Raw genomic sequence first — 230,686 nt, 5'->3', positions numbered from 1 at the left:
ATTTTGCCGTTTGGTACGTTACGTACCACAAAGCCAGTTAAGCGGTTGCCAGGCTTAGAGCTGAAAGAATACGAACGAGTTTCTGTTGTGCCTGGAATACCCACATTCACATATTGACCTGCAAGGAAGTGAATATCTGGTTGACCTTCATCTAACTGAATATCAAAGGTAATAGTCGAGTCAGATAAGTTTTCAACACGTGCCAATGTACCTTCAAATGCATGAATTTCAGTTTTACATACATCAGAAGTGGCTTGAATTTGGAATACTGCGTCTGAAGTTGGTTTACATTGGCATGCAAGAATATAGCCTTGTTCAGCTTCTTCTGGTGTCAATGCATCTTCAATATAAGTTTCTTCAGGCATGTCATACGAACCTGATTCACAAAACGCACGGCACGTTCCACATGCACCGTCACGGCAGTCCAAAGGAATATTGATCTTTTGACGGTAAGCTGCGTCTGACAGTGTTTCACCATCTGTAACAGAAATAAAACGTGTAACGCCATCTTCAAATTGAAGTGCAACATTGTGGTTTGACATGGCTGAATATCCTATAGAAATCTTTAAAACTTGACCTTTCAGCCAAAATTCCATCTGGCTGAAAGGTTTTTACCTAGCTGTAAATCAATACAGTCTTAGAGGTGATAAATGTCGATTACTTGGTTGATGTAATCGTTTTTCAGCACCACGTACTTGCTTAAAATTTGTGGTTTGTCGCCAGAAAAGTCGATTTCGTAGCGTGACATACCAAAGTAGCTGTAGTTGGTTTTGTAACGGAAACTTAAGGTGTTCCAGTTAAAACGTACAGTCACTTTATCGCCATCACGTTCAACAATTTCGATGTTGTTGATGTTGTGGCTCGTACGTGTGTCTGGCATGGTTGCAGACGAACGTTCAGTTTTGATACGGAACACACGGTCTTCCAAACCTTGACGGTCTGGGTAGTAAATCAAAGAGATTTCAGACTGTGGATCTGTAGTTAATTGGTCATCGTCATCCCAAGCTGGCATCCAGAAAGAAGCAGTAGGAGCGTAGCACTGTAACCACCCATCCCATTGTTCATCATCTAAAAAGCGAGCTTCTTGATAAAGGAACTGTGCAACTTTTTCTAAAGTGATGTCGCTCATGCGTTTTCTCCTTCAGTTGCAGCAAGCTCTTTCTCGTCAGCAATCGCTTTTTTCATAAGTTTGAGCCAGAATTCGTGTTGAGCAAGGTATAAACCTTCGTCTTCAGTTTTAATACCTGAAAGTTTTGGTTTTAAACCAATTTCGTTGGCTGCATCGTCTGGACCTTGGATCCAGTGTTTGGCACCACGGCTCATGTCGTTCCATTCCAGGGCAATACCGGCATAACCTGCCTGACATGCACGGAATTCTTCAAGATCGTCTGGGGTTGCCATACCTGATGCGTTAAAGAAATCTTCGTATTGACGGATACGGCGTGCGCGTGCTTCTGGCTCTTCACCCACAGGTGCGATACAGTAAATAGTCACTTCAGTCTTATCTACAGACAGCGGACGTAACACACGAATTTGTGAACCGAACTGATCCATGAAGTACACGTTTGGATAGATACACAGGTTACGGGAACGCTCGATCATCCATTTCGCCATTGGCGCACCGAATTTCTCGGTATATTCATCTTTTTTGGCAAAGTTTGGACGGTCTTCCGGGTTGGCCCATTGTGTCCAAAGCAGCATGTGACCATTTTCAAAGCCGTAAGAACCACCGCCTTGTTTGCCCCATGAACCTGCACTCATAGCACGAATATTGTCGCCAGCTTCTTTTTCTTTACGTTGCTGAGTTGTTGCAGCGTAGTTCCAGTGTACTGCAGATACGTGGTAACCATCGGCACCGTTTTCAGCAGTCAGCTTCCAGTTACCTTCATAGGTATAGGTTGATGAGCCGCGTAATACTTCCAGACCCTGGTCAGACTGACCCACGATCATGTCAATAATTTTGGTGGCTTCGCCAAGATATTCTTCTAGTGGTGGAACATCCGGGTTTAAGCTACCGAACAAGAAACCTTTATAGCTTTCAAAACGGGCAACTTTTTTCAAGTCGTGTGAACCGTCTTTATTGAAGCAATCTGAATAACCCGCATCGGCAGGGTCTTTCACTTTTAACAACTTACCAGAGTTGTTGAAAGTCCAACCGTGGAATGGGCAAGTATAAGTTGCTTTGTTACCACGCTTGTAACGACATAACTGTGCACCACGGTGTGAACACGCATTGATCATGGCATTCAGTTCACCTTGACGGTTACGTGCAATGATGATTGGCTGACGGCCCATGTAAGTGGTGTAGTAGTCATTGTTGTTTGGAATTTGGCTTTCGTGTGCCAAATAAACCCAGTTGCCTTCAAAAATGTATTTCATTTCTAGGTCAAACAGGGCTTGGTCTGTGAATACTGAACGGTGTAGTTTAAATTCACCAGATTCAAAATCATCAACCAATAGCTCATCAATGCGGTCTAAGTGGCTGGTGTTAATTACAGGAATACGAGGCATGTCCTTTCTCCGACTTTCCAAGGAGGGGAAGTCATCGGGATGAATCTAATGATTACATCCCGATTCCATTCAAATTATGCGCTTGCGCGGCGACGTTCAACTTCAGTAGAAGGAGCGCCTTCTTTATCTTTCTGAAGAACAACGTTGAATTGGATGTATTTGAAAGGACCTTTCAAACCACGACGTGCGATTTCAGCTTCGTCAGTTACGTCTACAGCTTCAGCAACTAGACCTTCACGAGTACCGAATGCGAAGTCGTCCCAAAGGTATTTATCACCTTCGATGTTGAACTGAGTCGTAAGCTTACGGTAGCCAGGTGCAGAGATGAAGTAGTGCACGTGAGCTGGACGTTGACCGTGACGAGAGATTTGGTTCAATACACCTTGAAGTGGACCTTCAGGGTTTAAGCCATAACCTACAGGCATAGTTGTTTGAGCAACATATTGACCTTTTTCGTCAGCTAAGATTGAGCGACGTAGGTTGAAGTGGCTTTGTGACTTATCAAAGAATGAATAGTTACCGTGGCTGTTTGCATGCCATACTTCAACTTTAGCACCAGGAATGATGTTGCCGTCAGTGTCAGTTACTGTACCTTCAATGATTAAAGTCGGGATTTTGCCTTCTTCAGAACCATCGTCCATACGAGCAAAACCAGTAGATTCAGGCGCACCTGCAACATACAATGGACCTTCAATTGTACGTGGCGTACCACCAGTCAAGCCTGCTTTCGCGTCAGCTTCGTCAGCACGTAAGTCTAGGAAGTGTTCAAGACCTACAGCAGAACCCATCAATGCAAACTCATCAGCTTTTGCAATATCAATGATAGTTTCAATACCTTTCCAAACTTCTGATTGGCTTAAATCTAAGTCTTCAATCGCTTGGAATAAATCTGTAACTAAACGAACAAGTACCTGTTGTACACGTGCATTTACTGGACCTTCTGAAGTGTCCACGTTACAAGCCTTAACTACGTTTTCAATTGTTTGACGATCCATACAATTACTCCTTGAATGTATGTATATAGTTGTCGTGGCTGCCTGAATGCTTGTTTGGCTGGCTGATCTGGCTGGCCACAATCCTTGTTTATTTACCCTTTGGACTTCTAAAGTCGCTACCCCGATAGCGGCTTTAAATTCTTAAAATACCGATATGAACTGTGAATCAGGTGTCATCATCACGGACAGAAGATGGGTGGCGGTTAAGCGCCATCACTTCAATATTCATGTATGGATACAACGGCAGACCTTGCAGCAGGTTGTGCAGTTCTTCGTTGCTTTCAACATCAAAAATACTGATGTTTGAATACTGGCCTGTAATGCGCCAGATATGACGCCATTTACCTTGGCGCTGTAATTCCTGCGAATATGCCTTTTCAACGGCTTTAATTTCATTAGCGCGTTCAGCTGGCATATCGAGTGGAATATTGACATCCATGCGTACGTGAAAAAGCATGTCTAGCTCCTTTATTGACGACGTAAGCGGTCAAGCTTGTCTTCATCCAGTTCAATACCTAAACCGGCAGTGGTTGGTAACACCAATTCAAAGTTTTGATATTGCAATGGTGTTTTTAAAATTTCTTCCGTCAGTAGCAATGGACCAAACAGTTCGGTGCCGTAAGCCAGACTTTCAAACGTCGAGAACACATGCGCTGAAGCAATGGTTCCCACCGGGCCTTCCAGCATGGTGCCGCCGTACAGGTCGATATTGGCCAGCTTGGCAATTTTGCCAACCTCACATCCTTCGATTAGACCACCAGATTGTGCAACTTTCACTGCGAAAACTGATGCGCCATTGTTACGGGCAATCTGGTAAGCGCTGTTTGGACCCATTAACGATTCGTCTGCCATAATGGCAATATCGAAACGGCGGGTGAGGCGACGCATCGCATCGAGGTTTTCAATGCCGCATGGCTGTTCAATCAGGTCAACACCGCCATCTTGCAGCAGCTGAATACCTTTAATGGCTTCAAGCTCTGACCAGGCACGGTTGACGTCAACACGAATAGAAACGTCTTTGCCTAATGCTTTTTTGATTGCCAGCACGTGTTCAACATCTTCTTCAACCGGACGAGAACCGATTTTCAGCTTGAACACATTGTGACGTTTGATTTCAATCATCTTCTGCGCTTCAGCGATGTCTTTTTCAGTATTGCCTGAAGCCAATACCCAAAGAACAGGAACGCTGTCACGTAAACGGCCACCAAGAATTTCACTCAGTGGTAAACCGAGGCGCTGTGCCTGAATGTCCAGTAAAGCAGTCTGGATGGCACATTTAGCAAAACGGTTGCCGTTAATATTCTTTTTCAGGGCGCGCATGGTTTGTGCAAAGTTTAAACCAGCCAATGTTTTTAGTAAAGGTGCGAAGTAAGTATCAATATTGGTTTTTACGCTTTCTGGGCTTTCTTCACCGTAGCCTAATCCACCAATTGTGGTTGCTTCGCCCCAGCCCACAAAACCATCGTCTGTGGAGATCTTTACCAATACCAGGGTTTGCGTCTGCATTGTCGCCACCGCCATTTTGTGTGGACGAATGGTCGGAATCTCGACAAGCATGGTTTCAATGGATTTATACATCACTTTACTCTTCGCAATCTTGCGTTGTGTATCTGATGTGATATACCTTAAAAGAATAGAAACGCACTGTCGAAGATCATTTTGGCATTTTATTATATTCTAAAGGTATGGAAAGGGTATGGAACTTAGACATCTCAGATACTTTGTTGCTGTGGTAGAAGAACAGAGTTTTACCAAAGCAGCTGAAAAACTGTTTATTGCGCAACCACCTTTAAGCCGTCAGATCCAAAATCTGGAAAGTGAGCTTGGAATTCAGCTATTTGAGCGCGGTAGCCGCCCATTACAGACCACTCCGGCAGGCCAATTTTTCTATCAGCATGCCGTAAAACTTTTGTCTAATGCGGAAGAGATCAAAACCATGACCAAGCGGGTGGGAATGGTCGAGAAAACCGTGACCATTGGTTTTGTGGGCTCTTTACTTTATGGTTTACTCCCCAGAATAGTCTATTTATTCCGCCAACAACATCCTAATTTAAAGATAGAACTGGTTGAAATGACCACCACTAACCAGATTCAGGCCTTAAAGGAAGGTCGTATAGATGTCGGATTTGGCCGTTTACGCATTTCCGATCCGGCCATTCGACGTATTTTATTGCGTGAAGAACCGCTCATGGTGGCGGTGCATGACAGTCATCTATTTGCAACAAAGCGGCAGGGTATATACCTTTCAGATATTGTCGAAGAAAATATTTTTCTCTATCCAAACCATCCCAAACCGAATTTTTCGACCCAAGTGCGCGGCCTGTTTTCCGAATACAGTCTGGAGCCGCGCAGTTTAAAAGAAGTGCGTGAAATTCAGCTGGCTTTGGGGCTGGTAGCTGCCGGCGAAGGTATGTGTATAGTCCCGGAAAGCGCGCGTACCATACAGTTGCCGCATTTGAACTATATTCCTTTACTCGATGATGCAGCTAAAAGCCCGATTTTCCTGGCGATTCGCAGTATGGATGAAAGCGAAGATATCCGCTCACTGTTTGACAGTATTTATCAGGTCTATGATCTGGAAGCGATTAAATATGATCGTACTGTAATTTAAGGGGGTTGAAGTTTAGCTCTTTCCATCCTTTATATAGATAAAGTTGCAACAGGTCTGAACGGCGCGCTTTTGTTCAGACCTTTTTTTATGTTTCACAGTTTAAAAATAAACTTTAATTTATATTTCCTACATAAAGATAGATTGTTTAAAACATAAACAATTGTTTATCAAACTAATTTTTTCGCCTAACTTTTTAGGTATGAATATATATGCAATTGGTTTTGGACAAAAATAACGCATTGGGTCATTGTTTACAAAAATTTGGACGGTTTCACAAGCAGGAGGCTTATCGTGAATACAACAGATTCAGTAAACATCAATACGGTGGTTGATAACGCGAAATTTACGCCATTTCACTGGGGCGTACTTTTATGGTGTTTATTAATTATTATCTTCGACGGCTATGACCTGGTTATTTACGGGGTGGCTTTACCACTATTGATGCAGGAATGGTCACTTGGTGCGGTAGAGGCAGGGCTATTGGCCAGTACCGCGCTGTTCGGGATGATGTTTGGTGCCATGAGTTTCGGAACGCTCTCCGATAAACTGGGCCGGAAAAAGACCATTATGATCTGTGTGGCCATTTTCAGTGGCTTTACCTTCCTCGGTGCTTTTGCCAGTAACCCGATTGAGTTTGGTATTTTACGTTTCCTTGCCGGTTTAGGTATTGGCGGTGTGATGCCAAACGTGGTGGCACTGATGACCGAATACGCACCAAAACGGATTCGGAGTACTCTGGTTGCCGTGATGTTCAGTGGCTATGCCATTGGCGGGATGACCTCTGCCTTGTTAGGTGCATGGCTGGTGGCAGATTATGGCTGGAAAATCATGTTCTACCTAGCCGGTACACCATTATTGCTGTTACCGCTGCTGTGGAAATTCTTGCCAGAATCCCTGATGTTCCTCACTAAAAAAGGTGAAACAGAACAGGTCCGCACCTTTGTACAGAAAATTGCTCCAGAACAGAATATTGCGCCAAATACCCAGTTTGTGCTGAATGAAGTGATGGCCGGTGATGAAGCCCCATTACGTGCACTGTTCCAGCAAGGTCGTACCTTCAGTACCTTAATGTTCTGGGTTGCGTTCTTCATGTGTCTGTTAATGGTCTATGCATTGGGCAGCTGGTTACCAAAACTGATGATTCAGGCCGGTTATTCACTCGGTGCAAGTATGCTGTTCCTGTTCGCGCTGAATATTGGCGGTATGGTCGGTGCAATTGGTGGCGGTGCCTTGTCAGATCGTTTCCATCTGAAACCGGTATTGACCATTATGTTCACCGTGGGGGCAATTGCGCTAATCCTGCTTGGCTTTAACAGTCCACAGCCAGTGCTGTATACCTTAATTGCCATTGCCGGTGCAGCCACCATTGGATCACAAATTTTACTATATACTTTCGTCGCACAGTTTTACCCGACTACAGTACGTTCAACCGGTATGGGTTGGGCCTCTGGAATTGGCCGGATCGGCGCGATTGTCGGGCCTGTGCTGACTGGTGCACTGCTGACTTTAAACCTGCCACACCAGATGAATTTCATGATGATTGCCATCCCTGGTCTAATTGCAGCCGTAGCGATCTTTATGGTAAATCTGAAAGTCTCGGTAGATGGTGCCAAAGCCAAGCAGGAAAGCTTCGCCAACAGCAATGTCAAAGCAGTCAAAAGCTCTGCACATTAATCTCTGAGCAAACCGCTAGCTTGAGTTCTTCAGGCTAGCCAAACTTTAAAACAATGAAACTTTGTCAGGAACGACAAAAACGGATAGTCACAGGATAAGTGTGCCCATGAAAACAATGATGATCAAACCTTTAGTAATTGCTGTCGGTTTAACAATGAGTGTAATGGCCAATGCGCAAAGCAGCCAGGAAGTTGAGCAGCTTCGTCAGGAAGTGCAACAACTGAAAGCACTTGTTCATCAATATGCTCAACAAAATCAAACGGTTCAAGCGAATTTAAACCAACTTGCCAATACTGCGGTACAACCACCTGTTGCACAAAAAGCCAGCACTGAAAAGCGCGGCTTGGGTATGACGCTGGGTAATGCTGAATTTAACCTGTATGGAAACGTCCGTATGGATGGTTCTTATCAGGTTGAGGGCAGTAGCCGAGATTTGCCATATAACCATATTAATGCCGTAGCGTTAGAAGGCAATGAAAGTAGTGATCGTTTAAGATCAACGCTTTCTGCTACACGTTTAGGTTTGGATTTCAAAAGCCCTGTGGGTGATCAAGACGTAAAAGGTAAAATTGAAGTCGACTTCTTGGGCGGTTCAAATTTTGATAACTTACGTATTCGTCATGCTTACTTAAATTATGGCAACTGGTTAATTGGTCAAACTTGGTCAAACTTTGCGGTACCGGATTATATGCCGGAAACAGTCGATGCTTTGGCCTATGCCGGTGGCGCAGTTAAACGTACCCCGCAAGTGCGTTATACCGCGAAATTCAGCCCGCAAACCAATCTGGTGGTGGCTGCTGAAGACCCAAAAGATAACAGCATCACCCAGCGTTTACCGGCTTTAACTGCGCGCTTAAATCATCAGTTCGCCGATAACATGAGCGTGAGCGCACGTGCCATGGGCCATGAAAAACGCATCAATTCTGATGAAGAAATGGCGTGGGGTGTGGGCTTGGGCGCTAAATATGATGTGACCCCAAGCACGACTTTAAAAGCAGACTACTACCATGTGAAGGGTGATAGCAGTTTTGTGTCTTTTGCCAATACCGGCACCATCCAGGGGGCGAATGGTCTGGAGCAAAGCGAGTTTGATTCGATTACTGTCGGTCTGACCCAGAAGTTTAATGAAAAACTGCGCGGCACAGTGGGTTATGGCTATATGAGCTTTGATCAGGATGCTGATTATCTGGCAGCGACTCCAGCAGATAAACGAACTGGCGTTAACAAAGACTTATGGCAGGCATGGGCCAATGTCTTCTATAGCCCGATCAAGCCAGTTAGCTTAGGTCTGGAATATGTCTATGGTGAGCGTGAAGCAGTAGTCCCTGCGGCCAATGGCAGCAAAACAGGTGAAGACAACCGTATTAATATGGTGGCCATCTATAACTTCTAATTACACGCTATACATTAAAAAAGCCAGAAGGACACTTCTGGCTTTTTTGTTTTTAGACTTTTTTGGACTTAAGTCTAATGTGGGGGACAATTACAGCAAAAATATCAGGCATTTTCACCGAGTCTGACAAAAGCATACGACATTTTCATGAAAAATCCTGCGCCTGCACAAAAGCAAATCAGAACAATAAAACTTCTCCCATCGAAGTTGGGACCGAAAAAGTGCAGAATCTTGTCAGACAAAACCAGCTAAAACATAAGGAAAAGACAAGTTTTGTCCTGCATTCACATGGAATCGAGATCATGAATCTATATAGTGGGCATGAACATTAAAAAAAGAACATCCGTTCACTGAAAAAATCATGAGGCCGCTATGAGCACTTCTGTAGAGTATAAACCCGAGTGGATTCGAGAAGATTTTATTGATTTTATTGCAGAAAAAATAAATCCAGTCTGGGCATTGAAAAAAGTCAAAGCCTGCGTTGTTGAAATTCAGGCATTAAGTCCAGACTTTTATAAAATTCATTTACGTCCCAACCAGAATTTTCAGGCACAGCGTTTTCAGGCCGGACAAAGTATTCTGATCACGCTGGCGATGAATGGGGTCCGCCAGCAGCGCAGCTATTCCATTGTCACTTTGCTCGATAACGGCGATGTGATTCTGGCCATCAAACGGCAAGGCAAAATGTCCAATGCCTTGACCCGGTTACCGGCAGGGGCTGTGGTGGAGCTGTCCCAGCCGCAGGGCAATTTTGTGCTGCCGGCACAAGTTCCATCTTTATGTTTTATTGCATCGGGCAGTGGGATTACCGCCATATATTCCTTATTACAAAAAGCCGTGGTCAGCTCGACCCAGCCGATAGACCTGCTGTATTTCACCCGGGATGATGCCTTCCATGCCGAAATTAAAACCCTGGCGCTGATGTATCCGCATTTTAAATATCATCATTTTAATACCGTAGAACAGCGTCAGCATTTGTCTTTGGCCTTACTGCAAAACACGGTCGAGCAACTGGGTGAGCGACATATTTATGCTTGTGGTTCAGCCTCGATGATGCAGGCCGCCCAGCAGATTTGTCAGCAGCTGGATTTAAGCGAGCAGTTTCATTCCGAGTATTTTCAAATGACCGCAGATGAAACTCTGGAGGCGCAGCCGGTGCAGTTCTTGCGCTCGCAGCAGGATTTTCAGGCCAACAGCAATTTGCTGGACAGTGCCGAAGCCGCCGGGTTAAGACCGGCCCATGGCTGTCGCATGGGTATTTGCAATACCTGTTCCTGTACCAAAGTCAGCGGCAGCGTGCGTAATCTGCTGACCGGTGAAATTGACCATAACCATAATACCCAAATCAAACTTTGTGTGACGCAGGCAATCAGTCCTGTCGTGATTAACTTATAATCTGGAGGGAACATCACATGAATATGCCTGCCGCGTTACATCCGAACAGCAAGTCAAAATATTTAACCGAGGCTCAGATTCAGGAATTTGGTGCCAAAGTGGAAGCCATCCGCCGTGAAGTCATGGACGATCTGGGGGAAAAAGATGCCCAGTATATTTATAAAATCCGTAATTTTGTCCGCTATAGTGAAATTGCCTCACGTGGGATGCTGATGTTTGGCGGCTGGATTCCGCCAGTATGGTTATTGGGGACTGGTTTACTCGGATTATCCAAAATTGTTGAAAATATGGAGCTGGGTCATAACGTCATGCATGGCCAGTTTGACTGGATGAATGATCCGACCCTGAACGGTGCCAGTTATGACTGGGACACCATTGCCACCGGAGACGACTGGAAATATACCCATAACTATATTCATCACACCTATACCAATATTGTCGACAAAGACCACGATGTCGGCTATGGCTTGCTACGGGTTAGCGAAGCACAAAAATGGGAACCGCGTTTTTTGATGAATATTCCGCTGGCCATTCAGCTGATGGTATTTTTTGAATGGTATGTGGGGCTGCAACGTCTGCATTTAGAAGATGTACTGGTTTATAAAACCAAAACCTGGAAACAGGTCTGGGATGAAGCGGCCGGTTTAAGAAAGAAAATGCGCCGTCAGGTGGTCAAAGATTATGTCTTTTTCCCGCTGCTTGCCGGGCCAAATGCCATTCCGGTTTTTGCCGGCAATGCTGTCGCCAATGTGATTCGCAGCCTGTGGGCATCCGCGGTGATCTTTAACGGCCATTTCACTGAAGATGCGGAAAATTTTGAAGCCGACAACACCGAAAATGAAAGCCGGGCTGAATGGTATATCCGCCAGATTCGCGGTTCGAGTAATTTTAGTGGCACCCAGTGGCTGCATATTTTAAGTGGAAATTTAAGCCATCAGATTGAACACCATTTATTTCCGGATATGCCGGCCAACCGTTATGCCGAAGTGGCACCAAAAATCAAGGCGCTGTGTGCAGATTATGGCATTCATTATAATGAGGCCAATTTTATCCAGCAGTTTTCCAGTGTCTGGGTGCGTCTGGCCAAGTGTTCGGTGCCAAATCACTGGCAGGACAAAATCGGGCAGGGCGGTCACCTGATTCGTACCTGTCTGGCCCAGCTGAAAGCCAAATTCCAGTAACAGCAGATTTTAGCCAGCTTTTATAAGACCAGAAGATAAGATGTCTTTTGGTCTTTTTTATTTTGCATAACTGCTGCATTTTTTACTCAAGACTCAAACTTGAGTGCAACAGCGCTACAGGAGGATGAGCTATTTTTACAGAAAAAATGCCCGGACTTGCCGATTATGTAACTGAATTATCTTTATAAATTTCTGATATCTCTGCGCTTTATTTTTGAGCAGCCGGCAAGTTAACGTGGTTTAACAAAACTGAACTATGGTGATTTTGGCGAATCTCCTAAGCTGGTTTGAGTGAAAAATAATGGAAAATAACAAGATGTCAGTTGTCTCTCAGAACAGTTATCGCCCCTTAAAACTCGAACGACAAAAAAGCTATCGGGAGCTGTTTCATTTCTTTCTGGATGAAAGCACGCCAGCACCAGAAAAAGAAAAGCTTTCGGCCCAGCTTTTACAGCGCGAGCTTCACCAGATAGATTCTCCATCTATTCCTTTACCCGATGAGCCAGTCCAGATCAAAGACTGGCTTTTTCAGCAGAATATGCAGAATTGTGAACGCTATCAGCAGTATTTAAGCCGGCGTCAGGCTGGTGGTCAGCGTGAATACTTTCAGCATGTAGCCGCCGCCTATGACTTTCTGGTGAAAGTCGCGCCAGTAAAATATGTCGATGGTTCCTGGCTGTATAGCACCTTAAAACATTGGTCTGATCCGAATTTTCAGCATCTGATCATGATTTATCTGGAAGAGCTGGGCCTCGGTTCAGCCAAAGCCAATCACGTGTCGATGTATCAGCAATTGCTGAGCAGTCTGAATCTGCAAGATCTGGTCGAAGGACTGGAAGATGAATACTATTATCAGCCCGTGGTACAACTGGCGCTGGCCTATGCGCCGCAGCAATATCTGCCGGAAGTGATTGGTTTTAATTTAGGCTATGAACAGTTGCCGTTGCATTTGCTGATCAGTAATTATGAACTGGCTGAACTGGGGCTGGATCATCAGTATTTTAATGTGCACATTACCATTGATAACCTGGACAATGGTCACGCGCATCGTTCAGTCGCCGCACTGGAATATGGCTATAGTCAGGCCGCCAATAAAACAGAGTTTATTGACAAACTGAAACGCGGCTATGCTCTGAATGATGTTGGCCTAGGCTCGACTGAAATTATTAAAAACAGTGATTTAACCCCGCTGATTGAAAAGATTTTCAAGAAAAAAGCTGTGGTCGGCAAGTTGATTCATAATAACCGTTGCCGCTTTGCCCAGGCATCGGTGAATGAATGGCTCAGCAATGACCAGAAAGTGGTTGAGTTCCTTCAGGTGTTACAGGATAAACAGTGGATTAAACGCGGCCAGCATCCGAGTGCAAGCCGCTTCTGGCAGCTGATTCACAATGAAGAAGGTAAAATGTTTGGGGTGTTTTCAGTCGCTGAACAGCAGATTATTTATGACTGGATTGCCCAAGCCTATACCGAACGCCGTGCGCCGTTTAAGGCAGTAACCCCGGTGCAGCAGATCGATGATTATATTGTCGATTATTTCAATTCAAGCGAACAGCAGGCCTTGCAGCAGCAATTAAAACTGGCGCGTAGCGCAGAAGAAAAAATCAATCTGCTATTGCCTTACTTGGCGCCGCATCAGCATCATAATCCCACTGGTTTATGGGCCACGCGTCAACTGACCCAGTTTTTATTCCCGCAAGCACTGCAGCAGATTCAATAAAATTTGATGACTACTTGTCATCACCTAACAAAATGCCAATCCTAAGGATTGGCATTTTTATAGAAGTTTAAAAGGGTTCCAGCAGAACAGAAGGGCATTTAGTGGGATTTCTTTTTACCGCCGCCATCCTGTTTATTGACGGTAGACCAGCCAATGCGTTCTGCTTCTTCTTCGGAATGGCCTCGCTCTTTTTCCGATTCAATAATATGGCGGGCCTGACGTTTCTGCTTGTCGGTATAGGCCGACTTATCACCTCTAGACATCAGTTTCACTCCTGTATAGATCTGCATGTTTCAATAAAACTCAAAATATTATCTACATTGCTTGTGTGCCTTTAAATGCCGTTAACCATTGACAATGGTACCGCCATTGACATGAATCACCTGACCGGAAATATAGCTGGCTTCATCGGAGGCTAAAAACAGATAAGCTGGCGCAACTTCACTTGGCTGACCCATACGGCCCATGGGGGTATCTTCACCAAAACCTTTTAGCTGTTCTTCATCAAAACTGCTTGGAATTAACGGCGTCCAGATTGGGCCGGGTGCGACACCATTCACCCGAATCCCGGTTTTATTTTTTAGCAGGTTGGTCGACAGGCTACGGGTAAAGGCAGTAATAGCCCCTTTGGTACTGGCATAATCAATGAGCTCATTATGGCCCTGATAGCTGGTGATACTGGTGGTATTGATAATACTGTCACCGGGCTGCATTTGAGGAATGAGTAACTGGGTCACATAAAACAGCGGGTAGAGGTTGGTTTCAAAGGTTTTATGCAGCTGTTCGGGATTAATATCCTCAATGGTTTTTTGTGGATATTGTACGGCGGCATTATTGACCAGAATATTAATATGCGGAAATTGCTGCAAAGCCAGATCGACCATCTGCTGTACTGCCGCATGCTGGCGCAGGTCACATTGAATCAGCAGACATTGACAGCCTTCCTGCTCGACCAGTCGCTTGGTGTCTTGCGCATCCTGATCTTCTTCTAAATAGGGAATAATAATATTGGCACCTTCGCGGGCAAACAGCACTGCCACGGAGCGGCCGATGCCGCTATCACCGCCGGTAATTAAGGCCACCTTGTCTTTGAGTTTTTGACTGCCCTGATAATTGCTTTTAATAATTTCAGGTTCGGGCGTCATTTTATATTGCACACCGGGCTGATGCTCCTGTTTCTCTTGCGGAGATGGGCTGTCAGGATAATGATTCATGGAGTTCTCCAAATTTTAGGGTCGATTTATTGTTTTGCTCAATCAGATGAAATCGTTAGCGATAAAAAAGCACGAGTCTGGGCAGATCGTGCTTTTTAGAAGTTATACTGCTTCCCACTGACGGGTGACTTCTTCAGAATTCTTGTTCAGGATAATCTGGTTGCCACGAATTTCTTCCACCCAAGAGATCGGAATGTAATGGTGCATCCCATCGCCAGAATCCTGCTTGGTCAGTTTGATTTTATCGCTGCCTTCCAGATGATCGACCGTACCGACATGGGTGCCGCAGGAGGCAATAACTTCGCTATGTTTCTGAATGTTATTTAAATTAATATCAGCCATTTTTATTACTCCAATTCAGATGAAATAAATATCTCTATTTAATTTAAACGCCTCAAAGAGATAAAAATGGCTTTATTTAAAATCGAAACAACTCCGCCATAGAGTATAACAATTCACTACATGCAGATATATATTACACATTATGAAATATCTAAATGATTGAGGCTAAATTTAAATAATTAAAGCTATTGTTATATTGAAATAGATGAGTTGAGATAATCAAAAATCATATATTTATAAATCTCATTTTATTATTTTTAAATAAAAATTATAAACTACAGAAGATCTCTAGCTACTTATTGGTTTAAACGCTTAATCCTGCATCAGCTAGATGGTTGAGCGGTCGAAATAATCAAAACTGAAAGGGCAGGGCTGTGTATCTGTATGTAAGCCAATTTTCAGGCAATCACTAAAACTCATCAAACTGATTGAATAAAACAATCAACCTATTAAGCATTTGTTTTTAAATGATTATATAAAAATATTGCAGCTGGAATTTTTCAAAAAAATGAGAAAAATGAAGTACTTTTTGTCATTACAAAATTGTTTGTAAAATAGACAAAAAAGGGCTGTACAGTGCTGTGAATTGTGTATAATTCCGCCAACAAAAGCCCCTGCAAGTTTATAGATTTTCCTATAAGTGTGCAGGGGTTTTTCTATGGACAATTTTTTGGAATGGGATGCCCTGTTTTTAGAAGGTGGCACATACATGTTGTTTTCCAAAACCACAGTCGTCGATGCATCTGCCCAGCTCAATGCACAAGGTCTGGCAACCAAACTCAGCTTTTTTGGTCTGGGTTTAAGTACGGCATCTTGGGCACCGCTCATTCCATTTGCACAACAACGTCTTTCTTTAAACCATGCAGACTTTGGCCTGTTGCTACTCTGTATGGGGATTGGATCGATGCTGGCCATGCCTGCGGCCGGTCTGTTAATCCAGCGTATTGGCTGCCGTATTTTAATCGGGATTGCGCTGGTTGCAGCGATGATCATTTTGCCGTTACTGACGGTATTTGGTACTGCCTTAAGCATGGCAATTGTGCTGTTTATCTTTGGGACCGCGGTGGGTGCATTTGGGGTGGCCATTAATTTACAGGCGGTGATTGTTGAAAAGAACAGCCTGAAAAATATGATGTCCAGCTTCCATGGTATGTGCAGTCTGGGCGGTTTACTTGGTGTGCTGACTGTGACTGTGCTGCTGTCATTGGGTGTTTCACCGCTAATGAGCGCTTTAATCATGAGCGCGGTGCTGGCCTTTATTGCCATTCTGGCCGTTCCCAACAGCCTGTCTGAAATTGAGAAAAAATCAGACACAGCCCCAGAAGACATCGCACCATCAGCGAAGCAGAAATTTCGCCCAAGCCCGATGATTCTGTTAATTGGTTTGGTCTGTTTTATTGCCTTTTTATCAGAAGGCTCGGCAATGGACTGGAGCGGAATTTATCTGGTTAGCAACTTTGGGATGGACGCTTCTTTTGCCGGTCTGGCCTATACTTTCTTTGCCATTACCATGACCATCGGCCGTTTTTCCGGACGTCGTTTATTAAGAATGTGGGGCGAGAAAAACATCATCACCTATAGCGCGCTGTGTGCGGCCTTGGGTCTAGGCATTATTGTGATGGCGCCGCACTGGGCAGTAGTCCTGTTGGGCTATGCCTTACTCGGTTTTGGCTGTTCCAATATTGTGCCGGTGATGTTCTCCCGTGTTGGCCGTCAGAACATTATGCCTAAAGCGGCTGCTTTATCGCTGGTATCGACCATTGCCTATAGTGGTTCATTAAGTGGCCCGGCGCTGGTCGGTTTCCTAAGTGAAGCCATTGGCCTGAGCACCGTCTTTGCGCTGGTGGCCTTATTGCTGCTGTCGATTGCTGTCTTAAACCGCTTTACCCAGGTCGACTAAATCGGACATTCAGCTACTTATCTGTGTCTTCCTTTTCGCCAGTCAGCGCTCACTGACTGGCTTTTTTTATATTTAAGCCGCAATTCATAAGACAATGAAAGTGAAATCAAGGGACTAAAGAATATATTTAAAAATTATGGACTCTATTTAAATATTTTTTATTATTAAGAAAATAAACCACTTCATCTTAACGCGTTTATTATTTCATTTTTTAAATAAAAACAGCTGAAATATAAAGATGGTAAAAAATTAAAAAAAGATATTTAAAAGAATAAAATTTTACTATTTTAAATACAGCCTGTTAATTTTTTAAAATAAAAAAGACCTGCTACATTCCAATGATCTGAAACAAAGCGCGGCTGTTTATCTTAATTTTCACTCTTATCTTAAAAGAGTCGCAACATAGACAATCAAAATAAATAACAGGAAGGGTGAATCATGGCCAATACACGTAATGAGGGTACTTCAAATCGTGGATTTGCGAGTATGGATCCAGATGAACAAAGAGAAATTGCCAGTCGTGGTGGGCGCGCAGCCCATGCCAGCGGCAATGCGCATGAGTTTACGTCAGAAGAAGCACGCCGTGCCGGCGCCAGAAGTCATATAAACGATGACAATCGCCGTGGCCGCAGCTCATCTTCCAGCACGCGTAAACGCGACCGTTATGGACGCTTTACCTCGGACTAGTACAGCTTGCTAAAAAACATAGGCTTAATCTGACCGGATAAAACAGCAATCGTTTTTGTCCGGGAAGATTAAGCCTATTTTTATGGGGGAATGAATGTGGTTTTGATCTTTACTTGATCATCTTTATGAATAAGGTAAGCGCAGATTTTTGTGATTGCTTAGAGTTTTAAGCTCAACACAAACTCATCTTAATAGGATTTATACGGCAAAAATTTCCCGGATAGCACCACATTTACCCGGTCGCCATTTTCATGGCTTTCCCGTTGAATATCCATACTAAAATCAATTGCGCTCATAATCCCGTCGCCAAATTCTTCATGAATCAGCTCTTTAATGGTAGAACCATAGACATTCACCACTTCATACCAGCGGTAAATTAAAGGATCGGTCGGAACGCTGGTTGGCAGAGAGCCTTTATACGGCACAATCTGTAACCAGGCCACGGCTTCATCACTCAGGTTAAATATCTGACCAATTTTTTCGGCCTGTTCCTTATTCAATGCCATTTGCCCCAAACAGGCTGCCGTTACCCATTCTTTGGATAAACCAATTTCCTGCGCCACGCTGGACCACTGAATATTGTTCAGTACCTTGGCAGATAAAATCATGTCTGTCACTTGTTGGCGGTGGCTAATCATATCTATTTCCTCAACTGCTTATGGCTAAAACACTGAGAAGGGAAAAGCACAATGTATGCCAGCTTAAAATCAGCTCAGATCTTGAATCTGACCATGGCGTAAATTTATCTTTCACCCAAAGTTGGTACGTTCCTTGCTGTATCTCCACTGAACTGATGGCAACGACGCCATAAATTTTTAAAACATGCTGGATGATTCAGGCAATGGCGCCTAAGACGTGAAAGTCGTCTTGGGCGCTTTTTATTTGCAAATCATCTCACTGCTAAATTTCAATCGTTGAGGGGTACTCGCAATGGCTTATCTTGCACCTTCCGAATTTGCAACCAAAGTTGTGGATGCCGGTGAATCGAAACTACATATGGCAAACCGTGATGTGCTGATCCGCGCCACCATGGCCGGGGCTATTCTGGCGCTGGCAGCGGTTTTTGCGGTCACCATTGCAGTGCAAACCGGCGTGCCTTTAATTGGTGCATTATTATTCCCGGTCGGCTTTTGTATGCTGTATCTGCTGGGCTATGACCTGCTGACCGGGGTATTTGTCCTGACGCCATTGGCCTGGCTGGATAAACGTCCGGGCGTGACCTGGGCCAGAATCCTGAAAAACTGGGGCGTGGTCTTTGTCGGTAACTTCACTGGTGCGCTGATTGTGGCGGTGATGATGGCAGCGGTCTATACCTACGGCTTTTCGACCGAACCAAACAAGGTCGGTCTGGCGATTGCACATATTGGTGAAGACCGGACGCTGGGCTACAAAGAATATGGCGTAGCTGGCTGGATCACAATTTTCATTCGCGGCATGCTCTGTAACTGGATGGTGTCGCTTGGCGTGATTGGCGCGATGATGTCGACCACCGTTAGTGGCAAGTTTATTGCGATGTGGATGCCGATCATGCTGTTCTTTGCCATGGGCTTTGAACATTCGGTGGTGAATATGTTCCTGTTCCCGTTCGCGATGATGATGGGCGGCGATTTCTCGGTGATGGACTACTTTATCTGGAATGAGTTACCGGTAGCGCTGGGGAACCTGGTAGGTGGTTTGGCTTTAACTGGTCTTGCGCTTTATACCACGCATGTCCGCACTGCACCAAAACGCGAGTTCTAAGTTTTAAGCCCACAGGATGAATTCAGGAATCAGGGAAGATTCCAGCCAGTTGAGAACAGCGCATGTCCACTTTGCCATCTTCACACCAGACTTCACTTCAAATTCGGCTTGGGCAATATAGTGCTGCCGGCCGCAAAGAGAGCAATCAGGATTTTCACGGCGCGGCCGTTCCGGAGGGCTATCTGGCACAGCAAAAGGGCATTGCCTGTGCCATTGCCGATGGTATCAGCAGCAGCAATGTCAGTCATATCGCCAGTGAAACCGCAGTGTCCAGTTTTCTGGCCGATTACTTTTCGACGCCCGATTCCTGGAGTGTCAAAACTTCGGTCGATCGGGTGATTCGTGCCACCAATTCCTGGCTCTATGCCCAGACCCAGCAAAGTCAGGGCCGTGTCGATAAAGACCGCGGCTATGTCTGCACTTTTAGCGCGCTGGTATTCAAACATGAAACTGTACATCTGTTTCATATTGGTGATGCCCGTATTTACCGCTTGCGTGAGCAGCAGCTGGAACAGCTCAGTGTTGACCATCGGGTCTGGTTATCTTCCCGGGAAAGCTATTTAAGCCGGGCTTTGGGCGTGGCGCAGAAAGTAGAGGTGGATTATTTAAGTCTGCCGTTGGCACAGGATGATATTTTCCTGTTGATGACCGATGGTGTATATGAATATCTGTCGGATAGTCAAATCATTGATGCGCTCCACGATTCCGAAACTTTAGATCTTGATCAGGTAGCAGAAATGCTGGTCCATCTGGCTGATGCACAGGGCAGTCCTGACAATTTAACCCTGCAAATTGTACAGGTACAGCAGCTGCCACAGCAGGCCCAGTCACAATTTCAGCCGAGTCGCAACCAGCTGAGTCTGGCCCCGGATTTAAGCATAGGTCAGCAGTTTGAAGGCTACCGGATTCAAAACGTGCTGCACCAGAATCATCGTAGCCGTTTATATCTGGCTTGGGATGAAGCACGGCAGCAGCAACTGGTCATTAAAATTCCGTCACTGGATTTAACCCAGAATGCACAAGCGCTGGAGCGTTTTCTACTGGAAGAGTGGGTAGCAAAACGGATTCAGCATCCACAGGTGTTAGCGGCCTATCCGCATCAGCGCAGTAAATCTTATTATTTTCAAACCTATGAATATTTATCTGGCCAGACCTTAAATACATGGTTGCATCAGCAACGCCAGCCGATTGCGCTTGAAACCGCCATCCAGATTACGGAACAGATCATTAAAGGCTTGCAGGCTTTTCACCGGCTGGACATGCTGCATCAGGATATTCGCCCTGAAAATATCATGCTGAATGCACAGTTAGAGCTAAAACTGATTGATTTTGGTGCGACCCTGGTCAAGGGGATTTCCGAATCACAGCCGCAACATGCCGCGGCTTTGGGCACCTTGGCCTTTATGGCGCCGGAATATTTTTGCTCGCGGCCGGTTTCCACCCGTTCAGACCAGTTTTCACTGGCCGTGGTACTGTATTATGTACTTAGCAAACAGTTACCCTATGGCACCGAACTGGCGCGTTGTCAGACGCTTAAACAGCTAAAAACGGTGCGTTATCATTCAATTTTAGAATATCGGCCAGATATTCCGGTGTGGATTGATGGAGCCTTGCATAAGGCCTTGGCCCTGATGCCAAATGAACGTTATGAGGTATTGTCAGAATTTCTGTATGACCTTAAGCATCCTAACCGGTATTTTTTAAAGCCGGTTCATTCTTCCTTGCTGGATAAAAATCCTGTTAGATTCTGGCAGGCGGTTTCAGCTATGTTATTTTTATGCTTGCTGTTGTCTTTGGCGTTGATGTTTAGTGTTTAGACATCAGCTGGCTTGAACCGGTGGGCATCATTCTTCAAGAGTTGTTCAATCCGAACAATTTAAAAACTCCTGAATAATCCATTCAGGAGTTTTCTATTAAGCACAAAAAGCGATGACGTCGATGACTATGCTTATTTCGAGAATTTCAATAATGCTTCTGCGGTCGCCTCTGAGGATGCCGGATTCTGTCCGGTAATCAGCAAACCATCTTGCTGTACATGCACCTGCCAGTCCTCAGCTTTTGAATATTGTCCGCCGTGTTCTTTCAGCATATCTTCAACTAAAAAGGGCACAACATTGGTCAGCCCAACCGCATCTTCTTCTGTATTACTAAAACCGGTCACAGTCTTGCCTTTGACCAATGGTTGGCCATCCTGTGCTTTGACATGACGTAATACTCCCGGCGCATGGCAGACCAACGCCACCGGTTTATTGGCTTGCAATGTTTGTTCAATCAAAGAGATAGAATCCGGGTCTTCGGCCAAATCCCATAAGGGTCCATGACCGCCCGGATAAAACACGGCATCAAAATCGGCAATCGACACCTCACTGAGTTTGCGTGTCTGCGCCAGATCTTGCATGGCGGCGGTATCCGCCTTAAAACGCTCGGTGGCTTTGGTCTGAGCATCGGGTTCATTACTTTTCGGATCAAGAGGCGGTTGACCACCTTTAGGAGAGGCCAAGGTCACCTCGGCGCCAGCATCAACAAAAGCATAATAAGGGGCGGCCAGTTCTTCCAGCCAGAAACCGGTCTGTTTGCCTGTATCACCCAGACGGTCATGAGAGGTCAGCACGATGAGAATCTTCATATCATTTTCCTGAATGGTTCATATTATTCGGTTCATCGGCTGTTAATTTAGCAAGCGTAATGGGCGCTAAGTGTTGTGATACGTTCAGTTGCTGTATCGGCATGTGTCAATCTCCAGATACTGCAAAGGATTTTAAGTGCCCATTAACAGGGCCTGCTGCACATCGGCCTGTTTGCGCAGGAAATCCCAGACCAGTTTGATTTTCGGCTCATGCTGTAAATCAACTAGGGTCAACATCCAGAAGGTATGGGTAAAACTGACCTGATCGCCCAGAACTTCTTGCAGATCAGGTTTATCATGCACCAGAAATCGCGGCAAAATTGCCAGTCCGGCGCCGGTACTGACCGCAATCTGCTGGGCCAGAATACTGTTACTGCGAAAACAAGCTGTCACTTGCAGCGGCAAACGTTCCAGCGAATACAGCGCCGAGCTATACACCAGATCATCAATATAATCGACAAATCGGTGCTGTTTCAGATCTTCCAGCTGTCTAATTGGTGGGTTTTGCTGTAAATAGCTTTGACTGCCGTACAGTTTTAAACAGTAATTTGAGAGTCGGGTAATGATATAAGGCCCGGATTTGGGCCGGTCAATTGAAATGACAATATCGGCCTCACGATGTGAAAGTTTGATGGTTTTTGGCACCGGAATCAGGTCAATAGTCAGCGAAGGATAATGCTGTGAAAACTCCGCCAGCAGCCGGGCCAGAAACGCCGTCCCGAAACCTTCCGGCGCACCAATGCGTACCCGGCCTTGTAAAGGGTCATGGCGTTTATCAATCTGGATAAAAGACTGTTCCATCTGTTCGACGCGGGGCACCAGTGCCAGACCTTCCGCAGTCAGCTCATAGCCTTTGGCTTCACGTTTAAACAGCTGGGTACCCAAGGTATTTTCCAGCGCCTGAATGCGCCGTGCCACGGTGCTGTGTTCCACTTCCATCAGGCGCGCAGCATTGGTGAGGGTTTTGGCCCGGGCCAAGACCAGAAAAAAGCGTAAGTGATCCCAATCAACTTTCATTTTATGTTTAACATCCTGTTAAATCTCTGTGCAAATTTGCACAACCGTCGTGCGCCAATCTCTATTGGTGCCAAAAGTGTTCTTTGTTAGTCTGCTGAAACAGCGTAAAAAATAATACGTTAAAAACAGCCAGTAAAGGCAGATAAAACGACAATAACAAACCAGCACGGAGCGACCATGAACGCGATTCATCATCCCCATTCGAATACCGGCATCACCACGGCAAAACTGCTGATTAATGGTGAATTTATCGACTCCAGAACCAGTCATTGGCAAGATATTGTCAATCCTGCTACCCAGGAGGTTCTGGGTCAGGTGCCGTTTGCCACTGCAGAAGAAGTCAATGCCGCCATTGCCGCAGCCCAACAGGCTTTTGCCAGCTGGCGTGAAACACCTATTCAGGCCCGTATGCGGATTATGCTGAAACTGCAGGAGCTGATCCGTCAAAACTTAAAAAGTATTGCACAAGTCCTGACCGCTGAACAGGGCAAAACATTAGCAGATGCCGAAGGTGATATTCAGCGTGGCCTGGAAGTGGTGGAACATGCCTGCTCGGTCGGTTCGCTGCAAATGGGTGAGTATATTGAAGGCGTGGCGCGCGGGGTAGATACCTATACCATGCAGCAACCCTTAGGTGTCTGTGCCGGAATTACCCCGTTTAATTTCCCGGCGATGATTCCATTGTGGATGTTCCCGATGGCCATTGTCTGCGGCAATACTTTTGTCTTAAAGCCGTCGGAGCAGGATCCGCTATCAACCATGATGCTGGTCGAACTGGCGATGCAGGCTGGTGTTCCTGCCGGGGTACTGAATGTGGTGCATGGTGGTAAAGAAGTGGTCGATCTGCTGTGTACACATTCTGACATCAAAGCCATTTCCTTTGTCGGTTCAACCGCGGTCGGCACCCATGTGTATAACCTGGCAGGTCAGCATGGCAAACGGGTACAGTCAATGATGGGCGCCAAAAACCATGTGGTGGTGATGCCGGATGCCAATAAAGAACAGACCTTAAATGCCTTGGTTGGTGCAGCCTTTGGCGCCGCCGGTCAGCGCTGTATGGCCCTGTCTGTGGCGGTAATGGTCGGTGAAAGCAAGCACTGGGTTGATGAGCTGGTCAATAAAGCCAAAACCTTAAAGGTCAATGCTGGCCATGAACCGAATACTGATGTCGGACCGGTCATCTCAACCCGTGCCAAAGCCCGTGTGATTGACCTGATTAACAGTGGTGTCGAGCAGGGTGCAGAACTGCTGCTAGATGGCCGTGATGTGCAGGTTGCCGGCTATGAGCAAGGCAATTTTGTCGGTCCGACCATTTTTAACCAGGTCACGACCGAGATGCGCATTTATAAAGAAGAAATCTTTGGTCCGGTCTTGGCCATCATTCATGTCGATACACTAGAACAGGCCATTCAGCTGATTAATGCCAATCCGTTTGGTAATGGCGTGGGCTTATTTACCCAAAGCGGCAGTACCGCGCGTACTTTCCAGAACCAGATTGATATTGGTCAGGTCGGTATTAATATTCCAATTCCGGTGCCGGTACCATTTTTCAGTTTTACCGGTTCCCGTGGCTCCAAACTCGGTGATTTAGGCCCGTATGGCAAACAGGCCGTGCAGTTCTATACCCAGACCAAAACCATCACCAGCCGCTGGTTTGAAGATGATCAGGAAAGCGCCGGTGTGAATACCACCATCAGTCTGCGTTAAGGAGAATGACCATGAAAATTGCATTTATTGGTTTAGGCAACATGGGCGGCTCCATGGCACAGAACTTACTCAAAGCCGGCCATCAGGTGTTTGGCTATGACTTGAGCGAGACTGCTTTAGCACATTTTGCCCAGGCCGGTGGCGTGGTTTGCCAGAGTCCGCAAGATGCAGCCCAACAGGCCAATGTGGTGGTGACCATGCTGCCTGCGGCCCAGCATGTACGCACGGTGTACCTGGGTGAACAGGGTATTCTGAACGTGCTACCGGCTGGCAGTTTATGTATCGACAGCAGCACCATTGACCCGAAAACCATTCAGGACGTGGCGGCAGCTGCACAGGCTCGACAGATTCAGGTCTGTGATGCACCGGTGTCTGGTGGAACCTTAGGCGCCAAAGAAGGCACCTTGACCTTTATGGTTGGGGGCGATGCCGCCACATTTGAAGCAGTGAAGCCGGTACTGAGTGCGATGGGGAAAAATCTGGTGCATTGTGGTGCTATTGGCACCGGGCAGGTGGCAAAAATCTGTAATAACCTGATTCTGGGTATTTCCATGACGGCGGTCGCCGAAGGCATGGCACTGGGAGTAAAACTCGGGATTGATCCGCAAGCGCTGGCCGGAGTCATTAACAGCTCATCTGGGCGCTGCTGGAGTTCTGAAGTCTATAATCCGTGGCCAGATATCTGTGCCAATGCGCCGGCATCGCGTGGCTATACCGATGGTTTTGCCGCACAACTGATGCTGAAAGATTTAGGGCTGGCGGTTGATGCTGCACATCAGGCGGAGCATCCGATTGTTCTGGGCAGTCTGGTGCAACAGCTGTATCAGCAACTGTGTCAGGAGGGTCATGCACATCTGGATTTCTCCAGCATCATGCATCATTACACCACGCCAACAGCGTAAAAAAATAGCAACATGATGGAGCAGGGACAGGCTACATCCATACACCTTGTCAGTAATAACGATAAATTCAGGCTGAGGTACACATGTTAAATTATCAAAAAACGGTTCAGGAATTTGATCTCAATACGGTTGCACGCCAGTATCTGTCTGGCACCATGCAGGCACTTAATGCCTGTTTTGAATGCTGCGACCGCCACGCCGGTTCAGATGCGATTGCCTTGTACTGGCATGGTAAAGATGGCCGCAAAGAGCAGTACAGCTTTGCCGAGCTAAAAAAATATGCCAGCCAGTTTGCCAACTTTTTAAAAGCGCAGGGTGTGCAAAAAGGCGACCGTGTTTCTGGCTTATTGCCACGCACTCCGGAACTGATCATTACCATTTTGGCCACCTGGCGGATTGGGGCAGTGTATCAGCCGCTGTTTACCGCCTTTGGTCCCAAAGCCATTGAACACCGTATTCAGCTGGCTCAAAGCAAGCTGGTGGTCACCGATTTGGCCAATCGCGATAAATTGGTGGATATTGCGAACTGTCCAGACATTGTGACCGTACATGCAGAGCGCCAGGCCGATACCTATCCGCAAGATTTCAATTTCTGGAGCGTATTGAAGGGTCAGGCCGAGCACTGTGAACTGGAAATGCTGACGATTGATGATCCATTTTTATTGATGTTTACTTCGGGCACCACCGGGCCGGCCAAACCGCTAAAAGTGCCACTGAAAGCCCTGATAGCATTTGGCGGCTATATGCAAAATGCCATTGGCCTGCAACCGGAAGATGCGTTCTGGAATATTGCAGATCCGGGCTGGGCGTATGGTCTGTACTATGCCATTACCGGGCCCTTGCTACTGGGGCATTCGACCCTGTTTTATGAAGGTGGTTTTAATGCCGAAAGTGTCTGCGAAATTGTTCAGCAATATGGCATCACCAATCTGGCCGGTGCCCCGACGGCGTACCGGATGATGATGGCTGCCGATCAGGCACAGATGGCACAGCTACGTGGCAAATTACGCGTGGTCAGCAGTGCCGGCGAACCATTAAATCCAGAAGTAATCCGCTGGTTTGAACAGGTACTGGATGTGCCCATTTACGACCATTATGGCCAGACCGAAGTGGGGATGGTGGTGTGTAATCATCATGCCTTGGAGCATCCGGTGCGTTCAGGTTCGGCCGGCTTTGCCAGCCCGGGCTATACCATTGCCGTGGTTGATGAGCAGGGTCAGGCCTTAGCAGCAGATACTGCGGGCATTCTGGCGATTGATATCCGTCAATCACCAATGATGTGGTTTGGCGGTTATGAAGAAAGCCGTAAATCACCATTTGTTGGAGATTATTACTTAACTGGCGATACCGCCGAAATTCACGCCGATGGCAGCATGAGCTTTGTCGGACGTAGTGATGATGTCATTACAACGTCAGGCTATCGGGTTGGCCCATTTGATGTGGAAAGCGCCTTGCTGGAACATGATGCGGTGATTGAAGCCGCCGTGATTGGTGTACCGGATCCGGAGCGTACCGAAGTAATTAAAGCCTTTGTGGTGCTGGCCCAGCAGGTACAAGCCACGCAACAACTTGAAGAAGAACTGGGACAGTTTGTCAAAAAACGTCTGTCTGCACATGCCTATCCACGCCTGATTGAATTTGTGACTGAACTGCCGAAAACCCCAAGTGGCAAAATCCAGCGCTTTTTACTGCGTAATCAGGAAATCAGCAAATTACAGCAGGCCAAAACTGCATAAAACGCTAAAAAACGAAAACGCCAACAGATCAAGAAAGACATCTCAATAAGAAGATTAAGGGAAGCAGGTATGCAATTTACGGAAGAACAACAGCTGATTCAGGACATGGCCAAAAGTTTTGCCCAGGAGCAGATTAAACCGAATGCTGGCGAATGGGATGAAAAAGGCATTTTCCCGAAAGAGGCTTTGGCCCAAATGGGTGAACTGGGCTTTATGGGAATGCTGATTCCGGAAGAATGGGGCGGTTCAGGCACGGGAACGCTGGCCTATGTGCTAGCCCTAGAAGAAGTTGCCGCAGCCGATGGTGCGACATCGGCCATTATGAGCGTGCATAACTCAGTTGGCTGTGTGCCCATTCTCAAATTCGGCACCGAGCAGCAAAAGCAGCAATATTTAAAGCCACTGGCTCAAGGTCAAATGATTGGCGCTTTTGCCTTAACCGAACCACATACCGGCTCGGATGCTGCTGCTATTAAAACCCGCGCAGTTAAAGATGGCGATCATTATATTATTAATGGTGCCAAACAGTTTATTACCTCGGGCAACAATGCCGGCATGATTATTGTGTTTGCCGTAACTGATCCAAATGCGGGCAAAAAAGGTATGAGCGCCTTTTTAGTGCCACGTGATACGCCCGGTTATGAGGTCATCCGGGTGGAAAATAAACTGGGCTTACATGCTTCTGATACCTGTCAGATTGCCTTAACCGATGTACGCATTCATGAAAGTTTAAGGCTGGGCGCCGAAGGTGAAGGCCTAAAAATTGCCCTGGCCAATCTGGAAGGCGGCCGCATAGGCATTGCCGCACAGGCGGTAGGTCTGGCGCGCGCCGCTTTAGAAGAAGCCAGCCGCTATGCGCATGAGCGTGTGGCCTTTGGCAAACCGATTTTTGAACAGCAGGCCATTTCTTTCCGGCTGGCCAGCATGGCCACCGAAATTGAAGCAGCACGGCAGCTGGTGCATTTCGCGGCCCGTAAAAAAGAAGCTGGTGAAAGCTGTTTAACTGAAGCCTCCATGGCCAAACTGTTTGCCTCAGAAATGGCAGAACGGGTTTGTTCCAAAGCCTTACAGATTTTTGGCGGCTATGGCTATTTAAAAGATTTTCCAATCGAGCGTATTTATCGGGATGCGCGTATTTGCCAGATTTATGAAGGCACCAGCGACATTCAGCGTCTGGTGATTGCACGTAGTTTATAATTGAACAGGGAGATTGATCATGCAATGGGAAACAATTTTACTTGAACAGTGTAACGGGGTTGGACTGATAACCTTAAACCGCCCGAAAGCCTTAAATGCCCTGAACCATCAGCTGATTGCCGAAGTCAATCAGGCGCTGGACCGGCTGGAAAAAGACCCGGATATTGGCTGTATCGTGATTACCGGTTCAGAAAAAGCCTTTGCTGCCGGCGCCGATATTAAAGAAATGGCAGATCTCACATTTCCACAAATTTATCTGGATGATTTTTTCAGTCTGGCCGACCGCATCGCCCAGCGCCGTAAACCGTTAATTGCCGCGGTCAGTGGCTATGCCTTGGGCGGCGGCTGCGAACTGGCGCTCATGTGTGACTTTATTTACTGTGCTGATAATGCCAAATTTGGCCTGCCTGAAGTGACTTTGGGTGTATTGCCGGGCATTGGCGGTACCCAGCGTTTAACCCTGGCAATTGGTAAGGCCAAAGCCATGGAAATGTGTCTGACGGCCCGCCAGATGGGCGCGCAGGAAGCTGAACAAAGTGGACTGGTGGCACGGGTGTTTGCCAAAGAGGAATTGTTAGAGCAAACTCTGCAAGCCGCAGAAAAAATTGCCGAAAAATCCCTGCCAGCAGTGATGATGATTAAAGAATCCATCAACCGTGCTTTTGAAGTCAGTCTGGCCGAAGGCTTGCGTTTTGAGCGACGTATTTTCCATTCCATTTTTGCCGGTCAGGACCAGAAAGAAGGTATGCAGGCCTTTGTCGAAAAACGCCCGGCCCAATTTAGCCATCAATAAAAATCATAATAGGAAAAATAAATGAGTACGGACAATAATTTAGCCATTTGTGTGCAGGGTGGTCTAGGCATGATTAGCCTGGACCGGACCAGCCACTTAAATGCCTTAACCTTGCCGATGATTCAGGGTATTCAGGCACAACTGGAGCAATGGCGTGAGGATGCTGCGGTACAGGCCATCCTGATCAATTCCAACAGCCCGAAGGCCTTTTGCGCGGGCGGTGACATCCGTTATCTGTATGACAGCTATCAGGCCGGCAATACCCAATATCAGGATTTTTTTGCCACTGAATATCGCATGTTAAGCAACATCCGGAATTTTCCAAAAACCGTTATGGTGATGCTGGATGGCTATGTGCTGGGTGGTGGTTTTGGTCTGGCGCAAGCCTGTCATATCAAGATCAGCAGTGAAAAATCCCGCTTTGCCATGCCGGAAACTGCAATCGGCTTTTTCCCCGATGTCGGTGCCACCCATTTCCTGTCACGGCTGGATGATGTGGGCGTGTATATGGCGCTGACCGGTGAACAGATCAGCAGCAGCGATGCCTTGTATTTAGATTTAATTGACTATCATGTGCCGAGTGCGCGCTTTGCTGAATTAGAAGCAGCGTTAATTGCAGCGCCGCTACTCAACCCGATTGAAATCCGCAAAATCATCAGCAGCTTTATTACCCATCCGGCAGAAAGTGAATTGCAAAAGCGTATCGAGCAGATCAATGCCCATTTCTCTTATGCAACGCTGGATGATATTGAACACAGTCTGGCTCAGGCAGGTACCGGTCCAGATCAGGAATGGGCGCAGAAAATGCTGGCTATTTTGCGGCAGCGTCCAGTAATGGCCAAACAGGTCAGCTTAAAGCTGCAACAGGTCGGGCAAAACTTGTCGCTGGAAAAGTCAATGCAGCTGGAACGCAATTTACAGGATGTCTGGATGCAGCAAGGTGATTTTATTGAAGGTGTACGCGCTTTAATTGTCGATAAAGATAAAAATCCGCAATGGCAAACTGACAATACTGCTTTTGAAAAAGTGCTGGAAACTTTGTGGCCGGTCTGGAATACGCAGCCGCTGGAGCAGATTTCTTAAACAGCTAAACATTCAAATATCAATAAAAAACCCTCTTTCAAATTGAAAGAGGGTTTTGGTTTAGAGCATCTAAAATGGACGTTTAGCTCTGCATAATTCCGCTGACACCGGTCATAATCATATCAATGGCAATGGTCCCAATCAGCAAGGCAGCCAGACGCCCGACAATATCGACATACAAATCAATATAATTGGAATGTTTATGCTGCAAATGATCATGCGCATATTTCATTAAAATAAGCAGGCTACAGGTCAGAAACAGCGTCACAAAAATCACCAGCACCAGTTGCCACAGGCTTAGCTGAATTCCGGTAATGACCGCGGCGCTGATGGTTCCCGGGCCAATCATAAACGGCATGGCAATGGTGCCAGCCAAATGATGCGGCGCACCACGCATCACCCCAATGGTATCGGCGCCCTCAAACACATAGCGGTAACCGATCACCAGAAAAATAATCCCGCCAAAAATCTGGAAAGATTCAAAACGGACATGCAGGACATCATGAAAAAAGGCTTCACCGGTTTTGGCGAAAATAATAAACACCACAAAGCTGATTAAACTGCCCTGAATCAGGGCGCGATTAAACACTCGGGCCTCGGAATTACGGATAATGCCAAGCATATAAATACTCATTAAAAACGGGTTTAATAATGAGAAAAACAGTGCAAAGGCGTGAAGCGATTCAGACATCCTACAGATTCCTTATTGATCCGGGTCTGGAAAGAGCGGGCGCTTGCCTGGACTAATCCGGTTGATGTGCAAGAACATCAGATGGCGCTCGTATTTATCCAGAATGTCGTTAATGACCTGTTCTTTGCTGTAACCCACCAGATCATTGCCTTGCGAGCCTTCAAACAGATAGGTTTCCAGACGGTAATAGTATTTTTTGGTGCGTTTGCCACGCGAACTGAAGTTGGGCGTGTCATAACGGATTGGCCAGATCTGGTAAACAAAGTTTTCTTCTTCATCCAGCTGAATGGTTAAATCCAGATGTGACAGTTCCGGTTCATCATCCAGGGCTTTTTCCGCCAGATCGACCTGAATGCCTTTGTTGATGAATTCTGTGGCCACCGCCTGCATTGCCGGTTTACAGACCTCTTCCAGCATTTGCTGGGTTTGCGATAAATTGGCATGCAGCATTACCCGGCTGAGGCGTTTTTTCCAGTTAAAGATGTCGACATTGCCGACCACGGGTGCCGCATTCATGCTGGTACTGGCCTGACGGAAATCTTCCAGACGCAAGGACTTATACAGTCCGGCCATCACAAAGAAAATCACGAAACTAAAAGGCAGACCCATAATAATCGTGGTGTTCTGTAATGCTGTCACGCCATTCGCCATGAGCATTGCCAAAGTTAGCAAACCGATAGCAATGGCCCAGAACACACTGAGCCAGCGCGGCGAATCATGTTCAATATTGCTAAATTTGGTGGTGAAATTCCCCAGTACCAGTGCGCCTGAATCGGCAGAAGTCACATAAAACAGCAAACCGGTAATGGTAGCGACGCCGGCCAGAAATGGGAACCACGGATATTGGGCAAGCAGGTCATAGAAACCATGTGCCGGATTGGCCAATACGGTGGTGGCCAGCTGGGTATGGCCATCAAAAATTACGCTGTGCAGGGCGCTATTTCCAAAAATTGACAGCCAGGTCAGGGTAAACAGCAGGGGAATAATTAAGGTACCGGCCACAAATTCACGGATGGTTCGGCCACGGGAAATTCGCGCCAGGAACAGGCCGACAAATGGCGACCAGGCAATCCACCAGGCCCAGAAAAACAGGGTCCAGCTGTTCATCCATTCTTTCGGTTGCTGAAACGGAAAACTGGTTAAGGACAGTTGCGGGAACTGGCTAATATAGTCGCCAAAGTTCTGGATTAACGCTGCCAGTAAAAACTCGGTATTGCCCATCACCAGAATAAAAAGCAGCAGACCAATCGACACATAAATATTGACTTCAGACAGAATCCGGAGGCCTTTATTTACCCCAGAAGCCACTGAAATTGCAGTAATAATGACTGCAACGGCAATCAGCGCCGACTGGATCAGCAGGTTTTCTGGCACATCAAACAGTACATGCAGGCCGTAGTTGAGCTGAACCACACCAATCCCGCAGGTGGTGGCAATACCAAAAATGGTGCCCAAAACGGCCGCGGTATCAACACTATGTCCAATCCAGCCATTAACACGCTTGCCAAAAATCGGATAAAGCGCCGAGCGGATGGTTAGCGGCAGGTTATAACGATAACTAAAATAACCCAAAGCCACGCCAACCAAGGCATACATGCTCCAGCCAGTTAATCCATAGTGGAACAGGGTCCAGACCATTGACTGGCGCGCAGCCTCAAAAGTCTGGCCTTCGCCGACAGGCGGATTCATATAGTGAGACAGCGGTTCGGCCACCGAGAAGAACATCAGGTCAATCCCGATTCCGGCCGAGAACAGCATTGCCGACCAGCTCAGCAGGCTAAATTCCGGCTTGGAATGTTTGGGACCTAATTTGATATCGCCATAACGCGACAGGGCAATAAACAGTACAAAGACCAGATATAAGGTGGCCGCCAGCAGGTAATACCAGCTAAAGGTCCGGCTGACCCAGTTCAAGATTTGGGTAATGAGCTGATTCGCCTGGTCATTAAATAAAATCGTAACCAGCGAAAACAGCAGGATGAGTGTTGCCGAAAGAAAAAAGACAACTTTGTTCAGACTATCGGTCGTCTGTTCAGTTTTCTTTTGCATAAATCTGTGACCATATTTATTTAATTCGGATCTACAGCGCAGTGTGTTTTGGCTTAACCAGACTATAGGCATGGCTCTCATTACAAACATTTGCAAATGAAAAACAAACTGAGCTGTACATCAGGAAGCAGACGGGACTATAATTTATTTTAATTGAACGTTCAATTAAAATAACGTTTTTTATATGTTACCTTGCCTTGTGCATGATTTTTATTAGTCAGGTCGATCTTATGCCTAAAGTTGGTATGCAACCGATTCGTCGTCAACAGCTAATTGATGCCACCTTATCTGCCATTAATGAACTGGGTTTTGCTGAAGCATCTATCAGCCAGATTGCCCAGCGGGCAGGTGTGTCTACAGGCATCATCAGTCATTATTTTCAGGGCAAGCATGGCCTGATTGAAGCGACCATGCGTTATTTGTTGCAACAGCTGAGCGATGCCATTTCTGCCAGTTTAAACGCCGCAGAAAACACCCCGGAGCAGCGCCTGATTGCGATTGTGCGTGCCAATTTCTCGGCCGAACAGACCGATAAAGCCGCCATGAAAACCTGGCTGGCATTCTGGGCCAACAGTATGCATCAACCTGACTTGCACCGTTTGCAGCAGGTCAACCATTATCGCCTGCATTCCAATATCAAGCATGAGTTTGCCAAACAGCTGGACCGCGAGCAGGCTGAACGCGCCGCGCAGGGTCTGGCCGCACTGATTGACGGTTTCTGGTTACGCGGTTCCTTAATGACCACTGAACTGGATGCCGATTTACCTATTCAGATTTGTGCCGACTATATCCGTCAGCAACTCAATATTCACTAAATTACGAGGAGAACCAATTGATGCAATTCAATACACAACGACCTTATATTCACGGTCAGTTTGTCGATGCTTCATCCTCTGAAACATTCCAAAGTATTAATCCGGCCAATGCTGAGGTGTTGGCCACCATTCAGGCATGTAACCAGACCGATGTTGATCGGGCAGTACAGTCTGCCAAACAGGGACAAAAAGTCTGGGCAGCCATGACCACCATGCAGCGTTCACGCATTTTAAATCAGGCCGTAGCCATTTTACGGGCACGCAATGATGAGCTGGCAGAAATTGAAAGCCTGGACAGTGGCAAGCCTTTAAGTGAAACCCGGAGCGTCGATATTGTGACCGGGGCAGATGTGCTGGAATATTATGCCAGCATTTTACCAGCGCTCGAAGGCCAGCAAATTCCATTAAGAGAAAGTTCTTTTATTTATACCCGCCGTGAACCGCTGGGTGTGGTGGCCGGTATTGGCGCCTGGAATTATCCAATCCAGATTGCGTTATGGAAATCTGCACCGGCCTTGGCCGCAGGCAACGCCATGGTGTTTAAAGCCAGTGAAATTACCCCACTGACCGCGTTAAAACTGGCCGAAATTTATAGTGAAGCCGGAGTACCGGACGGCGTCTTTAATGTGGTGACCGGGGGGGGCGATGTGGGTAGCTACCTCACTGAGCATCCGGAGATTGCCAAAGTATCCTTTACCGGCGGTGTGAGTACCGGTAAAAAAGTAATGGCACAGGCAGCGGCGTCCAGCTTAAAAGAAATCACCATGGAACTCGGTGGAAAATCACCGTTAATTATCTGTGAAGATGCCAATCTGGATCTGGCTGCCGATATCGCCATGATGGCCAATTTCTACAGCTCTGGACAGGTGTGTACCAATGGAACCCGGGTGTTTATTCCTGCTGCTTTAAAAACTGCTTTTGAAGAAAAGATTCTGCAGCGCATTCCCTATGTGCGCATGGGTCAGCCTTTAGACCCGAACACCAATTTCGGGCCACTATCCAGCTTTGCCCATATGGAAAAAGTATTGCATTACATTGAGCTGGGCAAGCAACAGGGCGCCCGTCTGTTAACAGGTGGACAGCGCGCAGCGGCAGCTGAATTTGCGCACGGGGCTTTTGTCGAACCCACAGTATTTACTGATTGTCATGATGAAATGTGCATTGTTCAGGAAGAAATTTTTGGCCCGGTTATGAGTATTTTAAGTTATGACAGCGAAGATGAAGTAATCCGCAGAGCCAATGCCACCACCTATGGTCTGGCTGCTGGTGTGGTCAGTCCGGATTTAAGCCGGGCCCATCGCATTATTCATCAGATTGAAGCAGGGATTTGCTGGCTGAATACCTGGGGCGAATCTCCGGCAGAAATGCCGGTTGGTGGCTATAAACAGTCCGGTGTTGGCCGTGAAAATGGTCTGGTGACCTTACAGCACTATACCCAGACCAAATCGGTTCAGGTAGAGCTAAGTCCTTTCCAGTCTGTATTTTCAGCTTAAGGGAGGATCATGCTGCATGAACTATGACTATATTATTATTGGCGCAGGTTCTGCCGGGAATGTGCTGGCGGCTCGATTAACTGAAGATCCGGACACGACGGTGTTGCTCCTAGAAGCAGGTGGGCCGGACTATCGGCTGGATTTTCGTACCCAGATGCCTGCCGCGCTGGCTTATCCCTTACAGGGCCGGCGTTATAACTGGGCCTATCTGACCGATCCGGAACCGTATATGAATAACCGCCGCATGGAATGTGGTCGCGGTAAAGGCTTGGGCGGTTCCTCCCTGATTAACGGCATGTGTTATATCCGCGGCAATGCGATGGATCTGGAACAATGGGCCAGTTTGAAAGGACTGGAGCATTGGAGCTATGCCGACTGCCTGCCTTATTATAAAAAGGCCGAAACCCGTGATATTGGCGGCAATGACTATCATGGCGACAGCGGTCCGGTACAGGTCGCCACCCCGAAAGCCGGAAATAACGAGCTGTTTCATGCCATGGTCGATGCTGCGGTGCAGGCCGGCTATCCACGTACCGATGATTTAAATGGCTATCAGCAGGAAGGATTTGGTCCGATGGACCGTACCGTAACCCCGCAGGGACGCCGTTCCAGCACAGCGCGTGGTTATCTGGATATGGCCAGACAGCGCCCGAATTTAACCATTCGCACCCATGCCATGACCAATAAAATTCTATTTAATGGCAAGCAGGCTATAGGCGTCGAATATTTTCAGGGACAAAGTACCGCGCAGCCACTCCAAGTCTTTGCTGAAAAAGAAGTGTTGCTCTGTGGGGGTGCCATTGCTTCCCCGCAAATTCTGCAGCGTTCCGGTGTCGGTAATGCCCAGCATCTAAAAAGCCTGGAGATTCCGGTGGTTCATGATTTACCGGGCGTGGGCGAAAACCTGCAAGATCATCTGGAAATGTATTTACAGTATCAGTGCAAAAAACCGGTCAGCTTATATCCAGCCTTAAAATGGTATAACCAGCCAAAAATTGGCGCAGAATGGCTGTTTTTAGGTCAGGGTGTGGGTGCCAGTAACCAGTTTGAAGCCGGTGGCTTTATCCGCACCTCCGATGAGTTTGCCTGGCCGAATATCCAGTATCACTTTTTACCGGTCGCCATTAACTACAATGGCAGTAATGCCATTCAGCAGCATGGTTTTCAGGCGCATGTCGGTTCCATGCGCTCTCCATCCCGCGGTCGGGTCAAACTGCGCTCCAAAGATCCGTTTCAGCATCCAAGTATCCTGTTCAATTATATGAGTACCGAACAGGACTGGCGCGAGTTTCGTGATGCCATCCGCATTACCCGGGACATCATGCATCAACCGGCTTTAGATGCCTATCGCGGCGAAGAAATCAGCCCGGGCAAACAGGTACAAAGCGATGCCGAGCTGGACGAATTTATCCGTAACCACGCTGAAACTGCGTTCCATCCATCTTGCAGCTGCAAAATGGGTGAAGATGATATGGCGGTGGTCGATGGCTACGGGCGGGTACATGGGCTGCAAAACCTGCGTGTGATTGATGCTTCGATCATGCCGCTGATTATTACCGGCAACCTGAATGCCACCACCATTATGATGGCCGAAAAACTGGCCGATCATATTCGCGCCAAACCGGCGCTGGCCAAATCTACGGCGCCATTTTACCGGGCCAATACGCCAGTCCGGTCAATCTAGCCGCAACAGAACGCTTTGATCTCTTAGATCATTTTGATGTGCATTTTTATACACATCCTTTTTTTCTTAGTTAAAACCACATACCCAACCATCCGCACAGCTCACGGTCGGATGGTTGGCTGGGATTTTTACATTCAATCAGGTTAAATTTTAAAACAATGATTCCATTTACAAGAACGGTGGTCGCCGCCGGATGTCTGTCATGTATCAGCATGTCCAGCTGGGCCAATGATGCATCGTCTTCCTCTATTGATGTGTCCGGTCAGCTGACCGCAGTATCCAAATATGTGTCGCGCGGTCTGACCAATGCACCAGAAAATGAAGACCTGGCTTTGCAGGCCTCTTTAACCCTGGGCTATGGAAATTTTTACGCTGCTTATTGGGGCAGTACACTGGGTTATTCATACCGCGATTTACAGCAAGGCCGGCAATACAGCACCGATAAAATGGAACATGATTTTATTGTCGGGCATGTGTCAGATTTTAAAGGCCTCACTTGGGATCTGTGGAATGCGACCTATTATTATCCGGGTGGGGACAGTACCACCTCCAATGAACTGGGCCTGCGTGTCAGCAAAAACCTGAATGAGCAAGCTACACTAACCTTCGGCGTGTCGACCTATTTATATGATGTGGTGTATATGAATCAGGGCGATACCTATGTCAGCCTGAACTATGCCCATCAGCTCAGCGAAAAATTAACTGGAAATCTGGCCATTGCCGGTTCCTATTTTAATGACTCCGGCAAATATGAAGGTCAGGAATTTTTAGATACTCAGACCGATACCGCTTTTCGTTTTGCCTCGGTCGGACTGGATTATGCAGTTGCGCCGAATGTGAATGTCTTTTCCGACTTCATTCTGGGTGGTTATGACCGCAGTAAAATCAAACAGAAAAATCAGGCGGTTTGGGGCCTAAGATATAGCTTCTAATCTATTCCCCAAGCATCAACCCTTTAATTGAGCGTGGAAGAGGGCTGCTCCGGCCGAATGCGAATGCTTAAACCCTGAGGCGGGTTCAGGCTTAAATCCATCTGGTAGTGATGATGCTGGAGCAGCGCTTTGACCAAAGCCAGCCCTAAACCATGACCTTGTTGCTGGGCAGATTTACGCCAAAAGCGCCGGGTCATCTGGGTCAGTTCCGCCGCAGTCAGCCCCTGACCATCATCTTTTAACCACAGTTGCTGATCATGCATGATAATTTCAATCCGGCTTAAGCCTTGGGCATGTAGCAGGGCATTTTCCAGCAGATTTTTCAGGATGGTATGCAAGCTCAGCGGTGGCAATTGCAGGGTCTGCAGACTTTCCCAATCGACCTGTAATACACAATTTAAATGCGGATAAACCGGACTTAATTCTTCTATCACTTGTCTTAAAACCGGCGCGACTTCGGTGGTATCTGAATCTGGGGCAGCTTGCGCCGTTTCATGATCGGTCTGGCTCAGTAATAACAATTGTTCCAGCAACTGCTGATAACGCCAGATACTGTTTTCGGCCTGTTTCAGGTTTTCAATCAGCTTGCTGGCCTGCGCCGGATTTTGTTCAACCATCATCCGGCTGAGTTGTACATGGGTTTTAATTGCAGTTAAAGGACTACGCAGTTCATGCGCGGCATAGGCGGTAAACAGTTTTTCATTTTCCAGACTATGGTGCAGGTTCTGAATTAGCTGATTGGAATTATCGACAAAAGGCTGGACTTCTTTGGGAATTTTGCGCGCATCCAGATGTTGCAGATAATGCGCGGCATCTGACAGCGAATGCTGCTTATCTGCCAGTTGCTGGGCCATATCATCCAGAGGGCGGAATTCTTTACGCAAAATATGAATCACCAGCGCCATACAGATCAATAGCGATAACACCAGCGGAATCAGCACCGATTGCAGAATCTGTTGTAATAACGACGCTCTAAGCACCAGCCGTTCTGCGGCCACCACCTGAATATCGCCTTTACGCAGAACATAACTGCGCCATTCCACACCATTTTCCTGCCAGGTACTAAAACCCGGTTGCTGTCCGGTCAGTTGTTCCGGTGCGCCGCGGGTCCGAGCCACTACATACGGTCCCAGCGTAATATCCGAGCTAAACACCGACACCTCACAGGCAATCAGGTTTTGCGCATGATACTGTTCGGCCACCTGTTTTAAGGAATCGGGATTAATTTCCTGGAGCGGCAAATGCTGAATCAGCCGCGCCACCATTTGTGCAGAGGCAAACAGGCGCTGATCCAGCGTATCTTGCAGCCGCTGCTGCAAATCATAATACAGCCAGCAAAACACCAGACTCCACAGGCTAAGAAACACCACCATAAACATGCTGACCAGCCGCCATTTTAAACTGTAGTTCTGCATATTCAGCTCTCGGTTTCCGGCACTTTAAACATATAGCCCACACCACGAATGGTCTGAATCAGCTGCGGCTCTAGTTTCTGGCGTAAATGATAAATATGCACATTCAGCGCGTTGCTCTCGATACTGTCCTGATAGCCATACAGTTTATCGAGCAGCTGTTCATTTTTTAAAATCTGGTTGGGATGGCTCATCAGGGTTTCCAGCAGGCTGTATTCACGCCGTGACAGGGTTACTGGCTGCTGCTGGAACGTGACTTCCTGGGTATCGCGGTTCAGCTGCAAATCACCCAGTTGTAAAAGATTGGAAGAAAAGCCACGATTACGCCGTGCCAGCGCATGAATACGGGCAATCAGCTCATCCAGTTCAAAGGGTTTGGTCAGGTAGTCATCGGCCCCCAGATTTAAGGCTTCTACACATTGCCGGGTTTGGTGTCGGGCGGTTAAAACCAGTACCGGCAGATGAATTTCATCCTGGCGCCACTGCTGCAGCAGTTCCAGACCGTCCTGATCAGGCAGGCCCAAATCCAGCAGACACAGGTCGACCGCACTTTGCCGGATAAAATAATCGGCAGCACGCGCAGTAGCCACATGCTCGACTGAAATATTTAAATAGTCCAGCGCTGAACAGATACTTTGGGCAATATAAGGATCATCTTCGACCAGAACCACAAACATAGTTACTCTCCACCTGAAATCCTATTTTATAAATAATGAGCTATGTTAATGTTCTCTTAATTTAATCTTTTTAATAATGAATCGGGTTTTCTACAGAAAAATGGACGTCATGATTACGCGTGTAAGTGCTTTGCTTGTGGTTCTTTGTGCATTCTGGCCAGTCTGGTCACAGGCGCAGGAGTTCTTGCCACCCGATCAGGCGTTTCAGTTTCAGGCGCGTTCTATTAGTGATGATCAGGCGGAACTGCGCTGGACCATCGCCGAGAATTATTATTTATATCATGATCAGCTGCAGGTGCGTAGCGATGCCGGTGCGCTAAAATTACAGCTGCCGGTGCCGGAAGATAAGAATGATCCGACCTTTGGCCAGACCAAAGTGCATTATCATCAGGTCAAGACTACAATTAAGGTCGCGCCAAACCAGCAATTTAAAATTCAGTGGCAGGGCTGTGCCGAAAGCGGTTTATGTTATCCGGTGCAACGCGCCACCATTCAGACCGATGCGCAAGGCTTGTTGCCCCAGTCAGATGCGCCTTCAAGCGAACGGCGTTTATTAAGTGCCGCCAAACCGGTCGCGCTGGATGCACCGGCTAAAATTGAAGCGGCACCCAGTAAACCTGAAAAAACAGTACTGACAACTGCGCCAATTACAGCTGAAGAAGCAGTCATTGAAAATGAGTCGATTGCCGCAGTAGAGAATACAGAGCCGACAAAACTCACTGATGCTGTCGCGGCTTCAGAAATTTCAGTCGTAGCGTCTAATCCGGTGCCGGCCAGTGAAATCGCAGGCGAGACACAAACGGCAGCCGCCGCGTCATTACAATCTGAATGGAACAACGACCAGTATTTTTTCAATTTACTCTCGGAACATCATTTATTTTTTAATCTGCTGATTTTTTTAGGTTTTGGTATTTTACTGGCCTTTTTACCTTGTTCTTTGCCACTGATTCCAATTTTGTCTGGCATTCTGGTACAGCGTCATCGTGGTTATCGTGCTGCGTTGATTGCGCTGGCTTTCGTACTGGGTATGGCCGCAGTGTATGCGGTGATGGGACTGGCGGTTGCACAACTGGGCTATAGTTTCCAGCGCTGGTTCCAAAGCCCGATCTTTATTGGCATCTTTGCGGTGCTATTTATCTTGTTTGCCTTGAACCTGTTTGGGGTGTATCAGCTGTCCTTACCACAAGGTTTATTACAACGACTGGACCGATGGCAGCAAAAACAGCAGGGCGGTACGCTGGTGGGTGCTGCGTTAATGGGGATGATTTCCGCGCTGATTGTAGGTCCGTGTATGAGCGCGCCTTTGGCCGGTGCTTTGCTGTTCGTATCGCAGTTGGATCAGCCGGTACTCGGCGCGACCTATCTGTTTGTACTGGGTCTGGGCCTCGGGATTCCTTTATTTATTGCCGCTGTATTTGGCGCCAAATATTTACCGAAACCGGGTTTGTGGATGGACCGGTTGAAATTCAGTTTCGGCTTTTTAATGCTGGCGCTGGCGGTTTATTTCGCCCGCCCATTGCTGCCGACTGTGGCCTATTTCCTGTTGATGGGCATTATTTTCCTGGCACTGGCGATTTACTGCTTCGATTTAATCCGCAGACATCTGCAAGGTAAAATCTCGCGTGTTGGCGTTATTGTGCTGGCGCTGGCCATGATCGGCATTGGTATTTGGCATATTCAACATGGCCTTCAGCAGATGGGTGCGGTCCATGCCCAACAAACACTCAGCTGGCAAAAGGTGCATACCCAGCAGGAACTGGCACAGCTGCTACAGCAGAACAGTGGACGCAGTATCGTGATTGATGTCTATGCCGACTGGTGTGTGGCCTGTCAGCCGGTAGAAAATGAAGTCCTGCCACGTACCGATGTACAGGCAGCCTTGCAGGATGTGGTGCGGATTAAACTGGATTTAACCGAGTATCATCCATCTCAAGATGCATTACTGCGTGACTGGCAGATTCTTGGCCCACCGACCATGATTTTCCTGGACAGCCAGCAGCAGGAACAGCGTACTTTACGTTTAACCGGCACCTTTACCGCGACCCAACTTATTCAGCGCTTGCAGCAACTTCAGCAGGCGAACACGCCATGATGGTTTCTGCAACGGCGCTGCATATGGGCTCACTAATGTTGCCGTGGCAGATGGTGCTGCTGCTCACCAGTTTAGTGCTGGTGTATGGGGCAGGGCGATATTTCAGACACAAACAGCAATGGCCTGAACCTAGCTGGCGCATCTTTAGTGACAGCTTGTGGACGTCATTCTGGGTGGGGTTAATTGCCGCACGACTGGTTTTTGTACTAATGCATGCCGATCTTTATCTGGCGACACCACTGGATATAATCAAAATTCAGGACAAAGGCTTTCATTTTTATGGCGGATTGATTGCCGGCATTGGGTGGTTTTTATGGAAAAACCGGGCATTGGCCAATCTGCCTAAAGCGATATTGATCGCGCTATTTGTTGCGATCCAGCTTTGTCTGAACTGGGGTATTCAATCAGTCTTGCCACAGCAGAATCAGTATCCTGACCTGCAATTTCAAAATTTACAGCAGCAACAGGTGCCGCTACAGCACTGGGTTGGCAAACCGACCGTCATCAACCTGTGGGCCAGCTGGTGTCCGCCGTGTCACCGGGAAATGCCGGTTTTACATCAGGCCCAGCAGGATTATCCGGACATTCATTTTGTAATGCTGAATCAGGGCGAAACGACTGACACGGTACAGGATTATCTGCGTCAGCATGGTTTTAATTTCCAGCATGTCCTGTTTGATCCTCAAGGTGACATGGCCACCCAGATGAATATGTACGGCTTGCCAAGCACCTTGTTCTTTAATGCGCAAGGACAGCTCGTGCATCGGCATATGGGAGAACTGACCCAGCCAATGCTGCGTCGCTATATCAATGATCTTTCTGCTCCATCTTCAAAATAACAGGAAATTCTCATGAAAATGATCTATCCCGCTGCGTTGTTCCTGCTGCTGTTAAATACGACAGCATTTGCCCAGACTGATCTGAAAAAACAGATTGAGCAGGAAGGCTTTAAATTTATCAAACAGATTGAAGCGCCAGAAAAAATGACCGGATGGGCCGGGCATATGCAGCAAAGTCCGGCGACCGTGTTTATTTCCAATGACCAGAAATATTACATTATTGGCGATTTGCACAATGCCAAGGGTGAGAACCTGACCATCAAAGCGCTTGAAACCCATGTCAAAGACGCCGTGCTGGATGATGTCTGGAAAAGTCTGGAAAACTCCACCTGGATTCAGGACGGACAAAAAGATGCGCCGCGGATTGTATATGTATTTTCAGACCCGAATTGTCCGTATTGCCATACCTTCTGGCAAAAGGCACGTCCGTGGGTGAAGGCGGGGAAGGTACAGCTTAGACATATTCAGGTGGCAGTCATTCGTGATGAGAGTCGCGGGCAAGTGGCGACCATGCTGATGGCTAAAAATCCGCAGCAGGTGTTTACCAGTTACAATGCCAACAAAGGGCAAAACAAGTTAAAAATTACCAAGAATATCCCTGCTGATATTGCTGCAAAAATAGATGCCAATCAGGAGCTGATGGCTAAATATGGTTTCTTTGCCACTCCGTCGATGGTGTGGAAAAACCAGCAAGGCGAGTTTAAGTCCGCCCAAGGGATGACGGAGGATTTAAGAGAGATTTTTGAGAAGTAAAAGGTTCATGAACAATGGCAGGTGTTGTTTAGGTTATCACCTGTGGCTTAAAAATTCTCCCCTTGCGGAATGCTGTTCCTCACCTCTTTAATAAATAGGGGGTAGAGGAGATTAGATATAAAAAAGACCGTCGCTAAGGGCAGTTTTTGATCATAACTTGCTAATAATGACAATTGTCGCTATTATGTATTTAATACAGCCGCCACGCTTAGTTCTTCTTTTGAAGTCCGCGCAACCTTGGCGGTTTTTTATGCCTCGATTTTAGTGAATTATGTTAAAACCTTATAAATAAAAAGCCTTTATCATATGCTGAGCAAGTGCATCATCTACAGTCTAAAGGATTGAGTATTCATAATGTTGCTTGGGCTGAAGGAATATTGGCAAAATATGGTTATTATCGCTTAAGTGCATATTGGTATCCTTACCGAATAAGGTCAGGAAATAATGTCTTAGATCGATTCAAGCCGGGCACTTCGTTTGAAAAAATTGTGCAATTATATGAATTTGATACTGAATTACGATTACAAATATTCGGTGCTATCGAAATTATAGAAACGTTTTTACGAACGAAATTAACGTATTATCTCGGTCATCAATATGGTGCATTTGGTATCTACAATGCACAAAATTTTTATCCCAAATTTAACCATAGAAAATTTTTAGAAACATGCAACAAAGAAGTTGGACGCTCTAAAGATACGTTCATCCAGCATTTTCAACAAAATTATGATGGTTTTCCTCAAATCCCAATTTGGATGCTGACAGAAGTTTTAAGTTTTGGTTCATTGTCATTTTTATATAGTGGTTTAATAAATAATAAGGCAAATAATAAAGAAGATAAGAAAGCAATCGCACAGTATTTTTCTTTGCATCATGAAAAATTAGCTGAATGGTTGCATATATTGACCTATGTAAGAAATATTTTTGCCCATCATGGACGGTTATGGAATAAAGAATTAGCAATTAAATCTAAAGCTGACAAAGATCCAAATTGGCAATCACCGATTACACCGACGAATAAACGTATCTTCTATGTACTCTTAATCTTAAAAACCTTGCTAAGACCGACAGGATTTGATTCAGAGTGGTGCAATCAATTGAATAAACTCTTAAAACCTATTGTGAAAGATGAAAATTGGCGTGTTGCAATGGGTTTTCCTGATAATTGGGAAGAACATCCTATTTGGAGCTTATGAAATATGGTAAAAAAAATACCAGAATTTTTAGAAGGTCGTAGCCCTGATCGTCAAAATCGCATTTTGGAAAATACAAAAATAATCTTAAAAGATTGTGTTATGGATGAGGTTTATTTATTACAACTAGCAGAAAAAGCGAAAAGTGAAGAAACTATCAGGATAACTTTAGATGACTTAAGAGTTCGAGTTCACAAAAACCGCGTATCGCTTAGTCTATCAAGTCATTGACGCCAAAATTGTGGTGCTTGTCTTAGACGTTGACCGCCGTGACACCATTTATAAAAAGATGTAAAAAAGACCGCTATATTGCGGTCTTTTTAGTATTTAGACTTTTATAATTTCACCAACTCCACCCGACGGTTTTTCGCCTTACCATCTTCAGTCGCATTATCTGCAACAGGCTGAGTATCCCCAAAACCTTTGGCTGTCAGACGATTTGTATCAATGCCTGCTTTGGTTAGAGCAGTCACCACAGCTTGCGCACGTTGCTCAGACAATTTTAAATTATGCGCCGCATCGCCTGTATTATCAGTATGTCCGTAAATGCCAAGTTTTAAATCATCGTTATCTTTCAGTAAAGCAATAATCTGATCTATTTGTTCTTGTGAGTCTGGCAAAATATCGGCTTGATCTGTGGCAAAGTTAATTTGCACACTCACTTTACTGTCCTGATCCAGACTTTGTTTCAGTGCACTCGACGTCAGTGCTTTGGCAGTGATATTTAAGGGCTGACTTTCCGCTACCATTAAACCCATATAGTGACCAGATTGCGCCAAATGGAACCAAATATTTTTATCCGCTTGTCGAATCACATACGTTTGCGCAGGGTAATTATAAATATCAGCCAAACCTGAACCATGTTGCACCCGAATGGCATCAGGCAGACTGTTGGCAAGCTCTTTGGGGATTTGACTATTGGCAACTTCTACACCGCCAAGCTGTTTAATTACCGCATCAAGATTACGCTGTATTTCTAAATAACTGCCTTCTTTATAATCTGATTTAGCGGTAATACCCGAACTAAACAGTTTTCCTTCAACCCAGTGAAAGTCATGTCCTGTCCAAAACGGCACACGTTCAAACTTTCGATTTTCATCATTCTGATAGCGATAACCCTGTGGTAACTCAATATAAGGAAACTCGCCAAGCACTGCGGTCGAAATGGGGATGTTATTCAGATCAAAATCTGAGCTGGCTTTGGCAGTTTCATTTGAATCCGATGTGATTTCAGAAGTACTGACTTCAGTTTCAGCCTGATCAGAAGCCGGTTTGGTACAGCCATACATAAGTGCCAGTACACAACTTAAACTTAGCCCCAAAATTGTTTTTTGAAAAGTCATCAGATATTTCCTTATTCTACTGATCTCAATATTCTGCTTATATTTTAAATAGTATAGCTGAGCCGGTTTAAATTTTCATTTCTTATAGAAGCTGAAAGTCGCAAAGTCGTTTCTCAAGGAAATTGGGCTACAGAAGAACACTGCATCTATTCGTTTAATAGGAAGGTAAATCACTGATCATTTACAAGCTAAACCCCTTGATTTTTCCTCATCTTCAACTGAACCAAATTCATGTTGATGCTTTTATAGACATTTTTATATAAGCGCCGTTTGACCTAAACAGACCAGATCCAAATATTTAGGCGAGCCAATTTTTTATTCCATCAAGAAGCTCATTTTCTTCAACAAAATGTGAAGATATTTAGCTACAATAAAAATTATAAATAATTGTTTTTATTAAAATTAAAAAAATCTATTTTGATTCTAAATCTAGCTTTTTGGCCTTTTTCCAGCAAGAAAAATTGGACTCGATTGATGACTCATAGGGCAGTCTATTTTTCTATATTTTCGCCTTAAATAACGCTATTCAAATCAAAACATGAATTTAATTCACTATTAACTTAGATTAAATCATTTTTATTCATCTTAGGGTTCACGTATAACTAAAACCAGAAAGATATTCAGATTTTTATTTTTAGATATTTAAAGCGGTGGAACAGATGAGTCAACAGTTTGCATGTTCAATTCAACGTATTCGTTTTGATGAAAACTATCAACCAGCGGACAGTACCCGTTTAACAACCAACTTTGCCAATCTGGCACGTGGCGAAAGCCGTGAACAAAACCTGCGTAATACGCTGCGCATGATCAATAACCGTTTTAATGCCTTGGCACATTGGGACAATCCGAAGGGTGACCGTTATTCACTGGAAATTGATATTGTATCTGCAGATCTTGATGTCGAAGGCAATGGTAACGCCTTTCCAGCCATTGAAATGCTGAAATCGACGATTGTTGATCATCGTACCAATCAGCGTATTGAAGGCATGATCGGAAACAGTTTTTCATCGTATGTACGTGATTATGATTTTAGCGTGCTTTTATTGTCCCAAGGCTATAAAGCAGGGGAAATACCAGACAACTTTGGTGATTTGCACGGCAAGCTGTATCAGTACGTGGTGAATTCCGAGGCGTTCCAGTCACAGTTTAATAAACAGCCGGTGATCTGCCTGAGCGTATCGACCACCAAAACCTATTATCGTACCGCCAATATTCATCCGGTGTTAGGGGTTGAATATCAGCAAAATGAATACTCAAGAACAGATCATTATTTCGCAAAAATGGGTTTAACTGTTCGCTATTTTAAACCGGAAAATAGTGCTGCACCTTTGGCGTTCTATTTTAGCGGTGATTTATTGGCGGATTATACCGATCTTGAATTAATCAGCGCGATTAGCACCATGGAAAGCTTCCAGAAGATTTATCGTCCTGAAATTTATAATGCCAACTCGACTGCAGGTCAGGTCTATCAACCTAGTCTTGAGTACCCAGATTATTCCTTAACGCAAATTGTCTATGACCGTGTCGAGCGTAGCCAGCTGGCCGTAAAACAGGGCAAATGGACAGAAGAACACTTTATTAAACCGTATCAGCACATTCTGGAACAGTGGGCTGCCAGCTACGCCGTAGCAACCAACGCTGCTTAATTCAACGTATAGAGATAGAAGATTAAAGATGAGCATTTTACTCCCAACCTCAACCGCAGGCAGCTTACCGAAACCATCCTGGCTGGCAGAACCGGAAAAACTCTGGTCGCCATGGAAACTTGAAGGCGATGCACTGCGTGAAGCCAAACAGGATGCCTTGAGCCTGTCACTGCATGAACAGTTACTGGCCGGAATTGATATTGTCAGCGATGGTGAGCAGACCCGTCAGCATTTTGTCACCACCTTTATTGAACATCTCGAAGGTGTGGATTTTGAAAAACGGGAAACGGTGCGTATTCGTAACCGTTATGATGCCAGCGTACCTTCGGTGATCGGTGAGGTGGCCCGGAAACAGCCGGTGTTTGTGGAAGATGCCAAGTTTTTACGCAGCCAGACCACTCAGCCAATTAAATGGGCTTTGCCGGGTCCAATGACCATGATTGATACCCTGTACGATGGTCATTACAAAAGCCGTGAAAAACTGGCCTGGGAATTTGCCAAAATCCTGAATCAGGAGGCAAGGGAACTCGAAGCCGCTGGGGTCGATATTATCCAGTTTGATGAACCTGCTTTTAACGTGTTCTTTGATGAAGTCAATGACTGGGGTGTGGCCACGCTGGAACGCGCACTGGAAGGTCTGAAATGCGAAACCGCCGTGCATATCTGCTATGGCTATGGCATTAAAGCCAATACTGACTGGAAAAAAACCTTAGGCTCTGAATGGCGTCAATATGAAGCCGTGTTCCCGAAACTGCAACAATCCAAAATTGATATTGTTTCGCTGGAATGTCAGAACTCACGCGTACCGATGGACCTGATTGAGCTGATCCGCGGCAAAAAAGTTATGGTTGGCGCTATTGATGTGGCCACCAACCAGATTGAAACCGCAGAAGAAGTGGCCAATACCTTGCGTAAAGCTTTGCAGTTTGTTGATGCCGACAAGCTTTATCCATCGACCAACTGTGGTATGACGCCGTTATCGCGTCAGGTGGCGCAAGGTAAACTTCGTGCTTTAAGCGCTGGCGCCGATATTGTGCGTCAAGAATTGAGTGCTTAACGCGCAGGCACATCATGTGGCAGAGCTGATGGGAATGGATGGAAAACATCTGGCCCATCCGCTTAACAACCATTTCAAGCATAACCCAAGAAAATGAAGGAATCCGGTGATGATTGAAGCAGCAGACTTTAGAAATGCCATGTCTTTGCTCAGCAGCGCGGTCAATGTGGTGACCACGGCAGGGGCGTCTGGTGTGCATGGATTTACCGCATCTGCCGTGTGTAGTGTAACCGATACACCACCGACCTTATTGGTTTGCATGAATCAGGCTTCACGCTCACACGCCCATTTTATTGAAAATAAAATCTTGAGCGTGAATGTGCTAGGCGCGCAGCATCAACAAATCTCCAATGTCTTTGCCTCCAAAATGAAGTCTGAAGAGCGCTTTCAATATGGAACCTGGACTGAGCTGGAAACCGGCGCGCCGGTGTTAACAGATGCCTTGACCAGCTTTGATTGCGAGATTGAGCAGATTCAGCAGGTGGGTACGCATAGCATTTTTATGTGCCGTGTGCTGGCCATTCAGCACAGTCAGCAAGAACATGGTCTGGTGTATTTTAATCGTGCCTATCATCAGGTTGGTGAGCTGGAACTTGCTTAAGGCGCCTTGTCTTTAATTTCAAATTATTCAGTCAGTATTTCGTGGAAATTATCATTTTTTTAATTATCGGGGCATGCGCAGGTTTTGCCGCTGGGCTGTTTGGGGTCGGTGGCGGAACAATCATTGTACCACTGTTATATATCGTGTTTATGCAGATGGGTTATAGTCCGGATGTGATTATGCATTTGGCTTTAGGTACATCGCTAGCAACTATTGTGATCACCTCTATCAGTTCATTGATGGCGCACCATAAGAACGAGGCAGTGCTGTGGCCAGTCTTTAGACATCTAGCTCCGCCTATGGCCATTGGATGCTTTTTCGGTGCAGGGATTGCCGGTTTAATTTCGGGCTTACATTTGCAGATTGTGGTAGGAATCTTTCTGATCTGGGTGGCGTATACCATGTTTACAGGTAGCAAAAAGCCGGCAGAGCAGGGGCGAACCTTGCCCTCAACCGGTCAACAAATCGCTGCAGGTTCGGGAATTGGTTTTGCTTCAGCCATCTTTGGGATTGGCGGTGGCAGCTTGACCGTACCGTATCTCAACCGTTATGGCGTGGTCATGCAACAGGCAGTAGGCACATCTGCAGCCTGTGGTTTCCCCATTGCAGTTGCCGGTGCTTTGGGATTTATGATTTTTGGGATGCAGGCGCAGGTGAATGTGCCCAATACTATTGGCTTTGTTCATATTTATGCTTTTCTTGGTATTAGCATTATGAGTTTCTTTACTGCCAAACTTGGGGCGAAAACAGCACATGCATTATCGCCACAAATCCTGAAAAAATGTTTCGCCGTGTTATTGGTGATTGTGGGCTGTTTCTTTCTGGTTAAGGGTTTGGGTTAAGCTGAAGGCAATTGGAAGATAACGAATACGCTCATAATAGTGGTTTGATTATAGAGCGTATGCTTCTCAGCAGATTCATGATCTAAATAATTATCTTTAGAAGGAGCTTCCTGTTCAATTTGGATTACTTGATTTACTTAGAAGAAGTCGGTTTCCTCAATTAAAAAATAGAACAATAAATATTAGGGTCTGTTGACATTTACTGTACTGTGCAAAAAAAATAGCGAGAACGTAGAATTTAATCGCCAAACCAAATCTACTCCTCGCTATGCCTCGTACAATGTTGACTGATCAACACTGGTCTAAGTTAGAAAACATTTTCCGTAATTTTCGTATTTATCTCAAACAAAATCTTCGAAATTTTATTGAAGCTATTCTTTATAGAATCCGTACAGGCTGCCCGTGGCGGGATTTACCTGCTGCCTTCGGAAAGCCAAACTCCATATTCAAGAAATTTTCCCGGTGGTCGAAAGATAATAAGTTATTAAATCTCATGGGAACCCTGTTCAGTTTTTGATAGAGGATGGTACGACCCATGATGTAAAAGTGGCACCGAAATTAGTTAACAATATAGACCTGCACGAGACAGAAATTCTCTGTGCCGATAAGGGTTATGACTCTGAATCCTTGAGAGAACAGATAGAAAAAACGGGAACTCAAGCTAATATTCCCAAGAAATCCAATACACTTTCAAATAATGATCATGTGGATTGGTATTTTTATAAAATCAGGCATTTAATTGAGAATACTTTTGCTAGATTAAAGCAATTTAGAGGAATTGCCACACGCTATGACAAGCTAAAGCAAAGCTATGAAAATTCTGTTGCCTTAGCTTGTATCTTTATTTGGCTATCATTATGAAATGTCAACAGACCCTAAACTTGATCATACAATTGATAGGCTTTAATCCGGTGTAGCGTTCTATAATATGCGGGTTACGATTGACCAAAATTAAAACAACAGGGTGCTTTTATATATATATTTATGCCAGGATAAGTTTGTATCCACACCAGGATAAAAGAATATATTTCATGCCAGGATAAGTTTAGCTCCCGGATTTCCGCATAACGTATATTATGTTCCTTAGGATGCTTCACTGGAGAGATCCACCGATAGTTTAATCTCTCCAGTGAAGTTGTGCCAACATACAGTTTGTATAGGGCACAATCCCCGACATGCTATTTAACATAATATACATTATACGAAATATAGCATATTAAATAAAAGCCATCCTGTAGATGACTCTTATTCCTTTAATGACCACTTAAATCACTTCAAACTCAATACGACGGTTCTTTTTACGACCCTCAGCTGTTGAGTTGTCTGCCACAGGTTTGTTGGCGCCTAAACCTTCCACACTCAAACTATCTGCAGGAATATTTTTGCCAATCAAATAATCTTTTACCGCCTGTGCACGCTCTTTACTTAAGATCAGGTTTTTATTGGCATCACCAGAGCTATCAGTATGGCCAATAATTTTCACCTGCTTGCCACCAACCTTATTTAAGGCAATCGCCATTTCATCAAGAATTTTTGTCCTAGATGCGGCCAAAACCGCACTGCCAGATTCAAATTCAATAATCCGGTTTTTCAAGGCATCATCAATAATTTTCTGTTCGGCCTGATTTACAGATAACTGTGCATTAAAACGATATGGCGCCTGTACCAAGCCCTGAAAAGCATTTGTGGTTGGCTGGATATCATTTTGATTGGACATTTTTCCATTTAAATCAATTTGCGTACCGCGTACCGACAATTGACCCTGCTTCACTTTTTTTAGGTCTGGCGTGATCATTCGTGTGACCGATTCGCTCCAGCCATTGGGTGCAGCAACCGATTTAACCTGAATTTTATCAATGACTTGGTCCGCACCATACACACTGTGCATTTTAGTCAGGATGGCCTGTTTGCTGGCTTCATTCGGGACCACGCCTTCAACTACAATCGGCTGTGCACATACCCAGCTACTAACACTGAACAAGAGTACAGACAGCCATTGTTTTTTATATGTATTTAATTGATTTTTAATCATTTTATCCATCTATAAAAGTCTGTCTAAAGAGCTTGATTCCCTGGCTTAAGCTAAGCTGGCGTTCACATAAAGCCTGTTCCAACGCCGCCAAACCTGCATTTTGCTCCAGATACGGATCAATCCAGCTGGCATTGACCAATGAGACCCAATGTGAACTGTCCAGGTTTTGGGTGAAAATTTCGCTTAAAGCCTGAATATCTGCGCCATGAAAGCCAAAAATCAGCAAGGGTTTGTCATAATGCAGTAAACCGACCAGCAATTCTGTGTTCTGATTGGCGACAAAACGGCTAATCAGACTGACCCAAAATGCTGCAATTTCATAGCAATAGGCATGATTATTAATCGGCAAAATCAGCACTTTATTTAATTTACTGGTGCCTTGATGGATCACCGGTTGCAGCAATTGGCATATTCAGCAATGGTGGATTCTGATTGCCGGATTTTTTCTGTTTTCCAGTATCCTTCTGTTTGCCTTTACCCGCCCGATTAGCGCCACCAAAATTGAAGCCGACTACTTAAGAGAAGTCGATCCTCAAGTTTATGCCCTGCTTGAAGGTGAAATGCTGTCGCCACCACCTGAAGTAGAAGAAGCACTGGTTGAAGCCGCCGCGGTTGAGGCCATGCAACTGGAAAATCAGTAGGCGGCTGTGCCAGCTGATCAGCATAGTTATGATCCGGCAGTAGAAGATTTACATGCTCACTCTCATGTCAATCCATCAATTGTCAGCGCTGATCGGAAATGGCACAAGATGAATCCACGTTATAAACAGCGCCTGCTGATGGTGTTTAAAATCATGAAAGAACGCCACGGCTATGAGCTGGTGCTATTGGAGGGTTATCGTAGTCCGGAGCGACAAAACTCGCTGTCCAAAAATAAAAACACCACCCGTGCCCGTGGTTATCAAAGCTATCATCAATTTGGTTTAGCCGCCGATGTGGCCTTTAAACGCAATGGCAAAGTGGTAATTTCCGAGCGTGACCCGTGGGCAATGCGCGGTTATGAACTGTATGGTGAAGTGGCGGAGTCGGTCGGCCTGACCTGGGGTGGCCGCTGGAAATCCATTAAAGATTATGGCCATACCGAATACCGGATGCCAGGCTTAAAGAAAACCCGGGAAATGGCAGAAAAGCTGACCTCGGAAGGTCAGCTGATGGCCAATGCACTCGATTAAAAATAATACCGGGCTTATGCAGATAAAAACAGCTGGATTTTATCGACCACTTCAGCAGTTTTCTCTGCATGCAGCCAATGCCCCGCATTTTCAACAGTTTCAATATTGGCCTGACTAAACTGCTGTTCAATGGCAGCATAGTGTTCCGGTTTAGATAAATACGGAGAGGCGCCGCCACGAATAAATAAACTTGGTGCATCCACCTTGACTGACTGCCAAGATAAAATTTTCGGATAAGATGCATAAAGTGCATCAACATTAAATAACCACTGCCCTTTACTAAACGATTTCATCAGAAACTGAATCACTGCATCTTCACGCAAATACTGCTGCATAATCTGGGTGGCATCCTGGCGTGATTCCACTTGTGCTTTTTTGACAGCAAATAGCGCATCAAACACCTGATCATGATGATTTTCCTGATAGGCAAATGGTGTCATGTCCAGCACCACCAGTTTTTCCACTCGCTCTGGTGCAAGGTCAGCCAGTTGCATGGCAATTTTTCCACCCATGGAATGGCCAATCACGATAAATTTTTGTACCTGAATCGCATCCAAGGTTTCCAGTACATCTTGCGCCATCTCGGTATAGCTCATGCTCTGGCGATGTTCCGATTTTCCGTGGTTACGTACATCAATCTGGATGACTGGATAATGCTCCTGTAACGCACGTGCCAACATACCCAAATTACTCAGGCTGCCAAATAAACCATGAATAAGAACAACCGGAATGTCGGTGCTTGATAGATGTTGTTGTGAAGTCTGGAAATTGAGCAGCATTTTTGATTCCTTGTATGCATCGGTTTTGGCTTTCTCGATATTATAGGATAAGTGTTTTATTAAAATTGTATTTTTGCTTAGGCTATTTTGTATCAGGCCAAAAATATCGGCCAGTTGCACGAAAGCATTGGCCGATCCAGTTTATTTGTTGAAATAATTGAGTGGCAGTTTCAGATAGCGCGTGCCATTGGCTTCCGGTTCAGGGAAATGTCCGGCCACCATATTGATCTGAATGGCAGGCAGAATCAGTTTTGGCATCGATAAACCGGCATCACGGCGATTACGCATTTCTACAAACTCAGCTTTTTGCGTGCCATCGTGAATATGGATATTCTCGGCTTTTTGCTGCTGGATACTGGTTTCGTGTATAAAGACCTCACGCCCTTCAGGCAGATAGTCATGACATAAAAATACCCGTGTCTGTGCTGGCAACTTATACAGTTTTTGCACAGAATCAAACAGTTGCTCTGCACTACCCTTCGGGAAATCGCAGCGTGCAGTACCATAATCCGGCATAAACAAGGTATCGCCGACAAAGACTGCATCACCAATCACATAGCTTAAACAGGCCGGTGTATGCCCTGGTGTTGGAATATTGTAGGCCGTTAATTCACCAATACTGAATTGCTCATGATCATCAAACAGATAATCAAAGGCTTGATGCGCATTCAGATATTTCAAATCCAGATTATAAATACGGCCAAACGTATCCTGCACCACAATAATCTTGTTACTGATGGCAATTTTTCCACCGAGCTTTTCTTTTAAATACTGGGCTGCGGTCAGATGATCTGCATGCACATGGGTTTCTAAAATCCACTCAACGCTTAGGCTATTTTGCTGAATATAGCTAATGATTGCGTCTGCACCTTCAGTCGAGGTAGATGCTGAAGCCGCATCATAATTCAAGACGCTATCAATAATTGCACATTGCTGCGTGGCTGGATCGGTCACTACATAGCTGAATGTATTGGTCTCTTTGTCAAAAAAATGTTGTACAACTGGCGTAGCGGTCATGATTTTTTCCCTAAAAGTCGATGATGGAGATACATGCCATACATCATCGCAGCAATAAAGTACAGCGCCTGATAATAGCCCAAACCAATTAACGTAAAGCTAGGTGCAGGACAAATGCCGGCAATTCCCCAGCCAATCCCAAACAAAGCGCTGCCGATAATCAGTTTAGAATCTAGCTGATTTTGCCGCGGTAACTCAATGGCCTCATGATACACCGTCTTAGGTTCGGCCTGACGTACTGCCTTTTGAAACGGAATAAAAGCCACGGCGATGGCACCCATCATCACAAAAGCCAGACTGGCATCCCAATCGCCGAAAATATCCAGAAAACCTAGTACTTTTTCCGGATTGGACATACCCGAAATCATCAAGCCCAATGAAAATAATCCGCCAAATAGAAACGCCCAGATATTTTTCATTTTAGAATGCTCCTGTGATATGGCGGGTGACATACACTGTCAATACGCCCGTCAGCATAAAGGTCAAGGTCGCTACCATCGAACGTTTGGATAAACGGCTGATTCCACAAATACCATGACCACTGGTACAACCCGAACCTAAACGGGTCCCAAAACCAACCAAAATACCGGCCACCACCATCATGAGTGGACTAGCCTCAAGTTCAATCTGTGGCTGCTGCCAGATTCCATAAATAAACGGCGTAATAAACAATCCCAATAAAAACCACAGCGCCGGTGTTTTAAAGATGGTACTTGGCTGCATCACCTGAGCCAGCAAGCCGCTAATGCCTGCAATCCGTCCATTCACATATAAATAGCCGACCACGGCGGTCCCTAATAAAAGGCCACCTAAAAACGCAATCAGAAAATCATGCATCGCCATACACCCAAAACATTATATGTTTTTATAATATATAAAATACCAATGAATAGCTATCCTTGTTTACAAAGAGCTAATCATCTCCCCTTTCCTTTATTCTGGCTTTTGCGCTGTCATTCGCTGATTAAGGAGAATGTTGCTTAGGCTATTTCTGGATTATAAGAATGAAGCGCTTAAAAAAATAAAGGAAATAAAAAAAGCTTCCAGCGACTAGAGGCTTAGCGCGGCCAGCACATCTCTAAAAATAGGACTTGGATAAAGACTATTTTAGTTTAATAAACCGCCTTACAGGTCGTAAATGGAAAACAGTTTGCTAGAAAAATCATGTGAATTAATTAGCTGATCTTGATAGTTGGGCAAATCCCCCCGAATATATCCTCGGGGAATTTTGTACTTCGGCAGAATATTATGTAGTTTGGCTTTAATTTCTTGGCGTTTTAAAGCTGCTGATCAGAAATAGAGATGAATACCCATCCAAGTGAACTGACTTACTCAAAAGCATTTAAAACTTTCTCTACAAACCACTCTGGCAACACCTGCGCCTCGGAATTTATTTTTAACAGCTCGGCATTTTCAATCTCGGCCAGGAACGATGCGGCTTGACCATCCGTTGAGTTATCAAAAAAGTAGGTTCGATCTGTGGCATCCACCGCCTGCATTAATAAATCCATACTGCGGTAGTAACGCTGTTTAATCTTTTGTTCAGGCACGCCATGCCCGCCCTTCTCTACGCGATACTGCACCCGCGCAATATTAATCAGCGGATCAACCGTGGAAACATAGTACAGATAGGTTTTAAATCCGTGGCGTTTTGCCTCATGTAAAAATTCCACTTTGGAAATATGCGACATCACTGTTTCAAAGGTAAAACTCACCTTTAAACGTAAAAATTCCAGGCGAATATAATCAATAATACGCGCGCATAAATAGGAATCGATTTCTGCAGGATCAAACTGTACGCAGCTTGCACTGATTAACACCGGTGGCTGACGTAATAAAGGCACCCATGTATTTGCCTGCGGTCGTTGTTTTTGTTCTAGAAAGGAAATTAAAGCGGCTGCATTCAATGCCCGATGATAATGGTCCAAATGCAAAACTGCAGAGTGTTTAAGCTGATATTCGAGTTCATCTGCATTTAAATATGCCCCAATATGATGGGGCAACAAATATTCCTTAATGGTACTTTTTCCTGAACCATTCGGACCTGCAAACATCCTGATGCGGGGTTGTGGCATAAATTAGTGAACGGTCTGTAATTTCTTTTTACGTGTCAAGGTTTTTGGAAGATGCTGCGCACTACGATAAGCCGCCGATACATCTTTCATTACGCTTTCCTGACCATTCGGCTGGCGCTGTACCAGTTGCTGATCTTTCACATACACCACAGTTGAAGACGCACATGCCTGCTTAAAAGCATCACGGAATGCGTGAATCGCCAGTTTTGGAATCATATCATCCTCCACCTTGCCTGCTTTCATAATCGTATAAGCTGTCATTGGACAACTCCTGTTCACACTGTGTGTAATGTCTTTATCTTAGCACATCAGGGCTATTTGTCTATTTATACAGCATTTCGCCGATACAAGGTTGTCACAGACTGAATTAGATAGATCTGCCTTATTTAGGCTAAATTAAGATATTTGTCGCTTTTAAGAAAATTTCCCCTTAATTAAAGCAATACTGTTATTTTTTAATTCTAAAATCAAGGCCCTACTCGCCAAATCAGTTTAGGCAATACGTGAACTATCAAATTTTGCCAACCTTGCCTGAACGGCTTTCGTACAGAAAGACACGAAACTGTCTTTTTCAATGAAAGAATTGGTCAATGACTTCCTGAAAATAAATCCAACACTTTTGAATCCACTCTACTCTAATTCTCTTCACAATGACTGTTCATAATCAGGATTGCTCATCTCTTGTTAGCGTCTTAACTTATTCCCATACACCCTCTATCTGAAAGATCAGCCCAACTATTAAGCACATGCTAAACTGATCTAAACAGCACGCTAATGACTAATCGAATTACTATATCCCAAGCATAAAATAAAGATAAATATTTGTAATTCAATAATAAATAAAGATATCAACACGGTAGTTTAAAGCCAGATAAAACAGAATCTATAGCGGCAACCTCTCAGCAGATATATTGAATGGTATAAATTTTAAAACGCGGCCAATTCAATATAGAAATCAGGAGGAGGATAAAAACTCCCCAAATTCAGGGATAGCATTCCGGGGGAAATCCAGAGATAAAACCGGATGCACATGTAGGCCATCTACTTGGGCTTAAACTCATCAAACTATTTTGCGGCAAACCTGTGAATGGTTTTGGTCAATTCTCATTACAATGTAAAAAACCGTCATTTCGTGCAAATTTGGAATCTTTTAACATTGCGAATTGTATGCAAAGTTTGCATGATATAGCCATATTTTGCGACATGCTTTTCACGTAAATTTAAAGAAATTATAAAAAAAATGTGGAATTTCATGCCATAATAAGCAAACTTTGCAGACATCTTGCAAAGACTATTTGCAACTTATTAATTGGAGCAGGCTGGATGAGTTCAACCATTTTGGTTATTCATGGACCGAATTTAAATTTGCTAGGAAAGCGAGAACCTGAGGTTTATGGACACCTTACCCTTGAGGATATAAATCAGCAGCTCATGACACAAGCGCAAAATGCATCATTTTCGCTAGAAACTTTCCAGAGTAACTGGGAAGGTGCCATTGTCGACCGAATTCATCAGGCAGGTCAAGAAGGCGTTCAATTCATCATTATTAATCCTGCAGCCCTGACCCATACCTCAGTCGCAGTACGTGATGCACTTCTTGGCGTTGCCATCCCGTTTATTGAAGTCCATCTGTCTAACGTGCATGCACGTGAAGCATTTAGACATCATTCATATTTGTCCGATAAAGCTGTAGGCGTGATCTGCGGATTGGGTGCAAAAGGCTATGCTGCTGCACTTGACTACGTTATCGAAAAAATTCAACTCACTTCGCAATCTTAATTAGGAATACTGTCTCATGGATATCCGTAAAATCAAGAAACTCATCGACCTGATGATTGAATCTGACTTACAAGCGATTGAAGTTAAAGAAGGCGATCAGGCGATTGCGCTTACTCGTCGCAGTCCAGTAGTAGCGGCAGCAGTTCCAGCAATGCCTGCTCCAGCAGCAGATCTGCCATCAGCACCGAAATCTTCTCCACGTGGCGCAGTTGAAACTTCTCCAATGGTTGGCGTGTTCTATGCAGCACCAAGCCCAGGTGAAGCACCTTTTGTGAAAATCGGTCAAACCGTTTCTGCAGGTGAAACCTTAGGTATTATCGAAGCCATGAAAATCATGAACCCGATTGAAGCAACTCAAAGCGGCGTGATTGAAGAAATTCTAGTTAAAAATGGTGAAGTGATTCAGTTTGGTCAACCACTCTTCCGCTACCGCGCTTAAGACCACGGGGACTCACAATGTTGCAAAAAGTTTTAATTGCAAACCGTGGTGAGATTGCGCTTCGCATCACCCGGGCCTGCAAAACTTTAGGAATCAAAACTGTCGGTATCTATTCCGATGCCGATAAAGACCTGATGCATTTACGTTTCTGTGATGAAGCCGTGTGTATCGGTCCGGGCGCGAGCAGCGACAGTTATCTGAATATTCCTGCGATTATTACCGCAGCGGAAATTACCGGTGCTGATGCCATTCACCCGGGTTATGGTTTCCTGTCTGAAAATGCGGAATTTGCCGAAATTGTAGAAAGCTCAGGCTTTATCTTTATTGGTCCGCGTCCAGAACACATCCGCTTAATGGGGAACAAGGTTTCTGCCATTACTGCCATGCGTAAAGCCGGCGTACCGACTGTACCGGGTTCTGCTCATGCAGTAACACCACAAAATGCCCTGGCTGAAGCCAAAGAAATCGGCTTCCCGCTGATTGTTAAAGCAGCTGCCGGTGGTGGTGGTCGTGGTATGCGTATTGTTGAACGTGTCGATACCCTGCTGGAATCGGTACAAGCGGCGCAGCGTGATGCGGAAATGTGGTTTGGTGATGATACGGTCTATATGGAACGTTTCCTGCAAAAGCCTCGTCACGTTGAAGTGCAAGTACTGGGCGATGGTAACGGCCATGCCATCCATCTGTATGACCGTGACTGCTCTTTACAGCGTCGCCATCAAAAAGTTCTGGAAGAAGCACCAGCACCAAACCTGCCAGAACAAGCACGTGCAGATATTTTAGAAGCCTGTGTCAACGCCTGTAAGATGATGCAGTATCGCGGTGCCGGTACTTTCGAGTTCCTGTTTGAAGATGGCGAGTTTTTCTTTATCGAGATGAACACCCGTGTTCAGGTAGAACACCCGGTAACTGAAATGGTCACAGGTATTGATATTATTGAACAACAACTGCGCGTTGCCGGTGGTTTAGGCCTCGACATTCAGCAGGAAGATGTTCAGGTGAAAGGTCATGCCATTGAATGCCGTATCAATGCGGAAGATCCATCGACCTTCCTGCCATCACCAGGCAAGATTGAAAACTTCTACGCGTCTGGTGGTGCCGGTATCCGCTTAGATTCACATATCTATCCGGGCTATAGCATTCCGCCTTATTACGACTCGATGATCGCTAAACTGATTGCGCATGGTAAAGACCGTAGCACCAGTATTGCGCGCATGCGTCAGGCGCTGGATGAAATGATTTTGACCGGTGTGAAAACCAATATTCCATTACATAAAGATCTGATCTTGCAAGATGAAAACTTCTGCAAACAGGCAATGGATATTCACTACCTGGAAAAGCATTTGTTAAAGCAGCTTGAAGGTGCCAACAAGGAAGCCTAAGCGTTTCCTTGTGAAAATAAAAAAACCGCTGATTTCAGCGGTTTTTTTATGGCTGAATTTCAGCTTTAAGGCAAAACACGGCGCAAAGTGGCAAAGCACTGTTCGGCTTTTTCATTACTACAGAAATGAATAGTATGCGGGTTTTTCCATTGCACAAAATATTGTGAAATCTCCCCGGTCTGATCTTCCTGATAACCGGAACAATCGACCTCATTATTGTCATATTTAATTTGCATGATTAAGGCAGGTAAACTGCTGGCCGGATCTTCTGCCGGCTGATAGTCATAGATGCCAGACGACCATTCCTGACCGCTTTTGATAATGACATCGTTATCACCCCGAAAATTATAATATTCAATACATTTGCGGTTATTTGGAATTTCCATGCCCCACAATCCCACAATTTCAGGACGGGTAATGACACGAACGGTATTGGCATTGACAGGCGCTTTTGCAGCGGTTGCGGCAGCACTATTTGTTGTTGTCGTTTTTGTTTCATTGGCCATCACGGCAGTGCAACATACTAACATTAAACTGGTGAGATAAAGTTTTTTCATACATTGATTCAATGATATAAAGTACCCGCTAACGTTAGCATATTTTTTGCAATAAACTTAGTGCATAAACATAACTCAACAATTTTTTTAAGCCCCAAAATCGCTAATTTTTACTGTTTAAATTTTAATCTCGCCTTGCAACTTTGCGTAAAATCTCTTACAACAGTTTCTGACAATTTATATTTTCAGGATTGAAAATGAAGTTACAAGAATATTTAAAATATGATGGTCTGGGGCTGGCCGAATTAGTGGCAAAAAAAGAAATTCAGGCATCGGAACTGCTGGAACTGGCCGTACAACGCGCCGAACAAAGCAAAAGCCTGAATGCAATTATTATTCCGATGCATGAACATGCCCAGCAACGCGTACAAGGACCATTGTCTGGTCCATTTGCTGGGGTACCCTTTCTGGTCAAAGACCTGTTTCAGGAATATGCGGGCTACCCAACTTCTTATGGCTGTCAAGGCTTAAAAAGAATGGGCTATATTCCCGAAACAAACGCTGAAATTGTCAATCGTTGGGAACAGGCCGGAATTGTGACTTTTGGCCGTACCAACACTCCTGAATTCGGAATCAAAGGCATTACCGAACCGGATGCTTGGGGCAGCTGTAAAAACCCGTGGCATTTAAAACATAATAGTGGAGGCTCATCGGGTGGTTCTGCGGCTGCTGTGGCCGCCGGTATTGTGCCACTGGCCGGTGCCGGCGATGGCGGTGGCTCGATTCGTATTCCTGCCTCTTATTGCGGCTTGTTCGGTTTAAAGCCGAGTCGTGGCCGTACCCCATGGGGACCGTCCATGAGTGAAGCCATGCACGGCGCTGCCATTCAGCATGTGTTGACGCGCAGTGTCCGGGATAGCGCTGCCATGCTTGATGCAACCCACGGCGAAGAACACAGCTCTTTATTTAAGATTCAGCGCCCGGAAGGTCAATATCTGCAGCTGATGCAGCAAGCACCAAAAAAACTGAAAATTGCGTTTAGCACCCGTTCTCCAATTGGCACCGCTGTATCTAAAGATGCTATTCAGGCGATTGAGCACACTGTAAAACTCTTAACCAGCCTTGGGCATGAAGTAATTGAAGATCAGCCGGCTATTGATGGCATGCAACTAGCCAAAGATTTTATTACCACCTGGTTTAGTCAGTTCTCTTATATGCTCAGCCAGATTCGCGCACAGTATCCTTCACGTGATGATGATTTCGAGCTGGACTCACTGGCGCTGGCTGCATTTGGTGCCAAAACCTCTGCGCTGGACTATATTCACAACCTGAATAACTGGGGCGTTTATACCACGCAAATGAACCAGTTCTTTGACCGTTATGATTTATATCTGACCCCAGCCACAGCCTCGGTAGCTCCCCAGAATGGCGAAGTTAAAACGCCAGCCTGGCAAAAACCGGTGTTAAAAGCCTTGTTGAAAGTCGGACAGGCGCATCTGTTAACCCAAGGAAAACTGGTCGATCAGATTGTACGGGAAAACCTGAAATGGGTACCTTTTACCCAGCTGGCCAATATTACCGGCTTACCGGCGATGTCTGTGCCACTGTACTGGAATAAACAGCACTTGCCTTTAGGTTCTCAGTTTATTGCACCTTTTGCTCGTGAAGATGTATTACTACAACTGGCTGCACAACTGGAACAGGCTCAACCCTGGTTCCCGCAATATCAGCACATCAAAATTTAAAGACTTGAATAGCCTGATTCAACAGCCGGTCGGTATGACTGGCTTTTGCTATGCCTGTTTTTGTAGCTGTTTCGGTAAACCAAAGACCAGCAACAAACCCAGTAATGTAGATAAGCCAGCCCAGATAAAGACCGTTTGCCCTGAAAAAATATCCCAATAATAACCGGCCAGAATACTTCCCAATGCCACCCCCATACCCCACATAGTGCTATAGATGGCTTGCCCTCGCCCTTGCTGCCCCAAGCTAAAATTCTGAAAAATCACCCGCATCGCAATCACATGGAATAAGCCAAAACTAAAGGCATGGATGGTCTGGGCAAAAAACTGGGCGATAAAACTGTCAGGTACCAAACCAACAACAATCCAGCGTAAACTGGTCAGCAGCAAACAGGCCATCACCAGCGTTCGCCATGACCAGCGCGACAGGAAAAAGGTTGCATAAGCAAACATGATAATTTCCGCAATCACGCCTACTGACCACAACAAACCAATTATTGAAGTACTAAAACCAGCCTGACTCAGATAATTGCTATAAAAACTGTAAAACGGCGCATGCGAAAATAGCAGAATAAACTCAATGAGGAAAAAACAGGCCACTACAGGCCGTTTTAACACTGGCCACAAAGGCTCCAGCTGTTTTTGGGAACTTGGTGCAGCGCTGGGTTCTTTAATACTAAAAGACCAGATAAATGCCAGAAACGCGATACATAGCAACAATACCGGCAGCATGGAGATTGGAATAATTTCCAGCAAGGCACCGATACCAAATACCGCAACAATAAAACCGACCGATCCCCATTTACGCACCTTGCCATACAGCTGTTCACGTTGATCGCCCAGCCAGAATAAAGTCACCCCTTCAAACTGGGCCAAAATGGCATTCTGGAAAAAGCTAAAAATTAGCATCAACAACGCGACTGACTGAAAACTATTCGGAATGATAAACAGCATGAACCAGATACAGGCTTCCATCCAGGTGGCAATACGCACCAGCAACATGCGTTTACCGGATTTATCGGCAATCCATCCCCAAATAAAAGGGGCAAAAAAACGGGTGATAATTGCAATGGAAGACAGAATCCCGATTTCCTGATAATTGAAGCCCTGATCTTCCAGATACAGGCTCCAAAATGGCATAAATGTGCCAACAATGGCGTAGTAGAAAAAGTAGAATCCACTTAGTTTGTGTCGAATTGGAATAGGTTGCATTAGCTTGCATATCCTTGCATTTTCAATAACTTAAAATATTCAAAGGTTGCATAGCATTGCATAAGTTTATCCTTGATTGCAGTTCAACTGTCTACAAATCAGTCTACAAACTTTAAAAAAATATTTTTCCTAATTTTTTGTAGACCGCAGCATAAGACACAGATATTCTTAATTTTATGATTAAATTTGATGAAAAGCACGTTGCATTAAGTGAGGTGATGGATTGATGGGGTTCTTAGGTGGTTTATGTCGCACTTCAAGTGTTACTCTGCCTACTATCAATTCTCCGTTTTTTCCTCTTTATTTTCTTCCCTTGCATCCTCTTTAATCTTATTAGTTACAGTTAGTTTTTTAACTTCTGTTGTCTCAACAGTTTCTGACGGTTTTTTATTAGGCTCTACACTTGGTGGCGTGGCAGCAACCATTTTAGTGGTAGTTTCATTAGGCTTTGTTGCATAAATATGTAAGCATCTGATTTAAATAAATTTAATTTTGGATCAAAAAATAATCAAAACTTTTAAAATCATATAGTTATGAAATCTTTGTGCAACAAAGCCAGTTATATTTATCATTTATATGAAAATATCAATTAAAAATAATCTAATTAGTTCCTTGGTTGATAACAATAAATTGATAATTTAACAACAACTACTTTGCAGATTTTTCTCAGTCAATCTTGTTAAACTAAGTATAAATTGCTTGACGCAAATTCCGAATCCGCTCTTTCAGCTTAATCATGATGCCGTCAATCGTTAGCATCTCTGCCCGCGTCAATCCCGATCTACTGAGATTCTGATACTTGGATAGCTCAGCACTGCAAAATTCTAAGTCTTGTTTAGCTTGTACTTTGTCTGTCATGGGTACCACCAATAAGAAAAGAAAACCCCGCCAATAGCTAGTATGTGGCAGGGCTTTATGTGCCGTAATCCGTCCGGCAAATGTAATTATTTGTTAATGCAACATTAACAATAATGCTTTAAATTTCTATCAACTATTAATTTATTGTGATGAAAGTCATGAAATACACTTTTTTACTGATATTCTCCGTATTATTACTTACTGGAGGTGTCATTGGTTTTGGGCTTGGGATTTATACAAAGGATTCATTTTTCATGGCAATTGGAGCATTGTTAGTTGTGGCCTCAATCTTAACTTACATTGAATCAAAAAAAGCAAGACGTGATCCATTCCTATGAGTGGGCCTACTTAACTTCTTTCAAACAATCACGACATACTTTGATCTCTTCATCATCAATCGTGTAATCGATCTCAGTCGCACCATGCAGGCCGAATAAGCAGAATAGGAAGTTAAACATATTCTTTTCCCTTAAAAAAAGCCCGCTTAGCCTGGGTGGGCTAAACGGGCTGTAGTTACATCATCTCTTTTTGTTGTGAAGTTCTAAGAATGAACACAAGATACCAGCTACTCACCATAAGTAAGTATAAGAAATATATGCAGAATGTTTTAGCGTGTAATAATTAAGTTATATTTATTAATAACTTGATCATCATTTATTCAAAAAGATCACTTAATAATCAATCTTGCTTATCTGGCACGCCATGTAGGATTCGAGCCTACAACCATTGGTATAGAACACCCATGCTCTATCCAATTGAGCTAATGGCGCAAGGAATGACGGCATTCAATTTAAACCACTACGATTAAAGGGAATCCGCCATTAGGCGCCCCGATATTGCTTTCACGGACATTTCTCGGGGCAACAAAAAAGCCCACCATTTGGCGAGCCTTTAATAACTTGGTCTCGGTTGAACCGTAATACGACCAGTATATAAAAACTATAGCTTAGTTATCACAAGAATGATAGACCTATGCATTCATTTCTTTGTAAGTATTTTTTTTATACTTTTCAATGGCTTTGTTGCACAAAGCTGTTCTTAAGGACTCCTTCGGCAATATAATTTCCAAATGAAGAAGCCTACACACAAAATCTACCGCACAACCAATTGGCCCGCATATAACCGAGCTCTCATTAATCGTGGGAATATTGCCATTTGGTTCGATCCAAAAACACAATGGTATGCAGAACCTCAAGGCAAACAAGGTCGAAGTCAAACCTACTCCGACATAGCGATTCAATGCTGTTTGATGATCAAATCTCTATTTAGACTCACTTTACGCATGGTCACTGGCTTTGTTCAGAGCCTCATTAAACTTTGTAGATTAGATTGGACAGCGCCAGATTATTCGACTATTTGTAGAAGACAAAAGCATATTGATATTGCGATAAGCTATCAGAAAAGTCGTGATGGTCTCCACCTACTCGTCGACTCTACTGGCTTGAAGTTTTTAGGTGAAGGTGAATGGAAACGTAAGAAACATCAGCCTGAATATCGTCGCCAATGGCGTAAACTTCATATTGGTAGAGATGCTGAAACGCTGCAAATACGGGCCGTTCAGCTCACGACAAACAATGTCAGTGATTCACAAGTACTCGAAGATTTACTTGATCAAATTCCACTTGATGAGCAGATTGATTCTGTCTATACAGATGGTGCTTATGACACGAAACACTGCAGAAAAGTCATTTCAGATCGACAGGCACATGCGGTGATTCCGCCAAGAAAAAATGCGAAGCCCTGGAAAGACAAAAAGCTGAGATCTTTAGAAAGAAATGAATTGTTGAAAACGGTGAAATGCCTAGGAAGAGCAATTTGGAAAAAGTGGTCTGGGTATCATCGCCGAAGCTTGGTAGAAACCAAGATGCATTGCATCAAATTATTGGGAGATAAACTCAGTGCACGGAGTTTTCAAAGCCAGGTGAATGAGATTCATGCACGTGTGGCAGTATTAAATAAATTTATAGAATTAGGCCGAGCTCATACCCAAGTTGTCACTTAAATTTAAACAACTTAGGAAAGCTCTATCTTTAAAATCTTTATGCAACAAAGCCAATCTAATCTACAAAGTTTAATGAGGCTCTGAACAAAGCCAGTGACCATGCGTAAAGTGAGTCTAAATAGAGATTTGATCATCAAACAGCATTGAATCGCTATGTCGGAGTAGGTTTGACTTCGACCTTGTTTGCCTTGAGGTTCTGCATACCATTGTGTTTTTGGATCGAACCAAATGGCAATATTCCCACGATTAATGAGAGCTCGGTTATATGCGGGCCAATTGGTTGTGCGGTAGATTTTGTGTGTAGGCTTCTTCATTTGAAAATTATATTGCTGAAGAAGCCGTCTATGCTAGGTTTGTGCAACAAAGTCAATAAAAACCACCCGAAGGTGGTTTTTATTTTTAAAAGAGCACGACTCTGTTTTGCCCTAATAAGTAAATCAGACAGGTGATAATACATGAAGCACTCACCAGAACCGTAATATCTAAAGACCGTCGTGTATTCACTTTCATATCCATACTCCTTTCTTATTATTGTTCTGTTCTTATACCAAGAAATAGTGATATGACCAATTGCATTATATTACAAAAGCTCACCTATTTATAATATACATCCCCTACATGTATATAAATCCAGAATACTTGGTAATTTATATTAATTTTCTATCACTAAAATTAGCAAAAAATAACATTTACTTTTTTTATCTATTTAAAAATACGGATTATTCTTTTTCCACAAAACTTAATTCATACTCATCTTGGGTCACTTTTAGCTTGATTCCACGATAACGGCGCTTGTCCGGATCGAGTGCAGAATCTCGGACTTCCTTGGAAAAACGCATATCATGCATAAAATGCGCATACAATTTATAGCCCAAACGTAGTTTTTTCGGTTTCTTGCCCTCTTTTAGGCACTTATCAATGGCCTGATTTAAAAACTCCAAGCTGACATCGTTCATCTGCTTTAACCTCACTTTAACCTTTATTCATTAGTTTTAAATATAAGTAGCAAAAGTTTCATTTTTAAGAATATAGAAAAAATAATATATATATAATATAAAAAATATCAGTTATTTAGCTTTGCTCGATTTTTACCATTGTTTAAAATATTTTAATAAATTACATTTCTATTAAAATCCAGGCAAAAAAAGAGTCCATACGAGGGATGTATGGACTCAAACTCATAAAGAGAAAAGTCAAGAGAAAATAAGAATTTACAGCGCATATTTCCTGATTAAAATTGTCCTATTTTCCTGGATTTCCAGCATTGGCAAAAGCTTCCATTTTTTATTTTTTTTTAAACGATAAGTCATATTTTTCAAAGTAATTTCAAAACGTTACTTGTCACATTTTATTGACTAAGGTGCTGGCGTTAGCTGATATCCCAAGCCTTGCGCCGCACCCAGTTGTGTGGCCGAAATGGTAAAGATGGCAGTCTGGCCGGTACTGGCACCACACACGGTAATATGTACCAGACCATCATGCCCGAGTGCTTCATTATAAACTTCTATCCCGGCCTGCTGCAGTTGCTCTTTCAGCTGCTGTAAACGCACTTTGGGATCATCCCCCTCACACTGCTTTAAACCTAAGGACTTGGTCACATCTACCTGTTGTGCTGGTGTAGAAGGTACGCTTTGACATGCCATCAGCGTACAACTGGCAAACATGCCAAATAATAAACCGATCTTCATCTTGCATCTCCTTGATCAAACTGCTGCGAGCTCTGCGCTATACTGATGCTTCCTGCCCTGCAACACGTTTGATTTAACTATGAGAAATTAGGAGCTGATGGATAAACATCCCCCAGACTTAGCGCTGTACGGCGGTATCCTGTTTATCTCTTGGATGTTGTGGATGCGGATTCTTTTTATTTGGAATCACTTGTGAATCGGTCTTGGGCTGAGGTTGCTGTTGCTGGGTCTTTTCATTCGAGTTTTTTTCTGGTTTAGCCATCATCGACTCCTGTCTTTATTGTTGTGTTGAACTATTTTTATTGTTCATGATTTAAGACAGCCGCGCTGTATGGCTTTGGTCAATATTTCAGCTTTCTTGTTAATTCAGGCTTTGTTCTTGCAACAGTTTTTAAAAATAAGGTAGATAAAAAAAGCCGCCCGCAGGCGACTTTCAGTGTTATGCCACAGTCACGACTTTGACAATAATACGTTGTAGGTTTTCTGGCTCTGCTGCATTCTGGACGCGTTTCAGTTCTTTACTAATCACTTTAAACTGATGGTTCTGATAAGAAATTACTTCAGGAATCTGGTCAAAATATAAAGCATCGGCCTGTAATTCTTCCTGGAAAAGTAAGGTTCCTAACTGGTAGTCGAGGTCTTTTAAGACCATATATTTCACAATCGTTTTCATTGTATTAACCTACTTTCACTAAGCACTTTATTTTTAGTTTTACCATTCTTTTGCAGCAGAATAAACCGATAATTTCGAGTTTCGCCTAACTGCTATACAATTGAAACCGGAACGCGCGATCTTTAGTGCTAAATGCCTGAATCCGCAACAAGATTGAGGCTGATCTCGCTTAAAATCGCTTGGAAAAGAAGAAGAAATGGAGATTCATCATGCTGAAACGCTGCTGTGATGCGCTGGAACAACAGCAACTGACCATTGCCTTTATTGAAAGTGCCAGTTCAGGCTATTTATGCAGCCAGTTTTCAATTTATAAAAATAGCGGCGCAGATATTTTACTCGGGGCGCTGGTCAGCTATGACCCGAGCATTAAAGCCAACCTGTTACAGATTGATCCGGCACTGATCGCGCATTACACGGCGGAGTCTGCAGAAATTACCGCGCAGATGGCCTTGCATGGCCAGGCTCTGTTTAAACAGGCCAATATTGTGGTGGCCTGTACCGGCTTGCTAAAACCCGGTGGCAGCGCCTCTGCAGAGAAACCCGAAGGCACTTTTTATATTGCCATTCACTATCAGCAGCAATTGCATAATTTTCATTATCTGCTGGATGGTAGCCCGATTGAACGGCTGGATCAGCTGACCCAATTGGTGGCACAGGAAGTATTGGCGCTTATTTTATCTTCACCCGCCTAGATACACTGTTTCTCATCTTTTCTCCATGATTTTAGCTTAAAGTAAAACCATATCCTGCAATGTGGAGTCGAAGTATGAAACTGGTTCAACCATTCTTATTTTCTGCTTTGGCCTGTCTGCCCATCATCAGTTTTGCCACCGTCGGCGGCCAGCAACGGATTGAAGTGCTGGGCTATGACCAGAAAGATCAAAAAGTCTATCTGCTGCGCCATTATGAAGATGGCCGTGGCCGTTTGCCACAGCTGTATTATTACAACTTTAAATCGAAACAGCCGAATCAGCTGGTTCAGGTCAACTCTCTGTATATTAATCCCGAAACCAAAAAGATTGACTATGACCAGCCGCCTACCCGTTTTAATACCGAATTGGCCAAAATTAAAAACCGCCTAAAACCCTTAACCAAGCTTAGAACGCAACAGGCACAAATTAAGGTTTTACACAGTAGCAAACGTAGTGCCGACTGGATTAATGGTACGGAACCAGTGCCGCAGTGGCAGTATTGCTATCGGGTTGATGCGGGGAACTTCCGCAGTACCGTCCAACAAGCCACCAGTTACAAGCAAGGTTTGAACATTCACCAGGCCTATAACATTCCGCAGCAGTCCAAAATGCTAGTGACTGTAAAATATTTAGGCATTCCGTTTGAAATGGGCTATCCGATTGAAGATCCGGTTCTACTCAGCACTCCTCAATAACCGCAAAAATGGAGCGAAAAAAATATAGCAGCAAAAAAAATAAAGCCTCAGATGAGGCTTTATTCAAGTACACGGCAGATTAAGCCGCCGAAGTACGCTCTGCAATTGGCACCACTTTACGCAGTTCTGGACCGGTATAATCCGCACTTGGACGGATAATACGGTTATCTGCACGCTGTTCCATCACATGCGCCGCCCAACCGGTCACACGCGACATCACAAAGATTGGCGTGAACAGCTTGGTCGGAATACCCATAAAGTGATAGGCCGAAGCATGGAAGAAGTCTGCGTTACAGAACAGTTTTTTCTCGCGCCACATCACTTCTTCACAGCGGACCGATACTGGATAAAGTACGGTATCACCCACATCTTTGGCCAGACGCTCTGACCAGACTTTAATAATGCCATTACGCGGGTCATTGTCCTTATAAATAGCATGACCAAAGCCCATGATTTTCTCTTTACGCTCCAGCATGCCCAGCATTTCACGCTCAGCTTCTTCTGGAGAAGTCCAGTTTTCAATCATTTCCATAGCCGCTTCATTGGCACCGCCGTGCAGTGGACCACGCAGTGAACCAATCGCGCCGGTAATACATGAATGCATATCAGACAAGGTTGATGCACACACGCGCGCCGTAAAGGTGGATGCGTTAAACTCATGCTCTGCATACAGAATTAACGACACGTTCATCACCTGTTCATGCAACTCATTTGGTTTTTCACCACGTAACAGATGCAGGAATTGCGCGCCAATTGAATCATCATCGGTATTTTCATCAACACGTACGCCGTCATGGCTAAAACGGTACCAGTAACAGATAATGCCCGGTAAAGCGGCCAGAATACGGTCAGCAACATCTTGCTGCACATCAAACGACTGTTCGGTTTCCAGATTGCCAAGCATCGACACGCCAGTACGCATCACATCCATGGGATGTGAATCGGCCGGAATACGCTCCAGTACTTCTTTTAGTGCATCTGGTAACTGACGTAAAGATTTCAGCTTGGCTTTATAGCTGGTTAGTTGTTCGCTGGTAGGTAATTCACCAAAGAAGATCAGATAAGCGACTTCTTCAAACTGGCAGTTTTCCGCCAGATCCTGCACGTCATAACCACGATAGGTCAGACCCGCACCGCTTTTTCCAACCGTCGATAATGCGGTTTTCCCTGCGACTTGTCCGCGCAATCCAGCGCCAGTCAGTACTTTTCCTTCAGCCATTGTTTTAATTCTCCTGCTTGAACAGTTTATCTAATGTGTTTTCAAAGGTGTGGTAATCTAAAAATTCATATAATTCTTTGCGTTGCTGCATTTTATCCAGCACATGGGTTTGTGTGCCATGCTCACGAATCGACTGCATCACTTCCAGCGCTGCTTTTTGCATTGCACGTGTTGCCGACAATGGATATAACACCATACGCACGCCCTGCTCAGCTAGTTCATCAGTGGTGTAATACGGCGTATCACCAAATTCGGTAATATTCGCCAGTACCGGTACACCGACTGCATCACAAACAGTTTTGTACATGGTAATGTCGGTCATGGCTTCTGCAAAAATGGCATCTGCACCTGCCTCGACACAGGCACAGGCCCGGTCAATCACCGCCTGCAAACCTTCTTTTTGCAAGGCATCGGTACGCGCCATCACCACAAAGTTGGAATCAGTTTTGGCATCGACTGCCGCTTTAATACGATCCACCATTTCCTGCTGGGTCACAATTTCCTTGTTCGGGCGATGGCCACAGCGTTTTTGCGCCACCTGATCTTCAATATGCACCGCAGCAGCACCTGCTGCAATCATTTGCTTGATGGTACGGCCAATATTAAATGCACCGCCCCAGCCGGTATCAATATCTACCAGCACAGGTGTATCGACACGTTCTGTAATACGGCGTACATCTTCCAGGACATTATCGAGGCTGGTCATGCCCAAATCCGGCAAACCGTAGGAATAATTGGCGACACCTGCACCCGATACATAAATGGCTTTATAGCCGACCTGTTTTGCCATCATGGCTGCATAGGCATTGACTGTACCGATAATTTGTAAGGGCTTTTCCGTGTCCAGCGCCTGTCTGAATCTTAAGCCTGCAGATGTTTGTTCTGTCATCGTCCTTTCCACAGTAGTTTCTAATTATTGAGGCTTGAGTATACTCAGAATCTTTGCCTAAACCATGACCAATTAGAATAAAGTCCCTAAAACTTTAGTCAAATATTCAAGTAAATCTGTAAGAAAAAAGTCAATACATTTCCGTCTACGCTATTCCATGCCAAGCGGTCATATATTTGCTACAATTATATTTATTCCTTACCAATTGGCGGCCTGCTCCCTGATTATGCATGATTTGGCTCAGTTAGAACCCTTTAGCAAAGATGTCCCTCCGACCAAGCGTGGGCATGAACGCTGTCTGGCTTTATTATTGAGCGCCAATGACCTGTTTCTGGAACATGGCTACGATGCTGTCTCGCTGGATGATATCGTGCATCATGCCGGTGGTTCCAAGGCCTTTATCTATAAATATTTTGGCAATAAAGAAGGCCTGTTTACCGCCATTTGTGATTATCGTGCGGAAAAGTTCTTTAAAGACATTTGCTTACCCTTTGAATCTTTTGAGGGTGATTTACGGGCTTATTTAATTCATACACTAGATAATTTTAAAAGCCATTTAAGTGTGCCGGCCAATTCTGCCTTTTTAAGGTTAATTTTGGAGCGCACCCAGCACAATGTGGAACTGGCGCGTTATATCTATGAACAAGGCCCCAAGCATTTGCAAACTTCCATTGCACATGCGCTGGATCATGCCGCCGCCCAGGGTCTGATTCGCTGTGAGAATTCACTTTATTCAGCGCAGCTGTTCTTTGGCATTCTGCGTAATCTGGAATGGCGGATTTTAATGGGCTTGCCTGTTCAGGATGACCCGCAAACCACAGATGACTATATTCATTACTGTGTCGATCACTTTCTGCAAGGTCACCAAATCGTCTAGTTTTTTGCAATTTCGATTCAATATAGTATATTAGCCGATTCCCTATTTTATTTAACCAACCAACAACTAATTGTTGTTTTGATTTCAATTTCAGCAATTATTGTGGAGTAACGAATGGCTCTACGTCACTTTCTCACTTTACGCGACCTGTCGACTTTAGAACTTAACCAGATTTTGCAACGCGCAATTGAACTTAAACGCAAGCAGCATCAGCATGAAGTTTTCCAACCTTTTATTGGTAAAGTTTTGGGCATGATTTTTGAGAAGTCGAGTACCCGTACCCGTGTATCGTTTGAAGCTGGTATGAATCAGTTTGGTGGTAGCGCAATTTTCTTATCTCCACGCGACACCCAGTTAGGTCGTGGTGAGCCTATTGAAGATTCAGCACGCGTGATTTCAAGCATGCTGGATATTGTCATGATTCGCACCTTTGGACATGACATTGTGGAGCGTTTTGCTTCTTATTCCAAAGTGCCGGTGATTAATGCCTTAACTGACGATCATCATCCATGTCAATTACTGGCCGATATGCAAACCTTCCTTGAGCATCGCGGTCCAATCGAAGGCAAAACCGTGGCCTGGATTGGTGATGGCAACAACATGTGTAACTCGTATATTGAAGCGGCACACATGTGGGGCTTCAAGCTGAAAGTGGCCGCACCTAAAGGTTATGAGCCACAAGAAAAATTCCTGTCTGAATTTGCTCACTGTGTTGAACTGGTCGATTCTGCTGAAGATGCCGCAGTCAATGCCGATTTAATCGTGACCGACGTGTGGGCCAGCATGGGTCAAGAAGAAGAACAGAAAATCCGTGAACAGGCATTTGCCAACTATCAGGTTAATGAACGCCTCATGGATCTAGCGCATCCAGATTGTCTGTTCATGCACTGCCTGCCTGCACACCGCGGTGAAGAAATTTCAGAAAATATGCTGGATCATAAAAATTCTGTGGTTTGGGATGAAGCGGAAAACCGTCTACACGCACAAAAAGCCCTAATGGAATTCCTGATCAACGAGCATTTAAAATAATTGCTAACCGCATCAAGATAAAAAAGCACCGTTCATTCCCGGTGCTTTTTTCGTTTTGATCAAGTCATGAAATCCGGATTAATGATCATCTTTTAAATAGCGCGCTTCATGAGGAATTTGCAGACTATAGAAGAAACAGATCACCAGTATCACAATCACATAGATAAAGAAACTGTTTTCAATACCGGCTGATTTAAACTGTAAAGCCACTGAAGGGGCTGAGCCGCCAAATACTGCATTACCAACCGCATAAGAGAAACCAACACCGAGTGCACGCACATGCGGCGGGAACATTTCCGCTTTTACAATTCCACTGATCGAGGTATACAGACTTAACAGCATCATCAGGAAAATCAACAGCAAGGCCACCATCATGGGTGAATCACTAAAGGCACGCATCCCGATTGCCATAACAGGATAAATGGCAATCGCCATCAGACCACTAAACAGCAGCATCGAATTTCTGCGACCAATCCTGTCTGATAAAATCCCGAAGAATGGCTGCGCCACCATCAGAATAAAAATACAGCCCGTCATGATTAGCCCGACCGTCTGCGAATCAATGCCGATATTGGTCAGATAGGTTTTGGAATAAACCGTAATCACATAGAAACTAAGTGAACCCGCCGAGGTATAGCCCACCACCAGCAAGAAAGTTTTCCAGTGATTTTTAAACAGCTCTTTTAAGCTGCCCGACTCTTCTTTATCGCTGTCTTCATGTGACAACGTTTCTTCCAGACGGCTTCGTGCCAGCAGTGAGGCAATGGCAGCCAGACCACCAATCACAAACGGAATACGCCAGCCGCCATCCTGTAACTGCTGCTCGGTCATAAAACTCAGGAAAATTACACCCAGCAAGCTGGCCAGTAACTGTCCGCCGGTTAAAGTCACATATTAGAACGAGGCAAAAAAGCCGCGCTGACCTTTTAAACCCAGCTCACTCATATAGGTGGCAACCGCACCATATTCCCCGCCAACCGACAAGCCTTGTAACAAACGCACCAGCAACAGCAGGAACGGTGCCGCCATCCCGACCTGTTCATAAGTCGGCAATGCAGCAAACAGAAAGGAACTGAAGGCCATTAGGCAGATGGAAATCACCATGGACTTTTTACGGCCATGTTTATCGGCAATACGTCCAAACAGCCAGCTGCCAATCGGACGCATAAAGAAGCTTGCCGCAAATACCCCCCAGACATAAATGGCCTGGGTAGAACTATCCATGTTCGGTGCAGTCAGCGCTTGGGTAAAGTAAACCGCAAATACAGCATAGATATAGAAATCGAACCATTCGACGAGGTTGCCCGAGGCCGCCCCGATAATTCCCTTAATTCGACTGGCTTTTTCCTGTTTGGTTTAAGCTTGGCTCAAGGTTTATCTTCCTCATTTTTAATTTATTGAAATTTCTCATGTATAGGCGATAAGCTCTTGCCACATAAGGAGATATTTTTGCTTAGATACAGCATAAGCGCGTTGCCAATATAACTTTTAGTTGAAACTTCACACAAAAAATAAAATGTAATTTTTGATCAATTTTTTAGTTAAAAAGTCTTTAAACACAATAATTTACAGATAAATAGATTATATATTTCTTATATTTATAAAGATGAAGCCAGATCGGGTGGTTGCTTATCCGCCCTATTCATGTTGATATAAATGTCTAAAATACAGCTCATAATGTGTGACTCGAATGAACAATAAAATCTATTTGTCGACAGTTTTAGCCCTCGGACTCAGTGTCTTTTCATTCACCAGCCATGCCAGTGAACTGGACCAATATCTGCAACAAAAACAGATCATTGATACCGAGTACAAAATCAAGAATACGACCGGACTTAATGAAATTCTGAATATTATTAGTGTGGAAGATTCACGCACCCTGCCGTATCAGGTCGATCAGAATACGATTATTGAACAGATGCAGCTGTTTGCAGACCGGGTTGAAGTGAAAGGTTTGATTAGCAGCCCGGATTTTGAGCAGTTTGCTCAGGATGTCGGCCATAGCGAAGTGAAAAAAATCATGAAAAAGAATTTACTGCAGAATTGCGAGATGATTTTTGAGCATCAGTTCCAACGCGTCAATCCCTACCGGATTGAGCTGCAGTTAAGCTCGGCGCAGCAGCAGTATCAGTTACAGCTAAAAAATTCGGAATGTAAATTCTAAACCAACCCGATTAATCACTAACTGCGGTAGTAGATCCTGCCGCAGTAAATTCCCATTTTCAGCCCACAATGACAATAGAAAAAATTAACGCACCAGTCCTTGTGGCTGCAAAATAATAATCAGCGCGCCGCACATCACCACCAGACCACCCAGCAGATCCCAACGACTTAAACTGACTTGATCGACAAATTTCAGCCACATCAGCGCGGTAAAAATGTAAATTCCACCATAAGCGGCGTAAATTCGCCCTGATGCTGCCGGATGCAAGGTTAACAGCCAGACAAATACCGCTAGAGCCAATACCGTAGGCAACCAGAGCCAATGTGATTTCCCCTGATTCAAAATTAAATAAGGAAAGTAACAGCCCAAAATTTCCGCCACCGCCGTCACCAAGAACAGACAAACCGTGGTCAGAATTTTAGTGATAGAAAAATCCATAAAAACTCACAATACAAGTGACGCGCAGCTTTCCAATAGAAAGGTAAAAAGATAAACCTTAAGCAAACAAAAGCCCGTGCGTACACGGGCTTTCATATTCAAGTACAGGATTAAGCCGGTTCAGCGGTTTGATCTTCAAATACTTCAAGTTTCAAACCGGTGGCTTTACCGTTTTCTTTCTTGACAGATACGGCTACATTGCCGCCGTGTTCAGCCAGCTCACCAAACAGGATCATCTCTGCCAGTGGTTTCTTCAGGTGTTCCTGAATTAAGCGCTGCATTGGACGTGCACCCATTAAACGGTCATAGCCATGTTCAGCCATCCATTCACGTGCATCCTGATCTACTTCAAGAATAACTTTTTTCTCATCCAGCTGAGCTTGCAGTTCAGTCAGGAACTTGTCGACCACGCTTTCAATCACGCTGGTCGGCAAGGCTTTAAACTGAATCACGCTGTCCAGACGGTTACGGAATTCAGGCGAGAAGGCTTTTTTCATTGCTTCCTGGTTGTCATTGCTGTTGTCCTGTTCCATAAAGCCAATGCTGACACGAGAAATACTTTCTGCACCAATATTGGTGGTCAGTACCAGCACCACATTACGGAAGTCTGACTTACGCCCGTTATTATCGGTCAATGAGCCATGATCCATAATTTGCAGCAACAGGTTAAACACATCCGGATGGGCTTTTTCAATTTCATCGAGTAGCAGCACACAATGCGGATTTTTATGAATCGCATCGGTGAGCAAACCACCCTGATCAAAACCGACATAGCCCGGCGGCGCACCAATTAAACGGGACACCGCGTGGCGTTCCATGTACTCCGACATATCGAAGCGGACCAGCTCGACACCCAGCAATTTGGCCAGCTGCTTGGTGACTTCAGTTTTACCCACCCCGGTCGGGCCGGCAAATACAAAACTACCCACTGGTTTATCAGGCGATTTCAAACCGGCGCGTGACAGTTTGATGGCAGATGCTAACGCTTCAATCGCTTCATCCTGACCGAACACCACACGTTTCAGATCACGTTCCAGATGCTCAAGCACAGTCTTGTCATCTTTAGACACCGTTTTCGGTGGAATACGGGCAATTTTCGCCACAATATCTTCGATATTTTCCACGGTAATCAGACGATCTTCCTGCTCATCTTTCAGACGGCGCTGTGCACCGGCTTCATCAATCACGTCAATGGCCTTGTCTGGCAAGAAACGGTCATTAATGTATTTAGATGACAACTCAACCGCAGAAACCAGTGCTTTATCATCATATTGGACATGGTGGAAATCTTCAAATTTTGATTTCAGGCCACGTAAAATATCAATGGTTTCAGGAATTGATGGCTCATTGACATCAATTTTCTGGAAACGGCGTGACAAGGCATGGTCTTTTTCAAAGACCTGACGATATTCCTGGAACGTGGTCGAACCGATACAACGCAAAGTGCCATTGGCTAGCGCCGGTTTAATCAGGTTCGAGGCATCCATGGTGCTGCCCATGCTGGAACCGGCACCAATAATCATGTGGATTTCATCAATAAATAAAATCGCTTCCGGCTTTTTCTTTAACGCATTTAACAGCTGTTTCAGGCGTTTTTCAAAATCACCGCGGTATTTGGTTCCGGCCACCAAGGCACCAATATCCAGACTGTAAATTTCTGAATTGAGCAGTGGTTTTGGCGCTTTACCATTCACGATTAACCAGGCCAGACCTTCGGCAATTGAGGTTTTACCCACCCCCGGATCACCGACCAGCAGCGGGTTGTTTTTGCGACGGCGACATAAGATTTGCGCGGCGCGTTCAATTTCTTTTTCACGGCCAATCAGTGGGTCAGTTTTGCCCTTCACCGCTTCATTGTTGAGGTTGGTGGTATACAGCTCCAGCGGACCGCTATTGGCCGAAGTTGAGCTTTCCCCATCGAGTTCTTCAATTTCTTCTTCGGCTTGCGATTCTTCTTTACGCGTACCATGAGAAAGATACTGAGTTAAGGTTAAACGGTTAATTTGATGGCGTTTTAATAGATATACGGCAAAAGAATCCCGTTCCGAATACATCGCAACCAGAATATCTGCGCCTTCGACTGTGCGATCACCACCACTGGATTGCACATGGAAAATTGCTCGTTGCAAAATACGGTCAAAGCTTTCCGTTGGATGCGGTGCCTGATCGCTGTTTTCACCGAGTTTAGGGGTATGTTGTTCTACATATTCTTCAAGTTCTTTGCGCAGCACAATAATATCTGCCCCGCATGCTTTTAGCGCATTTACTGCAGAATCATTGTCGAGCAAAGCCAATAATAAATGTTCTACCGTCAGAAACTCATGTCTCTTTTGACGAGCCATGCTAACAGCCAAACGTAATGATACTTCTAATTGACGACTGAGCATGTAACCCCCTTAGTTTTTAGGCTCAATCTGACAAAGTAATGGATGACCTTGAGATCGAGCGTAATTATTGACTTGGTTTGCTTTGGTCTCTGCGATGTCTCGCGGATAAACCCCTGCAATACCTTTTCCTTCGTAATGTACAGTTAGCATTACTTGAGTCGCTTGGTCAAGATTCATTGCAAAGTATTGTTGTAAAATTTCAATTACAAAGTCCATTGGGGTATAGTCATCGTTCAATAAAACGACAGCGTATAGTGGTGGACGCTTTAATTCAGGCGGCGCCGTCTGTACTGCAATGTCTCCGTCCTCATGCTCATTCGGCTCATCCGTACTTAAACGCGGATTAAAATGCCAGTCCACCATGCCGGACTGCTGAAAAGACTGTTTGATTTCGTTTAAACAAATTGGTCGTTTGTTACTTCGCATAAGAGATTTATTTCACAGTTATTGCGCAGTGGCTTCTGCTTGCGGTATTTCAGAGATAAAGGCAGAAGGCGCTTCCGTGGCTTTTCCACGTGCCCAGCTGAATCGTTTGGTCACAGGGGTACTACCAGTTAAACGCACTTCAATAAATTGCGGACTAAAGCCTTTTGGCATGGTCCAGCGGCCGGTCAGGCGCTCATAATTATCAAAATTGAAATTATTGTCTTCCATGGGCACCACCAGCACCTCGGTGCCCTGAATCAGACGCAGTTCAACATTGCCTGAAGCACGGCGCTTATTCGGGCTGATCTGCACCAGATCGAGCTGATATTCATAGGCATTATCGGGTAAAGGTTTAATCCCAATGTTCTGGATGGTCAGACTTAAACCACCCCGATCACGCAGCACTTCACGGTATAAATTGCCCATGCCATCGGCCTGGATTTTATCATTACGTGCCTGATTCAGGGCCGCATACAGGTCATTGGCATTGCTGACCGCTACATCACGCTCCTGAACCGCTGCATTCAGGGTGTTATTCAGGCTTTCCAGACGAACTTTCTGTTCCTGTACGACTTCAACCAGCTGCTCTGCATCGGCATCATAACCGACCACAGTCAAACCCTGACGATGCCCCACCGAATAGCCCAAAAAGCCGCTGCCTAACATTAATACAGCTGCACCGAGTACGAGAGGTAAATTGCTTTGCATAAAAGGTTTTTTCGGTGGCGTCGGTTGTGACGTGGTATTGGTATCCGTATTCTGCATCGTCATCTCTTGTTTTGATTGCATTCAAACCACACATTTAAATCGAAATCTAAATGTGTGTGAAGTCAAAAAGCGTTTCTTATGGTAATAGACCAATCACCTCTAGGCCAGCCTGCTCTGCAAAGCCAAACATCAGGTTCATGTTTTGTACCGCCTGACCGGCTGCACCTTTCACCAGATTGTCCTGCGCCACCAGCACCACCAGTTTCTTCGGTTGCGGCTTGTACAGGGCAATACGCAGCTGGTTCGCGCCGCGTACTGAACGCGTTTCAGGTGAGCTGCCTGCTGGCATTACATCTACAAACTGCTCTTGCGCATAAAACTGTTCATATAGCGCCTGTACATCTGTCGCATCCCCTGCATCGGTCAGGTCAATATACATGGTGCTGAGCATGCCACGAATCATCGGCACTAAATGCGGCACAAACACAATGTGGTTAAACACATCTTTTTGACCAGAAATATTTTCCAATGCTTCCACAATTTCCGGATGATGACGGTGACCTGCCACCCCATAAGCCTTGAAGTTATCGGCATTTTCAGAGTAAATCATGCCCAGGCTGGCTTTACGGCCGGCGCCGGATACGCCCGATTTGGCATCAATAATAATACTTTCAGGTTTAATCAAGGTTTCAGCAGATTTTAATAATGGTGCCAAACCTAATTGCACGGTAGTTGGATAACAGCCCGGGTTGCCAATCACCTGTGCTGTTTTAATCTGCTCACGGTTCAGTTCAGATAAACCATAGACTGAATCTTTAAGAATCTCTGGGCAGGCATGTTCCATGCCGTACCATTTTTCGAATTGGGCCAAATCCTGTAAACGGAAATCTGCCGCCAGATCAATGACTTTGGTATTGGCCGCAACCAGATCGGCCGCGTGTTTCATGGCAACACCGTGCGGCGTGGCAAAGAACACCACATCACACTGTTTTAAATCTTCAATATTTAAATCTGAATAGCATAAATCGGTATGACCACGCAGACTTGGGAACATATCATCGACACGGCGACCAGCTTCAGTACGTGAGGTTAATACAGTGACCTGTACCTCTGGATGTCGTAGTAAAAGACGTAAAAGTTCAACGCCTGTATAACCTGTACCGCCGACAATACCTACTGAAATCACGTTCATACCTCAATCAAGTGTGCTATGTTCAATAAAGCAGTAGTATGACAGGAAGTTTGTGCTTTCTAAACCTTTTTACTCGGTATTGATGGTTTTTTGTCTTATGTATCTATTGGATCGATCAGAGTACTGATTTTTCAAGAAAATGAACGAGGAATGGGTGAGTTCAACAAGGATGACCCGGCACCCTCACCCCAACCACCAATACGGCAACTGAAAGCGTTTTAAAAAATGTCGATGCTGCTGAAACTCAGGATCATGCCGCGCCACCTCTGCCCAAAAGCGCGGGCTATGATCAAAATGGCGGGTATGCGCCAACTCATGCACACAGACATAACGACAAATCGCTTCTGGCATTAATACCAGCGCACTATTCAGCATAATATCGTGGCGGGCCGAGCAACTGCCCCAACGGGTTTTCGGCTGGCGGATATTGCAGCCGTTAAAGTTCAGCCCGGTATCCAGACTTAACTGTTCTAAATACAGCGGCAAATGCTGCTTGGCATAGGCAATAATAAAAGTTTTTAAATAAGCTTCAGAATGACGATCACTAATCCAAAGCCGTAAAGCAGATTCATCCCAGATAAAATTCTGTTTCTGGCTCTGATAACTAATCTGAATAGGCGTATTGAGATTAAACAGTTGTAATTCAGCAGGCAGGCTCTGATCAACCCGCTGCAACTGGGCCTGTTGCGCTTGCCAGGTTTTTAACAGCCAGCTTTCGGCATCGGCAATAAATTTCTGGATTTGACGATTGCTACAAAAAACAGGCGCCGTGACTTTAATCTGCTGACCATCGACACGTAAACGCAGTCGCGTCGCACGAACATTACGGGTGATTTGAATTTCAGGAAGGTCGGATAATGTCATTATTGTTCTTTTTAGAGAGTCCTCCCCGACCCTCCGTTAATCAAGGAGGGAGAAAAGCCCCTCTTTTTTAAAGAGGGGTTTGGGGAGATTAACTCTTAAAGCTGTTAAGTTTAAATTGCAGTACGCTCTTCGATACCGTTATTGGTTGCAACAATAGCAATATCAGCTTTGTTTAAAGCAAAAATACCGTTACACACCACACCCGGAATATCATTGATGGTTTTTTCCAGTTCCAGTGCATTTAAGATATTCAGGTTATAAACATCTAAAATCACATTGCCGTTATCGGTTACCACACCTTCACGGTACGCCGGATCACCCCCAAGTGCGACCAGCTTGCGTGCCACAGCAGAACGCGCCATTGGAATTACTTCAACCGGTAGCGGGAATTCACGGCCCAACTGTTCAACCCATTTTGAATCATCGACGATACAAACAAATTTTTTCGCAATCGACGCGACAATTTTTTCACGGGTTAACGCCGCACCGCCACCTTTAATCATGTGCATATGACGGTCAATTTCATCTGCGCCATCGACATAGGCATCTAAACCGCCCACGCTGTTCATATCCACGACTTCAATACCCAGCTTTTTCAGGCGCTCTGCCGTTGCTTCAGAACTGGCTACAGCCGCTTCCAATTGCAATTCAGGCAATAAATCGATGAGGAAATTGACGGTACTGCCTGTGCCTACACCCAGAATCCCGCCTTTAGGCAAATGTTTTAAGGCTGCTTTTGCCGCAGCTTGTTTCTTCTCATCTTGGGTTGCATACAGACTCATGACTTCGCTCAACTATTTTTTGACATTTGATGCTGATTTTACAGCCCAAATGTACAGGGGTTTGTTACAATAAACCCCTATTTTAAACTGTTAGATGGAAGATTAACATGCTGTCTCGTTTGGTTCGACAAATTTTACAAGCAACAGTCTACGATGTTGCAATCGAAACCCCACTCGAAGCAGCGCCACGAATTAGTGAACGACTGAATAACAACATCCGCTTCAAGCGGGAAGATTTACAACCGGTCTTTTCTTTCAAACTACGCGGTGCCTATAACCGTATTAGCCAACTACCTAAAGCGCAGTTAGAACGTGGCGTGATCACAGCTTCAGCCGGCAACCATGCTCAAGGCGTGGCTCTTTCAGGAAAAAAACTGGGGATTCGTGCCATTATCGTGATGCCTAAAACCACGCCAGATATTAAAGTACAGGCGGTAAAACGTTTAGGTGGCGAAGTAGTACTACACGGCGATTCGTTTGATGTGGCCAACAAATATGCCATTCAGCGTGCCCAGGATGATGGCATGACCTTCATTCCACCTTATGATGATGAACTGGTCATGGCCGGCCAAGGCACCATCGCCAATGAAATTTTACGTCAATGGCGCGATGTCGATTATGTCTTTGTTGCCGTAGGTGGCGGTGGCCTGATTGCCGGTGTAGCAGCGTACTTGGGTGATGTCGCTCCGCATGTCAAAGTCATTCCAGTGGAATATGATGAATCGGCCTGTCTGAAAGCAGCCTTAGAAGCCGGTGAGCGTATTGTTCTGCCTTCGGTTGGTCTGTTTGCCGATGGAACCGCCGTGGCACAGATTGGTGAAAAACCATTTGATGTGATTCGCCTGCAAAAATCAGACAACTCTGGCCCGATTGTCGAACCGGATGTGGTGCTGGTGAATACCGATGAAATCTGCGCTGCAATTAAAGATACTTTTGATGAAAACCGCAGCATTGTGGAACCATCAGGTGCTATGGCCTTGGCCGGCATCAAAAAATATGTCGAGCAGCATGAGCTGATTGGCAAAAATATCGTGTCAATTGTTTGCGGCGCAAACATGAACTTTGACCGCCTGCGTTATATCGCCGAGCGCACTGAACTCGGTGAGCGCAAAGAAGCGATTTTTGCGGTGACTATTCCAGAACAGAAAGGCTCTTTCCTGAACTTCTGCCGCGCCCTGCAAGGCCGTAATATTACCGAGTTTAACTATCGTGCCAGTGATGCATCGGCCGCACAGGTCTTTGTCGGCATTAGCTTAAAAGGCGGTGAAAAAGAACGTCATGACATCTTTGAGGCCTTGAAAGTGCAATATGATGTTGATGATCTGTCCGATGATGAAGTGGCCAAACTGCACATCCGCTATTTAATTGGCGGTCATGCCGATATTGAAAATGAACGTCTGTTCCGGGTGGAATTTCCGGAGCGTCCAGGCGCCCTGCTGACCTTCCTGGAGCGTTTAGGCCCGACCCATAACATCACCCTGTTCCATTACCGTAACCACGGCGCCGCCGAAGGCCGTGTGCTGGTGGGTCTGGAAGCCAGCGATGCCAAACAGAACCCGGACGGGCTGATTGAAACCCTGGAAAGCATTAGCTATCCATATGCGGAAATTAGCAATAACTTAGGTTATCAGCGCTTCCTGAAATAAAATCCAGTTTAAAAAACCGCCATTTGCTGGCGGTTTTTTATTGGTTTACACAAACACCCTAAGAAAAATGATGTAAATATCCACCTGATCTTTAAAATAAATTTATATTCACGCTAACCATAAAAATGTAATTAGGAACACACTATGGCGCAATTTGCAGTCATTGGCTTAGGCAGTTTTGGTGCCACCGTTGCCACGCAACTGGTCAGCCTGAAACATGATGTGATTGGCATCGATATTAATAAAAAATATGTGGAAAATATTGCCGAGGAAATTACCCACGCCGTGATTGCCGATGCTACCGACGAACACGTGTTACAGGAGCTGAATATTCAGAACTGTGATGCGGTGGTGGTGGCCATTGGTGAAGATATTGAAGCCAGTATTTTATGTGTGCTGCATCTGAAAAATATGGGGCTGGAAAAAATTTATGTCAAAGCCAAGTCCAAAGCCCACCACATGATTCTGACCCATCTGCAGGTCAGCAAAATTATTCATCCGGAAGAAGATATGGGTGTCCGCATTGCCCAGTCACTGAGTTATCCGATGGTCAGCCGCTATATGGCGCTGGAAGATGACCACTTTATTGTCAAAGTGGAAGTCACTGAAGCCTTAAACGGTACGCGCTATCATGAGTTTATCGGTCATGCGCCAGAAGTGAAAACCCTGCTGCATAAACGCGGCAGCGAGATTCAGTTCAGGCTCGATCCGCAGTTAATTATGCAGCAAGGCGATATTCTGGTGCTTGAAGGCCAGGTTGAACAGCTGAAACGCTTATCCAAGCATTTTAAATAGCCATGAACCACATGACGAAGAATAAGACTGCCTATAAAAATACGGCGAAGCCCAGCACAGCAACCACGGTCAATTTAAGCCCGCCGAGTCTGCTCGCACTGGGATTTTTAAGCTTTATTGTGATTGGGACCTTGCTACTTAAACTGCCCTTTGCCCATGAGGGGGACCTGAGCTGGTTACAGGCTTTATTTACTGCCACCTCTGCGGTGACCATTACCGGCTTGTCGGTGGTCAATGTCGGCGAGGCCTATACCGTATTTGGCCAGATTGTGATTATGCTGTTGCTGCAATGTGGCGGGCTGGGCTTTATGACTTTCGCAATTCTGGCCGCCATGAGCCTGTCACCGAAAATTGGCTTAAAACAGCAGATGATGGCCCAGGAAACCATTGGTCAGACCAGTCTGGCGACGGTGGGCTTTACCATTAAAGGCGTATTACTCTATTCACTGTTTTTTGAAGGCATCGGCACCTTTATTCTGACCTTGGCCTGGCTGCAGGATTTTGATTTTCTGGAAGCCTTTTTCTATGCCGCCTTTTACAGTGTCTCGGCTTTCAATAATGGCGGATTTTCATTATTTCCCAACAGTTTAATGAGCTTTGCCGACCAGTACCTGATTACCTTTACCATCAGCATGCTTTACATTATTGGCGGTGTGGGCTTTGTGGTGCTAATGGACATTAAAAAAACCCGGCACTGGCATAAACTCAGCGCCAACAGCAAGCTGATCCTCTCCACCATTCTGGGTTTAAACCTGTTTGCCTTTATCACCATCTGGTTACTCGAAGCCAGTAACCCTGCGACGCTGGCCGCCATGAGCCTGACCGATCAGGCCTGGAATGCCTGGTTCCATGCTACCGTACCCCGTTCTTCCGGCTTTAACAGTCTGGATATTGCCAGCATGAGTGATGCTTCCAATTTACTGACCATGTTCCTAATGTTTATTGGCGGAGGCTCTTTAAGTACCGCCGGTGGCATTAAAGTCGGCACCTTTATTATTGTGGTGTTAAGCGTGATCAGCTTTTTAAGACGCGCCGATGAAGTGCGGGTGTTTCATTATTCAGTGCCAGAAAAAACCACCTTTAAAGCCTTGGCTGTGGTGTCGATTACTGCATTTTTAGTCTTTGCCGGGATTTTCAGCCTGTTGCTGCTGGAACCTGAACATGAGTTTATGGACTTGTTGTTTGAGGCGGTTTCTGCGGCCTGTACCGTAGGTTTATCTCGCGGGATTACCGGGGAATTACAACCCTTAAGTCTGGTGGCCTTAATGCTGCTGATGTTTGCCGGCCGTTTAGGCCCACTGACCTTAGCCTATTTAATTGCCACGCCTAAACGCAGCCGCCTGCAACATCCCACCACCGATATTCAGATTGGTTGATGCGCGAGTTCCGTTATCAACTGAAATTAAAAAAGCCACTGTCTACAGTGGCTTTTTGCGGGTGCATGAATTTAGAACCAGTTCATTAACGATACACCTAGCCCGACATAGGTCGCGCGGTGGTTATAATCAATCAGGCTTTCTCCATAGCCATCAAACAGCTGGAAATGCCCTCTTAATTTGCCGCTAATCGGGAATACCCAGTCAAACTGGGCGGCGCCATGCGCATCATCACCGCCTTTTAGGCTATGCCGTAACATCAGCGAGAAATCATGATCTTTCCAGCGGTAGAATGCCAGCATATCGCCACGGCCAATATAGTTTTTAATGTCCGGGTTGTTGTCATCACTGCGGTCTTCTTCAATGCGATACCACGGACGCAACATCAGCGCAAAATTATTCTTTTCAAAACCCAGATTCAAAATGACCCGGTTCCAGCTACGTGACAGCGGATCGGAACGGCCATTGGACTGATGGTTCAAGGTCAGGCCTAACAAGCGCCCATTCAAGCCCAGAATCTCATAATTGGTTCTGAACATTAAACTGGCTTCAGGTTCATAATTGGTTTCACGAAATGGGCGTGATTCTTCACCATTATAAACCTGCCAGCGTGAGGACTGGGTATAACCGAGCCAGAGATCGCCATTATCGCCCAGCAGGTTTTCAACCGCTTTGGTTTTTAGTGACAACTGGAATTTGGCCTCGGTTGATGTCAGGTTCTGCTGCTGCGCTTCAGTAACGGTATTGTTTTCATTGGGACTGGATGGACGTTCGTTTTTATCGGAGGTCCAGAAGCCCGGCATCAGATACACCGGTTGATAGGCCCGAATATTCCAGGTGCCCAGCTTGCTTTCAGGTGCCAGTTCCCAGCGTTTATCCAGTAACGACACATTCGGATCAATATGTGAGCCTTCCAGCGAAAACAGGTTGTTCACCCCGGCCACAATTTTTTCTTTAACGGTTTCTGGTGGAGGGGCCAATTGCTGCGCCGCCTGACGCTCGGAAACCAGATCGGCCTTTTCTGCTTCCGGCAACTTGAATAAAGCATCATAACAGGCTAAACGCTCGGCATTAGACTCCAGCGCCACACAGGCCTCCGGTGTCGACGGAATGGTGACCACCGTTGCTTCCAGCGCCTGTACATGTGTCACAAACAAAGCGCTGAGTGCAGTAACACTCAGCGACCAGCTTGTGCGCTCAACAGGATTGAACGCCATAGAACTTCCTCTATTGTTTTTTTAATTGACTTGTTTGATCTGGAAACCCAGCTCCTGCAGCGCTTCACGTTTCGCCACCGGTGCTACCACCGATTTCACCGGGGTTTGCTGACGCAAATAAACGTCGGCCACACGTTTCAGATCATCTAAAGTAACCGCCAGTAAACGCTCACGCAGTTTGGTTCTAAAGGCCGGGGTGCGCGCATGCAATAAGGCATAACATGCGGTAATTGCTTCACCGGCTGGAGAGCCTGGTTTATCCATACTGGCAATCAGCCCCAAAATAGCTTCTTCCAGCTGATGCGGTAACTGCTCGGCATTCAGCAACCAGTCCACACTGGCCTCAAAATCCTTAAAGGTTTCAGCCAGACGCGGATCACGGTAGCTATAGAAACGGAACGAGCAGGCATTACCATCATAGCTGGCACCGCCACCATAGGCGCCGCCTTTTTCACGGATGGCACTGTGCAGGAAGCCATTGCGTAAATACGCCGCCAAGACCATCAATGGTGCTGCATCTGGATGCGATACTTCCACCGCAGGATACGCTGCCGCACAGAACTGTACATTGGCCTGAATCAGCCAGGCTTCATCTGCATTGTTATTTTCAACAGGCACTTGAGTTAAAGCTGCCTCGTGCGGTTCAATTGCCAGCTTGTCCCACACGGTCTGGATTTCTTCAATCAAACGGTCTGATTGTGGCTCTTCACAGACCAGCAGGAACTGTTTTGGCGCTTGCAGCAACATACTGTGAATCAGCTTAAGCTCATCCATCAGCGCATCAAAAGCAGCATCATCCTGTTCAATTTTGCTGACCAGCTCGCTTAACCAGTTCAATGCACCCAGACCAGTATTGTGATAGTCACGCAGCGCTAAAGCACTGTGGTTACGTGAAGCGGCCTGCATGGCATAGCTATGTCCTGCACCCGATACCCGGGACTGCCAGCGCGTTTTACGTTGCTGTAATAGCTCGATAATCCGGTCTTTTTCATCAAAACGCAGTTGCTCAAAGGCAATTTTTAGCAGGCGGATGGCATCAAAATTATTCACCAGTGATTTGGTGGTTAAAGTCAGCCAGGCACTAATCCGGTTTTTGTCATCGACCTTAGAGCGTAAGGATGCCCCCATACCCAGACCGCCACTCACTGCAGTTTGCAGCTGTTGCAGTTCCAGATAATCATATTCACCGGCACCGACTTCACCCATTAAAATCGACAGCAGATTAAAATAAGGCGATTTCACGATCTCATCGGGAATACGCACCAAGACCTGCTGGTAATAAATACCGTTGGTACCGGCATGATACAGGTTTAATGGTGTATCAATGCGGTTGCAGATAATCTCACGTAGCTGCCCCTGTACAATTTGCAATTCTGCCGGCACATCTTCGAGGCCGACTTTTGGCAGCAGGTTTAAATCATCCGGGGTATCCTGACGCACTTTTAGCGCTTCGGTCTGGGCGATAATTTCTGCTTTTTGTGCTTCGGTCAGCTGCGCACCAATTTCAGCCAGACGGGCTTTTTCAGCTTCGGCATCTTTGGCTGATTTGCTGGCATCTGGGACCAGGGTTATTTGGACGCGATGCGGATTATCAATCAAGTGCTGCTGAATCAACTGAGACAGCCACATTGGATCTTTCAGTTCTTCTTTAACCTGTTCAATGGCACTGTCAACATCCCAGACATGCACCGGATCACTATGGTGAATCGCGCTGCTCAAGCCGTTTAGAATCAGGCTTAAACCGTATGGCATACCATCGCCGTTAATTTCACGCTGATGCAGCTCGATCTGGTGTAAAATGGCATTGACGGTATCGCTGTCGACCGGTTTAGACGCCACTTCTTGCAGTACCTTGAAGACGCCCTCTTTAAAGGTTGCTGCATGCTCAGGATTAGAACCTTGAATGGCACAGAAGAAAGTCATTTCAAAGTTGGAATCATCCACGCCCATAAATGGCCCGGTTGATTGCGCATAACCACAGGTTTCTAAATAATGACGCAGTGGTGAAGCCGAGTTTTCCAGTAACACACCTTCGACCAGACGCATGCCCAAACGCAGTTTAATATCACTGGCTTCTGGCAATAACCAGCTTAGAACATGGTAAGTTTTGTCTTTTAAATCTTCAGCATCGACCGCATAGCTTTCAGTTACGGTCACTGGCGCAGCCAAACGGCGCTCAGGTTTTGAATACAGGGTTTCGCCCTGTTCAAACTTGGCTAAAGCCAAGCTCTGGAACTGTTCTTGCAAGTCATACGCTGACTGATTACCAAAAGTCATAAATACCGCATTACTTGGGTGATAATGGGATTTATAGAAATCCACTAACTCTTGGTAAGTTAAGTCTGGAATATCTTTCGGGTCACCACCGGAATTGTAATGGTAGGTGGTTTCCGGGAACAAATGATGTGCCAACTGGTGATACAGCTGATCTGAAGGCGAACTCATCGCGCCTTTCATTTCATTAAAGACCACGCCTTTATATACAGGCTCACCATTTTCCAGCTCGATACGAATCCCTTCCTGGGCAAAATCCAGTGGATTCAGGTTGGCTGCAAAGGCTGCATCCAGATACACCTCCAGCAGGTTCTGGAAATCTTTCTGGTTTTGGGTGGCAAATGGATAGGCCGTCCAGTCGGCTGCGGTAAAGGCGTTCATAAAGGTGTTTAATGAACGGCGAATCATCAGGAAAAACGGGTCGCGTACCGGGAATTTTTCAGAGCCACACAGTGCAGTATGTTCCAGAATATGCGCTTCGCCCTTGGAATCCATGGGCTGGGTACGAAATGCCACCAGAAATACATTTTCATCATGATTGGTGGCCAAATGATAATGCACCGCACCGGTAACCCGATGCTTATATTCAGACACTAAAATGTCTAAGGCTTCAACATGGTGTTGACGTACCAACTGAAACGCAGGATGAACGGTTTGAGAAATGGTTTCAGTGACATCTACAGTCATGCGATCTCCTAATCATCAAAATAAAAAAACTAAAGCCATTATAGCTTTAGTTCTTGATATAATTCACGCTTAAATCCCGACTAAAATTATAGAAATTTGCAAACCAGGCAATTTTCAAACCCCAGTCCGAAGCTCATGCTGCCGTTTAAACCAGATATTTAAAATAATTATAATTGGGATGGTTTTCGACATAGACATAATTCTGCTTCTGGTAAAAATGCGCCGCAGATTTGGTTTCGGTATCCAGACACAAGGCCGAAAAATGAGGACGTGCCTTTTTCTCTAAGTATTGCAATAACAGCTTGCCTACGCCGTGTTTACGATATTCAGGCAATACATAGAAACGGCGCACCCGGCCAATTCCCTGTTCCACTTCCTGATCATTCCACTGCTGGTTCAGGCCGCCACAGGCGATCAGCTTGTCCTGATCATAAGCAAAAAGTAAAAACTCCCCAGGCTGATCGAAACGATTCTTGGCACTCTGATACTCATCAATTAAACGCTGTACAAAAGCAAAACCCTCTTTTGATGCCTGTTTTTCAAGCTCTACAATTTGCTCTGGTAATCCTTGCGCTTCTTTTATCTCGATATTCATTTCACTATCCTGATCTGCTTTACTAACTTTCCTCAATGAATAAAACCGTCTAAAAAATGAATTTTATTCACAAATCTACAGCAATCCTGAGCATTGGTGTAAACTTAGCATTTATTTTTTGATGTGATTGAACGACATGGCAACTGTTGACCTCTTTGCAATTGGTAATGCACTCATTGACCAGGAATTTCAAGTCTCTGATGACTTCCTTACTCAACAAAATTTGCAAAAAGGCACCATGCAGCTGACCGATGGCGAAACCCAAGCAAATTTATACAACAACTTACAGCAAACGCAAAGCTATAAAGGTCAAGCTTCAGGCGGTTCGGCTGCAAATACAACAGTTGCCTTTAGCGCATTGGGCGGTTCTGCCTTTTATGCCTGCCGCGTGGGCAATGATAACTTGGGTGAAATTTACCTGAACGGCCTGAATGATGCGGGCATTCGCACCACCGCAAAATCGGTCAGTGAAGGCGTAACCGGAACCTGTATGGTATTAGTCAGCCCGGATTCTGAACGTACCATGCATACCTATTTAGGTATTACCGCAGAACTCACCGATGCGCAAATTGACTTTGAACCCTTAAAAACCGCGAAATGGCTGTATATCGAAGGTTATTTATCGACTTCAGACAGCGCCCGTCAGGCGGTAAAACAGGCACGTGAAATTGCCAAAGCTCACCAGACCCAAATTGCCTTAACCTTATCTGACCCGGCGATGGTGCAATATGCGCGTCAAGGTTTAGATGAGTTGCTCGATGATGGCGTGGACCTGCTGTTCTGTAACCAGCAGGAAGCCATGATGTATACCGGCACCGAAACGGCAGAAGCCGCTTTGGAACAGCTGAAGGAAAAAAGCAAATACGTTGTCATTACAATGAGCGCACAAGGCGCAATGATTTTTGATGGTCAACATACCTTTAGCGTTGCAGGCCGTCAGGTGCATGCCATTGATGCCAATGGTGCGGGTGATGCTTTTGCCGGTGCGTTCCTGTATGCCTTAAATGCCAACCTTGGCTTTAAAGCCGCTGCCGAGCTGGCCATTTTAATTTCCAGTGAAGTGGTGTCACAATTTGGTCCACGTCTAGAGGTTGAACAGTACGCAACCCTTCTTCAGAGCTATAACAAGGAATGTGCCTAATGCATAAAATCTGCATGACCGAAGATATCCCTGAACGTGAAGCACGCTCGTTCGAGCTTCCAGATGGCGATACCATTTTTATTACCCAACGTGATGGCATGTTCTATGCCTATCAGAACCTGTGCCCGCATTTGCAGGTCGAGCTTGAATTTCTGGAAAACCAGTTTTTAGACCGGGATCAGGAATTTATTGAATGTTCGACTCATGGTGCGCTGTTTGTAGTGGAAACCGGGGAATGTATTTCTGGCCCATGCCAAGGTCAAGCACTTGAAAAAGTAGAGATTACCGTGCATTCTGATGGCGGAATTTACTTAACAGAATAATTTTAAGCCCCCATCTGCAGGTTACGCCATGCTTGAGTTTGTATTAGACATCGACTTAATTCCTTTTCATTTAAGTCTGATTGCACTTGTCTTGCTCAGCCTGGCGGAAATTGTGGGGCATTATTTTAATCTCAAGCCCAGCGCGATATTCAAGCAACTGTTTCCGCAGCGGCTGCTAGACTCTCCCTTACTCAATGTCAAATTCTCCAAACTGCTAATTTTCGTGTTTCTGCTCCTGAATTTTAGTGTTGCAGGCTATTTCCTGCAGTTTGCGCTCTATTCGCAGCAGCAAAGTTTTGTTCCATCGTACTATCTGATTTTACCGGCGCTTATCATTGCCCTGTTTTTTACCGTGTTTATGATTCACTGTCTGGATCAGGTGATTAAACCGCAAAAAACCATTCAGCATGTCAATTTGCTGGGCCGACTGGCCACCATTTCCAGTGGCAATGCCCGTCCCGGTTTTTCGGCTCAGGCCCGGGTTCGAGATGAATACGGCCAGCTGCATTACGTGCAGGTCGAACCGGAATTTGGTGAATTGGAATTTCAGGCACAAGTCATTTTAATCCGGCAAAAAAAATCCTATTACATTGCCAAGAAAATTTCCGCTTCGAACAATCTGTTCTATGGTGAAACTAGCAGCTGATTTAAGCTCGCTCATCTTTCAGCCACGAGTCAGATACACATCCTTACTTTGTCCAAGGTAAAGCTACAACGCCATGTATCTCGCAGCTTTCCCTTCTTCCTTGCCGTGTACGTTCGTTCTTTCCGTTTAAGCTGCTCGATTCACTTTCTCTTGGCCTCAAGATCAGCTGTTCTGCACATTATGACCATCGCTGTGGTTGTTCGTTGTAGTTGTTCACTCTGCCCTCCACGTTAAAGACTAAAAAATTTTCCGTGTCACTGCTTACTGCACTTTTATCGTACTTCATTGTGCATATTTGCTACAAATTGCTTCATTTTGGTGCTTGACTGTTTTCTGTGCAAATGCTTACACCTCAAGCCTTACAGCCATTTTTAACACCCAACTATTGAATAAAAGTTAAAAATTAAAAGCTGGAATTTTTAATACAATCGTCAAAATTTTTAAATATAACTATTTTAGTCAGAATAATCATTATTATAAATACAAGCATTTTAGTCAGGTTTTTAACTGAAATACTTTTGATTAAAAATTAAAAAAACTTTTTTATAAGTTATTGTATTTTATAATATAAACAATATATTTTCATTTTAACTGTGCAGACTATTTATTTTTTGTATTATTTTGTTTAATAATATAAGACACAGTTTAAAAAACAGGCTTGTTTCTATGAGCTTAGTCCCGAAAGATTTGAACCGTCGCGTAACCCGAGAAATAGCAGCCATTTTAATAATTAAGGTTGTTATTTTAATGGCGATTAAAAATATCTGGTTCGATGCCCCTACCATTCCTGAAAATTTTGACTCTCAAGTTGCTGAGCGTATTGCCAGCAATCCTTCCCAAATCAAGGAGACACGTTGATGATTTCTGAAAGCGTGGTCGATCTCTCGCGGTTCCAGTTCGCAATGACCGCGATGTATCATTTTATTTTTGTTCCACTGACACTTGGTCTTGCTTTTATTCTGGCCATTATGGAAACCACCTATGTGATTTCCGGCAAAGAAATTTATAAGGACATGACCAAATTCTGGGGAAAACTGTTCGGTATTAACTTTGCTTTAGGGGTAACTACCGGCCTGACCATGGAGTTCCAGTTCGGTACAAACTGGGCGTATTACTCGCACTACGTGGGTGATATTTTTGGTGCTCCGCTGGCCATTGAAGGCTTGATGGCTTTCTTCCTTGAATCGACCTTTATTGGTCTGTTCTTCTTCGGCTGGGATCGTCTGTCCAAGGTACAACACTTGTGTGTAACCTGGCTGGTGGCCTTGGGCTCAAACATGTCGGCGCTGTGGATTCTGGTGGCTAACGGCTGGATGCAAAACCCGGTCGGTTCTGCGTTTAACTATGAAACCATGCGTATGGAAATGATTGATTTCGGTGCGCTAATTTTCAACCCGGTGGCACAGGTTAAATTCGTCCATACCGTTTCTGCCGGTTATGTTACAGGTGCGATTTTCGTTCTGGCGATTTCGAGCTACTACCTGCTGAAAAAACGTGACTTGCCATTTGCACGTCGTTCATTCGCGATTGCGGCTATCTTCGGTCTGGCATCTACCCTGTCTGTAATCTTACTGGGTGATGAATCTGGTTATGAACTGGGCGATGTCCAAAAAACCAAACTGGCTGCAATTGAAGCGGAATGGGAAACTCACCCGGCACCGGCTGCATTTACTCTGTTTGGTATTCCAAATCAGGAAACCCAGACCACCGATTATGCGATTAAAATTCCGTATGTGATGGGTTTGATTGCCACACGTTCAACCACTGAAGAAGTGACCGGGATCAAAGACCTGATTGCCCAGCATGAAGTGCGTATCCGTAACGGTATGGTGGCTTATCAGCAACTTGAACAACTGCGTGCAGGTGACAGCTCACCAGAACTCAAAGCGGCATTTGATGAATCTCAAAAAGACCTAGGTTATGGCCTGTTACTGAAAAAATATACACCTAACGTGGTAGATGCGACTGATGAGCAAATCAAACTTGCTGCAGCAGACACTATTCCACACGTTCCAAGCTTGTTCTGGGCCTTCCGTGCCATGGTGGCTTCTGGCTTCTTAATGCTACTCCTGTTCGTTCTGGCAACACTGGCTGTAGCAAAACGTAATGCAGAAAACAAACCTTGGTTATTAAAATTCGCCCTGATTGCCCTACCATTGCCATGGATTGCTGCGCAAACTGGCTGGTATGTGGCTGAAGTAGGTCGTCAACCTTGGACTATTGGTGAAGTTCTACCAACATATCTCTCTGCATCTAGCTTAAGTACTGGCGATGTATGGGGTTCAATCATTGCATTAGCATCGTTCTATACCGTACTGCTGATCATTGAAATGTACCTGATGATTAAATTCTCTCGTCTTGGTCCAAGCTCGTTACATACCGGCAAATACCATTTCGAAAAATTGGAAGCTGCCAAAAAAGCATCTGAGGAGACTCAAGCATGATCGAATATGAATTACTCAAAATCATCTGGTGGGTACTGGTGGGCGTACTGCTCATCGGTTTCGCCCTCACCGATGGTTTCGATATGGGCTCTATGGCGATCATGCCATTCGTTGGAAAAAATGATGAAGAACGTCGTGCGGCAATCAACACGATTGCCCCACACTGGGACGGTAACCAGGTCTGGTTCATTACTGCTGGTGGTGCACTATTTGCTGCATGGCCAATGGTGTATGCAACTGCCTTCTCGGGCATGTACTGGGCGCTGCTTTTAGTCCTGTTTGCGCTATTCCTGCGTCCGGTCGGCTTTGACTACCGCTCCAAGCTTGAAAACACTAAATGGCGTACTGCCTGGGACTGGGGTCTATGTATCGGTGGTGCAGTACCTGCGCTGGTATTTGGCGTAGCGTTCGGTAATATGTTCTTAGGTGTACCTTTTGAACTGGATGAGACTGTACGATCCAACTACACCGGCACCTTCTTTGCCCTGCTTAACCCGTTTGCTTTGGTCTGCGGTATCGTGAGTCTGGCCATGCTGTGTGCGCATGGTGGTGCATGGTTAATGTTACGTACCGATGGTGCTTTACGCGAGCGTTCTGCCAAAGCCACCAAAATCAGCGGTATCGTGTTCCTGGTCTGCTTCCTGCTAGCAGGTGCATGGTTATACTTTGGTGGCATCCAAGGTTATACCCTGGTTACACCATATGACACCGGTAGCGTTGCAAACCCGTTAGCCAAAGAAGTGATGACCAATGCCAACCCGGGCTGGATGAACAACTACTCGGCTTACCCGATCACCATGATTGCGCCAATTATGGGTATTCTAGGCGGTATCATTGTGATTCTGGCAGCCTCTAAAGGTAAAGCAGGTTTAAGCTTCACTGGTTCTGCACTGGCAGTAACAGGTGCGATTCTGACTGCAGGTTTTGCCCTGTTCCCATTCCTGATGCCATCGAGCATAGATCCTGTATCTAGCTTGACCATGTGGGATGCGGTATCTAGTCAAAATACCTTAACGGTAATGACTGTTGCAGCCTGTATTTTTGTGCCAATCATTTTGCTGTACACCACTTGGTGTTACTACAAGATGTGGGGCGTGATTACCAACAAACACATCAAAGAGAATTCGCATAGCCTGTACTAAGGCTATGCGCTAAAGGAGTAAAGATTATGTGGTATTTTGCTTGGATTCTCGGTATTTTGATGGCCTGTTTTGCAGGTGTACTGAGTGCGCTCTATATCGAGCATCATCAAGACCTGGATGAGGAATAAGTCATGACAGAGGTTGTAATGGAAACTCCAGTAATCGAAAAAAAACCGAATAAACTTGCGATGGTCATTTCTTGCTTATTGGCCTTTCCATTGGCAGCCGTGTTATTACTTCATCCAGCTGCCATGTTGGATGCCGATGGCAATTACAGCCACAGTGCCATGATGTATATAATGATTGGCATTTCCGGCGGATTTATCCATGGTGTTGGTTTTGTCCCACGTTTCTGGCTGTGGAAATGGCTGTTTAGTCCATTTGTGGCCTGGCCATTAATGATCTGGGGCTATTACACCTGGTTCTTTTCTTGATGAAACAAGCTCCCTTCGGGGAGCTTTTTAATTTCTGGGAGATCCATTCTGATACAAAATGGGATCAGCACAATTTCATCACAAGATGATTTCCCACATCCTTTAAAAAAGATCAGTAAGCGTCCGCTGAATCCCATGCCTATTTTTTAATTCGGTTCAGGTTTCCAGCGGTGTGGCAGTAACTCTTCAATCTGGGTCACTTTATGTGTCGGTAACCTTTTCAGCACATCACTTAAATAGGCATAGGGATCCAGCCCATTCAGCTTTGCTGACTGGATTAATGTCATAATATTGGCTGCTCGCTGACCGCTGCGCAGCGAACCTGCAAATAACCAGTTCTTACGTCCCAACGCCCAGGGGCGCATCTGGTTTTCCACCCAGTTATTGCAAATCGGTAGATTGCCATCATCCAGATAGCGGCTTAAAGCTGGCCAACGCTTCAGAGTGTAATTGATCGCCTTGGCGGTTGGAGAACTCGATGGCACAGTCAGTTGATGTTGGTTGAGCCATTCATATAGTTGTTGCATCACTGGTTGACTATGCTGTTGTCGGTATTCGCGGCGGTCTTCCGCTGTACCATCGGTCTTTTTCCTGAGTTCTGCTTCTATCGCATACAGTTTCTGAATCAGCACTAAGGCCTGTTCAGCAACCTGACTTTTCCCAGTTACATGCAGTTCATGGAATTTACGACGTGCATGGGCCATGCAGCCCACCTCAATGACCTGACCTGATTTAAAGCGTGCTTTATAACCGCTGTAATCATCACAGACCAGATGGCCCTGCCAGTCTTTCAGGAACGCTTCAGCATGCTGACCTGAACGACTATCCTGAAAGTCATAGATCACCGCCTGAACTGGATTGTACTGTGTAGTGGCATAGGCCCAGACATAACCTTTCTTCGGTTTTTTATCATTCTCACCCATCCGCATGATGGTGACCGGCATTTCATCGGCATGGATCACCCGCTGTTGCAGCACCACCTGTTTTAAGGCATTGGCCAGAGGTTCCAGTTCTACACCGCAGCGACCTATCCAGTCAGATAAAGTTGATCTAGAAAGTTCGATTCCCGCCCGCTGATAGATCAGACGTTGACGGTACAGCGGCAAATGATCGGCATACTTCGATACCAGTACATGGCTGAGCAATTCAGGTGAAGCAATGCCTTTATCAATCACATAGGCGGGCATCGCTTGCTGAGTCAGGGTGTCACACTGATCACAGACCCATTTGCCACGCACATGCTGTTCCTTATAGAACTGTGCCGGTCTGAAATGCAGTTTTTCACTGATATCTTCGCCGATACGACGTAACTGGCAGCCACAACTGCATTGGGTTGATGCAGGTTCATGCTCAATACGGATGGTGTGTAGATGATCTGGCAGTGGTCGACGTTTAGGTTTATTGGTTTTGGCTTTGTGTGTCGCTGCATTGGTTTTATCTGCATTTAGCCGTTCCAGTTCTAGATCAACCGCGGCAATATCTTCTTCAACCGCTTCATCCCACAGATGGATTTGTTTTGCCGTTAAGTGTTCATTCTTTTGGGCGAATTTGTGCTTTTTAAACAGCGCCAGTTCATGCTCGTATTTTTGATTGAGAATAGAAAGATGTTGAACTTTGGCATCCAATTGTTGGTTTGATTTTTCTAATTCTTGATTTGATTCTGCCAGAGACTGATGCTGCATCGCCAACTGCCGGGTGAATTCCAGCAGTTGTTCATGGGTCAGTTGGCTTAAGTCAGGCAGCGTATTCATGACCGCAGTATGCCTGAGGTCATGAGAAGAATGAAATAGAACGTTTGGAGGATGGCAGAATAGCCGAGCTTGGTTTAGAGCATCGTGACCACCTGCTGTCGTCCAATGCGCTGCCAAGGCAAACCCTGGATTAATGCCTGTAACTGTTCCAGATTGAGAGCTACGCTTTCACCCTGGTGAACTTTAGCCCAGTGGAATTTTCCCTGTTCCAGCCGCCGGGCACACAGCCAGATGCCCAGTCCATCATGTACCAGCACTTTCATGCGATGACCACGTTTATTACAGAACAGGTAAGCACAATGCGGTTTAATGTAGCCAAAGGCTCTCACCACCTGAGCCATGACAGTATCCATCCCTGCTCGCATATCCAGAGGTTGGGTAGAAAGCCAGATTTCATCGATACGGATCATGTTGCCAGCACCTTGAGTAATTCTGCCAAGGCAGGTATTTCTGATACTTGCCATTTCAAGCCAATTTCTGCTTTTGAGTGGGGTAAAGTAATTTGAACTTTTAACATGTCAGTAGGAGTAGCATCTAATGGTGCAGAGCAAGATAAGGCAATAAATGCAGGTTTATTCGGTAGTGGTGAGCGATCATTCCCTGGCTTAGCATCAATTAAGCGAATCCATTTGGATACAAGATTTGTATTCAATCCATGTTGCAAAGCGACCGAAGCAATTGAAACGTCCGGTGCTTTACAAGCCTGAACGATCTGCTGTTTAAATTCAGCACTGTATGTTCTTCGTTTTTTCGCAAGAGATGCGATGGATGTCTGGTGATTTGTAGTCATAAATTTTAGTCCCCACTTGTTTTTAAGTGGGGACTAAATTAAGGCTTATAAGATGAATTCATAAGGTGTGTTCAGCGGACGCTTACAAAGATCAGCCCGATCTCTTTTAAAAATTAAAATCTATTTTTATCCAACCCCGCTTTTTATTTATATCTGAATTGATGTCTATATGGATGCTTAATTTAAGGTGGTGATAAAGCAACTAATATTTAGATTCAAGCTCAATCAACTTCTGTATTTATCTCATTGATCGTGGTATTTTCTTAGGAAATTTCAAACGGATACAACCTATCGCCATAAAAAAAGCCGGACATTCAGTCCGGCTTCTTTAATCTGGGATAATTAAGGCTCAATCGGTGCAAATGGCGCCACCACATCGGCATTTTGTGCACGGTGACGTAAGAAATGATCCATCAGCACAATCGCCAGCATCGCTTCCGCAATTGGTGCAGCACGCACACCCACACATGGATCGTGACGGCCTTTGGTCAGTACATCGGTATCTTCACGGTCAATGGTAATGGTTTTACCCGGTGTGGTAATAGACGCCGTTGGTTTAAGCGCAATCGCCACACGAATGGTTTGACCACTGGAAATACCACCCAAAATACCGCCAGCATGATTGGCCAGGAAGCCTTGTGTGGTCAGTTCATCACGGGTTTCATGACCGAACTGTTCCGCCACGGCAAAACCATCGCCAATTTCTACGCCTTTAACCGCGTTAATCGACATCATGGCATGGGCAATATCGGCATCTAAACGGTCAAATACCGGCTCGCCCCAGCCCACAGGCACTTTTTCGGCCAGAATTTCCAGTTTGGCGCCACAGCTGGTGCCTTGTTCACGTAATGAAGTCACCAACGCTTCAAAACGTGGCACAGCATCGGCATCGCCACAGAAAAACGGGTTATTCGGCACTTCATTCCAGTCCAGCTTTTCCGCTTTTTCTGTACCAATTTGGGTCACATGACCACGAATCAGAATCCCGAATTTTTCTGCCAGATATTTTTTGGCAATCGCACCGGCAGCTACACGCATCGCAGTTTCACGGGCACTGGAACGACCACCACCACGATAATCACGGAAACCGTACTTTTGCGTATAAGTATAGTCGGCATGACCCGGACGGAAAGTCTGGGCAATGTTGCCATAATCCTTGGATTTCTGGTCGGTATTGCGAATCAGCAAGCCAATTGGCGTACCGGTGGTTTTACCCTCAAATACCCCAGAAATAATTTCAACCTGATCTGGCTCTTTACGCTGGGTTGCAAATTTGGAAGTCCCCGGCTTACGGCGGTCCAAATCGTGCTGTAAATCGGCTTCTGTCAGTTCCAGGCCCGGCGGTACACCATCAACAATGGCCATCAGGCCTACACCATGCGATTCACCACAAGTCGTGACACGGAAGAGTTGTCCAATACTATTACCTGCCATGTGCAACGACTCCTTTATGAATTAACAGATTGAATGAATAAATCGCGGTATTGACGGCACTGTGCTGCGGTTAGGGCAAAAATGCCTGAACCACCTTTCTGGAATTGTAACCAGTGGAAATCGACGGTATTAAAGTTCTGTTTCATGGCCCATTCAGAGTTACCGACTTCAATCACAATCAGGCCATCTTCGGTTAAATAGTCTGCCGCTTGGGCCAGCATTTTACGCACCAAGTCCAGACCATCCTGACCGGCAGCCAACGCCAGCTCTGGCTCATGACGGAATTCATCTGGCAGATCGGCCATGTCTTCGGCATCGACATACGGTGGATTCGACACAATCAGATCATACTGATTTTCTGCTGGAATTTTAGAGAACAAATCCGACTCAAGCAGCGCCACCTGATACTGCATGTTGTGATGTTCGGTGTTAATGGCCGCAACTTCTAAAGCATCTTTAGAAATATCGGTCGCATCCACTTCTGCATCCGGGAAAGCATAAGCCAATGCAATTGCGATACAGCCTGAACCGGTACACATATCCAGAATACGACGTGGCATTTGCGGATTTGGGTTGGCTGGCAAGTTATTATTGGCTTCACCCATCTGGCCATTTTCATCCAGACAATATGGCGCAAAACGGTTTTCGATAAGTTCAGCAATTGGCGAACGTGGAATCAGTACACGCTCATCCACATAAAACGGCTTGCCATAAAAATAGGCCAGATTGAGCAGATAAGAGGTTGGCGTGCGTTCATTAATACGACGCTCCAGCAGACTTAAAAATTCCTGCTTTTCGCTCGGCAGTAATTTGGCATCCAGAATTTCTGCATCGGCATTCCAGTCCAGCGACAGGGTTTGTAATACCAACGCGGAACTTTCAGCAAAATAATCTTCTGTACCTTGACCTAGATGTGCATCATATTGACGTAATGCTGTTACACCAAAACGGATAAAATCACGAATGGTGACTAATGTTTCAGCGGCTTCCTGCAAATGTTCAGGGCTAATAGTCGGTCGATCCACCTAAGGTCTCTCCAGAGTCAATTTTTTAAAACGCCTTATGATACCTTGTTTTGTGCGCTTTTATAATGTCTCTGTGCGTAAAAGCCGGATTTCAATCTGATAAATTGATCTCAACTTTCACGGCCTTAGCCAGATTTGGAATAAAGCCCTGAAATGGTAAGTACAGGATTAACGGGCAATAAATTTGCTCTGATAATAATTGGCCTGATCAATCACCTGTGCCAGCGTACAACGCGATTGCTGCAATTTGGCAACATCACCGTTCATGCCCCGATAGCATTGCTGCTTTAAACGCTGCTCCCACAGCGCATGTTGCTGGGCAATATTGGCCTGATATGCCCCACTGGCCCGATAGTAAGACTTATAGCTTTTCTTTAAGCGTTTTTGCTGCTGTTTCAGTTCTTTATTGACACATTTTTGCAAGACGGATGTTTGCCCATAAGCATGATTGCTACATTGAATATACTGTTTTGAATAACTTTCCTGCGCATAGGCCGAACCCGCCAGCAGCGCCCAGGCCATTCCCCCGATGAATGCTAAACGCATCATATTCCCCTTGCTGCCAAACACAGCGATCATCTTTGTTTTAATTTATGTAAAGCATATTACTGAACTTCAAGCAAAAAACCTATAGCGATGAACAGGATAGAATTTCCAGATCTTCACAATTTCCTGCCATTTTGCGATTGAATCTGCAAAAATAGACCTTATATTGACTATGAGACTCCCGTGAACCTGTTGATATGAGTTACAAACACAATAACCTGCTGGCCATGCGTCAAAACTACTGGAATGACAACGATTCACCGCGTGTCTTGCAGGAAAAACAGTTTTTACAGCAGATGCTGGTGGAACGCGGCATTTTTCAGGATGCGACTTTGGATGATGCCAAATATCTGTTCTTTAACCTGCCCAGCATTATTATTGTCAAAGGCTATGCGCATGGTTTTCTGCATGAATCGGTACAAAGCCTGATTTTAAAATACATTGATGAAAACAAGCAGATGCTGCAACAAAAAAGTACCCTCAAGATTAAATTCCGGATGTGAGTGAGCGAAATTGCATCTTTATAGATTTTGCTTAGGCTATTTCATAGAGAATGCAAAACTTAACTCGACATTCAGCAACTTGAACTTTTTTAATACGTTAAGACCCGTTAATATTCGTTAAACTATGACCTTTCTGCGAATTGCTGATTGAAGGATTAAATTTACATGTCAGATCAGAACGATAAGCTTAAACAATTGAAAACTTCCTCTATGGATCGACGCTTATCGATCGCGAAGGCATCGTTGCTGGCCGGGACACGTTGGGCTGCCTCCAGCGCCGGTTCAATCTTTTCCAGTGAAGAAGAAAAAGAAAAGAAACGCAAAAAAGCCATGAAAGAACAGGCCGATTATCTGGTCGCAGAAATTGGCAAACTGAAAGGCTCTATCGTTAAAATTGGCCAGATGATGGCGCTTTACGGCGAACATTTCCTGCCTGAAGAAATCACCCAAGCCCTGAATACCCTGAATAACCAGACTGTTGCCCTGGCCTGGCCTGCGATTAAAACCCAGTTACAGGACCAGTTAGGTTCCAAACTTAATGATCTCACCATTGACCATGAGCCTTTAGGTACCGCCTCTTTAGCTCAGGTACACCGCGCCACCCGTAAATCTGATGGTATGGAACTGGTATTAAAAATCCAGTATCCGGGTGTGGCCGATGCCATTGATTCGGATATGAGTCTGTTTAAAAACATGCTGAAACTGACCCGCATGGTGCCGCAAACCCGCGAATTTGATCAGTGGTTTGATGAAGTCCGCGAAATGATGCACCGCGAGGTCAATTATCGGATTGAGGCAGCCACCACACGCCGTTTTGCCGAGCGTTTAAAGCAGGACCCGCGCTATATCGTTCCAACCATTATTGAAGATTACTGTACCGATCAGGTGCTGTGCATGACCTTTGAACGTGGCGTACCAATCAACAGTCCGGTGATGCTGTCTTTACCACAAGAACGTCGTAACCTGCTTGGTGAAGCCTCTTTAGAAGTGGCAGTGCGGGAAATTTTTGAATGGGGCGAAATGCAGACCGACCCAAACTTCGGTAACTATCTAGTACGTCTGGGCAATGGCGCAGATGTACAGGATAAAATTGTGCTGCTGGATTTCGGTGCCATTCGCCAGTTTGATGACAACCTGCTCTCGGTCGCACGTAACCTGATTCAGGCCGGCTATCAGCATGACGCGGAGATGATGGTGAAAGCCATGACCGGTTATGAGTTTTTTGACTCCATTCCGCAAAGCATTAAGCCGGATATGGCCAAAGTCTTTTTACTGGCCACCGAAGCCTTTAGCAGTCCTGAAAACAACCCGGATTTACCAGCCGGTGTGATGGATGATCAGCATCGTTATGACTGGAAAAAAAGCCAGCTGCATAGCCGGGTGATGCAACAGGCCTCTAAATCCATGGCTTCACGTTATTTCAGTGTTCCGCCGAAAGAGTTTATGTTTATTAGCCGTAAATTTATTGGGGCTTATACCTTTATGACCGTGATTGATGCCAAAACCAATGTGCGCGACATGATCAAAAAATTCCAGTAAAGCCACACCCGACCCGAATGCAGCTAATGTCATTCGGGTCAATCCTCTCCCTTCCCCGCTCTTTCCAAAAATTAAAAATATAAACAGAAGCAACTATTTAGATTCCTGTTTCATCTTGCAACAACCGTTTATCTTTGACAATTGAGTATGTCAGTTCTGACATGGTTTTTTAAACAGCCGCGTGTCAGCATAAAAATAATCACCCGCATGATGGAACAACAACAATGACCAATATGGTAAACAAGGCCCAAGGATTTGGACTGTCGCTGCTCACTCGGCTTGCCAGCAGCGAGGTTTTAGACCAGCTCAAACTGCGTAAATTTGTAGAAAAATCTTTATATCAGGGGGCCAAAGCCGGCTTTAAAACCTTAAGCGTGACCCAGAAAGCTTTTCAAAAGCACGATGATGTACCCAGACAGCGTTTACCCCATCAGCAAAAATCCCTGTTTGATTTAAGCCTGAGCGAAGAACAGCAAATGACGGTAGATACCATGCAGCAGTTTGCCACAGAGGTGCTTTATCCACTGGCGCATCAGGCGGATCATCTGGAACAGTTTCCCGAAGTGTTATGGCGACACAGTCAGGATTTGGGCCTGAATGATTATGCACTGCCGGAGGCTTTGGGTGGCGTGGCCAGCGAGCAGAATATTGTCACTAATATTCTGATGGCCGAGCATTTGGCCCGGGGTGATTTCAGCCTGACCGCAGGTTTATTGTCGACCTTTGGGGTAATCAATGCCCTGACCCGCTGGGGTTCTGAAAGCATCCAGTCACGTTATCTGACCAGTTTTGCAGAAGATTCGGAACTGCGCGCCAGCTTTGCCGTGCAGGAAGCTACACCGGCTTTTGATCCGCTGCGTTTAAATACACAAGCCACTTTTAGCCAGGGCCAGTACTGGATTCAGGGTGAAAAAACTCTGGTAATGCTGGGTGAAACGGCGGACTTGTATCTGGTAAGTGCTGAATTCAATGGCCAGCCAGAAGTATTTGTGGTGAAACGCGACAGCAGCATTCGTGCACAAAAAAGCCCGGCAATGGGGCTGAAGGCCACAGAAACAGTCACCCTCAGTTTTCAGCATACCCCAGCCGAACGTCTGGGCGATGATGATTTTGACTATAGTGCTTTTATTGATTTGGGTAATTTAGTCTGGTGTGCCATGGCGGTTGGGTGCTGCGAAGCCGTGAAAGCCTATTGTATTGACTATGCCAACCAGCGCACGGCCTTTGGCGAGCCCATCTCACATCGTCAAAGTGTGGCTTTTATGATTGCCGATATGGCGATTGAAATTGATGCGATGCGCATGCTAGTGCTGAATGCTGCCAGTCTGGCCGAAGCTGGACAGGACTTTCATCGGGAAGCCTATCTGGCACGCTTGTTATGTGCAGAAAAATCCATGCAAATTGGCACAAATGGCGTGCAGATTCTGGGCGGTCACGGCTTTACCAAAGAACATCCGGTCGAGCGCTGGTATCGTGATCTGCGCGCGACCGCGATTGTCCAGTCTGGCCTGCATGCCTAAATAACCATAAAAATAAGGAACAGCCCATGAATTTACAGAACCCGAAAAAATTTAAACTGCTGATTGATCAGGCACATGAGGTTGCCCTGAATGTCCTGCGTCCAATTTCACGTAAATATGATAAGGCGGAACATGCCTACCCGAAAGAACTGGATATGCTGGCCTCAGTGGTCGATGGCATGAATGCGGGTGGCGATGGCATGAACGCCGGCGCTGCGGTGAATAAACGTGGCGATACCGCCAGTGGCAATAAAAATGGCGTCAATATGTCCACCGCTTTAAGTATTGTCGAAATGTGTTATGGCGATACCGGCCTGCTGCTGAGTATGCCGCGTCAGGGTCTGGGGAACTCTGCCATTGCCGCAGTGGCCAATGACGAACAGTTACAGCGTTTTCACGGCACCTGGGCCGCCATGGCCATTACCGAACCCGGCTGTGGCTCCGATTCAGCGGCAATTCGTACCACGGCGGTCGCAGATGGCGATGATTATATCCTGAATGGCGAGAAAATCTTTGTGACCTCGGGTGAACGCGCCGATGCCGTGGTGGTCTGGGCCACACTGGATAAAAAGCTCGGCCGTGCGGCCATCAAGTCTTTTGTGGTACCGAAAGGTACACCCGGCATGACCGTAGAACGACTGGAGCATAAACTCGGGATTAAAGCCTCGGATACTGCAGCCATCAGCTTTGTCGATTGCCGGGTGCCAGCCAGCAACTTGCTCGGCAATGCCGAGATTGATGTCTCCAAAGGCTTTGCCGGGGTGATGGAGACCTTTGACAACACCCGTCCTTTGGTCGCGGCCATGGCGATTGGCTGTGCCAAAGCATCGCTGGAACGGATCAAGCAGATTTTTAAACACGAGCTGGATGAGCATTATCAGACCGCCTATTTACACAGCTCCCAGATAGCCGCGCAGATTTATCGGATGGAAGCCGAATGGGAAGCGGCCCGTTTATTAATGCTTAAAGCCGCATGGATGGCCGATAACAAGCAGCCTAATTCCAAAGAAGCCTCAATTGCCAAAGCCAAAGCTGGCCGTGTCGGGAATGAAATTACCCTGAAATGCGTAGAACTGGCCGCCGCTGTGGGCTATAACGAAGATGAGCTGCTAGAAAAATGGGCACGCGATTCCAAAATTCTGGATATTTTTGAAGGCACCCAACAAATTCAGCAACTGATTATTGCCCGGCGTGAACTGGGTAAAAACTCCAGTGAACTTAAATAAGATACCGAGTACAGCATCAAGCGACATTTAAAGTCCAATAGATGTGCCTCAAATCTGCTCAAGAGATGAATATTTAGTGATAAAATTCATCTCTTTATCTTTTAGCACTGCGCTTATGTATTTTTTACGCCCGATTCAAGCCCAAGATAATCCTGCACTGGCCCGTATTATTCGTGAGGTTTCCAAAGAATTTGGACTTGCGCCGGAATCCGGTTTTGCCGTGGCCGATGCTGCGGTCGATGATTTATATGCGGTGTATTCACAGCCACACGCACAGTATTGGGTCGTTACCAATAATCAAGGCGACATTTTTGGTGGTGGCGGTGCTGCGCCTTTGCAGGGTGATCCAAGCCGCCTGGAAATCCAGAAAATGTATTTTCTGCCAGCAGTACGTGGCTACGGATTTGCCAAACAGATTCTGGAACACGCTTTTGACTTTGCCCAGCAGGCCGGTTTTCAGTCCTGCTATCTGGAAACCACAGCATCACTGTGGCAGGCAGTGAAACTCTATGAAAAGCTCGGTTTTGTACATTTGTCTGCCCCACAAGGCCAGACCGGTCATAGTCATGCCTGTGAAATCTGGATGGAAAAGAGCGTTAAATGAACATGAATCTGGGTAACATCAACCGCCTGCGTACAAAAAAGCCCTACTCACCATAGGGCTGACTAAAACAGTCGAATGGATTTTTCTATACTTAATCTGCCTTCAGGCCGAACTTTTTAAACAGGCTTAAACGGCGTTTCGGCTGGATATTGGCTTTGTTTAAATCACCTTTATAATGCTTGAACACGCGTTTATCCATCATTTTAAACCAGAGCGGTGGAATCAGCGCCGGCAGCAACATACTGGCATAACCGCTTGGCAATTCAGGCGCTTCATCAAAATGTCGCAAGGCCTGAAAGGGACGGGTCGGATAGGCATGATGATCGGAATGACGCTGTAACTGATATAAAAACAGATTGGTGACAATATTATTGTTGTTCCAGCTATGTTCCGGCTGGGTACGCTCATATTTGCCCTGCGCATCTTTTTGTCGAAGCAAGCCATAATGCTCAATATAATTGACCAGTTCAAACAGGCTGATGGCATAAAAGGCCTGCGTGCTTAAATACGGCACAATGCCTTTCCCAAAGCTGGCCAGCATTCCGGCATGAAACAGCGCACTCATGCCCCAACCTTGTAGCAATTCATTGTCTTTGGACCAGAAATTCTTGCCTTTGCGTTTTAAACGCTGGGTTTCAATTTCAATTGCCGATTTAAACGAGCCTTTCACCGTACGTGGCCAGAACTCATAAAAGGTTTCGCCCATACGGGAAGACGCCGGATCTTCTGGGGTTGCAGCGCGTTTATGATGCCCATACGGATGTTCAATCCGGAAATGGTTATAACCCGACGGCACCAGCGCCAGATGCGACAGATAATGCTCCAGTTTGGAGGATTTATGGCTCAGTTCATGTGCAGTATTAATCGCCACCCCATTAACCAGTCCCATCGACGCGCCCAGAAAAATTTTATCCAGCAGTGAAGTCTCTTTACGTGAGACCAAATAGGCCGCATAAATATTGGCGATATACTGCAAGGGAATAAAACTTTTTACCAAACGGGAATAATACGGGTCCTGCTCCAAGAGCTTGACCTCTTCCGGGCTTGGATTGTGCTCATCTTTACCAACCAGAGTATCAATGCTGGGAATAATCACATGAATTAACAGTGGTCCACCTAGAGCAAATACAGTTTTAAATGGTTTCGGTGCAAACTGGTAACCGGCCAGAATCCCAATGCCTAAAACCGGTAAAAATGGGCTAATCAGCCATAAATAACGTTTTTTATCTAAAGCCAGACCGGATTTTTCAAGTAAAAATTGCTGTTGTTGTTCTGTGAGTTGTAGCGGAGCATTCATTGCCTGCACTTCCATCCTGCTTAACTTATCTATATATTTCAGCAAACAAGCCACAGAGAACAGTTGCAAACGTCCAAAAAAGCTATGTAAACGTCTTTGGCCCACATTGCCTGAAATTGGCCTTTCATCACACGATAAATTCAGGCTTAATGACCAAATAGCTAAGCTCAAATAAGAAGATATCAACCCGGTATGGATGCTTTAAGTAAAATTTTTGATGATATTCATCTCAACAAATCTGAATTTATCTATTTGAATCCACAGGGAAACTGGGCATTTCAATATCAGGATCACAGCGCCATTATTGCCTATGTGGTACTAAGTGGTGAATTACATCTGGAATTATCGACCCAGCGTCAGGTCTATGCGCAGGCCGGTGATATTGTGCTGATTCCTTCCGGCTGTAGCCATGTCGGTAAAAGCAGCGCCCAACTGGACTGGCTAAACGCTCTGGATATTAGTGACCTGTTTCAGCAGAAACGCCAGCAGACCATCGAGTTTGGTGATGCATCCGGTGAAAAATCATTTATTTTAGCCATGCACGGCACAATGGACAGCATTATGGCCAAGCCGCTGTTAAATGCTTTGCCGGACTATATGCATATTCATCATATTATGAGCAGCACCGCCCCGGAATGGCTGCAAATTGGCTTACAGTTTCTGGCGGTAGAAAGCCATCAGATTCGCCCCGGCCGCGATAAAATTCTTGATCATCTGATCAGTATTTTATTTATTGAATGTGTGCGTGATTATATTGCCCAGTTGAATGATTCTAATAACTGGCTGAGCGCACTGACGCATCCGGAACTGTCCAATGCTTTAACCGCCATTCACGGACAACCGGAAAAAAGCTGGACCGTCGAAACCCTGGCCGAACAATGCTGCATGTCGCGCTCAAAATTTGCCAATCTGTTTACCCAGATTGTTGGTGAATCGCCACTGGCCTATTTGCAGCAGCATCGCTTAAGGCTGGCGGCTCAATATTTACGTCATGGCCAGCTCTCAATCCAGCAAATTGCCTATAAAGTTGGCTACTCTTCTGAAACTGCCTTTAGCCAGACTTTTAAAAAGCAGTTTTTCCTGACCCCAAGCCAGTACCGGCAGCAGTTTCAGCAGGCTCTTATAAAATAGCCAGAATTGCTGCCACCGGGTCTTCACAGTTGCCCGACAGTAGCTGTTTATGCATGGTACGATGCTGCATCACCTGAATTTGTGCAGCTTCAATATGCATCAGCTTTTCAATTTCATGCGCCAGACGCTCTGGTGTAGCCTCTTCTTGAATCAGCTCTTCAATCACTTTTTTACCAGCAATAATATTCGGTAGCGAGTAATACGGAATTTTAACCAGCAGTTTGGCAATCCAGTAGGTAATCCGGTTGAGCTTATAAAAAGTCACCATTGGACGATGCAATAACATCGCTTCCAACGTTGCAGTACCTGAAGCCAGCGCAACAATATCCGCTGCATTCATGACCTGACGGCCAATTTTTGATTCTGTATCGGTATTTTCCAGCAGACTAACCCGTGATCTCAGATCAGCAGCACAATGCTGTAATAAACTTTCAATCTGCTGTTTACGCGCATCGTTAATGGCGGGAATTAAGAAGTGATAGTTTTGATATTTGGCAGCCAGAATTTCAGCGGCTGCCAGAACCAATGGCCCTAAACGCTCAATTTCACCACGACGACTACCGGGCAATAAGGCAATATGCTTTTGCGAAGCTTCCAGCCCCAGTTCCAGTTTGGCATCGGCCAGATTATTATCGACAGGCAACTGACTCGCTAATGGATGCCCGACAAAGGCAGCCGGAACCTGCCATTTTTGATAAAAGGCTTTTTCAAATGGAAATAAACACAGCACCAGATCAATATTGGCTTTAATGCCGTGGACACGGCCCTGACGCCATGCCCAGACCGAAGGACTGACATACTGCACGGTTTTAATGCTTGGACTTTTCTGCTTCAGGCTTTTCGATAAACGCAGGTTAAAATCCGGCGCATCAATCCCAATAAAAACATCGACCGGCTCCTTGCTCCATTGTTCAACCAGTCCATCACGCACGGCAAACAGCTTTTTAATGTCTTTTAAGACTTCAACAATGCCCATGACCGACAAAATATCCATCGGATAATAGCTTTTAAAGCCTTCAGCAATCATTTGCGGGCCGCCAATACCTTCAAATTCAGCCTCAATGCCTTGCTCACGAAAACGGCGGATCAGTCTGGCACCCAAGGTATCCCCAGAAACTTCTCCCACCACAATGCCTATTTTCAGTTTTCGTTTTTGCAAGACCTTGCTCCTTCAATTGCTGCGTGGAATTTTAACATATTCTGCTTGAAGTGACTGTAACGACTGTTTGTCCTGAGCTGAGAAAAAATTCAGGTTTTTCTATATTTTAACTGCTTTGTTTTTATACAGCATGACTATCAGGTTTGATTGATGATGCTGTGCTGGGCCCATTCATTTATCACGCTTTCACCGCTTTATCTCACTCTATTCCACCTGACTTGCAGTTTCATGACCATTAACTGCTTTTTATCATGCTGAAAGTTTGATCAAATAAAATCCAAAACCCCAACACATGTCATCCCTATGTAATGACACTGAATACACAAATAATAATTTTAAAGTGAAATTTCCTGCTATTTTTAATCTTTTTATCTTTCCATTTTGCTGCGCTGTCATCACAAAATCCGTCTATTCGGCCCTGCACATCCTGATCTTTTTACTAAAAAATCCCCTTTTTTCAGCTTTAAATCCAGCAGATTTCAGATAGATCTACTCCACGCTGTTTCACTATAAATGTTGATCTTTTTCTCATCTTTAGCATTTTTTAGAATAAGCAAATCATTAATCATGCCAACGACTTATATCCGAAAGTCATAAGATAAGCACGTTTTTTGATGTATGGCATATCCCCATGTTTGGTGCAGTTGAGTTTATTTTGGCAGGTGTTTTGGTTGGCTTCTGTGTAGGTGTGACCGGTGTAGGCGGTGGTTCGTTAATGACCCCGATTTTAATCAGCCTGTTTAAGATTGAACCGCACATTGCCATTGGTACCGATCTGCTCTATGCCGCAATTTCCAAATTCTGTGGTTCACTAGTCCATGCCAAAAAAATGAATATCGTCTGGCCAATTGTGATCTGGCTGTCTGTCGGCAGTATCCCGGCGTCTTTTGCAACGCATTGGGTACTCGACAACTATTTAAGTCAGTCCACGCATTATAAAGCTGTGCTGACCATGGTCTTGGGCTTTATGCTGACCCTGACTGGCGTGTCCATTATTTTCCGCAGCCAGATTGAAAAATTCTTCAACAAATATCGCAAACATGAATTGCCAGATATGACCCAAGACCTGGAAAAGGTCGACCTGAAGGCCACCAACAAACGTGTGATGATTGTGGTGATGGGAATTGTCCTGGGTGTGTTCGTCACCCTATCTTCGGTGGGTGCAGGTGCGTTTGGCATTATGGCGCTGGTGCTTATGTTCCCGAACTTGCCAATGATCCGCATTATCGGCTCCGATGTGGTCCACGCAGTCTTATTGACCTTTGTCGCCGGTATGGGGCACATGACCTCGGGCAATGTCGATTTTGAGCTGCTGATGTGGTTACTGGTCGGTTCTATTCCAGCAATTGTGGTCGGTACTTTAGTCAGTTCACGTTTACCTGAAAAAATTATCCGTAAAGTGCTGGGCATTACCCTGTTTGCGCTTGGAGTGAACTTTATGCTGAACCCGGTCAAATCCAAACCGGCACAACCAGTGGAAGCGGCGATGGTGGTGAGCGCTGAAAAAACATCGCCAGTTTAATTTATCTCTGCGATTCATCACTTTTTTTTCAATAATCTATTGATCTTTTTTATAACAATAGGCTGCTATATTCGTGTTATATTCAGGCTATTAAACAATCTTGTATACGATTAAACCAGTGACGGCAATGAACACTTTACAGTCTAACCCTATTACACCTTCAGATATCGATGATGTGAATATTAAAAGCATCCAGCCACTTGTGACCCCTGCTGAACTCAAAGCAGAACTTCCACTGACTGACTCTGCTTATCACACCGTACTGAAAGGTCGTGAAACCATCCGCAATATTCTTGATGGTAAAGACAAACGTCTGTTTGTGGTCATTGGGCCTTGCTCGATTCATGATCCTGTGGCAGCACATGATTATGCAGACCGCCTGAAAGTGCTGAGCGAAAAAGTAAAAGATACCTTATACATCGTAATGCGGGTGTACTTTGAAAAACCGCGTACGACCGTGGGCTGGAAAGGTCTGATTAACGACCCGGACATGAATGACTCTTTCAATATTGAAAAAGGTCTGCGTATTGGCCGTAAACTGCTGCTGGAACTGAATGAAAAAGGTCTGCCTTGTGCCACTGAAGCACTGGACCCGAACTCTCCACAGTATTATCAGGATCTGATTTCCTGGTCAGCGATTGGTGCGCGTACCACAGAAAGTCAGACTCACCGTGAAATGTCTTCTGGCCTGTCTTCACCGGTTGGCTTTAAAAATGGTACCGATGGCGGCTTAACTGTTGCGACCAACGCAATGCAGTCTGTAAAACATGGTCACAGCTTCCTGGGGCTGAACGAACATGGTCAGGTGTCGGTAATTCGTACCAGCGGTAACAACTATGCGCACGTGGTATTGCGTGGTGGTAATGGCAAGCCAAACTATGATGCCGGTTCAGTCGCCGATGCAGAAGCAGCGCTAATTAAAGCCAAAGTCAGCACCAAAATCATGATTGACACCAGTCATGCCAACTCCAACAAAGACCCGTACCTGCAACCACTGGTCTTAAAAAACATCACCGAACAGATTTTAGATGGCAATAAATCAATTGTCGGGATTATGGTCGAAAGTCATTTGAAAGGCGGTCGTCAAGATATTCCTGCAAATCTTTGCGATTTGGAGTATGGTAAGTCTGTTACCGATGGATGCATCGACTGGGAAACCACTGAAAAATCCCTGCTTGAGATGCATGAAGCATTGAAAGAGGTTTTAGCCAGCCGCTAAAACTGACTCAAAAACGCCATCATCAAGATGGCGTTTCCATTTCAGTTGCAGGAAATTTTATCTGATGAATGAAATTGAAACCGCTTTAAGCCAAATTGATCACTTTCAGTTTGTGCATGAACACCTGTACACATCCGGCCAGCCGAATGTGGAACAGTTACGTCAGATTAAAGAATATGGCATTACCACTGTGGTTAATGTCGCACTGAGTGATGCCGAGCAGCATCTAGCCAATGAAGATAAAATCTGTCTGGAACTGGGCCTGAACTATGTACAACTGCCCATCTCTTGGGAAACTCCATCTGACGCCCAATGTCTGCTGGTTTTAGACCTGATTGATCATCTGGTGCAGGATCAGATGGTGTGGTTGCATTGCGGCACCAATCAGCATGTCAGCAGCCTGATGTATTTATATCGTCAGTATTATATGAATATGGACATGCCTACCGCGCAGGAAATGTTGCACCAGATCTGGGAGCCGAATGAAACCTGGACCGGTCTGATTCACGCTGTTGCCTTACAACTTCAGGGCCGTAAAGCAACCCAAGAACTGCAAATTTCCTTAATGAAAACCGATCACTTTGCGTGACAAATTAACACCGTAGCTGTAGCCAGAATTCCTTCCTGACGGCCGGTAAAGCCTAATTTTTCCGTGGTGGTGGCTTTAATGCTGATTTGAGTCACATCCACATCCAGCACATCGGCAATACTCTGGCGCATTTCCAGATTGTGCTTGGCCAGTTTCGGGCGTTCACAGGCCACGGTAATGTCGGCATTATTCAATAGATAACCGCGGTCTAAAATCAGCTGATAAACATGCTTCAGCAACACCCGGCTGTCAGCGCCCTTAAATTCAGGATCGGTGTCGGGAAAATGCTGTCCAATATCGCCCAGTGCCAATGCACCCAATAAGGCATCGCATAGCGCATGTAAAATCACATCCCCATCTGAGTGGGCTTTCAGAGCATGGGTATGTGGAATTTTAACCCCAGCCAATGTCACAAAATCGCCTTCTTCAAAGGCATGTACGTCTATTCCCTGCCCAATTCGTATTTGTGCAACCATATTCAACTCCTTCAGAAATAAACGATTGAAATCTTGTATTCACAGTTTCTCTTTCGCTATAGTTAGCTTACGCAAGCTAATGAAAGTATAAGCGATCATGCTGTTGAAAACCGAGATGAATCTTATAAAAATCATTGGAACCCTGTTGTTTTTGGGCGCCGCGGGCACCCCGCTGTCGCATGCACAGAAAATCAATTGCGAGCAGGCCAACACGCCTGCTTTCAATAAAATCTGCCATGCCGATTTACAGGAGATTCGTGAGCAGCTCAATGATCAGTTTCTGACGGCTTTTCTGGTGACCGATGCCCCGCTGCGTATTCTGCAAGATACCCATCAGCTCTGGTTTAAACGTGCGCAGCAGTGTAAAACGACCGAGTGTTTTAAACAGCAGTTTGAAGCGCGTCTGGATCAGTTAAATTTCTTTAGCTCGATGAACCAGAGCATGACCCAGCATTATCTGAAATTTGAACAGGGACAACTGGCCAAGCAGCCGGTACATTTGCAGATTCATCAACTAAATAAAGACAGTATTAAAATTGAAGGTGTGGCCTATCGCAGTCCAAACAACAAGCTAGACACCCAAACCATTTCCTTACTGGCCTATACCTCACCGCAGCAAAAGCAGCATATTATTGACAATGAACATGACTGCAATTACCAGCTCGACTTTCAGAAGGCTTATCTGGCGGTGCGTACTGAACAAAAAGGCTGCGAGCGTTTTAGTGGTATTTATCGACTCTATGATTAAAACCTGACAGCGCTTTACATCACCCACCACAAAATCAATGGCAAACTGAACGCCGCACACACAGTCTGCAGGCTAATCACACTGGCCATCAGCTGGCTATCTCCCCCCAAAACTTTGGTCAGAATATAAGCCGATGAGGCCGTCGGTAAGGCAAAAAACATCACCAGAATCTGGGTATGCAGGGCCGGCAGATTCAATGCCAGACAGGTCGCCAACGCAATCATCGGCATCAACAGCAAGCGTCCAAAAGTGTTTAATAACAAGGTCCGCAGATCTTTACGCAGCCCCTGAAACTGTAATGCTGCACCAATACACATCAAGCCCAATGGCAAACTGGAAATGGCAATCTGTTTTAAATAATTTTCAAAGCCAATCCATAAGCGTAAATTCAGCAGATTAAACACCCCGCCTGCAATACAGCCTAAAATTAAGGGATTTTTCAATAATGATAACAGGATGGATTGCAAGCGCATCCCTTCTGAATTGGTCAGGGCCAAAACCGAAAGCACATTGACCAGAGGAATGCAAAACACCAGCAGAATAGCAAACAGCGCCATACCCTGCTGATAAAACAAAGACGCCGACAGCGCCAGACCGATATAGGTATTAAAACGCACCATGCCCTGCATATACACGCCAAAACGTGCCGCTGCAGTGCCATACAGCGCCTTGAGGATATATAACAGACAAACCGCAATCAGCAGGGTCAGACCCGCTCCCAGCATCATGTGGCGAATTTCGCTGGCCTGAATTTCGGCATGCGCCAGGCCCAAAAACAGCATCACCGGGAACAGCAGATAGTAGTTGAGCTTTTCTGCACCGTGCCAGAATTTATCTTCTAAAAACCTAAAGCGCTTGAGTACATAGCCCAACGCAATCAGAAAGATTAAAGGAAATAGCGCAACCAGAATTATATTTGCCATCGTTTATCCATACATATCGCGGTCTGCCCAGGACGGCAGCATCTCAATCCATTTTTTTAATGGCAGTTCAAAATCTTAAAGCAAAAAGATATTTTATTTAAAGCCTGAGTATAAGCCAAATAGCCCGTTGAATTGACAGCGATTTGCTTCATTTTGATGGATTTATTTTGCCAGAACCCGGCAGATGATCAGCATCTCTCCTAAAGCCCTGTTACTTTAAAACAGAGCTTAACTGAATGTTCTCATTACCCGGTCACCGGATAATGCTGCGCAATTTCCTGACTAATCATCAATGCTGTCGCCGCAGATAAGGTCCAGCCCAGATGCCCATGGCCAGTATTATAAAATACCCGTGGATGCTGGCCCTGCCGAATCACCGGCATCATATTTGGCATCATCGGACGTAAACCTGCCCACGGCACCACGCTTTCGGTTGAAATATCAAAATTCCGCTGCACCCAGCGCACCAGTGGCTGAATCCGGTCATGGCGAATATCGCGATTATAACCATTAAATTCGGCCGTTCCGGCAATCCGCAGCCGATCTATGCCTAAACGTGAGGTCACAATTTTGGCACTTTCATCTAGCAGACTGACCCAAGGTGCCTGCTTTTGGCTCTGTTCATCCTGTAAATTGACGGTAATGGAATAGCCTTTGACCGGATAAATATTGACCCGATCACCTACCTGTCGCGCCAATTGATAACTACTCACACCGCCGCAAATCAGCACGGCATCGGCATGTAAGGTTTCTACCATCGGCTGATCTGCCAGAGGATCTTCAATGGCTGGCCGATAACTCAGCTGTACCTGCTGGGCGTTTAGCTGAATATCATGAACATCCCGGCCAAAAATATAACGTACACCCTGCTGCATGGTGACTTGAGCCAGCCCCACCGTGAATTTATGAATATCGCCGGTGGCATCTCCCGGGCAATAAAAACCCGCATAATACTGTCCGGTTAAACTTGGTTCAATCTGGCGGATTTCATCCAGACTGACCTGATAACGCTCCAGCCCGCCCTGACAGAGCAAATCATTGACCCGAATTGCAAAGTCAAAATCCGCTTTATTATGATAAAAATGCAAAATTCCACGTTTTTCCAAATTGAAATCAATCTGTTCCTGTTCTGCAATTTCAAATAAACGTTTGCGTGCCAGAAGTGCCAGGCGCACTGTTTCCTGGGTATTGTGTTCATAATGGCGAATATTGCTTAAGAACTCGATCAGCCAGCCATACTTATGCAGATCAAATGCAGGATTTAATAAGAGCGGCGCCGACTTTTGCGACATCCATTTTAGGCCTTTCAGTACAGTGGCTTTCTGATTCCAGACTTCTGCATTACTGGCTGATAACTGGCCACCATTGGCATACGATGTTTCCATCGCCGGGTATAAATGCCGGTCAATCACCGTGACTTGATAGCCCAAACGCATCAGCTCATAGGCTGAAGTGACCCCGGTAATTCCTGCACCAATGACAACAACATGCGGCATAAAACGCTCCTTGGAACAGCTGTTCCAGACGTGATGCCCCATCTGTCAGGGTACCTGAGAGCTTCGATTGAACTGATGTTCAGCCCAACCATCCCCTTCGGTGAGCACGATACGTGCTTCTCTCCAGATTTTTGAATTATTACGGTCCTTTTGCCTGAGAGTTTCCGGGGTCGTTGCTCCTTCGGCGAGCACCAAGTGCCGCTCTCCCGCAATAATTTTTATTGTATAGCTTGAATATGAGCAAAATCCGGGCCAAGCACGAGTAGAAATTTGTATCTGATGTTCAAGAAACCTCAAAATCTGGATATAAAAAAACTGCCCCAATTGGAGCAGTTTTTTGAATCAGCTTCAAACAGCGTGTTAGCGTACAATCCCGCGTTTAGACTGTTCTAGTGAATCAATTAAACGCTGTGCTTCCGGCACTTCTGGCAGAATCTCTGCACGGATTTTCTGAATGGCTTCTTCAGTGGTTAATCCTGATTTGTAAATCAGTTTAAAGGCGTCCCGTAATCCTTGAATCACATTTTTCGACCAGCCTTTACGACGCATACCTTCAATATTCATAGCAAAAGCATGCGCAGGATTACCCGAAACCATCACATAGGCCGGTACATCTTTCAGAATTAAAGATGCGCCACCAATCATACTGTAAGAGTCAATTTTACAGAACTGATGAATACCCGAGTTTCCACCCACCACTACATAATCACCGACATGCACGTGCCCTGCGACACCGACATTATTGGCAAAAATATTGTGATCACCCACGATACAGTCGTGAGCAATATGCGTATTGACCATCAACAGGTTGTGGCTACCAATTTTAGTGATGCCTTTGTCCTGAACCGTCCCGCGATGTAAGCTGGAATGTTCACGAATCAGGTTATAGTCACCAATTTCCAGCCAAGTTTCTTCACCCTGATATTTCAGGTCCTGACAGACTTCGCCAACACTTGCGAACTGGAAAATCTCATTATGCTCACCAATACGGGTATAGCCACCCACCACCACGTGTGAATGCAGCTTTGTACCCGCACCAATGCTGACATTCGGACCAATAATACTATAAGGTCCAATTTGCACATCAGGCGCAATGACTGCAGAGGAGTCAATTATAGCGGTGGGGTGAATGAGGGGGTTATTGCTCATGCTTGCTCTGTTTTCTGATGCGAAATCATAATTTCCGCGGTTGCTGCAACAATGCCATCGACCGTGGCGATACAATTATATTTGTAAATACCACGTTTCTGCATTACTAATTCAGATTTTAATACAAGTTGGTCGCCTGCAACCACTTGTTTTTTAAATCTAACTTTTTCGGCACCGGCAAATAGGAATAATGCACCCGCAGTCGGTTTCTGATTATTCATAATAAAGCCAAGCACGCCTGAAACCTGTGCCAGCGCTTCTACAATCAACACCCCTGGCATAATTGGATATTCAGGGAAATGTCCTTGTAAAAACTCTTCATTAATCGAAACGTTCTTATAACCCACAATCCCATTGTCAGTTACATCAACGATTCGATCTACCAATAAGAATGGATAACGATGTGGCAAATATTCACGGATGGTTTGAATATGCATTGGCAATTCAGGTTTCGTAAATGTTGGGGTATTCGACTCAGTCATCATAATTATTTACGCAATTTTAAAGTTGATTCAAGGGACTCAATTTGAGTCTGCATATGATCGAGTCTTTTCTGCAATTGGGTCAATGGCACATCTGCTAATTGTCTAAAGCGAATCACCGCGCGTTTCCATTGCGCATTTGGTAATGCACCGGTGCCCGAAGAATAGGTTCCTGGTTCAGAAATACTCTTTGTGACCATTGACATTCCGGTTAAAGTCACGTTGTCAGCAATAGAAAGATGACCAGAGACCCCACACGCACCTGCCAGAATACAGTTTTTGCCAATGATGGTACTGCCGGCAATACCGCATTTTGCAGCGATAGCAGTATTGGCCCCCACTTTCACGTTATGGGCGATTTGCACAAGGTTATCAATTATGACACCATGTTCCAAAATTGTGTCATCCAGCGCACCGCGGTCAATACTACAATTCGAACCAATTCGTACATCATTACCAATCTGTACTGAACCTAACTGTGCAATACGGTGCCATTTGCCCTGATACGGAGCAAAACCAAAGCCTTCACTCCCGATCACGGTATTGGCATGTATGCGGACCCGATCAGCAATTTTGGCTTCGCCGGTAATGGTGACATGCGAATCAATAAAACATTCTTTACCAATTTCAACAAAATCATCAATTTTGCTGTGTGACTGGATAATGGTTTTATCACCCACCACACAATTTTCACCCACCACCACATAATGGCCAATATAAGCACTTTCAGAAATGATCGCTGAGGGATGAATTTTTGCGGTACTTTCAATACCCGTTTGGGTGTGCTTACGCTCAAAGACATGGGTTAAAATTGCAAACGCCAAATAGGGATTTGCCACCACAATAAAGTTCTGATGCGTATCAAGCTGCTGCTGTAACTCGGGCGTGACAATTAAAGCACCCGCTTTAGATACTTTTGCCTGCTCCACATACTTGTCAGCATTGACAAAAGCAATGTGCTGCGGTTTAGCAAGCTCCAGGCTCGCTAAACCCTGGAGACCTAAATCGGCCTGACCGACCAGCTCGCCCTGGACCAGACGAGCAAGTTCTTCTAAGCGATAATGTTGATAACTCATTGATTACTTGATTGCATTAACCTTTTGAATCATTTTATCAGTTAAATCATACTTAGGGTCATAGGCAAGTGCTGAGTTTTTGTTCAAAACCACATCTAAATTATTTTCTTTACGCAATTGTTCTGCTGCCTGCTTGATGCGCTGCTCAAAACTGTCATTCATTTCTTGCAGATCAGCCTGCACTTTGGTCTGCAAACTTTGCTGTAAAGTATTAAATTCTTTTAACTTGGCCTGATACTGCGCCGATAATTTCTGCTTATCGGCTTCAGATAAATTTGCTGACTGCTGGGCACGTTGCTGTAATGTTTCCAGCTCTTTACCCAGCTGTTCAAGTTTAGTGGTTTGAGGTTTAAGCGATTGTTGCAATGCACTATTTTGCTGTTTTAAATAGCTGCTGCTTTCAACCACACGCTCTAAGCTGACCACACCATAACCTGCCGCCTGTGCCGCTGCGGCACAGGACAGTGTAAAACCTAAAACAGCCAGTTGTATCTTCTTCATCTTGATCTATCCCTATTTCAAGCATCCATGAACAGACCGTACTTAGAACGTACGGCCGATTTCAAACTGGATATTCTTGGTTTCATCACCTGGTTTTTCATTCAGCGGATATGCATAACTTAAGGACAATGGGCCAATCATGGTAATCCAGGTAAAGCCGACACCGACGCTATAACGCATATTGCCAAAGTCAAAGCCATAATTGTCTTTACAATATTGACGTTCTTCTGCCATATTAGGAACATCACATTGGGTATCAAAGACTTGCGCACCCTCAGCAAAAAGCACCGGACGAACCTGACGCGCCCAATCGCCTTTAAATGGTACCGGTAAAGCCAGTTCAGTACCAAACTGTACTAAAGCATTACCACCCACTTCTTCTGGAGATGGATCTCTTTGATTAGTTTCATCAAAGTATACGCCATCATATTTTGGACCAAGCGTACTGTTGTCATAACCACGTACCGAGCCATAACCACCGGCATAGAAGTTCTTATAGAATGGTAAATCATTACCATAGCCCACTTTACCATAGCCACGCAGCACAAAATCTTTACCCAGCGGATAATAGGCCTGCGCATCATAGGTGACTTTTTGATATTCCACATCACTGCCCGGTAAGGCGATTTCAGCATTCACCCGATGTGACATCCCCGTCGTTGGGAAAATCGGACGGTTAAGAGTATTATATGACCAGCCCAAGTTCAAATTATAAGTTAAGAAATCACCCTTAAACTCATTAAAAAATTCCTGAGGTGCAGTACATTCACGATTTTCTTCATCCCATGAACCCTCTGGACAGAAGGTATCCGTACGCCCTGTTGCTTTACCACCCTTGGCAAGTAGATAATCACGAACATAAGTCGATACATAAGGACCGGTTGTCACTTCTGTCTGATCAATATTTAAGCCCGCACTAATGCTCTGGTTTTCATCAATTGGATAACCAAAGTTAATCCCGCCACCAAAACTGTCGGTCACATAGTTGTTAACGTTATAGTCATCATCCAGTTTGGTTTTACGGTAGTACATATTATAACCGCGACGCACACCATCAATGGTAAAGTACGGATCGGTTACGCTTAGGTTATAGTAGTCCTGTGTTTCAGAACGCGACAAGTCAATCGACACGGCATTACCGGTACCCAGGAAGTTGGTCTGGCTTAAACCGGCCTGGAAAGTTACACCGCCACTTTGCGAGAAACCCACCGCCAAGGTACTGGTACCAGAATGCTGTTCTTCCACCGCAACGTTAAGATCAACCTGATCCGGTACATTCGGAACACGCACCGGTTTAATATCCACGGTTTTAAAGAAACCAGTACGTTCTAAACGGACTTTAGACAGATCAATTTTTTCGTTACTGGCCAATGCACCTTCCATCTGGCGCATTTCACGACGTAGCACTTCATCGGCAGTTTTGGTGTTACCACTGAAGTTAATGCGGCGTACTGTGACTTGCTGACCCGGGTTGATGTAATAGTTCAGATCAACCTGTTTGGTTTCTTCATTAATTTGCGGTACCACATTTACTTCTGCATAGTAATAACCCGCATTACCATACTTGCGAAGCAGCAGCTGTTTAACCGCATTGACCTTTTCTTGCGAATAGGTTTCACCATCTTTATAGATTTGCAGCGCTTTTAATTCTTCTGGTGCATATAAAGCATCACCCAGGAATTTGGTTTGACCAAATTTGAACTGCTCACCTTCATCAATCGACACTTCAATGAAGATGTGCTGCTTGTCTTCACTTAAGTTCAGGCTCGAATTATTGATATTAAAGTTGATATAACCACGGTTTAAATACAGCGCACGTAAAGCTTCCAAGCTTGCTGCCATTTTTTCACGCGCATAACGGTCGTTACGTGAAATCACAGACGCCCAGCCACTTTCCTTAACTGCAAAGGCCTGTTTAATTTCACTGTCTTTAAAGACGGTATTGCCAATGATATTAATATCAAAAACTTTGGCCGCTTTACCTTCAATAAACTCGATGGTCAGGTCGACGCGGTTATTCGGACGTGCTGTGGTAATGACTTTGACATCGGCATCATAACGGCCTTGCTGCATGTATTGCTGTTCAAGTTCCGATTCTAGTGTTTGCAAAGCAGACTTTTTCAGCACTTCACCTTCAGCCACGCCCATTTTCTTTAAGCCTTCTTCAAGGGCTTCTTTTGGAATTAATTTATTGCCTTTAAATTCGACTGTTGAAATGATCGGACGTTCTACCACCTGAAACACCAAGGTATCACCTTGCTGGGCAGCTTTAATATCATCGAATAAACCTGTGGCATACAGGCTGCGAATTGCATTTGCAATGGTGGCATCGTTGACACGATCACCACTATTTACAGGAATCATTCCATAAACATTGGCTGGCGTTAAACGAACAAGTCCGTCAATTTGTATATCTCTTACGATAAATTCATCTGCTGCATATACTTGTTGTACTGCTGCCATAGCACTAACCAGTGCCAGAGGCATAAATAAATGTGTGTGCTGCATGCCAGTCTTTTCCAATGTTAAATTTATTGCCTATCCACGTTGTTATAAACGCATAAAATCATTAAATAATGCCAGAAGCATCATGCTACCGAGCAATACCATACCAATTTTTAAACCAACTAATTGTATTTGTTCAGAAACAGGTTTACCACGAATTAGTTCTATAAAATAATAAACCAAATGTCCACCATCCAGCATTGGAATTGGCAGTAAATTTAGAATACCCAAGCTTACACTCATTAGGGCCATAAACGAAATAAAAGTTTGCCAGCCCATTTCAGCGCTTTGTCCTGCCACCTTGGCAATGGTAATCGGGCCAGACAGGTTATCTAAACCAATCAGACCACGCACCATTTTGACGATGGAGTTCAAAATCATCGAGGAAATTTGACCGGTTTTATCGACCGCCATCATTAAGGCTTCTGTAGGACTATATTGAATGGTTTGTTTATATTCTTCAGGAATTGTTATTTTTCCCGGGTCACTTTGTACACCTAACATACCGGTGGTGTTGCCCATATTGTCGCGTTTGGCCTGCGGCATAATTTCCAGCTGTACCCGCTGATCTTGACGCAACACGTCAATCTTCAACAGTTTCTCTGGCGATGCCTGTACCACTTGTACCACATCGTACCAGTCTTTCATGCCAACACCGTCAATCGCTAAAATCTGGTCACCTTCTTTCATCCCTTGACGAATGGCAGCGCCATCTTCACTCAGTTTGCTGACCACTGCTGGAATATTCGGACGATATGGCGTAAAGCCCAGCACCTCAAGTGGTGACTGAGATTGATCTTTCAAGAAATCTTGAATCGGTAATTGAAAGTTTTGTGGCTGACCATCGCGGTTGGCCTGAATATGAATGGTACCTGTTTCACCGGCACGATCCACCAGCGCAAAATTCAGTTTTTCCCAGGTGCTAACCTGGGTACCATCGACTGCGGTAATCCGGTCACCCGGCTGCATATTCACTTCAGCCGCAGGCGTTTGTGGCAAGACTTTCCCAACACGGGTATTCAGCTGTTCCTGAGACGGTAAAAACAGAATCCAGAACAGTACAATCGCAAAAACCAGATTAATTAAAGGACCTGCCGCGACAATCGCGATCCGTTTCCACGGATGCTGACGGTTAAAAGCAAAAGGCAGATCTTCTTCTGCCACATTGCCCTCACGTTCATCCAGCATTTTGACATAGCCGCCCAAAGGCAAAGCCGAGAGCTGATATTGAATACCGGATTTCTTCGAGGTCCATTTCAGCACTGTCGGGCCAAAACCAATAGAATAAACCAGGACTTTGACCCCCAGTTTGCGTGCAACAAAGTAGTGCCCAAATTCATGAATTGCAATTAACGGCCCCAACAAAAGAATGGCCGCAACAATAATAAATAAGGCACTCATGTCTTAGCTTCCTGTCTGAATCACACACTGCTGTGCAAAAGCACGGGCATTCTGGTCTGCCTGAAGAATGGTTTCAATTGAATCTGCGGCGCGATTGGCCAGATGATTCAGGGTCTGTTCAACAATTTCTGGAATCTGGGTAAACCCAAGCTGGTTTTGCAAGAAAGATGCCACTGCAATTTCATTGGCCGCATTTAGCAAGGTCGGTGCAATACCACCTGCCTGCATGGCCTGACGTGCCAGCTTTAAGGCCGGGAAACGCGTGGTGTCCGGTGCCTGAAAATTCAGCTGTGAATGGATAAATAAATCCAGCGGCGGAACATGCGTCTGCAGACGTTCCGGCCAGGCCAACGCATGCGCAATTGGCGTACACATATCCGGATTACCCATTTGCGCCAAAGTTGTTCCATCGACATATTGAACCATGGAGTGAATAATACTCTGTGGATGCACCACCACTGTAACAAATTGTTCTTTTACTGCGAACAAATGGCAGGCTTCAATCAGCTCCAGACCCTTGTTCATCAGGGTGGCGGAATCGACGGAAATTTTTTGACCCATAGACCAATTGGGATGTTTACAGGCTTGCGCCGGGGTCACACTGTGTAACTGTTCCAGACTATGATTTAAAAATGGCCCACCCGATGCGGTCAGCAGAATCTGCTGCACACCCAGTTTTGGTTGACCATTACGCTCGACCTCAAAATAGTTTTGCGGCAGGCACTGGAAAATTGCATTGTGTTCGGAATCGACCGGCAATAATAAAGCGCCATGATCACGCGCTGCCTGCATCATCAGGTCACCGGACATCACCAGGGCTTCTTTATTGGCCAGTAGCACGCGCTTACCGGCCTGCACTGCGGCCAACGTTGGCATTAAACCTGCGGCACCAACAATTGCCGCCATCACCACATCCACTTCAGGATGTGAAGCCACAGCTATTAAACCAGCTTCATCACAGAGGATTTCAATATCGGCAAGATTGACCTGCTGTAACAGCTGTCTTAAGGAATCGACCTGTGCAGCAGGTACCACGGCCACTTTGGGATGAAACTGTTTGCATATTTCAACCAGCTCAGCAATACGACTGTGAGCCGTTACGGCATATACCGAATATTTTTCAGGATGTTGTTGCAGTATTTTTAAGGTGCTTTGACCAATTGAACCTGTAACACCCAATATACAAACAGCTTGTAACATCTATAAATCTACGCCAATAAGTTTCAGTACATACATGCTTGCAGCAAAGATTGGAGCCGCTGCGAGCAAGGAGTCAATGCGGTCCAGCACTCCACCATGTCCTGGCAGAATACGACCAGAGTCTTTAATTCCGGCACGGCGTTTGATCATGGATTCAAACAGATCGCCCAGTACCGAACTAAACACGGTTATCATGGACAGAATCAGGAATAAAATATGTTGGGTCAGGCTTAAGTCCAGATAGACAATTTCTACAAACAGCACAATCAGGATGGCGGTAAACACGCCACCATATAAACCTTCCACCGATTTGTTTGGACTGACATGTGGTGCCAGTTTCTTTTTACCAAACTTGCGTCCGACAAAATAAGCGCCAGAATCTGCACCCCAAACCAGTAGGAACAGATACATCAGCCACCACGGTGAATGGGTCCAGACCACATAAATCGCAGTCACGGCGGCAGAAATCAGCACAAAGCCAATAAAGTTCAGGCTTGGATTGTACCAGCCATCATATTCAGGATAGGATTTCACCCAATACAGGCTGAGCAGCCAGGTTAAAATCGAGGCTGACCACAGCAATAACGCAATATCACTAAAATATAAAGCAAGCGCGGAAAGAGCGGCGGTCACCAGACCATAACCCCAAGCCATGGGCTTGATGACATATTTTGTTGTTCTTGGCATGAGTTTGAACCACTCATAGCCCGCAACCCCTGCTGCAAAAATCATCAGCACAAACATTGGATAATGGGACTGAGTTGCAAACATACAGCTCAGCACCACAGCGACCAATACCAATGCGGTAATTATCCGCTCTAACATGTATTAATTCTCAAGTTTCTCTTGTTGGATTTGCTCTGAAGTTTTTCCAAAGCGACGTTCGCGTCCTGCAAACACATGAAACGCATCATCCAGCTCTTCCACACTAAACTCAGGCCACAAGGTCGGAGTAAAGTACAGTTCGGCATACGCGGCCTGCCAAAGCAAGAAATTGGACAGCCGATAATCACCACCCGTACGAATCAACAGGTCCACAGGCGGTAAATCACCCAGGCACACATATTGACCGAACAGCGTGCTATCAATCTGTTCCAGCGCGACTTTATTGGCCAGCACATCAGCCGCAATCTGTTTGGCTGCTTCTGCCATATCCCACATGCCACCATAACTGATGGCAATGGTTAAAGTCATGCTACTGAACTTAGCAGTCCTTTGTTCAGCATGCAACATCAAGTCACGAAGATGTGGGGATAAACGGCTGCGATCGCCAATAAAACGCAAGGCAATCTGGTATTTTTCCATGCGCGGCATTTGCTCATGAATCGTGTCTTCCAGCAATTGCATGAGTAAATCAACTTCATATTGCGGACGATTCCAGTTTTCACTTGAAAATGCAAAAACGGTGAGTGCCTGGATGTGTTTGCTGCGACAATAGTCAACAATCGGATCTAGAATATTTTTACCTTCACGGTGACCGTCGCCTTTTTGCAATTGATTTTTCTTGGCAAAACGGTTGTTGCCATCCATGATGATGGCAACATGTTTTGGAAGCGTCTGACAGTCTTCAGATGTGGTCATTGACAATTAGACCTTCATCAACTCAGCTTCTTTAGCAGCCAAACGCTTGTCGACTTCAGCAACATATTTATCGGTGATTTTCTGGATATCATCGCCTGCACGACGTTCATCATCTTCAGAAATTTCTTTTTCTTTCAACAATGCTTTGATATCGCCTAAGACATCACGACGGATGTTACGAATCGCTACTTTGGCATTTTCCGCTTCAGAACGTGCAACTTTCTGCATGTCTTTACGGGTTTCTTCAGTTAAAGCTGGTAGCGGCACACGAATCGAGTCAGCAGTAATCGGGTTCAGACCGAGGTCAGATTCACGAATCGCCTTGTCAATTGCAGACACCATAGTACGTTCAAATGGCTGTACGATAAGAGTACGTGAATCTTCAACACCCACGTTCGCCACCTGGTTTAACGGCACATCTGAGCCATAGTAAGGAACCATCACACCGTTCAAGATTGATGGATGGGCACGGCCGGTACGAACTTTGGCAAAACCTTGCTCCAAAGACTCCAGAGTCTTTTGCATACGCTGTTCGCTGTCTTTTTTAAGATCGTTAATCATATGATCTTCCTTACTTAATTCTTAAAGATGTAATTACTAAAATAGCGTGTAGTATAAAGAGCTTTCAGGCCCACGTACATTAGTTCGTAACGTGAGTTCCTTCTTTTTCACCCATAACCACTGAAAGTAAAGCGCCGGCTTTATTCATATCGAATACCTGTAACGGTACATTGTGGTCACGGCATAAGCAGATTGCGGTTAAATCCATCACGCCGAGCTTTTCATCTAACACCTGATCGAACGTCAGGGTGTCATATTTCACCGCATCTTCGTATTTGCTTGGATCTTTATTATAAACGCCATCTACCTTGGTGGCTTTCAGAATCAGATTGGCTTCAATTTCAATACCACGCAAGCAGGCAGCTGTATCTGTGGTAAAGAACGGGTTACCTGTACCGGCAACGAATACGCACACTTCACCTTGGGTTAAGTGGCGAATTGCATCACGGCTTGAATAAGATTCTACAACGGTACCAATTGGCAGTGCTGAAAGCAGACGTGTTTTAATGTTACGGCGTACTAAAGCATCACGCATGGCCAGACCGTTCATCACAGTCGCCAGCATACCCATCTGGTCACCAGTCACACGACCGACCAGACCGTCTTTTTGTAACTGGCTGCCACGGTACAGGTTACCGCCACCAACCACAATGCCGACCTGCACACCCAGACCGACCAGGTGTGCAATTGCCAAAGACATCTGATCAAGGATTTGGGCATCAATCCCCATATCCTTGTTACCCGCCAGTGCCTCGCCTGAAAGCTTCAGCAGAATACGTTCATAACGTGGCTTTTTAGAATCCAACATCATCAAACTCCAAAGTATTTAATTTAAATTTTTTCTGTATATCAGTACTTAAGCAGATTTGATCGCAATCAGCTTGGCAAATAAATCGTATTCATCTGCATCGGTAATTTCGACTTCAAGCAAATCGCCTGCTTTAATTTTTGACTTGTCGATATCTTCAACAAACACGTTACCATCAATTTCAGGTGCATCTGCATAAGAACGCGCAACGGCAACCGGGAATTCTTCTTCCAGATCATCCACCAGCACAGTCATGGTCTGACCAATGCGTTTTTGCAGTTTTGCAGCTGAAATTTCCTGCTGTACCTGCATGAAACGTTCATAACGTTCCTGCTTGATTTCTTCCGGCACATGATCTGGTAGATCATTCGCAGTTGCACCTTCTACTGGTGAATAGGTGAAGCAACCGACACGATCCAGCTGCGCTTCTTTCAACCAGTCCAGTAACATCTGGAAGTCTTCTTCGGTTTCACCCGGGAAGCCAACCACGAAGGTGGAACGAATCACCAGATCCGGACATTTTTCACGCCATACATTTAAGCGCTCTAGTGTATTTTCACTGTGCGCCGGACGTTTCATCAGTTTCAGGATTTTCGGACTGGCATGCTGGAATGGAATATCCAGATACGGCAAGATTTTACCTTGCGCCATCAGGTCAATCACAGCATCGACGTGCGGATAAGGATAGACATAATGCAAACGGACCCAGATACCCAACTGGCCCAGGGCTTCACACATGTCATAGAATTTGGTTTTAACCGGCTGGCCGTTCCAGAAATCTAGCTTGTATTTGGTATCCACACCATAAGCTGAAGTATCTTGAGAAATGACCAGAACTTCTTTTACACCAGCACGTTTCAGCGCTGCGGCTTCTTCCAGAACAGAACCGACCGGACGGGAAACTAAATCACCACGCATGCTCGGGATGATACAAAAAGTACAACGGTGGTTACAGCCTTCTGATATTTTCAGGTAAGCATAATGTTTCGGGGTTAAACGGATCCCCTGTTCTGGCACCAGATCAATAAACGGATTGTGCTTTGGTGGCTCCGGCACATACTGATGCACGGCATCCATAACTTCTTCATAGGCTGCTGCACCAGTCACTTTTAAGACATTCGGATGCATTTGACGAATCTTGTCTTCGTCTTTACCTAAACAGCCAGTCACAATGACGCGACCATTGGCATTCATGGCTTCGCCAATGGCGTCTAAAGACTCTTGTACTGCAGATTCAATAAAACCACAGGTGTTAACCACGACTAAATCAGCACCGTCATAATCCGATGCGACATCATAACCTTCAGTCTTTAACTGAGTTAAAATTCGTTCAGAATCTACCAATGCCTTAGGACAACCTAAAGAAACAAAACCGACTTTGGGGGACTTCATGAATCTGCGCTCCACTAGAATGCGCGTATTGTATGACTTTTCTGGCCATAAAAATAGAGAAATAGCCCACTCTTTGCATAATGCACCAAAATACAACCACTAAAGCGAGCTTATACACAATATTGCACCATTTTGATTCACTTTTGGTTTACAGCACTGGCGTTATCCGCTATACCTGAATCAACCCGTCCATTTCAGCGCATTTTTCTCATAAATTGGCTTGATTTACAGGAATTTGAACAAAGTTGGCGTGCATTTTGCTTAATTTGCATCATTAACGTTCTTAATTCAGAAACCTATTGCTTTATGAAGATGCCATTGCGCTATTTTAATACAGGATGCCACCGCTAATGGATCAAAGCCCGGCTATCGACTATCGCCTTTTAGTGGACAATTTGACCACTGCCATTTTACTGGTTGACAGCAACCTGAATATTTTTTACCTCAATTCATCTTGTGAGGCGCTGTTTGATATCAGTTTATTACGTGCTGCCGGACAGCCGGTAATGAATTTACTGCATCTCCCGACCGATGAATTTAATACCTACGAAGCACTACAGAATACTTTAAGCACCGGACAGCCTTATACCCGCCGTGAAGCTACCATTAATGTCAACTTTAAAGACATTCATGTCGATTACACCGCTTCGCAGCTGAATGCGGGCAAAAGCTATCATCCTTTATTGCTGATTGAACTGAATCCGATTGACCGGATGCTGAAAATTTCCAAAGAAGAAAACCTGATTCAGCAGCATCAGGTCGCGCGGCAACTGGTGCGCGGCGTGGCGCATGAAATTAAAAATCCACTGGCCGGGATTCGCGGTGCAACCCAGCTACTGGCACGCAGTCTGAATGACTCTCAATATGCCGAGTTTACCGACATTATTATTAATGAAGTCGATCGGCTCAGAAATCTGGCTGACACCATGCTGGGTTCACGTCAGTTACCGAGTTACGAACTGGTCAATATCCATGAACCACTGGAACGCGTGCGCTCGCTAATTGCCAACCAGACCAAGAAAAAAGTCAAAATCATCCGGGATTATGACCTGTCGTTACCGGAAGTGATGGCGGATCGTGACCAGCTGATTCAGGTCATGCTGAATATTAGCGTCAATGCGGTACAGGCCATGATGGAAAACAAGGAGTTCTTTGTAGAACATCAGCCCGAACTGATTTTAAGAACTCGTATTCAGCGCCTGGTCACCATTAATGGCGTGATTCATCGCTCGGTGGTACGGGTCGATATTGAAGACAACGGCCCCGGTGTGCCGGAAGAAATTATTGAATCGGTGTTCTATCCGCTGGTTACGGCACGCGCCAAAGGCACCGGACTGGGCCTGAGCATCGCACAGAATATTATGCATCAACACAACGGAATGATTGAGTGCCAATCTGTTCCAGGAAAAACAATATTTAGCTTATATATACCTTGGGAGTCTAACCATGTCGCGAAATAAAATTTGGGTAATTGATGATGATCGTGCCATGCGCTGGGTACTGGAAAAAACCTTCAAGGAAGAGGGCTTTGACGTCACCAGTTTTGAAGAAGCCCAATCTGCTCTGGAGCAACTGGGTGTCGATGCACCGGATGTAATCCTGACCGATATCCGTATGCCGGGTATTGATGGCCTGACCTTCCTCGGTAAAGTCAAAGCCAGCTATCCAGATTTACCGGTGATTATCATGACTGCACATTCGGATCTGGAATCTGCAGTGTCGAGCTATCAAACTGGTGCCTTTGAATATTTGCCAAAACCGTTTGATATTGATGAAGCGCTGGCGCTGGTGAATCGTGCCATTTTGCATATCACCAAATTACAGCAACAGGAATCAGCCAAAACCGCACAGCCCATTCAGTCGACCGAAATTATTGGTGAATCACCGGCAATGCAGGAAGTATTCCGTGCCATTGGCCGTTTATCACAATCGCATATTACCGTACTGATTAATGGTGAATCGGGTACCGGTAAAGAACTGGTGGCACATGCCCTGCATCGCCATTCACCGCGTAGCAGCAAACCGTTTATTGCGCTCAACATGGCCGCCATTCCGAAAGACCTGATTGAAACCGAATTATTTGGTCATGAAAAAGGTGCCTTTACCGGCGCCAACACCCAGCGTCAGGGCCGTTTTGAACAGGCCAATGGCGGCACCTTGTTCCTGGATGAAATTGGTGATATGCCGTTTGAAACCCAGACCCGTTTATTACGTGTTTTAGCCGATGGTGAATTCTACCGTGTCGGTGGCCATATTCCGGTGAAGGTAGATGTGCGTATTGTTGCAGCAACGCACCAAGACCTGGAAAAGCTGGTACACGAAGGCCGTTTCCGTGAAGACTTGTATCACCGTCTGAACGTGATCCGGATTCATATTCCAAAACTGGCGCATCGCAGTGAAGATATTCCAATGCTGGCGCAGCACTTCCTGGCGCGTGCCGGTAAAGAGTTAGGCGTGAGTCCGAAAATCTTGCGTCCGGAAACCCAGGAATATATGCAGCAATTACCTTGGCAAGGGAACGTGCGTCAACTGGAAAACACCTGCCGCTGGTTAACCGTCATGATTACCGGCCGTGAAGTCTATCCGGAAGATTTACCTTCGGAACTGAAACAGATTCCAATTGAAAAATCAGGCGATGTACCGTCCAATCTGCATTTAGACCGCGTCTCGATCCATCACTGGGATGAGCTGCTGGGTCAATGGGCCGTACAGAAACTGAAAAACGGCGAAATGAAAATTCTGGACATCGCCACACCGATGTTTGAACGCACCCTGATTAATGCCGCGCTGCAACAGACCCGTGGCCGCAAACGCCATGCCGCTGAACTGCTGGGCTGGGGACGTAATACCCTGACCCGCAAGCTGAAAGAACTGGGCATGGACAGTGCTGATGATGATGTCGAGGAAGAAATTGAAGGCTAAACCAGCCTGATCTTTATGATAAAAAATAAGCTCCTTATGGAGCTTATTTTTTAATTGGATTCTGGTACAGCAATGCCGATATAACGCGATAAATCCTGCACACCCAAATCAGTGCGAATGATCAGATAATGCGGAAAGCTGGCTGTGGTCAGTTCCTGAAACATATTGAGCTGATCATCATGTGCGTGAATTTCATCGACACTACGCGCCATGGTTGCTTCAAATACATCGGCAATATATTCAAAACCCAAATCCAGCGCCACAAACAGCGTATGCTCACAGGGCTGAATATACTGCTCTTGTGACCAGTCAATAATCGCCTGCTGGCAGCAAGGACAAATCACGTTGGCATCGGCATCGGGCTGTTGAATCAGTTGATAAGACATGTATTGATCATCTCATGGACTTTATCCTTAGTGTAAAGGATTTGTAGCCATAACTTAAGCTCGCCACGCATCACAAAGGCGAAAAGAGACGCTGCAAAAACCGCACAAATCAAATTGACAGCCCAGAACAATCATAATTTAATCTGCTTATCGTTGCATAAATGGAATAACTACACATGCTTTCGGACCTCGATGATTTTTACTGCTTTGCCCAGGTGGTTGAGCATGGCGGTTTTAGCGCCGCAGAACGTGCAACCGATATCCCCAAATCCAAACTGAGCCGCCGTGTGCACAATCTGGAAGAACGTTTGGGCGTGCGCCTGATTCAGCGCAATTCCCGCCATTTTGCCGTAACCGATATTGGCATGAACGTGTATCGACATGCACAGGTGATGGCCAATGCAGCACAGGCAGCGCATGATCTGGTTGATCATCTGAGTATTCAGCCGCGCGGCCTGATTAAAGTTAGCCTGCCGGTCTCCATTGCCCAGAATGAAATGTCCAGAATTCTGCCGGAATTTTTAAAGACCTATCCGGAAATTAAAGTCCAGCTTCTGGTCAGTAACCGCCGGGTTGATCTGATTAATGAAGGGATTGATCTGGCCTTGCGTGTACGCAGCAATCTGGATGATGATCCGAATCTGGTGATTCGTACCTTTGAAACCATTGAACAGCATCTCTTTGCCAGTCAGGCCTATTTAAACCAGCACGGCGACCTGAAACAGCCGGAAGATCTGGCCAAGCATCATATTCTCAGTATGGCTGATGATCATGTCGATCAGCATATTGTGGTCTATGATGAACATCAACGGCAGAAGAAAATTAAAGTCAACCCGACCGTAATGGGTTCGGATCTGATGCTACAGGCACAACTGGCCCGTCAGGACTGTGGGATTGCCCTGCTCCCGGACAATATTGTGGAACCCTATATTCAGTCAGGCGAACTGGTACGCGTGTTACCAAACTGGCGTGCGCCGCACGGGGTTTTTCATGCCGTGTATCCATCCCGTCGCGGCCTGTTACCGGCAGTACGGGTGTTTATTGATTTTCTGGTGGAAAAACTGTCACAGCGTTAAAGCCAACTCAAATTTCAGGCAAAAAAAAGCTTATCCAGGGATGGATAAGCTATAAAAACTAGAAACTACAGCAAGAATCTATAAATACATAATACGTACAAAAGACAGCATTAACAAATAGATAATTTATATCACTTAATACTTTTAAAGTATAAATAAGCCGTTTTATAGCTAGATTTCCGGGTATTCTCCAGTACCTTCCGGCCACGGCGACAGCACTTCAAAGCCGGTTTCAGTCACGACAATCATATGTTCCCACTGTGCAGAAAGTGATTTATCGGTGGTCACGACGGTCCAGCCATCATTGAGCTCTTTGACTCTGGAGCCGCCGGCATTCACCATCGGCTCAATCGTGAACACCATACCTGGCTTGAGTTGTAGCCCCTGACCCGGCTGGCCATAGTGCAGTACACTTGGCTGTTCATGATAAATTTTACCAATACCATGCCCGCAATATTCACGCACCACTTTATAGCCGGCCTGCTGCGCGACAGTTTGAATTGCATGACCAACATCGCCTAAAGTCGCACCCGGTTTCACCGCATGAATCCCTGCGACCATTGCCGCATAGGTGGTTTCGACCAGTCTTTTCGCTTCCGGCTTGATCGTGCCGACGTAATACATGCGACTGGTATCGCCGTAGTAGCCGTCTTTAATTACCGCCACATCAATATTGATAATATCGCCATCTTTAAGCACAACCGACGCAGATGGAATACCGTGACAAACCACTTCATTCGGTGAAATACAGGTGGTTTTGGTATAGCCGCAATAGCCAACATTGGCCGGAATCACCTGCAAGGTATTGACAATATAGTCGTGGCACAGGTCATCTAGATATTCAGTGGTTACACCCGGCTTGATATGCTCCCCGATCATCGCCAAAACCTGAGCAGCCAAACGACCTGAAACACGTAATTTTTCTAAATCCTGCTCGGTTTTAATCGATACGGCAGACGCTCTCATGCTTAAAATCCCCTATGAAACATTTGCTTAGTATAGTCCTTTTCAGTGACTTTTGTTTGATCACAAGCGGTTCCATCTGCCACAAACCCACTACTGCTTAAATATTCAACAATTAAAAACCTTTATATTTATTGACTGTTTTTTCAAATTTATCTTTTGATATTTAACAGTTTTCATCTTTTAAAAATTAAATCAACAATATAGTTTCACTAATTTTTGACAACCCGATCAATTTCCCAAGCCAATATATAAAAATAATTCATAAGATTTATAAAATAAATTAGCCAAAGCAGTTGCCATGTTCTAGAATCGCTTTCTTTTGTTTAACCGATCTATCTCCCTTATGACGAGTTTACGTACACGGGATATTATTGCCTTAGGTTTAATGACCTTTGCACTATTTATCGGTGCCGGCAATATTATCTTTCCGCCTATTGTTGCACAGCAGGCAGGTGAACACGTTTGGTTAGCAGCTTTCGGCTTTTTAATTACAGCCGTGGGCTTGCCGGTGTTGACCATTATTGCCCTGTCTCGTGTAGAAGGTTCGATCCAGCTTTTAAGTTCGCCACTGGGCAAAGCAGCCAGTCTGATTTTGACCGTGGTGTGTTATTTAGCGGTAGGCCCTTTATTTGCCATTCCCCGTACCGCAACCGTTTCTTATGAAATTGGTTTCTCTTCTTATTTTGGTGCAGCTCCGAGCAGCTTGCTGATTTACAGTCTGATCTACTTTATTGTGGTGACTATTGTTGCGCTGTATCCCAACAAGATTCTGGATACGGTGGGTTATTTCCTGTCGCCCCTGAAAATTTTATCGTTAATTATTCTGGGTGTTGCAGCAACGTTCATTCCCGCGGGTCATATTCCGCCAGCCATTAATAACTATATCAACAGTCCAGTCTCTGAAGGTTTCGTCAATGGTTATTTAACCATGGATACCCTGGGTGCCTTGGTATTTGGTATTGTGATTATTAATGCCATACGTTCGCGTGGGGTCAGCGATAAAAAGCTGATGACCAAATACGCCATGATTGCCGGACTGATCTCTGGTATCGGTTTAACCCTGGTGTATTTAAGCCTGTTCAAACTGGGCTTGGGCAGTCATGAAGTAGCACCGAATGCAGCCAATGGCGCAGTGATCCTACATGCCTATGTGCAACATGCTTTTGGTGACTTAGGTTCCCTGTTCTTAAGTGCCATGATTTTCATTGCCTGTATGGTAACCGCGATTGGCCTGACCTGTGCCTGTGCAGAATACTTCTCGCAAATTACCCGCATTAGGTATCGTACTTGGGTATTTGTCTTAGTCGGTTTCTCACTGGTGATTTCCAACCTCGGTCTGACCAAACTGATTGCACTCTCAGTGCCGGTATTAAGTGCGATTTATCCGCCTGCGATTGTAGTGATCTTACTGGGCTTTTTCTGGAAAAACTTCCATTCTCCAGCGCGTGTAATTCGTCCGGTCACCGCAGTAGCCTTATTCTTTGGCGTAATTGATGGCTTAAAAGTGGCAGGGCTAGATGGCTTTTTACCAGAAGCTTTACTGAACTTACCGTTAAGCGCACAAAACCTGGCCTGGCTGATTCCCTCTGCTATTGTGCTGCTGATTTGTATTGTGATCGACAAGGTTAAACACTAAGCCTTAACCCGAGTCGTTAAAGTCCGGTTTTACCCAAACCCGATTTTAAATTGCTCAATAATGGTCAAGTTTTACCCAAACTGACTCTTATTGTGTCACTTTCTTTCAGTCCGGTTTAGCTCAATCTTGCTCAACTTCCAGGTCAATTGAAGTAAGCTCATCCACTTTCGCTTCTCCTCATCCTCTGAAACCCTTCAATTCAGCGCAATGCTTCTCTCATCCTTCTTTTTGCATGACTTCTACCAAAGCCTAATAGCCGCCCTATTGTTAAGCTGGCATAAATAATGCTACATCTTTACTCACTTCTTTACAGTGATGCCCTAATATTCCGTAAATAAATGAACTGAATTCGAGCATTTATTTATACACACTATGTTCTTTCAAAATATTGCGATAGGCGCTTGAAATACACTGCAATTCGCAGTACAACTAAACAAACTAATCCGATCAAAATAGTCTGTTTTTGATCAAAATACAGGAGGGATGGAGATGTTATCATTACATTTCAATAAGCAAGTCTTCATTAACGCTCTGAAGGCAAATAACAATTTAGTAACTTTCCTCAGCACCACCTTTGCACTGCTGCTGACGCTGGTCTTTCAAGGATTGATTCAGGGTAACCTGAAACCGGCATACTTTATCTACGCACTAATCGTCTGTATCGCCTTCTATATTTGGGCTGTGGTCGATGAAAAATATCGACAGCCGGCTCCCATTGATCAGCACAACTCTTAATTTTTAACCGACCCAGATGGATGAGCCTTCATCCATCTGCTCAGAATCAGAAAAATAGCTTTTTATACTGCTTGGCAACACACCCTTAAGCCCATAAATATAATCCCGCACCCACCACCAGTAGCAAGGTGGCCAGCACTTCACCCAGTACCAGCAGTAACATCGCCAGACTCATTAAACTTTTCGGCAGATGCCATTTGCCCAACTGATGCGGAGTTTTAAACTGATTGGTGGTGTCCTTTAAATAACCATGCAGCGCATAACTCAAGATTGAAAAAGCAAAGAAAAACAGGTTAATTGCCACCAGCAATAAATTCAGCTCTGTTGACCACACCGAAAAATAAGCCATAGCCGCCAGAATCAGACTGGCCGGCGCATAGAGCAAACTGCTACGATGCGCAATATCGACATAATAATGAGCACGCGCCTGTGGTGAATGCCGAATCTGCCAGTATTTCCATACCCCGGTCAGCATGCCCACCCATAAAAATATACCGCTGGCCAGAATCGCCCCTTTCACCGCAACATCAAGATCCATTGCATTCATTTCGTTTTGTCCTTATTTGAATTGCCTTACTGCATGACCCCGAAGTCAGAGATTGCAACTGCATTCACAGCAAACTCCTTTACATTAGAGTCATTCACTTTTTTTAATGTTCATCCTATGACTTCGTTTGACCCCGTCCATATTACCTGCGCAGATGGCTATCAGCTGAGTGGGCGCTTCTACACCCATCAGGCTAAAAAGCAGCCTTACCCTGTCCTAATTTGTCCCGCGACTGGCATCACGCAAGGGTTTTATCATCCTTTTGCCGAGTGGTTAAGCCAGCAAGGTTATGACGTGCTCAGTTTTGATTTTCGCGGTATTGGCGGCTCTTTACAAGGGAAATTAAAGCACTCACAAGCCAGTATTGTCGATTGGGGCCAACTGGACATTGCAGCCGGTATCGAGCATGTATTGCAACTGAGCCAGGCCGAACAGGTGATTTTATTGGGGCATAGTGCTGGCGGCCAGCTGCTGGGGATTTGCCCCAACCATGCCAAGGTGGCCAAAGTTGTAGCGGTATCGGGTTCGACCGGCCATGTCAAAGGCCTTAAAGGACGCACCAAACTACTGGCGCCACTAATGTTTCAGGTCATTTTCCCGATCGCCCGCATTACCCATGGATATGGCCCAACCCAGGCCATTGGTATGGGCGAAAATTTACCGAAAAATGTGGCCCGGCAATGGGCAGAGTTTTGTGGCAAACCCGGTTATGTAATCAATGCCATTGGCAAAAGCGTATTTGAAGATTTTCATGCTGACATCCGTAGCCCGATGAGCGTACTCTGGAGTTCCGATGATGAAATTGCCACCGAAGCCAACGTCAAAGATTTACTGCGCCTCTATCCTAATGCTGCTACCCGAATGATTGAGCTAAAACCGCAGCAGTATGGCCACAAAGCAATTGGTCATATGCTGATGTTTAAACGCTCTCACCAGAACCTGTGGCCGGTGATTGCAGCTGAACTGCGTATCTAAAACTGTAACGCTCTTGAGAAAAATGAACTTTAGATAAATACCAGACATGAAAAAGCCCCACATCAGTGAGGCTTTTTTGATTTACCAACTTTTGGCAATTAAGCGTAGGTAATCATCACGGTTTTAATGCGATTACCTTCCAGCTCGGTGACTTCAAAGTGTACGCCCTGATAGTCCAGATGCGTACCGACTTGTACATCGCCCTGGGTTTTATCCAAGATTAAGCCGGCAACACTAATATAGCCTGCATCTTCTTCCACCAGATCCAGCATACCCAGTTCCAGCTCAAGCTGATAAACGTCCAGCATACCGGTCGCTTTCCAGGTGGTCTCGTTAACACGGATTAAATCTGGCTGTTCATCGGCATCCGGGAACTCACCGGCAATCGCTTCAAACACATCCAGCGGCGAAATCAGACCTTGCACATTACCAAACTCGTCACTCACCAATACCAATGAACCTTTTGAAGTACGCAAAGTATTGATCGCATCAATGACTTTCATTTTTTCAAAAATGTAAATTGGACGGTGACGTTTCACCAGCGCCTTAAAGGCTTCTTCATCATCTAGCACATCCAGTAGCTCTTTGGCACGAACAATACTGATAACTTTGTCGAGGCTACCACGACACACCGGGAATAAACTGTGCGGTACCGACAATACCTGCTCACGAATCTGTTCTGGTGTATCTTCAATGTTCACCCAGGAAATCTGGTTACGCGGCGTCATAATCGACGCAACCGAACGTTCTGCCAGCGTTAATACGCCGCCAATCATATAACGCTCTTCATGCGCAAAGGTTTCTTGTGCTTCACTTGAATGCATGTCCGTAGTTTCAATACGGCCGCCCATTAACTTCAGAATCGAATCTGCAGTACGGTGACGCAGCGGAATTTTCGCTTCATGTTTTGCCGCATTACGCTGCCCAAACTGGTTAAAAGCTTCAATGGCAATGGCTACACCAATACCTGAATAGATATAACCTTTCGGAATGTGGAAACCAAAACCTTCTGCAATCAGGCTGATACCAATCAACAGCAGGAAGCTTAAACACAAGATTACCACGGTTGGATGACGGTTAACAAAGGCTGTTAGCGGTTTAGACGCCAGTAACATGACCGCCATTGCTACAATCATGGCGGCCATCATCACATAGATGTTGTCGACCATACCAATTGCGGTAATAACAGAGTCTAAAGAGAATACGGCATCCAGGATTACGATCTGGGCAACCACTGCGGTGAAGCTGGCATAAACCACATTGGTGGTTACTTTAACTTCCGGCTTGCCTTCCATCTTCTCGTGCAATTCGGTCACGGCCTTATAGACCAAGAACAAACCACCGAACAGGAGAATCAGATCCCGCCCTGAGAATGTTAAATCAAATATCGAAATAAGCGGTTGAGTCAAAGTGACTAACCAAGAGATTGCGAATAATAACCCCAAACGCATGAGCAAGGCCAAAGACAAGCCAATCACACGGGCTTTATCACGCTGCTCAGGAGGTAATTTTTCTGCCAGAATGGCAATAAAGACTAGGTTATCAATACCTAGAACAATTTCTAAAATAATAAGTGTTATTAAACCAACCCAAATTCCCGGATCTAATAAAAACTCCATTAGTTCATCTCTCCGATAGGGTTAGCGTGTAATTCGAAATGTAGACCTGGGCCCGGCGACGGATCCATAAATTTAACCTTTTCAACTGTAGATAAAAACATTATGCATAATCTTCTATTTTTGTAATCATTTTTTCGGAATTTTTTTGGGGTAAATTCCTGTATTGGTTAAATTAAGCCAAGTTTCCTGCTTAAAAAAAGTACAAGTTTGTAATTAAATTTCAGGTTTTATTAAAACTACCACAGAGAGATAAATGACTACAATCAGAGCAAAAATCGGGGCTATATTTCACAACTCAAATATAAATATTTGATTTTTATTATCTTATTAAATAAATCAATTCCAAGATGTTAATTTTCTATCTCAAGGACTCAAATTTCTAGTACTGAAATAAATGCAGCCCAGTTTTCAATTTGTTACTTTTACTTAAACGGCTTGAAAATAAGTCCTGAAGAAAGATAAGCAAGTCCCTGACTCAAATGCTTTACTCTTAACAGCATCATGATCATTTTCATGCAAAAATAACGGATAAAAATATATGACAATGCAACAAATATACGTTTATCAAAGTGCTTCGCGAGAAAGGTGTAACGCCCTATCAGTCGCTATTTCAAGCAGAAAAAAAACGGCCAATTAAGATCAAGTGAAAATGGTTGTTTTTTAGGAGACAAGACTTTGGGGTGTTTTGGGCTGAATGATTGCTGGATAAAACCTTCATCCTCATTACTCATCTAAACCACTTTAAAAATACGCATCTTTAAGATGAAATACTGAAGTTTACACAGAAGATTGTGACCATTTATCAGGACTAAAATAGGGATGATCTCTCCCTAACTATCCCGGCCCAAGCCGACTGATCTCCTGATAAAAACGCTTTGCCTCAGCCTTTTATTGACGAATACGATTAAAACAACTTGCTAAGCATATGACATTTCAAATAAAATGTGATGGGATTTCACACAAATACAATTAAAAATGCAAGGAATAACTAAATGACCAAGAAATATTCCAAATTTCTGCCTTCTACTGAAGACTTCAATATTGAGCAGTTTCCTTATTACTGGGTAACCCAAGTCCATGCTCAATATGTGTTAAATGTCGATCATGCACTCAAGAAATATGGTCTGGATAACTCACGCCGCCGCATTCTGATTGCGCTAAAAGCCAAACCGAATGCCAGCGTTTCCGACCTGTCAGACATGGTGGTATCAAAGATGTCGACCACCACCAAAATTGTCTATCGCCTGAAAGAAGAAGGCCTGGTGGAGACCTACTCCTGTGAAGATGATGCGCGCATCACCCGGGTTATTCTGACCGATCAGGGCCATGCCATGACCGAAAAAATCAATGATCTGACTGGTGTAGTACTGGAACAGTCCTTTGAAGGTTTAACCCCGCTACAGATTGAAAAAATGATGGACAGTTTGCGTCATATTTTTAATAACTTATCGCGTTAATCATCCAGCATTCTACACACTGCTTATGACAAAGAATCGAAAAAGTTCAGTTGGGGACTAACTTTTTCGATTTTTATTTTTGGCACATGCGAGCATTCAAACTCTTCAACTGGAAAGCCTTCGACAAAACGCTGAATATCCGGCTGAGTTTGGCCAAGCCATTCCTGCAAACGTGCATGTGGAATCACAATCACCGAACGTTTTACATTGCCCGGTTCATGAAAGTCTTTCATCATTGGGTGGTCGATCGCGTCCATGGTAATCATGGTGCAGGAACGAATAATCTCATCCTGAATTTTGTAAATTTCATATAAAGCCGCAATATAAAACGCCTGCCCATCTTTACGGCGCACGCCCCAGCGCTGCGGTTTATTGTCAATATATTTGGATTCATAAAACTCCGTTACCGGAATGACCCCAAACTTGCGTTTCAGCACCGCTTCCTGAAAGCTGGGTTTCTGTAACAGGGTTTCATTACGGGCATTATAGGTTTTATGGGCAATGCTCTTATCTTCCGCCCACTTCGGCACCAAACCAAACATCACCTTACGCCATTCCAGCCCCTGTTCAGATTTGAACAGCAACGGTAAGTGATAACCCGGATAGACCTCATCTTCATATTCAAAAGGAATATCCGGGAGATTTAAATCCTGTCGCTGTTGTGGTGTAAGCGGTTTAAAGTTGGCACACATGACAATATGGCTGCTCAGTTTAGACAGCTCTATTATACGCCTTCAGGCGGTTAAGTTGCGTCTGTGCTTTAACTGGGTAGCGTTAACCAGTGGGTGCGACAAAACTCCTCCAACACCCATTGACCATTAAAACGTCCCAGACCTGAATTTTTCTCACCGCCAAAAGGTGCATTCGGATAATCGGCTACGGTAATGGCATTGATATGCGTCATCCCAGCGTCAATTTTTAAAGCAAAAGCTTTGGCACGTTCAATATTGGCGCTACAGACTGCACTGGATAAGCCAAAACGTGTGGCATTGGCCAGCATCAGTGCTTCGGCCTCATTTTGTGCTTTAATCACGGGCAATACCGGCCCAAAACTTTCTTCTTGCGCCAGACTCGATGCCGGGTCAACATCAATAAAAATATGCGGTGGAATCACATGACCGCGCGTGGCACCTTGCAGTACCAGCGTCGCGCCAGCCTCTTGTCCTTGCTGGATAATATGCTGAATCTTCTGCACCTGATCGCGGTTAATAATTGGGCCAATCACTGTAGTATCTTCATTCGGATCACCAAAAGGAATGCTTTTACTGCGTTCAACCAGTTTACCGACAAAACTGTCATGCACTTTTGCATCGACAATAATGCGATTGGTACTCATACAAATCTGACCCTGATGCAAAAAGCGCCCCATCACCGCCAGTTCTACCGCCAAGTCCAGATCGGCATCATCCAGCACCACCAAAGGTGCGTTTCCGCCCAGCTCCAGCGCCAGCCGTTTTAAATTGGGACTGCTCACTGCTAGCTGACCCACGCGCTTGCCCACTTCGGTAGAACCGGTAAAGGAAATCAGTTTCGGCACTTCATGTTCAACAAAATAATCGCCGATTTCACTACCTGCACCTGCCAGCACACTAAGGCTGCCCATCGGAGCACCGGCTTCTTCAAACAGTTTAGCCAGCAGCAAGCCACCGGTAATTGGCGTATCACTGGCCGGTTTCAGCACCACGGTATTGCCTAGCGCCAGTGCTGCAGCCACCGAACGCATACTTAAATGAAAAGGAAAATTCCACGGGCTAATTACCGCCACCACGCCCAGCGGTTTACGTACCGCATAGCTTTGACGGGTTGGATCGGGAGATGGCAACTGTTGGCTTAACATACGCTCCGGGAAAGTCGAGCTTTCTTTTAAAATGCCTATTGCAGCATCGACTTCAATATTGGCTTTTAAGCGGGTGCTGCCCGATTCCTGAATCAGCCAGTCGATAATTTCCTCCCGACGCGCCTGAATAATCTCAATTACGCGCAGCAGCAGATTTTTTCGTGCTTCGGCTGAACTGTCTGCCCACTTTGCGGCATACTCCAAAGCCGCCGCATAGGCACTGTCGACATCGACAATACTGGCACCTTGTAATTTTAAAATGCTTTCTTGGGTATAAGGATTCAGATTGTCCAGGATTCGGGTTGAAGTGCCCTTGATCCATTCACCGGCAATAAACTGTTGATCAAGAAATTGATACGCGCCCATAACATCTTCCAGATTTTGATGATTTCCCTCACTCTAAAAGGTCTGCACAGAAAGTTCTAGTGCTATTCGGTGTGTAATTATTGCCATAAAAAAAGCCTTCCGAAGAAGGCTTTTTTAGATCAGGCAAATTCAGGATTAGTCACCTGTATAGCCTTTTAATTTTAAACGTGCTGCGTGCAATAGCGGCTCGGTATAACCTGCTGGCTGCTCACCACCTTTAAAGATTAAGTCAGACGCAGCTTGGAATGCGATGTTGTTCTCAAAGTCGTTAGACATTGGCGTATATAATGGATCGTTGGCATTTTGCTCATCCACAATTTTAGCCATACGCTGCATTACTTCCTCAACTTGCTCACGTGTCACGATACCGTGACGTAACCAGTTGGCAACGTGTTGTGAAGAAATACGTAACGTTGCACGGTCTTCCATCAAGCCAACATCGTTGATGTCTGGAACTTTAGAACAACCTACACCTAAATCTACCCAACGTACAACGTAACCCAAGATACCTTGACAGTTGTTTTCAAGCTCTTTAGTTTTTTCTTCGTCAGACCAGTTAGTGTCTTTCGCCAATGGCGGAGTTAACAAGTCATCTAAAGATAAAGGCTCAGTTGCCAACAATTCTTGTTGACGGTCTGCTACGTTCACTTGGTGATAGTGGATAGCGTGAATCACAGCACCTGTAGGTGATGGAACCCATGCACAGCTTGCACCCGCTTCAGGATGTTCAGTTTTGGTTTTGTACATGTCTAAAAGCATGTCTGGTTTTGGCCACATGCCTTTACCAATTTGTGCTTTACCACGTAAACCTGCTTTCAAACCAATCATCACGTTACGGTTTTCATACGCTGGGAACCAAATTTGACCTTTTACTTCGCCTTTACGAACGAATGGACCTGCTTCCATGAAGGTATGGATTTCGTCACCTGTACGGTCCATGAAACCAGTGTTAATGAAGATAGTACGGTCTTTAGCTTGAGCAATACAGTTTTTCAAGTTTACAGAAGTACGACGTTCTTCATCCATGATACCGATTTTTAAAGTCTTCGCAGGCAAGCCAAGTACTTGTTCAGCACGTTCAAACAATTCAACTGCAAATGCAACTTCATCTGGACCATGCATTTTTGGCTTCACGATGTACATAGAACCTTGACGTGAGTTCTTGATCGTGTTTTCACCGCGAATGTCAGCAAAAGTCAATAATGGAGTGATCAATGCGTCCATGATCCCTTCATAGATTTCTTGACCATCAACCAAAATTGCAGGGTTAGTCATTAAGTGACCTACGTTACGTAGTAACATTAATGAACGACCATGAACTTTAGTTTCACCGCCTTCTAGGTTTTTGAAAGTACGGTCAGCGTTCAATGTACGAGTCATGGTTTTGCCATTTTTCTCGATTGACTCTGATAAAGTACCTTTCATTAGACCTAACCAGTTACGGTAGCCTTCTACTTTTTCTTCAGCATCTACAGCTGCAATTGAGTCTTCCAAGTCTTGAATTGTCGTTACAGCAGCTTCAAGAACAACGTCTTTTACACCAGCTGCATCAGTTTGGCCAATTGGGCTGTTGGCATCAATCTGGATGATGACATGCAGGCCGTTATTTTTCAGCACAACTTCAGTTGGTGCAGCCGCTTCGCCATTATAACCGACAAATTTAGCAGCATCTGCAACAGTCGTAGTTGAGCCATCTTTCAGGCTAACAACCAGTGCATTACCTTCAACCGCATATTTTGTTGCATCTGCGTGTGAACCTTGCGCCAACGGGAAAGTTTCATCCAGGAAGTTTTTCGCGAATGCGATAACTTTCTCACCACGTTTCGGGTTATAGCCTTTGCCTTTTTCTGCGCCATCTTCTTCAGAGATTACGTCAAAGCCGTATAGTGCGTCATATAGAGAACCCCAACGTGCATTGGCTGCGTTCAGGCAGTAACGCGCATTACGTACAGGGACAACTAACTGTGGGCCTGCCAGTAATGCAATTTCTTCATCTACATTTTCAGTCGTAATTTGAAAATCTTCTACTTCTGGTAATAAGTAGCCAATTTCAGACAAGAAGGCTTTGTAAGCTTCTAGTTCAAATGTGTTATTGCGATGCCATTCGTCAATCTTCGCTTGCAGATCATCACGTTTGGCAAGCAATGCCTTGTTCTTAGGCGTAAGGTCGACAACGACTTGCTCAAAGTTTTTCCAGTAGGTGTCACTGTCTAAACCAGAACCTGGTAATGCTTCATTTTCGATGAAATCGTAAAGTTCTTTAGCAATCGCTAACTTGCCTTTTTGAATACGTGCAGTCATTGTCTTTCCTGATATTGCTACTTTTTATACAAGAGATTCTAGTATACCGATTTATATTTGGCTGAATAGTATTATCACATTGCTAAATAGTGATCATTTTTTATTAAATAAATGTTGCTATTTAAAAATAAAATAATCTTAGGATGTGACATTATCATTAAGCGAAATATATAACCTACAGTGTATAAAGTTTTTGAAATGTCGGAATTAGACTTAAGTTCAGAATTGTAAAGAAAATTCGGCACTTCAGCCCTTCCGGGTTTTATTATTAGCCAAGATTAAGCCATGAATTGAACAAAATGTCGATAAAAGCAGCAAAGATTTTTTGCTACAAAAAAAGCGCCCGGTTGGACGCTTTTTAAATATGTCGAATTCAGTATTAAGATGCTTCAGTCGATGCACCCGCAGCTGAAATCTGACGATGCGCTGCATGTAAATAATCATCTGACTGCATTTCCAGCAAACGTGAACGCGTCCGTTCAATTTCAAAGGCCAGTTTTTCACCCTGATACAGTTCAATAATCGAATCTTCAGAGGTTAATAGCAGTTTTACACCACGATCATAAAACTCATCGACCAGATAAATAAAACGGCGTGTACCATCGGCCAGATAATCGGTTAAATGCGGCACATTGCTGACCAGCACGGTATTGTACAGGTTGGCAATTTCAATATAGTCAGCCGGGCTACGCGGTTTCAGGCACATTTCCGAGAATTCACACCACAGCACATCTTCAGTATGCGCCACCGTTTCAATTAAACGGTTGTTGATGGTAATGGGCTCATCCGAATGGGTTTGGGTATGAGTCAGTGCATCAAAACGCTGCGCCATCCAGACATTATGATCATGTGTCAGCGGTGATTTAAACAGTTGTGCCTGCTTTAACACGCGTAAACGGTAATCCACCCCGGCATCGACATTTAAAATGGCACAGTTCTTTTTCACCATTTCAATGGTCGGAATAAAGCGGTCACGGTGAATACCATTTTTATACAAGCCATCTGGCGCGATGTTTGAGGTGGCCACCAAAGTAATGCCGCGATTAAACAGCTTCTGGAACAGGTCGCTGAGAATCATGGCATCAGTCACGTTAGATACAAAGAATTCATCAAAACAGATAATTACCGCATCTTTATAAATCTGATCAGCCACTGTATCGAGCGGGTTACGCTGCCCTGACAGTTTGTTCAGTTCACGATGCACATGCTGCATAAAGTGATGGAAATGCATACGGATTTTGCGGCGAAACGGAATTGATTCATAGAACTGGTCCATCAGCCAGGTTTTACCGCGTCCAACCCCGCCCCACATATACACACCGCGCGGGGATGTCTGACGACGAAAACGGCGAAAGGCCTTTTTCGAGGCTTTATAACGCTGAATTAACTCTTGCCACACCCGGTCCAGCTCGTGTACCGCTTCGGCCTGTGCTTCATCTGGCATGAACTGCCCCGACGCCAACGCCTGTGCATAGCGTTCTGCCGGAGACAATGGAGTATATGCTGTGTTGTGGGATGAGTTGAAGTCAGACATATTATTCAGTACTTTTGGGGTTAATAAATGATAACGAAGATAACCGCCGCACAATATACCACTTTGGGTTTAAAATGCTTAGGCTATTTCCCATACTGGCGCGGACTTTGTCCAAACCAGCGTTTAAAGGCATGATTAAAAGCTGCAGGTTCTGAATAACCCAGTAACTCTGCAATCATTTCAATTGAATAAGCTTGATATTCAATTAATCTCAATGCCTTGTCTTTAATTAAATCTTCACGAATCTGTTTATAACTGGTGTTCAACTGCTGCAACTGATGCCGCAAGGTACGTTCTGGAATCTGTAAGGCCTGCGCGGTTTCTGCCATAGTCGGCATCACGCCCTGCTGCAATTCCAGATAATCTTTGACCCGCTGCACCAAGGTCGGTGCCTGATCTTCCAGTTTTAAGCGCTGCAGCTCTTCAATACACTTTTCTTCAAAGGTCTTGAAGGTAATTGAATCAGCGGATGGAATTTTCACTTCCAGCACCGACTGCTCGAACCAGAACGCTGCATGGTCATGGCCAAAACACAAGTCATGACCATAATAGTCATGATAAGCCACCAGGGCCTGTGCCTGATGTGGACGTGCAAATGGCAGTTCAATACGGATTTGCGGCACATTCAGGCTCATCATCTTGTAAAGATCCTGAATAAACTTGAAAGTCCCGGAAATTTCACATTGCGCCCGCAGCATACCCAAATCGCTATCCAGATCATTCGGCAGATATTGCAGCGCCACCTGATCTGCTTCATGTTTCAGCTTTAGCTGCCCGGTCAGATGAGTCAGCCCCTGATACTGAATGCCTTTTTCAATCGCGGTCGCAATAGTGTCAGAGGTCACCAGTAACATCAGCAAGGGACCATAACCGGCCAGTGCATAATGCTGACCAATAAAAATACCCTGCTCAGGTCGCACCCCGGCGCCAATAATTTTCAGAATATCCAGTTCCAGTCGCGGATGAATCACCGAACTGGCATCTAACGCATCTGCATGCAGCCCGATACTTTGCAAACGCTCATCCACATCAATTCCGGCATTTCGCATACCTTGAATTAAGTACATGAGACCGAGAATGGATCGTTTCATAGGGGCGCTTGAGTCACGTCTGTGTATCTGTTTTACTATATCATTCACTATTTTTAAATTGCCGAAAATATCAATTTTTTTGTCAGTGCTATCATGGCATCTGCACTGACCCGCTTATATACTAATCATAGAAATAAAAAGAAAAGGATATACAACTATGCATGATGCATTGTCAAATCATGATTTTTCTACAAATCATGCCATTCAAAAAACTAAAATTGCCATTATTGGTGCCGGTTTTGGTGGCCTGGCGATGGCTATTCGCCTGCTGCAGCAACAGATCACCGATTTTATGATTCTGGAAAAAGCCAATGAGGTTGGTGGTACCTGGCGGGAAAACCAGTATCCGGGTGCGGCCTGTGATGTGCAATCGCATATGTATTCCCTGTCATTTGCGCCCAAAACCGACTGGTCAAAACGCTATGCCGAAGCGCCAGAGATTTTTGCCTATATTCAGGGCCTGACCGATCAGTTCCAGCTCAGAGATTATTGCCAGTTTCAGACTGAAGTCCTGTCTGCACATTATCAGGAACAGGACTGTGAATGGCATTTAGAGCTCAATCAGCAGCGCAAGCTGATTGCCCAATATGTGGTATTTGCCTCCGGACCCTTGCATGTGCCGCAAATTCCGCATATTCCGGGGATCGAAAAATTTAAAGGCAAGGTCTTTCATTCATCGCAGTGGGATCATCAATACGACTTAAACGGTAAAAATGTCGCCTCAATTGGTACTGGCGGCAGTGCCATTCAATATATTCCGGAAATTGCCCCGCAAACCAGACAGCTGTATGTGTTTCAGCGTACCGCCGCCTGGGTCATTCCACGCGATGAACGACTCTATAGCCAGCTTGAAAAAAAGCTGTTTAAAAAGTTTGACTGGTTTAGAAAACTGCACCGTGCCCGCCTATACTGGTCCAATGAATCCCGCGTGGTGCCGATTGTAAAACCAGGGGTAATGAAATATACCCAGAAACTGGCCGAAGTCTTTTTAAAATATCAGGTCAAGGACAAACGCATCGCCGCCAAGCTGATTCCCGACTACATTATGGGTTGTAAGCGTATTCTGGTCTCCAATAAATATTATCCGACCTTTAATCGTGCCAATGTCGAACTGGTGACTGATGCCATTCAGGAACTGACCGAACACAGTATCATCACCAAAGATGGCAAAGAACGTCCAATTGATTGTCTGATTTATGGCACCGGTTTTATTACCGATCCACGCATTTATCTGAAATCGTTTGATTGCGTCGGTGAACATGGCGTGGAGCTGAAACAGGCCTGGAAAGATGGCGCCGAAAGTTATTATGGCATTTGCACCAAAGGCTTTCCCAACCTGTTCCAGCTACTAGGCCCCAATACCGTACTGGCACATAATTCCGTAGTGTTTATGATTGAGGCACAGGTCGACTATATTTTGCAGATGATCAAGCTGGTCGAACAGACCCAGACCGATGCCATAGTTATTAAAGATCAGGTTCATGATGACTATAACCGTTATGTTCAGGAGATGCTGGCCGGGACCATCTGGCAATCCGGTTGTGTCAGCTGGTATCAGCAAGATGGCGGTAAAAACTTTGCCCTATGGCCGACCTATACCTGGAAATACTGGTTAAAAACCCAGAAAGTGAATCCGGCTGATTATCGCTTACTGAATAAACACGTGAAACAACAGCTGGCCAGCTAATTCAGGCATAATAAGCAGGAATTGATTTTAGGCGAGTATAGATGCAATCCTTTTGGCTTATTTTCCAGCTACTATTTTGTCTCTATCTCGGCTATGCCTTTGCAGCCCGGTTTCCCCGCTGGCTGCAACAGCTTATGCTGAAACTGTTACCTTATTTCAGCTATATTCTACTGATCGCCATTTCACTTGAATTTGCCCAGACTTTAAACCAAATCCCTCAACCGGAACGTATTTTAACCAGCGCAATGCTGATTTCATTTAGCACCAGTCTCGGCGCTTTCGCCTGCTGTTATGGCCTGTTTAAATGGGCCGGTTTTCAGCCCAGCCAAGGACGCGTATCCTTCAGTCTGGTACTACAATCCTTACTCAATATCAGTTATGCCTTCATTGCTTTAGCCGCTGGTTATCTGCTTTATCTGGGCAGTGAATATTGGCAGCTCAATTTACATATTAGTACCTGGCATTTATTACTGGTCTTTATGCTAATGATTGGTTTTGATCTCGCACGTGCGCCACTTGACCACTCCTGGTTAAACTGGAACATCCTGCTGGTGCCAGTGGGCTGTATTGTTGGCTCGATTTTAGGGGCGCTGTTCTGCTTATTCTGGCTATCCCACATTTCCCTAAAAGATCTGATCATGCTGTCGCAAGGCTATGGCTTTTATTCCATGAGCGGGATTGTAATTAGTGAACTGCGTACAGCTGAACTGGGCAGTATTGCCCTGATGAATGATTTATTCCGCGAAATCTTTGCGATTGTGCTGATGTATCTGATTGGTTGGCGTTATCCGCGTGCGGCCATTTCTTCTGCCGGCGCTACAGCGATGGATGTGACCTTACCAATGGTGAAACAGGCCTGTGGCAATGACTTTATTCCTCATGCCATGGTCAGTGGTTTTGTGTTGTCAGTATTGGCACCTATCGTGGTCAGTATTCTGGCAGTGATTTAGATTTAACCTCTTCCAACCTCCCTTTACAAAGGGAGGAGTCCCCCTTTGGAAAAGGGGGGTTTAGGGAGATTACAACGTCGCTAGAATATCTTTAAGCATTTGACGAGGATGTTCCGCCTTGGTAATTGGGCGACCAATCACCAGATGTGTAGAACCATCCAGCATCGCCTGTTTAGGCGTGACGATACGCTTCTGATCATCTGCAGCTGAACCTTCAGGGCGAATCCCCGGCGTTACCAGAGCAAACTCCTGACCCAAGCTGTCACGCAGCATCTTGGCTTCTTGCGCTGAACAAACCACACCATCTAAACCACTGTCTTTGGTTAAGGCGGCTAAACGCTTCACCTGTTCAAATGGCTCAATATCTAAACCGATATCACGTAAATCTTCACGGCCCATTGAGGTCAGAACAGTCACCGCAATAAGCTGGGTGTTGTAATTCCCTGCTTTTAAGCGCTCTACACAGGTTTCCATCATTTTTCGGCCGCCAGAGGCATGCACATTCACCATCCACACCCCTAAGTCTGCTGCCGCACATACAGCCTGAGCCGTGGTATTAGGAATATCGTGGAATTTCAAATCCAGAAAAACTTCAAAGCCTTTATCTTGCAGTGCTTTGACCACTGCTGGCCCTTCATGGGTAAACAGCTCTTTACCGACCTTAACCCGACATAAGGCTGGGTCTAGCTGCTCGGCAATTGTCATTGCGTCGTAATGACTTTTTGCATCTAAAGCAACGATAATACTCATGAGAAGACCCTTAAAACTGACAAAATTAAAGCATTATACGAATTTCAAATCTGGCAACCAAGTGAATTTTATTGAATATAAGCAAAGCAGTTAAATTAAGCTGCTTATTTATAAAACCTTATAGATCAAACTAAGCATTTCAAAACATGGCTGTATAAAAAAACGCTTAAGAGATCAGCTCTTAAGCGTTAAATATTTCAAGTTGCAGACCCTGAATAAAGCCATTCAACTTTATTCAAGCGCCCACTATAAAGGTGTAGATGAACGATCATTCGGATGAATATCTACCACTGTTTTTTCATGGCGTGTATTTGCAGCCGCCTCAGCCGCTGCCAACTGTGCCGTATGAATTTGTTCTTTGCGCAGATGGTCAATATCTTTACGCAGTCGCTTGATTTCCCAGCTGGTCTGGAATACGCGGAAAATCTGCACACCCAGTAAAAGTCCAACAACAACACCCAGTGCCAGGGTCAGTAATAACAATAACCCCAAACGCATGGCTGGAACTTGAGTGAACAAAAGGTCAACCGACAGCTCGGTCCCATTTTGTAAAACCAGAGCCAATGAATAGCCAAACAGTACAATCAATAATGCGACTAAGACGTAACGCATAAACACACCTCAGGATATAAATTAATTATTTCTCTGCAGATGCGTTCACTGCATCGCGCAATGCTTTACCTGGTTTGAAATGAGGTACCGCTTTTGCCGCCACTTTAACCGACTTGCCCGTTTTCGGGTTACGACCTACACGTGGCTCACGATGATGCAATGCAAAGCTACCAAATCCACGAATTTCAATTCGGTTATCTGCAGACAGTGATTCAATCATTTGATCAATCATAATCTTAACAGCTTCTTCAACTAAAGGTTCCGCTAAATGTGGATTTTTTAGGGAAATTCGCTCTATTAAGTCAGACTTATTAAGTGCTTCAGTAGTCATCTGCGACCTCTTTAATTATCAAGCTACTTTAACTTAAAACCGATAATAACCTGTTTAAATACAAAACGGTAGCGCAATAAGTTAATACTACGCTACCGTTTACAGTATTTGTGTAAAAAGTAAGAGTTAAATTACATTAATCATACTTTTCCACGGCTACTTAGTGGTTCATCTGAGCTTTGATCAGATCACCAATAGTCTTAGGACCATTGTCTTGAGAAGCTGTTGCTTGACGTAAGTTAGCTACTGCTTCTTTCTCTTCAGCTTCGTCTTTCGCTTTGATAGACAAGTTGATAGAGCGAGACTTACGGTCAACGTTGATGATTTTCGCTTCAACTTCTTGACCAACTTCTAAGAACTTAGTTGCATCTTCAACGCGATCACGGTTGATTTCAGATGCTTTCAGAGTTGCTTCAACTTCGTCAGCTAACTTAACAGTCGCGCCTTTCGCGTCAACTGCAGTTACAGTACCTTTAACCAGCGCACCGCGTTCGTTAGCAGCCAAGAAATCGTTGAATGGATCGCTGTTCAATTGCTTGATACCAAGGCTGATACGGTTGCCTTCAGCGTCTACAGACAGGATAACCGCTTCAACAGTGTCACCTTTCTTGTAACGACGAATCGCTTCTTCGCCTTGTTCGTTCCAAGAGATGTCAGACAAGTGAACTAGACCATCGATACCGCCTGGTAAACCGATGAAGATACCGAAGTCAGTGATTGACTTGATTGTACCTGAAACTTTTTCACCTTTGTCGTGGTTCTTAGCAAACTCTTCCCATGGGTTAGCACGAGTTTGTTTGATACCAAGAGAAATACGACGACGCTCTTCATCAACTTCAAGAACCATAACGTCAACTTCGTCACCGATCTGAACAACTTTAGATGGGTGGATGTTTTTGTTTGTGTGGTCCATTTCTGAAACGTGTACTAAGCCTTCAACGCCTTCAGCGATTTCAGCGAAGCAACCGTAGTCAGTTAAGTTAGTTACGCGAGCTTTAACGATAGAACCTTTAGGATAACGGCTCATGATCGCTAACCATGGATCTTCGCCTAATTGTTTCAGGCCTAAAGAGACGCGGTTACGTTCTTTGTCAAACTTAAGTACTTTAACAGTAACTTCTTGACCAACTTCAACAACTTCTGATGGGTGCTTGATACGTTTCCAAGCCATGTCAGTGATGTGAAGAAGACCGTCGATACCGCCAAGGTCAACGAACGCGCCGTAATCAGTAAGGTTCTTGATCGTACCTGTAACTGTTTGACCTTCTTCAAGCTGAGCAAGAAGCGCTTCACGGTCAGCTGAAGATTCAGCTTCCATAACAGCACGACGAGAAACAACAACGTTGTTACGTTTAGCGTCAAGCTTGATAACTTTGAATTCTAACTCTTTACCTTCAAGGTGAGTGGTGTCACGGATAGGACGAGTGTCTACCAAAGAACCTGGTAAGAACGCACGAACTGGACCGATGTCAACAGTGAAACCGCCTTTAACTTTACCAGAGATAACACCAGTAACGATTTCGCCGTCTTCAAAGATTTTTTCAAGTTTAGTCCAAGTTTCAGCACGTTTCGCTTTTTCACGTGATAAAACTGTTTGACCCATACCGTTGTCGAGAGCTTCAACAACAACATCAACAGTATCACCAACTTGAACTTCAAGTTCACGTTGTTCATTTAAGAATTCAGCACGGTCAACAATACCTTCAGATTTAAGGCCAGTGTCAACTGTTACCCAATCAGAGTCGATGCTTACTACAACGCCTTGGATGACAGCACCCTTTTCAACGTTGAGGTTTAATTCGCTTTCTTCAAAGAGGGCTGCAAAAGATTCGGTCATGATATTTCCGATAAAGTCAGCGGTCTTGGATCAGACAAGGCCGGTTTAGTTAAGCGTTTACATAGTCCGTATAAAACTGATCAAGCTATGCATTCGCTGAATAAATTTAGTTTGCTAACTGCTGATCGACATAACGTGTCATCAGTTGAAAGACTTCATCGATGTTCAAATCTGAACTGTCAATGATGTAAGCATCAACCGCTGGCTTGAGTGGAGCAACTTCGCGCTCCATATCTCGTTTGTCGCGAGCTTCGATATTAGCTAAAATGTCGTTTATTTTAGCATCCAGCCCCATACCCTGCAACTGTTTTACACGTCTTTGCGCGCGCGACTCTGCCGATGCAGTCAGATAAATTTTGGCTTGTGCTTCAGGAAAAATGGAGGTGGCCATGTCACGACCATCGGCTACCAGCCCCGGCGCCTGGGCAAAAGCACGCTGACGGGCCAACAATGCCGTTCTAAGTTCCGGAATTGCTGCTACTTTTGAAGCATATTCTCCGACACGTTCGGTACGGATGGTCTGGCTGACATCTTCGCCATCCAGCATGACCTGAGTGCCGGTTGCTGTGCTCTGAAATTTGATGTCTAAATTTGTTGCAATTTCGATGCATTTGCTTAGTTCGTTACTCAGACTTTCCAGCAAATCTGCCTTATGCAATGACAGCCCAAGCAGACGATACAGCGCGCCTGAATCCAGCAAGTGAAATTGATAATGTGCAGCCAGTTTGGCGGCAAGCGTACCTTTACCTGAGCCACTTGGCCCATCAATGGTAATAATTTGAACTGTCATTGCGTTTCCAGACATATTTACAGATTTTTATACAGATTTAGCCAGTTTACTTAAACCGATTTTAATTGCAGTTTTCAACTGGGCAAGAATGAGTTTACTGACAAAAGGCGCGCGTGCCTGCAGCTCAATCCGGTAGGTCACCAGGGTTTTATCTTCTGCCACAGGCTCAAATTCAATCACGCCCAAATGATGTTTCACCAACGGATTTTTAATAATTTTATATTCAATCCGCTGATTTGGCTCGAGCACCGTAATCTGCTCCTGCAAAGGCTTAACCGGGCCAAAACCCATCCGGCGCACCGAACCCACACCATCCGGGCGTTCAGGATCAGCGGAATCCTTGACACGCTTAACCTGCAAAGGTGCAAAAGCGGTGTTATAGGTGGCATGTTTCGACATTAATTCAAATACCTGTGCTACAGGCGCATTAAATTCTTTTTTAATTTGAATAGCGTTCATTTTATTGTTCCTAAAGGGATTCAATCACGTACACGGCTTAGTGTAGAGGAAAATGCTTTAAAGATTCTGATCATTTAAGGACTTTTGTTGTAATTTTTGCTGTCTTTTCTGCTCACGACGCAGCTTGAAAAAATCTCTCAACTGGGCTGCACACTGGGTTTGTAAACAGCCCGATTCAAACTCAAACAGATGGTTATAATAGCCACTGTCCAGCAATTGGCGTGCACTAACCAGAGAACCGGCTTTCGGCTCGGTGGTACCAAATACTACCCGTTTTACCCGGGCATGAATCAGCGCACCCACACACATGGTACACGGCTCTAGCGTGACATAGAGCGTGGTATCTTCCGGCAAACGGTAATTTGCAATGTGGCTACAGGCCTGACGAATCGCCAGAATTTCAGCATGCGCAGTAGGATCATTCAGGGAAATGGGCGCATTATAGCCTGACCCAATAATCTGGTTCTGACTGACTAAAATTGCCCCGACAGGAATTTCTCCCTGCGAGGCCGCTAATGCAGCCTGCTCAAAAGCATGCTGCATCCAGTATTCATCAGAATAAGCTTCTACATCAGACATAAATCAGCTGATAACACCATGACGTTTCAGCAGGTCATTCCAGCTTTGAATTGAAGTCACTGGTGGATCATCAGCCAGAATACCTTTCAGACTGCGATCAGCGCCCTGCTTCCACTCTGGAGATAAATCCTTATCGACCAGACGGGCACGCACCCCCTCAACAAAGTCAGGATGATTGATTTTCCAGGCCGAAATCTGGGTTTCCAGTTCAAACACTTCATTCCATGAATGCACCTGCTTGCCCCATTGCCATAATAACCAGCTTAGGGCTGCAGTTGTCAGTGAACCTTTTTGCAGGTTTTCACTGGCCTGACGCAACCAGTCGCTACGCGCATCACTTAAACCGACAATTGCTTCATAGTCATGTTCAAAGTTGACACCACGACACACGCTATGAATTACATCCAATGAATTCTGTAATGGTCCTGGTCCAACCGGACGATGCATACTGTTCAAAGTGTCATCAATAGCACGAAAATCACCGGCCGGATAATGATCCCAGTCAATATTAATCATCCGGTCCAACACCACATCACGTGCGACATCACAGATATGTGTGGCCCAGCCAATTCCGTAAGCGCCGGCGGCAGTCATAATCGAACCGGTTAAACCAGTGAACAGGCCAATAGCACCCCGATCTGCCAGAAAGCGCGATGCACCTACATCTGGATAAAGACCGATATTAATTTCCGGCATTGCCAGACGTGAATGCGGGGTTACCAGACGGAACGGCGCTGCCATAAACAGACCCAAACCACCGCCCATCACATAACCTTCACCCCAGACCAGAACCGGTTTGGCATAGTTATGCAGCAACAAATCCAGCGCATATTCCTGTTCAAAGAATTTATTGGCTGCCTCAACTTCGTCATTAATCACCAGTTGACGCAGTTTGCGCACATCGCCACCGGCACAGAAGGCTTTTGGTGTAGTGGAATCGAGCCAAATGGCTTTCACCTGCTCATCCGTATGAAAGTCCTGAAAGACTTCCAGTAAAGCAGTCACGATAGATTCATCCAGTGCATGCAACGACTTTGGACGGTTCAAACGAACAATACGCCAGCCATTTTGTGCTTCTTCAACAATTAAATCGGGATGATACTGTTTCAATACGGGAGTTTGTGTCATGCGTCCAGCTGCCAGTCTATAGGCTCAATGCCATGTTGTTTCAGGTAATTATTTGTTTTTGAAAACACTTTACATCCAAAAAAACCACCACGGTTTGCCGCCAGCGGCGACGGATGTGCGGCTTTCAAGATTAAGTGTTTATTCGGATCAATGCGTTGTCCCTTACGCTGTGCATAGGCACCCCATAAAATGAACACAATATGCTCACGCTGTTCATTTAGGACATCAATCACATGATCTGTAAATTCTTCCCAGCCCCGCTTCTGATGCGATGTTGGCTGTGCAGCCTCAACAGTCAGGACACTGTTTAACAGCAGCACACCCTGTTCCGCCCAACGGGTTAAATCGCCATGCTTGGGAATATCTAGCCCCAAGTCGGTATGTAACTCATGGAAAATATTACGTAAAGATGGCGGTAATGCAACCCCTCTCTGCACAGAAAAGCTCAGGCCATGTGCCTGATTCGGACCATGATAAGGATCTTGGCCCAGAATAACGACTTTGACCTGCTCTAGCGGCGTGGTATTTAGTGCATTAAAAATTAAGCCACTTGGTGGATAAATCACTTTATTGGCTTGTTTTTCTTCGAGTAGGAATGCTTTTAAGGCATCCATTTTCTCACCCAGCAAAAAATCGCTCAGGGCATATTTCCAGCTCGCATCTAACTGAACCTTCTCCAGTTTCGCGTGTTGCTGTTCAGTTAAAGACATACCTGTATTAAATCCTTTATATCCATGTCAGGATGTGTGTATTAGAGTTTAACCTGTAAATCTACGCTTGGGTTTTGGAATTTAATACCCTGTTTCAATTTTTCATACATCTCGGGATCTGACCATTCCGCGCGCACCTGCGCTGAAAACTCGATCTGATCCAGGGCAAGCCGTCCCATTTGTTCGTTTTCAATATCTTCTAAAAAGCTTTGCGCATAACCGGTATCGGTTTCATGCACAATTACCGAATAGACTTCAACATCACCTTCACCATTCTGGGTGATGGTTGAGGCCAGCACCTGCTGCGCCAGAAAGAAGAAAATACGGGAAAACTGCTCGGCAGATGGCGATACTGGTAAAGAGACCCAGCGTGCACTGAAGTTTTGGCAGGCCTGAATATAATCCGGATTGTCCTGTTGCCAGAAACAGATCGCATGATCGAAAGAATCAAAAATTTCTTTAATCACACCTTTTAGCAAGCCAAAATCATAGACCATTTGACCATGATCTAATTTCGTTGCCTTAAGTAACAGCTCAACTTTATAGCTATGGCCGTGTATTGAACGTTTACAGCGGTCTGAAGTGCAGTTACGCACAATATGAGCATTTTCAAACTTAAATAACTTACGAATTAACATGTGTCCCGATCAGGCCAGATTATTTGTGAATCGACTATTAATTATAAAGCAAAATTAAAGGAATAAGCATTAAATTTGCTGTTTAACTTGATAGCTAAAACCTATCTCGCTTTATGCACAGTGAAAATTGCGCTGAAAGGCTGTGTTTTAAAATGGTGCCATGCTGCGATAGGCCACATAAACCGTTTTTTTATCGCGCACCAGATCACTACTAAACTGGCGTTTGCGTTCACTCAGCATCACTTCAATTTTTGCCTTAAAGTAATTGGACTGTACCCCCAGTAAAGCACCGACCTGAGCTTTCAGGGCGGCATCCACCTGTTTAAAGGCATCCAGCTCCCACAGTTCCTGCGTATTGGCAAAATGCTCCAGATTGGCCTGACGCTGTTCCAGCACCTGCTGAATCTGATTCACATCCAGCTTGTCATCAATACTGGCCAGCACCAAAGCCGGTGCCGTATTGATGTTGATACTGGTACTGCGGTTCGGCAAAGCACTGACATAAGGCAGTAACAGCTGATATTGACCTTCTTCAAAGCCGCGTACCTGTTTCAGTTCTTCGACACTATAAAACAGGGAATTTGAAGGTAAATAACCATTAGGTAGGCCCTGATAATAGCTACTCTCGGCACCCATCGGCCCGATGGGTAAATCATCGGCATCTTGCCAGTCAATTACCGCTTCACTGATTTGGGCAGGCAAGCCAACACGCACCAGCAGCCGTTCAAAATACAGTTTGGCATTTTCATTAACATTGCCATTGTCATTCAGCAAGGCATTTAAATTGAACTTCCCCGATTCATCACTCAACACACCCGCCACAAAACCATCATCAACAGGAAAAGCTGGCATTGGCTGGGCCCAGTTCTCTTGCAGATGATCGACCTCGGCAGCATTTTCAGCATCATCTTTGAGCAATTCAGCAAAGAAGGCTTCGGCACTTTTGGCATAGAGCAAGGACTGGTTCTGCCGCATTAAATAAGCGGTACTTTCTGCTGTATAGGCCTGACGTTTGGCAATGGTCGCCGCCAAAATGGTGGCCAATGCCACCATCATTAAAATGGTGATTAGCGCAATACCCTGTTGCTGTTTTATGTTCTGTCTCATTGCCCCATTCACTGCCTGTCTTATGATGTGGTTTTATTGTCTGATTTCAGGAAGTCAGTATTTAACAGGCTAAAAATCCATTCATATTGTACATCTTGTACGGTTAAATTTATTTTAATGCCTTTTGGCAGTTTGCGTTTTTGTTGATCATCATTTAAGTCAATACTGCTGTCTGGCCAGTTACTCAGTTCCTGCGGATTCAGCACACTGACCTGAAATTGGCTAACATCGCCCAATAACACGCTGGAAACCGGCTGATCCTGCCCGGACTGATGCAAATTGGCATATTTCAGACGATACAGTTTTTGTTCGTCGGCCCGGTACTGATATTCAATCCGTTCAGTGGGCGCAATGCCCTGCTGCAAAGGATCGGTCACACCGGTCTTGCTAAAATTAAAACGGCCGTTTTGTAATACCAAAGCTGGCTGAATATCATTATTGATGTTGGCGGTCAGCGGCACAATCTGAATGCTATCACGTAAAATTTGCTGATAGGCACCCTGCAATCCTTCTAACTGCTGTTCATGCCACTGGTTACGGTCTTTGACCTTGACCAGATAATCAAATACTTTCCAGCCTAAGGCAGACAGCACCGCAAAGATGGCAATGGCCACCAGCAGCTCGACCAGAGTAAATCCGCGTTTAGCCTTAATCATTGCGCCACCCGATGATTAAAAAACACCAAATGGGTGATGCCGGCTTCAACCTGACCGGTATCGGGGTTAAATAAGCTGACCTGCACTTCTACCCGCTGCACATTCGGGCTAATGGTCGGCTGTGCGCTTTTATCAATTTGCCAGCTTTCACCTTGCAGGGTGACCTGTTTTGATTGCGTACCCGTCAGCCAGTCCTGCTGGATTTCCATTAGAGCCTGTTCGTTTAAGGCCACAAACTGCGCTTTGGTTCTTAAAATGGCATGAGAGGTCGACTGGGTATATTGCATGGCCACTTGAGTCAGCGCCATAGCAGCTGTAGCAAAAATCGCCAGTGCCACCATTACTTCCAGCAAGGTAAAACCGGCAATACGCTTGAATCGGGTCTGATGCGGATGTGCTCGTAATCGGTACGCGGATGTTGAACAGTTGGAGAAAAGCCGGCCTAGTTTTTGCAGATCAGGCGACAAGAACGCTGAAAATAATCTATTCTTCATTCACGATCTTACCCAGATGATCAATTTCGATTTCAGCCCCAACCGGACGCTGCTCGAAATAAAACTGAATCCGCACTGGTTTAACTTCGCCATTACCGAGCCAGATCAGTTTCGGGGCATCGCCTTGCAGCAAGGCGGCATTCTGCGCATTCTCAAATCCGTGTTGTAAAGGCTGGATCTGAAAGCTCACTCCATCGGGCAAACTTTGCATCTCAAATTCGGCATATTTTTGCCAGCGGGTCGCGGTTTGACTGAGCATGACGCTTGAACTGTCGGTAGCGGTGGTTGCTGGCAAATATTCCAGAACTTCATAACGAAATGGTGACACATCGGTGGCATTTTCAACATTTAGAGCTAGCACACGCGATTGATCGTCTGCTTCGCGTTGCAGCTTCTTCACATCCATCAAAAACACTTCACGTGCCTGCATGGCGCTGCGCTGGTCCACCCCGCCAATATTCATCAGCACCAGTGAGGCGGCAATGGCCATGACCACAATCACCACCATCAATTCAATGAGTGTAAAACCACGAACAGATGAGAAGTGATGCGATCTAGTCATGAGGTTTAAGCGATCTGTTCGAGATGTTGAACTTGTTTCGGCAAGGCCAGTGCCTGGTCAATATAGGCCACGCGCAAGGTGTCACGTGAACCCAGGTAACGCTGATAGAAACTGGAGTTTAGAATGGCCGCCGCGCCGTGCGTCAAGGACCAGATCGAAGCCAGATAGTCACGCACCGACATTTTGCTCTGAATTGATTCCAGATAATGCTCGGTCATGCGAATAATCAGACGCAGGCGCTGTTTACGCACCTGATACAGCTCGTTAAACAGATGGTTGATGCCCATACCGGTAGTCGACAGGCGCTCTTCAATCTGATGAAACAGTACCGTGCGCTCTGGATGATGCAAGTGATGCAGCATAAAGAAGGCCAAATGTTCAGGAAACTTTTTCTCAGCATCCTTGATCATTTCGAGCAGCATGTTCTCATTACGAATAATCAGCAACATGTACAGCTCGTCTTTACTCTGGAAATGTTTATAAAGCGTGCCTTTGGCCAGGTCCAATTCTGCGGCCAAGGCATCAAGCGTCATCCCTGCTTCACCATTTTCTAATAGCAATTGCTCTGCCACTTGAAAAATTAAGGTTTCTCTTGCTCGAAATTGAGCCTGACGATCCATCTTCACCCTATAAACTCTCTCTTATGCACTTATCGGTCAGTTTTAAAAATTTCTAGATTTTTACTTTTGGTTCAAGAGGTTTTCAAAATTCTGCATGGTTATGAAAGCCATCTCTTCCAGTGACTTATCATATACATCACTCAGGGCTTTGGCTACATATGGGACATATTTTGGTTCATTTGATTTACCACGATATGGCATTGGTGCCAGATACGGTGAATCAGTTTCAATCAGAACGCGATCTAGTGGCACCTGCTTGGCCACATCCCGTAAATCCTGGGCATTTTTAAAAGACACAATACCCGAGAAAGAGACATAGTAACCGCAGTCCAGTACCGCTTTGGCGGTTTCCCAATCTTCGGTAAAACAGTGCAAAATCCCATGGGTTGATTTTTCTGCGCGGATAATATCAACCGTATCATGCTTGGCTGAACGGGTATGCACCACCACCGGTTTTTTTACGATTTGCGAGGCATGGATATGGCGGGCAAAACAGTCTTTCTGCTCGGCAATAAAATCGGTACTGTGATAATAATCCAGCCCGGTTTCCCCCAGCGCCCAGACTTTTTCCGGTTGTGCCAGCTCGACCAGATAGTCAGTGGTGGCACGCGCCATGGTGGCCGCATCTTCACAAGGATGCACACCCACGGTATAACCGACATCTGCATGACGTGCGGCAATTTTTGCCAGTTCGATATGGTCATCCAGATCGACCGAAATACTCATAAATTTAGATACGCCGGCTTCTCGCGCCTGCGCCAATGCCAGATCCAGATTTCCATCATACGGAGTTAAATCGAGCATGGTTAAATGACAATGCGTATCTACAAACACAGGCGTTTCCTACAACAACTTAGAACAGACTACATAGTGTAACTGTTTCGATTTGAAGACTTAAGTCCTGCCAGTAGTCTTTCTGCTTCTGCTTTGTAATACAGACCCTTTTCACCACTGAGTTGAATACCAAAGCCCTGTAATTTCACCCCATTCTGTTTTTGTGAAATCCAGATTACTTTACCGGTCAGTGGAATTTTTTGTGATTGTTCCGGCAAGGTCGCCAGTACAAAGATTTCTTCGCCCATCTGCACCGGTTGCTTGGAAGGAATAAACAGTCCGCCATCGACCACATAGGGCATATAACTTAAATAGAGCGTTTCTAGATCTGGAATATTGGCCTGGATAATTCCGCCCATACGTGGCTGCATACTGTTTCCCCTTAAAGATTCATCAATTTTATACACAGCTGATCAAGAATCAGATTGCTTTGAACATTCTGCTCTGTCATCTGTTTTGATTGTTGTATATCACTATAAATATCAAATAATGCTTCCAGCGAATACTGCTCGGCCAGCGCGCTTAGTGTCAGGTCGATGTTTTTCACCGGTTGATTTAGCTTGACACAAATCAAATCTGACAACAAGTATTCAAACATCTGACCAAATTCACTAAAACTCAGCTCTTTATTCCACTTGGTCGCAATTGCCATCGGCATATTTTTTTGACTGACCAATTTTTGCCAGTCTTGCACAAAGTCAGCGCGCTTAAAGAACCAGTCCTGCTCGGCCACCTGAATGGCTTGCAGCGGCATCTGATTGGACAGGTTCATCAGCAGCTGTTTTTGCTGCTCGCTGCTTTCCGGCAAGTGCTGGCTTAAAAAATCATGGGCCAGTTCCGGAGCAATCCGGTCAAGGGCAAAATGCTGTAAACGACTGCGAATAGTCGCGGGCAGCTTTAGGTAATGATCGGCCAGCAGGATAATCACCACCCGCTCGCCGGGTTCTTCCAGTGTTTTCAGCAAGGCATTGGCAGAGGCAATATTCAAGGCTTCTGCCGGCTCAATCACAATAACCCGCCAGCCATCTACGGTTTGTTGCACAAATGGTAATAAATCACGGATCTTCTCGATCTTAATTTTCGCGTTTTGTTTTTTATTCTCTTCATCGATCGTGATATAAACATAATTCGGATGCGTATCTGATTTTAACCATTGACAACTGCCGCACTCACCACAGGGCAGATTGCGCTCATGACGATGCTGGCACAAAATCCAGGCCAGAAACTGCTGCGCAAAAGCTTCTTTGCCACAGCCTTTTTTGCCATAGAACAGCAGTCCATGGCCCAACTGGGGAAATCTGCCCGTTAGTGTATCCCAAACTGTTTGCTGCCAGGGATAAATCTGCGCAGTCACTTCATTCTGCATGGCCAGCTCTACGATTCAAAATGTGCAAGATCAAGCGCATTCAGACGATCCAGATCTTCCTGGGTATCGACACCCGGCGGTAAATTGGCTTCAGCCACGGCAATCGCAATCCGATGTCCATTTTCCAGCACCCGCAGCTGCTCCAGACTTTCCAGACGCTCCAGTAAACCCATGTCCCAAGTCACATATTCCTGTAACAGTTTTACCCGATAGGCATACAGGCCCAAATGACGATAAGCCTGATCATGCAATTGCGGCACGGCATTTTTCGCCCCGTCACGATCATAAGGAATGGTCGCGCGGCTAAAATACAAAGCCTGATTGTGCTTGGACATCACCACTTTGACAATGCTGTCACGCTGGAACTCATCCAGTGCATGAATCGGTTCACACAGTGTCGACATCGAACAGCCGGGCTGATCAACCAAGAGCTGCGCCACCTGTTTCACCAGCTGCGCGGGCAACAAAGGTTCATCACCTTGCACATTGACAATAATGTCATCACTGGCCCAGCCTTTAATCCGCGCTACTTCACTTAAACGGTCAGTCCCAGAAGGATGATCCGCTGAAGTCAAGACCACATCCACCCCTTCAGCGCGGCAGACATCGGCAATACGCACATCATCTGTCGCCACACATAAGTCATCAAAACCTTCAACTTTTTTGGCCTGATCCACCACCCGTAAAATCATGGGACGGCCATGAATTTCAAGTAAGGGCTTACCCGGTAAGCGTGAACTGGCAAAACGTGCAGGAATAACGATGTGTTTCATAACTGTCCTTCATTCAGGGTCAAACCCAGTTGCGCTAACTGTTGATGCAAAACCTGATAACAAGCAGGTGACAATACCGCTTCAACCGGCACCACCCAGATTTCCCGGTTAAAATCAGGATACTGTTTCAGCAAGGGCAAAATTTTCACCGCATCTTTTTCGGTGGTAATAATCGGTTGATGATCTTCAAACTGCAAGTCATCAATTTCATAATCATGATGATCTGGAAATTCGTGGCACTGGAATTGCTGGATGCCCATCGACTCTAAGGTGCGATAAAAACGCTGCGGAAAACCAATCCCAACCACGGCATAAAAAGCATCTTGCGGATTAAACACCTTACCCTCTATGGCATTAAGTAAATAAGGCTCAGCCACTTCCAGATGCATATTCAGCGCTGAACTTGGCTGTGCCGCATGTTCAATCACGGTTGCTGTATTCAGGCGGCTTTTCGGCTCTCGCAAATAACCTTCAGGCAGAATTTTTTCATTGCCCAGACCGCGGTTATTGTCCAGCACAATCCATTCCAATTGGCGATTGAGCGCCAGATGTTGCAAACCATCATCACTGATAATCAGGTCCAGTTCATGTCTGGACAGCAGCAATTCAATACTCTGCTGACGATTGGCACCGACCGCCATTGGCGCACCGGTAGATTGTACAATCAGACAGGGTTCATCGCCGACCATGTCCGGCGTCGATTCAAAATCAACATAGGTCGGGAATGGGCCTTTGCCGCCATAGCCGCGGCTAATTACGCCAACACGCACATTCAGGCTATGCAGATAATTAACCAGATGAATCAGCAGCGGCGTTTTGCCGCTACCGCCTACGGTAATGTTGCCAATCACCATCACCGGCACTGGTGCGGTATAGGCTGCTTTCATCCCCGAAGCATACAGCTTCTGATTCAGCACACTGCCACCACGATATAACAGCGCCAACGGCCGTAGCACAACCAACCATTTGGCTTGCTTGTTCCAAGCGTCCTGAATGAATTGTGCAAATGACATGGCTGATTATTCCTCGAAATTGCGCTGATGCAACTGATAATAAGCACCCTGCTGGTTTAACAGTTCCTGATGGGTACCCTGTTCAATAATACGCCCTTGATCCATCACAACAATACGGTCGGCATTTTCAATGGTAGATAAACGGTGTGCAATGACAATGGTGGTACGATTCTGCATCGCTGCATCAAAGGCACGTTGAATAAAGTATTCAGATTCATTGTCTAATGCACTGGTCGCTTCATCCAGAATCAGGATCGGTGCATTTTTCAAAATAGCACGGGCAATCGCGATACGCTGACGCTGACCACCGGACAGGTTTAAACCCTGCGCACCGAGTGGTGTGTCATAGCCTTGTGGTAAGGCCATAATAAAATCATGCGCATACGCCGCTTTAGCCGCCGCGATAATCTCTTCATCCGAGGCACCTTCCAGCTGACCATACGCAATATTTTCACGCACGGTACGGTTAAACAGCACCACCTGCTGATTCACCATGGCAATTTGGGTACGCAGGCTATTCAGTTCAATCTGATGAATATCCAGCCCATCCAGCTTGATCTGGCCTGAAGATAATTCCTGAAAACGCACCAGCAAATTAACCAGTGAGCTTTTGCCCGCCCCTGAACGTCCGACCAGTGCCACGGTTTCACCGGCTTTAACATTCAGGCTAAAGTCATGAATGGCATGATGGCCATCGGCATAGACCAGATTGGCCTGATCAAATTCAATATTGCCTTTTAAGGCTGGAGTTAAGGTACCAGTATTTTTTTCTTCCGGCATATCCAGCAGTTCAAATACTGAATGCGCCGCCGCCATACCGCGTTGCAGTTTTTCGTTGATATCGGTTAGCGCTTTAATTGGCTTGCTCAGCATACCAGCGGCAGTAATATAGGCCACAAATTCACCAGCTGAGGTGTCACGTAAAATTTCCGGGCGCAGCGCAATCCAGATCACAATGGAAAGTGCAATCGACATGATCAGCTGTACCACCGGGCTGTTTAGCTGCTGCACAGCTACCATTTTCAGGCCGCGGCGCAAGTTTTCCAGTGAGTTCTGTTTAAAGCGTTCCTGCTCGTATTGATGACCGGCAAAACCTTTCACCACCAGATTGCCGTTAACGGTTTCCTGCACCACATGGTTCACATCACCCATGGTATCCTGCACCTGAATTGACAGCTTACGCATACGCTTGGCGGCTTTCCGGATTAACAGGCCAATCAGCGGGGCAAAAATCAGGATACAGATGGTCAAACGCCAGTTGCTATAAAACAGGTAACCAAGCAAGGCGATGGTAATTAAACCCTGTTGCAGCAAGGTACGTAAAGATTCGGTGGAGGCCGCTGTCAGTTGCTCCACGTTATACATGATTTTGGCAGTAATGTGGCCACTGGTATTGTCCAGATAATACTGCGACGGTAAGCGCAGCAATTTGGCAAATACTTCCTGGCGCACATTAAACACCAGATTACGTGAAATGACCGCGGTATAGTAGCCGCCCAGAAACAGGCCGACACCACGGAAAAACATCAGCAACACCACCAGAAAAGGAAACAGGTGGGTGAAGGTGTAGTCTTTTTCCTGAATTGCCGTAATAATTTTTTCCAGCAACTTGGCCACTGAAACTTCAGTCGCCGCATTGATGGCAAAACCCACCACAACCAGAATCGCGATTCCCCAGAAAGGTTTTAAATAACCGAGTAGACGCAGGTAGACTTTATAATCCGGATTCACTAATAGCCTCGAGTTGGTACTTTCGTACTGATGTTAATGTTGACGAAACCCAGTTGTCCCGCAACATCCATGACACGAATCACATCCTGATGAGAAGCTTTCGCGTCTGCCGCAATGATAAACATTAAATCACGTCGATCATTGGAAATTTGTTTAATTGCTGTATTTAAATCAGCAACTTCCTTGCTGGAAAGCGCCTGCCCGTTGACCGAATAATGCCCGGAAGCATCGACCACCACCTCGACTTTCTGGTCATAGGCTTTCGGTGGCACCCCTTGCGCTTCCGGCAAGGTCAGGTTCATCCGGCTAAACTGGTTAAAACTGGTGGACAGTAACAGGAACACCAGAATAAACAGCAAACAGTCAATCATCGGTGTCAGGTTAATATGAATATCTTCCACTTGCGAGCGTTTGAATTTCATAGGTCACCTTAGCCTGCTTTTTTAATGTCTTCATCAACAATCTGGGTTTGATGAAACAGCGCAGCATGAAACAATGTCGCCTGCTGTTCCAGCTCGGCCACATATTCCTGTACCAGACGCTGGAAATAACGGTAAGCAAATAAAGCCGGCACTGCAATCAGCATACCCGCTGCGGTGGTAATCAGTGCTTTGGAAATCCCCGGAATCATTAAAGTCGGATTGCTTGAACTGATATCAATCATCAGGAAAGATTCAATAATCCCCAGAACGGTCCCCAATAAGCCCAGCAACGGCGCCACAGCACTTAAAGTCCCGAGGAAATTAATATTTTTTTCCAGATAGCCAATTTCCTGAGAGGCTGTCGCTTCCATCTGCGCACGCGCAAACTGTTCAGACTGGTGTTTATTTTGCGCACCAGCCATAAAGATTCGGCCCAAAGTACTGTGCTGTAAATTTTCCGATTGCTGCAACTGCTGTAACACGCCTTGCACCGGCTGTCCGGTTTGTAATTGCAAGGCTTTCGGCACCACACCGGCACGCTTAAGACGTAAAAAACGTTCAATACTGATGGCCAGCGTAAACACAGAGCACAACAGTAACGGCAGCATCAGCCAGCCGCCTGCTTTTACCAATTCCCACATTCGATTTTCCCCAATAAATCTACAATAAAAATTAATCAGCCAAGCAGATATTTAAAATACCATCTAGTTCTTCTAAGGAGTGATAGCTGATCACCAGCTTCCCCTTACCCTGCTTGTTATGATCAATTTTGACATTGGCACTGAAACGCTCTGACAGACGTTGTGTCAGTTGCTGAATATCCGGTGCCGGTTCTGCTTTTGGTTTTTCTGTTTTTGGTGCGCTCCAGTCACGCACCAGCTGTTCGGTCTGACGGACCGACAAACTCTTTTCAATCACCAGTTCAGCCACTTTCAGCTGATCTTTGGCTTTTAAGGTCAAAATGGCGCGCGCATGGCCCATATCCAGCAGCCCTTGCTGCATCAGGTCTTTAACTTCTTCAGTTAAAGTCAACAAACGCAACAGGTTACTGACCGTAGTTCGTGCCTTACCGACGGTGTCGGCAATTTCCTGATGGCTCAGACCAAACTCGTCATGGAAGCGCTGCAAGGCCATGGCCTGATCAATCGGATTCAGATCCTGACGCTGAATATTTTCAATTAAAGCCAGTGCAATCGCCACCTGATCGGTCAGGTCACGGACAATTGCCGGAACTTCGGTGAGTCCCGCCAGCTGTGCGGCACGCCAGCGACGTTCACCAGCAATAATTTCATACGGATGCTGTTCGTCATCAATCGGACGAATCACAATCGGTTGCATGACCCCGTGTTTTTCAATCGAGGCGGCAAGTTCCTGTAAGTCCTGTTCATGGATAAAACGGCGTGGCTGATATTCACCCCGTTTTAATAAATGCACATCAATCTGTTTTAGCTGACCATGATCCAAAGACTGGGCTTCAAGTTGTAATTTTTCTTTCTGGATCGACCCAAGTAAGGCATCCAAACCACGACCTTTGGCGAGTCCGCGTTTTTTTATGGTCATGCTTTACTTCCTTTTTTCACTTTGCTTTTCTTTAACATTTCAGCTGCCAGATTCAGGTAAGCAACTGCACCCTTTGAACTTTTCTCAAAATAAATTACAGGCAAACCATGCGCCGGTGCTTCGGCCAGACGCACATTACGTGGAATCACGGTGTCATACAGCTTTTTGCCAAAATACTGTTGCAGCTCTTCAGACACATCACGGGTTAATGCATTACGCGCATCGTACATGGTTCGCAGCACACCAATAATTTCCAGCTCTGGATTTAAAGCCTGCTGAATCCGGTCGATGGTCTGGGTTAAATCGGCCAGACCTTCCAGCGCATAGTATTCACATTGCATTGGAATCATCACGCCCTGTACCGCAGCCAGCGCATTCACGGTAATTAAGCTTAAGCTTGGCGCACAATCGACAATAATGTAGTCAAAACTTTTTTCAATTTCGCCCAGTGCATCACGCAGAATAAACTCGCGCCCTTCCTGCTCGGCAATAGCCAGTTCCACACCGGACAAATCACGGTTTGCACCTAAAACCTTATAACCCACTTCCGATTTGGTAATGGCCGTTTCAATTGGCACTTCGCCCAGCAACACATCGGTAATGGAATATAGAAGGTCGTTTTTTTGGATACCAGAACCCATCGTGGCATTTCCCTGTGAATCCATATCCACAAGTAAAACGCGCTTTTTCAAAACAGCTAACGATGCTGCCAAATTTACTGCGGTTGTAGTTTTACCGACACCACCTTTCTGGTTCGCAATCGCAATAATTTGTGCCATGGTAACCCCAATCCTTAGAATGAATTAAATATGTTTTAATAAAAGTAGATGACGCTGTTCGTCCAGACGTGGAACTTTTAGCTCGATAATTTCACAGCTGAACTCATCTTTCAATGCTTCAACCTCATCGGCCGGAATCAGACCTTTCATGGAAGCAATAATACTCTGTCCATGCATAAACGGTTTTGATGCCGCCACAAAATCGGTCAGAGATGCAAAGGCACGGCTGGTGATGACATCAAACTGGCCTAACTCACGGATACTGTCTTCATTTTCGACTCGGGTTTGGACCACCACCACGTTTTGCAGTTTCAGATCGGCAATAAACTGCTTCAAGAAACGGATTTTTTTGCCATTCGAGTCCAGCAACACGCACTGACGTTCCGGCTGACATAAGGCAATGATCATGCCCGGCATACCGCCACCGGTACCAATGTCCAGCAAACGGCCGGCAGGTAAATCTTTGAGAATACTCAGGCTGTCGAGCAAATGCTTGACCAGCATTTCTTTCGGATCACGAATTGCGGTCAAGTTATACGCTTTGTTCCATAGCACCAAAGCATCTTGATATTGGAGTAATAAATTTAAAGTCTCATCGCTGAGCTCTAAACCCAAGGCCTGACTACCCTGCTTGAGTTCCTGAAAAAACGTATGCATAAACAATGAACGTCTCGAAAAAGTTAGCTGAAAGTATACCGATTTATCTGCCAAGTCACAGCAGCGAGTGCTTAGTGAATATGCACTTAAGCGTACACACCTTGCTGAATTTGTTGATCCAGTGCATTTAATCGCTCAGGAGTGCCAACATCTACCCAGACACCCTGCAATTTGCTGGCGGCAATTTTTTCATCCTGCATGGCCTGTTTCAATAACGGTGCCAGTGGACGCTTGCCACCTTCCAGGCCCTGGAACATCTGCGGATCAATCACGGCAATACCGCTATAGGTCAGATTTTCACCGGATTTTTCCTGATCAAAGGTATAGGCTTTTTGTTCCGATAAGGTGAAATCGCCTTGCGGATGCTGTGCCGGATTCTCTACCAGCACCAGATGCGCCAGCTGTTCCTGTAGTTGTACCGACAATAATGGCGCAAAATCCATGGTGGTCCAGACATCGCCATTGACCAGAATAAAGGGCTCATTGCCGAGCAGCGGCAGCGCGTTAATAATCCCGCCTGCGGTTTCCAGACCTTCGCCTTCATGCGACCAGAGAATATTAACGCCAAACTGGCTGCCATCCCCCAAAGCCTGAGCCAGTTTTTCACCCAGCCAGGCGGTATTGATCACAATTTCGGTTACGCCAATGCGCTGCAGTTTTTCGATATGCCAGACAATTAGCGGCTTACCGCCCACTTCCAGCAAGGGTTTAGGCGTATGCAAGGTTAAAGGACGCATCCGGTTACCTAAACCAGCAGCAAGAATCATGGCTTTCATCAGGCAGCTACCTCATAACGGCCATATTTGGCTTCAAATGCCGGCATAACTTTTTCACGAATAAACTGCATAAAAGGCTGCAATTCGGCATAAGGCTGCGATTCTTCCAGTAGATACCACATCACGCGCGGCAAATCTTTTAAGTAACCCGATTTGCCATCACGCTCGAACAGGCGCACAAAAATACCCAGAATCTTGATATGACGCTGAACCGCCATCAGGTCGGCGTCTTTCTTGAACTGCTCAAAATCACGCTCCTGCTTGGCGCTTTCCGGCAGCAAATCATAAAAGGTTTTAAACCAGCGATAGACACGATCTGCATTCCACTGCACGTAGGCATCACGGGTAATTGAAATCAGATCATAGGTATCGGCGCCAATTACCGCATCCTGAAAATCAATCACCCCAAGTTCGGTCTCACCTGCAATTTTCATCAGGTTCCGGCTGTGAAAATCACGATGTACAATCACTTGTGGCTGGGCCAAAGCCGCATTGGCCAGAATAGCAAAGGTACGCTTGATTAACGCGCTCTCTTCTGCGGTTGGCTGAATCTGTAATGAGGGCAACATCCAGTCGGTGAGCAGCTCCATTTCACTGATCAGTTTTTCATAGGAATAGTCCGGGAAATGGCCTTCGCCAGCAATGGACTGCAATTGGATCAGCTGCTTAAAGCTTTGTGCATAGTAGTCATCGACAGTCTGTTCATTTAACAAGGTCGAGAGCAATACATCACCAAAATCTTCCAGTAGCAAAAAGCCCTGCTGCAGATCTTTGGCGATGATATGCGGCACGCGTACACCATGCGCATCAAAAAATTCATCAATCGTCACAAAAGGACCACAATCTTCTTTTTCTGGTGGTGCATCCATCAGCATAAATGTTTTATTATTCAATTTGATTCGTGCATAACGACGGAAGCTTGCATCGCCTGCTAAAAAATGAGTTTCAAATTGATCTGAACCGAGTACAGATGTAATCCATGTTTGTATCAATTGTTCACGTTGTGTATTCATTTGCAATAAATTCTAATACAGGCTGAGTTTTTAAAGTGCTAAGTGTAGCTACTTCTGCGCTTTTTCTCTATGATGCGACAATAATTAATTGCGATTAAGCACTCTTGGTTAATGAGACAAATGAAGCATCAGTTTAAATTTAATCCTTTAGCGACTGCGATCTTGACCCTGTTATGTGGACACGCGATGAGCAGTCATGCAGAGACCACAGAGCCCGCTTCATCCATCACCAATCAACAACTCAAACAGAGCATTCAGGATGCTTATCCGGGCCAGTCGTTTTTTGAACAGTATTATGTCGATAAAACCGCGCCGGAAGCCCAGCAGCGTTTTGGCCAAGAGCTGAGTTCAGCCTATTGTCAAGGCGCCTGGGTCACGCCAATTAGCCCGGACACCGTGGCCGTTGCTGCTGAAGAAGCCACCTCGACCGTTACCGCTGATTATGGTCACTATAATCCTAATGGGGATTCGGTTTTAGAAGGCAATGTGGTAATTGACCAGCAAGGCCGCCAGATTCGTGCCGATAAAATTACCATTGACCAGACCCAGACCTATGCCAGTGCCGAAGGCCGGGTACAAATGGCGCAAGCCGGTTTACTGGCGCAAAGCGACCAGATCAATTACAACCTGAAAACCCAGCAAGGCGATTTACACAACAGCTTCTATATTGCAGAAGAACAGCACGCACATGGCATGGCGGAAAAGATTGCCCGCACTTCAACCAATACCTTGGTATTGAACAATGCCACCTATAGCACCTGCCCGCCTGAACAGGCACCGACTTGGAAAATTCAGGCCGATGAAATCAAGCTAAATCAGGAAACCGGTCGCGGTGAAACCCGTGGCACCAAACTGTATGTAAAAGATGTGCCGGTGCTGGCAGTGCCATATTTTAACTTCCCGATTGATGACCGTCGTACTACCGGTATTTTGACCCCGAGTTTTGGCTTTACCAATGATGGTGGAGTTGAACTGGCGGTACCGGTCTACCTGAACCTGGCTCCAAACTATGATGCCACCGTGACACCACGCTATATTGGTGACCGTGGCCCGATGCTGGAAGGTGAATTCCGCTATCTGACCGAGAATTTTGGTCAGGGTCAGATCTGGGGCGGCTACCTGGCCTCTGACAATAAATACAATGATGAAGATCGTAAGGATTTTCACTTTCTGCATAACTGGCAGATTAACGAGCAGTTCAATACCAATCTGGAATATAACTACGCTTCAGATAAAGACTATTTTGCTGACTTAAACAACAACCCGAACTCCAGAACCGACCTGAACTTACGCCGCGCCTGGGAACTAAATTATCGCAATGGCATTCCGGGTTTAAAAGCGCAGCTAAAAGTTGAAGATTTCCAGACGCTGGACCCAACTATTCCAGATGAAGACCGGCCGTATGCGCGTTTACCACAGTTCTTATTGAACTATAAAACCGGGAATCCTCAAGGTTTCCAGATCGAGTTTAACCACGACACGGCTTACTTCAAGAAAGATATTAACAATCTGGAAGCCAGTACCACCGACCTGAACAGCTATGAGCCAAGTGGTACCCGTATCTATAACGATTTTAAAGTACGTTATAACTACCGCAACCCATGGTCTTTTGTGATTCCAGAAGTATCACTTCGCAACGTCAACACCTTCTTTGACAAAGACACCCAAAACGCGCTGAATCAGTTTGATTCATCTAGCGAAACCAAATCGGTGACGGTACCGCAGTTTACCCTGGACGCCGGTCTGACCTTTGAAAAAGAAGGTCGCTTCCTGCAAACCATTACCCCGCGTGCCTTCTATGCCTACGCGCCGTATCAGAAGCAGGATGGCCATCCAAATTTTGATTCAGCCACTGCTTCCATTAATTATGACCAGCTGTTTAGCCCATACCGTTTCTACGGCCATGACCGCCTGGAAGACAACAACTTCCTGTCACTCGGTTTAAGCTACAGCCTGTTTGATGAAGTAGGTTTAGAGCGGATTCGTGCCAGCCTGGGTCAAAGCTTCTTCTTTGAAGATCGCCGTGTGACCCTGGAAAATACTGCAGACAGCTTTGATACCGAAAGCCGCACCGGCCCGGTAGTAAGTCTGGCCAGCCAGTTAACCGAAAACCTGAATATTGGTGCCAATGCCGCCTGGATGTCAAACGGTGACAATGCCCAGCGCGATCTGCACCTGTTCTATACCGGTGAACAAGGCAATTTATACAATGTCGGCTATATTAACCGTCGTCATATTCCAAACCGTCAGGATCATTATGATCAGGTGGTGGCCTCGTTCATTCAACCGGTCTACAACAACTGGCGTATTCTGGGTCATGCCCAATACGATTTGGACAATAGCGTCGCCCGTGAATATTTACTCGGTGTGAACTATGAATCCTGCTGCTGGGGCATCTCGGTCTACGGCCGCTCTTATTATAATGATCTGGATGATGTCTCCGATCACAACGTCAAGCCGAAACGCGCCATCATGGCCGAATTAAACCTGAAAGGCCTCGGCAGTTTCAACAATAAACTTGCATCTTTACTTGAAAACCGTATTTTAGGGTTTAATAGAACTAATCAAACTTGGACACAACGTTAATGAAGACACCACAGTTAAAACAATTTTTTAAAGCCACTGCCTTAGCTTTATGTATTTCTTCAGCTGCACCTGCTTTTGCACAAACTGTAGATCAGGTCGTGGCCGTGGTGGATAACAGTGTCATCCTACAAAGTGATTTAGCGCAAACCGCTGCTGAAATGCAGCAACAATTACAGGCACAGAACAAAACCGTGCCACCGGCTCAATATCTACAACAACAGGCCTTAGAACAACTGATCGTGCGTCAGGCACAGCTGGAACAGGTCAAACGCTATAACATCAAGCCTGATGAAAAAGCCTTAAATGAAGCGGTGATGCGTGTGGCCCAACAAAATGGCAGCAAAAGTCTGGAAGATTTCCAGCAGAAAGTCGACCGTATTGCACCGGGGACCTATGCCTCTTTACGCAACCGTATTGCTGAAGATTTGGCAATTAACCGTCTGCGTCAGCAAGTCGTGATGTCGCGAATTAAAATTAGCGATCAGGATGTCGATAACTTCCTGAAAACCCCGCAAGGTCAGGCCGCTTTAGGCAGTCAGGCGCATGTGTTGCATGTGCGCGTATCCGGTGAAAATGCACAGGCCACCGCGGAACAGGTTAAAACTGCACTGAATAACAGCAATGACCTCAATGCCATTAACAAGCAGTTCAGCACAGCTGCCACCAAAGTTGAATCAGCTGATATGGGTTTCCGCAGCCTTTCTGAAATTCCGGCTGAACTGGCTGCACGTGTAAGTGCACTTGACGTCGGTCAGACCACTGAGCTGATTGCAGTCAATGATGGTATTCATGTGCTGAAACTGGTCGATCGTAAAGCCGGTGAACAGCGCGCGCTGGTCCCACAATATCAAACCCGTCATATTCTGATTCAGCCAACAGAAGTGGTGAGCCCAGAAAATGCCAAGCACATGATTGACAGTTTGTATAACCGCCTCAAAGCCGGTGAAGATTTTGCAGTGTTGGCCGGTACTTTCTCAACCGATACCGGTTCTGCCCGTGATGGCGGTAGCCTGGGCTGGGTTAGCCCTGGAGTGATGGTGCCTGAATTTGAACAGCAAATGAAAAGCACCCCGGTAGGTGAAATCAGCCAGCCATTTCAAACCCAGTTTGGCTGGCATATTCTACAGGTGACAGATACCCGCCAGCAGGACATGACCCGCGAATACCAGGAACGTATGGCACGCCAGATTCTAGGTGAACGTCAGTTTGATACCGAACTGGACAGCTGGTTACGTGAAATTCGCAGCAATGCCTTTGTCGATATTAAAGATCCAAACCTGGACCGTAAAAATAACTAGGTCTTAAAAAATGAAAAACCAGTGCCTGCACTGGTTTTTTTAATTCTGGCTTTTCACCTCGCCATCAATAGCAATAAAAAAACCGCTGAATTCAGCGGTTTTTTATAAGAGGACTTAAGCCATTAATATTGATTAACGGTTGTTGTCATCTTCTTGAGAATCTTCAAATTTAGAGTCGTTGTCAAAACCAGAAGCTTGACCACCGAAGCCAGCGCCTTGACCACCGAAGCCACCTTGACCGCCGAAGCCGCCGCCTTGACCGCCGAAGCCGCCGCCTTGACCACCGAAGCCGCCTTGACTACCGAAGCCACCTTGACCACCGAAGCCGCCGCCTTGACCACCGAAGCTGCCTTGACCACCAAAGCCACCACCTTGTCCGCCGCCGAAGCCACCACCTTGACCACCGAAGCCACCAGCACCTTGAGCACCAGCAGGTGCACCAGCAGGACGTGGATTACGTGCAGGTACAACTGTAGAAATCGCGTGTTTGTAAACCATTTGGCTTACTGTATTTTTTAATAGCACCACATACTGGTCAAAAGATTCGATATGACCCTGTAATTTAATACCGTTTACAAGGAAAATAGAAACTGGAATACGTTCTTTACGGAGAGAATTCAAGAACGGATCTTGTAAAGTTTGACCTTTAGACATGTTATAACTCCAAAAATAATTAAAAATCAGCGCAAAAACTATCTTTATTTTTCAATTAAAATTTATAAAAAAGACAGTTCATAAATTTTGCTTTATCCGTAACAGTTTCGCAAGTCTTCTTGAGCCTGCTTTATCGTAAAATATGTTTGAATTTTATGCGATTCCTGCAACGATCTGAGCCAAGTATATTGACGTTTTGCAAGTTGTCGTGTTGCAAATAGGGCCTTATCCTCCATTTCCTGCTTTTTATTGAGACTTTTATCACTTTTCTTTAGAAATTCTAAAGCTTGTCGGTATCCAACAGAGCGCATAGAGGGTAAATTCTCATCTAAATCGTATTTTTCAATAAGCCTTTCCACTTCATTCAAAAAACCCATTGACCACATTATTTCTAATCGTTTTTCTATACGTTGATGTAATTCTACCCGATCTGGCAGCAAGGCGTGATTATGAAAAGTGTAACGATATGGTACATTTTTGGGCTGTTCTGCTTGTAGTTTGGTAATAGGTTGACCGGTTAACTTGAACACTTCCAAGGCCCGGATAATCCGTTGCTTATCGCTGACTTTAAATTTCTGTCCGGCTAAAGCATCTACCGTGCACAATTCGGCATACACCGCTTCCCAGCCTTCACGTGCAGCCTTATCTTCAATTTCAGCGCGCACCGCATAATCTGCACTTGGCAAATTACTGGACAACCCTTCCAGCAAGGCCTTGAAATACAGCATAGTTCCGCCCACCAGAATCGGGGTTTTGCCACGCGCATGCATATCATCAATTAAAGCACAGGCATCTTCTACAAACTGCGCAGCAGAATACACCTCTAAAGGGGTAATAATATCAATCAGATGATGCGGATAACGCGCCTGCTCGGCTTTGCTTGGTTTGGCGGTGCCAATGTCCATATCCTGATACACCAAAGCGGAATCGACTGAAATCAGCTCAAAATGCCCCAGTTCATAGAGTTCACACGCCAAAGCAGTTTTACCGCTTGCAGTAGGTCCCATTAAATTGATGACCGGCAATTGATTTGACATGTACCACTACTCTCCTCGAGCAAAAAGTTTATCTAATTGAGCCAATGGAAAGGCACGCCAGGTCGGGCGGCCATGATTACATTGGCTGGCAAATTCGGTTTGTTCCATCTGGCGCAGCAAGGCGTTCATTTCAGACAGGCTCAGCATACGATGCGCACGCACGGCACCATGACAGGCCATGCCAGCCAGAATCTGGTCACGTTTTTGCAGCAGTGCTTGTGCTTCATCAGCCGGGTCCAGATCATTCAGTAGTTCAGGAATCAGCGCATCAAAATTGGCCTTATGCAAAATCGCCGGCACGCCACGCACAATCACCTGCTCATCACCATATTGATCCAGATCCAGCCCTAAACGCGCCAGCTGCGGTTTCAGCTCTTCAATCCGCATCGCCTGCATCCGGCTAATGCTAATCACTTTAGGAATTAGCAGCTGCTGTGAGGTCCAGAATTCCGGCTTATCCCAAGCCGATTTCATTTGCTGTAATAAAATCCGCTCATGTGCCGCGTGCATATCGACAATAATCAAGCCTTCGGTATTTTGCGCCAGAATGTAAATTCCATGTAACTGGGCGATGGCAATCCCAAGCGGATGTTCATCTACCGGAGCTGGCTGCGTCTCACCTGCGGCCGACTGTGGGCTGGACAATGCAGATTCATCCAGCTCACGTAACGGTGCCAGATAGCTTTTTAGCGCATTGTTCAGCTGCTGTGAGCCGGTATAGACATTGCTATAACCGGTATTCTGACCACTGGCCATTTTCTGGCCTTGTGGCAATGCATAATCCACACTTTGCGGGCAGGCATCGCTAAAATCTGTCAGTAATTCTGGTGCCGCCTGATTAGATACTGGCACGATGGCTTCGGCTGCTTTATGCAGCTGGAACTGTTCCTGATAACGTGGCTGCGCCGCAAACACCGGCTCCGAGGTTTCAGTTTTCATGGCCGTGGCCAAGTCGGCACTGGCGGTTTGGAACTGTGCCAGGGTTTCTTTGCCATAATGACGCACAAACTCATGCACTTCACGCTGGTTTAAAAAGCGGATTTCATGCTTGGTTGGATGCACATTGACATCAATATTTTCAGGTTCAACTTCCAGAAACAGCAAATACGCCGCATGCTGATGACCATGCAAAATACCATCATAGGCCATGCGCAGCGCATGCGAGATGGTCTTGTCTTTGACAATCCGGCCATTTACATAGACATATTGTAAATCGGCCTGTGCCCGCGCATCGGAAGGATGACCCAACCAGCCCGACAAACGCATACTGATACTATCGGCATCAATCCAGTAAGCATTTTCGGTAAACTGTCGTCCCAGCAATTGCTGCACACGCTGAAAACGCAGCTCGCCACTGTCAGCAACCGGCAGGTTCAGCTTGATGCTGTTATTATGTTCCAGCACAAAACGGATATCAAAATGCGTCAGTGCCAGACGGCGCACGATTTCTTCAATATGGCCAAATTCGGTGCCCGGCTTTTTTAAAAATTTACGGCGTGCCGGCACATTAAAAAACAAGTCCTGCACCCGAATATGAGTTCCTTTCGGCGCAGCCACCGGCACAATCTCCTGATGATCAAAAGCCGTGCCATTCACTTCGACCTGATAGCCCACCCCTTCATCTGTCTGGCTACTGATCAGGCTTAAACGCGATACTGCGGCAATGGACGCCAGCGCTTCACCACGAAAACCGAGGCTGACAATAGCATGCAAATCATCGGCAGTTTGAATTTTACTGGTGGCATGACGCATCACTGCCAAGGGCAAATCTTCAGGATGAATCCCGCGCCCATTGTCAATAATTTCAATCAGGGTGCTGCCGCCCTGTTCCACCCGGATAATCAGTTCGGTCGCACCGGCGTCAATCGCATTTTCTAATAATTCTTTGACCACAGAAGCCGGACGCTCAATAACTTCACCGGCGGCAATCTGGTTGGCCAGTGCCGGATCAAGCGCGCGGATACGACGTGTACTTAAATCAGCCGACATGGGTAAAATTCTGCTCCAGAGCGTGTTGCAAAGCGGCAGAAGACGAGTTGAGAGTTGCGGTGCGGCTCAGTTCATCTTCAGACTTTAGAATATTAATAATCAGGTCCGGTGCTGGAATTTCATCCCCACCTTTTGATGGCCATTCAAATAAAAATAAGGCGTTTGCTGTATCCAGATAATCGCGGATGCCCATCAGTTCCAGTTCATACGGGTCATTCAGGCGATACAGGTCGAAGTGGAAAATATCCTGGCCATTGACCTGATACGGCTCCACCAGGGTATAGGTCGGACTTTTTACCGATCCCTGATGACCTAAGCTTTGTAACAGATAACGGGTTAGCGTGGTTTTCCCTGCGCCCAAATCCCCAATCAGATAAATCACCCCGCGCGGGAAATGCGCCGCCAAAACCTGAGCCAGATTTTGGGTCTCTTGTTCATTGTTCAGGTTCAGACAAAATGAATACTGCATAATACTCGCGACATGATTCAAAACAGCAATTATGATAGCATCGCAGCCGCTTAAAAGCCTATTCGACTGCGTCAGAATCTGTATTTTTTCACAGCATTTGTTGCCTAATTTGAGATGTACACCCGTTCATGAGCTCCGCTGCCGATTTTATTCCCCCGATGATTAATGGCGTTAGCGCCAGCAAAGTTTATTTGCAGCTATCATCGGCACGTACAGTGTATGCCTACCTGTGCCAGCAGTTTCCGCATATTTCCGCTGCTGAATGGCAGTCGCGCTTTCAGGATGGTCTGGTCTATGATGCACATGGTCAGCGTCTAAACACAGACAGTCCTTTTCAGGCGCATACGCACTGTTTTTACTATCGTTTTTTGGCCCATGAAGTAACGGTGCCGTTTCAGCATCAGATTTTATTTGAAAATGAAGATTTGCTGGTGGTAGATAAACCGCATTTTCTGACCATGAGCCCAACCGGACAATATGTGCAGCAAACCTTACTGGTGCGTTTGAAACAGCAAACTGGCAATGAACAGCTGACCCCGATTCACCGTTTAGACCGGGAAACTGCCGGCGTGGTGCTATTTTCCAAACAGCCGGCCAGTCGTGGTCTTTATCAGCAAATGTTTGCCGAACGTCAGGTCCGCAAGACCTATCATGCGATTGCACCTTTTCGTGCCGATTTAAGTTTTCCTTGCACCACCCGTTACCGCATGGAAAAAGGTCAGCCGTTTTATACCATGCAGGTGGTGGATGGAGTACCCAACAGCGAAACCGATATTGAGCTGTTAGCGCATAACGGTCATTTGGCAAAGTATTTGCTTAAACCTGTCACCGGTAAGCAGCATCAATTGCGGGTGCATTTAAATCAGCTTGGAATTGCTATTTTAAACGATCCATTTTATCCGCAGGTGCAGCATAAAACGGAAGATGATTTTTCTGCGCCTTTACAGCTTCTGGCCAAAGATATTTGCTTTCAGGACCCAATCAGCAAAGCAGCAATGGCGTTTAGCTCCCAATTTGACCTGACACTGTAATCTAATTGTCATTACATTTATTTCAATTTTTCCTGTGTATGAATATTGAAATTACAAATGGTTAGATTAAAATGTGTCTACACAGTTAAGTGCACTTAAATTAATTAAAATCATGAGAAAAACTGAAGTTTATCAAATTCGCCTGGATTCTCAGGAAAAGAAACAGGCTTTTGCCGTGTTTAAACAGTTGGGGATTACACCGGCACAAGCGGTTCGTCTGTTCTTTAAACAGGTCGTTCTGACCAAATCTATTCCTTTTTCTATCGAAAACCAGAATATTAATCTGGAGCAGCTGATCAAGTTAAGAAAGCTCAAGCAAGAACAGCAAAATACTCAGGCCACACCAACACCTGCGCCCGTCAGCACCGACACTTCCCCACTGGACGATGAAGATCTGGACCTGTTTGCCGAATTAAATGCCCTCTTGGGTGAAACTGACAAAAGTTAACAGTGTTGTATTTATAAACAATATTTTAATTTAATCTGCTAAAAACTTGGTTATGCTGCATAGACAACAATAAGATATGCAGGGAGTCATGGATGATTGTCAGACGCGCAACCGTAGCAGATCTCGAGCAGCTGGCCGTATTATTTGATGAATATCGTCAATTTTATGGTGCATCTTCTAACCTGAAGCTTTCACACCAGTTTTTACAACAGCGTTTTGAAAATCATGAAAGCGTGATTTTTATTCATGTGAAAGATGAGGTGATTACCGGTTTTATCCTGCTGTATTTAGGCTTTTCTTCGGTGGCCTGTACCACCTATTATATTCTGGATGATGTCTATGTGACGCCGGTCTATCGTCGTCAAGGCTCGGCCAAACAGCTGATTGATACCGCAATTCATTTTGCCCGTCATAACAATGCACTACGGATTAGTCTGCAAACCCAGAACAACAACTATCAATCGCATCAACTGTATGAACAGATGGGCTTTATTAAAGACAATGAGTTTCAGACCTACCACTGTTTCTTAAAATAGCCCAATCTATTAAAAGCCGGTTTAATCCTGCATCCGGGTACGCGCCTGCTGTACCTGGGCGTCATCTAAATAGATCCACTGCCCCAACTCGAGTTCTGGCAGGTTTAAAGCGCCAATTTGCTGACGATGCAGCTTTTCCACCTTATTGCCAACTGCTGCCAGCATCCGCTTTACCTGATGATAGACACCCTGATGAATGGTCATTTCCAGCTCGTGCTCGGCCAGACGGCAAATATCGGTGGCAGCAAAAATGCCGCTTTCATTGCGCAGTTCGACTCCATCTGCCAGTTGCTGGATTTGCGCATCTGTGACCGGATCTGCGGTGTACATGCGATAGACTTTGGCCACATGCTTTTTCGGATGGGTCAGCGCCTGTAAAAACTGGCCATCATCAGTTAGCAATAACAAACCGGTGGTGTCCTGATCTAAACGTCCCACACATTGCAGGCCACGATTCAGCAAAATATCGTCAAACAGATCAAACACACTAAAATGATGGGTGGCCTGATGTGAACACTCATAACCTTGCGGTTTGTTTAACGCGATATAGACCTTCTCCCGATAGGTATAGTCCTGCCCATAGACCGAAAATTTTAAACCCTGCAACTGCAGTTTCTGTTTGGGTTGGGTGATGACTTCACCCTCAATGGCAATCGCACCATTTTGAATCAGCTGCTGGCAGTGTTTGCGTGAACCAAAGCCTTGCGATTGCAACATTTTTTCTAAAGTCATCGAATTACCTGTGGAGTGAAAGCTGTATCAATATGGAAGATGGCGTATTTTATACTGAAACCGCGCTGGAGTTGGAATCTATCAGCAGGCCCCGCTGAAAAAGGCTACAATAATGGCCTCTTTTTCTCCCATGCCACCGTGTTCAGCCTGTATGTCACACCTCGATTTAAACCTGATTGTTCTGCTTATTTTATTGGCCTGCGGTATTTTTAGTCACAATACTGCCGTCACCATTGCCGCCGCGGTGTTAATCGTGTTTCGCATCACACCACTGGAAGTATATTTTCCGCTCTTGCAACAGCATGGTTTAAATATTGGCATTATCATTTTGACCATTGGCGTACTAACGCCCATTGCCAGCGGTAAAATCCCCGGTGATGAAATCCTGAAATCATTTATGCACTGGAAATCCATACTCGCGATTGGCATAGGCCTGTTTGTGGCCTGGCTCGGTGCACGTGGGGTACAGCTGATGAGCCATCAACCGAATATTGTCGCTGGCCTGCTGATTGGTACGGTTGCCGGTGTGGCCTTGCTGCGCGGTGTGCCGGTCGGACCATTAATTGCCGCCGGCATTTTATCGTTATTGATTGGTTCTAAATAGCCGCTTCATACAGACACGGCTTTAAAGAGATACGGATACACGATTAGGCACGTACATCGGCCTGAAACAGCTTTTGGCATAATAGCCAGCCCATTGCCGAGAACGCAGCCATCACAATACCGACCCAGAACCAGTCTCCGGTGGCAGAAACAATCGCAGCAATTGCTGGTGGCAACAGAAACTGCGATGTCGCTGAGCACTGTAAAATCATGCCAATGGTCGCACTAATGGCCACCGGACTAGGCGCAAAACGCAAGGCTTGAGCAAAGACCACCGCGGCGACCAGACCACCAAATAACGAAAAGCTAAACACGCAGGCAAACTGCAGTAAAAATGGTAACTGGGCCTGAAAGATATAGAAACTTAAGGCACACAGCATCAAGATGATAAAACCGGTTTGGACTAAAGTTTTAGGCAGCAAACCGCGCTGCAACATGATGCCGCAGGCAAAGGTCCCGACTGCATTGGCAATCGCCACCGAGGCAGTTAATGCGCCTGCCAGCGTCAAGGAAATCTCGTTTTGCTGATAAATCGTCGGTAAGAAACCGACCAGACTAAACCATTGTCCGGCATAGGTGCCGAACATCAATGCCAGCATCCACGCTGGTGGATGTTTGAGCGTGGTTTTGATCAGCTGAAACACTTCAATTTTCTGGGTTGATTGTTGCGGTTTCGGCACTCGGGTGGCGACCAGCGCAAACAGGTTTACGGTCAGTAGTGTTAGCGTCAGCCATACCCCTTGCCAGCCCATCATGGTGATTAGCCACGGCGTCAGTAATAAGGAAATCCCCATGCCGCCGCCCATATAGGCACTCCACAAGCCCATTTTGGCGGAAATTTCTTCTGCCGGCACCAGCTGGCGAATATAGGCCGGACCACTTAAGGTCACCAGTAAAAAGCCAAATCCTTCCACTACCCGCAGCAGCAGCAAACTGCTGACGCTTTGGCTAAACCCACCGAGCAAACTGGCTGCGCTTAGTAAGCCCAGTCCAAGCAAGACACAGCGTTTCAGTCCAATTTTTTCGACATAACTGCCCAAGGTCAGTGCAAACAGCATACCAGCCCCTTGCACCAGCGACAGCAACAAACCAGCTTGTACCAGCCCGATCCCCAGTTCCTGCTGTAATACCGGCACCGCTGGCGGTAATTTACCGACATGCATCGCCGCGACAAAACCTGCACAAATAATCCAAATATCCCTGCTGAACCATTGTACTTTGGACATACCCTTACTCACTTCAATCTTGTGACTTGAGCTTATCAAGTTCAGTAACTGCCATTTATTAAAAAAACATCTCATCTTATGTTTTTCCTGAATAAATGGCGTAGCTGGCAGATGATTCAACGACCTGAATCCTCACCATTATTTACTCAAAAATTACGCTATTTGTGCGGATGTTATTGTGCATAGTAATGACTACGCTTTTGCGAAAATTTTTCCAGCTGTTTCAGGAAGCCTTCAAAATAGCTTTTTTCTTTTTCTTCACTGCGATAACCAGCATACAGCGTGCGGCGTAGTCCTTCTGCCGAAACACAATGCAGACGGCGTGAAGTGACCCAACCTTTTTGTTCATATTCATTTACCACCCAGTCCGGTAAGGCCGCCACACCCCGACCGCTGGCCACCAGCTGGATTAACATCTGGGTTAAATCTGTGGTGCGAATGGCTTTCGGATAGATATTGGCCGGAATAAACAGCTTGGCCATAATATCCAGGCGGTGTTTATCCACCGGATAGGTAATTAAAGTTTCTTCGGCCAGGTCCTGCACCGAAATGTCCGCAGCACGTACCAATGGATGGGTATTGGACAGCACCAGACGCGACTCATATTCAAAAATCGGGAAATACTCGATGCCTTTTAAGGCAATCGGGTCGGCGGTAATCAGCAAATCAAATTCGGCATGTTGTAATAATTCATGCGGATTGGCTTCAAAGCCGGAAGCAAAGTCCAAATCAACATCGGGATATTGCTGGCGGTACTGATTTAACAGCGGCATCAGCCAGTCAAAACAGCTATGACATTCCGAAGAAAAAATAATCCGGCCGGTTTGCCCATGCACAATCCGGGTAATATCGGTTTGGGCAATCTGGATCTGCGGCAAAATATCATCTGCCAGTTTCAGCAAACGCTGCCCCACATTGGAAAACGTCACCGGACGCGAGCGACGATTGACCACTTCCACCCCATACCAGTGATCCAGCTCTTTCAACTGATGGGAAATGGCAGATGGGGTCAGGCATAAATCATTGGCCGCGGCCACCAGTGAACCATGTTCGCGTAAGGCCAATAAGGTTTTTAAATGACGAATTTCAAGCATGGGAAATGAAGTATCTCAAAATCAGGAGATGCACTGCGCTGAATGCAATGTCGCCCTAAAAATAAAATATGAATTAAATTCATCTTAGCATAAATTCCATGAGTTGGTTTCATTATTCTAAATAAGGCAGCTTTTAAGAGATGGCGCTGTTTTTAAGCAAGATGAAGTTGAATTTGAAATACGCCTAAATACCGAATAAGCATAAAAAAGAGCATCTTTAAGATGCTCTTTGATGATGGGAGGATGCAAAGTTTATTCTACATATAACAAGGCCAGACGCACCTGATCATAGCCCATCCGCGGGCTGGTCAGCTCGACAATCGGACGCAGCTTGATCGTGCCATCATCATTAAAATGATCACTTTGCTGACGTTTTTGCAGGCGTTTATAAATTTTGCGGATTTGCTCCACCACTTCCTCACCCGGATGCGCCACCGAAATATCTAGTCCCTGTTCCTTATGCAAACGCGCCAGATGGTTAATAATCGTCGCTGGAGTCAGGCCACGTTCATGGGCAATATCTTCAATCTCATAACCTTCTTCAAACAAGGCCCGGGTTTCATCTAGCGTTGCCGAGGCATAATTCTGCTTACCGCCACTGCGTGCGATTTTCCGTTCATTGCGTTCAATTTCAACCTCATTCAAGGTGCCACCACAATGCCGGATGAAGGCTTTATGCTGTGCGGTCAGGTCAATTTCGGCAAAATTCTGTTCTGCTTCCTCTGACAGTTCCTGAAAACGGCGATCGGCTTTAATTGCCAGACTGTCCAGCTCCAGCGCCTGCTCGTTAAAGCCCAATAAACGCAGGCCATCTAAGGTTTTTAATCGTGACAGTGCCACATAGCCCTGACCTTTTTCAAAGGTATGGCTCAGGTTAATTTCTGCCGCTTCTAAAGTCATACCTTGCGATTTATGAATGGTAATTGCCCAGGCCAGACGCAACGGAATTTGCTGGAAACTGGCAATGGTTTTTCCGGCTTCATTATCAATCGACCAGGTTTCTGGTTCGACCAGCAGCACCGTGCCATCAGTCAGTTTGACTTTCGGCAGGCAGCCATATTCATCATCTTCTTCAAAGCCAATCACCTCGCCCAGACTGCCGTTGATATAACCCATATCAAAGTTGTTTTTAACAAACATCACTTTGGCATGTTTTTTCAGGGTCAAGGTTTCAGGCGCACGCACCGAAGATTTTAAGGTTTCAATCAGTTTGTCATTCCCATCACAGCTGGCATCGAACTGGCGACTTTCAGCATCAATTTCATTTAAATGCTTAAAGTTGATGGTATCGACATCCATATTGTGAGTATATAAACGGGTAAAGGTGTCGCCAATATCCTGCTGACGGGTATTTTGCAGCGCCTGCAGATGCTGCGGGCCAATATCCTGACGACGAATCGCATTGAGAATATCGTTTAAAAAGTCATTGCCCTGACGATGCTGCTCGGTCAAATAGCAGACCCGGAATTTGGCCTCGACCCAGGCCTCCGACATAAAGCAGAATTTATCGCGATTGCGTTCCTCATTTCTGCCCACCGGCGGCAACTGGAAGAAATCACCGGCGACAATCACCTGAATACCACCAAAGGCTTCATCGCTTTCCTTAAAATATTTCAGTACCTGATTGACCAGAATCAGCTGCTTGGCATGCAGCATCGAAATTTCGTCAATAATCAGCACCTGCGCATTTTCCAGATGTTCTTTCAGGTATTTGCGCTCTTTCATATTTTTCAGGTCGGCATCAGACAAGACATCTTTAATACCAATGCCGGCCCAGGTGTGAATGGTCATACCATTCATATGTGTGGCGGCAATTCCAGTCGAGGCCGTAATCGCCACCGGCACTTTACGTGCTTTTAAATAGTTGATGTACTGATTGAGCGTATAGGTTTTCCCTGCACCGGCCGAGCCTGTTAAAAATACATTTTCGCCCGCTTTTAAGAGTTTGAGTGCAGTTTCCTGTTTCATAAGACCTATACCGTAGATGAACGGCTATAGCCTACCCATTTTTCAGCAAAAAGTTAAGGCAAAAACCACATCTGGCGACATCACTTGTCATAAAGTTCCGGCAGATGGGTCCTGTTTTAAGCGGCTGTTCAGCCATTGAATAAACTGTTCCGCAATATTGACCAGCAACTGTTCGGCTTTATGATTGTTCGGATATTCCAGCTGATCAAAGCGCAGCTGTCCATCGAGCAGATGACAACCCAGCGTTAAGGACTGGCGATAACACGGCGATGACATATGAAAAGCCACATATTCGCCTTCAATAATTTTCTGGCTATAACTCACCGCCAGACAATGATGAAAACTGCGCGACTCCTGAATAATCCGGTCCAGACTGTTCAGTTCCTCAAAGCACCAGCCCAGATACTGGGTTCTGCCTTGTAGCGATACGGGCGGCCAGTGGCTGACGTTTAACTGTTTTTTCAGCTTAGCCAGAATTTCGGCTTTATGTACTTCATGATGCCAGCGCACCGCACGCTGAAAAATACTGCTCCAGCTGACATTTTTCGGGGTGTAATTTTTTTCATTAAAATAATCGACCAGATAATCGCGCACATAAGCATCAAACACCGATTCACGCACCGGCCCGGCCTTTAAATAAAACAGCTGCCGGAATTGCTCCAGCGTCAACTGATGACGGCGTAAACAGTGCATAAAGTCACGCGATTGCTGACTCTCCGGATGAATAAACTGCATTAATTCAGCCGGCAGTTCTGCCGTGACCTTATGCAGATGCAGCATATAGACCTGCATCACCCGGCTTAAACGTGCATAAACCTGTTTCACCTGCAGTTCATCCTGTGCCGCAACAATCGCCAGCAAATTCATCCATTCATCTAAATACAAAATAGACGGGCTGATGCTAATTCGCGGGTCTTCCAGTGACTGGCGCTGGCCTTTTTGCACCACCCGGGAATTATGCTGATGTTCAAACCATTGATGTTGCAGCGCAAAATGATCACAGCTCTGAATAAACAGCCGCGCCGAGGCATACTGGAAATACTGCAAGGTGGCCAGAATAATGCGTGGATGAATCTGGCTGCAATCAACAAAACTTAGCGCCACCACCGCCACACGGACACTGGAATGATGAATATTGTCACTGAGCCAGTCCAGCACCAGTTTCGATTGCCGAAACAGCCAGTTGACTGCGCGTGGATAATCAAACAGTGGCAAACGCGCAACTTTGGTCTGCCAGATGCGGGTATTTTTTTCCAGAAAATGCCGTTTGGCCAGAATATTATCTTCGGCCCAGACCGCGCGGTTCATAATCCGGACAAAGCCTAATAAATGACTCTGCTCTACCGCGTGTCGATACAACAGCCGAATATCGTCCTGATGATCGATTAAATCCTGTAAATTAAATCGCTCTGGAAATGAGATACTTAAAATACGATACATGGCTTTAGGTAGAAATTCTGCTGCACTAAAACAAAAATCATCATAACTTAGCATCAGTGCTTGCACTGGCAAAAAGGTTTCACCCTCTACAAATTCCAAAGCGCATAGTGTCGATAAAGCAGTTAAAACATCTTCAGGAATCGGCTGCCCTTGCTGCACAAATTTGGTCAATACTGGTTGATACTGATCGTCTACCTGCATTAATGCCTGATCTAAAATTTGCGCCTGCATAGCATCTAAATGCAACAACAATTGCTTAACCCGTGCTGCACCATCTACCCAAAGATAAACTTGCTGCAGAATCAATTGCCGCAATTGCTGCGCCTGCTTACGCAAAAATAAGGAATGCTGCGGTTTTAAATCCCCTGTCAAAAAATGCAGATCATGTAAGAAAAAATCTTCAAACGCTTCTTGCTGTTGCCGCGCAAATTCAAAGTGGGTTTCTATTAAATGCGTATGCGATTTTGGCGAATAAAATTCAAGGCTAAACAGACCATTCAACAATTCGACCCGATGCTGCAAAGGATCAATTCGAAACATATTTTGTGCTGTAAAATGCCCAACCAGATCCATTTGATCTTGATAGATTTCTGCGGCCACACTGGAAATACGAACCAATTGCTGTGCAACGGCATGCAACTGGCTATGCTGGCGACTTGGCTGCATATACGCTCCTCATGCTTAAGTGCGGTCTATCTAAGTGTCATCTTATTTTTATTTGATTACACCGAATAGACCCATCACGTGATACATCCCTATTTTTTGTTTTTTTATTTCCCATCCGCAAAAAGTGGACAATTCTTCAATCTAGCTTAAGCCACTTATTAATTGAATTACACTTTAAATATGTGTGTGCTGTATTCACACCTTAAAATTAGAGATACAAAAAATACTATAAACAAGATTTGTGCTCTTGCCTATAGACTGCGCACTACTTCAGATAATAAAACAAATTAAAAATCCATAATTTTCAAGTGATTATTTTACACTCTTTGATCAGCAACTAGGGTTGGTATTTGGTAGGTAGGATTTCACAACAAAGCAATGGATACTCAAATTACGGTTCAACACCGCGATAACAACACATTATTCCAATATCCAATGCAAGAAGGAATCTGAGCATGGCTTTTAAAAATATTGCAGATCAAACCAACGGTTTTTATATTCCTTGTGTGTCACTCTTCGGCCCTGGTTGTGCCAAAGAAATTGGCGTAAGAGCACAAAATTTAGGCGCCAAAAAAGCCCTAATTGTGACTGATGAAGGACTGTTTAAATTTGGCGTTGCCGATACCATTGCAGGCTACCTCACCGAAGCAGGCGTTGCCAGCCATATCTTTGCTGGTGCAGAGCCAAATCCGACCGATATTAACGTGCATAACGGTGTCGATGCCTACAATGCCAATCACTGCGACTTTATTGTGTCCTTAGGTGGTGGTTCTTCCCACGACTGTGCCAAAGGCATTGGCTTAGTGACCGCAGGTGGTGGGCATATTCGTGATTATGAAGGCATTGATAAAAGTACTGTGCCAATGACCCCACTGATTGCCATTAACACCACTGCAGGTACAGCTTCGGAAATGACCCGTTTCTGTATTATTACCAATACAGACACCCACGTTAAAATGGCAATTGTCGATTGGCGCTGTACACCACTCATCGCCATTGATGATCCAAAACTCATGATTGCCAAACCTGCAGGTTTAACCGCAGCAACGGGCATGGATGCCTTAACCCATGCTGTAGAAGCCTACGTTTCAACTGCAGCCAATCCTATTACCGATGCCTGTGCAGAAAAAGCCATTCGTATGATTAGCCAGTGGCTTAGCCCTGCTGTGGCAAATGGTGAAAATATTGAAGCACGTGATGCCATGAGCTATGCGCAATATTTGGCAGGTATGGCATTCAACAATGCCTCTCTAGGCTATGTGCATGCCATGGCGCATCAACTTGGCGGTTTCTACAACTTGCCGCACGGCGTCTGTAATGCAATTTTATTGCCGCATGTTTGCGAATTTAACCTGATTGCCTGCCCTGAGCGTTATGCAGATATTGCAGAATTGATGGGAGTCAATACTGACGGATTAACCACCACAGAAGCCGCCTATGCCGCGATTGATGCAATTCGTGAACTATCTAGCTCGATTGGTATTCCAACAGGTTTAGCAGAGTTAGGCGTGAAAGAAAATGACTTGGCGATTATGGCTGAAAATGCACAAAAAGATGCCTGCATGCTCACCAACCCACGTAAAGCCAATCATGCACAAGTGGTCGAAATTTTTAAAGCCGCGATGTAATTTGAATCTCCTGCTGAGTGAATCACGATTTGCTCAGCATCTCCCATTTTTTTTCAATTTTCCTCTTTTGCTGTTTTATTTTTATCCTTCCCTTTGGCAGAACCATCTTAGATGCGTTCTGCTTTTTTTTTGCTGTTTAGAACAAAATGAACTCGCAGCATAAAACTAAAGCGATGTAGATGCAGAGGGTTTGCATAATTCAATTTGACAAATGCGCACAGCGCATCAAGGATATAGTCAAAATAAAATGGATGACGAACACCTTATGCTGTTAAGCAAAAAACAAAAAACAACACCAAGCTATCAACCCGATATTTTGGGTGCCGATTACCAACAAATGACGCTGGATTTTCCTTCGGATTATGAAGGCAAAGTCATTTCTACCTTGGTACGCAAAAAAGCCGAACAGGAAACCCGTAAAGCCGTACTTTATATTCATGGTTTTATTGACTATTTTTTTCAAACAGAAATGGCAGACCAGTTTAATCAGCACGGTTATGACTTTTATGCCCTAGATTTACGTAAATATGGGCGTTCGCATTTGTCACATCAACATTGGTACAATGTGCGCAGCTTGTCTGAATATGATGCAGAAATTTCCGCTGCACTTGAGCAAATTGCCACAGAAGAACATGACTCGGTAATTTTGGCGGGACATTCAACAGGTGGATTAATCACCACGTTATATGTGGCACATCATCCCAATCATCCACTGATTCGTGGTTTATGGTGCAACAGCCCTTTTTATGATTTCAATATGAGCGAGATTGAGAAAAAATTCGGCATTCCTCGTTTGAGCCAATTGGGCAAATTGCTGCCAGAAATGAAATTTCCAAGCCGCCTTAATCCATTTTATGTACCAAGTCTACACAAACAATATCATGGTGAATGGTTATTTAATTTGGAATGGAAGAAACCGCGTTATCCAAAAGTGCGATTAAGTTTTGTACGTGCAATTCATGAAGCGCAAAAAGAAATTCATGCCAGTGTGCATTTAGGTGTACCCACCTTAATTATGCATGCGAGTCAAAGTAGTTATCCACGCCAATGGAATGAGATTGCGCAACGCACTGACGTAATTTTAAATGTTGCAGATATGCAAAAATATGGACATCACATGCATGGCGATATTCAGCTTTGCCAAATTGAAAATGGCGTGCATGATTTGGTACTTTCTGCGCCCGAAGTCCGTGCGGAAGTGTATCAGTCCTTGTTTGACTGGTTAAACCGCAAGGGGCTATAAAACTAAAAACTTGAACTAAAGGAAGTGAATTAACGGCTAAATGACTTGATGCATCCCTTAAGCTGTGTATTTTAATAAAATTTGATGTGCAGGATGCCCCTTGGGCATCAATTCAATTAAACGCTCCACTGCGTCAATCGCTTCAGGGCTGCGTGCCAAATGTTTTAGCAATACATCGGTATCTTGTGCATTAAAAATGGCATCACTCAGGCGAGATTCTAAGCAATCTCGCCATGCACATAAAAATGGACTTTCAGTTTTCGCCAAAAATACTCCTGCACACGTTTGTAAGGCAGACTGCACATAACCAGCATCTAAAGCCTGCTCAGCTTGTAAAAAATCGGCTTCTATATGCGCCAAAATTCGGTAAGGACGCGAACCAAGCATCCCGCCTAGAATATCACGTAATTGAGACATCTCAGCTTTAAGCGTGCCCATACTGACTTTACGCTCACCATATAGAGCTTGGTGTAAAGTATCTAAACTCATGCCTTGTGGACAAAGTGCTAAAATCACCAATATTTCAATTTGACGCGGTGTCATCACCACCACTTTGCCATTAAATAACACCTGTGGCACGCGAAACGCGCGAATATAAAGCTGCTGTTTTTGCTGATCAAGCAGTGCATTTTGAATCAAAGAAGCACAGCGTTCTGCTGCCAACATCCCCAAACTGTTATGGTTTTTCCAAGTAGTCGATAAATCAATTACACCCAATACTTGTTTGGAATAAGGGTCTAAAATAGGCGCTGCATAACAAACCCAGTCATGTAACGATGACATAAAGTGTTCACTGGAAAACACACAACTTGCTTGCTGAGTTTTAAGTGACAAAGCCAAAGCATTGGTACCCACCAACTCTTCACGCCACTGCCCGCCTTCTACAAAATGCACCTGTTCCGCCACATTACGCATTTGCGCGCTCGCTGCCGTCCAAATAATTGTACTGCCCACATCGCCCACGGCTGCCACCATGTCGGACTGCTGTGCGATATGTCTTAAATCTTCTGCACAGTTTTGCACAGCACGTTGTAAGGCCGAACCACCATGTGTATGCGTTAGACTATAATTTAACGGGGCTGCCAACCGATCAACAGGAATTTCAGCAATTTGAGAGCGTTGCCAAGATTTTAAAATACTCTGCTGAATTTGCTGCGCATGCAGCGGCGATAAACTGCTGCTTTGTCTAAACTGTTCAATATGCTGCCTTTTTTCCAATAGGTCTTGTTTTTTCATCATTATTGATTCTCACAATCCTGTGGGCATTACATCCATTGTACCGCTTACTTTTGTAAGGATTTGTTCGCTGCTTGTAAACCTGCAACTTTCCAACCTTTTTCCAACCTTATATTGGTATGCTAAACAAATAACGTACTAAAGTACCTTATACCTTAGCCGTAAATTTAACCTGATTTTAGACACAGGATTGTGCTAAACGGTAAAGATGACGGCAGATTATAAAAAACCATCAAAGGAAGAGAATTATGCGTTACGTAGATCCCAATCAACCCGGTTCAAAAGTTCAATTTAAAGCACAATACGAAAACTTTATTGGTGGCGAGTGGGTCGCCCCTGTAAAAGGCGAATACTTTGAAAATATCTCTCCTGTAGATGGCAAAGTATTTACCAAAGTCCCACGCTCATCGGCAGAAGACATTGAACTGGCTTTAGACGCAGCCCATAAAGCCAAAGCACAATGGAACAGCTCATCTCCTACAACACGTTCTAACATTTTGTTAAAAATTGCAGATCGTTTAGAACAAAATCTAGAATTATTGGCAGTGGCAGAAACATGGGATAATGGTAAGCCTGTTCGGGAAACATTGGCTGCCGACATTCCATTGGCGATTGACCATTTCCGTTATTTTGCAGGCTGTATTCGTGCCCAAGAAGGCGGAATTTCTGAAATTGATGAAGACACCATTGCCTATCACTTTCACGAGCCGTTGGGCGTTGTGGGGCAAATTATTCCATGGAACTTCCCAATTTTAATGGCAACATGGAAACTTGCACCTGCTTTGGCTGCGGGTAACTGTATTGTACTTAAACCTGCAGAACAAACCCCTGCCAGCATTTTAGTTTTGGTTGAACTGATTCAAGATTTATTGCCAGCAGGCGTATTAAACGTAGTCAATGGTTACGGTGTAGAAGTGGGTCGCCCATTGGCAACCAATCCACGTATTGCCAAAATTGCATTCACAGGTTCGACCCAGGTCGGTCAATTGATCATGCAATACGCCACTGAAAACATCATTCCAGTGACCTTGGAGCTTGGTGGTAAATCTCCAAATATTTTCTTTGAAGATATTATGGCGCAAGATGACGACTACTTAGACAAAGCACTCGAAGGCTTTGCTATGTTTGCGCTGAATCAGGGTGAAATTTGTACTTGTCCATCACGTGCGCTCGTACAGGAAAGTATTGCTGACCGTTTCCTTGAAAAAGCCATCGAACGTGTTAAACGTATTAAAACAGGTCACCCGCTTGATACTGAAACCATGATTGGTGCGCAGGCGTCACAAGAACAACAAGACAAAATCTTGGGTTGTATTGCGACAGGTCGTGCCGAAGGCGCGCAAGTTTTAACAGGTGGCGGTGAACGTCATGAAGTTGGCAGTGGTTTCTATATTGAGCCGACAATTTTCAAAGGCACCAATGACATGAAAATTTTCCAAGAAGAAATTTTCGGCCCAGTGCTTTCTGTGACTACATTTAAAGACTTTGATGAAGCCATTAAAATTGCCAATGACACCATTTACGGTTTAGGTGCAGGTGTTTGGTCACGTTCTGCGCACACTTCTTACCGTGCAGGCCGTGCTATTCAGGCGGGTCGCGTTTGGACGAACTGTTACCACATCTACCCTGCGCATGCCGCTTTCGGTGGTTATAAAAAATCAGGTATTGGCCGTGAAAACCACAAGATGATGTTAGAACATTATCAACAAACCAAAAACTTGTTGGTGAGCTACTCAACTAAACCTGCTGGCTTCTTCTAAAGACTCATCTTTAGGATTCCAACAGCGTTGAAGTTACCGTTTCAACCTGCGCCCGATGTATTAGCATCGGGCGTTTTTATTGCAACATGGAATACTATGACTTTCGCAGCACGCTCTTTCAGCGTTGTATAAACCGGAAGATCAAGTTAAAAGTCTATCCTTTATTCATACGCTACGCTTTAGTTCGAGTGTATTTCACGTTACATTAAATCTCCCTTTCAGCCTGAAGTATCTGCCATGTTCGATTTACCCGACACTGTCTATGCCATTCAACATCTTGCGTTTGAAGACCTCGGCGCGTGGGAAGATGTCCTGTATGAACAAGGTTTACGGGTACGGTATTTTGAAGCCGGTGTGGAAAATCTAGAAAAGGCGTTTGCGCATGAAGGATTGGTGATTATTTTGGGTGGCCCAATTGGCGTTTATGAAACCACAGACTATCCTTTCTTACAAAAAGAAATAGACTTACTAAAAGTACGTCTGGAAAAGAAATTACCCACTATTGGTATTTGTTTGGGTGCACAGCTCATTGCTCATGCCTTGGGTGCCAAAGTCTATGCCGGCCATGCCAAAGAAATTGGCTGGAGTACGCTCAGTCTGGCTAATGCCGCCCATCATCCACTGGTGGCATTAGCCGATACACCGGTGTTGCATTGGCACGGCGATACTTTTGATTTACCAGCACAGGCTGAATTACTGGCTAGCTCCGACCTGTATCCGAATCAGGCATTCCGGGTCGGACCACATATTCTGGCACTACAGTTTCATGCTGAAGTTGCAGCAGACAGTTTAGAAAAATGGCTGATTGGCCATACCTGTGAATTACGTCAGGCCCAGATTGATATTCCCACCTTACGCGCCGCTCATCAGCAATACGCGCCGCAACTGCAACAGGTTAGCGCGACGGTTCTTGGTCAGTTTCTAGCCGGCTTAAAATCTCAAAGCTGACCGGAAAGCTTTAAATTGTCCTTACATTTATCATCGTCATAAAAAAAGCACCCTGAAGCGGGTGCTTTTTGTGCTGTTCTTGCGATTATTTTTTCGCAGCAACAGAAGCTTCAGTGGTGATGTTTACAGTAATTTTATCACCTACATTTGGTACAAAACCGGCGATACCAAATGCTGAACGGTCAAATGACGTGGTGGCATTAAAACCAACAGTTGCCGCTTTGGTCATTGGATGTGGACCTTGTTTGTTCAGTACCGCATCCAGAACTACAGGTTTCGTTACACCTTTCACAGTTAAATCACCTGTGATTTTAAAGTTCTTTTTGTCCTGAGTTTCAACTTTGGTACTTTTGAAAGTAATAGTTGGATATTTTGCTGCATCAAACCAGTCTGCTGCCATTAAGTGCTCATCCAGCGCTTTGACGTTGGTGTTCAGGCTGTTTAATGGAATAGTCACGTTGACAGATGATTTTTCTGGCTGTTTCTCATCAACATTAATGGTACCTTGAATGTTAGAGAAGTTACCTGATGGCGTAGAGAAACCGAAGTGATCCCAGCTAAATACAGTTGCCGTATGGGTCGGGTCAATTTGATACGCCACTGGTTTTGCCAACGCAGCTGTTGCTACTGAAGTGACCGCCAAACCAAGTACAAGTGCTTTAAAGTTCATGCTTTTATCTCGCTTTTTGAATGCTTATTAGTGTATAGATTTCTTGTTAGAGTTCATTGCTACAGATAAAACGTTCTGTTGCAGCAATGAAACGATTAACGCATGGATGCCGTTACAGACTTTGTTTATATTGAATAAATCCGGTCTTGTGTGCCACTTTATCATACAATATTTGTGCAGTTTGATTGGCTTCTTGTGTCAGCCAGTAAACCCGGTCGCACTGGCGTTTTTTGGCTTCCATATAGACCTGTTCAATCAGTAATCTGGCCACACCCTGCCCGCGATAATCGGGGTGGGTAAATAAATCCTGCAAATAGGCATAAGGCCTGAATGTCCAGCAGCTGTCATGTTCAATCACATGTACAAAGCCGACCATCTGCTGTTCAAGCAGGGCTGCAAAACCATACATATGCGCAGACTCGGCTGATGTCAGACGCTGCCAGGTATGGGCACTCAGTTCATCTGATAACTTGGTTTGATAAAAGGCCTGATAACCGACCCAAAGTGCTTGCCATTGCGGCTGACTGGTCTGTGCCAAAGGCACAATACTGATTGCTGTCATGTGGATCTTCTTTTATATTGTTCAGCTTTTTAAACTAGCATAAAAAAACGCCCCTTTCGGAGCGTCTTTTTTTGAAATTTCTGAGCGATTAAGCCGTCAGTTCTTTCACTGCAGCAACCACTGCTTCCGTGGTAATATCAAAGTGCTGGAACAAGTCTTTGGCTGGTGCAGATTCGCCGTAAGTGGTCATACCAATCACGCGACCGTCCAGACCCACAAATTTCCACCAGTAATCGACATGCGCTGCTTCAACTGCAACACGGGCACGGATATTCGATGGCAGAACCGCTTCACGATACGCCGCATCTTGCTGCATGAATTCTTCAGCACATGGCATAGACACCACACGTACACCTTCAAGCTGTGCATGTGCTTCCATCGCCAAGGCCACTTCAGAACCGGTCGCAATGATGATTGCTTTCAATTCACCTTTTTCTTCAGCCAGCACATAACCACCTTTGGCCGCGTTTTCAATTTGTGCTTGAGTACGCGCCTGGAATGGCAGGTTTTGACGAGAGAAGATTAACGCAGATGGACCTTCCGCACGGCTTAAAGCAGATTTCCAGGAAATCGCTGCTTCAACCGTATCACATGGACGCCATGTGTTCAGGTTTGGCGTACCACGTAACGATGCAATCTGCTCAATTGGCTGGTGCGTAGGACCATCTTCACCCAGACCGATCGAATCATGGGTATAAACATGAATTACGCGTTGCTTCATTAACGCAGACATACGCACGGCATTACGCGCATATTCCATGAACATTAAGAATGTTGCTACATAAGGAATGAAACCGCCGTGCAGCGCCACACCGTTGGCAATCGCGGTCATACCAAATTCACGTACGCCGTAGTGCACATAGTTACCTGCGGCATTGTCTTGTACGCCCTGGCAACCTTTCCAAAGCGTCAGGTTTGAACCAGCCAGGTCCGCAGAACCACCCAATAATTCAGGTAATAATGGACCAAAAGCCTGTAGCGTATTCTGGCTGGCTTTACGGGTCGCAATGGTTTCTGCTTTCGCGTTCACTTCAGCAATATAGGCATCGGCCTGTGCCAGGAATTCTGCTGGTAATTCACCGCTTAAACGGCGTTTTAATTCAGCCGCTTCTGCAGGATATTTTGCTGCATAGGCAGCAAAAGTAGCATTCCAGGCAGCTTCAGTTTCAGCACCTTTGGTTTTCGCATCCCAAGCAGCATACACATCTTCAGGAATTACAAACGCTTCATCGGTCCAGCCCAGCGCTTCGCGGGTTAACACGATTTCATCATTACCCAGCGGTGCACCGTGGCAATCTTCTTTACCCTGTTTGTTTGGTGAACCTAAACCGATAATGGTTTTACAGATAATAATGGTTGGTTTAGCGGTTTCAGCTTTGGCAGCCACAGTTGCTTCGCGAATAGCATCTGCATCATGACCATCAACTTTCAGCACTTGCCAGCCATAAGACAGGAAGCGCTGTTCAGTGTCATCAGAGAACCAGCCTTCAACTTCACCATCAATTGAAATACCGTTGTCATCATAGTAAACCACCAGTTTACCCAGACCTAAAGTACCGGCCAGTGAACATACTTCGTGAGAAATACCTTCCATCAGGCAGCCATCACCCAGGAAACAGTAGGTGTAATGGTCAACCACTTGCATATCATCTTTATTGAACTGCGCTGCCAGTGTCTTTTCAGCCAGAGCAAAACCAACCGCATTGGCAATACCCTGACCAAGTGGACCAGTGGTGGTTTCAACCCCTGGTGCATAGCCGTATTCCGGGTGACCTGGTGTTTTAGAGTGTAGTTGACGGAATGCTTTTAAATCTTCAATTGAAAGATCATAACCGGTTAAATGTAACAGCGCATAATGCAGCATAGAACCATGACCATTGGATAAAACAAAACGGTCGCGGTTAGCCCATTGCGGGTTCGTCGGGTTATGATTTAAAAATTCACGCCACACCACGTCAGCGATGTCTGCCATCCCCATCGGCGCACCTGGATGTCCGGAATTTGCTTTTTGCACGGCATCCATAGCCAATACACGAATTGCGTTTGCAATACGACGTTCATTAAGCGGGGTCGTCATAGGTCAGAGTCCAAATAAATCGTTTAATAAAGGAAGATGAATAGGAATTCAAAACACGTCTATTGTCTTAAAAAAAGCGTATGGGGTAAAGCCTCAGCGGTAATTTTTCGGTATTTATTCGTTTGCCTGCGCATTTTCGTACAATTCCTGGCTAGAGGCATGAGAAAATTGAATTTCTGGCGAATAACCGGGTAGCTCATCCGGATTTTCCCGTTACATAACTGACCTGTTTGGATGGTTTTTTATACAAAAAAGCGCTCATTGTGAAATTCATTCAATTTAATTCAAAACTGCACAATCCTGCTCAACAGTAACAGACTTCATTTTAGAGCATGATGACGACCAAAAGATGACAGACAGCATTTTCCCAAAACTCTAAAAACAAGATAATTGGTTGATTCCTAATATAAATTATAAGAATACAGCCGCTTTTAAAATAGTGATTTATTGAATTAAAACTCAAGTTTATCCGGATGATGAATCTATACCGTTTTGGATTTTATATCAGTTTTTTAAATGCCTATATCAGATAAAAAGTCATTGAATTGAAATAAATTCAGCCAATTTGGTCGTATTGAGCTAGTCCTAAAGTCTAACTCGATGTAACATATTGCGTCTTTTGAAATAACTGTGATAGGACTTATGCGCGAGTACGCTGTATTTACCTCGGAATCTGTAAGCGAAGGCCATCCAGATAAAATGGCTGACCAAATCAGTGATGCCATTTTGGATGCAATCTTAAAAGAAGACCCATATGCGCGGGTTGCTTGTGAAACGCTTGTAAAAACCGGTGCGGTCGTACTTGCGGGTGAAATCACAACCACAGCCAATGTGGATTTTGAAGCGATTGTACGTCAAACCGTCAATGGTATTGGCTATCATCATTCTGACCTCGGCTTCGATGGTTCAACCTGTGCCGTAATTAACATGATTGGTAAGCAGTCACCGGAAATTGCCCAAGGTGTAGACCGTCAAAAACCTGAAGATCAGGGTGCCGGCGACCAGGGCTTGATGTTTGGTTATGCCAGCCGTGAAACGGATGTGCTGATGCCTGCGCCAATTTCTTATGCGCATCGCTTAATGGAAAAACAGGCTGAACTGCGTCGTAGCGGTGCCCTGCCTTGGTTACGTCCAGATGCGAAAAGCCAGGTGACTTTTGCCTATGAAAATGGCAAACCAGTACGTTTAGATGCGGTGGTGCTGTCAACCCAGCATGATCCTGAAATTAGTCAAGCACAGCTGAAAGAAGCTGTGATTGAAGAAATCGTGAAAAAGATCATCCCTGCGGACATGTTCCATGCTGACACCAAATTCCACATCAACCCGACCGGAATGTTTGTGATTGGTGGTCCAGTGGGTGACTGTGGTCTGACTGGCCGTAAAATTATTGTAGATACCTACGGTGGTATGGCGCGTCATGGTGGCGGTGCCTTCTCTGGTAAAGACCCATCGAAAGTAGACCGCTCTGCTGCTTATGCCGGTCGTTATGTGGCGAAAAATATTGTCGCTGCTGGCCTGGCAGACAAATGTGAAATTCAGGTGTCTTATGCAATTGGTGTGGCGGAGCCAACTTCAATTTCAATTAACACCTTTAACACCGGTAAAGTGGCTGATGAACTGATTGTTCAGCTAGTTCGTGAACACTTTGACCTGCGTCCATACGGCATTACCCGTATGCTGGACCTGTTACAACCAATGTACAAGCAGACTGCTGCCTACGGTCACTTTGGCCGCGAAGGTTCAGACACTGCCTTTACCTGGGAAAAAACCGACAAAGTCGATATCTTAAAAGCTGCTGCTGGCCTTTAAGCTCTTAAGATATTAAGAGACCCGTCCGAGTGATGGGTTTTTTATTGTCTACTTTATCGCGATTCTGGGCAGAAATATCATTTTATAAAAACATAAACTGTTTACAATAAGATGGAACATTTAAAACAGGATGAACATGATGGCGGTAATTCTTCAGGTTGATTTCCCTTCAAATGGCCCTTTTGGCGCAGAAATGGCCACGGCCTATCGCGAGCTGGCAGCCAGTATTAATCAGGAACCGGGTCTCATCTGGAAAATCTGGACCGAAAATAGTGACATCCAGCAGGCTGGCGGGATTTACCTGTTTGATACAAAGCATCATGCAGAACAATATTTACAGATGCACACGGCGCGTCTGCAAAGTTTTGGCATCGACAAGATTCACGGGAAAATTTTTGACATTAATACTGAACTGTCGGTGCTGAATCAGGCCGCTTTTCTGGCGTCATCCCGCTAAACGAAAGTTGAGTTAAGCTCATCAGATTCAAGGAATCCAGTTAGCTGGATTCCTGTTTTAAGACTTCCAATAAAGTCGGCTGTGTCGGGGTTTCCTGATGGTCCTGCAAATAGACATGCACGACTTTAAAAATAACCGCAAAGGCCAGACAACTTAAAATACAGAACATCCAGAAACCATAAGGACTACGAATATTGTGTGAACCGCAATTTGGACATTCTTTTTCTGTTGACGCCACCACTTGATTGCAACATGAGCAATGGTATTGATGGTACAGCATAGGCAGTTCTCCTAATTTACTGTAATTCTTGTTTTTATTTTTACATCATGCGAAAAACGCTTTTTGTAATATTGTTTTATCTTATGTGAGCCTGTGTAGCATAGCAAGCTCTATTACTGGTGAGTCTATGTAAGCTTAAGTAAACCCTGCCTGCTTTTGTTGACTTTATTTATCTTTTTATGCACGCTTTCAGACACTTAAGCTGCTGCTTTAACACCGTATTCTCTGCCAATAATTTTATCGGACTACTCTTAAGTCAGATGCATCCGGCTGCCCTTTTGTTTAAACTAGCGGACTGAAATGCAGGAGAATGAAAATGGTACAACTGATCAAAAAAGGCGGATTACGCGAACGCGCCAACCGCAGCCGCCGTTTTCATGGCTCTGAAAATACCGAAACCACTCTGGCACCAAACCGTTATTCATCTGCCCATAAAAAAGCAGAAAGGGCTGTTTCTGCTTTGGTTAGTGAACAGGATCAACCAGATTCTGAATCAGAACATACCGATGGCGTCATAGCCCAGCCACAGGGCAAAAATCAGGAATAAGGCGCCCGATAAAATATCAATATAACTGCCTGAACGCTGGTACACCGCCTTAATTTTCGGCTGTGACAATAACAGCATCAGCAACACAAAGGTCAGGAAGGTTTGCAGCGGAATAATCACTGCCAGCTGTGCTTTTAAATAATCACTGGCCGATGAACTGAGCGCCAATGAAAATACACTGCTAAAATAAATCAGGGTTTTAGGATTAGATAAATTGGTGAACAGACCCAGTAAAAAATAGTTTTTCTGTGCAGAGCTCTGTGCCTGCACATCCTCCAATGCACTAGACTGTTTTAAACTGCGTAGTCCGCCACTGAGCATGGCCCAGCCCATTTTCGCCAGAAACAAACCGCCTATCAGCATCAATACCTGCTGAATCCATGGAAACTGCTCGACCAGAACGGTAAAGCCCAGCAGGGTTAAAACCACCCACAGCACAATGCCCAATGAAATTCCGGCAATAATATGAATGGTATTGCGACGTGTGGTCGATGCCGAGCTTTTGGCAATCAGAATAATATCGGGGCCGGGACTAAGCTGTGCCACAAAATGTAAGGCACAAATGGTCAACAGTAAGGACATAACACAGGGAGAAACTTAAAAAGTCATTTATTATATCGCCCGTTCAAAAATATACGAGCACTGCAAGCATAAAAAAACCGAATCCTTGCAGATCCGGTTTTTCAAATAAAGATGGCTTAGTGTTTATTCACATCTTTCATTTCAATTTTTTTTGCTTCTGGCGTCACTTCGCGCGCTTCACCATCAATAATAGTCGAGTCGCGGCCCGCCTGCTGGTTTTGCATGTCCTGCATCTGACGCATCAGATCGGCGAACGGATTCTGGCCTTGTGCACCACCACCCATGCCATTCATATCGCCCATCATGCCCCCCATCATCTGGTTCATCATGGCTTGCTGACGTTTCATCATCGCTTTCATCATGGCCGCTTTAAAGGCATTTTGTACGCCCGGAATCATAATCAGCACAGCCAGCACATCGGTGATCAGACCTGGAATCAACAGCAGGAAACCTGCAAAGATTTTAGGCAAGTTATTGCTTAATGCCGGATCTGCACTCATTTGTCCCATCTGCATCTGCTGCATTTGTGGCATGATGCCCGCAGAATACTTACGGATCAGATTCATACCAATAAAGAAGGCGGCAATAAACCAGAAGAACACGTACCACATGCTACCGACCAGGTCACCCACGCCGATCCAGACGAATACTTCCAGAATTAAACCAGCCAGAATAATAAGAAATAATTTCATGAAAATTAATCTAATCTCAACAAAATAAATAGAGTGCAGGCATCAACTGCTTAATCAGCATCAAGCTTTTTTTGACACGCTTATGTAACAATATGGGCATTATTCTATTTTTAAAGTGCAGGCCTGTCATTAATATTTTCAATGACAGACCTGAGCTTTATGCTGTAGGACGATAAAAATAAACATAAGCCGCATACACGAGCAGCAGCCACAGCCCGATAAACACTGCCGCGGCCACTGTACTGCGCGGCTTTTGACTGTAGATGTACAGTATAAACCCCGAAACTTAAGCCAAAATGAAGATGCAGCCTTTTTTACCAAGATAACCTATATATTGTCCCTGCTATTTTTAATAGCAGCTCCAGCGAGTTTGAAGCATTGTTGATAGTCTTGAGTATCCGCACCGGTTGCTGCAAATTCCCTCACACAATACCGCTGTAAAATCATATAATTCATTTTGATGTAATTTTTTTAAGGCTTGGCATGTCACTGATTATTGGTATCGATCCCGGTTCCCGGCTTACCGGTTACGGCATTATTGAGCGTGATGGCTCAAAATTGCGTTTTGTAGATGCCGGCACCATTCGGACCGAAACCACGGAAATGCCTGAACGCCTGAAACGTATTTTTGGTGGTATTGACCGGATTGTAAAATTTCATGGCCCGACTGAGGCCGCAGTTGAACAGGTTTTTATGGCGCAAAACCCGGACTCGGCACTGAAACTGGGTCAAGCGCGTGGTGCTGCCATTGCCGCACTGACCAATCTGGATTTACAGGTGGCGGAATATACCGCCCGCCAAATCAAGCAGTCTGTGGTCGGCTATGGGGCAGCCGATAAAGAACAGGTGCAGATGATGGTGATGAAGCTGTTAAATTTAAGCATTAAACCGCAAGCTGATGCAGCTGATGCGCTGGCCGCTGCCATCTGCCATGCCCACGCCTCCGGCAGTATGAGCAAAATGGCGGTACTGAATGCCCTGGGTGGTATGGCGCGCGGCCGTAGCCGTTCTAGCAGCAGACGGCGCTAACTGGAAGCCATCTTGATCCCGGTGAGGGGATGTCCAAATCGGGAGTTTCTACTTAACGGATCATCTGGAAATGGGTGTATTCACGTTCTGCCGGATCAAACGGGATGCGCTCAATTTTAGTGACCTGTGCCCGCAATGGTCCAACCAGACTGCGTTTCAGAATTTCCTGAATCTGCATTTCCTCGCCAATAATTTCTGCTTCGACATCACCATTGTCCAGATTTTTGACATATCCGGTTAGCTGCAGTTCTTGCGCCTGCTGTTCAAACCAGCGGCGATACCCCACGCCCTGCACATTTCCCTGAATAATAATTTTAAGTGCTTGCATCTCTCACCTGTTCACGACCTGATAAATGGCCTGATTCATCTGCTGTGCCTGAAGTCCGCGCATACCGGATTCCGCCAGTACATCTCCAGCTTGCGCATGTAAAGTGACAATCTCATGTAAACTGAGTTCAGTATGATATTGTGCTTTTAAACTGGCGATCATGCCGGACAGAACATCACCCATGCCACCTGTGCCCATTCCGGCATTGCCGGCAGTACATAGCCAGAGCTGATCTTCCAGAATCAAGCTGCCCGCGCCTTTAAGCACCCACTGGCCGCCATAACGGGCCTGTAATTCATGAATAGCCTGTAATCGGTTCTGCTCAACCTCCATTGTCGTTAGGGCTAAAAGTTTCGCCGCCTCACCCGGATGTGGCGTTAAATAGGTCCCTTCAGGTAACTGCTGCGGATGTGCGGCCAGAAACCATAAGGCATCTGCATCGAGTACCCGTTCCAGTTTAGCCTGCAACAATTTTGGCAACCACAGCGCATATTGACGGGCAGCCCAGTCATCGCGTCCAAGGCCCATACCAAAACAGATGGCATCGACCTGCTGTAGCAGCTGTTCAATGGCATTATCCTGCAGAGTGTTAATATCGCGCAGCATGATATTCGGAGCGCGACTTAAAATAGCCGTATGATGTTTGGCATCACAAACCACGGTCACTTTGCCACAACCGGCCGCAAACGCTGCTTCCGCTGCCATCATTACCGCGCCGCCCATATCGGCATGACCGCCGACCACTAGCACATGCCCATAACTGCCCTTATGACCAAAGGCCTGACGTGGCGGCAGCTGAATCTGGGTGGGTACCAATTGAGCGATGGCGTGTAATTCAGGATCGGGAGGAATGGCGGCAATCAGCTCCATCTGTCCGGCGTAGGCTTTGCCCTTACCGGTAAAGAGTCCAGCTTTTAAACCCAATACGCTATAGGTCAAATCGGCCTGAATCGCACAGGGTAAAGGCTGACCACAATTGGCATCCAGGCCACTTGGAATATCAATCGCCACTTTCAAGCCGCGCTGCTGATTCATCTGATGAATAATCTGTTGCCACTCAACGCTCAGTTCACGATTCAGGCCAATCCCAAACAGCGCATCAACATAGACCTCATAAGCCTGTTGAAACCGAAAACCGGATTGAATATCTAGGCCAGCCGCTCGAGCCTCGTGTTCAGCCTGCTGCAAATCAGGTGAAGAACCCAATTCAGCCGCATAAATATGCACCTGAAAACCGGCCTGCTGTAAATATTTGGCCAGCAGATAGCCATCTCCGGCATTATTGCCCTGCCCGCAACAAACCGCCACTGTCTGATATTTATGTTGCTGTAAAACGGGAATGACGCGCTGGGCAATCGACCAGGCCACCTGCTGCATCAGGCCATAAGACGAGTTTTGCCGAGCAAACCAGCGCTGCTCCCATGCTTGAATATCACGGCTATGATAAACTTGTGGATGCATTGTTTTTCCCTTGTTTTGTCATTATGAACTCATCGCCTGCCATGCAGAATATTCCGGTCAGTCAACTTGATCCCGTCCAGTTAAAAGCATGGATTAAAGCGCAGGCTTTAGCACTGGGCTTTGCTGATTGTGTCATTGCCCGGCCCGATGCTCAAGCAGAATTACCCCGTTTGGAAGCCTATTTAGCACAAGGTTATCAGGCAGATATGCATTTTCTGGGCGAAAATCTGGAGAAACGTGCCAACCCGGCCTTACTGGTGCCGGGCACCAAAAGCATTATTTGTGTGCGCATGAATTATCTGGTCGATCGGCCTACACCACGACACGTGCCAGATGCACCCAATAGCGCCATTATTGCGCGTTATGCCCGCGGCCGCGATTATCATAAAGTCATGCGCGGTCGTCTTAAAACTCTGGCCAGCCTGATTCGGGACAAAGTTGGTGATTTTGAATCGCGCCCTTTTGCCGATTCAGCCCCGATCTTTGAAAAATCGCTGGCCGAAAGTGCCGGCATGGGCTGGACCGGTAAACATACCCTGCTGATTCATAAAAAATCCGGCTCATTCTTTGTATTAGGTGAGCTGTTTAGCTCGCTTGAGTTGCCGTTTGATGAACCGGCCACGGCGCACTGCGGTTCCTGTAGCGCCTGTATCGACATCTGCCCGACCAAAGCCATTGTCGAGCCCTACGTGCTGGATGCTGGTAAATGTATTGCCTATTTAACCATTGAATATAAAGGCATTATTCCTGAAGATTTGCGCCGGCCGATTGGCAACCGGGTTTTTGGCTGTGATGACTGCCAGTTAATTTGCCCCTGGAACAGTTTTGCCCAGCTGACTCCGCTGGATGATTTTGCCCCGCGTCATGGGCTGGACCGGATGAGCCTGCTGGAGCTCTGGCAATGGGATGAAGCCACCTTCCTGGCCTGCACCGAAGGCAGTCCACTCAGACGGACCGGTTATCAGAGTTTTAAACGCAATATTGCGATTGGTCTGGGCAATGCGCCTTATTCCGCAGATATTATTGCCCAGCTACAACAGGCCAAAACGCCGCATGATGAGGTGGTGAATGTGCATATTGACTGGGCCATTCAGGAGCAGTTGACCAAATCTGCATAATTTTTCATTTCTTTACCTGAGCTCACAGATCCCCACACAAGCCCTACAGCGCGTGGTACTGAATTGTGGCTCAATAGAGGAATCCAACAGAAAAGATGTTGTCATCAGGAGGAATTTATTATGCAAACGCATCATAAAAACCAACAGCAGCAGAAACAACAGCAAAAGCAGGAACTTGAACAGCAGACTGAACATTTAAAACAGCAACAGCAGCAACCCCAAGGGCCTATTGATAGCCCTAAAAACAACCAGCATGAACAGGATGACCGGATGCTGAATAAACAGCACCGTGCCGATCTGCAAAACCAGAACATGCACGGCAACCATCGTGAATAATGCTGAAGTTCATGTTCCCTCACTCAACAAAGTCCACTTCAGGTGGACTTTGTTTTTGGATTACGTCATATTTTGCTAATGAAGCGCCTGCCGCTTTTGCTTAATATGCAGTATGCAAAATATGGATAATTAGGGACAGACTTATGAGCAGTATGCGTCCGGTACGTAATGATTGGTCTCGTGAAGAAATTGAGGCACTTTATCAGCAACCGTTTTTAGATTTGGTTTTTGAGGCGCAGCGCGTACATCGTGAGCATTTTGCCGCCAATACCATTCAGGTGAGTACCTTACTCTCGATTAAAACCGGTAAATGCCCGGAAGACTGCAAATACTGCTCTCAATCGGCTCATTATGATTCACAGCTGGAAGCTGAAAAACGTATTGCCGTTGAAAAAGTGATTCAGGAAGCCAAGGAAGCGCTAGAATCAGGTTCTTCACGTTTTTGTATGGGCGCAGCGTGGCGCAATCCGCATGAACGCGATATGCCTTATGTACTGGAAATGGTGCGTGAAGTGAAAGCGCTGGGGCTAGAAACCTGTATGACACTGGGTATGCTGAACCAGTCTCAGGCAGAACGTCTGAAAGATGCCGGCCTGGATTATTACAACCATAACCTCGATACTTCGCGCGAATACTATGCCAATATTATTAGTACCCGTAGCTTCGATGACCGTTTAAATACCCTAGAGCATGTGCGTAATGCCGGCATGAAAGTCTGTAGCGGCGGCATTGTCGGTTTAGGTGAAGATACCCAGGACCGGATTGGCCTGTTACATGAACTGGCCACCTTGCCGATTCATCCGGAATCTGTACCGATTAACATGCTGGTGCCAATTGAAGGTACACCACTGGCCGATGTAGAAAAACTCGATGTCACCGAATGGATTCGTACTATTGCCGTGGCACGCATTATCATGCCAACCAGTTATATCCGCCTGTCTGCCGGTCGTGAATCTTTATCTGATTCAGATCAGGCCCTGGCCTTTATGGCCGGTGCCAACTCGCTGTTCTCGGGTGAAAAGCTGCTGACCACCCCGAATGCCGGTGAAGGTAAAGACCGTCAACTGTTCCAGAAACTGGGACTGGTGGCGGAAAAAGCCAAACCGACCGTTCAGGAACTGTCGGTAGATGCGATGGCGGTTTAATCCGCATCACACGAAAAAGCCCATCTTCTGGATGGGCTTTTTTTATGAGGTAATCAACAAGCCATAATTGGCATTCAGATACATGCCCGGTTTAATCAGATCGGCACCATTGGCATGATAAACCGTGAGTTCCTGCTTGATGACATCAAAATGAAAGGCATCAAAACAGTCCTGATGCTGACACAACCAGGCCAAGGTATCGCTGAGCTGATCATCTACAATATAGGTCGGGGCATTAAAATCTTTGGCCATGTGCACATTCAGTTATAGAGAGATGACAGGATTTTAGCCTGAAACGGCAGTAAATAAAGCAGCTTGGAATGAGATTTAGATATTTAAAGGCGGAGATGAGCCTGCGCGAATGTTGATGCAGTGTATAAACAAAAAGAAGTGAGTCTAGCCCACTTCTTTGTTGAATCTGGTTTGATCCCCTCTATGATTTATTGGCCCCACACTTACGACACTCAATATGCGCACCAATTTCCTCCATTTGCTCATATTCATAAATATGTAAGCAGAAAAAGTTTTTTAATAATTGAAGCATCCTAACACTCCTATTTTTGATTATTTTTTCATTCAGCTTCTTGCCGCTTATTTCATCCTGAAACAAGCATAACCAAAATTGGTTATACTCATTTTTTAACACATTTTTTAAAAAGATCAAGTGTTATTTCAAGGACTTCTTTTGAACGTCATTCATCATAATTATTGAAGCTTTTACTCTATATTCAAATAGCTAGCGCATTTTTCGGTTTAAGTCTGCACAAAACAGATTTTTTGTAATCCCCTCTTGATTTCATCACGCAAGTGTTTAGGATGAAAAAACAGCCTTTTTCGGCAATGATGCCTCGGAAAAGTAGTCAAGAAACAAGACATTATTTAAACAACAAAAAAATGGAATAAGGATATCAACATGCTTGGACGTATGATGTATCAACCGTTATTGATTAGCTCGCTGATTGAACATGCAGCACGCTATCATGGCGATACACCCATCATTTCAAAAAATACCGATGGCAGCATGAGCAGCACTGACTGGGCCGCTGTGGCAGAGAATGCCAAACGCTTTGCCAATGCGCTGCAGGCCTTGGGCCTAGAACAGAGTGACCGTGTGGCAACCATTGCCTGGAACAATCATCGTCACCTGGAAAGCTGGTATGCAATTTCCGGGAGTGGTCTGGTCTGCCATACCATTAACCCGCGTCTGTTTCCTGAACAGCTGATTTTTATTATTAATGATGCTCAAGACCGGGTGGTGATTTTTGATAAAACCTTCCTGCCGCTAATTGTCGGGGTAAAACAGCATTTGCCGCAGGTGGAGCATTTTATCTGTCTGGATGCACCGGATGATGCGGTCCGGGAAAAATTGCCTGAAGTTCAGTTTTATGATGATTTGATTGCCGCCCAGTCCAAGACATTTGACTGGCCAGAACTGGATGAGAATATGGCCAGTTCCCTGTGCTACACCTCAGGCACCACCGGTAATCCAAAAGGCGTGCTCTACAGCCACCGTTCCACCTTGCTGCACAGTTATGGCATCAGCCTGCCCGACTCCCTGAATTTATCGGCCAAAGATGTAATGCTGCCGGTAGTGCCGATGTTCCATGTCAATGCCTGGGGCACGCCATATGCTGCGGCGATGGTTGGCTCAACCCTGGTGTTGCCGGGACCAGGGCTGGATGGTGCCAGTCTGGTACAGCTCATTGATAATTATAAAGTGACGGTGGCCTTGGGTGTGCCGACCATCTGGCAAGGTTTACTGGCCGCAGCCAAACAGGCTGGCAGCACGCTGGAAAGTATGAACCGCAATGTTGTTGGTGGCTCGGCCTGCCCGCCGGCGATGCTGAAAACCTTTAAAGAGCAGTATAACTGCGACACCATTCATGCCTGGGGCATGACTGAAACCAGTCCGCTGGGTTCTGCCAACCAGCTCAAAGCCAAGCATGAACTGCTCAGTCCGGAGGAGAAAACCCAGTTACGACTGTCTCAAGGTCGTCCACCATTTGGGGTAGATTTACGTCTGGCTTCGGCAGAAAAAGGCACCGACTTGCTGCCACGTGATGGCCAGACCACCGGCAATTTACAGATTAAAGGCCACTGGATTATTGAGCGTTACTTTGGCAAAGAGGAATCTGCCCTGACCAGTGATGGCTGGTTCGATACCGGCGATATTGCCAGTCTGAACAGTGATGGTTTCCTGCACATTAGTGACCGTTCTAAAGACCTGATTAAATCGGGTGGTGAATGGATTTCATCGGTAGAACTGGAAAATCTGGCCATGTGCCATCCGGAAATTGCCATGGCCGCAGTGATTGCCGCCAGCCATCCAAAATGGGATGAACGTCCGGTAGTGATTGCCATGAAAGTGCCGGATAGCCAGCTTACCGAAAACGAACTGCTGGATTATTATGCCGATAAAGTGGCCAAATGGCAGATTCCCGATAAGGTTATTTTTGTTGACAGTATTCCACTCAGTGGGACCGGCAAAATGCTGAAAAAAGATTTACGCGAACAATATGGTCAGGTGCTGATGGAAGCGCCCGTGTAAATATTGGTCTATGTAGAGATAAGATAGAAAAAGCGCTGATAGATTCAGCGCTTTTTTATGGGATCAACAATGCGATATACCTAAGGATCACTGCTATTTATATTCACTTAAGCGTGTTTTTTAATTACATGCTCGGCAGAAAAATCACGATAGCTACGGCGTGAGGCAGTTTGTTCAGGCAATGGCTCAACCTCGTGCATGCTCTGCAGACAGCGTGCAGTCAGTTCAATATATTGCTGGGTGCCATGACGTTTCCAGGCAATTTCCTTGTCTTCCAGTGGCCGCACCACCTTAGCCGGACTGCCGAGTGCCAGGACATTGGCCGGAATCTGGGCTTTGGCTTTCACGGTACTGTTGGCGCCAATAATGGTATTTTCACCAATTTCCGCTTCATCCAAAATCACGCTATTCATGCCAACCAGTACGTTTTTACGAATGATGCAGCCATGCAAAATTGCCCCATGTCCGATATGGCCATATTCTTCTACCAGCGTCACGCTGTCTGGAAAACCATGCACGGTACAGGAATCCTGCACATTGGCATTCTGCTGAATATGGATTCGGCCAAAGTCGGCACGTAAGGCAGCAAATGGGCCAATATAAGCCCCGGCTTCAATAATCACATCACCAATAAGTACAGCAGTTGGATGCACATAAGCCTGCGGATGCACCACAGGAATCACACCATCAATGGAGTAACACGGCATATTTTATTCCTTTAAAATAAGCGGAGTAGATGCTTCCCCACCACGAGGCAAGGAAGCTCTATGAATAAGCTCAAGCCAATGAGCTGGGTTCTTCTATTTTAATACCGCCAAAACGCTTGAAGAATTGCGGATGCGCCGGTGGCATTGAACCTTCCGACGTGCGCGCCAGTTCCATAAAGAATTCTTCTCCGGCACTGACCACACGCTGATACAGGTTGCTACTTAAGTTGCGTGCATTCAGCGATAACCAGTCCGATGGCAGCAGCTCAAACGGCAGGTTCGGATCTTTCAGCAAAATCCGGCGATACTGATGAATCAGCAAAATCCGGATCTGGAAGGCCTGTACCGGGTCCAGTTCATCTTCGGCATCAACCAGATTCAGAAATTCACGGAAATCACCCATGAATTTTTCATAACGCTGATGCAGTTCAGGCACCGGCCAGTTGGTTGCCACCATGCGTTTAATGGTTGGATACGACTCCTGCCATAACTGCAAGGTTTCAGCTTTAAAGATCACCACCTGATCGGTCATTTGCAGATTCAGTAGCAGATTTTGCAGTTTCAGATGATCACAACCCGGATAAGCCATCACGTTGGTGGCAATATTGGCAAAACCGAGCCATTCCAGTTCTTTCTTTAAAATGGCTTTATTTTCCAGCTCGACCGAACTGAGCAGTACCAGATCCCATTTCTGGTCCCATTCCTTGTGCTGGAAGCTGTAAATTTTCTGGTCCGCCATAATAAAACGCTGGCGGCTGTTTTCGGTAATACGGTAATAACTGGTGCGGCCAATTTTTTCCGACACCAGCCAGCCGTTTTGTACCAGACGAAACACAGCGGTACGCACTGAACGTTCGTTCAGGCCAAACACATCCATCAGCTGGATCAGGCTAGCCAGACTGATAATCCCACCGCGATGAAAAATACAGTCACCAAATACGGTCATAATCAGCGATGTGCCACTTAAGGCTTCATGCTGAATAAAATCATCAATACTTTGTTTTAATTTTGGATTCATTGCGATGTATTCACACCCTGTTTGTGAGGGCAATTGACCGCAGTCAATCGCCCACTGAACCTATGCAGACTTTCGGATATCAAATACCCGCTGCGCCTTACCTTCTGAGCGTGGCAGGCTGCCTTCCGGCAACACATCCACCGTCACGCTAATGCCCACCATGGTTTTAATCTGGGCTTTTAACTGCCCGGCCAACTGGTGCGCCATAACATCATTGGTATCTTTACGCATTTCTGCCTGAATATGCAATGTGTCGAGGTGTCCCTGTTTACAAATATGAATCTGATAATTCGGAATCAGCTGCGGAATATGCAGAATTTGCTCTTCAATTTGTGACGGAAACACGTTCACACCGCGGATAATCATCATATCATCGCTGCGTCCAACGATTTTGTCCATACGACGCATGGTGCGTGCCGTACCGGGTAACAGACGGGTCAGGTCACGGGTACGGTAACGGATCACTGGCATGCCTTCTTTGGTGATGGTGGTAAAGACCAGCTCGCCCAGCTCACCATCTGGCAGGACTTCACCGGTTTCCGGATTGATAATTTCTGGATAGAAATGATCTTCCCAGATGGTTGGGCCGTCTTTGCTTTCCAGACATTCCATTGCCACACCTGGTCCCATTACTTCGGACAGGCCATAAATATCCAGTGCATCAATGCCCAAGCGCTCTTCAATTTCCTTGCGCATTTCATTGGTCCACGGCTCGGCACCAAAAATACCGGTACGGATAGAACAGTCTTTGGCTGTGCCAAATTTCTTTTCCAGCGCTTCAATAATATTCAGGCAGTAAGATGGCGTAACCATTAAAGCGGTGGGCTTAAAGTCATGAATCAGCTGCGCCTGACGCTCGGTTTGGCCACCCGACATTGGAATAACCGTGGCACCCAAACGCTCTACGCCATAATGCGCACCCAAACCGCCGGTAAACAGACCATAACCATAGGACACCTGAATGGTATCTTTGACACTTAAACCGGCTGCACGTAAGGAACGTGCTACCACATCTGACCAGGTCTGAATATCCTGCTGGGTATACCCGACCACGGTCGGCTGGCCGGTGGTGCCTGATGAGGCATGCACACGCACAATCTGTTCCTGTGGCACGGCAAACATGCCAAACGGATAGTTGTCACGTAAATCTTGTTTGGTGGTAAACGGGAATTTGGCCAGATCTTCCAAAGTGTTGAAATCATCAGGATGGACCCCTGCTTCATCAAACTTCTTTTGATACACCGGGCTGTTCTGGTAGGCATGCTGCAGCGTTTTTTTCATGCGCTGCAGCTGGATGCTACGTAATTCATCGATTGAAACAGTTTCGATTTTTTCCATTGCATTGTTATTCATCTTATTACTCCTTTTCAATCATCCTGATTGAGTGCTGTATTTTTTACTTGGATGTGTCCTCATCCACATTTTCGATAATCATGGCCACGCCCTGGCCCACACCGACACACATGGTGCACAGTGCATATTTCCCTTGACGACGTTTTAATTCTTTCATGGCGGTAATCACCAGACGCGTTCCACTCATCCCGAGTGGATGCCCCAAGGCAATCGCGCCACCATTTGGATTGACCCGAGCATCATCATCCTGCAGGCCCAGTTCACGGGTCACCGCCAGTGCCTGTGCGGCAAAGGCCTCGTTCAGCTCAATGATATCCATCTGATCTAGGGTTAGCCCGGTCAGCGCCAGCACTTTACGTACTGCCGGCACCGGCCCGATGCCCATATATCTGGCTTCAACACCGGCACTGGCCGAGGCCACCACTTTTGCCAATGGTTTCAGCTGATGCTGATCGACAAAAGCCTGATTGGCCAGCATGACACAGGCAGCGCCATCATTCACCCCGGAAGCATTACCGGCGGTGACTGAACCGCCTTCTTTACGAAACGGGGTTTTCAGGCTGCCTAAAGCCTCCAGCGTGGTGTCAGCACGTGGATGCTCATCGGTCTGGAAGATGATGCTGTTTTTCTTACGGTCTTTAATTTCAACCGGCATAATTTCTTCGGCCAGAATCCCGTTTTGCTGGGCCACTGCGGTTTTCTGCTGGCTACGATAGGCAAACAGGTCCTGATCGGCACGATGAATCTGGTATTTTTCTGCAACGTTTTCGGCGGTTTCCGGCATGCTGTCGACGCCAAACTGCGCTTTAAATTTCGGGTTAATAAAGCGCCAGCCGATGGTGGTATCAAAAATTTCCGGGGTGCGGCTAAAAGCGGTTTCCGGTTTGGACTGGACAAAAGGTGCACGGCTCATGGACTCAACCCCACCGGCCAGTACAAACCGCGCTTCACCGGCCTTGATCATACGCGCGCCTGTGGCAACCGCATCTAAACCTGAAGCACAAAGACGGTTTAGGGTAATGCCCGCGACATTGTCCGGCATGCCGGCCAGCAAGGCAGCCATACGCGCCACATTACGGTTATCTTCACCAGCCTGATTGGCACAGCCTAAAATCACCTCATCCAGTTCCTGCCAAGGCAGTTCAGGATGCTGGGCTTTTAAATACTGTATTGGCAAGGCAGCCAGGTCATCTGCACGGATGCTGCTGAGTGCACCGGCATAACGGCCAATTGGGGTGCGAATTCCATCGCAAATAAATACCTGTTCCATGTCCTGTGGTTTCCTTAGCCTGCTTGGCGAAATTCTAATTCTTGCTCTGACTGCGTACGTTCCTGTGCAGCCTTCTTGCTTAAATATATACTACAACGGTAGCGCTCTTCAGCATAAATACGATACATATTTTTCAAAATTTGTAAAATAGTGTTATATCCAATTTTTTCTGCCCACTGGAATGGACCTTGCGGATAATTCACACCATATTTCATTGCTGAATCAATATCTTGTTCGGTTGCTATAGCATGCAGCACTGCTTCACTGGCTTCATTCACCAGCATGGAAATGGTACGCAGCACATACAGACCTGCATGATCTTTAGTCCAGATTGGTATCAGATCAATCGCGGCAAAACACTGCTCGACTTTGGCGATATCGGCTGCGTTACAGGCCGGTGATGCCACGATTGGTAGTGCCTGTGCTGCATTCCAGTCAGCATGCCAGTCCATCAGCACCACTTTGTCCTTGCTATAGTCCAGCTCAACCGATTCACCGCGGCTTAAACGCAGGCGTACATCACCCAGTACAATCTCTTCATCTGCCTGTGGCTGACACTGTACTTTCAGCTGTGAGGCAGCCTGAATCCGCGAGATCAAGCCGCTAGAATGTGACCAGCTCCCATTGACCTCAATCTCAAGTTCACCCGGTGCAACGCTCGGCATGGCCGGCAAACGATAGGCCGGTGAACGTTCAGCCTGACGATAATCATAAAAACCCTGCCCGCTTTTACGGCCGAAACAGCCGGCATCCACCAGTTCTTTCTGGATTAAAGACGGACGATAGCGCGGCTCATAAAAGAATTCCTGATACACGCTTTGGGTCACGGAAAAATTGACATCCTGCCCGATTAAGTCGGTCAGTTCACATGGCCCCATGGCAAAGCGGCCACATTCACGCATGATAAAATCCAATTGTTCAGGCGTGGTGACATTTTCCTGCAAGACACGAAAAGCTTCGGCATAATAAGGGCGCGCTACCCGGTTGACAATGAAACCCGGCGTTGATTTGGCCGTCACTGGCACTTTGTTCCAACTTTGCATCAGGCTGAACAATGCCTGAGCAATCTGGGCTGAGGTTTTCAGACCCCGGATAATTTCTACCAGTTTCATTACCGGTGCCGGATTAAAAAAATGCAGTCCGACCACACGCTCAGGCTGTGGAATTGTCGCGGCAATGGCGGTAATGGAAATGGATGAGGTGTTAGAGGCAAAAATAGTTTCCGCTGGACACAGTGCCGCCAGTTGCTGAAACAGCGCTTGTTTGACCTCTTTCTTTTCCACAATGGCTTCAACCACCAGTTGTGCATTCGCCAGTGCCTGAAGATCGCTGGCAATTGTTAAATTGGCCAGCGTTTGCTCTAACAGCTGCGCTGTCATTTTCCCGGCCGTAACACGTTTTTCCAGCTGTGTTTTCAATTGCGCCAAAGCAGCCTCAGATTTTTGCACATCCACATCAAACAGCTGGGTTGGATGGCCATGCATCGCCGCCAATTGTGCAATACCAATGCCCATGGTGCCGGCACCAATCACCGCGACACGGGCCTGCTGTAAACAAAGTTGTTCCATGATTAGCATCCTGTATATTGCGGTGTGCGTTTTTGCATAAAGGCTTGGACGCCTTCTTTATAATCACTTGAACGGCCGGCCAGACGCTGCAGGTCACGTTCCAGAATGAGCTGTTCATCCAGATTATTGTCGGCTGCAGCATGAATGGCTTTTTTAATTAAGGACAGGCCATAGGTCGGCTGTTTGGCTAAATGCTCGGCCATTTTCTCGGCTTCGGCTTTCAGCTGATCATCTTCTACCACCTGCCAGATCATGCCCAGTTGCAGCGCCTGTTCTGCGCTGACTTTATCGCCCAGCATGGCCAGACCCATGGCTTGGGCACGGCCAACCAGACGCGGCAGGAACCAGGTGCCACCTGAATCCGGAACCAGACCTAAACGGCAGAAAGCCTGAATAAAGGATGCCGATTTCGCAGCCAGCACAATGTCACAGGCCAAGGCAATATTGGCACCAGCACCGGCCGCAACCCCGTTAACCGCGCACAGCACCGGTTTTGGCATGTCGGTAATCAGCTTGATTAAAGGGTTGTAATATTTCTCAATTGACAGGCCTAAATCTGGCGCATCGGCATTCGGATCCACCACGCGGTCATTCAAATCCTGTCCGGCACAGAAACCACGACCTTCGGCGGAAATGACCACCGCGCGAATCTTGCTGTCTTTGGCCCAGGCCCTCATAACCTTGGACACTTCCTGATGCATGGTTTCATTAAAACTGTTGAGCTGCTTCGGACGGTTAAAGGTCAAATAGCCCACTGCATTTTTTTCTTCGACAATAATTGTTTGGTAATCCATTACACACCTCTAAATTCCGGTTTTCTTTTTTCTAAAAATGCCTGAATGCCTTCCTGACGGTCTTGGGTCGCGGCCAGCCAGACAAAATGTTGACGTTCTAATTTGAGGCCCTGGCTCAAGGTCACTTCATGAATCGACTTTAAGGACTGTTTGATGGCACGGATAGCCAGTGGCGCCTGCGCTGCAATTTTTGTTGCCAGTTCCAGTGCATATTGCACCGTAAGGCCGCTTGGACAGACCTGACTGCTAATGCCGTGTTGCAAGGCGGTCGTGGCGGAGACCATCTCTCCGGTCATGGCCCAGCGCATCGCCAGTTGCTGCCCAACCAGACGCGCCAAACGCTGGGTCCCACCGGCGCCTGGTAACATGCCCAAACCAATTTCAGGGAGTGCAAACTGGGCATTTTCACCGGTGACAATCATGTCGCCATGCAGGGCCAGTTCAAAACCTGCCCCCAGCGCATAACCATTGACCGCCATAATCAGTGGCTTGGAAAATTCATCAATACCTTTCCACAGCAATGGACGCTGATCCTGCTGGATGCTCACCACATCCAGTTGTGCCAGTTCATTTAAATCTGCCCCGGCAGCAAAACACTGCGGATTGCCGGTAATCACCACGGCTTTTACACTGGAATCTGCATCCAGCTGCTGCAGATGATCAGCCAGTTCTTTTAAGGTGGCATTGTTCAGGGCATTGCGCTTTTCCGGGCGGTTCAGTTCAATTAACACCACACCCGGCGCGGCCAGACTGCTTTTTAAATAATCCATGGCTTGTGACTCCCTGTCCGCTGCTTATTCGTCAAAACTCAAGCGTACATTGGCACTGGTCGGGCGTGCCTGACAGCTCAGCACATAGCCTTTGGCCACTTCATCTTCTTCCAGGCTGTAGTTGATGGCCATTTCGACCTCACCTTCCAGCACCTTGCATTTACAGGTCGCACAGACCCCGCCTTTACAGGCATAAGGCAAGTCAGCACCGGCGCGTAAGGCGGCATCGAGAATGCTGTCATCCTGTTTGGAAACGTCGACAATCAGTTCACGGCCATCGAGAATAATATTGACCTTCTCTTCGCTACGGCTTTCAATTTGCGCAGCGCTGGCTTTCGGCACAGTACCGGTATTAAAACGCTCGGTGTGAATTTTGCTGCGCTCGATGCCCAGTTCTGGTAACACTGTTTCCACCGCATTCATCATCTCTTCCGGGCCACAGGCAAAGCAGTGATCGAACTGGGAATGAATTAAACCCGCCTGAAACAGCTGTTGCAGTTTTTCCGCATCAATCCGGCCATTGAGTAACTGGCTGTCATTCAGTTCACGCGAGAAAACATTGACCAGTTGTAGACGCTCTTTATAACGGTCTTTTAAATCCATGATCTGTTCCGAGAACATGGTCTGTTTCCAGGAACGGTTACCATAAACCAAGGTAAAATGCGCACCCGGCTGATGGTTCAGCACCGATTTTACAATCGACAAAATTGGGGTAATGCCGCTACCAGCAGCAAAGCCAAGATAATTCTGGCCGCCAGTTTTGGCTGCTTTTTGAAAAAATACGCCTTGTGGTGGCATCACTTCCAATACATCACCGGCTTTAAGATGTTCATTGGCCCAGGTCGAAAACTGGCCCTGATCAATTTTCTTGATGGCAATGCTCATGTCTTCAGCACGATCACTGCAAATTGAATAACAACGACGGATTTCACCCTGCTCGGTCAAATGACGGATGGTAAGATGCTGGCCTGGCTGATACTGGAATAAATCGGCCTGTTCAGGTGCCAGATCAAAGGCAATACAGATGGCCTGTTCGGTTTGTGGCTGAATTGATTTAATGGTTAAAGGTATAAATTGGCTCATGTGAAAATCCCTCTTGCATGCCGACGGTGCTTGTGATGCTTATATACATTTGAAATAGTCGAACGGTTCAAGACAGTCCTGACACTTGTATAAGGCTTTGCAGGCTGTGGAACTGAATTCGCTTAATAATTTGGTCTGCTGGCTATGACAGTGTGGACAGCGAATGCCATCACTGAGCGCCACATGCGTACCACATTGATGTGACTGGCCTTGTGGCGGTGCAATACCGTACTGCTGCAGCTTCTGCTTGCCGCTTTCGCTCATCCAGTCGGTGGTCCAGGCTTCAGATAAATCTACCACCACCTGAACCGGGGTTAGACCTTTACTTTGAAACGCCGCGGTAATTTCATCTTTAAGCAGATCTGTGGCCGGACAGCCGCTATAGGTCGGGGTCAGTCGCACCACAATTTCATCTTGCGCGTTGAGTTCAACGCCGCGAATCATGCCCAGATCCAGCACCGACAGCACTGGAATTTCCGGATCAGACACCTGCGCCAGCGCATCCCAGCATTCATCTAGACAATGTCGAATTAAATTCATGCGACTCACTCCCTGTGATCAAGCTGAATTACCAGGCCATATTTGGATAGGAACGTTGCATATATTGCAGTTCGGCCAGAATAAAGCCCAGGTGTTCGGTATGCAGACCCTGTTTGGCGCCACTACGATACGCCCCGGTATCTGGCAGGCTCAGGCCAAAACGTTGCAGTTCGGTCTGCACCTGTGCCGTCCATGCTGCTTTTAAAGGTGCGAAGTCTGGCAAAATGCCCTGTACGACCAGCTGCTGCTCATCCGCGGTCTGTTCAAACAGCTCTGCGCTAAAGCGCCATAACTGGTTCAAACCCTGCTGGGTTTTCTCATGCGCTTCGGCGGTGCCCAGACTTAAGCGCTCCATCCAGGTGGTAGAAAAACGCAAATGATATTTGACTTCTTTTAAGGATTTCACCGCAAAAGCGGCGACATCGGCCTGCTGGCTCTGGCTTAAAGCGCTAAACAGCTCCAAGTGATACAGGTCCATCAACCATTGACGCACCATGGTCTGGGCAAAGTCACCATTCGGTTGTTCGCATAACAACAAGTTGCGGTATTCACGTTCGGTGCGGAAATAGGCCAGTTTGTCTTCATCACGGCCCAAACCTTCGATCTCACCAGCCAGACTTAAAGCGGTACGTGCCTGACCGAGCAGGTCCAGACCGATATTGGCCAGTGCAATGTCCAGCTCCAGTTCCGGCGCATGGCCACACCACTCAGCCAGACGGTGCGATAAAATCAGCTGGCTGTCGCCCACATGCAGGAGAAATTGTGCTAATACAGTTTGATTCATTGTACTACTCCTTACATGTGCTCAATGCCATCTGGAATATTGTAAAACGTCGGGTGACGATAGACTTTGTCCAGTGAAGGATCAAAAAATTCTGGTTTTTCATCTGGTTGAGATGAAGTAATCAGTTCCGATTTCACCACCCAGATGCTCACCCCTTCATTGCGGCGGGTATAAACATCACGTGCATTTTGCAGTGCCACTTCATCATCAGATGCACGCAGGCTGCCAACATGACGATGGCTTAAACCCTGTTTGCTGCGTACAAACACTTCATATAAAGACCAGTGATTTTTATTGTCCATGAGCGTATTCCTTCTTCATTTCCGTATGTGAGCTGTTTAAGCAACTTTCTGTTGTTGTTGCTGGGTCTGTTGTTTCTGGGCATAAACGGCTGCGGTATCACGCACCCATTTGCCGCCTTCCCAGGCTTTACGACGTGCTTCAATGCGTTCGTGGTTACATGGGCCTTTGCCGGCAATCACATCAAAGAATTCGGTCCAGTTAATTTCACCAAACTCGTAATGGCCAGTGTCTTGATTAAAACGTAAATCTGGATCTGGCACGCTCAGGCCAAGCTGCAACACTTGTGGTACGGTGTTATCGACAAACTTCTGACGCAGTTCATCATTACTGAAACGTTTGATTTTCCAGGCCATGCTTTGCGCGCTGTTCGGCGAGTTGTCATCGCTTGGACCAAACATCATCAGCGCCGGCCACCAGAAACGGTTAACCGCATCTTGCGCCATCTGTTTTTGTTCTGGCGTACCATTGGCCAGTTGCATCATGGCTTCAAAGCCCTGACGCTGATGGAAACTCTCTTCTTTACAGATGCGCACCATGGCACGGGCATACGGACCATAAGAGGTACGGCAAAGCGCGACCTGATTGACAATCGCTGCACCATCGACCAGCCAGCCAATCGCGGCTACATCGGCCCAGCTCAGGGTTGGATAGTTAAAGATGGATGAATATTTCATGCGACCGGCAATCAGCTTGTCCATCATGTCATCACGGTCGGCGCCCAGAGTTTCTGCTGCGCTGTACAGATACAGCGCATGACCGGCTTCATCCTGCACTTTGGCCAGCAGTACGGCCTTACGTTTTAAGCTAGGTGCACGGGTAATCCAGTTGCCTTCTGGCAACATGCCGACCACTTCAGAGTGCGCATGCTGGCCAATCTGGCGAATCAGGGTTTTACGGTAAGCCTCTGGCATCCAGTTTTTAGGTTCAATTGAAATGTCCTTTTCAATTGCCTGCTCAAAGCTGTGAAGTTGATTTGTCATTTTATCCTCACTTATCCCAAGTGTTCTGGTATTAAAATTAAAACGATACATTTTAAAAATCAATATTAATTTTTAAGTATCAAATAAAATAATTCACAAAATTAACTCAATTTATTGTTTTTTAATATTTTTATTTTTTAAAAAATTTTTTATTGCAAAATTTGAGCAGAAATATGATTGACAAAAGCGCGTTAAAGTCAGAAATTATAAAACATCAAAACTAAAATATTACTCAAAACGTATCATAAAAGGAGTTATATCATGCTTGAGTTAGACACCCAGACAGCGCAGACGGAATCGCAAGCGACTGATTATTCAAGCGTTCGCCCGGCACTGAAGACCTTAAGCTCACTGGTATGCGGTCAGGAATTTGTTGCGAGTCAGGATTTCCGTCCGGTACAGCATGCCATTACCGGTGAAACCATTTATCAGGTCAGCAGCTTTGGCCTCGACACCCGTGCGGTGGTCGACTATGCCAAACAGCATGGCGCGGCGATTGCCTCCTGGACTTTTCATCAGCGTGCCAATGCACTTAAACAGGTGGCGCAATATCTACTGGAACGTAAAGAAGATTTTTATGAACTGGCCAAAGCCACCGGCTGTACCCGTAAAGATGCCTGGATTGATGTCGAAGGTGGTATTGGTACCCTGTTTGCCTATTCCAGTCTGGTGCGCCGCGAACTGAGCGATGAAACCGCCTGGGTGGAAGACAGCTGGATTCCGCTGTCCAAGCATGGCGCTTTTGGCGCCAAACACGTCTTAAGCCCGAAAGCAGGCGTGGCGGTGCATATTAATGCCTTTAACTTCCCGATCTGGGGCATGCTGGAAAAAATCGCGCCAACCTTATTGGCCGGTGTACCGTGTATTGTTAAACCGGCGACCGAAGGTGCCGAGCTGACCCATGCCGTAGTTAAAGCTATTCATGCCAGCGGGTATTTACCGGAAGGTGCATTACAGCTGATTTGCGGCCAGACTTATGACCTGTTTGAGCAGCTGAATCCACAAGATACCGTGACTTTCACCGGTTCTGCTGCAACCGGCCAGAAATTACGTGCGCATCCGCACCTGAATCAGTACTCGATTCCATTTAGCATGGAAGCCGATTCTGTCAACAGCGCCATTCTGACGGAACAGGCCAGCGATACGGCGATTGACCTGTTTGTGCGTGAAGTCTTCCGTGAAATGACCAGCAAAGCCGGACAGAAATGTACTGCAATTCGTCGCGCTTTTGTGCCACGTGAACTTTTAGCGACCGTGCAGGAACGTTTGATTGCCAAGCTGCAAAAAGTGGTAGTCGGTAATCCGGAGCTGGATCAGGTCACCATGGGTGCACTGGCCAGCCTCAAACAGAAACAGGACGTGGCGGCCAAGGTGGAACAGTTAAGCCAGGAAGCCCAAATTGTCTTTGGTAGCCATTTACGTCAGGACTTTAGTATTCAGGCCGATCAACCCCAACTCGGCGCATTCTATCCGCCAACTGTACTGGTCTGTGAACAGCCTGAACAGGCCAGCAGCCTGCATCAGATTGAAGCCTTTGGTCCGGTGGTAACGCTGATGGCATATGATCATCTGGCACAACTGGCCGGTCTGGTGGCACGCGGTGAAGGTAGTCTGGTGGCCTCGGTGGTACGTGATTGCGAGCAGAATATTGAACAGCTGATTGCCAAGATTGCCCCGTGGCATGGCCGTGTGCATGTGCTGGATGAGGAAAGCGCCAAAGAAAGTACCGGTCATGGTTCGCCATTGCCGCATCTGGTGCATGGTGGTCCGGGTCGTGCCGGTGGCGGTGAGGAACTGGGCGGCTTGCGCGCGGTAAAACACTATATGCAACGCACTGCAATTCAGGGTTCACCGAATGCTATGACCCAGATTGGG

The 230,686-nt window shown here is 45.7% G+C and carries 221 protein-coding genes, 1 tRNA gene, 6 pseudogenes and 1 riboswitch (2 of these 229 running past the window's edge); of the genes and pseudogenes, 90 read left to right on the top strand and 138 right to left on the bottom strand.

The window, feature by feature from the left end:
- The 6 genes from benC to ACVLR6_RS07285 all read right to left on the bottom strand — a co-directional run.
- Window positions 1–542, bottom strand: partial view of a benzoate 1,2-dioxygenase electron transfer component BenC gene (gene benC, locus ACVLR6_RS07310; protein WP_019837573.1) — the 5' portion only. Its footprint begins 475 nt before the window's first position; 542 of the gene's 1,017 nt are visible here — the first part of the coding sequence; its start codon is at window positions 540–542; its stop codon lies beyond the left edge, outside the window.
- 95 nt (window positions 543–637) lie between these two features.
- Complete coding sequence (gene benB, locus ACVLR6_RS07305) at window positions 638–1,129, bottom strand: benzoate 1,2-dioxygenase small subunit (RefSeq protein ID WP_455994806.1); 492 nt, start codon at window positions 1,127–1,129, stop codon at window positions 638–640.
- The gene (gene benA / locus ACVLR6_RS07300; protein ID WP_160241301.1) at window positions 1,126–2,511 is read right to left on the bottom strand and encodes a benzoate 1,2-dioxygenase large subunit; all 1,386 of its coding nucleotides are present in this window, start codon (window positions 2,509–2,511) and stop codon (window positions 1,126–1,128) included. Before benA ends, benB begins: the two co-directional genes overlap by 4 nt.
- Window positions 2,512–2,585: 74 nt before the next feature.
- Window positions 2,586–3,506 carry a catechol 1,2-dioxygenase gene (catA, locus tag ACVLR6_RS07295; RefSeq protein ID WP_160241302.1) on the bottom strand — a complete coding sequence of 307 codons (921 nt, stop codon included), beginning with the start codon at window positions 3,504–3,506 and terminating at the stop codon, window positions 2,586–2,588.
- Window positions 3,507–3,672: 166 nt separating this feature from the next.
- Window positions 3,673–3,963 carry a muconolactone Delta-isomerase gene (catC, locus tag ACVLR6_RS07290; protein ID WP_005178078.1) on the bottom strand — a complete coding sequence of 97 codons (291 nt, stop codon included), beginning with the start codon at window positions 3,961–3,963 and terminating at the stop codon, window positions 3,673–3,675.
- Window positions 3,964–3,974: 11 nt separating this feature from the next.
- On the bottom strand, window positions 3,975–5,084 hold the full coding sequence (locus ACVLR6_RS07285; RefSeq protein WP_016658119.1) for a muconate/chloromuconate family cycloisomerase: 1,110 nt from the start codon (window positions 5,082–5,084) through the stop codon (window positions 3,975–3,977).
- Window positions 5,085–5,202: 118 nt separating this feature from the next.
- Here ACVLR6_RS07285 and ACVLR6_RS07280 point away from each other — a divergent pair, with 118 nt between their 5' ends.
- The 6 genes from ACVLR6_RS07280 (at window position 5,203) to ACVLR6_RS07255 (ending at window position 13,480) form a co-directional block, all read left to right on the top strand.
- On the top strand, window positions 5,203–6,117 hold the full coding sequence (locus ACVLR6_RS07280; RefSeq protein ID WP_005178075.1) for a LysR family transcriptional regulator: 915 nt from the start codon (window positions 5,203–5,205) through the stop codon (window positions 6,115–6,117).
- Between the two features lie 291 nt (window positions 6,118–6,408).
- Window positions 6,409–7,791 (top strand): aromatic acid/H+ symport family MFS transporter, encoded by a 1,383-nt coding sequence (locus ACVLR6_RS07275; RefSeq protein WP_005178072.1) that lies wholly within the window; start codon window positions 6,409–6,411, stop codon window positions 7,789–7,791.
- Window positions 7,792–7,897: 106 nt separating this feature from the next.
- Window positions 7,898–9,184, top strand: coding sequence for a DcaP family trimeric outer membrane transporter (locus tag ACVLR6_RS07270; RefSeq protein WP_455996144.1), 1,287 nt, complete (start codon window positions 7,898–7,900; stop codon window positions 9,182–9,184).
- A gap of 372 nt (window positions 9,185–9,556) precedes the next feature.
- On the top strand, window positions 9,557–10,579 hold the full coding sequence (locus tag ACVLR6_RS07265; protein WP_160241305.1) for a ferredoxin reductase: 1,023 nt from the start codon (window positions 9,557–9,559) through the stop codon (window positions 10,577–10,579).
- A gap of 17 nt (window positions 10,580–10,596) precedes the next feature.
- Window positions 10,597–11,760 (top strand): fatty acid desaturase family protein, encoded by a 1,164-nt coding sequence (locus tag ACVLR6_RS07260; protein WP_455996142.1) that lies wholly within the window; start codon window positions 10,597–10,599, stop codon window positions 11,758–11,760.
- A 316-nt stretch (window positions 11,761–12,076) separates the two neighbouring features.
- Complete coding sequence (locus ACVLR6_RS07255) at window positions 12,077–13,480, top strand: iron-containing redox enzyme family protein (protein ID WP_455996140.1); 1,404 nt, start codon at window positions 12,077–12,079, stop codon at window positions 13,478–13,480.
- Window positions 13,481–13,578: 98 nt separating this feature from the next.
- Here the strand turns inward: ACVLR6_RS07255 and ACVLR6_RS07250 are convergent, their stop codons facing one another.
- The 3 genes from ACVLR6_RS07250 to ACVLR6_RS07240 all read right to left on the bottom strand — a co-directional run bounded on the left by ACVLR6_RS07250 (window position 13,579) and on the right by ACVLR6_RS07240 (window position 15,036).
- Window positions 13,579–13,743 (bottom strand): hypothetical protein, encoded by a 165-nt coding sequence (locus tag ACVLR6_RS07250; protein WP_016658124.1) that lies wholly within the window; start codon window positions 13,741–13,743, stop codon window positions 13,579–13,581.
- A gap of 81 nt (window positions 13,744–13,824) precedes the next feature.
- Window positions 13,825–14,706 (bottom strand): SDR family oxidoreductase, encoded by an 882-nt coding sequence (locus ACVLR6_RS07245; RefSeq protein WP_228288726.1) that lies wholly within the window; start codon window positions 14,704–14,706, stop codon window positions 13,825–13,827.
- Window positions 14,707–14,796: 90 nt separating this feature from the next.
- Window positions 14,797–15,036: a DUF2171 domain-containing protein gene (locus ACVLR6_RS07240; RefSeq protein ID WP_104471337.1), complete on the bottom strand. Its 240-nt coding sequence runs from the start codon at window positions 15,034–15,036 to the stop codon at window positions 14,797–14,799.
- Between the two features lie 658 nt (window positions 15,037–15,694).
- Between ACVLR6_RS07240 and ACVLR6_RS07235 the strand changes: the two genes are divergently transcribed.
- Window positions 15,695–16,936 (top strand): MFS transporter, encoded by a 1,242-nt coding sequence (locus ACVLR6_RS07235; protein ID WP_168397667.1) that lies wholly within the window; start codon window positions 15,695–15,697, stop codon window positions 16,934–16,936.
- A 438-nt stretch (window positions 16,937–17,374) separates the two neighbouring features.
- A pseudogene (locus ACVLR6_RS07230) lies at window positions 17,375–17,599 on the top strand (KGG domain-containing protein); the annotation flags it as partial.
- A gap of 212 nt (window positions 17,600–17,811) precedes the next feature.
- Here ACVLR6_RS07230 and cynS read toward each other — a convergent pair.
- Entirely contained in the window at window positions 17,812–18,261 is a 450-nt protein-coding gene (gene cynS, locus ACVLR6_RS07225; protein WP_005178047.1) for a cyanase, read from the bottom strand.
- A gap of 292 nt (window positions 18,262–18,553) precedes the next feature.
- Here cynS and ACVLR6_RS07220 point away from each other — a divergent pair, with 292 nt between their 5' ends.
- Window positions 18,554–19,363, top strand: a complete 810-nt coding sequence (locus tag ACVLR6_RS07220; RefSeq protein WP_005178046.1) for a formate/nitrite transporter family protein — start codon at window positions 18,554–18,556, stop codon at window positions 19,361–19,363.
- Window positions 19,364–19,425: 62 nt separating this feature from the next.
- Window positions 19,426–21,180 carry a bifunctional protein-serine/threonine kinase/phosphatase gene (locus tag ACVLR6_RS07215; RefSeq protein WP_286427270.1) on the top strand — a complete coding sequence of 585 codons (1,755 nt, stop codon included), beginning with the start codon at window positions 19,426–19,428 and terminating at the stop codon, window positions 21,178–21,180.
- Window positions 21,181–21,311: 131 nt separating this feature from the next.
- Here ACVLR6_RS07215 and ACVLR6_RS07210 read toward each other — a convergent pair whose 3' ends face one another.
- The gene (locus ACVLR6_RS07210) at window positions 21,312–21,989 is read right to left on the bottom strand and encodes a type 1 glutamine amidotransferase domain-containing protein (protein WP_005177934.1); all 678 of its coding nucleotides are present in this window, start codon (window positions 21,987–21,989) and stop codon (window positions 21,312–21,314) included.
- Window positions 21,990–22,121: 132 nt separating this feature from the next.
- A complete protein-coding gene (locus tag ACVLR6_RS07205) occupies window positions 22,122–23,006 on the bottom strand; it encodes a LysR family transcriptional regulator (RefSeq protein ID WP_104471333.1) in 885 nt (294 codons plus the stop codon).
- Between the two features lie 177 nt (window positions 23,007–23,183).
- On the opposite strand from ACVLR6_RS07205, the gene ACVLR6_RS07200 reads away from it, so the two are divergent.
- The 6 genes from ACVLR6_RS07200 (at window position 23,184) to ACVLR6_RS07175 (ending at window position 30,424) form a co-directional block, all read left to right on the top strand.
- The gene (locus tag ACVLR6_RS07200) at window positions 23,184–24,713 is read left to right on the top strand and encodes a CoA-acylating methylmalonate-semialdehyde dehydrogenase (RefSeq protein ID WP_104471332.1); all 1,530 of its coding nucleotides are present in this window, start codon (window positions 23,184–23,186) and stop codon (window positions 24,711–24,713) included.
- Window positions 24,714–24,724: 11 nt separating this feature from the next.
- Window positions 24,725–25,615, top strand: coding sequence for a 3-hydroxyisobutyrate dehydrogenase (mmsB, locus tag ACVLR6_RS07195; protein ID WP_104470211.1), 891 nt, complete (start codon window positions 24,725–24,727; stop codon window positions 25,613–25,615).
- 83 nt (window positions 25,616–25,698) lie between these two features.
- Window positions 25,699–27,351, top strand: a complete 1,653-nt coding sequence (locus tag ACVLR6_RS07190; RefSeq protein WP_180134246.1) for an AMP-binding protein — start codon at window positions 25,699–25,701, stop codon at window positions 27,349–27,351.
- 69 nt (window positions 27,352–27,420) lie between these two features.
- A complete protein-coding gene (locus ACVLR6_RS07185; RefSeq protein WP_104470213.1) occupies window positions 27,421–28,548 on the top strand; it encodes an acyl-CoA dehydrogenase family protein in 1,128 nt (375 codons plus the stop codon).
- Window positions 28,549–28,567: 19 nt separating this feature from the next.
- A complete protein-coding gene (locus ACVLR6_RS07180) occupies window positions 28,568–29,341 on the top strand; it encodes an enoyl-CoA hydratase (RefSeq protein ID WP_455996137.1) in 774 nt (257 codons plus the stop codon).
- Window positions 29,342–29,362: 21 nt separating this feature from the next.
- Entirely contained in the window at window positions 29,363–30,424 is a 1,062-nt protein-coding gene (locus ACVLR6_RS07175; protein WP_455996136.1) for an enoyl-CoA hydratase/isomerase family protein, read from the top strand.
- 82 nt (window positions 30,425–30,506) lie between these two features.
- Here ACVLR6_RS07175 and ACVLR6_RS07170 read toward each other — a convergent pair whose 3' ends face one another.
- Both ACVLR6_RS07170 and ACVLR6_RS07165 read right to left on the bottom strand, forming a co-directional pair.
- Window positions 30,507–31,115 carry a MarC family protein gene (locus ACVLR6_RS07170; protein WP_455996134.1) on the bottom strand — a complete coding sequence of 203 codons (609 nt, stop codon included), beginning with the start codon at window positions 31,113–31,115 and terminating at the stop codon, window positions 30,507–30,509.
- 12 nt (window positions 31,116–31,127) lie between these two features.
- Window positions 31,128–33,164, bottom strand: a complete 2,037-nt coding sequence (locus tag ACVLR6_RS07165) for a choline transporter (RefSeq protein WP_455996132.1) — start codon at window positions 33,162–33,164, stop codon at window positions 31,128–31,130.
- Window positions 33,165–33,394: 230 nt separating this feature from the next.
- On the opposite strand from ACVLR6_RS07165, the gene betI reads away from it, so the two are divergent.
- From betI to ACVLR6_RS07145, 4 genes are all read left to right on the top strand, one after another.
- Window positions 33,395–33,979 carry a transcriptional regulator BetI gene (betI, locus tag ACVLR6_RS07160; RefSeq protein ID WP_455996131.1) on the top strand — a complete coding sequence of 195 codons (585 nt, stop codon included), beginning with the start codon at window positions 33,395–33,397 and terminating at the stop codon, window positions 33,977–33,979.
- A gap of 17 nt (window positions 33,980–33,996) precedes the next feature.
- Window positions 33,997–35,472, top strand: a complete 1,476-nt coding sequence (gene betB, locus ACVLR6_RS07155; RefSeq protein WP_455996129.1) for a betaine-aldehyde dehydrogenase — start codon at window positions 33,997–33,999, stop codon at window positions 35,470–35,472.
- Window positions 35,473–35,488: 16 nt separating this feature from the next.
- Window positions 35,489–37,156, top strand: a complete 1,668-nt coding sequence (gene betA / locus ACVLR6_RS07150) for a choline dehydrogenase (protein WP_104484587.1) — start codon at window positions 35,489–35,491, stop codon at window positions 37,154–37,156.
- A gap of 158 nt (window positions 37,157–37,314) precedes the next feature.
- On the top strand, window positions 37,315–38,088 hold the full coding sequence (locus ACVLR6_RS07145) for a hypothetical protein (RefSeq protein ID WP_455996128.1): 774 nt from the start codon (window positions 37,315–37,317) through the stop codon (window positions 38,086–38,088).
- Window positions 38,089–38,111: 23 nt separating this feature from the next.
- On the opposite strand, the gene ACVLR6_RS07140 is transcribed toward ACVLR6_RS07145, so the two are convergent.
- Entirely contained in the window at window positions 38,112–39,503 is a 1,392-nt protein-coding gene (locus ACVLR6_RS07140) for an ATP-binding protein (RefSeq protein WP_455996126.1), read from the bottom strand.
- A 2-nt stretch (window positions 39,504–39,505) separates the two neighbouring features.
- On the bottom strand, window positions 39,506–40,177 hold the full coding sequence (locus ACVLR6_RS07135; protein ID WP_016658141.1) for a response regulator transcription factor: 672 nt from the start codon (window positions 40,175–40,177) through the stop codon (window positions 39,506–39,508).
- Between the two features lie 109 nt (window positions 40,178–40,286).
- Here ACVLR6_RS07135 and dsbD point away from each other — a divergent pair, with 109 nt between their 5' ends.
- The 5 genes from dsbD (at window position 40,287) to ACVLR6_RS07110 (ending at window position 45,285) form a co-directional block, all read left to right on the top strand.
- Window positions 40,287–42,269, top strand: coding sequence for a protein-disulfide reductase DsbD (dsbD, locus tag ACVLR6_RS07130; RefSeq protein ID WP_455996124.1), 1,983 nt, complete (start codon window positions 40,287–40,289; stop codon window positions 42,267–42,269).
- Window positions 42,266–43,108 carry a prolipoprotein diacylglyceryl transferase family protein gene (locus tag ACVLR6_RS07125; RefSeq protein WP_455996122.1) on the top strand — a complete coding sequence of 281 codons (843 nt, stop codon included), beginning with the start codon at window positions 42,266–42,268 and terminating at the stop codon, window positions 43,106–43,108. Before dsbD ends, ACVLR6_RS07125 begins: the two co-directional genes overlap by 4 nt.
- Window positions 43,109–43,120: 12 nt before the next feature.
- The gene (gene dsbG, locus ACVLR6_RS07120; RefSeq protein WP_075175219.1) at window positions 43,121–43,861 is read left to right on the top strand and encodes a thiol:disulfide interchange protein DsbG; all 741 of its coding nucleotides are present in this window, start codon (window positions 43,121–43,123) and stop codon (window positions 43,859–43,861) included.
- A gap of 341 nt (window positions 43,862–44,202) precedes the next feature.
- The gene (locus ACVLR6_RS07115) at window positions 44,203–45,057 is read left to right on the top strand and encodes an Abi family protein (RefSeq protein ID WP_455996120.1); all 855 of its coding nucleotides are present in this window, start codon (window positions 44,203–44,205) and stop codon (window positions 45,055–45,057) included.
- Window positions 45,058–45,060: 3 nt separating this feature from the next.
- Window positions 45,061–45,285 (top strand): hypothetical protein, encoded by a 225-nt coding sequence (locus ACVLR6_RS07110; RefSeq protein WP_152342383.1) that lies wholly within the window; start codon window positions 45,061–45,063, stop codon window positions 45,283–45,285.
- Window positions 45,286–45,389: 104 nt separating this feature from the next.
- On the opposite strand, the gene ACVLR6_RS07105 is transcribed toward ACVLR6_RS07110, so the two are convergent.
- Entirely contained in the window at window positions 45,390–46,397 is a 1,008-nt protein-coding gene (locus ACVLR6_RS07105) for an OmpA family protein (RefSeq protein ID WP_180036336.1), read from the bottom strand.
- Window positions 46,398–47,056: 659 nt separating this feature from the next.
- On the opposite strand from ACVLR6_RS07105, the gene ACVLR6_RS07100 reads away from it, so the two are divergent.
- The 5 genes and pseudogenes from ACVLR6_RS07100 to ACVLR6_RS07080 all read left to right on the top strand — a co-directional run bounded on the left by ACVLR6_RS07100 (window position 47,057) and on the right by ACVLR6_RS07080 (window position 51,404).
- Window positions 47,057–48,043 carry a DUF1852 domain-containing protein gene (locus ACVLR6_RS07100; protein WP_005177882.1) on the top strand — a complete coding sequence of 329 codons (987 nt, stop codon included), beginning with the start codon at window positions 47,057–47,059 and terminating at the stop codon, window positions 48,041–48,043.
- 28 nt (window positions 48,044–48,071) lie between these two features.
- The gene (locus ACVLR6_RS07095; RefSeq protein ID WP_104498182.1) at window positions 48,072–49,100 is read left to right on the top strand and encodes a methionine synthase; all 1,029 of its coding nucleotides are present in this window, start codon (window positions 48,072–48,074) and stop codon (window positions 49,098–49,100) included.
- 109 nt (window positions 49,101–49,209) lie between these two features.
- The gene (locus tag ACVLR6_RS07090) at window positions 49,210–49,701 is read left to right on the top strand and encodes a flavin reductase (RefSeq protein ID WP_005177877.1); all 492 of its coding nucleotides are present in this window, start codon (window positions 49,210–49,212) and stop codon (window positions 49,699–49,701) included.
- A gap of 41 nt (window positions 49,702–49,742) precedes the next feature.
- Window positions 49,743–50,543: a sulfite exporter TauE/SafE family protein gene (locus ACVLR6_RS07085; RefSeq protein ID WP_045795662.1), complete on the top strand. Its 801-nt coding sequence runs from the start codon at window positions 49,743–49,745 to the stop codon at window positions 50,541–50,543.
- 268 nt (window positions 50,544–50,811) lie between these two features.
- Window positions 50,812–51,404, top strand: a pseudogene (locus tag ACVLR6_RS07080) (IS5 family transposase).
- A 403-nt stretch (window positions 51,405–51,807) separates the two neighbouring features.
- Here the strand turns inward: ACVLR6_RS07080 and ACVLR6_RS07075 are convergent.
- Together ACVLR6_RS07075 and ACVLR6_RS07070 are read right to left on the bottom strand one after the other, a co-directional pair.
- Window positions 51,808–52,575 (bottom strand): OmpA family protein, encoded by a 768-nt coding sequence (locus ACVLR6_RS07075; protein ID WP_168395221.1) that lies wholly within the window; start codon window positions 52,573–52,575, stop codon window positions 51,808–51,810.
- Window position 52,576: 1 nt separating this feature from the next.
- Window positions 52,577–52,978, bottom strand: a pseudogene (locus tag ACVLR6_RS07070) (type VI secretion system-associated protein TagF); the annotation flags it as partial.
- On the opposite strand from ACVLR6_RS07070, the pseudogene ACVLR6_RS07065 reads away from it, so the two are divergent.
- Window positions 52,974–53,747: pseudogene (locus ACVLR6_RS07065) on the top strand (M15 family metallopeptidase); the annotation flags it as partial. The pseudogenes ACVLR6_RS07070 and ACVLR6_RS07065 overlap by 5 nt on opposite strands.
- 14 nt (window positions 53,748–53,761) lie before the next feature.
- Here the strand turns inward: ACVLR6_RS07065 and ACVLR6_RS07060 are convergent.
- The 6 genes from ACVLR6_RS07060 to ACVLR6_RS07035 form a co-directional block, all read right to left on the bottom strand.
- Window positions 53,762–54,526, bottom strand: a complete 765-nt coding sequence (locus ACVLR6_RS07060; protein ID WP_168395223.1) for an alpha/beta fold hydrolase — start codon at window positions 54,524–54,526, stop codon at window positions 53,762–53,764.
- Window positions 54,527–54,667: 141 nt separating this feature from the next.
- Window positions 54,668–55,543 carry an MBL fold metallo-hydrolase gene (locus ACVLR6_RS07055; protein ID WP_005177784.1) on the bottom strand — a complete coding sequence of 292 codons (876 nt, stop codon included), beginning with the start codon at window positions 55,541–55,543 and terminating at the stop codon, window positions 54,668–54,670.
- On the bottom strand, window positions 55,540–55,962 hold the full coding sequence (locus ACVLR6_RS07050; RefSeq protein WP_005177782.1) for a DUF6691 family protein: 423 nt from the start codon (window positions 55,960–55,962) through the stop codon (window positions 55,540–55,542). The genes ACVLR6_RS07055 and ACVLR6_RS07050 overlap by 4 nt, the downstream gene beginning before the upstream one ends.
- Window position 55,963: 1 nt before the next feature.
- Window positions 55,964–56,380, bottom strand: a complete 417-nt coding sequence (locus tag ACVLR6_RS07045) for a YeeE/YedE family protein (protein ID WP_168395227.1) — start codon at window positions 56,378–56,380, stop codon at window positions 55,964–55,966.
- Between the two features lie 491 nt (window positions 56,381–56,871).
- The gene (locus ACVLR6_RS07040; protein WP_455996117.1) at window positions 56,872–57,618 is read right to left on the bottom strand and encodes a zeta toxin; all 747 of its coding nucleotides are present in this window, start codon (window positions 57,616–57,618) and stop codon (window positions 56,872–56,874) included.
- Window positions 57,619–57,621: 3 nt separating this feature from the next.
- Window positions 57,622–57,879, bottom strand: a complete 258-nt coding sequence (locus tag ACVLR6_RS07035; protein ID WP_005177774.1) for a hypothetical protein — start codon at window positions 57,877–57,879, stop codon at window positions 57,622–57,624.
- Window positions 57,880–58,941: 1,062 nt separating this feature from the next.
- Here ACVLR6_RS07035 and aroQ point away from each other — a divergent pair.
- The 3 genes from aroQ to accC are packed head-to-tail and all read left to right on the top strand — an operon-like array spanning window position 58,942 to window position 61,218.
- Complete coding sequence (gene aroQ, locus ACVLR6_RS07030; RefSeq protein ID WP_005177772.1) at window positions 58,942–59,397, top strand: type II 3-dehydroquinate dehydratase; 456 nt, start codon at window positions 58,942–58,944, stop codon at window positions 59,395–59,397.
- Between the two features lie 16 nt (window positions 59,398–59,413).
- Window positions 59,414–59,836 carry an acetyl-CoA carboxylase biotin carboxyl carrier protein gene (accB, locus tag ACVLR6_RS07025; protein WP_005177770.1) on the top strand — a complete coding sequence of 141 codons (423 nt, stop codon included), beginning with the start codon at window positions 59,414–59,416 and terminating at the stop codon, window positions 59,834–59,836.
- Window positions 59,837–59,853: 17 nt separating this feature from the next.
- On the top strand, window positions 59,854–61,218 hold the full coding sequence (accC, locus tag ACVLR6_RS07020; protein ID WP_005177767.1) for an acetyl-CoA carboxylase biotin carboxylase subunit: 1,365 nt from the start codon (window positions 59,854–59,856) through the stop codon (window positions 61,216–61,218).
- Between the two features lie 65 nt (window positions 61,219–61,283).
- Here accC and ACVLR6_RS07015 read toward each other — a convergent pair whose 3' ends face one another.
- The gene (locus tag ACVLR6_RS07015) at window positions 61,284–61,775 is read right to left on the bottom strand and encodes a hypothetical protein (RefSeq protein WP_034597534.1); all 492 of its coding nucleotides are present in this window, start codon (window positions 61,773–61,775) and stop codon (window positions 61,284–61,286) included.
- 197 nt (window positions 61,776–61,972) lie between these two features.
- On the opposite strand from ACVLR6_RS07015, the gene ACVLR6_RS07010 reads away from it, so the two are divergent.
- Complete coding sequence (locus tag ACVLR6_RS07010; RefSeq protein WP_016658162.1) at window positions 61,973–63,460, top strand: amidase; 1,488 nt, start codon at window positions 61,973–61,975, stop codon at window positions 63,458–63,460.
- Between the two features lie 48 nt (window positions 63,461–63,508).
- Here the strand turns inward: ACVLR6_RS07010 and ACVLR6_RS07005 are convergent, their stop codons facing one another.
- The 3 genes from ACVLR6_RS07005 to ACVLR6_RS06995 form a co-directional block, all read right to left on the bottom strand.
- Window positions 63,509–64,669 (bottom strand): MFS transporter, encoded by a 1,161-nt coding sequence (locus ACVLR6_RS07005; RefSeq protein ID WP_168397630.1) that lies wholly within the window; start codon window positions 64,667–64,669, stop codon window positions 63,509–63,511.
- Between the two features lie 278 nt (window positions 64,670–64,947).
- On the bottom strand, window positions 64,948–65,094 hold the full coding sequence (locus ACVLR6_RS07000; protein ID WP_411687313.1) for a hypothetical protein: 147 nt from the start codon (window positions 65,092–65,094) through the stop codon (window positions 64,948–64,950).
- 1,126 nt (window positions 65,095–66,220) lie between these two features.
- Window positions 66,221–66,297, bottom strand: a tRNA-Arg gene (locus ACVLR6_RS06995).
- 299 nt (window positions 66,298–66,596) lie between these two features.
- Here ACVLR6_RS06995 and ACVLR6_RS06990 point away from each other — a divergent pair.
- Window positions 66,597–67,529: an IS5 family transposase gene (locus ACVLR6_RS06990; protein WP_419876762.1), complete on the top strand. Its 933-nt coding sequence runs from the start codon at window positions 66,597–66,599 to the stop codon at window positions 67,527–67,529.
- A 50-nt stretch (window positions 67,530–67,579) separates the two neighbouring features.
- On the opposite strand, the pseudogene ACVLR6_RS06985 reads toward ACVLR6_RS06990, so the two are convergent.
- The 5 genes and pseudogenes from ACVLR6_RS06985 to ACVLR6_RS06965 all read right to left on the bottom strand — a co-directional run.
- Window positions 67,580–67,843: pseudogene (locus ACVLR6_RS06985) on the bottom strand (transposase); the annotation flags it as partial.
- Window positions 67,844–68,248: 405 nt separating this feature from the next.
- Window positions 68,249–68,485, bottom strand: coding sequence for a hypothetical protein (locus tag ACVLR6_RS06980; protein ID WP_005177751.1), 237 nt, complete (start codon window positions 68,483–68,485; stop codon window positions 68,249–68,251).
- A gap of 399 nt (window positions 68,486–68,884) precedes the next feature.
- Complete coding sequence (locus ACVLR6_RS06975; protein ID WP_160241333.1) at window positions 68,885–69,217, bottom strand: hypothetical protein; 333 nt, start codon at window positions 69,215–69,217, stop codon at window positions 68,885–68,887.
- Window positions 69,218–69,335: 118 nt separating this feature from the next.
- Window positions 69,336–69,479: a hypothetical protein gene (locus tag ACVLR6_RS06970; RefSeq protein WP_168395233.1), complete on the bottom strand. Its 144-nt coding sequence runs from the start codon at window positions 69,477–69,479 to the stop codon at window positions 69,336–69,338.
- Window positions 69,480–69,656: 177 nt separating this feature from the next.
- Complete coding sequence (locus ACVLR6_RS06965) at window positions 69,657–69,890, bottom strand: hypothetical protein (protein WP_005177745.1); 234 nt, start codon at window positions 69,888–69,890, stop codon at window positions 69,657–69,659.
- Between the two features lie 209 nt (window positions 69,891–70,099).
- Between ACVLR6_RS06965 and ACVLR6_RS06960 the strand changes: the two genes are divergently transcribed.
- Both ACVLR6_RS06960 and ACVLR6_RS06955 read left to right on the top strand, forming a co-directional pair.
- Entirely contained in the window at window positions 70,100–70,582 is a 483-nt protein-coding gene (locus ACVLR6_RS06960) for a CinA family protein (protein WP_005177742.1), read from the top strand.
- Window positions 70,583–70,656: 74 nt separating this feature from the next.
- A complete protein-coding gene (locus tag ACVLR6_RS06955; protein WP_455996115.1) occupies window positions 70,657–71,277 on the top strand; it encodes an aminotransferase in 621 nt (206 codons plus the stop codon).
- 79 nt (window positions 71,278–71,356) lie between these two features.
- On the opposite strand, the gene prpC is transcribed toward ACVLR6_RS06955, so the two are convergent.
- Together prpC and prpB are read right to left on the bottom strand one after the other, a co-directional pair.
- On the bottom strand, window positions 71,357–72,496 hold the full coding sequence (prpC, locus tag ACVLR6_RS06950; RefSeq protein ID WP_104513285.1) for a bifunctional 2-methylcitrate synthase/citrate synthase: 1,140 nt from the start codon (window positions 72,494–72,496) through the stop codon (window positions 71,357–71,359).
- A 4-nt stretch (window positions 72,497–72,500) separates the two neighbouring features.
- Window positions 72,501–73,385 (bottom strand): methylisocitrate lyase, encoded by an 885-nt coding sequence (gene prpB, locus ACVLR6_RS06945; protein ID WP_005177735.1) that lies wholly within the window; start codon window positions 73,383–73,385, stop codon window positions 72,501–72,503.
- Window positions 73,386–73,611: 226 nt separating this feature from the next.
- On the opposite strand from prpB, the gene ACVLR6_RS06940 reads away from it, so the two are divergent.
- Window positions 73,612–74,262 (top strand): TetR/AcrR family transcriptional regulator, encoded by a 651-nt coding sequence (locus tag ACVLR6_RS06940; protein WP_075167741.1) that lies wholly within the window; start codon window positions 73,612–73,614, stop codon window positions 74,260–74,262.
- Between the two features lie 114 nt (window positions 74,263–74,376).
- Window positions 74,377–75,291 carry an ornithine carbamoyltransferase gene (gene argF / locus ACVLR6_RS06935; RefSeq protein WP_005177730.1) on the top strand — a complete coding sequence of 305 codons (915 nt, stop codon included), beginning with the start codon at window positions 74,377–74,379 and terminating at the stop codon, window positions 75,289–75,291.
- 78 nt (window positions 75,292–75,369) lie between these two features.
- Here argF and ACVLR6_RS06930 read toward each other — a convergent pair.
- Window positions 75,370–76,623, bottom strand: a pseudogene (locus tag ACVLR6_RS06930) (MFS transporter).
- A gap of 358 nt (window positions 76,624–76,981) precedes the next feature.
- On the opposite strand from ACVLR6_RS06930, the gene ACVLR6_RS06925 reads away from it, so the two are divergent.
- Window positions 76,982–77,455 (top strand): hypothetical protein, encoded by a 474-nt coding sequence (locus tag ACVLR6_RS06925; protein WP_160243223.1) that lies wholly within the window; start codon window positions 76,982–76,984, stop codon window positions 77,453–77,455.
- A gap of 84 nt (window positions 77,456–77,539) precedes the next feature.
- On the opposite strand, the gene ACVLR6_RS06920 is transcribed toward ACVLR6_RS06925, so the two are convergent.
- From ACVLR6_RS06920 to rpiA, 7 genes are all read right to left on the bottom strand, one after another.
- On the bottom strand, window positions 77,540–77,893 hold the full coding sequence (locus tag ACVLR6_RS06920; RefSeq protein WP_005177718.1) for a YnfA family protein: 354 nt from the start codon (window positions 77,891–77,893) through the stop codon (window positions 77,540–77,542).
- 110 nt (window positions 77,894–78,003) lie between these two features.
- Complete coding sequence (gene clpA, locus ACVLR6_RS06915; protein ID WP_005177712.1) at window positions 78,004–80,280, bottom strand: ATP-dependent Clp protease ATP-binding subunit ClpA; 2,277 nt, start codon at window positions 80,278–80,280, stop codon at window positions 78,004–78,006.
- A 9-nt stretch (window positions 80,281–80,289) separates the two neighbouring features.
- Window positions 80,290–80,706, bottom strand: coding sequence for an ATP-dependent Clp protease adapter ClpS (clpS, locus tag ACVLR6_RS06910; RefSeq protein ID WP_035363010.1), 417 nt, complete (start codon window positions 80,704–80,706; stop codon window positions 80,290–80,292).
- Window positions 80,707–80,724: 18 nt separating this feature from the next.
- Entirely contained in the window at window positions 80,725–81,471 is a 747-nt protein-coding gene (locus ACVLR6_RS06905) for a DUF6776 family protein (protein WP_286423120.1), read from the bottom strand.
- A 79-nt stretch (window positions 81,472–81,550) separates the two neighbouring features.
- Window positions 81,551–82,606, bottom strand: coding sequence for an N-acetyl-gamma-glutamyl-phosphate reductase (gene argC / locus ACVLR6_RS06900; RefSeq protein WP_171261361.1), 1,056 nt, complete (start codon window positions 82,604–82,606; stop codon window positions 81,551–81,553).
- 183 nt (window positions 82,607–82,789) lie between these two features.
- Window positions 82,790–83,470 carry a M48 family metallopeptidase gene (locus tag ACVLR6_RS06895; RefSeq protein WP_455996112.1) on the bottom strand — a complete coding sequence of 227 codons (681 nt, stop codon included), beginning with the start codon at window positions 83,468–83,470 and terminating at the stop codon, window positions 82,790–82,792.
- Window positions 83,471–83,580: 110 nt separating this feature from the next.
- Window positions 83,581–84,252, bottom strand: coding sequence for a ribose-5-phosphate isomerase RpiA (gene rpiA, locus ACVLR6_RS06890; RefSeq protein WP_005177689.1), 672 nt, complete (start codon window positions 84,250–84,252; stop codon window positions 83,581–83,583).
- A 107-nt stretch (window positions 84,253–84,359) separates the two neighbouring features.
- Here rpiA and ilvA point away from each other — a divergent pair, with 107 nt between their 5' ends.
- The 3 genes from ilvA to ACVLR6_RS06875 all read left to right on the top strand — a co-directional run bounded on the left by ilvA (window position 84,360) and on the right by ACVLR6_RS06875 (window position 88,069).
- Entirely contained in the window at window positions 84,360–85,898 is a 1,539-nt protein-coding gene (ilvA, locus tag ACVLR6_RS06885; RefSeq protein WP_005177685.1) for a threonine ammonia-lyase, biosynthetic, read from the top strand.
- 144 nt (window positions 85,899–86,042) lie between these two features.
- Window positions 86,043–86,693, top strand: a complete 651-nt coding sequence (locus ACVLR6_RS06880) for a potassium channel family protein (RefSeq protein ID WP_455996110.1) — start codon at window positions 86,043–86,045, stop codon at window positions 86,691–86,693.
- 11 nt (window positions 86,694–86,704) lie between these two features.
- A complete protein-coding gene (locus ACVLR6_RS06875; RefSeq protein ID WP_455996108.1) occupies window positions 86,705–88,069 on the top strand; it encodes a TrkH family potassium uptake protein in 1,365 nt (454 codons plus the stop codon).
- Window positions 88,070–88,140: 71 nt separating this feature from the next.
- Here the strand turns inward: ACVLR6_RS06875 and ACVLR6_RS06870 are convergent, their stop codons facing one another.
- The 3 genes from ACVLR6_RS06870 to ACVLR6_RS06860 all read right to left on the bottom strand — a co-directional run bounded on the left by ACVLR6_RS06870 (window position 88,141) and on the right by ACVLR6_RS06860 (window position 92,842).
- Window positions 88,141–89,286 carry a phospholipase A gene (locus ACVLR6_RS06870; RefSeq protein ID WP_411688690.1) on the bottom strand — a complete coding sequence of 382 codons (1,146 nt, stop codon included), beginning with the start codon at window positions 89,284–89,286 and terminating at the stop codon, window positions 88,141–88,143.
- Window positions 89,287–89,307: 21 nt separating this feature from the next.
- Window positions 89,308–92,247 carry an insulinase family protein gene (locus tag ACVLR6_RS06865; RefSeq protein ID WP_411684103.1) on the bottom strand — a complete coding sequence of 980 codons (2,940 nt, stop codon included), beginning with the start codon at window positions 92,245–92,247 and terminating at the stop codon, window positions 89,308–89,310.
- A 145-nt stretch (window positions 92,248–92,392) separates the two neighbouring features.
- Window positions 92,393–92,842 (bottom strand): GNAT family N-acetyltransferase, encoded by a 450-nt coding sequence (locus tag ACVLR6_RS06860; RefSeq protein ID WP_005177673.1) that lies wholly within the window; start codon window positions 92,840–92,842, stop codon window positions 92,393–92,395.
- A gap of 136 nt (window positions 92,843–92,978) precedes the next feature.
- Here ACVLR6_RS06860 and ACVLR6_RS06855 point away from each other — a divergent pair, with 136 nt between their 5' ends.
- From ACVLR6_RS06855 to ACVLR6_RS06820, 8 genes are all read left to right on the top strand, one after another.
- Entirely contained in the window at window positions 92,979–93,983 is a 1,005-nt protein-coding gene (locus ACVLR6_RS06855; RefSeq protein ID WP_168398607.1) for an adenosine kinase, read from the top strand.
- 14 nt (window positions 93,984–93,997) lie between these two features.
- The gene (locus tag ACVLR6_RS06850) at window positions 93,998–94,306 is read left to right on the top strand and encodes a Rieske (2Fe-2S) protein (RefSeq protein ID WP_171065079.1); all 309 of its coding nucleotides are present in this window, start codon (window positions 93,998–94,000) and stop codon (window positions 94,304–94,306) included.
- Window positions 94,307–94,334: 28 nt separating this feature from the next.
- Window positions 94,335–94,952 carry an OB-fold-containig protein gene (locus tag ACVLR6_RS06845; protein ID WP_016658183.1) on the top strand — a complete coding sequence of 206 codons (618 nt, stop codon included), beginning with the start codon at window positions 94,335–94,337 and terminating at the stop codon, window positions 94,950–94,952.
- A gap of 666 nt (window positions 94,953–95,618) precedes the next feature.
- Entirely contained in the window at window positions 95,619–95,810 is a 192-nt protein-coding gene (gene cydP, locus ACVLR6_RS06840; RefSeq protein WP_005177663.1) for a cytochrome oxidase putative small subunit CydP, read from the top strand.
- Window positions 95,810–97,396, top strand: coding sequence for a cytochrome ubiquinol oxidase subunit I (locus tag ACVLR6_RS06835; protein ID WP_127799519.1), 1,587 nt, complete (start codon window positions 95,810–95,812; stop codon window positions 97,394–97,396). Before cydP ends, ACVLR6_RS06835 begins: the two co-directional genes overlap by 1 nt.
- Entirely contained in the window at window positions 97,393–98,538 is a 1,146-nt protein-coding gene (cydB, locus tag ACVLR6_RS06830; RefSeq protein ID WP_423561920.1) for a cytochrome d ubiquinol oxidase subunit II, read from the top strand. Before ACVLR6_RS06835 ends, cydB begins: the two co-directional genes overlap by 4 nt.
- Before the next feature lie 26 nt (window positions 98,539–98,564).
- Window positions 98,565–98,666, top strand: a complete 102-nt coding sequence (cydX, locus tag ACVLR6_RS06825) for a cytochrome bd-I oxidase subunit CydX (RefSeq protein WP_002120988.1) — start codon at window positions 98,565–98,567, stop codon at window positions 98,664–98,666.
- Between the two features lie 3 nt (window positions 98,667–98,669).
- Window positions 98,670–98,972: a cyd operon YbgE family protein gene (locus tag ACVLR6_RS06820; protein ID WP_005177656.1), complete on the top strand. Its 303-nt coding sequence runs from the start codon at window positions 98,670–98,672 to the stop codon at window positions 98,970–98,972.
- Between the two features lie 146 nt (window positions 98,973–99,118).
- On the opposite strand, the gene tnpC is transcribed toward ACVLR6_RS06820, so the two are convergent.
- The 6 genes from tnpC to ACVLR6_RS06790 all read right to left on the bottom strand — a co-directional run bounded on the left by tnpC (window position 99,119) and on the right by ACVLR6_RS06790 (window position 104,518).
- On the bottom strand, window positions 99,119–100,723 hold the full coding sequence (gene tnpC, locus ACVLR6_RS06815) for an IS66 family transposase (RefSeq protein WP_455996105.1): 1,605 nt from the start codon (window positions 100,721–100,723) through the stop codon (window positions 99,119–99,121).
- A 74-nt stretch (window positions 100,724–100,797) separates the two neighbouring features.
- Window positions 100,798–101,133, bottom strand: a complete 336-nt coding sequence (tnpB, locus tag ACVLR6_RS06810) for an IS66 family insertion sequence element accessory protein TnpB (RefSeq protein ID WP_140992694.1) — start codon at window positions 101,131–101,133, stop codon at window positions 100,798–100,800.
- Window positions 101,130–101,513 carry an IS66-like element accessory protein TnpA gene (gene tnpA / locus ACVLR6_RS06805; protein ID WP_348904486.1) on the bottom strand — a complete coding sequence of 128 codons (384 nt, stop codon included), beginning with the start codon at window positions 101,511–101,513 and terminating at the stop codon, window positions 101,130–101,132. Before tnpA ends, tnpB begins: the two co-directional genes overlap by 4 nt.
- A 342-nt stretch (window positions 101,514–101,855) precedes the next feature.
- Window positions 101,856–102,947, bottom strand: a complete 1,092-nt coding sequence (gene aroC, locus ACVLR6_RS06800; RefSeq protein ID WP_016658184.1) for a chorismate synthase — start codon at window positions 102,945–102,947, stop codon at window positions 101,856–101,858.
- Between the two features lie 14 nt (window positions 102,948–102,961).
- On the bottom strand, window positions 102,962–103,972 hold the full coding sequence (gene prmB / locus ACVLR6_RS06795) for a 50S ribosomal protein L3 N(5)-glutamine methyltransferase (protein ID WP_045795711.1): 1,011 nt from the start codon (window positions 103,970–103,972) through the stop codon (window positions 102,962–102,964).
- A 168-nt stretch (window positions 103,973–104,140) separates the two neighbouring features.
- The gene (locus ACVLR6_RS06790) at window positions 104,141–104,518 is read right to left on the bottom strand and encodes a lysozyme inhibitor LprI family protein (protein ID WP_227554581.1); all 378 of its coding nucleotides are present in this window, start codon (window positions 104,516–104,518) and stop codon (window positions 104,141–104,143) included.
- A gap of 197 nt (window positions 104,519–104,715) precedes the next feature.
- On the opposite strand from ACVLR6_RS06790, the gene ACVLR6_RS06785 reads away from it, so the two are divergent.
- The 5 genes from ACVLR6_RS06785 to ACVLR6_RS06765 all read left to right on the top strand — a co-directional run bounded on the left by ACVLR6_RS06785 (window position 104,716) and on the right by ACVLR6_RS06765 (window position 109,910).
- Window positions 104,716–105,021 carry a hypothetical protein gene (locus ACVLR6_RS06785; RefSeq protein ID WP_005177647.1) on the top strand — a complete coding sequence of 102 codons (306 nt, stop codon included), beginning with the start codon at window positions 104,716–104,718 and terminating at the stop codon, window positions 105,019–105,021.
- A 165-nt stretch (window positions 105,022–105,186) separates the two neighbouring features.
- Window positions 105,187–106,560 carry an ABC1 kinase family protein gene (locus ACVLR6_RS06780; protein WP_005177645.1) on the top strand — a complete coding sequence of 458 codons (1,374 nt, stop codon included), beginning with the start codon at window positions 105,187–105,189 and terminating at the stop codon, window positions 106,558–106,560.
- A 224-nt stretch (window positions 106,561–106,784) separates the two neighbouring features.
- Window positions 106,785–108,080 (top strand): acyl-CoA dehydrogenase family protein, encoded by a 1,296-nt coding sequence (locus ACVLR6_RS06775; protein ID WP_005177643.1) that lies wholly within the window; start codon window positions 106,785–106,787, stop codon window positions 108,078–108,080.
- Window positions 108,081–108,106: 26 nt separating this feature from the next.
- Window positions 108,107–109,306, top strand: coding sequence for an acyl-CoA dehydrogenase family protein (locus ACVLR6_RS06770; protein ID WP_075167731.1), 1,200 nt, complete (start codon window positions 108,107–108,109; stop codon window positions 109,304–109,306).
- 115 nt (window positions 109,307–109,421) lie between these two features.
- On the top strand, window positions 109,422–109,910 hold the full coding sequence (locus tag ACVLR6_RS06765; protein ID WP_104513276.1) for a GNAT family N-acetyltransferase: 489 nt from the start codon (window positions 109,422–109,424) through the stop codon (window positions 109,908–109,910).
- A 91-nt stretch (window positions 109,911–110,001) separates the two neighbouring features.
- On the opposite strand, the gene ACVLR6_RS06760 is transcribed toward ACVLR6_RS06765, so the two are convergent.
- Window positions 110,002–111,207 carry an alkane 1-monooxygenase gene (locus ACVLR6_RS06760; protein WP_016658190.1) on the bottom strand — a complete coding sequence of 402 codons (1,206 nt, stop codon included), beginning with the start codon at window positions 111,205–111,207 and terminating at the stop codon, window positions 110,002–110,004.
- Window positions 111,208–111,399: 192 nt separating this feature from the next.
- On the opposite strand from ACVLR6_RS06760, the gene ACVLR6_RS06755 reads away from it, so the two are divergent.
- Complete coding sequence (locus ACVLR6_RS06755) at window positions 111,400–112,338, top strand: AraC family transcriptional regulator (RefSeq protein ID WP_286421992.1); 939 nt, start codon at window positions 111,400–111,402, stop codon at window positions 112,336–112,338.
- On the opposite strand, the gene lpxB is transcribed toward ACVLR6_RS06755, so the two are convergent.
- A complete protein-coding gene (lpxB, locus tag ACVLR6_RS06750; RefSeq protein WP_016658192.1) occupies window positions 112,328–113,497 on the bottom strand; it encodes a lipid-A-disaccharide synthase in 1,170 nt (389 codons plus the stop codon). The genes ACVLR6_RS06755 and lpxB overlap by 11 nt on opposite strands.
- A 631-nt stretch (window positions 113,498–114,128) precedes the next feature.
- Between lpxB and ACVLR6_RS06745 the strand changes: the two genes are divergently transcribed.
- The 3 genes from ACVLR6_RS06745 (at window position 114,129) to ACVLR6_RS06735 (ending at window position 116,827) form a co-directional block, all read left to right on the top strand.
- Entirely contained in the window at window positions 114,129–115,019 is an 891-nt protein-coding gene (locus ACVLR6_RS06745) for a sulfite exporter TauE/SafE family protein (protein WP_075168185.1), read from the top strand.
- A gap of 127 nt (window positions 115,020–115,146) precedes the next feature.
- Window positions 115,147–116,238 carry a 3-deoxy-7-phosphoheptulonate synthase gene (locus ACVLR6_RS06740; protein WP_005177632.1) on the top strand — a complete coding sequence of 364 codons (1,092 nt, stop codon included), beginning with the start codon at window positions 115,147–115,149 and terminating at the stop codon, window positions 116,236–116,238.
- Between the two features lie 64 nt (window positions 116,239–116,302).
- Window positions 116,303–116,827 carry a protein tyrosine phosphatase family protein gene (locus ACVLR6_RS06735; protein WP_455996101.1) on the top strand — a complete coding sequence of 175 codons (525 nt, stop codon included), beginning with the start codon at window positions 116,303–116,305 and terminating at the stop codon, window positions 116,825–116,827.
- Here the strand turns inward: ACVLR6_RS06735 and ispF are convergent.
- Window positions 116,815–117,303: a 2-C-methyl-D-erythritol 2,4-cyclodiphosphate synthase gene (gene ispF / locus ACVLR6_RS06730; protein ID WP_005177629.1), complete on the bottom strand. Its 489-nt coding sequence runs from the start codon at window positions 117,301–117,303 to the stop codon at window positions 116,815–116,817. The two genes, ACVLR6_RS06735 and ispF, sit on opposite strands and share 13 nt — an antisense overlap.
- Before the next feature lie 97 nt (window positions 117,304–117,400).
- On the opposite strand from ispF, the gene ACVLR6_RS06725 reads away from it, so the two are divergent.
- Window positions 117,401–118,051: an A1S_1983 family putative colistin resistance protein gene (locus ACVLR6_RS06725; RefSeq protein ID WP_005177627.1), complete on the top strand. Its 651-nt coding sequence runs from the start codon at window positions 117,401–117,403 to the stop codon at window positions 118,049–118,051.
- A 14-nt stretch (window positions 118,052–118,065) separates the two neighbouring features.
- Here the strand turns inward: ACVLR6_RS06725 and ACVLR6_RS06720 are convergent, their stop codons facing one another.
- The 14 genes from ACVLR6_RS06720 to rimO form a co-directional block, all read right to left on the bottom strand.
- Window positions 118,066–118,974 (bottom strand): AEC family transporter, encoded by a 909-nt coding sequence (locus ACVLR6_RS06720; protein ID WP_104488970.1) that lies wholly within the window; start codon window positions 118,972–118,974, stop codon window positions 118,066–118,068.
- Between the two features lie 245 nt (window positions 118,975–119,219).
- Window positions 119,220–120,470, bottom strand: coding sequence for a D-amino acid dehydrogenase (locus ACVLR6_RS06715; protein WP_455996099.1), 1,251 nt, complete (start codon window positions 120,468–120,470; stop codon window positions 119,220–119,222).
- Window positions 120,471–120,602: 132 nt separating this feature from the next.
- A riboswitch (glycine riboswitch) is annotated at window positions 120,603–120,689 on the bottom strand.
- Between the two features lie 141 nt (window positions 120,690–120,830).
- Window positions 120,831–121,619, bottom strand: a complete 789-nt coding sequence (gene lpxA / locus ACVLR6_RS06710) for an acyl-ACP--UDP-N-acetylglucosamine O-acyltransferase (protein WP_016658197.1) — start codon at window positions 121,617–121,619, stop codon at window positions 120,831–120,833.
- A complete protein-coding gene (fabZ, locus tag ACVLR6_RS06705; protein ID WP_087662207.1) occupies window positions 121,616–122,101 on the bottom strand; it encodes a 3-hydroxyacyl-ACP dehydratase FabZ in 486 nt (161 codons plus the stop codon). Before fabZ ends, lpxA begins: the two co-directional genes overlap by 4 nt.
- Window positions 122,102–122,106: 5 nt before the next feature.
- A complete protein-coding gene (lpxD, locus tag ACVLR6_RS06700; RefSeq protein ID WP_423561925.1) occupies window positions 122,107–123,177 on the bottom strand; it encodes a UDP-3-O-(3-hydroxymyristoyl)glucosamine N-acyltransferase in 1,071 nt (356 codons plus the stop codon).
- A gap of 3 nt (window positions 123,178–123,180) precedes the next feature.
- Window positions 123,181–123,678, bottom strand: a complete 498-nt coding sequence (locus ACVLR6_RS06695) for an OmpH family outer membrane protein (protein ID WP_455996097.1) — start codon at window positions 123,676–123,678, stop codon at window positions 123,181–123,183.
- 42 nt (window positions 123,679–123,720) lie between these two features.
- On the bottom strand, window positions 123,721–126,186 hold the full coding sequence (gene bamA / locus ACVLR6_RS06690) for an outer membrane protein assembly factor BamA (RefSeq protein WP_455996095.1): 2,466 nt from the start codon (window positions 126,184–126,186) through the stop codon (window positions 123,721–123,723).
- A 42-nt stretch (window positions 126,187–126,228) separates the two neighbouring features.
- Window positions 126,229–127,584 carry an RIP metalloprotease RseP gene (gene rseP, locus ACVLR6_RS06685; RefSeq protein ID WP_180083835.1) on the bottom strand — a complete coding sequence of 452 codons (1,356 nt, stop codon included), beginning with the start codon at window positions 127,582–127,584 and terminating at the stop codon, window positions 126,229–126,231.
- A 3-nt stretch (window positions 127,585–127,587) separates the two neighbouring features.
- Window positions 127,588–128,784 (bottom strand): 1-deoxy-D-xylulose-5-phosphate reductoisomerase, encoded by a 1,197-nt coding sequence (ispC, locus tag ACVLR6_RS06680; RefSeq protein ID WP_455996093.1) that lies wholly within the window; start codon window positions 128,782–128,784, stop codon window positions 127,588–127,590.
- On the bottom strand, window positions 128,785–129,609 hold the full coding sequence (locus ACVLR6_RS06675; RefSeq protein WP_016658203.1) for a phosphatidate cytidylyltransferase: 825 nt from the start codon (window positions 129,607–129,609) through the stop codon (window positions 128,785–128,787).
- Window positions 129,610–129,612: 3 nt separating this feature from the next.
- Entirely contained in the window at window positions 129,613–130,365 is a 753-nt protein-coding gene (uppS, locus tag ACVLR6_RS06670) for a polyprenyl diphosphate synthase (protein WP_005177599.1), read from the bottom strand.
- A gap of 6 nt (window positions 130,366–130,371) precedes the next feature.
- Window positions 130,372–130,926 carry a ribosome recycling factor gene (gene frr / locus ACVLR6_RS06665; RefSeq protein WP_005177597.1) on the bottom strand — a complete coding sequence of 185 codons (555 nt, stop codon included), beginning with the start codon at window positions 130,924–130,926 and terminating at the stop codon, window positions 130,372–130,374.
- 79 nt (window positions 130,927–131,005) lie between these two features.
- On the bottom strand, window positions 131,006–131,734 hold the full coding sequence (gene pyrH, locus ACVLR6_RS06660) for a UMP kinase (RefSeq protein ID WP_005177594.1): 729 nt from the start codon (window positions 131,732–131,734) through the stop codon (window positions 131,006–131,008).
- Window positions 131,735–131,782: 48 nt separating this feature from the next.
- Entirely contained in the window at window positions 131,783–133,126 is a 1,344-nt protein-coding gene (rimO, locus tag ACVLR6_RS06655; protein ID WP_005177586.1) for a 30S ribosomal protein S12 methylthiotransferase RimO, read from the bottom strand.
- A 350-nt stretch (window positions 133,127–133,476) separates the two neighbouring features.
- On the opposite strand from rimO, the gene glnL reads away from it, so the two are divergent.
- Window positions 133,477–134,586, top strand: coding sequence for a nitrogen regulation protein NR(II) (glnL, locus tag ACVLR6_RS06650; protein WP_005177582.1), 1,110 nt, complete (start codon window positions 133,477–133,479; stop codon window positions 134,584–134,586).
- Window positions 134,573–136,048 (top strand): nitrogen regulation protein NR(I), encoded by a 1,476-nt coding sequence (glnG, locus tag ACVLR6_RS06645; RefSeq protein WP_005177581.1) that lies wholly within the window; start codon window positions 134,573–134,575, stop codon window positions 136,046–136,048. Before glnL ends, glnG begins: the two co-directional genes overlap by 14 nt.
- 50 nt (window positions 136,049–136,098) lie before the next feature.
- On the opposite strand, the gene ACVLR6_RS06640 is transcribed toward glnG, so the two are convergent.
- On the bottom strand, window positions 136,099–136,434 hold the full coding sequence (locus tag ACVLR6_RS06640) for a hypothetical protein (RefSeq protein ID WP_005177579.1): 336 nt from the start codon (window positions 136,432–136,434) through the stop codon (window positions 136,099–136,101).
- Between the two features lie 176 nt (window positions 136,435–136,610).
- Here ACVLR6_RS06640 and ACVLR6_RS06635 point away from each other — a divergent pair, with 176 nt between their 5' ends.
- Window positions 136,611–137,510, top strand: coding sequence for a LysR family transcriptional regulator (locus tag ACVLR6_RS06635; RefSeq protein WP_016658206.1), 900 nt, complete (start codon window positions 136,611–136,613; stop codon window positions 137,508–137,510).
- A 171-nt stretch (window positions 137,511–137,681) separates the two neighbouring features.
- Here the strand turns inward: ACVLR6_RS06635 and map are convergent, their stop codons facing one another.
- Window positions 137,682–138,476 (bottom strand): type I methionyl aminopeptidase, encoded by a 795-nt coding sequence (map, locus tag ACVLR6_RS06630; RefSeq protein ID WP_455996090.1) that lies wholly within the window; start codon window positions 138,474–138,476, stop codon window positions 137,682–137,684.
- A gap of 343 nt (window positions 138,477–138,819) precedes the next feature.
- On the opposite strand from map, the gene brnQ reads away from it, so the two are divergent.
- A complete protein-coding gene (gene brnQ / locus ACVLR6_RS06625; RefSeq protein ID WP_104488975.1) occupies window positions 138,820–140,112 on the top strand; it encodes a branched-chain amino acid transport system II carrier protein in 1,293 nt (430 codons plus the stop codon).
- Between the two features lie 489 nt (window positions 140,113–140,601).
- Window positions 140,602–140,847, top strand: a complete 246-nt coding sequence (locus ACVLR6_RS06620; RefSeq protein ID WP_016658209.1) for a hypothetical protein — start codon at window positions 140,602–140,604, stop codon at window positions 140,845–140,847.
- Between the two features lie 85 nt (window positions 140,848–140,932).
- Here ACVLR6_RS06620 and ACVLR6_RS06615 read toward each other — a convergent pair whose 3' ends face one another.
- Window positions 140,933–141,394: a hypothetical protein gene (locus tag ACVLR6_RS06615; RefSeq protein WP_005177567.1), complete on the bottom strand. Its 462-nt coding sequence runs from the start codon at window positions 141,392–141,394 to the stop codon at window positions 140,933–140,935.
- 117 nt (window positions 141,395–141,511) lie between these two features.
- Here ACVLR6_RS06615 and ACVLR6_RS06610 point away from each other — a divergent pair, with 117 nt between their 5' ends.
- The gene (locus tag ACVLR6_RS06610) at window positions 141,512–142,369 is read left to right on the top strand and encodes an alpha/beta hydrolase family protein (protein ID WP_104488976.1); all 858 of its coding nucleotides are present in this window, start codon (window positions 141,512–141,514) and stop codon (window positions 142,367–142,369) included.
- A gap of 98 nt (window positions 142,370–142,467) precedes the next feature.
- Here ACVLR6_RS06610 and ACVLR6_RS06605 read toward each other — a convergent pair whose 3' ends face one another.
- Entirely contained in the window at window positions 142,468–143,988 is a 1,521-nt protein-coding gene (locus tag ACVLR6_RS06605; RefSeq protein ID WP_005177562.1) for a TerC family protein, read from the bottom strand.
- Window positions 143,989–144,980: 992 nt separating this feature from the next.
- Between ACVLR6_RS06605 and ACVLR6_RS06600 the strand changes: the two genes are divergently transcribed.
- Window positions 144,981–145,445, top strand: a complete 465-nt coding sequence (locus ACVLR6_RS06600) for a MarR family winged helix-turn-helix transcriptional regulator (protein ID WP_005177561.1) — start codon at window positions 144,981–144,983, stop codon at window positions 145,443–145,445.
- Between the two features lie 23 nt (window positions 145,446–145,468).
- On the opposite strand, the gene ACVLR6_RS06595 is transcribed toward ACVLR6_RS06600, so the two are convergent.
- From ACVLR6_RS06595 to ACVLR6_RS06575, 5 genes are all read right to left on the bottom strand, one after another.
- On the bottom strand, window positions 145,469–146,137 hold the full coding sequence (locus tag ACVLR6_RS06595; RefSeq protein ID WP_455996088.1) for an SOS response-associated peptidase: 669 nt from the start codon (window positions 146,135–146,137) through the stop codon (window positions 145,469–145,471).
- A gap of 68 nt (window positions 146,138–146,205) precedes the next feature.
- On the bottom strand, window positions 146,206–147,648 hold the full coding sequence (locus ACVLR6_RS06590; protein WP_253096874.1) for an aldehyde dehydrogenase family protein: 1,443 nt from the start codon (window positions 147,646–147,648) through the stop codon (window positions 146,206–146,208).
- A 135-nt stretch (window positions 147,649–147,783) separates the two neighbouring features.
- Entirely contained in the window at window positions 147,784–149,949 is a 2,166-nt protein-coding gene (locus ACVLR6_RS06585; protein WP_180175173.1) for a malate synthase G, read from the bottom strand.
- Between the two features lie 379 nt (window positions 149,950–150,328).
- Entirely contained in the window at window positions 150,329–151,483 is a 1,155-nt protein-coding gene (gene zapE, locus ACVLR6_RS06580; protein WP_005177549.1) for a cell division protein ZapE, read from the bottom strand.
- An 83-nt stretch (window positions 151,484–151,566) separates the two neighbouring features.
- Complete coding sequence (locus ACVLR6_RS06575) at window positions 151,567–152,574, bottom strand: helix-turn-helix domain-containing protein (RefSeq protein ID WP_455996086.1); 1,008 nt, start codon at window positions 152,572–152,574, stop codon at window positions 151,567–151,569.
- A gap of 157 nt (window positions 152,575–152,731) precedes the next feature.
- Between ACVLR6_RS06575 and ACVLR6_RS06570 the strand changes: the two genes are divergently transcribed.
- Together ACVLR6_RS06570 and ACVLR6_RS06565 are read left to right on the top strand one after the other, a co-directional pair.
- A complete protein-coding gene (locus ACVLR6_RS06570) occupies window positions 152,732–154,261 on the top strand; it encodes a flavin-containing monooxygenase (protein ID WP_455996084.1) in 1,530 nt (509 codons plus the stop codon).
- A 41-nt stretch (window positions 154,262–154,302) separates the two neighbouring features.
- Window positions 154,303–155,211 (top strand): lysine exporter LysO family protein, encoded by a 909-nt coding sequence (locus ACVLR6_RS06565; protein ID WP_104488984.1) that lies wholly within the window; start codon window positions 154,303–154,305, stop codon window positions 155,209–155,211.
- A gap of 69 nt (window positions 155,212–155,280) precedes the next feature.
- On the opposite strand, the gene pyrF is transcribed toward ACVLR6_RS06565, so the two are convergent.
- From pyrF to ACVLR6_RS06425, 28 genes are all read right to left on the bottom strand, one after another.
- Window positions 155,281–155,961, bottom strand: coding sequence for an orotidine-5'-phosphate decarboxylase (gene pyrF / locus ACVLR6_RS06560; protein ID WP_104488985.1), 681 nt, complete (start codon window positions 155,959–155,961; stop codon window positions 155,281–155,283).
- 246 nt (window positions 155,962–156,207) lie between these two features.
- Window positions 156,208–156,573 carry a lipopolysaccharide assembly protein LapA domain-containing protein gene (locus tag ACVLR6_RS06555; protein ID WP_005177535.1) on the bottom strand — a complete coding sequence of 122 codons (366 nt, stop codon included), beginning with the start codon at window positions 156,571–156,573 and terminating at the stop codon, window positions 156,208–156,210.
- 25 nt (window positions 156,574–156,598) lie between these two features.
- The gene (locus ACVLR6_RS06550; protein WP_005177533.1) at window positions 156,599–156,904 is read right to left on the bottom strand and encodes an integration host factor subunit beta; all 306 of its coding nucleotides are present in this window, start codon (window positions 156,902–156,904) and stop codon (window positions 156,599–156,601) included.
- Window positions 156,905–157,064: 160 nt separating this feature from the next.
- Window positions 157,065–158,741 carry a 30S ribosomal protein S1 gene (gene rpsA, locus ACVLR6_RS06545; protein ID WP_005177527.1) on the bottom strand — a complete coding sequence of 559 codons (1,677 nt, stop codon included), beginning with the start codon at window positions 158,739–158,741 and terminating at the stop codon, window positions 157,065–157,067.
- Between the two features lie 106 nt (window positions 158,742–158,847).
- Window positions 158,848–159,531, bottom strand: coding sequence for a (d)CMP kinase (gene cmk, locus ACVLR6_RS06540; protein ID WP_016658215.1), 684 nt, complete (start codon window positions 159,529–159,531; stop codon window positions 158,848–158,850).
- A 27-nt stretch (window positions 159,532–159,558) separates the two neighbouring features.
- Window positions 159,559–159,990, bottom strand: coding sequence for an SRPBCC family protein (locus ACVLR6_RS06535; RefSeq protein WP_104473640.1), 432 nt, complete (start codon window positions 159,988–159,990; stop codon window positions 159,559–159,561).
- Window positions 159,991–160,047: 57 nt separating this feature from the next.
- Window positions 160,048–160,569, bottom strand: coding sequence for a tRNA adenosine(34) deaminase TadA (gene tadA / locus ACVLR6_RS06530; RefSeq protein WP_455996081.1), 522 nt, complete (start codon window positions 160,567–160,569; stop codon window positions 160,048–160,050).
- Between the two features lie 3 nt (window positions 160,570–160,572).
- Window positions 160,573–161,697 carry an enoyl-CoA hydratase/isomerase family protein gene (locus ACVLR6_RS06525; RefSeq protein ID WP_005177517.1) on the bottom strand — a complete coding sequence of 375 codons (1,125 nt, stop codon included), beginning with the start codon at window positions 161,695–161,697 and terminating at the stop codon, window positions 160,573–160,575.
- On the bottom strand, window positions 161,694–162,407 hold the full coding sequence (gene ung, locus ACVLR6_RS06520) for a uracil-DNA glycosylase (RefSeq protein ID WP_005177514.1): 714 nt from the start codon (window positions 162,405–162,407) through the stop codon (window positions 161,694–161,696). The genes ACVLR6_RS06525 and ung overlap by 4 nt, the downstream gene beginning before the upstream one ends.
- 41 nt (window positions 162,408–162,448) lie before the next feature.
- Window positions 162,449–163,045, bottom strand: coding sequence for a 6-pyruvoyl trahydropterin synthase family protein (locus ACVLR6_RS06515; RefSeq protein ID WP_005177512.1), 597 nt, complete (start codon window positions 163,043–163,045; stop codon window positions 162,449–162,451).
- A gap of 147 nt (window positions 163,046–163,192) precedes the next feature.
- Window positions 163,193–164,152, bottom strand: coding sequence for a type II secretion system minor pseudopilin GspK (gspK, locus tag ACVLR6_RS06510; RefSeq protein ID WP_171296439.1), 960 nt, complete (start codon window positions 164,150–164,152; stop codon window positions 163,193–163,195).
- A 20-nt stretch (window positions 164,153–164,172) separates the two neighbouring features.
- Window positions 164,173–164,808, bottom strand: coding sequence for a type II secretion system minor pseudopilin GspJ (gene gspJ / locus ACVLR6_RS06505; protein ID WP_104472233.1), 636 nt, complete (start codon window positions 164,806–164,808; stop codon window positions 164,173–164,175).
- Complete coding sequence (locus tag ACVLR6_RS06500) at window positions 164,805–165,149, bottom strand: type II secretion system protein (RefSeq protein ID WP_242898261.1); 345 nt, start codon at window positions 165,147–165,149, stop codon at window positions 164,805–164,807. The genes gspJ and ACVLR6_RS06500 overlap by 4 nt, the downstream gene beginning before the upstream one ends.
- 142 nt (window positions 165,150–165,291) lie before the next feature.
- Complete coding sequence (locus ACVLR6_RS06495; RefSeq protein ID WP_455996079.1) at window positions 165,292–165,864, bottom strand: type II secretion system protein; 573 nt, start codon at window positions 165,862–165,864, stop codon at window positions 165,292–165,294.
- A gap of 5 nt (window positions 165,865–165,869) precedes the next feature.
- Complete coding sequence (locus ACVLR6_RS06490; protein WP_075166784.1) at window positions 165,870–166,484, bottom strand: TetR/AcrR family transcriptional regulator; 615 nt, start codon at window positions 166,482–166,484, stop codon at window positions 165,870–165,872.
- 60 nt (window positions 166,485–166,544) lie between these two features.
- Window positions 166,545–167,318: a TatD family hydrolase gene (locus ACVLR6_RS06485; protein ID WP_005177502.1), complete on the bottom strand. Its 774-nt coding sequence runs from the start codon at window positions 167,316–167,318 to the stop codon at window positions 166,545–166,547.
- Between the two features lie 29 nt (window positions 167,319–167,347).
- Complete coding sequence (locus tag ACVLR6_RS06480) at window positions 167,348–167,689, bottom strand: PilZ domain-containing protein (RefSeq protein ID WP_005177501.1); 342 nt, start codon at window positions 167,687–167,689, stop codon at window positions 167,348–167,350.
- Window positions 167,690–167,700: 11 nt separating this feature from the next.
- Window positions 167,701–168,684 (bottom strand): DNA polymerase III subunit delta', encoded by a 984-nt coding sequence (locus ACVLR6_RS06475; protein ID WP_075166783.1) that lies wholly within the window; start codon window positions 168,682–168,684, stop codon window positions 167,701–167,703.
- An 8-nt stretch (window positions 168,685–168,692) separates the two neighbouring features.
- The gene (kdsB, locus tag ACVLR6_RS06470; RefSeq protein WP_104472237.1) at window positions 168,693–169,457 is read right to left on the bottom strand and encodes a 3-deoxy-manno-octulosonate cytidylyltransferase; all 765 of its coding nucleotides are present in this window, start codon (window positions 169,455–169,457) and stop codon (window positions 168,693–168,695) included.
- Window positions 169,454–170,470, bottom strand: coding sequence for a tetraacyldisaccharide 4'-kinase (gene lpxK, locus ACVLR6_RS06465; protein ID WP_455996077.1), 1,017 nt, complete (start codon window positions 170,468–170,470; stop codon window positions 169,454–169,456). The genes kdsB and lpxK overlap by 4 nt, the downstream gene beginning before the upstream one ends.
- Before the next feature lie 6 nt (window positions 170,471–170,476).
- Window positions 170,477–172,201: a lipid A export permease/ATP-binding protein MsbA gene (gene msbA / locus ACVLR6_RS06460; protein WP_180006535.1), complete on the bottom strand. Its 1,725-nt coding sequence runs from the start codon at window positions 172,199–172,201 to the stop codon at window positions 170,477–170,479.
- Window positions 172,201–172,623, bottom strand: coding sequence for an ExbD/TolR family protein (locus tag ACVLR6_RS06455; RefSeq protein ID WP_005177483.1), 423 nt, complete (start codon window positions 172,621–172,623; stop codon window positions 172,201–172,203). Before ACVLR6_RS06455 ends, msbA begins: the two co-directional genes overlap by 1 nt.
- An 8-nt stretch (window positions 172,624–172,631) precedes the next feature.
- Complete coding sequence (locus tag ACVLR6_RS06450; RefSeq protein ID WP_005177480.1) at window positions 172,632–173,264, bottom strand: MotA/TolQ/ExbB proton channel family protein; 633 nt, start codon at window positions 173,262–173,264, stop codon at window positions 172,632–172,634.
- Between the two features lie 31 nt (window positions 173,265–173,295).
- Window positions 173,296–174,183 (bottom strand): ParB/RepB/Spo0J family partition protein, encoded by an 888-nt coding sequence (locus ACVLR6_RS06445; RefSeq protein ID WP_005177477.1) that lies wholly within the window; start codon window positions 174,181–174,183, stop codon window positions 173,296–173,298.
- Window positions 174,180–174,962, bottom strand: coding sequence for a ParA family protein (locus tag ACVLR6_RS06440; protein WP_005177476.1), 783 nt, complete (start codon window positions 174,960–174,962; stop codon window positions 174,180–174,182). Before ACVLR6_RS06440 ends, ACVLR6_RS06445 begins: the two co-directional genes overlap by 4 nt.
- 24 nt (window positions 174,963–174,986) lie before the next feature.
- A complete protein-coding gene (gene rsmG / locus ACVLR6_RS06435) occupies window positions 174,987–175,619 on the bottom strand; it encodes a 16S rRNA (guanine(527)-N(7))-methyltransferase RsmG (protein ID WP_455996075.1) in 633 nt (210 codons plus the stop codon).
- Between the two features lie 86 nt (window positions 175,620–175,705).
- Window positions 175,706–176,395 (bottom strand): N-acetylmuramate alpha-1-phosphate uridylyltransferase MurU, encoded by a 690-nt coding sequence (gene murU, locus ACVLR6_RS06430; protein WP_171431954.1) that lies wholly within the window; start codon window positions 176,393–176,395, stop codon window positions 175,706–175,708.
- A complete protein-coding gene (locus ACVLR6_RS06425) occupies window positions 176,395–177,408 on the bottom strand; it encodes an aminoglycoside phosphotransferase family protein (RefSeq protein WP_455996073.1) in 1,014 nt (337 codons plus the stop codon). Before ACVLR6_RS06425 ends, murU begins: the two co-directional genes overlap by 1 nt.
- Window positions 177,409–177,528: 120 nt before the next feature.
- On the opposite strand from ACVLR6_RS06425, the gene ACVLR6_RS06420 reads away from it, so the two are divergent.
- Together ACVLR6_RS06420 and ACVLR6_RS06415 are read left to right on the top strand one after the other, a co-directional pair.
- Window positions 177,529–179,994: an LPS-assembly protein LptD gene (locus ACVLR6_RS06420; RefSeq protein ID WP_455996071.1), complete on the top strand. Its 2,466-nt coding sequence runs from the start codon at window positions 177,529–177,531 to the stop codon at window positions 179,992–179,994.
- Window positions 179,994–181,292: a peptidylprolyl isomerase gene (locus ACVLR6_RS06415; protein WP_016658233.1), complete on the top strand. Its 1,299-nt coding sequence runs from the start codon at window positions 179,994–179,996 to the stop codon at window positions 181,290–181,292. The genes ACVLR6_RS06420 and ACVLR6_RS06415 overlap by 1 nt, the downstream gene beginning before the upstream one ends.
- Window positions 181,293–181,424: 132 nt before the next feature.
- On the opposite strand, the gene hfq is transcribed toward ACVLR6_RS06415, so the two are convergent.
- The 4 genes from hfq to tsaE form a co-directional block, all read right to left on the bottom strand.
- Window positions 181,425–181,946 carry an RNA chaperone Hfq gene (gene hfq / locus ACVLR6_RS06410; protein ID WP_411686882.1) on the bottom strand — a complete coding sequence of 174 codons (522 nt, stop codon included), beginning with the start codon at window positions 181,944–181,946 and terminating at the stop codon, window positions 181,425–181,427.
- Between the two features lie 92 nt (window positions 181,947–182,038).
- Window positions 182,039–182,983, bottom strand: a complete 945-nt coding sequence (gene miaA / locus ACVLR6_RS06405; protein ID WP_005177459.1) for a tRNA (adenosine(37)-N6)-dimethylallyltransferase MiaA — start codon at window positions 182,981–182,983, stop codon at window positions 182,039–182,041.
- 6 nt (window positions 182,984–182,989) lie between these two features.
- Complete coding sequence (mutL, locus tag ACVLR6_RS06400; protein ID WP_455996069.1) at window positions 182,990–184,972, bottom strand: DNA mismatch repair endonuclease MutL; 1,983 nt, start codon at window positions 184,970–184,972, stop codon at window positions 182,990–182,992.
- Entirely contained in the window at window positions 184,962–185,441 is a 480-nt protein-coding gene (tsaE, locus tag ACVLR6_RS06395; RefSeq protein ID WP_075166770.1) for a tRNA (adenosine(37)-N6)-threonylcarbamoyltransferase complex ATPase subunit type 1 TsaE, read from the bottom strand. The genes mutL and tsaE overlap by 11 nt, the downstream gene beginning before the upstream one ends.
- A 128-nt stretch (window positions 185,442–185,569) precedes the next feature.
- On the opposite strand from tsaE, the gene ACVLR6_RS06390 reads away from it, so the two are divergent.
- The 3 genes from ACVLR6_RS06390 to ACVLR6_RS06380 all read left to right on the top strand — a co-directional run bounded on the left by ACVLR6_RS06390 (window position 185,570) and on the right by ACVLR6_RS06380 (window position 187,456).
- Window positions 185,570–186,472 carry an RluA family pseudouridine synthase gene (locus ACVLR6_RS06390; protein ID WP_455996067.1) on the top strand — a complete coding sequence of 301 codons (903 nt, stop codon included), beginning with the start codon at window positions 185,570–185,572 and terminating at the stop codon, window positions 186,470–186,472.
- Window positions 186,473–186,584: 112 nt separating this feature from the next.
- Window positions 186,585–186,920 (top strand): type II toxin-antitoxin system RelB/DinJ family antitoxin, encoded by a 336-nt coding sequence (locus ACVLR6_RS06385; RefSeq protein WP_005177448.1) that lies wholly within the window; start codon window positions 186,585–186,587, stop codon window positions 186,918–186,920.
- A gap of 92 nt (window positions 186,921–187,012) precedes the next feature.
- Window positions 187,013–187,456, top strand: coding sequence for a GNAT family N-acetyltransferase (locus tag ACVLR6_RS06380; protein WP_005177446.1), 444 nt, complete (start codon window positions 187,013–187,015; stop codon window positions 187,454–187,456).
- A gap of 21 nt (window positions 187,457–187,477) precedes the next feature.
- On the opposite strand, the gene ACVLR6_RS06375 is transcribed toward ACVLR6_RS06380, so the two are convergent.
- Window positions 187,478–188,188, bottom strand: a complete 711-nt coding sequence (locus tag ACVLR6_RS06375) for a pseudouridine synthase (RefSeq protein WP_005177444.1) — start codon at window positions 188,186–188,188, stop codon at window positions 187,478–187,480.
- A gap of 151 nt (window positions 188,189–188,339) precedes the next feature.
- Here ACVLR6_RS06375 and ACVLR6_RS06370 point away from each other — a divergent pair, with 151 nt between their 5' ends.
- Window positions 188,340–188,792 (top strand): DUF441 domain-containing protein, encoded by a 453-nt coding sequence (locus ACVLR6_RS06370; protein ID WP_034597660.1) that lies wholly within the window; start codon window positions 188,340–188,342, stop codon window positions 188,790–188,792.
- A gap of 43 nt (window positions 188,793–188,835) precedes the next feature.
- Here the strand turns inward: ACVLR6_RS06370 and ACVLR6_RS06365 are convergent, their stop codons facing one another.
- The 4 genes from ACVLR6_RS06365 to ACVLR6_RS06350 form a co-directional block, all read right to left on the bottom strand.
- Entirely contained in the window at window positions 188,836–190,017 is a 1,182-nt protein-coding gene (locus tag ACVLR6_RS06365) for an MFS transporter (RefSeq protein WP_455996065.1), read from the bottom strand.
- 173 nt (window positions 190,018–190,190) lie between these two features.
- Complete coding sequence (locus ACVLR6_RS06360; protein ID WP_005177438.1) at window positions 190,191–191,111, bottom strand: LysR family transcriptional regulator; 921 nt, start codon at window positions 191,109–191,111, stop codon at window positions 190,191–190,193.
- Window positions 191,112–191,363: 252 nt separating this feature from the next.
- Window positions 191,364–193,079 (bottom strand): AAA family ATPase, encoded by a 1,716-nt coding sequence (locus ACVLR6_RS06355; RefSeq protein WP_455996063.1) that lies wholly within the window; start codon window positions 193,077–193,079, stop codon window positions 191,364–191,366.
- 87 nt (window positions 193,080–193,166) lie between these two features.
- Window positions 193,167–195,185, bottom strand: coding sequence for a hypothetical protein (locus ACVLR6_RS06350; protein ID WP_455996061.1), 2,019 nt, complete (start codon window positions 195,183–195,185; stop codon window positions 193,167–193,169).
- Between the two features lie 455 nt (window positions 195,186–195,640).
- Here ACVLR6_RS06350 and mdh point away from each other — a divergent pair, with 455 nt between their 5' ends.
- Both mdh and ACVLR6_RS06340 read left to right on the top strand, forming a co-directional pair.
- The gene (gene mdh, locus ACVLR6_RS06345) at window positions 195,641–196,813 is read left to right on the top strand and encodes an iron-dependent methanol dehydrogenase (RefSeq protein WP_104491824.1); all 1,173 of its coding nucleotides are present in this window, start codon (window positions 195,641–195,643) and stop codon (window positions 196,811–196,813) included.
- A 247-nt stretch (window positions 196,814–197,060) separates the two neighbouring features.
- Complete coding sequence (locus ACVLR6_RS06340; protein ID WP_168399624.1) at window positions 197,061–198,056, top strand: alpha/beta hydrolase; 996 nt, start codon at window positions 197,061–197,063, stop codon at window positions 198,054–198,056.
- A gap of 57 nt (window positions 198,057–198,113) precedes the next feature.
- Here the strand turns inward: ACVLR6_RS06340 and ACVLR6_RS06335 are convergent, their stop codons facing one another.
- Complete coding sequence (locus ACVLR6_RS06335) at window positions 198,114–199,295, bottom strand: sigma-54-dependent transcriptional regulator family protein (RefSeq protein ID WP_070155198.1); 1,182 nt, start codon at window positions 199,293–199,295, stop codon at window positions 198,114–198,116.
- Between the two features lie 245 nt (window positions 199,296–199,540).
- On the opposite strand from ACVLR6_RS06335, the gene exaC reads away from it, so the two are divergent.
- The gene (gene exaC, locus ACVLR6_RS06330; RefSeq protein WP_016658247.1) at window positions 199,541–201,052 is read left to right on the top strand and encodes an acetaldehyde dehydrogenase ExaC; all 1,512 of its coding nucleotides are present in this window, start codon (window positions 199,541–199,543) and stop codon (window positions 201,050–201,052) included.
- A gap of 237 nt (window positions 201,053–201,289) precedes the next feature.
- Window positions 201,290–202,000, top strand: a complete 711-nt coding sequence (locus ACVLR6_RS06325; protein ID WP_168389791.1) for a glutamine amidotransferase — start codon at window positions 201,290–201,292, stop codon at window positions 201,998–202,000.
- An 85-nt stretch (window positions 202,001–202,085) separates the two neighbouring features.
- Here ACVLR6_RS06325 and ACVLR6_RS06320 read toward each other — a convergent pair whose 3' ends face one another.
- The 3 genes from ACVLR6_RS06320 to tkt all read right to left on the bottom strand — a co-directional run bounded on the left by ACVLR6_RS06320 (window position 202,086) and on the right by tkt (window position 205,309).
- Window positions 202,086–202,670, bottom strand: a complete 585-nt coding sequence (locus ACVLR6_RS06320) for a YceI family protein (protein WP_005177424.1) — start codon at window positions 202,668–202,670, stop codon at window positions 202,086–202,088.
- Window positions 202,671–202,782: 112 nt separating this feature from the next.
- Entirely contained in the window at window positions 202,783–203,232 is a 450-nt protein-coding gene (locus ACVLR6_RS06315; protein ID WP_160243293.1) for a GNAT family N-acetyltransferase, read from the bottom strand.
- An 88-nt stretch (window positions 203,233–203,320) separates the two neighbouring features.
- Window positions 203,321–205,309 carry a transketolase gene (gene tkt, locus ACVLR6_RS06310; RefSeq protein ID WP_455996058.1) on the bottom strand — a complete coding sequence of 663 codons (1,989 nt, stop codon included), beginning with the start codon at window positions 205,307–205,309 and terminating at the stop codon, window positions 203,321–203,323.
- A gap of 642 nt (window positions 205,310–205,951) precedes the next feature.
- On the opposite strand from tkt, the gene metK reads away from it, so the two are divergent.
- Together metK and ACVLR6_RS06300 are read left to right on the top strand one after the other, a co-directional pair.
- Complete coding sequence (gene metK, locus ACVLR6_RS06305) at window positions 205,952–207,118, top strand: methionine adenosyltransferase (RefSeq protein ID WP_005177421.1); 1,167 nt, start codon at window positions 205,952–205,954, stop codon at window positions 207,116–207,118.
- A gap of 136 nt (window positions 207,119–207,254) precedes the next feature.
- Complete coding sequence (locus tag ACVLR6_RS06300; protein WP_455996056.1) at window positions 207,255–207,575, top strand: monooxygenase; 321 nt, start codon at window positions 207,255–207,257, stop codon at window positions 207,573–207,575.
- A gap of 40 nt (window positions 207,576–207,615) precedes the next feature.
- Here the strand turns inward: ACVLR6_RS06300 and ACVLR6_RS06295 are convergent, their stop codons facing one another.
- Complete coding sequence (locus tag ACVLR6_RS06295; protein ID WP_370459256.1) at window positions 207,616–207,852, bottom strand: hypothetical protein; 237 nt, start codon at window positions 207,850–207,852, stop codon at window positions 207,616–207,618.
- A gap of 319 nt (window positions 207,853–208,171) precedes the next feature.
- Between ACVLR6_RS06295 and ACVLR6_RS06290 the strand changes: the two genes are divergently transcribed.
- A complete protein-coding gene (locus tag ACVLR6_RS06290; RefSeq protein WP_180036764.1) occupies window positions 208,172–208,402 on the top strand; it encodes a hypothetical protein in 231 nt (76 codons plus the stop codon).
- Here ACVLR6_RS06290 and ACVLR6_RS06285 read toward each other — a convergent pair.
- Window positions 208,349–208,984, bottom strand: a complete 636-nt coding sequence (locus ACVLR6_RS06285; protein ID WP_005177415.1) for a LysE family transporter — start codon at window positions 208,982–208,984, stop codon at window positions 208,349–208,351. The two genes, ACVLR6_RS06290 and ACVLR6_RS06285, sit on opposite strands and share 54 nt — an antisense overlap.
- A 116-nt stretch (window positions 208,985–209,100) precedes the next feature.
- Window positions 209,101–209,676 (bottom strand): FxsA family protein, encoded by a 576-nt coding sequence (locus ACVLR6_RS06280; RefSeq protein ID WP_016658253.1) that lies wholly within the window; start codon window positions 209,674–209,676, stop codon window positions 209,101–209,103.
- Between the two features lie 483 nt (window positions 209,677–210,159).
- On the opposite strand from ACVLR6_RS06280, the gene ruvC reads away from it, so the two are divergent.
- Window positions 210,160–210,705 carry a crossover junction endodeoxyribonuclease RuvC gene (gene ruvC, locus ACVLR6_RS06275; RefSeq protein WP_045795787.1) on the top strand — a complete coding sequence of 182 codons (546 nt, stop codon included), beginning with the start codon at window positions 210,160–210,162 and terminating at the stop codon, window positions 210,703–210,705.
- 52 nt (window positions 210,706–210,757) lie between these two features.
- On the opposite strand, the gene ACVLR6_RS06270 is transcribed toward ruvC, so the two are convergent.
- Entirely contained in the window at window positions 210,758–211,033 is a 276-nt protein-coding gene (locus ACVLR6_RS06270; protein WP_005177399.1) for an acylphosphatase, read from the bottom strand.
- A 3-nt stretch (window positions 211,034–211,036) separates the two neighbouring features.
- Window positions 211,037–212,494: an NAD(P)H-hydrate dehydratase gene (locus ACVLR6_RS06265; RefSeq protein ID WP_455996053.1), complete on the bottom strand. Its 1,458-nt coding sequence runs from the start codon at window positions 212,492–212,494 to the stop codon at window positions 211,037–211,039.
- 41 nt (window positions 212,495–212,535) lie between these two features.
- Between ACVLR6_RS06265 and queG the strand changes: the two genes are divergently transcribed.
- The 3 genes from queG (at window position 212,536) to bioB (ending at window position 215,093) form a co-directional block, all read left to right on the top strand.
- On the top strand, window positions 212,536–213,612 hold the full coding sequence (queG, locus tag ACVLR6_RS06260; protein WP_168406061.1) for a tRNA epoxyqueuosine(34) reductase QueG: 1,077 nt from the start codon (window positions 212,536–212,538) through the stop codon (window positions 213,610–213,612).
- A gap of 120 nt (window positions 213,613–213,732) precedes the next feature.
- The gene (locus tag ACVLR6_RS06255) at window positions 213,733–213,948 is read left to right on the top strand and encodes a hypothetical protein (RefSeq protein WP_005177388.1); all 216 of its coding nucleotides are present in this window, start codon (window positions 213,733–213,735) and stop codon (window positions 213,946–213,948) included.
- 143 nt (window positions 213,949–214,091) lie between these two features.
- Window positions 214,092–215,093, top strand: a complete 1,002-nt coding sequence (gene bioB / locus ACVLR6_RS06250) for a biotin synthase BioB (RefSeq protein WP_016658258.1) — start codon at window positions 214,092–214,094, stop codon at window positions 215,091–215,093.
- Between the two features lie 42 nt (window positions 215,094–215,135).
- Here the strand turns inward: bioB and ACVLR6_RS06245 are convergent, their stop codons facing one another.
- Window positions 215,136–215,345 (bottom strand): hypothetical protein, encoded by a 210-nt coding sequence (locus ACVLR6_RS06245; protein ID WP_075166751.1) that lies wholly within the window; start codon window positions 215,343–215,345, stop codon window positions 215,136–215,138.
- Between the two features lie 661 nt (window positions 215,346–216,006).
- Here ACVLR6_RS06245 and ACVLR6_RS06240 point away from each other — a divergent pair.
- Window positions 216,007–217,641: a long-chain-fatty-acid--CoA ligase gene (locus ACVLR6_RS06240; protein ID WP_455996051.1), complete on the top strand. Its 1,635-nt coding sequence runs from the start codon at window positions 216,007–216,009 to the stop codon at window positions 217,639–217,641.
- Window positions 217,642–217,748: 107 nt separating this feature from the next.
- Here ACVLR6_RS06240 and ACVLR6_RS06235 read toward each other — a convergent pair whose 3' ends face one another.
- The 12 genes from ACVLR6_RS06235 to paaA all read right to left on the bottom strand — a co-directional run bounded on the left by ACVLR6_RS06235 (window position 217,749) and on the right by paaA (window position 228,811).
- Window positions 217,749–218,348, bottom strand: coding sequence for a gamma carbonic anhydrase family protein (locus ACVLR6_RS06235; RefSeq protein WP_075166749.1), 600 nt, complete (start codon window positions 218,346–218,348; stop codon window positions 217,749–217,751).
- Between the two features lie 70 nt (window positions 218,349–218,418).
- Complete coding sequence (gene paaX / locus ACVLR6_RS06230) at window positions 218,419–219,366, bottom strand: phenylacetic acid degradation operon negative regulatory protein PaaX (protein WP_005177380.1); 948 nt, start codon at window positions 219,364–219,366, stop codon at window positions 218,419–218,421.
- A gap of 60 nt (window positions 219,367–219,426) precedes the next feature.
- Window positions 219,427–220,719 carry a phenylacetate--CoA ligase PaaK gene (gene paaK / locus ACVLR6_RS06225; RefSeq protein ID WP_455996049.1) on the bottom strand — a complete coding sequence of 431 codons (1,293 nt, stop codon included), beginning with the start codon at window positions 220,717–220,719 and terminating at the stop codon, window positions 219,427–219,429.
- 43 nt (window positions 220,720–220,762) lie between these two features.
- Window positions 220,763–221,989, bottom strand: a complete 1,227-nt coding sequence (gene pcaF / locus ACVLR6_RS06220; protein WP_104494831.1) for a 3-oxoadipyl-CoA thiolase — start codon at window positions 221,987–221,989, stop codon at window positions 220,763–220,765.
- Between the two features lie 14 nt (window positions 221,990–222,003).
- Window positions 222,004–223,557: a 3-hydroxyacyl-CoA dehydrogenase gene (locus tag ACVLR6_RS06215; protein WP_455996047.1), complete on the bottom strand. Its 1,554-nt coding sequence runs from the start codon at window positions 223,555–223,557 to the stop codon at window positions 222,004–222,006.
- 2 nt (window positions 223,558–223,559) lie between these two features.
- Complete coding sequence (gene paaG / locus ACVLR6_RS06210; RefSeq protein ID WP_455996045.1) at window positions 223,560–224,351, bottom strand: 2-(1,2-epoxy-1,2-dihydrophenyl)acetyl-CoA isomerase PaaG; 792 nt, start codon at window positions 224,349–224,351, stop codon at window positions 223,560–223,562.
- A complete protein-coding gene (locus ACVLR6_RS06205; RefSeq protein ID WP_253096753.1) occupies window positions 224,351–225,121 on the bottom strand; it encodes an enoyl-CoA hydratase-related protein in 771 nt (256 codons plus the stop codon). The genes paaG and ACVLR6_RS06205 overlap by 1 nt, the downstream gene beginning before the upstream one ends.
- A 24-nt stretch (window positions 225,122–225,145) precedes the next feature.
- Window positions 225,146–226,204 carry a 1,2-phenylacetyl-CoA epoxidase subunit PaaE gene (gene paaE, locus ACVLR6_RS06200; RefSeq protein ID WP_075174494.1) on the bottom strand — a complete coding sequence of 353 codons (1,059 nt, stop codon included), beginning with the start codon at window positions 226,202–226,204 and terminating at the stop codon, window positions 225,146–225,148.
- Between the two features lie 39 nt (window positions 226,205–226,243).
- Window positions 226,244–226,744 carry a 1,2-phenylacetyl-CoA epoxidase subunit PaaD gene (paaD, locus tag ACVLR6_RS06195; protein ID WP_016658268.1) on the bottom strand — a complete coding sequence of 167 codons (501 nt, stop codon included), beginning with the start codon at window positions 226,742–226,744 and terminating at the stop codon, window positions 226,244–226,246.
- Between the two features lie 28 nt (window positions 226,745–226,772).
- Window positions 226,773–227,528, bottom strand: a complete 756-nt coding sequence (paaC, locus tag ACVLR6_RS06190) for a 1,2-phenylacetyl-CoA epoxidase subunit PaaC (protein ID WP_104494837.1) — start codon at window positions 227,526–227,528, stop codon at window positions 226,773–226,775.
- Between the two features lie 11 nt (window positions 227,529–227,539).
- On the bottom strand, window positions 227,540–227,830 hold the full coding sequence (paaB, locus tag ACVLR6_RS06185; protein WP_005177351.1) for a 1,2-phenylacetyl-CoA epoxidase subunit PaaB: 291 nt from the start codon (window positions 227,828–227,830) through the stop codon (window positions 227,540–227,542).
- A gap of 36 nt (window positions 227,831–227,866) precedes the next feature.
- Window positions 227,867–228,811 (bottom strand): 1,2-phenylacetyl-CoA epoxidase subunit PaaA, encoded by a 945-nt coding sequence (gene paaA / locus ACVLR6_RS06180; protein WP_104490639.1) that lies wholly within the window; start codon window positions 228,809–228,811, stop codon window positions 227,867–227,869.
- A 261-nt stretch (window positions 228,812–229,072) separates the two neighbouring features.
- Between paaA and paaZ the strand changes: the two genes are divergently transcribed.
- Window positions 229,073–230,686: the 5' portion of a phenylacetic acid degradation bifunctional protein PaaZ gene (gene paaZ / locus ACVLR6_RS06175; protein WP_455996042.1), read on the top strand. 504 nt of this gene lie beyond the right edge of the window; only the first 1,614 of its 2,118 coding nucleotides appear in the window; the start codon lies at window positions 229,073–229,075; the stop codon falls past the right edge of the window.

It is taken from the genome of Acinetobacter sp. T63 (assembly GCF_053852345.1).
The sequence above is the reverse complement of the archived record's forward strand: the minus strand, read 5'-3'. Positions and strand labels throughout refer to the sequence as shown.

Coding starts and splice junctions, on each gene's coding strand:
- ACVLR6_RS06335 (WP_070155198.1), bottom strand. CDS start 199,295: ATGATGAAAAAACAAGACCTATTGGAAAAAAGGCAGCATATTGAACAG.
- ACVLR6_RS06340 (WP_168399624.1), top strand. CDS start 197,061: ATGGATGACGAACACCTTATGCTGTTAAGCAAAAAACAAAAAACAACA.
- gspJ (WP_104472233.1), bottom strand. CDS start 164,808: ATGATTAAGGCTAAACGCGGATTTACTCTGGTCGAGCTGCTGGTGGCC.
- ACVLR6_RS06375 (WP_005177444.1), bottom strand. CDS start 188,188: ATGACTTTAGAAAAAATGTTGCAATCGCAAGGCTTTGGTTCACGCAAA.
- paaC (WP_104494837.1), bottom strand. CDS start 227,528: ATGAATCAAACTGTATTAGCACAATTTCTCCTGCATGTGGGCGACAGC.
- ACVLR6_RS06315 (WP_160243293.1), bottom strand. CDS start 203,232: ATGACAGCAATCAGTATTGTGCCTTTGGCACAGACCAGTCAGCCGCAA.
- ACVLR6_RS06515 (WP_005177512.1), bottom strand. CDS start 163,045: ATGTTAATTCGTAAGTTATTTAAGTTTGAAAATGCTCATATTGTGCGT.
- tnpA (WP_348904486.1), bottom strand. CDS start 101,513: ATGACTACAAATCACCAGACATCCATCGCATCTCTTGCGAAAAAACGA.
- gspK (WP_171296439.1), bottom strand. CDS start 164,152: ATGAGACAGAACATAAAACAGCAACAGGGTATTGCGCTAATCACCATT.
- ACVLR6_RS06960 (WP_005177742.1), top strand. CDS start 70,100: ATGCTGAAACGCTGCTGTGATGCGCTGGAACAACAGCAACTGACCATT.
- ACVLR6_RS06270 (WP_005177399.1), bottom strand. CDS start 211,033: ATGCAAGCACTTAAAATTATTATTCAGGGAAATGTGCAGGGCGTGGGG.
- ACVLR6_RS06735 (WP_455996101.1), top strand. CDS start 116,303: ATGAATGAAATTGAAACCGCTTTAAGCCAAATTGATCACTTTCAGTTT.
- ACVLR6_RS06605 (WP_005177562.1), bottom strand. CDS start 143,988: ATGGAGTTTTTATTAGATCCGGGAATTTGGGTTGGTTTAATAACACTT.
- ACVLR6_RS06535 (WP_104473640.1), bottom strand. CDS start 159,990: ATGAACGCTATTCAAATTAAAAAAGAATTTAATGCGCCTGTAGCACAG.
- frr (WP_005177597.1), bottom strand. CDS start 130,926: ATGATTAACGATCTTAAAAAAGACAGCGAACAGCGTATGCAAAAGACT.
- ACVLR6_RS06425 (WP_455996073.1), bottom strand. CDS start 177,408: ATGAATACACAACGTGAACAATTGATACAAACATGGATTACATCTGTA.
- ACVLR6_RS06360 (WP_005177438.1), bottom strand. CDS start 191,111: ATGCTTGAAATTCGTCATTTAAAAACCTTATTGGCCTTACGCGAACAT.
- ACVLR6_RS07235 (WP_168397667.1), top strand. CDS start 15,695: ATGGACAATTTTTTGGAATGGGATGCCCTGTTTTTAGAAGGTGGCACA.
- ACVLR6_RS06640 (WP_005177579.1), bottom strand. CDS start 136,434: ATGTCTTATCAACTGATTCAACAGCCCGATGCCGATGCCAACGTGATT.
- ACVLR6_RS06280 (WP_016658253.1), bottom strand. CDS start 209,676: ATGAAATTATTTCTTATTATTCTGGCTGGTTTAATTCTGGAAGTATTC.
- exaC (WP_016658247.1), top strand. CDS start 199,541: ATGCGTTACGTAGATCCCAATCAACCCGGTTCAAAAGTTCAATTTAAA.
- ACVLR6_RS07095 (WP_104498182.1), top strand. CDS start 48,072: ATGAGCATTTTACTCCCAACCTCAACCGCAGGCAGCTTACCGAAACCA.
- ACVLR6_RS07185 (WP_104470213.1), top strand. CDS start 27,421: ATGCAATTTACGGAAGAACAACAGCTGATTCAGGACATGGCCAAAAGT.
- ACVLR6_RS06790 (WP_227554581.1), bottom strand. CDS start 104,518: ATGCGTTTAGCATTCATCGGGGGAATGGCCTGGGCGCTGCTGGCGGGT.
- paaG (WP_455996045.1), bottom strand. CDS start 224,351: ATGGATTACCAAACAATTATTGTCGAAGAAAAAAATGCAGTGGGCTAT.
- ACVLR6_RS06835 (WP_127799519.1), top strand. CDS start 95,810: ATGATTTCTGAAAGCGTGGTCGATCTCTCGCGGTTCCAGTTCGCAATG.
- ACVLR6_RS06205 (WP_253096753.1), bottom strand. CDS start 225,121: ATGGATTATTTAAAAAGCAGTCTGGCCGCGCCGGGTGTGGTGTTAATT.
- ACVLR6_RS07045 (WP_168395227.1), bottom strand. CDS start 56,380: ATGCATGATTTTCTGATTGCGTTTTTAGGTGGCCTTTTATTAGGGACC.
- ACVLR6_RS06895 (WP_455996112.1), bottom strand. CDS start 83,470: ATGACATTATCCGACCTTCCTGAAATTCAAATCACCCGTAATGTTCGT.
- ACVLR6_RS06445 (WP_005177477.1), bottom strand. CDS start 174,183: ATGACCATAAAAAAACGCGGACTCGCCAAAGGTCGTGGTTTGGATGCC.
- cmk (WP_016658215.1), bottom strand. CDS start 159,531: ATGACAGTTCAAATTATTACCATTGATGGGCCAAGTGGCTCAGGTAAA.
- ACVLR6_RS06565 (WP_104488984.1), top strand. CDS start 154,303: ATGCAATCCTTTTGGCTTATTTTCCAGCTACTATTTTGTCTCTATCTC.
- ACVLR6_RS06495 (WP_455996079.1), bottom strand. CDS start 165,864: ATGACTAGATCGCATCACTTCTCATCTGTTCGTGGTTTTACACTCATT.
- ACVLR6_RS06455 (WP_005177483.1), bottom strand. CDS start 172,623: ATGAAATTCAAACGCTCGCAAGTGGAAGATATTCATATTAACCTGACA.
- pcaF (WP_104494831.1), bottom strand. CDS start 221,989: ATGGAACAGGTATTTATTTGCGATGGAATTCGCACCCCAATTGGCCGT.
- ACVLR6_RS07260 (WP_455996142.1), top strand. CDS start 10,597: ATGAATATGCCTGCCGCGTTACATCCGAACAGCAAGTCAAAATATTTA.
- ACVLR6_RS06570 (WP_455996084.1), top strand. CDS start 152,732: ATGCATGATGCATTGTCAAATCATGATTTTTCTACAAATCATGCCATT.
- ACVLR6_RS06755 (WP_286421992.1), top strand. CDS start 111,400: ATGGATGCTTTAAGTAAAATTTTTGATGATATTCATCTCAACAAATCT.
- mutL (WP_455996069.1), bottom strand. CDS start 184,972: ATGTCGGCTGATTTAAGTACACGTCGTATCCGCGCGCTTGATCCGGCA.
- cynS (WP_005178047.1), bottom strand. CDS start 18,261: ATGATTAGCCACCGCCAACAAGTGACAGACATGATTTTATCTGCCAAG.
- ACVLR6_RS06720 (WP_104488970.1), bottom strand. CDS start 118,974: ATGGCAAATATAATTCTGGTTGCGCTATTTCCTTTAATCTTTCTGATT.
- miaA (WP_005177459.1), bottom strand. CDS start 182,983: ATGTCAAATCAATTGCCGGTCATCAATTTAATGGGACCTACTGCAAGC.
- ACVLR6_RS07190 (WP_180134246.1), top strand. CDS start 25,699: ATGTTAAATTATCAAAAAACGGTTCAGGAATTTGATCTCAATACGGTT.
- ACVLR6_RS06785 (WP_005177647.1), top strand. CDS start 104,716: ATGAGTTACAAACACAATAACCTGCTGGCCATGCGTCAAAACTACTGG.
- ACVLR6_RS07050 (WP_005177782.1), bottom strand. CDS start 55,962: ATGAAAAATATCTGGGCGTTTCTATTTGGCGGATTATTTTCATTGGGC.
- ACVLR6_RS06245 (WP_075166751.1), bottom strand. CDS start 215,345: ATGGCCAAAGATTTTAATGCCCCGACCTATATTGTAGATGATCAGCTC.
- ispC (WP_455996093.1), bottom strand. CDS start 128,784: ATGTTACAAGCTGTTTGTATATTGGGTGTTACAGGTTCAATTGGTCAA.
- rpiA (WP_005177689.1), bottom strand. CDS start 84,252: ATGAGTCTGTATGCAACCCAAGATGAGAAGAAACAAGCTGCGGCAAAA.
- ACVLR6_RS07015 (WP_034597534.1), bottom strand. CDS start 61,775: ATGAAAAAACTTTATCTCACCAGTTTAATGTTAGTATGTTGCACTGCC.
- ACVLR6_RS06585 (WP_180175173.1), bottom strand. CDS start 149,949: ATGACTGCACGTATTCAAAAAGGCAAGTTAGCGATTGCTAAAGAACTT.
- ACVLR6_RS06415 (WP_016658233.1), top strand. CDS start 179,994: ATGAAGACACCACAGTTAAAACAATTTTTTAAAGCCACTGCCTTAGCT.
- ACVLR6_RS07240 (WP_104471337.1), bottom strand. CDS start 15,036: ATGGCTGATATTAATTTAAATAACATTCAGAAACATAGCGAAGTTATT.
- ACVLR6_RS06240 (WP_455996051.1), top strand. CDS start 216,007: ATGCTTGGACGTATGATGTATCAACCGTTATTGATTAGCTCGCTGATT.
- ACVLR6_RS06725 (WP_005177627.1), top strand. CDS start 117,401: ATGCTGTTGAAAACCGAGATGAATCTTATAAAAATCATTGGAACCCTG.
- paaK (WP_455996049.1), bottom strand. CDS start 220,719: ATGAATAACAATGCAATGGAAAAAATCGAAACTGTTTCAATCGATGAA.
- pyrF (WP_104488985.1), bottom strand. CDS start 155,961: ATGAGTATTATCGTTGCTTTAGATGCAAAAAGTCATTACGACGCAATG.
- ACVLR6_RS06475 (WP_075166783.1), bottom strand. CDS start 168,684: ATGCAGAATGAAGTGACTGCGCAGATTTATCCCTGGCAGCAAACAGTT.
- ispF (WP_005177629.1), bottom strand. CDS start 117,303: ATGGTTGCACAAATACGAATTGGGCAGGGAATAGACGTACATGCCTTT.
- prpC (WP_104513285.1), bottom strand. CDS start 72,496: ATGGCTGAAGGAAAAGTACTGACTGGCGCTGGATTGCGCGGACAAGTC.
- ACVLR6_RS07165 (WP_455996132.1), bottom strand. CDS start 33,164: ATGCAAAAGAAAACTGAACAGACGACCGATAGTCTGAACAAAGTTGTC.
- ACVLR6_RS06525 (WP_005177517.1), bottom strand. CDS start 161,697: ATGACACAAACTCCCGTATTGAAACAGTATCATCCCGATTTAATTGTT.
- tnpB (WP_140992694.1), bottom strand. CDS start 101,133: ATGATCCGTATCGATGAAATCTGGCTTTCTACCCAACCTCTGGATATG.
- fabZ (WP_087662207.1), bottom strand. CDS start 122,101: ATGACTGAGTCGAATACCCCAACATTTACGAAACCTGAATTGCCAATG.
- ACVLR6_RS06765 (WP_104513276.1), top strand. CDS start 109,422: ATGTATTTTTTACGCCCGATTCAAGCCCAAGATAATCCTGCACTGGCC.
- ACVLR6_RS06350 (WP_455996061.1), bottom strand. CDS start 195,185: ATGCAGCCAAGTCGCCAGCATAGCCAGTTGCATGCCGTTGCACAGCAA.
- ACVLR6_RS06695 (WP_455996097.1), bottom strand. CDS start 123,678: ATGAAGAAGATACAACTGGCTGTTTTAGGTTTTACACTGTCCTGTGCC.
- rseP (WP_180083835.1), bottom strand. CDS start 127,584: ATGAGTGCCTTATTTATTATTGTTGCGGCCATTCTTTTGTTGGGGCCG.
- dsbG (WP_075175219.1), top strand. CDS start 43,121: ATGAAAATGATCTATCCCGCTGCGTTGTTCCTGCTGCTGTTAAATACG.
- ilvA (WP_005177685.1), top strand. CDS start 84,360: ATGCTGTCTCGTTTGGTTCGACAAATTTTACAAGCAACAGTCTACGAT.
- ACVLR6_RS06365 (WP_455996065.1), bottom strand. CDS start 190,017: ATGTCCAAAGTACAATGGTTCAGCAGGGATATTTGGATTATTTGTGCA.
- bioB (WP_016658258.1), top strand. CDS start 214,092: ATGAGCAGTATGCGTCCGGTACGTAATGATTGGTCTCGTGAAGAAATT.
- clpA (WP_005177712.1), bottom strand. CDS start 80,280: ATGCTCAGTCGTCAATTAGAAGTATCATTACGTTTGGCTGTTAGCATG.
- mmsB (WP_104470211.1), top strand. CDS start 24,725: ATGAAAATTGCATTTATTGGTTTAGGCAACATGGGCGGCTCCATGGCA.
- ACVLR6_RS07055 (WP_005177784.1), bottom strand. CDS start 55,543: ATGACCGCTACGCCAGTTGTACAACATTTTTTTGACAAAGAGACCAAT.
- tnpC (WP_455996105.1), bottom strand. CDS start 100,723: ATGAATACGCTGCCTGACTTAAGCCAACTGACCCATGAACAACTGCTG.
- ACVLR6_RS07075 (WP_168395221.1), bottom strand. CDS start 52,575: ATGATTAAAAATCAATTAAATACATATAAAAAACAATGGCTGTCTGTA.
- ACVLR6_RS06320 (WP_005177424.1), bottom strand. CDS start 202,670: ATGAACTTTAAAGCACTTGTACTTGGTTTGGCGGTCACTTCAGTAGCA.
- ACVLR6_RS07220 (WP_005178046.1), top strand. CDS start 18,554: ATGGCTTATCTTGCACCTTCCGAATTTGCAACCAAAGTTGTGGATGCC.
- ACVLR6_RS06490 (WP_075166784.1), bottom strand. CDS start 166,484: ATGGATCGTCAGGCTCAATTTCGAGCAAGAGAAACCTTAATTTTTCAA.
- ACVLR6_RS06600 (WP_005177561.1), top strand. CDS start 144,981: ATGACCAAGAAATATTCCAAATTTCTGCCTTCTACTGAAGACTTCAAT.
- ACVLR6_RS06610 (WP_104488976.1), top strand. CDS start 141,512: ATGACTTCGTTTGACCCCGTCCATATTACCTGCGCAGATGGCTATCAG.
- ACVLR6_RS06325 (WP_168389791.1), top strand. CDS start 201,290: ATGTTCGATTTACCCGACACTGTCTATGCCATTCAACATCTTGCGTTT.
- aroC (WP_016658184.1), bottom strand. CDS start 102,947: ATGGCAGGTAATAGTATTGGACAACTCTTCCGTGTCACGACTTGTGGT.
- ACVLR6_RS06855 (WP_168398607.1), top strand. CDS start 92,979: ATGGCAACTGTTGACCTCTTTGCAATTGGTAATGCACTCATTGACCAG.
- ACVLR6_RS06575 (WP_455996086.1), bottom strand. CDS start 152,574: ATGAAACGATCCATTCTCGGTCTCATGTACTTAATTCAAGGTATGCGA.
- cydX (WP_002120988.1), top strand. CDS start 98,565: ATGTGGTATTTTGCTTGGATTCTCGGTATTTTGATGGCCTGTTTTGCA.
- ACVLR6_RS06420 (WP_455996071.1), top strand. CDS start 177,529: ATGAAGCATCAGTTTAAATTTAATCCTTTAGCGACTGCGATCTTGACC.
- argF (WP_005177730.1), top strand. CDS start 74,377: ATGGCTCTACGTCACTTTCTCACTTTACGCGACCTGTCGACTTTAGAA.
- ACVLR6_RS06775 (WP_005177643.1), top strand. CDS start 106,785: ATGACCAATATGGTAAACAAGGCCCAAGGATTTGGACTGTCGCTGCTC.
- dsbD (WP_455996124.1), top strand. CDS start 40,287: ATGATTACGCGTGTAAGTGCTTTGCTTGTGGTTCTTTGTGCATTCTGG.
- ACVLR6_RS07215 (WP_286427270.1), top strand. CDS start 19,426: ATGTCCACTTTGCCATCTTCACACCAGACTTCACTTCAAATTCGGCTT.
- kdsB (WP_104472237.1), bottom strand. CDS start 169,457: ATGAAACACATCGTTATTCCTGCACGTTTTGCCAGTTCACGCTTACCG.
- rsmG (WP_455996075.1), bottom strand. CDS start 175,619: ATGCATACGTTTTTTCAGGAACTCAAGCAGGGTAGTCAGGCCTTGGGT.
- ACVLR6_RS06480 (WP_005177501.1), bottom strand. CDS start 167,689: ATGCAGCCACGTATGGGCGGAATTATCCAGGCCAATATTCCAGATCTA.
- ACVLR6_RS06265 (WP_455996053.1), bottom strand. CDS start 212,494: ATGCATCCACAAGTTTATCATAGCCGTGATATTCAAGCATGGGAGCAG.
- accB (WP_005177770.1), top strand. CDS start 59,414: ATGGATATCCGTAAAATCAAGAAACTCATCGACCTGATGATTGAATCT.
- ACVLR6_RS07090 (WP_005177877.1), top strand. CDS start 49,210: ATGATTGAAGCAGCAGACTTTAGAAATGCCATGTCTTTGCTCAGCAGC.
- benB (WP_455994806.1), bottom strand. CDS start 1,129: ATGAGCGACATCACTTTAGAAAAAGTTGCACAGTTCCTTTATCAAGAA.
- ACVLR6_RS06370 (WP_034597660.1), top strand. CDS start 188,340: ATGTCACACCTCGATTTAAACCTGATTGTTCTGCTTATTTTATTGGCC.
- cydB (WP_423561920.1), top strand. CDS start 97,393: ATGATCGAATATGAATTACTCAAAATCATCTGGTGGGTACTGGTGGGC.
- tadA (WP_455996081.1), bottom strand. CDS start 160,569: ATGTCTGATGTAGAAGCTTATTCTGATGAATACTGGATGCAGCATGCT.
- ACVLR6_RS06590 (WP_253096874.1), bottom strand. CDS start 147,648: ATGGGCGCGTATCAATTTCTTGATCAACAGTTTATTGCCGGTGAATGG.
- uppS (WP_005177599.1), bottom strand. CDS start 130,365: ATGACCACATCTGAAGACTGTCAGACGCTTCCAAAACATGTTGCCATC.
- ACVLR6_RS06865 (WP_411684103.1), bottom strand. CDS start 92,247: ATGACTGTAGATGTCACTGAAACCATTTCTCAAACCGTTCATCCTGCG.
- ung (WP_005177514.1), bottom strand. CDS start 162,407: ATGTCTTTAACTGAACAGCAACACGCGAAACTGGAGAAGGTTCAGTTA.
- ACVLR6_RS07005 (WP_168397630.1), bottom strand. CDS start 64,669: ATGCAACCTATTCCAATTCGACACAAACTAAGTGGATTCTACTTTTTC.
- rpsA (WP_005177527.1), bottom strand. CDS start 158,741: ATGACCGAATCTTTTGCAGCCCTCTTTGAAGAAAGCGAATTAAACCTC.
- ACVLR6_RS06745 (WP_075168185.1), top strand. CDS start 114,129: ATGTTTGGTGCAGTTGAGTTTATTTTGGCAGGTGTTTTGGTTGGCTTC.
- ACVLR6_RS06390 (WP_455996067.1), top strand. CDS start 185,570: ATGAGCTCCGCTGCCGATTTTATTCCCCCGATGATTAATGGCGTTAGC.
- ACVLR6_RS06255 (WP_005177388.1), top strand. CDS start 213,733: ATGCAAACGCATCATAAAAACCAACAGCAGCAGAAACAACAGCAAAAG.
- ACVLR6_RS07255 (WP_455996140.1), top strand. CDS start 12,077: ATGTCAGTTGTCTCTCAGAACAGTTATCGCCCCTTAAAACTCGAACGA.
- ACVLR6_RS07000 (WP_411687313.1), bottom strand. CDS start 65,094: ATGGTTGCTGCCACGCCACCAAGTGTAGAGCCTAATAAAAAACCGTCA.
- ACVLR6_RS06215 (WP_455996047.1), bottom strand. CDS start 223,557: ATGGAACAACTTTGTTTACAGCAGGCCCGTGTCGCGGTGATTGGTGCC.
- ACVLR6_RS07105 (WP_180036336.1), bottom strand. CDS start 46,397: ATGACTTTTCAAAAAACAATTTTGGGGCTAAGTTTAAGTTGTGTACTG.
- pyrH (WP_005177594.1), bottom strand. CDS start 131,734: ATGTTGGATTCTAAAAAGCCACGTTATGAACGTATTCTGCTGAAGCTT.
- betI (WP_455996131.1), top strand. CDS start 33,395: ATGCCTAAAGTTGGTATGCAACCGATTCGTCGTCAACAGCTAATTGAT.
- brnQ (WP_104488975.1), top strand. CDS start 138,820: ATGACGAGTTTACGTACACGGGATATTATTGCCTTAGGTTTAATGACC.
- ACVLR6_RS06620 (WP_016658209.1), top strand. CDS start 140,602: ATGTTATCATTACATTTCAATAAGCAAGTCTTCATTAACGCTCTGAAG.
- ACVLR6_RS06965 (WP_005177745.1), bottom strand. CDS start 69,890: ATGAAAACGATTGTGAAATATATGGTCTTAAAAGACCTCGACTACCAG.
- ACVLR6_RS07170 (WP_455996134.1), bottom strand. CDS start 31,115: ATGTCTGAATCGCTTCACGCCTTTGCACTGTTTTTCTCATTATTAAAC.
- ACVLR6_RS07140 (WP_455996126.1), bottom strand. CDS start 39,503: ATGCAGAACTACAGTTTAAAATGGCGGCTGGTCAGCATGTTTATGGTG.
- clpS (WP_035363010.1), bottom strand. CDS start 80,706: ATGCGAAGTAACAAACGACCAATTTGTTTAAACGAAATCAAACAGTCT.
- paaD (WP_016658268.1), bottom strand. CDS start 226,744: ATGAATTTAATTCGACATTGTCTAGATGAATGCTGGGATGCGCTGGCG.
- ACVLR6_RS06440 (WP_005177476.1), bottom strand. CDS start 174,962: ATGGCACAAATTATTGCGATTGCGAACCAGAAAGGTGGTGTCGGTAAA.
- ACVLR6_RS07040 (WP_455996117.1), bottom strand. CDS start 57,618: ATGCCACAACCCCGCATCAGGATGTTTGCAGGTCCGAATGGTTCAGGA.
- ACVLR6_RS06760 (WP_016658190.1), bottom strand. CDS start 111,207: ATGAATGCTCCGCTACAACTCACAGAACAACAACAGCAATTTTTACTT.
- benA (WP_160241301.1), bottom strand. CDS start 2,511: ATGCCTCGTATTCCTGTAATTAACACCAGCCACTTAGACCGCATTGAT.
- ACVLR6_RS06975 (WP_160241333.1), bottom strand. CDS start 69,217: ATGAAGATCGGTTTATTATTTGGCATGTTTGCCAGTTGTACGCTGATG.
- ACVLR6_RS07280 (WP_005178075.1), top strand. CDS start 5,203: ATGGAACTTAGACATCTCAGATACTTTGTTGCTGTGGTAGAAGAACAG.
- ACVLR6_RS06740 (WP_005177632.1), top strand. CDS start 115,147: ATGAACACTTTACAGTCTAACCCTATTACACCTTCAGATATCGATGAT.
- ACVLR6_RS06870 (WP_411688690.1), bottom strand. CDS start 89,286: ATGGCGTTCAATCCTGTTGAGCGCACAAGCTGGTCGCTGAGTGTTACT.
- lpxD (WP_423561925.1), bottom strand. CDS start 123,177: ATGAGTTATCAACATTATCGCTTAGAAGAACTTGCTCGTCTGGTCCAG.
- glnL (WP_005177582.1), top strand. CDS start 133,477: ATGGATCAAAGCCCGGCTATCGACTATCGCCTTTTAGTGGACAATTTG.
- ACVLR6_RS06595 (WP_455996088.1), bottom strand. CDS start 146,137: ATGTGTGCCAACTTTAAACCGCTTACACCACAACAGCGACAGGATTTA.
- ACVLR6_RS06845 (WP_016658183.1), top strand. CDS start 94,335: ATGCTTGAGTTTGTATTAGACATCGACTTAATTCCTTTTCATTTAAGT.
- ACVLR6_RS06675 (WP_016658203.1), bottom strand. CDS start 129,609: ATGTTAGAGCGGATAATTACCGCATTGGTATTGGTCGCTGTGGTGCTG.
- ACVLR6_RS07270 (WP_455996144.1), top strand. CDS start 7,898: ATGAAAACAATGATGATCAAACCTTTAGTAATTGCTGTCGGTTTAACA.
- ACVLR6_RS06385 (WP_005177448.1), top strand. CDS start 186,585: ATGAGAAAAACTGAAGTTTATCAAATTCGCCTGGATTCTCAGGAAAAG.
- ACVLR6_RS06925 (WP_160243223.1), top strand. CDS start 76,982: ATGAACAATAAAATCTATTTGTCGACAGTTTTAGCCCTCGGACTCAGT.
- catC (WP_005178078.1), bottom strand. CDS start 3,963: ATGCTTTTTCACGTACGCATGGATGTCAATATTCCACTCGATATGCCA.
- hfq (WP_411686882.1), bottom strand. CDS start 181,946: ATGTCTAAAGGTCAAACTTTACAAGATCCGTTCTTGAATTCTCTCCGT.
- bamA (WP_455996095.1), bottom strand. CDS start 126,186: ATGCAGCACACACATTTATTTATGCCTCTGGCACTGGTTAGTGCTATG.
- ACVLR6_RS06285 (WP_005177415.1), bottom strand. CDS start 208,984: ATGTCCTTACTGTTGACCATTTGTGCCTTACATTTTGTGGCACAGCTT.
- ACVLR6_RS06300 (WP_455996056.1), top strand. CDS start 207,255: ATGATGGCGGTAATTCTTCAGGTTGATTTCCCTTCAAATGGCCCTTTT.
- ACVLR6_RS07265 (WP_160241305.1), top strand. CDS start 9,557: ATGAGCACTTCTGTAGAGTATAAACCCGAGTGGATTCGAGAAGATTTT.
- ACVLR6_RS06920 (WP_005177718.1), bottom strand. CDS start 77,893: ATGGATTTTTCTATCACTAAAATTCTGACCACGGTTTGTCTGTTCTTG.
- ACVLR6_RS06715 (WP_455996099.1), bottom strand. CDS start 120,470: ATGCCGCATGTTGTTGTCATTGGTGCAGGAATTACCGGGGTCACTTCA.
- ACVLR6_RS07200 (WP_104471332.1), top strand. CDS start 23,184: ATGAACGCGATTCATCATCCCCATTCGAATACCGGCATCACCACGGCA.
- ACVLR6_RS06970 (WP_168395233.1), bottom strand. CDS start 69,479: ATGGCTAAACCAGAAAAAAACTCGAATGAAAAGACCCAGCAACAGCAA.
- ACVLR6_RS06940 (WP_075167741.1), top strand. CDS start 73,612: ATGCATGATTTGGCTCAGTTAGAACCCTTTAGCAAAGATGTCCCTCCG.
- paaX (WP_005177380.1), bottom strand. CDS start 219,366: ATGAATCCAAAATTAAAACAAAGTATTGATGATTTTATTCAGCATGAA.
- paaB (WP_005177351.1), bottom strand. CDS start 227,830: ATGGACAATAAAAATCACTGGTCTTTATATGAAGTGTTTGTACGCAGC.
- ACVLR6_RS06850 (WP_171065079.1), top strand. CDS start 93,998: ATGACCGAAGATATCCCTGAACGTGAAGCACGCTCGTTCGAGCTTCCA.
- ACVLR6_RS06380 (WP_005177446.1), top strand. CDS start 187,013: ATGATTGTCAGACGCGCAACCGTAGCAGATCTCGAGCAGCTGGCCGTA.
- ACVLR6_RS06500 (WP_242898261.1), bottom strand. CDS start 165,149: ATGGTGGCACTGGCGATTTTTGCTACAGCTGCTATGGCGCTGACTCAA.
- catA (WP_160241302.1), bottom strand. CDS start 3,506: ATGGATCGTCAAACAATTGAAAACGTAGTTAAGGCTTGTAACGTGGAC.
- ACVLR6_RS06615 (WP_005177567.1), bottom strand. CDS start 141,394: ATGAATGCAATGGATCTTGATGTTGCGGTGAAAGGGGCGATTCTGGCC.
- ACVLR6_RS06980 (WP_005177751.1), bottom strand. CDS start 68,485: ATGAACGATGTCAGCTTGGAGTTTTTAAATCAGGCCATTGATAAGTGC.
- glnG (WP_005177581.1), top strand. CDS start 134,573: ATGTCGCGAAATAAAATTTGGGTAATTGATGATGATCGTGCCATGCGC.
- metK (WP_005177421.1), top strand. CDS start 205,952: ATGCGCGAGTACGCTGTATTTACCTCGGAATCTGTAAGCGAAGGCCAT.
- ACVLR6_RS06990 (WP_419876762.1), top strand. CDS start 66,597: ATGAAGAAGCCTACACACAAAATCTACCGCACAACCAATTGGCCCGCA.
- lpxA (WP_016658197.1), bottom strand. CDS start 121,619: ATGAGCAATAACCCCCTCATTCACCCCACCGCTATAATTGACTCCTCT.
- ACVLR6_RS06235 (WP_075166749.1), bottom strand. CDS start 218,348: ATGCCGTGTTACTCCATTGATGGTGTGATTCCTGTGGTGCATCCGCAG.
- aroQ (WP_005177772.1), top strand. CDS start 58,942: ATGAGTTCAACCATTTTGGTTATTCATGGACCGAATTTAAATTTGCTA.
- ACVLR6_RS06770 (WP_075167731.1), top strand. CDS start 108,107: ATGAATTTACAGAACCCGAAAAAATTTAAACTGCTGATTGATCAGGCA.
- ACVLR6_RS07180 (WP_455996137.1), top strand. CDS start 28,568: ATGCAATGGGAAACAATTTTACTTGAACAGTGTAACGGGGTTGGACTG.
- accC (WP_005177767.1), top strand. CDS start 59,854: ATGTTGCAAAAAGTTTTAATTGCAAACCGTGGTGAGATTGCGCTTCGC.
- ACVLR6_RS06550 (WP_005177533.1), bottom strand. CDS start 156,904: ATGACTACTGAAGCACTTAATAAGTCTGACTTAATAGAGCGAATTTCC.
- cydP (WP_005177663.1), top strand. CDS start 95,619: ATGAGCTTAGTCCCGAAAGATTTGAACCGTCGCGTAACCCGAGAAATA.
- ACVLR6_RS06880 (WP_455996110.1), top strand. CDS start 86,043: ATGGCGCAATTTGCAGTCATTGGCTTAGGCAGTTTTGGTGCCACCGTT.
- queG (WP_168406061.1), top strand. CDS start 212,536: ATGCAGAATATTCCGGTCAGTCAACTTGATCCCGTCCAGTTAAAAGCA.
- tsaE (WP_075166770.1), bottom strand. CDS start 185,441: ATGCAGTATTCATTTTGTCTGAACCTGAACAATGAACAAGAGACCCAA.
- ACVLR6_RS06860 (WP_005177673.1), bottom strand. CDS start 92,842: ATGAATATCGAGATAAAAGAAGCGCAAGGATTACCAGAGCAAATTGTA.
- ACVLR6_RS07060 (WP_168395223.1), bottom strand. CDS start 54,526: ATGCTGCTCAATTTCCAGACTTCACAACAACATCTATCAAGCACCGAC.
- ACVLR6_RS07125 (WP_455996122.1), top strand. CDS start 42,266: ATGATGGTTTCTGCAACGGCGCTGCATATGGGCTCACTAATGTTGCCG.
- ACVLR6_RS07205 (WP_104471333.1), bottom strand. CDS start 23,006: ATGAAAGTTGATTGGGATCACTTACGCTTTTTTCTGGTCTTGGCCCGG.
- ACVLR6_RS06875 (WP_455996108.1), top strand. CDS start 86,705: ATGACGAAGAATAAGACTGCCTATAAAAATACGGCGAAGCCCAGCACA.
- ACVLR6_RS07250 (WP_016658124.1), bottom strand. CDS start 13,743: ATGTCTAGAGGTGATAAGTCGGCCTATACCGACAAGCAGAAACGTCAG.
- ACVLR6_RS07035 (WP_005177774.1), bottom strand. CDS start 57,879: ATGACAGCTTATACGATTATGAAAGCAGGCAAGGTGGAGGATGATATG.
- prpB (WP_005177735.1), bottom strand. CDS start 73,385: ATGACAGAACAAACATCTGCAGGCTTAAGATTCAGACAGGCGCTGGAC.
- map (WP_455996090.1), bottom strand. CDS start 138,476: ATGAGAGCGTCTGCCGTATCGATTAAAACCGAGCAGGATTTAGAAAAA.
- ACVLR6_RS07145 (WP_455996128.1), top strand. CDS start 37,315: ATGATTCCATTTACAAGAACGGTGGTCGCCGCCGGATGTCTGTCATGT.
- ACVLR6_RS06450 (WP_005177480.1), bottom strand. CDS start 173,264: ATGTGGGAATTGGTAAAAGCAGGCGGCTGGCTGATGCTGCCGTTACTG.
- lpxK (WP_455996077.1), bottom strand. CDS start 170,470: ATGTCATTTGCACAATTCATTCAGGACGCTTGGAACAAGCAAGCCAAA.
- rimO (WP_005177586.1), bottom strand. CDS start 133,126: ATGAAGTCCCCCAAAGTCGGTTTTGTTTCTTTAGGTTGTCCTAAGGCA.
- argC (WP_171261361.1), bottom strand. CDS start 82,606: ATGAACGTGATTTCAGTAGGTATTGTCGGCGGTACAGGTTATACAGGC.
- tkt (WP_455996058.1), bottom strand. CDS start 205,309: ATGACGACCCCGCTTAATGAACGTCGTATTGCAAACGCAATTCGTGTA.
- ACVLR6_RS06555 (WP_005177535.1), bottom strand. CDS start 156,573: ATGCGTTACGTCTTAGTCGCATTATTGATTGTACTGTTTGGCTATTCA.
- ACVLR6_RS06905 (WP_286423120.1), bottom strand. CDS start 81,471: ATGCAGAATACGGATACCAATACCACGTCACAACCGACGCCACCGAAA.
- ACVLR6_RS07010 (WP_016658162.1), top strand. CDS start 61,973: ATGAAGTTACAAGAATATTTAAAATATGATGGTCTGGGGCTGGCCGAA.
- ACVLR6_RS06290 (WP_180036764.1), top strand. CDS start 208,172: ATGGTACAACTGATCAAAAAAGGCGGATTACGCGAACGCGCCAACCGC.
- zapE (WP_005177549.1), bottom strand. CDS start 151,483: ATGTCTGACTTCAACTCATCCCACAACACAGCATATACTCCATTGTCT.
- ACVLR6_RS06955 (WP_455996115.1), top strand. CDS start 70,657: ATGAAACTGGTTCAACCATTCTTATTTTCTGCTTTGGCCTGTCTGCCC.
- ACVLR6_RS06780 (WP_005177645.1), top strand. CDS start 105,187: ATGTCAGATCAGAACGATAAGCTTAAACAATTGAAAACTTCCTCTATG.
- ruvC (WP_045795787.1), top strand. CDS start 210,160: ATGTCACTGATTATTGGTATCGATCCCGGTTCCCGGCTTACCGGTTAC.
- ACVLR6_RS07100 (WP_005177882.1), top strand. CDS start 47,057: ATGAGTCAACAGTTTGCATGTTCAATTCAACGTATTCGTTTTGATGAA.
- ACVLR6_RS07175 (WP_455996136.1), top strand. CDS start 29,363: ATGAGTACGGACAATAATTTAGCCATTTGTGTGCAGGGTGGTCTAGGC.
- ACVLR6_RS07135 (WP_016658141.1), bottom strand. CDS start 40,177: ATGTTTGTGGTTCTGGTCGAAGATGATCCTTATATTGCCCAAAGTATC.
- paaE (WP_075174494.1), bottom strand. CDS start 226,204: ATGAGCCAATTTATACCTTTAACCATTAAATCAATTCAGCCACAAACC.
- paaA (WP_104490639.1), bottom strand. CDS start 228,811: ATGACAAATCAACTTCACAGCTTTGAGCAGGCAATTGAAAAGGACATT.
- ACVLR6_RS07210 (WP_005177934.1), bottom strand. CDS start 21,989: ATGAAGATTCTCATCGTGCTGACCTCTCATGACCGTCTGGGTGATACA.
- ACVLR6_RS06635 (WP_016658206.1), top strand. CDS start 136,611: ATGCTTTCGGACCTCGATGATTTTTACTGCTTTGCCCAGGTGGTTGAG.
- murU (WP_171431954.1), bottom strand. CDS start 176,395: ATGAAAGCCATGATTCTTGCTGCTGGTTTAGGTAACCGGATGCGTCCT.
- mdh (WP_104491824.1), top strand. CDS start 195,641: ATGGCTTTTAAAAATATTGCAGATCAAACCAACGGTTTTTATATTCCT.
- ACVLR6_RS07285 (WP_016658119.1), bottom strand. CDS start 5,084: ATGTATAAATCCATTGAAACCATGCTTGTCGAGATTCCGACCATTCGT.
- ACVLR6_RS07110 (WP_152342383.1), top strand. CDS start 45,061: ATGGTAAAAAAAATACCAGAATTTTTAGAAGGTCGTAGCCCTGATCGT.
- betA (WP_104484587.1), top strand. CDS start 35,489: ATGAACTATGACTATATTATTATTGGCGCAGGTTCTGCCGGGAATGTG.
- ACVLR6_RS06355 (WP_455996063.1), bottom strand. CDS start 193,079: ATGAAACAGGAAACTGCACTCAAACTCTTAAAAGCGGGCGAAAATGTA.
- ACVLR6_RS06820 (WP_005177656.1), top strand. CDS start 98,670: ATGACAGAGGTTGTAATGGAAACTCCAGTAATCGAAAAAAAACCGAAT.